This window comes from Paractinoplanes atraurantiacus, from assembly GCF_900215205.1.
In the GTDB taxonomy this organism is placed as follows: Bacteria; Actinomycetota; Actinomycetes; order Mycobacteriales; family Micromonosporaceae; genus Actinoplanes; species Actinoplanes atraurantiacus.
The window spans coordinates 304833-535518 of record NZ_OBDY01000002.1; the positions used below are offsets into that span (position 1 = coordinate 304833).

Below are 230686 nucleotides of genomic sequence, written 5' to 3' on the forward strand. Positions count from 1 at the left end.
CATCGTCCATTGGCCGCAGGGTGGCCCGACCTGGGCCTGGGACGGCATGCAGCGCGCTCACGCACGCGGCTACGCCCGCTCGATCGGCGTCTCCAACTTCGGCGCGGCCGAGGTCGACGCCCTGTTGAAGGTCGCCGAGGTGCCGCCGGTGGTGAACCAGGTTCAGTTCAGCCCCTTCGAGTTCCGCCGGGAACTGCTGGAGGCCTGCGAGCGTCGCGGCGTGGCGCTGGAGGCCTACAGCCCGCTGGGAACCGGCCGCCACCTGCGCGACCGGCAGGTGGCCGGCATCGCCGAGCGCCTGGGCCGCACCCCGGCGCAGGTGCTGATCCGCTGGGCGGTGCAGCGCGGCCTCATCGTGCTGCCCAAGTCCACCCACCGGGAGCGGATCGAGCAGAACGCCCAGGTTTTCGACTTCGCACTCGCCCCGGCCGACGTGGCCGCCCTGGACGGGCTGGACCACACCGGTGGGACCGACCAGGCCCTCGAACGACCGTGGTGGTGATCCGGTCGACCGTGGGGCCGAGCACCGGGCTGCTCCACGGCCGGCATGCCGCGCCCGCCCCGGCCGTCAGGGCGCGTCGAGCAACGGGAGGGTGAGGCGGAACCGGGCGCCGGCGCCCGGTGAGGTTCGCAGTTCGACGTCGCCGCCGTGGGCGCCGGCCAGGGAGCGGGCGATGGCCAGACCCAGGCCGGCGTTGGTGCCGGGGGAGCGGGTGCGGGAACGGTCGGTGCGGTAGAAGCGGTCGAAGACGTGGGTGGCCTGGGCGGCTGTCATGCCTGGGCCCTGGTCGGCGATCTCCAGGATCGCGCGGCCGTCGAGGGTGCCCACCCCTATGCGCACAGGGGTGCCGGGCGGGGTGTGCGCGGCCGCGTTGCCGATCAGGTTGGTGACGACCTGGCGCAGACGGGCCTCGTCGGCGTTGACCGGCGCCGGCCCGGGCGGCCCCGTTCCTTCCGGGCCGGTCAGGTCGACCGGGCGGGCCGGGTCCAGGGCGTGCAGGTCGTGCCGGGCGTCGGTGGCCAGGGTGCGCAGGTCCATCGGGGCGCGGTCGAGCTGTCCCTCCGGCGCGTCGTCCAGCGAAGCGAGCAGCAGGAGGTCCTCGGTGAGCGCGGTCAGCCGGGTCGCCTCACGGTCGATGCGGCGCATCGCGTCGTCGAGGTCGGCCGGGGCGGCCAGGGCGCCCATGCGGTGCAGGTCGGCCGAGCCCTTGATGACGAACAGCGGGGTGCGCAGCTCGTGGCTGACGTCCGAGACGAACCTGCGCATCCGGTCCTGGGCGGCGGCCCGCTCGGCGAAGGCCCGTTCGAGCTGGCCGAGCATGGTGTTCAGGGACACCGTGAGGTGGCCGATCTCGGTGTTCGGCGGGGCCAGCGCGGGCACCCGCTCGCTCAGGTCGCCGGCGGCGATCGCGGCCGCCGTCCGGTCGATGCGGCGCAGCGGGCGCAGGCCCCGGCCGAGCGCGAACCAGCCCACCGCGGTCAGCACGGCCAGAAGCGCCGCCCCGCTGATCAGGCTGGTGGTGCGCAGTTGGGCCACCGTGGCGTCGGCCGCGGCCATCGGCGCCGCGGCGATCACCGTGCCGTCCCAGCCCCTGGTCGGCCGGGCGACGGCCCGCCACCGCCCCGAGTCGTCGCCGGCGGGCAGGAAGACCGCGGACCCGTCGGCCGGGGTGGACCTCAGTGCGGAGGACGGCGGCAGGCTCGCCCGGCTCAGCCGCGACGACAGCACACCGTCGGCGACCGCACCGTCGGCGTCCAGGTAGACCAGGTAGGGGGCGCCGATCAGGTCGAGGGCCGGGTCGAGCAGGTCAGCCCGTGCGCCGGCGCCCGCCGGCCCGCGACCCGGCGCCTGGGAGATCAGGCCGGTCAGTGCGCGGAGTTGGGTGTCCAGCCGGTCCAGTTGGTAGTGCTCCAGCCGGTCGGAGAGGACCGTGCCCGTCAGCCCGAGCCCGGCCAGCAGCAAGGCGGCGGTGAGCAACAGAAGCCGTACTCGCAGGCTCATGGCCGCGGCTCCCGCATCACGTAGCCCACGCCGTGCACGGTGTGGATCAGCTTCGGCTCCTCGACGTCGATCTTGCGCCGTAGGTACGAGATGTAGGTGTCCACGATGCTGGCGTCGCCACCGAAGTCGTACCGCCACACCCGCTCGAGGATCTGCGCCTTGGTCACCACCCGCCCGGCGTTCTCCATGAGGTGGCGCAGCAGCCGGAACTCGGTGGCCGACACGCGTACCGGGCGGCCGTGCCGGGTCACCTGGTGGCCCTCCACGTCGAGGGCGAGCGTCCCGACGGTCAGCACGTCGCCGGGGTGCCCGGCGGTACGGCGCAGGACAGCCCGGATACGGGCGATCAGCTCCTCCAGGTCGAACGGCTTTGTCACGTAGTCGTCGGCGCCGAGCGACAACCCGGTGACCTTGTCGGCCTGCCGGTCGCGCGCGGTCAGGAACAGCACCGGCGTACGGTGCTCGCGCAGCCTCCGGATCACCTCGAAGCCGTCCATGTCGGGCAGCATCACATCCAGCAGCACCAGGTCGGGCGGGTCGGCGGTGGCGGCCGCGATCGCCTCGCCCGCGGTGGCCGCCGAGGTCACCCGGAAGCCGGCGAACCGCAGCGTGGCCGCGAGCAGTTCCCGTACGGTGGCCTCGTCGTCCACCACGAGCAGGCGTTCGGTCATAGTCGTCATTAAACGTCGCGGCGCCGCAGCACCACGAACGCCGCGGTCAGCACCGCGGCCACGCCGAGGGCCATGCCGGCCAGATTCCACCACGGGTGCGCGAAGTTCGGGTCCGGCACCGTCGCGAGCGCGGCCGCCCCGCCGAGCGTCGGCCAGAAATCGAACAGGCCCGCCATCCACGACGGGAAGAGCCCGGCCAGAGCCGGTACGAGGAACACGATGCCCACCAGCGTCGCCAGCGCGCCCGCGGTCGCCCGCATGATCGTGCCGAGCCCGACGGCCAGCAGCGCGATGACGGCCAGGTAGAGCCCGCCCGCGAACACCGCCCGCAGCACGCCCGGATCGCCGAGATCCGCGTTCGGCACCCCCTGCCGTCCGAGCAGCGGCTGTCCGACGAGGAACGCGCCCACCATCAGCACCTGCCCGGCCACCACGGCGACGGCCGCCGCGATCACCACCTTGGCCGCCAGCACCCGGTGCCGCCGCGGCGTGGCGGTCAGCGTCGTGCGCATCAGGCCGGTCGCGAACTCGGAGGTGACCACGAGGATCCCGAGCACCCCCACGATCAACTGCGCCACGATGTACGACGTCAGGCTGTGCGCCGTCGGATCCCACGCGGCGCCGGCGTCGGCGTACGCGTCACGGGCCGATCTCGACGAGGCCAGGGCGGTGATGCCCAGCCCGGCGACGAAGAGGCAGGCCAGCGTGTACCAGGTGGACCGCAGGCTGCGCAGCTTGATCCACTCCGCCCGGAGCGCGCGGCTCATGAGGTGACCCCCTGGTAGTCGACGCTGCCGGCGGTCAGCTCCATGAACGCGTCCTCCAGCGAGGCCCGCTGCGGCGTCAGCTCGCTGAGGGCCAGGCCGTGGTAGGCCGCGATCCGGCCGACGTCCCCGGCCGTCATCCCGGAGACGACGAGAGAGGACTCCAGCCCTTCCCGTACGCCGGCACCGGCGGCCGAGAGCCGCAGCGCGAGAGCGCCCGGATCCGCGGCGCGCACGTGCACCGTGCCCTCGCCCGCGGAACGCATGAACTCACTCATCGACGTGTCCGCGATGAGCCGCCCGCGCCCGATGACGACCAGGTGATCGGCGGTCTGCGCCATCTCGCTCATCAGATGGCTCGACACCAGCACGGCCCGCCCCTCGGCGGCCAGCGAGCGCATCAGTTCCCGCACCCATCGGATGCCTTCGGGGTCGAGCCCGTTGACCGGCTCATCGAAGATCAGCACCCGCGGATCGCCCAGCAGCGCCGCCGCGATGCCGAGCCGCTGCCGCATGCCGAGCGAGAAACCCCCGGCCCGTTTGGCCGCCACCGAGGCCATCCCGGTACGGGCGAGCACCTCACCGACCCGCCGGCGCGGCAGCCCGTTGCTCGCCGCGAGCGCCCACAAATGGTCGTACGCCGTGCGGCCGCCGTGCACCGCTCCCGCGTCGAGCAGCGCGCCCACCTCGCTCAGCGGCACCGCGATGTCGGCGTAGCGCCGCCCGGAGACGGTCACCGACCCCCGGTCCGGCGCGGCCAGCCCGACGATCATGCGCATCGTGGTGGTCTTCCCGGCCCCGTTCGGCCCGAGGAACCCGGTGACCTGCCCCGCCTGGACGGTGAAGGACAGATCGTCCACAACTGTCAGCGGCCCGTACCGCTTGGTCAGATTACGTACCTCAATCATCGCCATGCCGCCGATGCTGACCGACCAAGCTGGCCCCTTTCGCAGAGCTTCTGGGAGAACTCTGAGAGATCGCCCAGCCCGACCGGGAGCCTCGATCTGCGAGGTCAGTCCGGGAGGGCGACCAGGGCCGCGTTGCTGACGTGCAGCTGGAAGTCGTGGGGGCGACCACCGACCTGGAACGTGAGCTCGGAATGGTCGCTGCTCTTCTGGGCGACGAACCGGTAATGGTGGTGGCAGGTGTCCCTGCCCACCGACACCTCGCGGTCGTGGGAGGCCTGGTAGGCCGGCGGCTGGCTGTCCTGCACGCGGACCCGGATCGTGGTGGCGCGGTCGGCGGCGGCGCTGAAGGTGAGGGCGTACGCGCGGCCCTGCACCAGGGTGACGTCGCTCTTGACGATGATGAGGTCGCCGGGGCGTGAGGTGCCCGCGATGACGTCGGCCCGGAACCGCCGGCCGTCGGTGCTGAGGGTGGCCGCGCCGGTGTCGTTGACCCACCAGGAGCCGGTTTTCCGGCCCGGGGACGGCAGTCGCAGGACGTCCTGGCCGGCCGGCGGCGCCGTTCCGGCGGGGACGCAGGTGTCGGCGGCGGTCGCCGGGTCCGCTACGGCCCGGTGCCGACCGGTCCAGCCCAGGGTGCCCGCGACGCCGGCGCCCAGGCCGGCCAGGAATACCGCCGCCGCCAGGGCGAGCAGGGTGAGCCGGCGACGCCGGGGTGGCTGCTCCGGTCGTACAGAATCGGCCTGTTCCTCCAGCTTCTCCGGCGTCGCCAGCGAGCGCCACAGCGCCCGCCACCGGGCGACCTCGGCGGTGATGCCGGGCTCGTCCTGGCCCTCCGCGGTCAGGCAGGCCGCCACGTACGCCTCGACGAACTCGAGGCGTGGCAGGCGTGGCAGGCGTTTGCCGGCGAGCACGTCGGAGATCGTGCTCGGTGGCAGCGGATCCGCCGGGCGCTGGGCGGCGGCGAGCCGGCTGAGGTGCCGGAAGGACGGATCGCCGGCCCGTGCGCGGAGGCGGCGGAGCTCGGCCACGAATGCTTCCGCGTTGCGCGCGGCCGGTGCGCCGCCGTTGTCGGAGTCCACTCGGATCACGGAGACAAACCTAAATCGATCTATACGTGTCCACAAGGGATCGCCGCCCGGGCGTCCGGCGTGTCCGGCACTGTTCCGGACAGTACGGACGGCATCCGGACCGTAGCCGGACAGTGATCAGCCTTGGTCCACTTTGACGGCCCGCACCGGCCACCGCCGCGGTGCATGACCGATGGGACGGACCGTTGCGCGGACGCCGAACTCTGGGCTTGTTCTTTTCGATGTCGCTGGCCGTCGGCGGCGCCGTGCCGCTGCCATTGGCGGCCGAGCTGGAACGGGGGCCGTCGGTCTTCGCCATGCTGGCCTCGCTGGGAGCCCACCTGAAGGCTCCGGGCCCGGGAGCCGGCCAGTCCCGCGGCGCGCTGCCGCAGCAACGCGACGGCGGCCCACGGCAGGCCGATCCGGCGGGGTCCGGCGCGACCCGGGCCGGCGGCGGCGCGGGCCGGGCGCCGGGCAAGGGCATCGGGGCGCTGCCGCCGGACGTGCCGGAGAAACGCACGGTCAAGAAGACCCTGGCCGGCAGCCGCAGCGCCGGCCTCGCCGCCAACGTGGCGCCGCAGATCGACGCGCAGTACCCGGCCACCGGCGCCGCCGTGCCGACGCTGACACCGGAGTTGCTGGCCGCCGGAAGCGATCCGGACAGCGGGCCGTCGGCCCTGCGCTACTCGTTCACCGTTCACGACGCCGCGGCGGCCGTCGTCGCGCAGTCCGGCGCCATCGCCGCGCGTGGCTGGACGGTGCCGGCCGGCGTGCTGCGCTGGGGCAAGACATACGTCTGGACCGTGACCGTCACCGACGGCTCCGCCACCAGCACCTCCCAGCAGCTCAACAGCCTGCAGCCGCGGTTCCCGCAGTCGCTGGTCACCACCGGTCTGTCGCAGAACGGCGGGCGCGGCTTCGACCCTGACACCCGCAACTACACGACCACGGTCACCGACCTCACCGTGCCGACGGTCGGTCCCTCCCTGTCGCTGGACCGCTTCTACAACACCCTCGACGTACGCCGGGACACCGCGTTCGGCGCCGGATGGTCGAGCATCCTGGACGCGAAGGCGACGGAGTCCCGCGACCGGGCCGGCGCGCTGCAGGGCGTCGTGGTGACCTACCCGAACGGCCAGGAGGTGGGCTTCGGCCGCAACCCGGACGGCACCTACGTCCCGCCCGCCGGGCGGTTCGCCACCTTCACCGCGATCAGCGGCGGCTACCGCCTGGTCGACAAGGACGGCACCGCTTACACGTTCACCCTCGCCGTCGGTGCCGGGCAGTACCGGGTCACCGCCATCACCGACGTACAGAACCGGGCCTTGACCTTCCAGTACACCGGTGGGCGGGCCGAGTCGATCACCGCCGCCTCCGGGCGCCGCCTGTGGATCGACTGGCGGCAGACCGGATCCGGCCGCTGGCATGTGCTCTACGTCAGCACCGAGCGGCTCGACCCGGACGACCCGGAGAGCAGCTACACCCACGAGTACCACTACGGGCCGGACGACGAGCTGAGCCAGGTCTGCCCGCCCGGCAACGACGGCAAGTGCACCGTCTACCAGCACACCTCAGCCTCGCAGCATCCGTCCATCGTGGCCAACGCGGGCCCGCAGTCGTACTGGCGGTTGACCGAGACGTCCGGCGCCGTCGCGGTCAGCGCCGTCCCCACGAACCAGGGCGTTGACAACGCCGGCTACACCGACGTCACCCTCGGCCAGCCGGGGCCGCTGACCGGCGCGACCGCCACCTCGGCCGGCTTCAACGGCACCTCCTCGCGCGTGGAGCTGCCGGCCAAGCTCGACGCCGCCACCGGCGTGCAGTCGGTGGCCCTGTGGTTCAAGGCGAACCCAGGCGACCGGGGCGTGCTGTTCGGCTACTCGGCCGACCCGATCACCAAGGCCACCACCGGCAACCATTACACGCCGGCGCTCTACATCGGCAGCAGCGGCCGGCTGCACGGAGGCCTGTGGACCGGTAGCCAGACCACGATCGCCACGACGGCCGCCGTCAACGATGGCAAATGGCACCACGTCGCGCTGGTCGCCGGGGCCGGCAAGCAGTGGCTCTACCTCGACGGGGCCGAGGCCGGCACCAAGACCGGGGCGGTGAACATCGCCGCCCTGACCGGCGGCAGCCGGCGCTACCTGGGCGCCGGCTTCAACGGCGGCGGCTGGCCGGACCAGCCGTCGACGACCGCCGCGCCGAGCTTTTTCAAGGGCTGGATCGCCGAGGCCGCCCGCTTCGACCGGCCCCTGACCGCCGACGAGATCGCCACCATGCACCGCGCCGGCACCACCGACTCGCACCCGGTCGTCGCCGTCCTGCGACCGTCCGGCAACGCCACCACCCGCATCGCCTACGACCGGGTCGACGGCACCGTCGACACGGTGACCGACACCAACGGCGGCGTGTGGAAGCTGGGCAAGCCCGGCGTCACCGGCTCCAGCAAGATCTACCAGGCCAGCGTGCTCAACGCCCGGCCCACCGACTACTGGCGGTTCGCCGAGTCGGGCACCTGGCGGCCGGTCAACCAGGTCATCGGCGGCGACGACGCCCACTACAGCGACGTCGGCCTGGGCAACAGCGGCGGGCCGGTGGGCGATCCGGTCGCCCAGTTCGACGGCGAGGCCTCGCACGTGGCGCTCGGCGACGGCAACGTGCCGCAGTCCGGCCCGGTCTCGATCAGCCTCTGGTTCAAGATGAACGCCGGGTCGAGCACCGGCGGCGTGCTCTACTCGTTCCAGTCGCACGAGATCTGGAACGATCCCGACGAGGACACCGACCAGTGGGTGCCCGCCCTCTACGTCGGGCGCGACGGCAAGCTGCGCGGCCAGTTCTGCTATTGCGACGGCGCCACCCCGATCACCACCGGCGGCACCGTCAACGACGGCCAGTGGCACCACGCCGCGCTCGCCGCCGGCGCCACCGGCACCACGCTCTACCTCGACGGCACCCCGGCCGGCACGGTCGGCCGCACCGTCGAGGTGACCGACGCCTGGAACCCGTACGTCGGCGCCGGCACCACGCTGAACTGGCCCTCGGCCGCCGCGGACAGCACCAACGGCTTCTTCCCGGGCTCCCTGGCCGAGTTCGCCTACTACCGGTCCGAGCTCTCCGCCGGCCAGGCCGCCGAGCAGTTCGCCGCCCGCGCCAAGTCGGCCGGCGAGCCGGTCAAGACGGTGATCACCACCGACCCCAACGGCAAATGGCTCACCGACGTCTACGAGCTGCCCGAGGACCGCCGGGTCGCCACCACCGACGCGCTCGGCAAGACCACGAGGTTCGGCTACGACACGGGCGGTTTCCTGCGCACCGTGACCGACCCCAACGGCCATGTCACCACCGACGAGCACGACGTCCGCGGCAACGTCGTGTCCACCGCGACCTGTCAGAACCGGGCCGCCGGGCGGTGCTCGACCGTCTACTACACCTATTACCCGGACGCCACGTCGACGACGCTCACCCCGGACCCCCGCAACGACGTCCTGCTGACCGTGCGCGACGGACGGTCCTCGTCGGCCGCCGACAACCGGTATGTGACCACGATGACGTACGACGCGAAGGGCAACCGGACGGCGGTCACCGACCCGCTCGGCCGGGTCACCCGCACCACGTACTCCGACGGCACGGGCACGGCCGTCGGCGGTGGCCTGGTGCCGGCCGGTCTGCCCACCGCGGTCACCACGCCGGGCGGAGCCCGCCGGAGCGTGGCCTATTACCGCAACGGTGACGTGGCCTTCATGACCGAGCCCACCGGCAAGGTGACCTCCTACATCTACGACCTGGCGGGCCGGGTCACCGACAAGACCGAGACGACCTCGAGCTTCCCGAACGGGCTCACCACCACGTACGGCTACGACCAGCTGAGCCGAGTGATCTGGCAGGTCGAGCCCCCGGTGACCAACAAGGTCACCGGCGTGGTGCACACCGCCTCCACCTCGATGTCGTACGACCCCGACGGTTTCCTGGTCGAGCAGCACGCGCGGGACACGACCGGCGGCGACGCTTCCCGAACGGTCTTCTACGCCTACAACGAGCACGGCCAGATCGCCACCGCGACCGACGCCTCCGGCCACGAGAGCCACTTCACCTACGACGTGCTGGGCAACATCGTCACCGAGACCGAGCCGGACGGCGGGGTGACCCGCCACGGCTACGACCACAACGGCCATCTCACCAGCACCACCGCCGTCGGCTGGACCGGTGACCCGAACAACCCGTCCCCGGCCCGGGACCTCGTGCTCGAAAGCAAGACGTACGACCCGGCCGGACGGCTCGCCTCCGAGATCGACGCGATGAACTGGGTGACGGCGTACACGTACACCGACAACGGGCTCACCGCCACGATCACCCGCCGCGATCCGGCCACCGGCGCCGCGTTCGCCGTGGAGGACAACACGTACGACGCCGGCGGCAACCTGGTCTCGCAGAAGACCAACAACGGTGTCACGCTCACCACCCACACCGTCGACGCCGCCGGGCGCACCACGTCCTCGACCCTGGACCCTTCCGGCGTCAACCGCGTCACCCAGTACGAGTACAGCGACGACGACGCGCTGCTGGCCACCAATCGGCGGGTCGGCACCGGCGCGGTCGAGGAGCGGCTGACGTACGCCTACGACGCTGCCGGCAACCAGATCTCCGAGGCGCTGTGGCTGGCCGGCGCCGACCGGGCCGCCCGCTGGCGGCTCGACGGCCTCACCGACGGCCGGGCTGCCGACGACGTCGGCAACGGCGCCCTCACTCCGGCCCCCGGGGTCACCTTCTCGGCCGAGCGTGGCGGCGCCGCCGTACTCAACGGCACCGACGGGCGGCTGACCAGCGCGGCCACCCCGGTCGACAGCAGCCGCAGCTTCACCGTCGCGGCCTGGGTGAAGCTGAGCGCCACCGGCCGGACCGGTCAGGCGGTCAGCGCCGACGGCAACAAGCAGAGCCCGTTCCAGCTGCGCTACGACGGCCCGGCCAACCGATGGCAGTTCATCACCAGCCAGTACGACAGCGCCGCGCCCGGCGCGGTCGCCTCGACCTCCACCTCGGCGCCGTCCACCGGCACCTGGACCCACCTGGCCGGCGTCTACGACGCGAGCGCGCAGACGATGCGGCTCTACGTCAACGGGTCGCCGCAGGACACCGACACCGGCGCCCGGCCGTTCGCCTCCTCCGGCGGCACGACCGTGGGCGCCGGCCGGTGGAACGGCACGGTCACCGACTTCTGGCCGGGCCAGGTCGACGACGTGCAGCTCTACCAGAAGGCGCTGACCGGCTCCGAGGTCACCGCGGTCCGTGACGGCAACGGCCCGGGCGGCGACGCCCGCGTCGTGCGCACCTCGTACCGGGTCGACGAGGGCGGGTTCGTTCGCGCCGGCACCGGGCCCAACGGCGACACGACCGACTACACGTACGACGAAGGTGACCGCCCCGCCGTGGTGACCGCCCCGGCCACCGCCGCCGAGACGGGCGGAAGCGCCCCGGTCCGCAGCCGGCCCACCAGCACCGTCGGCTACAACACCTTCGGCGATGCCGTCGATCAGCAGGACCCGGCCGGCCGCCGTACGACCAGCACCTACGACACCGCGGGCCGGCTGACGGAGACGCGGTATCCCACCTACCTGCCGCCCGGCGCCAGCACCGCTGTGGTTCCCCGGATGACGCGCACCTACGACGAACTGGGTCAGCTGCGCACGGTCACCGACGCGCTCGACCGGACCACCGGCTTCGCGTACGACCAGCTCGGCCGTGTGGCCTCGCGGACCGATCCGGGCGGGGCGGTCACCCGGCACACCTACGACGTGATCGGCGACCGCCTCTCCACCACCGCACCCGGCGGCGCGGTCAGCACCGCGACCTACGACTACCTGGGCCGGATGCTCACCAGCTCCGATGTGGTCCGGCAGGACGACAAGAACTACACCACCAGCTACGGGTACGCCCCCGGCGGCTGGTCCGCCTCGATGCGCAGCCCGGCCGGGGTGACCACCTCGAGGACGTTCAACGCGGCCGGGCAGGTGGTCACCAGCACCGACGGCGCCAACAGCGTGACGCGGCTCTACTACGACGGCCTGGGCCGCCAGGACGTCACCCTCCTGCCCAACGGCACCGAGCTGGGCATCGCCTTCGACAAGGCCAGCCGGCCGGTCGAGACCTGGGAGCTCGCCCCCGACGGCGACTACCTGGCCGGCACGTTCGCCGAATACGACCTGGCCGGCCACCCGACGGCCACCGTCGACGAGCGGAAGACCCGCACGACCTTCACGTACGACGCGGCGGGGCAGCTCACCTCCCAGCGGCAACCGGTGTCGGCGAGCGAGGCGATACAGACCAGCTTCGGCTACGACCTGCTCGGCAACCGCACCCGCTTCACCAACGGGCGGGGCAACGCGTTCATCACCACGTACAACAGCCTGAACCAGCCGGAATCGGTGACCGAGCCGTCGACCACCCGCTTCCCCGCTGCCGCGGACCGCACGTTCACCCGCACGTACGACGCCGCGGGCCGGGTCGTCGCCGATCGTTCGCCGGGCAACGTCACCGCCGCCTACGAGTACGACACCGCCGGCAACCTCACCCGCAGCAGCGGCGCCGGCGCGGAAGCGGCCACCGCCGACCGGGTCTTCGGCTACGACACCGACGGCCGGATGACCTCCGCGTCGGCGCCCGGTGGTACCAACAACTTCACGTACGACGACCGCGACCTGCTGCGCTCCACCGCCGGCCCGTCCGGTGCCACCGCCCTCACCTACAGCCCGGACGGCAACCCGGCGTCACGGACCGACGCGGCCGGCACCACCTCGTACACCTATGACTCGGCCGGGCGCCTGGGCACGCTGGCGAACGCCGGGGCCGGGCTGTCGGCGACGGTCGGCTACAACACGCTGTCGCAGCCGACCAGTATCCGCTACGCCGGTGGCAACACGCGGACCTTCGAGTACGACGACTTCCGCCGCCTCTCCCGCGACCAGATGCACACCCCGGCCGGGGCCGAGGTCGCCGCCATCGACTACCTGTACGACGTCGCCGGCAACCTGACCGACAAGACCACCACCGGTTTCGGCGGCACGACCGAGAACGCCTACACGTACGACCTCGCCGGCCAGCTCACGTCCTGGGACAACGGCGTCACCAAGGTGGCGTACGAGTACGACGCGGCCGGCAACCGCACGAAGGCCGGCGACCGCACGCTGGTCTACGACGCCCGCGACCAGCTCATGTCCTCCAGCGACGGGACCCAGTACACGTACACCGCCCGCGGCACACTGGCCCAGACGGTCAAGGGCGGCGCCACCACGACCACCAGCTCCGACGCGTTCGGGCGAGTGATCAGCCAGCAGGCCGCCGGCGGGCAGACCCAGACGTACGGCTACGACGCGCTGGGCCGGGTGATGCGGGCCGGCTTCAGCTACTCGGGGCTGGGCAACACGCTCGCCTCCGACGGTGTGTCCACGTACGTCCGGGATCCCGGGGGAGGCCTGTTCGGGACGGTAACCGGGGCCACCGCCCGATACTCGTGGACCGACCAGCACAGCGACCAGGTGGGCCAGTTCACCGGCTCCGGCGCCACCCTGAGCGGTTCCACCACGTACGACCCGCTGGGCAAGGTCCTCGCCACCAGCGGCATGACCGGAGCGCTCGGCTACCAGCAGGAGTGGACGGACACCAGCACGGGCCGGGTCAACATGCTGTCTCGCTGGTACAACCCGGACACCGGCCAGTTCGACTCCCGTGACTCGGTCACGAACAGCCCGGTGCCCAACCCCGTCGCGGCGAACCGTTTCTCCTACGGGAACAACTCGCCCCTGCTCGCCACCGACCCCAGCGGCCACGGCCCCATCGACTGGATCCGGAACCACACCATCGTTCCCCTCGCCAAGTGGCTCACCAAGGACCAGGGCGGAGAGCACAAGCTGATCTTCCTCGAGGCACGGATCGCCGGCGAAGCGAAAAAGGCGGCTCCCGCCAAGAAGACTCCAGCACCCCAGACCCCCAACGGAAGGGCGACGCCGACCAAGGGCGCCAAGGTCACCGGCACCGTGTCGGCCCCCGCGGGCAAGACCGGCGTGGCCAAGTCGGCCGATCAGGCGGCGAAAGTCCAGAAGAAGGTCGTCGAGAAAGCCGAGAAGGACGGAGGCGGCTGGCTCGACAAGGTGAAGCAGGTCTTCACCGACCCCGCCGCGGCGATCCGCGACGCCAAGGAATGGGTCCAGGAGAACTCCGACAAGATCATCGAGTACGCCGCGTACGCCGCGATCATCGTGGCCGGCTTCGCCTGCATGGGCATCACCGGCGGTCTGGCCAGCGCGGCGTGCTTCGTGGGCACCGCCGCCCTCATCAACCTCACCAAGGACGCACTCCAAGGCGACATCAAGAACTACGGCGACGCCTTCCAGTCCCTTGGCGAAGGTGCGGTCACCGGCCTGCTCAACAAGTTCGGCGGCCAGTTCCTCGGCCGTTTCGGTGGTCCGCTGGTCGCCCGGGCCAGTTCCAATGTGGTCAGCCGGTTCGTCACCAACCGCGGCGCCGACGCGGTCGCGTCCACCCTGGGCGACGCCGCCACCCAGCTGATCACCAAGGGCTCGGTCGACTACAGCGACGCGCTGACCGCCGGGGCCGTCGACGCCTTCATGCCCGGCCTGGGCCGGCGCTTCAAACTGAGCCGGGGCGGACCGACCCCGACCACCTCGAGCGCCCCGGACCTGTTGACGCCGGCTTCGCCGAAGATCGGCACCCGGAACACCCAGGGCCCCACCCTGGCCTGCCCGAGGCGCAACAGCTTCGCCCCCGGCACACCGGTCCTGATGGCCGACGGCTCCACCAAGCCGATCGAGGACGTCAAGGTCGGCGACCAGGTACGGACCACCGACCCGGCCAGCGGCCTGACCGGCGCCCGCAAGGTCACCGCGATCCACGTCAACCACGACCGCGCCCTGACCGACCTCACGGTGCGCACGAAGGACGGCAAGCAGGCCGTAGTACACACCACTCAGCACCACGAGATCTGGAACGCCACCACCGGGACCTGGACCGACGCCGGAAGCCTGAGCTCCGGCAGCGAGCTGCACGCCCTCGACGACCGCACAACCGTACTGGCGAAGCGCAACTTCACCGGCGCCCGCGATATGCACGACCTGACTGTGGAGCAGATCCACACGTACTACGTGGTCGCCGGCGAGGACCCGGTCCTCGTGCACAACGACAATGATGACTGCCTTCGGGCGGCGGACGGGCGATTCCTGCCGAACCCGAATCCGGAAGTGCCGGGCGAGGTGAACGCCGATGGTCTGGTGAGAGGAACGAATCAACCAGGTCAGGTGTCGAGTCGAGGCAAATTTCGCTCGGATACGACAAATGACGCTTGGGCGAGTGGCGACCCCGGCCCTACCGGCGGCCTGATGTGCCCGAGGCAAGGACCCAACTGCGTAGGCGAGGTTCATCGAATCCCGGGGCCCGGTCAGCATGCCGGCGACATGGGTCACTATCCGATTGCGCACACCAATCGCTGGTATCCGAACGACCGTGCGGCCGCCTTGGATCTTTATAATGAGGACATCCGAATAGAATGCATCCCCTGTAACCGGGGCGCCGGAAATCGGCAGGACGGTGTAGGGTGACGTCCGTGCCCGTTTTGATTGACCATCTCGAGCGTCGCCTGGGACGGATGACCAATAGCTGGCGGGGGGATTCCCGGCCGGGCTTGCCGACCTTCAACGTCGGAGGCTTCGCCGACGGTGTCATCGCCGACACCACCAGTTATGCCACCCTGGGCCTCAGTAAATTGCCGTTGCATCACCCCAGCCATGACAGGCATTTCTTCGTGGAGCTGATTGCTGCCGCGCACGACCCCGCCGGCGCCTTCCGCGATTCCTTCCTCGGTGCGCTGGAATTCATGTGGACGAGGAGCCTGAATTCACGTGAAGTGGTGCTGCGTGGTGACGTCGTATCGCTGCCTTCGGAGGTGATGGTGGCCTCTCGCTTCTCGTTTCTTTACGCAGCGCTGCCGGTTTACTACGATGACGCCTTCAAGTCTGTAGTTGTCGAGAGTGGCGACGAAGTGGCCGTTGTCTGGCTGGTTCCCATAACTTCCAGCGAGGCGAAGTTCGTTGCTGAGCGGGGCTGGAAAGAATTCGAGCAGGAACTTGTTAAAATCGACCCTGACCTGCTGGATATGAGCAGGCAGGCGATTGCCTAGTGCCCGGTCATGCGGCCTTGAGCGGGTAATCCGGGTGGCCTTCCAGGATCCGATTCGCGGTCCCCGTGATCTCCGGCAGCCTCTGGCCTTCGGCCGGCGGCAGAGGGCTGACGAACGCCTCCTGGCGTCGGCCAACCGGGCAGGCTGTCCCTCCCGCACAACAGCGGAAGGGACAGCCTGCGGCCCACTCCAGGTGGGTGACCGCCTTGGCGGCGGTGGGCTCCTACTCGTAGAAGCGGGCCGATGAGGCCCGGTTGTCCTGGAGCTCCTCGTCGTGGCCGAAGTTGAACGCCTGGCCGGCGCCGATGCCGTTGTAACGGCCCCTCTTCGACTGGTTGAAGTTGCCGTGCTCGTAGACCCAGAGGGTCCGGTTGGTCCGGTTGATGACCGACGACACCGAGTCATTCAGGTTGTGGCCGTTGTAGTACGAGTAGTTGCGGAAGTCGGCGGCCTGCCCCGGCCAGGAGGGGCTGGACATGCTGAGTTCCGGCAGAACGGCCACGCTTCCGGTCAGGTTGGCGTTCTCGTAGAAGCAGACGTAGCCGGCCTGGCACGTCCACGCCGCCTGGGCCGGCGAAGACGTCACGGCCAAGGAGCCGCCCAGGACAACGGCGGCCGCCGCCGCGCTTCGCAGGACAGTGCGCAGTTTCATCGAATCTCTTCCGTTCCGGTGAATTTCTCTTTCCGGCGGAACGTATCTCGCGGCACTTGACAGATACTTCAGCGCCCGGTAAGTGCGGCGTGCGCCGAGGGCACCGCCCGCGCCTTCGTCCGTACGGAGCAGTGGCTCCGTCTCGGTACCTTGCTGGAGTGCGCGCCATCCGGCCGTGCTCGACCGTCTACGAAGGACAATGTGAACCTGACCCGCTTCGGGCTGCGTGCCCGTCTCGGCCGGCCGGCCAGTGGCAGCGTGGTCGTCCTGTCCGTTCTGGTGGCGCTCGCCGGCGGTCTGCTCGGCGCGGCCGCCGGTGCCCGGCTCGGGTGGACGCTGCAGAAGCCGCTGCCCGCCGGCGCGGAGGCGGAGCGGCTCACGGCGACAGCCTTCCCGGGGCTGCCGGTGCTCGGCGGCGGCGACGCGCCGCCGTTCGTGCCCGCCTTCGGTGCCGACGGCGGTGAGATCTACGGCTTCGCCGAGTACTGGGTGCGCAACACCGCGGAGACCCGGGAGGTGCTGGCGTACACGAAGGGCGTCCGTGACCGTTTGGCCGGCGCCGGCTGGCGGATCCGCGACGACGTCTCCTACGACGAGGACCACGACCAGCCTTCGTGGAGCGCCGGGTTCTCGGCCACCCGAGGCGGGCTGATCCTGGTCTACAGCGCTTACTACGTGAAGAACCACCCTTGGTATGACTCCGACGGCTCGGCCGGCTTCCAGCTGTCCCGCAGCACGCCACCATGGCCGGCCCGGTTCGCGGTGCCCGGCGCGCTGCTGGCGGCGGGCATCGGCTGGCTGATGCTCGGCTGGGCGAGGCGCCGCAGCGAAGGCCACCCGGGGCGGGCCATGGGCGCGGCCGCCCTCGCCTGGTCGGCGATCGTCGTGGTCGCGCTGAGCCTGTTCTTCGTCCGCCTCTGGTTCTCGCAGCCCGGCCCGCTGGAGGGCAGTGCGCTGTGGACGACCTTGGATCAACTGTCCCAGGCGCCCACCACGCTGGCGCTGGGTTTGGGTCTGCTCGCCCTGGCGACGGCCGTCCTGCCGGCCCGGCTGCGGGTCTTCGCGGCGGCAGCGCTCGTGCTGATCACGGTGGGTGCCATGACCGGATGGCCGGGTTGGGCGCGCCCGGGATGCACGCCGTCCGGTCCGCCGGCTGACCTGCCGGCGGCCGAGGTCGCTTCCAGCCTGCTGGCCCGGGTGTACGTGACCGGGGACGCCTCCGACGACCAGCGCAACATCGCCGAGGCCGCGATCTGGCACGTGCCGTCCGTACGCACGATGACCTGGTCCGCCGATGTGACGGACCAGGATTTCCGGGACGCCTACTGCGGCGGCGGCCGGATCAACGGCGCCTCGCGGGCGACGCTGCCCCCGTTCTGGCAGCTCGAGCTGAGCAGCCCCGGCGCGTTCGGGGGCCTGGTGGCCGAGGTGGGCAAGCTACCCGGGGTGGCGGCCGTCCGGCACGCCGCCTCCTGACACCGGCCGCGCGGGCGGCGGATCGGGCAGGAGCTGGTCGGCGAGTGATCGTGCTGTGGTGGTGAGGGTGGCCGCGTCCATGCCGGTCCGGCTCATGAACAGCAGTCCTTGTTGCGCGGCCAGCAGAGTCCGCGCCAGGGAGATCGGATCTTCATCGGCGGGCAGGTCGCCCTCGCGCTGGGCGCGGGCGACGCAGTCACCGATCAGCGCGGTGGACGTCTCGTACGTGCGGTGGGCGTGATCGAGGACTTCGGGATCGGCGTGGCCGAGTTCCAGGGTGCTGTTGGCCATCAGGCAGCCACGCGACGTGCTCAGCTCGAGGATCTTGTGTAGTGCGTCCAGTGCCCGGGGAGTCGCGGCGAGGGACTCGCGGAGGTGGGCGTGCTGGTCGTCGGTGTAGCTGCGCAGCGCCCGGAGGAAGAGCTGGTGCTTGTCCCCGAACGCCGCGTACAGGCTGCCTTTGCCGAGCCCGCTGACCCGCATCAGGTCCTCCAGCGAGGTCGCGGCGTAACCGGCGTCCCAGAACTGATCACGGACGGCGGTGAGCACCTGCTTCTCGTCGAACCCTCGCGGACGTGCCATGCGATTCAGGATACGGGTTCTTGACCGTGCGGTCCACTACTCCTAATGTGGACCGCGCAGTCAAGAACTCGTGGTGTCGGGGAAGTGGGGAAACGGTGGGAAAGCTGGACGGCAAAATGGCGATCGTGACCGGCGGATCGCGGGGGATCGGGACCGCGATCGCGCTGGCGCTGGCCGGCGAGGGAGCCGACGTCGCGATCAGCTACGTGACCGCGGAGGGCCGGGCCAAGGCCGTGGTCGCCGACCTGGAGGCGAGAGGAGTGCGCGCGGCCGCGTTCCGTGCCGACCAGGCGGACGTGACGCAGGCGGTGGGCCTGGTCCATCAGGTGGCCGAGCGGTTCGGGAAGCTCGACATCCTGGTCAACAACGTGGGCATCGGCGGTGGCGGCCGCATCGACGACGCCGATCCCGACGAGGACGCCATCGAGCGGCAGCTCACCGCCAACTACAGGAGCCCGGCGGCCGCGATCCGCGAGGCGTTGCCGCTGCTGCCCGACGACGGGCGGATCATCAGCATCAGCTCGGGCGTGGGAACGCGGGCCGGATTCCCCGGGATGGCGTACTACACGGCGACGAAGTCGGCTCTCGAGGGCTTCAGCCGGGGCGTGGCCCGCGACCTGGCGGGCCGCGGCGTCACGGTCAACGTCATCCAGTCCGGATTCGTGGACACCGACGCCAACCCCGCCGACGGCCCGGCCGCGGCAGTGTTCCTTCCGACAACGTCGATGGGGCGCTACGGCCGGGGAGAGGAAATCGCCGCGGGCGTCGTCTTCCTGGCCGGTCCCGAGGCCTCCTACGTCACCGGCGCGGTACTGAGGATCGACGGCGGATACGGCGCCTAGCTCGAGCTTCGACCCGCGGGTCCGCCCGGGACAGTCCCGAGCGACTCGGAGCACGCGTTTCCCGGGCGGGGGAAGATGTCGCCCGAGCCGCAAACCGGGCAGGTGACGACGACGTGGACACCGCACGTGCAGTTGCGCCGTTCCTGTCGTGGAGGCGTATCGGCGAAGACCTCGTCGCACCATCGGCATATGGCGGGCGCGGCTCGGGTGTCGAGGGCGGCGTATCGGTGATAGCTGTAGGCCACAATCCGCGCCCCGGTTCAAGGCTTGCCGAGGCTGGCCAGGGCGTCGTCGAGCTCGGCCATGGTGTCGGCCGGCTTGCCCGCCTTGAGTGCGAGTTCTTCCATCGCTTGACGATAGGGATCGGATGCGGCTGTCGTGTCGAGGAAAAGCGGATCCCCGATATGTTCGATGTAGACGACATCCGACAGTTTGGTGATCGTCTGACGGAGGATGGAGAAGGAGTTGCCGATGCCCCGCCGGCCACCCACGCCGGACGGTGGCACCTGCAGACTGACGCTGGGCAGCCAGCTGACCTGGCGGAGAAACTCGATTTGTTCACGCATGACCTTCTTTCCGGGGAACGCCTCGGACAGGGCTGCTTTGTCGACCAGAGCCCACAAACGAGGTGCTCTGCCGCGCAGAATCTCCTTCTGCCGCTGCATGCGGACCCGTACACGCCGGTCGATCTCGGCCGTGTCGGTGTACCGGAGGCGGATGACGGCCTCGGCGTAAGCGGGCGTTTGCAGTAGCCCGGGAACGAACCTCACCTCGTACGTCCTGATGTGTTGCGCCAGCGACTCGAGGATCAGGTACGAGCAGAGGGAGCCGCCCAGAACGGTGCGGTCGTCGTGCCACCACTGCGGCTGGCTGAGGTGGCGAACGAACCGGACCAGGGCTTCCAGCTGATGGGGCTCGGTCAAGGCGTACATCTCGAGCAAGCGGTGCAGATCGTCTTCGGTCACTCCGATCTGGCCGCACTCGATCCCGCAAACGGCCGGTTCGTGAGGGAGCACTTGGCTGTGCACGCGGCGTATGGTGCCGGAAGAATAAGCGTCAAGGCAATCGCATCTGCAAAGTTGCACGTGAATGGTGACCAGGACAGAGCAACGCCCTCCGTCGTGAATCTCAGCGGAGGGCGTTGCTCTGTCCTGGTCAGCTTGCGTTGGCGGTCTGCCAGCCGCGCTTGATGATGCGGGTGCTGCACGGCCCCGCCGTGGACCAGTTGTTGATGGTCCTCCAGGAGCCGTACTGCCTGAATATGGTTTGGCCGCTGGAGGACTCGCAGTCCTGCCAGGCCCGGATGAGTCCGGTGCCGGAGGTGAACCTCACCGACGTCTGAGTGCTGGTGTATCGCGTCTTGATGCCACCCGGCGCGGCCTGGGCCGCCGTCGGCACGGCCAGCAGAGCGGTGGTCATGGCTGTCGCGGCGGCCACGGCAGTAAGGGATCGTGTCATGAATTTTCCTCTTTCCGGTGGCGGTGATGGCGCTGCGTCTACCGTGCTTGATGCCGGTCGATATGTTGTGGAAGAACTGTTGAACGCGGGGGCCGTCATGCGGTTTCAGCTGCTCGGAGAGCCGCGCGTGCACGCTCATGGACGGGCGATGGCGATGGGGCCGCCGAAACAGGCGGTCGTTCTCACCGCCCTGCTCCTCGACGCCAACCGGCCGCTCTCCACCGAGGTGCTCGTCGAGCGGGTCTGGGGAACCGAGGCCCCCGGCCACGCGCCGCGCACGCTGCACACGTACGTCTCGCGCATCCGGCAGTTGCTGGAGCCGGCGGGCGGCCCGATCCGGTTGCACCGCCACCGCAGCGGCGGCTACCTGCTCGAGCTGCCCGAGGAGTCGCTGGACCTGCACGACTTCCGGCAGCTCGTCACCCAGGCGACCGAGCTGGACCGGGCCGATCCGAAACGCGTCGTCCTGCTGCGCGAGGCCCTGACGCTGTGGCGAGGTCAGCCCCTCGCCGGCCTCCCGGGCGACTGGGCCACCCGGGCGCGCACCCTGCTGATCGACGAGCGGATCGATGCGACCGTCCACTGGGCCGATGCCGAGATCCGTACCGGCAACCCGGCCGCGGCGATCGGGCCGCTCACCGAGCTCGCCGAGCAGCACCCGCTGGTCGAGCCGCTGGCCGCCGCGCTGATCCGGACACTCGCCGCGGCGGGCCGTACGGCGAAAGCCGTCAATCAATTCCTTTCCGTACGCCGTCGCCTGGTCGACGAGTTGGGCGTCGAGCCCGGCGCCGAGCTGCGAGCGGCCCACCGGGACGTCGTGCGCCAGACACCAGAGCCCGACGAGATCATTCCGGCCCAGTTGCCACTCGACGTGCCGGACTTCGTCGGCCGCGACGCCGAGCAGCAGCGGTTGCACGACCTGGCCCGGACCGCGGTGATCGTCATCTCCGGTACGGCCGGCGTCGGCAAGAGCGCGCTGGTCGTGCACTGGAGTCATCGGGTGCGCCGCCGTTTCCCCGACGGCCAGCTCTATCTCGATCTGCTCGGCTTCGACCCGGGCGGCACCGCGTTGAGCGCGGTCGATGCGTTGCGTAGCCTGCTCATCTCCCTGGGCGTGCCCGCCGCGCGCATCCCGGCCGAGCTGAACGCGCGGTCGGCGCTTTATCGCAGCGTTCTCGCCGACCGCCGCGTGCTGGTGGTGCTGGACAACGCGGCCCATGAGCGCGACGTGCGCCCGCTGCTGCCTGGCGCGCCGAACTGCCTGGTCGTCGTCACCAGCCGCAGCCAGCTGCCCGGCCTGGTCGCCGCCGAGGGCGCCCGGCCCATGGAGCTGGGTCTTCTGCCATCCGCACCGGCTCGGGAGCTGTTGAGCCGGCGGCTCGGCGCGCGGCGTGTCGCCGCCGAGCCGGCCGCCGTGGACCGGATCATCGCTGCCTGCGCCCGGCTGCCGCTGGCGTTGACCGTGACCGCCGCCCGGGCACTGCAGCAACCCGGGCAACCGCTGTCGCGGCTGGCGGAGCAGCTGCACGCCGTACGGCAAAGCCTTGATGCTTTTGCCGGGAATGACGAGGCGACCGACGTACGAGCTGTGCTGTCCTGGTCCTATCGGGCCTTGACCCCCGAGGCGGCCCGGCTGTTCCGGCTGCTCGGCCTGCATCCGGGTCCCGACGTGTCGTTGCCGGCCGTCGCCGCCCTGCTCGGTGAGCCGATCGAGGTCGCCGAGCGGCAGCTGCGAGTGCTGACGCGGGCCAGCCTGCTCAGCGAGCACCGGCCGGACCGGTACCTGTTGCACGATCTGCTCCGAACGTACGCCGGCGAGCTGATGCGGCCGGAGGAGACAGCGGGGCCGCGCGCCCGGATGCTCGACCACTATGTGCACTCGGCCTATGCCGCCGACCGGATCCTCTATCCGCACCGGGAGGTTCCGGAGCTCACCACCGAGGGCCCGGTGACGAGACCGGCCGACCACGCCGCGGCGCTCGCCTGGTTCGCCGAGGAACACCAGGTTCTGGTACGGCTGGTCGGGTACGCCCACGACGCCGGGCTCGACTCCGGCGCCTGGCTGCTGGCCAGGGGTTTGACCACGTACTTCGACCTTCAAGGTCATTGGCAGGACTGGGTTCTCACCCAGCGGATCGCGCTGTCCTCGGCCACCCGCTCGGGTGATCCGGCTGGAGCGGCGTTCGCCCACCTCAACCTCGGTCTCGCCTTCGCCCAGCTCCGCCCGGAGGATTCACTGCGCCACCTGCGGCTCGCCCTCGACGGCTACCGGTGTCTCGGTCAGGCGAAGGGACAGGCACACACGCACAACGCGCTGGCCCGGATCCTCGGCAGCCAAGGCGATCCGCGGCAAGCGCTGCGCCAGACCGAACAGGCGGTCGAGCTGTTCGGCCGGGTGGGTGACCAAGGCGCGCAGGCTCGGGCGCTCAACAACCTCGGCTGGTATCACACCCAGCTCGGCGAGAGCGACCGGGCGCTGGCCTGCTGCCGGGAGGCGCTGCGGCTGCATCGCCGCATCGGCGACCGGTACGGCGAGGCGAACACACTGGACAGCCTGGGTCTGACCTATCACCACCTCGGCGACCACGACCGGTCGGTACAGGAATACCGGGCGGCGCTGGAGGCGTGGCGTGAGGTCGCCGACCGCTACAACGAGGCCGGCACGCTCGGCCGGCTGGGCGACACGTACCGCAGCCTCGGCGAGGCCGGTGAGGCCCGGAAGGTGTGGGAGAGGGCGCTGACCATGCTGACCGACCTCGGCCATGCCGACGCGGAACAGATCCGCCGCAGCCTCGACGCCCTCCACTAGACATTTCTTCCACATCGCTTCCACACGGTGGGCGCACCCTCGTCAACCATGACATCAATGAGAGAACGCCGGCTGACGGCCGGCATCGTGAGCGTCGCGGCCATGGCCACGGCGTCGCTGTTCGCCTTGTCGGCACCGGCAGAGGCGGCGCAGGCGGTCTGCATCGAACCGGAGCCGGCCGCGCTCTACCTGTACGAGAACCGTAATGGCAGCGGTGACGTCTTCCAGGCCACCGCGTCCGTCATCGACTTCCGCGTGTTCGGCTTCAACGACAAGGCCAGCCGGGTCTGGAACAAATACGATTGCCGGGCCTGGGTGCTGTACGACGACAACCAGTTCGAGGACCGGCACTACTGCATCCGGCCCAACCAGACGGTCGACCTGCATCTGGAGAAGTGGAACTTCGGCGATAAGATCTCGTCGGTCAAGAAGCTCACCGGCAAGAGTTGCAGCGGCTACCCGACATTCGGCTGATCAGCGACGCCGCGCTGAAGGTGGTCAGCAGAGGTCCAGGCGTCTGTTCAGCCAAGCGGTGCGGTCGAGCTCGGCGGCGTGGTCGAGGAAGTGGTCGGCGTCCGGGTACAGCGACACCTTCGCGGCCGGTGCGGCGGCCGCGAAGGCCGCTCTCGTCTCGGCCGGTATGTAGACGTCCTGGCCGGCGAATTGGAAGTACAGGCCCCGCCCGAGACGGCTGACGTTGTCGACCGGATCGAGGCCGCGGAACACGTCATGGTAGGAGGGTTTCTCGGCGGCGGGCAGGTCGAGCCAGTACTTGTCGAACCAGTTCGCCCAGGTGGCGTCCGGCGCCAGCAGGACGGCGGCGCGCATCACCGGTTCGCGCTGCGCCAGTAAGGCGGCGTACATCGCGCCGTAGTCGTGGCCGACGACGGCCGTCCGCCGGGTGTCGAGCCCCGGTTGGCGCAGCAGGTACCGGTACGTAGCGGTGACGGCCGCCAGCTGCCTGGCCACCGCCGTCCGGTCCCGCGCGTCGCCGACCGGATCGGCCGTCCAGGGGAACGTCAGCTGCGGCAGGACGGCCACCGCGCCACGGGACGCGGCCTTCTCGGCTTCGGCCAGGAACTCGGTGCGGTCCTGGTTCGGCTCGCCGGGCGCGAACCAATGCAGATAGAGGACCCCCGCCAACGGCCGGGTCCGATGCGCGGGCCGGACCACGTACGCCGTGACCGGCGCCTGGCCGGCCACCGGGATCCGGACGTCCTGCACGGTCACCGGTAAGGGAGCCGCGGGGTGGGATGTGTTGTGGGCCGCGGCCGGAGCCGTCGTCGCCGCGCTGGAGAAGGCGACGGCGGCCAGAAGCGGTATCGTCAGCTTGTAAAATGTTTTCATAGCTGACGACCGTAGGTGGTGCCGGACGCCGGGGTCAAGAGGGGGCAAGATGGCGCGGGTGAGTTCCGTGCCCGCTGACGATCCGGCGCTGGAGCTGGTGATCGACTTCCTGAACACGTACGACGATCTGGCGACGCCGCCCGACCGGTTGAGCATCCAGCGGGTGACCGAGCTGCTGGACCGGCACGGGCAGCCGGCCCTGGCGCTGCGCGCCTCCGACCTGGAATCGCTGCGCCGGCTGCGCGAGCGCCTGCGGCCGGCCTTCGCCTCTCCTGACGCCGCCGGGAAAGCGGCGGCGGTGGACGACGTGCTCCGGACCGAGTCGGCCCGGGCCACCGTGGTCGTGGACGATGCCGGCACGGTCGCGTTACGCGCGACCGGTGGTGACGGTCCCGTCGGGCAGCTGGCTGTGCTGCTCGCCGACGTGCTCGCGCGCGCCCTGTCGACCGGGGGCGCCGACCGATTCGGCACGTGTGCCGCCGATCCTTGCCATTGCGTATACCTGGACCGCACACGTTCGGCGCGCCAGCGCTACTGCTGTCAGCTGTGCAACGACCGGATGGCCGCCGCCGCCTACCGCCGCCGGAGCCGCGCGGCGAACCCCGGACCGGCGTAGGCGCCGGCGACGCCTCAGATCTCGTCCGGTTCCGCCGTCTCGGCCTCGAGGTGGGCGCGCAGCCAGGTCTCGGTCGTGGCGACGTGCAGGAGCGCCGCCGCGTGGGCCAGCGCGCCGTCGCGCGCGGCCAGGGCCGCGTAGATCGCTTCGTGCTCGGCCAGGGTCCGTCCCGCGGCGTTGTCGTCGACGAGGCCCCGCCAGACCCGCGCCCGCAGAGTCCGGCTCGACACGCCGTCCAGCAGCGTCGACAAGGTCCGGTTGCCGGTGGCGGCGAGAACGGCGCGGTGGAACGCGGCGTCGTGCTCGTTGAGCAGCTCCACGTCGTCGCGGGCGCCGCGCATGGCCTCGAGATGTCCGCGTACGGCGTCGAGCTGGTCCGCGGAGATGCGCTCGGCGGCCAGGCCGGTCGCCACCGGCTCGAACAGCCGGCGTACCTCGGTCAGCTCCAGCAGGGTGTGACCCTGCAGCAGCTCGACCGCCACGCCCACACCCTCGAGCAGCAGCTCGGGCTCGAGGCTGGTGACGTAGGTGCCGGTGCCCCGGCGTACCTCCAGGACGTTGGCCACCACCAGAGCTTTGACCGCTTCCCGCATGAGGTTGCGGCCCAGGCCGAGCTCGGCGGCGAGCTGCTGCTCGGGCGGCAGCCGGGAGCCCGGGCGCAGCTCCCCGGTGAGGATGAGCTCACGGATGCGGGCGATGGCCTTGTCCGTCAACGACACTGTCGGTCCTCCCTGCCGGTGAGCCCAAGGTAGCAGAGACATCCCATGTCAAGGACGACTCGGCTTCGGTTAACTCGGCATTACGCGGCAATTTCGGCGCGATCTATAGACAGCGGTCAGTCGGCGGGTCTACAAAGACATCCCATGTCTGGTGTCATCGAACGACATAGATCGGAGCACCGATGAGACTTCGAACCGGCACCGCGGGAGCCGCGCTTCTGCTGGCCGCCGCACTCACCGCGGCCTGCGGCGACAGCGGCGGCGCCGGCGCCTCCGCCGACGGCAAGCCCCTGGTCGGGGTGGACTACCCGCGCTCCGACACCGACTTCTGGAACTCGTACATCAAATACACGCCGCAGTTCGCCGGCGAGCTCGGCATCGATCTGAAGACGACCAACTCGCAGAACGACGTGGCGAAGCTGACCGCCAACGTGCAGACCTTCATCAGTCAGGGCGTCAAGGGCGTCGCGATGGCCCCGCAGGACACCGCCGCCGTCGCGCCGACGCTGCAGCAGCTCGAGGCCAAGAAGATCCCGGTGGTCACCGTCGACACCCGGCCCGACACCGGAAACGTCTTCATGGTGGTGCGGGCCGACAACCGGGCCTACGGCGAGAAGGCCTGCCAGTTCCTGGGGGCCAAGCTCAACGGCGCCGGCAAGGTCGTGATGTTGCAGGGCGGCCTGGACTCGATCAACGGCCGGGACCGCACCGAGGCGTTCAACGACTGCATGAAGAAGAACTACCCGAACATCACCGTCTTCGGCGAGGCGACCAACTGGGACGGCGCCGTCGCCTCGCAGAAACTGCAGACCCGGCTCACCGAGCATCCCGACATCAAGGGCGTCTACATGCAGTCCAGCTTCGCCCTGGCCGGCACGAAGCAGTTGCTCAAACAGCGCGGCCTGCTGGTGCCGCCGGCCGACCCGAAACACGTCTTCGTGGTCAGCAACGACGGCATTCCGCAGGAGCTGAAGGACATCGCCGCCGGCGAGATCGACGCCACGGTGTCGCAGCCCGCCGACCTTTACGCCAAGTACGCCCTGTCGTACGTGAAGGACGCCATCGACGGCAAGACCTTCCAGCCGGGACCGACCGACCACGACAGCACGATCATCCAGGTCCGGCCGGGACTTCTCGAGGACCAACTGCAGGCCCCGCTGGTCACGGCGGACGGCGCCACCTACGGCGGTGTGCCGAGCGTGAAGTCCGACGACAAATCGCTCTGGGGCAACAACCTCAGCTGAGGCGGCGCGGCGAGCGGAGGCAGCACGACATGAGTGACAACCGAGACGCCGCGCCGCCCGTGGTGGAGGCGACGAAGATCAGCAAGCGGTTCGGATCCACCGTGGCCCTGCGCGACGCCGGTCTGGTCGTGCGGCCGGGGCAGACGCACGCTCTGGTGGGCCGCAACGGGGCCGGGAAGTCGACGCTGGTCTCGATCCTCACCGGACTGCAGCAGCCGGACGCCGGCCGGCTGCGGTTCGGCGGGCGGCCGGCGCCGAGGATCAACGACCGGGACGGATGGCGCCGCGAGGTGGCCTGCGTCTATCAGAAGTCGACCATCATCGGCTCGCTGTCGGTGGCCGAGAACCTGTTCCTCAACCGGCAGGACCGCGGTCGCGCCGGTCTGCTGGACTGGCCGGGTGTGCGGCGGCGGGCGCGCGAGCTGCTGGCCACCTACGGGGTGGACGTCGACGTACGCACCCTGGCCGGCGACCTCTCGGTGGAGCGGCGGCAGTTCGTCGAGATCGCCCGCGCGCTGTCCTTCGGGGCGCGGTTCATCATCCTCGACGAGCCCACCGCCCAGCTCGACGCGGCCGCGATCGCCCGCCTGTTCAGCAAGATCCGCGAGTTGCAGGCGCAGCGGGTCACCTTCCTGTTCATCAGCCACCACCTGCAAGAGGTCTACGACATCTGTGACACGGTGACGGTCTTCCGGGACGCCCGCTGGATCGTCACCGCACCGGTCGCCGAGCTGCCGCGCGCCGACCTCGTCGCCGCGATGACCGGCGACGCGGGCGGCCTGACGGCGGCCCGGGAACGGCCGGCGGTCGACGCCGCCGCGACGCCCACGCTGCAGGTCAGAGATCTGATCGGAGACAACTTCGCCGAGCTGAGCCTCGACATCCGGCCGGGCGAGATCGTCGGCGTGGCCGGAGCCGGCGGCAGCGGGCGGACCGAACTGGCCGAGACCATCGTCGGGCTGCGGCGGCCCGCGTCCGGGACGACCACCGTCGGCGGCGCGCCGGTCAAACCCGGCGACGTCGGCGCCGGCCTCGCCGCGGGCATCGGATTCGTCCCGCAGGACCGGCACCGCCAGGGCTTCGTCGCCGACATGTCGATCGCCGACAACGCCACCATGACGATCGCCGGGCGCCTGGGGCGGGCCGGCCTGATCAGCCGGCGCCGGACCGGCGCGGAGGCGCGCGCCATGATCGAGAGCCTGGCGATCAAGACCACCGGTCCGGAGCTCGCGGTACGCGCGCTCTCCGGTGGCAACCAGCAGAAGGTCGTCATGGCGCGCGCTCTGGCCAGTCATCCGCGCCTGCTGGTGCTGATCAACCCGACCGCGGGCGTCGACGTCCGGTCGAAGGAGTTCCTGCTGAGCAAGGTCGACGAGGCCGCCGACCGCGGCACCGCCGTGCTCGTCGCCTCGGACGAGCTGGACGACCTGCGCCCCTGCGACCGGGTCCTCGTGCTGTTTCAAGGGCGCCTCGTCGCCGAACTGCCACGGGGCTGGCACGACCACGAGCTCGTGGCCGCGATGGAAGGATTGAACCGGCATGTCTGACACCGCAACCGCGCAGGCGTCCCAGCGCGACGCACCCGACCCGCCGCCGCGGTCCGGCCGTCGCCCGGCCCGCATCCGGTTCGCCCGGCTGCGCGATCTGGTGCTGGTGCCGGCGATCGTGGGGATCGCCGTCATCGGGCAACTGGTCAGCCCGGTGTTCCTCAACCGCGACAACCTGATCAACATCCTGCAGACGATGTCGGAGATCGCTCTGCTGGTGCTGGCGCAGACCCTCGTCCTGGTCGCGGGCAGGATGGATCTGTCCCTGGAGTCGACCTTCGGCCTCGCGCCCGGCATCGCGGCGTGGCTGACCGTGGCCGCCGGCGCCGGACACGGCCTCGGCGTGCTCTCCGGCGTCTGGTCGGTGCCGATCACGTTGCTGGTCGGCGTTCTGGTCGGCGCCGCCAACGCGGTGCTGATCGTGCGGTTCGGGCTCAACGGATTCATCGTGACCCTGGGCATGCTGATCGTGCTTCGCGGCCTGCTCACCGGCATCTCCGGCGGCCAGACGTTCTTCGGCCTGCCCTCGTCGATGATGTACCTCGGCACGGCCGTGTGGCTCGGGCTGCCGGCGTCGGTCTGGCTCTGCCTGGCGCTTTTCGCGGTGGGCATCGTGGTGCTCGGCTACACCCGGTTCGGCCGTGCTCTCTATGCCATCGGCGGTAACGCCGACGCCGCCCGGGCCGCGGGCATCCGCGTCGAGCGGGTCCTGACCATCGTGCTGATCGTGGCCAGCGTCCTCGCCGCCCTCGGTGGCCTGCTCCTGTCCGGGCGACTGGCATCGGTCGCCGCGGCGCAGGGGAACGGCTACATCTTCACCGTGTTCGCCGCGGCGGTGATCGGCGGCGTCAGCCTCAACGGCGGCAAGGGCACCGTGTTCGGTGCCTTCACCGGCATCCTGTTGCTCTATCTGATCCAGAACGTGCTGACCCTGGCGTCCGTGCCGGCGCAATGGATCGGCGCCCTGAACGGCGCGATCATCCTGATCGCCCTCGTGCTCTCGCGGATCACCTCAGGCAAGGCACAGGACTGACGAGCGGAGTGATCCCATGACTGCTGTTCCCACTGCTTCGATCACCGGCCTTGACGTCCTCGATGTGCGCTTCCCGACCTCGGAGCACCTCGACGGATCCGACGCCATGAATCCCGAACCCGACTATTCCGCGGCCTACGTGATCCTCCGGACCGACGCGCCGGACGGTCTGCAGGGCCACGCGCTGGCCTTCACCACGGGGCGGGGCAACGACGTGCAGGCGGCCGCCATCGCCGCGCTGGCGCCGTACGTGGTCGGCCGCGAGGTGCACGACATCTGCTCGGACCTGGGCGGCTTCGCTCGCGCCCTGACCCACGACCCACAGTTGCGCTGGCTCGGGCCGGAGAAGGGCGTCATCCACATGGCCACCGGGGCGGTGGTGAACGCGGCGTGGGACCTGGCCGCGAAACGGGCCGGCCTGCCGGTGTGGCGCTTCCTCAGCCAGATGTCACCCGAGGAACTCGTGTCGCAGGTGGACTTCCGCTGGCTCGGCGACGCGCTCACCCCGCAGGACGCGCTCGAGCTGCTGCGCCGGGCCGAGCCGGGCCGGCCGGAGCGCATGGCACGGCTCATCGAGACCGGCTACCCGGCGTACACCACCACACCGGGCTGGCTCGGTTACTCCGACGAGAAGCTGACCAGGCTCGCGCGGGAGGCGGTGGCCGACGGTTTCACCCAGATCAAACTGAAGGTCGGCGCGTCGCTCGAGGACGACATCCGCCGGATGCGGGCCGCCCGGGCCGCGGTCGGCCCGGACGTCCGGATCGCCGTCGACGCCAACCAGCGGTGGGATGTCGCGCCGGCGATCGAGTGGATGCGGGCGCTCGCCCCCGACGAGCCGTACTGGATCGAGGAGCCCACCTCGCCCGACGACATCCTCGGGCACGCCGCCGTGCGGGCCGGTGTCCAGCCGATCAAGGTGGCCACCGGCGAGCACGTCGCCAACCGGGTGATCTTCAAGCAGTTGTTGCAGGCCGGCGCCGTGGACATCGTGCAGATCGACGCGGCGCGGGTCGGCGGCGTCAACGAGAACATCGCGATCCTGCTGCTGGCCGCGAAGTTCGGTGTCCCGGTGTGCCCGCACGCGGGCGGCGTCGGCCTGTGCGAGATGGTGCAGCATCTGGCGATGTTCGACTACGTCGCGGTCTCGGGCACCCTCGAGGACCGGGTGATCGAGTACGTCGACCATCTGCACGAGCATTTCGCCGACCCGGTACGCCTCCGCGACGGCCGCTATCAAGCCCCGGCCCGGCCCGGGCTCAGCGCCCAGATGCTGCCGCGGGCGCTCAAGGAGTACGCGTATCCCGACGGTCCGGTGTGGTCCTCCCGTGTCTGACCCCGGCCTGGTCGACGCCCACCACCATCTGTGGGATCTGGTCCGGCGCCCGCAGCCCTGGCTGGACGAAGCTGCCCACCGGCCGATCCGCCGGACGTTCGGCACCGCGGATCTGACCGCGGCGGCCACCCGGCCGATCGCCGGCCGGCGGTTGCGGGCCACGGTGCTGGTGCACTGCCTGGATTCCGCCGGCGAGACGCGGGAGCTCCTGGCGCTGGCCGCCGAGGACCCGTTGATCGCCGCCGTGGTCGGCTGGGTGGACCTGACGTCGCCGGCCGTCGGCGACGTTCTCGACGAGTTGAGCGCCGGGCCGGGCGGCGCGTACCTGCGCGGTCTGCGCCATCTCGTCCAGGGCGAGGCGGATCGCGGCTGGTTGCAGCGACCGGACGTCGAGCGCGGGCTGCGGGCGGCCCGGCAACGCGGGCTCGCGTACGACCTCCTCATCCGCAGCCACCAGTTTCCGCAGGCCATCCGCCTCGCCGAGCGTCTGCCGGAGCTGCCGATGGTCCTCGACCACGCGGGCAAGCCACCGATCGCCGCCGGCGACCTCGCGGACTGGGAACGGCAGCTGCGCCGCCTGGCCCGTCACGAGCAGGTGGTGTGCAAGGTCTCCGGGCTGATCACCGAGGCCGACCACGCGCTCTGGAGCCCGGCCGACATCCGGCCGGTCGTCGAGGTGCTGCTGTCCGCGTTCGGTCCGCGGCGGCTGATGTTCGGATCCGACTGGCCGGTCTGCACGCTGGCCGGCGGCTGGAACCGGTGGGCCGCGGCGGTCGACGATCTGCTGTCCGGTTGTTCATCCGAGGAAACCGGGGCCCTGCTGTCCGGCACCGCCCGTTCCTTCTACCGGCTACTCTCTATTGGTTACTCAGGAACTAAAGGGGAGTGATGGGTGGGCACACGGCAGGAGATCAGCGCGCTCCCTCCGGAAGCCGATCTGGCCCGAGCGGACTCGCTGGCGCGGGAGATCTTCTCGGACGTGGCCAACAAGTGGGCCTTCCTGATCATCGAGTTCCTGGGGCAGCGCACCATGCGCTTCAGCGAGCTGCGCAACGAGGTCGGCGGCATCAGCCACAAGATGCTCACCCAGAACCTGCGGATGCTGGAGCGCAACGGGCTGGTGGAGCGCACCGTGCACCCCACCGTCCCGCCGCGCGTCGAATACACGCTCACCGAGGCCGGCAGCGGTCTGCGTGCGGTGGTCGACGGCATGTGCGGCTGGACTCAGCGCCATCTGGGCCACATCGAGGCGTCTCGCCGCCGCTTCCGCGACCCGGCCGGCTAGTCCAGAACGGCGACGGCCTCCACCTCCACCAGGTGCTCCGGCACGTCCAGGGCCGCGATGCCGAACAGCGATGCCGGCGCGGCCGGGGTGACGCCCAGCTTCGCCGCGGCGCGGGCGATCCCGTCCAGCAGCAACGGCATCTGCTCGGGCTGCCAGCCGACGACGTGCACGGTCAGTTTCACCGCGTCGGCGAAGCTCGCGCCCGCACCGGCCAGGGCGGTGCCGACGTTGAGGTAGGCCTGCTCGACCTGGGCGGCGAGGTCGCCCGCACCGACCGTCTGGCCGGTCTCGTCCCAGGCGACCTGGCCCGCGACGTGGATCAGCTTCGATCCGGTCGCCACCGAGACCTGCCGGTAGATCGGGATTTCCGGCAGCCCGGCCGGGTTCACCAGAGTCACGGCCATGATGCGCACCTCTCACTCTCTTTTGGTTACTGAGAAACCATAAGAGATCTCCGCTGAGCAGCGGAAGTACGCACTTTTTGGTGCCTCGGTCACCGATAGGTGACCGCCAGGGGTGTAACGTCCGAACGAGACGCTCCCTCTCCATCGGAGTCCCGGATGTCCGCGAGCCTGCTGACCACCATGGCCGACCGCCTCGACGCCGCTCCCGGTGCGCCTCTCTACACGTTTCTCGATCGCCACGGCAAGGAGATCGACGCGGCCGACCGCCAGGAGATCGTGCGGCGGGCGGCCGGCACCGCCGACCTCCTGCAGGCGGCCGGGGTCGCGGCCGGCGACCGCGTGCTGCTCATCTTCCCGCCCGATGGTCTGGAGTTCGTCGCGGGCTTCTTCGGGTGCATGCTCCTCGGCGCGATCGCGGTCCCGGTGGCCAGCCCCGACCCGCGGCATCTCGATCGGGAGCTGCCCAAGCTCCGGCACATCGCCGAGGACAGCGGCGCACGCGTCGCCCTCACCCATGCGAAGTACCGCGCGCTCACCACGCTGGCATCGGTACGCGACGGTGTGGCGGGCCGCTGGCGCGGTCGCGAGATGTCGAGCTGGCCGGAATTCACCTGGCTGCTGTCCCATCGTGCCAAACGGGCCGATCCGGAGGCGGCCGCGGCCCGGCTGGCCCACGCGGCCGCCCGGTTCGGCCCGGACGACGTCGTGTACCTGCAGTACACCTCCGGCTCGACGTCGGAGCCCAGGGGCGTCGTCGTGCGGCACCGGAACCTGACGCACAATCTCGAGCTGATCGCGCGCAACACCCGGGTCGACAGCGAATCGGTGCTCATCGGCTGGGTGCCGTTGTTCCACGACATGGGACTGGCCGGCGGGATCCTGAACGCCATGTACACCGGGGCCCGCTGCATCGCCTTCTCCTCGATGACCTTCCTGGCCGACCCACGTCTCTGGCTCGAGGCGATCGATCGCTACCGCGGCACGCACATCGCCGGGCCGAACTTCGGCTACGACTACGTGTTGCGCGGTCTGCGCGACGGCGACTCCTTCGACCTCTCGTCGGTCCGCTCCGCGCTGCAAGGCGGTGAGCCGATGCTGGCCGCCACGATGGACCGCTTCGAAGCCGCGTTCAGCCGCATGGGCTTCGATCCGGCGTCGTTCGGCAACGTGTACGGCATGGCCGAGGCCGTGCTGTTCGTCTGCGGCCGGGTCGGCCGGAAGCCGACGCTGCTCCACGGGGACCGGGCCCTGCTGGATCGCGACGGCGTGATCGTCGCGCCCACCCCGGGCGCACCCACGGTGACGCTCGTGGGCAGCGGCGTGCCCGACGCGGAGTGGGGTGTCTCGGTGATCGCGGTCGACCCGGTGACCCGGCGGCCGCGGCCACCGTACGCCGTCGGTGAACTGTGGATCTCCAGTCCCAGTGTGTCGAGCGGTTACTGGGGACGGACCGATCAGGAGAACGCGGCGGTCTTCGCCGCGCGCCCGGCGACCGGGAACGGCCCGGACGACGGGCGGCGTTTCCTGCGCACCGGTGATCTCGGGGTGATCGGCGACGACGGCGAGGTGTTCCTCTGCGGCCGCCTCAAGGACCTCATCATCGTCGGGGGCCGCAACATTCATCCACAGGATCTGGAAGCGGCGGTGGTGGCGGCCGATCCGATTCTGCGGCCGGGCAACGCGGTCGCCTTCGGGGTGCGGGTCGACGGCGCCGAGCGGGTCGTGGTGGCGGCCGAGGTGCGCAAGAAGGTCCTGCGGAACAGGAAGCCGATCCCGCTGGACCGGGCGGCGTCGGCGATCCGGGCCGCGGTGACCTCGCACTGCGGGGTGCAGTGCCATGAGGTCCTGCTGATGACGCCGGACAGCATTCCGAAGACAACCAGCGGAAAGCTGCGGCGCACACAAAGCAAGCACCAGTGGACGGTCGGCTCGCTGCGTTCGTCGGCGATCTCGGGACAACGCGGGCCGGCGCGGGCGAGGGTGCGCCGGGCGGGCCCGGACGGCGAGCCGGAGTACGTGCTCCGGCTGCTGCAGACCGAAGTCGCGGAGGTGCTGCACCTGAGCGACCCGAACGACGTATCGGTGGATCGGCCGCTCTCCGACGTCGGCCTCGACTCGCTCGGGCTGATCGATCTGGCCCGTCGCGTCGAGGACCGGACCGGAGCGTGCCTCCCGCCGGCGAGCTTCGGCAACGACGCGACCCTGCGGACGATGGCGATCTCGGTGCTCCGGCACTTCGAGCCGGCGCCCCCCGATCCGGGCGAGGCCCCGGGCGCCGGTGACGTCCCGTTCAGCGCCGCGCAGCGGCACGCCCTGGAGCTGGGGCAATGGGACGGTTGGACCCGTACGGTCATGCTCGACGTCCATCAGCGGCTCACCCCGGACCGGCTCCGCCGAGCCGCGTCGGCGCTGGTCGCCCGGCACGAGGCGCTGCGCCTGCGGTTCCGCCGGGACGGCGGCCGATTCGCGCAGCACTACGGCGACATCGAAGGCAGCTTCGCCGTCGAGTCGGTCACGCTGGACCGGCCCGACGCCCTCGCGCCGCTCCTCAGCGAGCAGCATCGTCGCGTCAGCCTCGAGCACGGCCCGCTGATGCGTCTCCTGCTGATTGCCACCGGCTCCAGGCAACGCCTGTTCATCGCGGTCAACCACCTCGTCATGGACGGCGTCACGCTGCGGATCCTGCTGGATGACCTGGACCAGCTCTGCCGGCTGGACGAGCAGGGCGAGGCTCTGCGGCTGGCCCGGACATCGGCGCGTTTCGAGGTGTTCTCCGGCTGGATGAACGACTTCGCCGGCCGGGGCGCGAAGGCCGATCTGGAGTTCTGGCGTACCCAGCTTGCCGTGCCACCACCGGCCACCTACGACCCGCTGGCGCATCCCGGCGTGCGGGTGGACGACCTGGAGATCGCCCGCCACCGCCTGCCGCCCGAACAGACGCGCGCGCTGCGCAACGTACGGATGACCGGGCCGAACGCAGGCCGCGCACCGCTCGCCATCACCCTGCTCACAGCACTGGTGCGGACCGCTGGGCGCCAGTGGAACTGCGGGCGTCTCGTGGTCGAGCTCTCCGGCTCGGGGCGACAGGCAGCGGTACACGGCCTTGACCTCGCGCGGACGGCCGGTGATCTGCACTGCACCTTCCCCCTCGCCTTCGAGGACAGCCGGTCCCAGGGCCCGGCCGAGACGCTGACCGCGGTGAGTGAACGGCTCGCCGCTGTCCCGTCCGGGGGTCTGTCGTTCGGAGGTCTCAAGTATCTGAACGACGATCCGGACCTGCGAGAGAGCATCCGCCGGGCCCCGGCTCCGACGTTGTGGTTCGACTTCCAGGGCGAGATGCCGACGCGGAGCCGCAGCGGCCTCTTCTCCCTGAGCGCGGCCGCCGTCGGTGACGTGCGGGATCCCGGGACCGGCATGCGGCAACCGCCGCTGTCCGTCGCATGCTCGGTCGTCGGCGGCACGACCCGCATCGTCTGGGAATACTCGCCCCGGCGGCTGTGGTGGACCGGGGCCGAGATCGATCAGTGGATGACCCGGTTCCGGGACGAGCTCTCCCAACTGGCCCTCCCGGCCCGTCAGACGTCGCGCTAGGCGGCGAACTGCCGGATGTTCAACTGGGGCTGGGACCAGCCGATCAGGATGGCGTGATCCTGACCTGGGCGGAAGTAGGGCAGACCGTGGTCGCCGGTCTGGCCGGCGTTCTGGGAGTGTACGGAACGCAGGAGGCGCTGGGAGCGTTACGCAGGCGCGGCTTGTGCCCGGACCGGTGGAGCAGCCGGCGCTGACGTCAATGCCTGTGTGCGAGGATCCCGGCCATGCTGCACCGGGATGAGGCCGCCCTGGCCGCCTACGTGGCCGAACGCCCCAGCCAGGCCGTGCTGGTGATCCGCGGCGCTCCCGACGCCGAGACGGCCATGGCCGCCCTGCGAGCCGCAGCCGACGCCGTCCGGGCCATTCCTCACCCCGACGAGCCCACCGAGCCTTTGCCCAACTGGGTGGAAGCCCTTCTCAGCGACGACGGCCCGACCCTTCACCTGGATCTGCAGGACCACGCCGACCGGGCTCCGCGGGTGGTCGCGGCGGCCTTGGCCGCCCTCGACGCCAGCGGGGTGCCCGGCCGCCTGGAACCGCTCCGCCCACCCGCCCCGCCTTACGAATACGACGCGAACGCCGACATCCTGACCGACGTGGCATTCGTGGAATCGCTCGACGAACGCGGTCTTCCACCCACTTTCCCCGACGGTTTCCCCATTCCCGCCGAAGCCGTTCTGGTGCTGGCCCAGCGTTCCAGGTCAGACACGTGGCAGCACGCGGCCTGGCGCCGCTCACGTCCATTCACCGAATACCCGGAAACGCTGCGAGCGTTCGGTTGCGACTTGGAGCCGATAACAGCCCGAGACGCCCTCATGAGGGCCACAGGCATGACCCGAGACCTGATCCGCCACCCCGCCGGCTCCGGCAGCGTCTCCTTCCACCACGAATACGGCGCAGGCGACGACCCTCACCACTTCTACGTCAGTGTGGTGTGGCGCCCATCCCCGTGAACTCGGGTCCGCGGTGACAGCCGCCCAGCGCGTACTCAAGCAAGCATCTCCAGGCCGAAGGCCTGCGGTGCACCCATCAGCGACGCCTTCGTCGTCGCACTCGCGCTGTCCGCGATGATCTCGGTCTTTCCCGCCTCGAGGCCGTCGAGGGCGATGCGGGCGATGTCGGCCGGAGCGCTCATGAGGCTGAGCAACGCGTCACCGCCGTCCATCCGGGCCGCGAAGGACGTCATCGCCTCGGTGGCCGTCGGCCCCAGCACCACCCCGCTGACCAGCGTGCCCTGCTCGGCGAGTTCCAGCCGGACGGCGTTGGTCAGCCCCCACTGCGCCGCCTTGGCCGCCGAATAGGCGAGGTTGCCGCCGAACGGCGCCCACCCCACCGCGGACAGCATGTTCAGGATGCCGCCGCCGCCGTTGGCGGCAAGTGTCGGGGCGAACGCCCGGATCACGGTCAGCGTGCCCCAGAGGTGGGTGTCGAAGGTCCGCCGGATCTGGTCGAGGTCCCCGTGCACGAGCGGGGCGCCGAAGGAGACGCCGGCGTTGTTGATCACCAGGTCGACGTCGGTGGCGACGGCGGCGGCGGCCGCGACGGATGCGGGATCGGTGATGTCGAGCTCGAGCGTTCGCACACCTTCCAGGGTGATCTGCTCGGGCCGGCGGGCGGTGGCGTAGACGTTCGCGCCGCGCTGGAGCAGGTCCGCGGCCAGCTCCCGGCCGAGGCCGCTGCCGGCTCCGGTGATGAGGGCGGTCGCTCCGTGCAGTTTCATCGTTGTCTCCTTCTGCTCAGCAGTTCTTCATCAGCAATGTATGGACCAAGCGATGCAACAGTCGATGCTGCAGAAGCTCAAGAAACTTGCCGCCTGCCTCACGGAGGCTCGGTGGGGCAGTAGTCTCGGCGGATGGATGTGGTCAGCGAGGTGTTACGTATGTCCGGCGTGCGGGGGAGCCTCGGTGCCCAGATCGAGGCGGGCGGGCGCTGGGCGATGGACCTGGACGATTTCCCCGGTGCGGCCCTGCACGTGGCCATCAGCGGTGGCGCGCGGGTCACGGTCACTGGGCACGAGCCGGTCGAGCTGGCCGCCGGCGATGTCGTACTGGTGAGGGCCGGCCTCGAGCACCGCCTCAGTGACTCGGCCGGCGCGTCCGGCGCTCCCGCGGCGAAGTTCGAAGTGCCCGAGCCCGGCACGGTGGTACGGCTCGGCGCGCCACCCGTCCGGACGAGCTTGGTCACGATCTTCTACGACTGCGACCACACCGCGCGTACGCAGGTTCTCCCGGCCCTGCCGGACCTGCTTCACATCCCGGGCGGCGACGGCACCGAAGGGGTCGGCGACATAGTCCGCCTTCTCACCCGGGAACTGGCCCACCCCCAGTTCGCCGGTACGGCGGTGCTCGACGGCCTCGTCGACATCATGCTGATCCAGTTGCTACGCGCCTGGCTCCCCGGCCGGCCCGGCGACCAGCGCGGCACCTGGCTCGGCATGCTGACCGACCCGGTCGTCCATCAAGCCCTCCAGCACCTCCACGCCGACCCTGCGCACCCGTGGACGACCGCGAAGCTGGCCTCCACCCTCGCGGTGTCGCGGGCCACGCTCGCCCGGCGTTTCCCGGCTGCCATCGGCCAGAGCCCGCTCGCCTACCTGACCCAGTGGCGGATGGACCTCGCCGCCGCCCGCCTGCGGGGCGGTTCCGGATCGGTCGAGGCGATCGCCGCGTCGGTGGGCTATCTCTCGGTACCGGCCTTCAGCCGCGCCTTCACCCGCGCCCACGGCCAGGCACCGGGCCGCTTCCGCAGCGCCACCCAGCCGGCTTGAGCCGATCGAAGCATCGGCACCGGTCGGGCAATTGGTGTGCGTCGATTGACAGTTCAGAGTCCCGGGTGCACTCTAAGTGCCATACGACGCGTGTCCGCCGGTGCGCGACACGGCCGTGGCACGGCGATCGGCGCTGATCACGGCGCCCGTGCGGGTGAGGACAGGGCAGATCACCCGCAGGTCTCGACGGCGTCGGGCTCGGCCGGCATCCCCGGTCTTTCCCCATGGGCTGTGCGCGGGCGTGGCATCTCCGGCGCGGGGCCCACCTCGCTCCAGGAGTAACGACCATGAAGATCAAACGACGTTTGTTGTACGCCCTGGCCGCCCTTCTGGCCGTGGCCGGTCTCGCCGTCTCGGCACCCCGTGCGGCGTTCGCGGCCTCGCTGGTTGAGGTGACCAGCTTCGGCAGCAACCCGGGCGGCATGCGCATGCACATCTATGTGCCGGACTCCCGCCCGGCCAACCCGGCGATCGTGGTCGCCATGCACGGCTGCGGCGGTTCCGGGCCCGGCTTCTACTCGGGCAGTGAGTTCGCCTCGCTGGCCGACCGGTACGGGTTCCTCGTGATCTACCCGTCGGCGATGCAGGAGGCCGGCTTCGGCAAGTGCTTCGACACGTGGTCGGCGGCGTCCAAACAGCGCAACGGCGGCAGTGACCCGGTCTCGATCGCCTCGATGGTGGCTTACGCCGGTCAGCGTTACGGCGGCGACCAGAACCGGGTGTACGCCACCGGCAGCTCCTCCGGCGGCATGATGACCCAGCACATGCTCGCCCTCTACCCCGACCTGTTCAAGGCCGGCGCGTCCTTCATGGGCGTGCCGTTCAACTGCTTCGCCAACGCGGCCGACTACCCGCCGGGCGGTCAGTGCACGGGCGGCAGCATGAACCGCACACCTCAGCAGTGGGGCGACGCCGTCCGCCAGGTGAACCCTGGCTTCAGCGGTGCCCGCCCCCGGATCCAGCTCTGGCACGGCACCAACGACACCCTCGTGCCGTACTCGCTGCTGCAGGAATCGGTCGAGCAGTGGACCAATGTCTTCGGGCTGAGCACGACCCCCACCTCCAGCGACACTCCGCAGTCGGGCTGGAACCGCCGCCGCTGGGCTGACGCGACGGGCACGGTGCAGATCGAGGCGTACAGCATCCAGGGCGCCGGGCACTCCCTTCCCAGCAGCGGGATGGCGGCCGCCGCCGTCGCCTTCTTCGGCCTGACCACGCCCACCACACCCCCGACCACCACGCCGCCGACGACCCCGCCCACCACTCCTCCGACGACCCCGCCGGCGACTTCGGCGTGCCGGGTCACCGCCGCGGTCAACGCCTGGAACAACGGGCTGACCGCGAACCTCACCATCACCAACACCGGCAACGCCGCGATCAACGGCTGGCAGCTCGCCTTCGACCTGCCCTCGGGTCAGACCATCACCGGCGGCTGGAGCGCCTCGTACGCACCGGCCTCGGGACGGGTCACGGCGACCAACGCCGGCTACAACGGCAGCCTGGCGCCGGGCGCGTCGACCACCGTCGGTTTCCAGGCCACTCACTCCGGCAACAACGGTGCCCCCACCGCGTACGCGCTCAACGGCTCCGCCTGCACCACCGGCTGACGTAAGCCCCGGTGTGGACGGCCCGGTGGCGTGCCGTCCACACCGGTCAGCACTCGAAAACCCCGTACGGGCATGGGAAGATCTTCGGCAATCGTCAGTCCCGACTCTGCCGGAGCCGTCGTGTGACCAGCCCGTACGACATCGACGAGATCTTCCCCGACGACGCGGCGGATGCGGTGCGCCTGCCGCGGCGCCAGGCCGGCAATTCGCCGCAGGATCTGACGGTGACCCTGCTGGCCGACTACACCCTGAGCACCCGGGCCGAACTGCCGTCGGCCGCCATCGTGGCCCTGCTCGCCGAGGCCGGCGTGAGCCCGGCCGGCGCCCGCACCGCGATCAGCCGGCTCGCCCGTCGCAGGGTGCTGCAAGTACGGCGGCAGGGGCGGCGGAGCGCCTACCGGCTCACGCCTGAGGCGGCCGACTTCCTCGCCGTCGGCGGCAGCTGGATCGCCTCGGCGGCCACCGGCGCCGAACCGTGGGACGAGCACTGGACGCTGATCGCGTTTTCGCTGCCCCAGACGGAACGGGCCCAGCGGCAGGAACTCCGCAACAGGCTGCGCTGGATGGGGTACGCCCCGCTGTACGACGGGCTGTGGATCTCGCCGCACGATCTGACGGAGAAGGCCAGGAAGAGGTTCGCCCTCATCGCTCCCGGCGCCCTGACGGTGTTCCGCGCCCGGCACGTCGAGCTCGGCGCCGGCCTCGACCGCAATCCCGTCCAGGCGTGGGACATCGCCGCCATCGCCCGCGAGTACGAGAGATTCCTCGAGCGCTGGCGCCACGTGCCGGCCCGGATCGCCGGCGGGCAGCCGGCCGGGGCCGAGGCGGTGCGGTTCCGCACCGAGGTGATGGACACCTTTCGGCGCCTGCCCATTCTCGACCCGCGCCTGCCCCTTCGCCTGCTGCCGGCCGGCTGGCCGCGGCAACCGGCCCGGGATCTGTTCGTCGCCGTCTACGACGGCCTGGCCGGCACAGCGCAGGAGCACGTCCGTGCCGTCGCGGCGGGTGTCACCGACGGCCCGCTCACCGGCATCCGGGCCCACACCGTCGACGACCTGTCCGCCGGCCTGCCACCAGATAGCGCAAATTTCGGCGACTGAAAAACTGTTACATCGTACGCCGATAAATCTCTTGGAAATGGCCTCTTGAGCGGCGGGAAACAAGCTGGCAATATTGGCGACCATAAATGGGAGCGCTCCCATTCCTGGACTTCTCACCATGAGGATCGACCATGAATCAGAACCACGATGAGCCGGTGTCGACGCCGTCCCGGCCGCTGCGCCGCCGAACCGTCCTGACGACGCTGGGAGCTCTGCCGGTCGTCGCGGTCGCCGGGTCGATCCTCACGGCCACCGAAGCCTCGGCTGCGGCGGCGAACGTCAACCCGTCCGCACCACGGCAGACGATCCGGGGCTTCGGCGCCATGTGCCACGCGGCCTGGATCGGCGACCTGACCGCGGCGCAGCGGGACACCGCGTTCGGCGCCGGCGACGGCCAGCTGGGGTTCTCGATACTGCGGATTCCGGTGAACGAGAATCAGTCGGACTGGGGCCGTGATCTGGCCACGGCGCAACGTGCCGTAGCGCTCGGAGCGACCGTCTTCGCCTCGCCGTGGAATCCTCCCGCCGGCATGACCGAGACTTTCACCCGCGGGAGCCAGACCAACGCCAAACGACTGAAATACAGTTCGTACGCCGCCTACGCCCGGCATTTGAACGACTTCACCACCTACATGCGCAACAACGGGGTCGACCTGTACGCCATCTCGGTGCAGAACGAGCCCGACTATGCGGAGACATGGACGTGGTGGACGGCCGCCGAAATCGTTCAGTTCCTCCGGGCCAACGCCGGCTCGATCAGCACCCGGGTCATCGCACCCGAGTCCTTCCAGTACATCAAGTCGATGTCGGACCCGATCCTCAACGACGCCACGGCCCTCGCCAACGTCGACATCATCGGCGCGCACCTTTACGGCACGCCGTACTCCAACTTCTCCTACCCGCTGTTCCAGCAGAAGGGAGCGGGCAAGGAACTGTGGATGACGGAGGTCTACTACCCCAACAGCAGCGACTCGGCCGATTCCTGGCCCGGGGCGCTGGACGTGGGGGAGCACATGCACCACGCCATGGTGGACGCCGGCTTCCAGGCGTACGTCTGGTGGTATCTGCGGCGCAGTTACGGCCCGATGCGCGAGGACGGCCGGATCAGCAAGCGGGGCGCCGTCATGGCGCAGTTCTCCCGTTTCGTACGGCCCGGCTACGTGCGGGTCGACGCGACCGCGAACCCGGCGACCAACGTCTTCGTGTCGGCGTACCGGGGCGGTGACACCGTCGCCATCGTCGCGGTCAACAAGAACAGCTCGGCCGTGAGCCAGCAGTTCACCTTGGCCGGGACCGCCGCGTCCGGAAGCGTCGCCGCCTGGCTGACCGACGCCGGCAACAACGTCGCCCGGCAGAGCGCGCTGAGCATGGCGAACGGCTCGGTCACCGTCACGCTGCCCGCCCGCAGCGTGATGACCCTGGTCACCAGCGTGACCGGCACGACCTCTCCTCCTCCGACGACTCCCTCCACCGGCGCCGGGCCGAGGGTCGCGTACACGATGAGCACCTGGAGTTCGGGTTTCACCGCGACGATCAGCATCACCAACACCGGCAGCTCGGCCATCAACGGCTGGACGCTGAGCTTCACCCTGCCCTCCGGGCAGTCCATCACCTCCGGCTGGAACGCCACCTACTCGCCCTCCAGCGGGCTGGTGAGCGCCCGCAACGTCGACTACAACGGCACGCTGGCTCCCGGCGCCAGCGTCGAGATCGGCTTCCAGGGCACCCACACCGGCAACACGGCCGAACCGGCCGCCTTCACCCTCAACGGCGTCGCCTGCACTGTGGTCTGACCTGCTGCCCGCCGCTCGTTACTGAACCGCGGCCTGGTCGTGCAGAACGGCTCGAATGCGGTCGAGGAGCTCGTGGCTGGTGAACGGCTTCTCGATGATGAGGATGCCGTCCCGCAGGGTTCCGTTCTCGTTCAGTACGGGCTGGGCGTAGCCCGACATGAACAGCACCGGAGTACCGGGGCGGACAGTCTGCATTCGTTCGGCCACCTCGTTGCCGAGCATCTTGGGCATGATGACGTCGCTCAGCAGCAGGTCGATTCTCTCCGGATGGGTCTGGGCGATGTGGATCGCTTGTTCGCCGCTCGCCGCGGGCAGGACGGTATAGCCGGCTCGGGTGAGGATACGGTGTGCCACCTGTCGGAGGGCGTCCTCGTCCTCGACCAACAGGATGGTTCCGTGCGGGTCTGCACCGGCCTGGCCGGGGCTGGCCGGGATGTCGGCCACGTTGCCGGCGCCGGCCTCGGCGGTGGGCAGCAGGATGGTGACGCTGGTGCCGATGCCGGCCTCGGAGTAGAGGCTGACGTCGCCGCCGGCCGAGGTGACGATGCCGTAGATGGTGGCCAGGCCCAAGCCCGTACCGGAGCCCCGGGGCTTGGTGGTGTAGAAGGGCTCGAAGGCGTGTTCCATGACTTCGGGCGTCATGCCGGTGCCGGTGTCGGAGACACGCAGACGCACGTACGTGCCCGCGGGGAGCCGGGTGGTGGTCGCGTCGTCGCCGTCGAGCTCGGCGTTGCTGGTGTCGATGGACAGCGTGCCGCCGCCGGGCATGGCGTCGCGGGCGTTGACGGCGAGGTTGACCAGCACCTGTTCGAGCTGGCTGGCGTCGGCGAAGACCGGCCGCAGCGAGGGTTCGAGCTGAGTGCTCAGCTGGATGTGCTCGCCGAGGCTGCGGCGCAGCATCTGCTCGACCTCGCCGATGATGTGGTTGAGGTCGAGCACCTCGGCCTGGGTGATGTCGCGCCGCCCGAAGGCCAGAAGCTGCTTGGTGAGGCGCGCGGCCCGTTCCGCGGCCCGGCTGATCTGGCCGAGGTCATCGCGGGCGGCCGTGATGTCGGCCCGCGTGACTTCATCGGCGGCGAGGCTGTCCTGGATCAGCTCGGAATAGTTGCTGATGACGGCGAGGATGTTGTTGAAGTCGTGCGCCACGCCGCCGGCGAGCTCGCCGAGGCTCTCCAGCCGGCGGGCGTGCTGGGTGCGACGTTCGGCGGCGTCGCGTTCGGCCTGGGCGATAAGACGTTCGCGTTCGCCTTGCGCGATGAGCCGGTCGGTGACGTCGCGGATGGCGGCGGAGACGATCACGCCATGATCCGTCTCCAGGGCGGAGAGGCTGATCTCGGCCGGGAACTCGCTGCCGTCCTTGCGTTTGGCGGTCAAGGCGAGCCCGGCGCCCATCGGGCGGCGTTTCGGGTGGGCGAAGTAGCGGTCGCGGTGAGCCGGATGCAGGTCGCGGAACCGTTCGGGGACGAGAAGTTCGATCGGCTGACCGAGCAGTTCCTCACGCCGGTAGCCGAAGAGATGTTCGGCGTGTGCGTTGATCAGGGTGATCGTGCCGTCGGCGGTGACGCCGACGATGGCGTCCGGCGCGGCGTCGAGCAAGCTCATGAACATCGACTCGGCCCGCTCGGTACGACTCGGGCTGCGCACGTCCGCCGTCGTCGCCATCACCGTGACGGGGCCGGACAGCAGATCGCCGAAAAGTTGAGTGGCCGCGTCGAGGCTGCGCAGATGCCGGGTGGCCCAGTTCCTTCGGTGGTGGGCCGCGACGGCCAGCACCGCGATCACCCGGCCGTCCGAGTCCCGTACCGGAAACCCGCAGTAGGCACTGATTCCACAGTCCCTCACAGGCGCCTTGTCGGCCAGGCGGGGGTCGGCGAGGACGTCGTCGACGATCAGCGGCAGCCCCGTTTCGACGACATCGGCGGCCAGCGAACCGGCCAGTGGCATCTCGTCGCCGGGTGCGAGCGCCTCCGTACCGAGGCAGCTGAGCACGGTACGCGTGGTGCTGGTGATCAGATAGGCGACCACTATCGGCACTTCGGTGACCACGGCGACCACCTCGACGAGCCGGTCGAGCGCTGGTGCGCCGACGGCATTGTTTCGTGCCCGGACGTCCTGCTGTGCCCGGCTTTCCTTGCGCATGTGAACCCCGCCCACGCTGAAACGCCGTTTCAGAAGCAGGCTCGCACCTTCAGCGCCGCTGGTGTCGCCGATCAGCAGAATTGCCAGTTCGGCGAGGACGAATGTGGCGTCGGCGGGCACCGAGTCGTCGAACACGGCGTTCGGGCTGTGGTTGCCCGCCGCGGTCGCGGGATCGCCGGCGCCGGGCCACGATCGCCGGCCGGTTGCCTGCTGATCGAGATAGGGAAGCGGCTGCTCATCGACGTCGGCCGGGGCCGGCATTTTCGTTCATCGTTACCCTTCGATATAACTGGATGCCAGCGATCGAACACGGGAGGCAAGGATGCGACACAGGTTGAACGCCATGATCGGCGGGGCGGCCCTCGCTCTGACGATCGTGATGACCGGGGCGGCCGGCGCCTCGGCCGCCGGCCCACCGATCTCGGGCGGCGCGCTGCTCGCGGCCACGCCTGGGCCGACGGTGACGTGCCCGCCGGTGATACCGCTGACCGGCACGGTGGCGGGCGCGACCACCACGAGCCTGACGATCAGCTACTCGATCTTCATGGGCCCGCCCTGCGGCTACGACCCGCCGGTCACCGTGACGCTCTTCGCCGGCTCCGAGGACGCCCGGCAGTGGCTGAACCCGGTGGCCGAGGCGGTGTCCGGGCCGGAGCGCAGCGGGAAGGTCACGATCGACGGGCTGGCGCCGGACACCGCGTACTGGTATCGGTTCAGCGCCAACGGCCAGCGCGATCCGTATTGGACCGGTTCCGGGCGGACCGCGGCGGCACAGGCCTGCGCCGCCACCGTCGCGATTGACAGCGCCTGGGGTGAGGGCTTCGTGGCGCGGGTCACCGTGCGCAACCCCGGCGCCGAGACGCTCGGCACATGGAATGTGTCGTGGCGGTGGCCCGGTGACGAGCGGATCGTGTCGCTGTGGAACGGGGTGGCGGCGGACGGCGGTGACGGCGTCACGATCGGCAACGCCCCCTACAACGGCACGCTGGCCCCGGGGGCATCCACGACTTTCGGCATGCTCGTGGCGGCCACGACGCCACCCGGCAGCCTCGATTTGGCCTGTACGCGCTGACCTGTGCCACTGGGAGCGCTCCCAAAACCCGAGACAAAGGAGAACAATGCGCAAGGCCATCATCGCTACTGCCACCGCCCTGATCCTCGGCGTGGTGGCGGGCAGCGTTCCGGCGGACGCGGCCGGCCCCGCCCACCGCGGCGGCTGCACACGCGCGCTGCTGTTCTGCGAGGATTTCGAACGGCTGCCGCCTGGCGGTGCGAGCACGCTGGACTGGGGTGTCGACACACGCAACGGCACGCTGACCGTCGAGCGGGCCGGCCGGCACAATCAGGTGCTGCACCTCCACACCATCGACAACGGACGCGCGTTCCTGCGCGTCGACGACTTCGCCGCGCCGGGCAACCACTTCTACGGGCGGATGCGGCTGCGCGTCGACGCCTTCCCGACCGCACCGGACTGGGCGCACTTCACGCTCGTCGAGGCGACCGGCGCCGGCAGCACCGAGATCGTCAGGCCGATCGGCGGCCAGTACGCGCCTACCGTCCCCGGCGTCTTCTGGGGCGTAGGTGCCGACGGCGGTCCGACCGGCGACTGGACGAACTGGCGGGAATCGGCACCGGTCGTGGAGGACGCCTGGCAGTGCTTCGAATGGACACTGGACCCGGCGGACAACCGCGTCGCCGTGTGGATCGACGGCCGGGCGCGCCCGGAGCTGACCGCCTCCACCACCGAGCACGGCGGCAACGACGTGCCGTTCATCCTCCCGGCCGTGGACACCGTGAAAATCGGCTGGCAGCTCTACCAGAGCGGCACCACACCGGGGGAGTTCGACCTTTGGATGGACGACATCGCCCTGTCCACTAAGCGGCTCGGCTGCTGACCGCGATTGTTTGAGGCGGCGCGCGGCGGTGGTCGGCGCCGCCTCCCACATGTGCTCTGGGCCATAACCGTGACGTCTTGCGCGGCACCCCTCCGATCGGCATAGTTGGCACTGCCAACAATGATCGCAAGGAAGAAGGACCGACATGCCTCGCATCGCCACCGTCGACCCCGCCACCGCCGAGGGTCAGGCCCGCACGCTGCTCGGCCGGGTCGAGAAGGCCCTCGGCGTCACCCCGAACATGATGCGGGCGATGGCCAACTCCCCGGCCGTTCTCGACGCGTACCTCCAGTTCTCCGGCGCGCTGTCCAAGGGCCGGCTGCCGGGCCGGGTGCAGGAGCAGATCGCGCTGGTCGCTGCCGTCGAGAACGAGTGCGGCTACTGCCTGGCCGCGCACACCGTGCTGGGCGCCCGGGCTGGTCTCTCCGAGGACGACCTGGTCGCCGGCCGCAGCGCGCAAGCCTCCGACCCGAAGGTCGAGGCGGCACTGACCTTCGCCAAGTCGATCATCGCCAGCAAGGGCTTCGTCACCGACGCCGACCTGGAGAAGGTTCGCGCGGCCGGCTACGACGACGGCGAGATCGGCGAGATCGTGGCCGCCGTCGCGCTCAACACGTTCACCAACTACTTCAACTCGGTCGGCCAGACCACCCTCGACTTCCCGGCCGTCGAAGGCGTCGCGCTGCGCGACTGACGCAAGCCCGCACCTTCCACCGCTGACCGATTGAGGAGACGACCATGTCCCACCACCTCGATTCGCCGCTCGCCCGTCAGGATCCCCGCCTCAACATCACCGACCAGTACGTGTTCGACGGCCCCGGCACGACGGTCCTGATCATGAACGTGCGCACCTCGCTGGCCGGCGACGCGACCCCTCTCGGCTTCCACGACGAGGGCCGCTACGAGTTCAAAATCGATTTCTTGAGTACGGGCACTGAGGCGCTCACCTTCCGCTTGGTCTTCGACGCCGAACAGAACTACCGCGTCTACCGGCTCACCGGAGCCGAAGCGGCCGACGACGCGGTCACCGGAGCCGAGATCGCCCAGGGCCGCAGCGGCGTGGCGACCTCCGGCGAGGGTGGCATCCGGGTCTGGGCCGGGCGCGCGGCCGAGCCGTTCTCCCTCGACCTGCGGCAGCTCGGCGCGATCGGCCAGATCGTGCAGCACGGGCAGCCGGCCGATCCGCGCCCGCCGGCCGACGTGGCCAGCACGTTCGACGGGGCAACGGTCTCGAGCATCGTCCTGGAGATTCCGCACTCCGACCCGGTGCTGTCGCCGGGGCGTGAGATCCGGGTCTGGAGCGTGGCCAAGCTCGCCACCGACGCCGGCGGCTGGCGGCAGATCAACCGGGCCGGCCTGCCGATGATCTGGCCGATCTTCCGCGACCACGACTCCGAGGTGTCCAGCCACGCCAACGAGACCCAGCCGGCCGAGGACCGGGACCGCTACGGCAAGGCAACCGAGGAGCTGATCCGCGAGACTGTGCGGCGGCTCGGCACCACCAGCCGGCCCGAGGCGTACGCGGCCACCGTGGTCCAGCGCCTTTTCCCGGACACCCTGCCGTACGTCGTCGGCACCGCGGCCGCCTTCTCGTTCGCCGGGTTCAACGGCCGCCGCCTCGGCGACAACGCCCCCGAGGTGATGTTCTCGCTGGTCACCAATTCCGCGATCAGCACCGGCCTGACGCCGGCCCGCACGTCGGACGAGTTCCCCTTCGTGATCCCGGCCGCGGCTCGCTGAGCCCGCCCGCCCGCCGGCCGCGCCACGGCACCGGTGCCGCACCTGGCCACCGGTGCCGTTGCGCGGCAGTACGATGGCGGCCGTACGCAGGGAGAGGACCGTTTCGCATGCCAGAGGTTCCGGGGCCACCCTCGACCAGCCAGCTGCTGACCGGTCTGGCCCGGCTCGGTCAGGCCGTGCGCATGGAGGCCTGGCGCAACGCCGGCCCGCACAACCTGTCGCCGTTGCAGGCCGACATCGTCACGCTGCTGCTCAACAAGCCCGGCCCGATCCGGCAGGGCGAGATCGTGACGGCGCTGGCCTCGACGCCGCCCACGGTCTCCGACGCGGTGAAGGTGCTGCGCAAGAAGGAATTGCTCGAGGCCGCCCGCGATCCCGGCGATGCCCGCGCGATGCTGCTCGGTCTGAGCTCTTCAGGCCGTACGGAGGCTGACCGTCTCCGCAGCCAGTCGGAAAAGCTGACGGGCGCGCTGGCGGTGCTTTCGCACGACGACTTCGCCGCCATGCTCCGCGGCATCACCACGCTGATGCGCGAGCTTCAGGACCGGCAGGCGATCCCGGTCTCACAGATGTGCCTGACGTGCCGCTTCTTCGTCCCACGAGCACACCCGGACCAGCCCGGCCGGCCGCACCACTGCAACTACGTCGACGCCCCGTTCGGCGACGCCGAGCTGCGGGTCACCTGCCCCGACCACGAGCCGCTCACCGACGCCTGAACGCGATCACGCAGAACCGGCGCCGTTCGCCCATGTTCCGCCGGCTGCACGCAAACGCCTTCTCAGTACGGGTATCCGGGCACCCCGAGCGTGATGCCGTAGACCCCGTAGTCGCCGGTCCGGCCCGCGGTGATGTAGAGGGTGCGCCGGTCGGGTCCGCCGAACGCCGCGTTCGTGGCGCCCGCTCCGGACGCGATCGTGCCGAGTTCGGTGCCGGCCGGGGAGAAGACGTGGACGCGGCCCTCACCGTTGGACACCCAGTAGACGTTGCCGGCGCAGTCCACGGTCACGCCGTCCGGGGCGGCGATCGAGGCGAACACGGTGCGAGTGCCGGTGCTGCCGTCCGGCTGGACGGCGTACGCGTAGATTTTGTTCTCGCCGTACGCGCCGGCGTAGAGGACGCGCCCGTCGGGCGACAGGGCGATGCCGTTGGGTTGCCGCACGCTGCCGTCAACCAGGGAGACCTGTCCGTTGGTGACCCGGAAGATCCCGGTCCGGCCGCCCATCTCGTCGGCGCGGCGCCCCCGTTGGAAGCTCGGGTCCGTGAAGTAGACGACGCCGTCGGAGCGGACCGTGACGTCGTTCGGTGAGTTGAACGCCCGGCCCTGATACCCGGTCGCGACCACCGTGCGAGCGCCGTCGGCGAGCCGGAACGCCGACACCGAGCGGTTGTCGTGGGTGGCGGCGATCACCTGCTGCCCGTCCGCGCTCAGCGCCAGCCCGTTGCTCCCGGACGCGGCGACGAAGGTCCCGGCCCGAGTCGGCGGCGCCAAGCGGTGGATCGTCGACGGCTGCACCTGCTGGGCTCCGGCGGCCGCGCCCATGTCCGAGACGAGCAGCTGGCCGGGGCCGGCGAGCCAGACCGGACCCTCGAGGAACGAGAACCCACCCAGCAGCCGCGTCGCCGACAGGGCGGTGCCGGGCAGTGGCGGCTGGGCCGGGGCGCCGGCATCGCATACGCCCGGCGGCGCCCCGGGCGGGGTCTCCGGGCCGGCGGCGGCCGTGGCGGGTGGCACCGCGGCCAGCAGGATCGAGATCATGCCGATGACAGCCGCCGAGCGGCGGCCGAACGATCCCCATGCATCGATGGTCATCATTGAACCGTAGACACCGCTCGCCGCGCTCGCTGCTCTGCTGCCGCGGGCAAGTATTCAGATGACGGCAAGTGACCGCAGCCGAGAACCGTTATGGCGGCGTTCCGATGCCGTCGGCCGGGGCTCGGATCAGCCGGTGGGATGGGCGCCGGGAGTGTGGCCGAACGTGCGGCGGAACACGTCGATGAAGGCGCTGGCCGAGGACCAACCGCATTGATGGGCCACCACGGTCACCGGCGTCTTGTCCGCGAGCAGGATCAGCGCCTGGTGCAGACGCAGTTGGGTGCGCCACTGCGGAAAACTCATGCCAAGATCGCGGCGCAACAAACGGGACAAGGTCCGATCACTGGCACCGACCTCACGCCCCAGCTCGGCCAACGTCCGGTTGTCGGCCGGGTTCAGCTTCAGCAGCGCATGCACCGCGCGCAGCAGCGGATCGGATGGTGCCGGCACATGCAGAGGCTGCTGCGGAGAAGCGCGCAGCTGATCGAGCAGCACCGCCCGCAGCCGGTCACGCTCCGGGCCGGACCCGGCGAAGCCGCGGGTGTACTCGATGATCAGCTCACGCAGCAGGGGCACGACCGACAACACCGTCGGCGTGCCCAGATCGAGCGGGTCACTGGACGCGGGCAACCCGACCAGATGCAGCTCGAGCTCGCCGTACGCCCGGTGGGCGTGCACGGTGCCGGCCGGCACCCAGATGGCACGGGTGCCCGGCGTCACCCACGAACCCGCATCGGTCGTCACGGTCAACACACCCCGGGCGGCATAGATGATCTGGTGCTCGTCGTGGCGGTGCGCGTCGATCTCGGCCCCGGACGCCAGCCACTGCCGGCGAGTCGGAGCCACCGGCTCGTGGCGGACTTCCGTCATCACTCGGCAGGTTATCGGAAGTCAGACAGGCCAGACGTGGGAAGCATGGGGACGTGCGCAAGAGAACGTCCATCACCCTGCTCTCGGTCGGCCATGCCTGTGTCGACATCTACCAAGGCACCGTCGCCGCCCTGGTGCCGCTGTTCGTCGCCGAACGCGCCTATACGTACGCGGCCGCGTCCGGCATCGTGCTGGCCGCGTCGTTGCTGTCCTCGATCGCCCAACCGCTGTTCGGGGCGCTCACCGACCGGTGGAAGATGCCGTGGCTGCTGCCCGCCAGCACCCTGCTCGGCGGGGTCGGCATCGCGCTGAGCGGGCTGAGTGCCAACTACACCCTCACGCTGCTGTTCGTGGCCCTGTCGGGCATCGGTGTGGCCGCCTATCACCCCGAATCCGCGCGCATCGCCCGCCAAGCCAGCGCCGGCAGCAACACCGCCATGGCGTACTTCTCGACCGGCGGCAACGTCGGCTTCGCCCTCGCACCGCTGACGGTCGCCGGCATGGCCGCCCTCGGCGGCCTGGAATGGACCCCACTGCTGCTCGCGCCGGCGCTCGCCGGCACTGCGACGGCAGTACCCGTGCTGTACGCACTCGCCCAGCGCACGAACAACTCCACCGGCCAGACCAGATCAACTGGGCGTGACGACATCACCTCGTTCGTACGGCTGACCTTCGCCGTAATCTTTCGCTCGATCGCCTTCGTCGGCCTCAGCACCTTCATCGCGCTCTACGCCCAGCAGCGCATGAACGGCAGCGCCGCCGCGGGCACCGCCGCCCTGTTCGTGCTCTACCTCGGCGGCGTCGCCGGCTCCCTGCTGGGCGGATCCGCCGCGAACCGCTGGGGCCGCGTCGCGGTGTCCCGCTGGTCCTACGCGATCACCGTCCTCGCCATCGCCGGAGTGGTGTGGACACCCGGGCCCGCCCTCTACCTATTCGTAGCCCTCACCTCCGCCGGCCTTTACGTGCCCTTCTCGCTACAAGTCACTCTCGGCCAGGACTACCTGCCCAGCCGCGTCGGCACCGCCAGCGGAATCACCCTCGGCCTGACCGTCAGCATCGGAGGCCTCGCCAGTCCCGCCATCGGCGCACTCGCCGACGCGACCTCACTGCGGACCGCCTTGACACCCCTGATCGTCATGCCGGCCTTGAGCTGGCTCATGTTCCGCACGCTGCGAAACCCTGATGAGTCAACGCGGAACCTGCCCCTCAAGCAGTGGGCCGGAAGCGCAGCCACACGTTGACGTCTCACCGGGTCGGAGCTATGTTAACGTTCTCAGCATTGACTTACTTCGATCTATGAGGCCGTTCCGTGAGACGACTGCTGCCACTCCTCGGTGTCGCACTGCTGCTCGCGGTGGGGCTCTTCGTCCCGGCCGCCTGGGCCTCGGCCCTGACCGTCACGCCGGGCACCGTGTGGACCGACACGTCACGGAACCCGATCCAGGCGCACGGTGAGGGCATCACCAAGGTCGGCGACACGTACTACTGGCTCGGTGAGGACAAGACCGGCGGCTCCCCGTTCCAGAACATCAAGTGTTACTCGTCCACCGACCTGGCGACGTGGCAGTTCGTCGGCAACGTGCTCACCCGGCAGTCAAGCGGCGACCTCGGGCCCAATCGGATCGTGGAGCGCCCGCACGTCATCTACAACGCCAGCACGGCGACGTACGTGATGTACATGCACATCGACAACAGCAGCTACTCCGAGCGCAAGGCGGGGGTCGCCACCAGCAGCAGCGTGTGCGGCACCTACACCTACCGGGGCAGCTTCAAGCCGCTCGGCCACGACAGCTTGGACGACAACCTGTTCCTGGACGGCAGCACGGCGTACCTCCTCAGCGAAGACCGCACCAACGCCAAGCTGCAGATCTACCAGTTGTCGACCGACTTCCTCAGCGTCACCGCGCTGGTGAAGACCCTCGAGCAGTACGAGTCGCCGGCGATGGCCAAAATCAATGGCACGTACTACCTGTTCGGCTCGCATCTCACCGGCTGGTCGACCAACGACAACCAGTACACGACGGCCACCTCCATCACGGGCACGTGGAGTGCGTGGCGCAGCTTCGCCCCGGCCGGCACCAACACCTGCAATTCGCAGACCACCTCGATCCTGCCCGTCACCGGCAGCACGACCACCAGCTACATCTTCCTGGGCGACCGGTGGAATCCGGGCAATCTGAGCGACTCCCGCTACGTCTGGGAACCCCTGACCATCAGCGGCACCACGGTGTCGATGACCTGCCGGTCCAGCTGGACCATCGACGCCGCGACCGGTGTGGTCGGCACGGGCGGCGGCACGGGCACGGGCATCCTGCGCGGCGTCGGCTCCGGCCGCTGCCTGGATGTGCCCGGCTCCACCACCGCCAACGGGACGCAGACCGACATCTATGACTGCAACGGCGGCGCCAACCAGTCCTGGACCCACACCGCGTCGCAACAGCTCGTCGGGATCGGCGGCAAGTGCCTTGACGTGTACGGCCAATCGACAGCCGCGGGCACGAGGGTCGACATCTACGACTGCAACGGCGGTGACAACCAGCGGTGGAACATCAACAGCAACGGCACGGTCACTGGCGTGCAGTCGGGGCTGTGCCTCGACGTGACGGGCGCCGCCACTGCCAACGGCACCAAGGTCGAGATCTGGACCTGCAACGGCGGCGCCAACCAGCAGTGGACGCGTACATAAGCGCCTCTCAGGAGAAACCATGCGTAAGGTTCGCCTACTGCTCCTCTGCGTTCTCATGACAGCTCTGTCAGCGGTGAGCCCGAGCGGCGCCGAAGCGACGACCTCCTCTTCCGAGTGCGGCGTCCGGATGAAGCCGGCGGCCCTCGCCGCCGCGGTGACGACCAACGTCTGGATGGCCGGTGACTCGACCATGGCCAACCCCCGCACCGGCTGTCCCGTCGGCTGGGCCACCGAGTTCGACGGGCAGTTCCACAGCAACATCGTGGTGAACAACCTGGCCGTTGCCGGTCGCAGCATCCAGACGTGGCTCTACGAGGGTGGCGTCACCGCGACCAAGAATTCCGCCGGCGAATGTGCCCTCAACTCGACGACCCCCTCGGTCAACTGGCAGAAAATGCTCGACGGTATGAAGGCCGGCGACTTCCTGTTCATCCAGTTCGGCATCAACGACGGCGACAGCGCATGCCCCAGGCACGTCGGCGGCGCCCGCTACCAGCAGCTGATGACGATGATGGCGCAGACCGCCCAGGCGCGGGGCGCCTTCCCGGTCCTGGTCACGCCGGTCGCGGCCATCGCCTGTTCCGGTAGCACGGCAACCCTGAACCGCGGCTTCTACCCGGAGACCTTCGCGGCCGGCACCGCCACCGGTGCTCCCGTCATCGATCTACGGACCCTCAGCGTCGACTACTACAACTCGCTCCACCTCTGCCCCAACAACGGCGACTACACCACCGGGCCGGTAGGACAGTTCTTCTGCGACGACCACACCCACTTCGAGGCCTACGGCGCCCGCCGGATCATGCGCCTGGTGACCGGCGCGCTGAGGACACAGAACATCGCACTCGCCGGATCCTTGCTGTAGCGGCCGCGCCGCTGGGGCCGTAGGCGCTTCGCGCTCCAGGCGCCGGTGCTGCTGACCTTGGCCTCGCTCGGCGGCCGGTGCAGTGGCCGGCCGAGGCTGAGGTGGCCGTGCAGGGCACCGTGCGAGTCCGTGGCGGCGGCTCGCACGGTGCCCTGGCATCAGGGGTGGTGAGCCGGCGCAACCCCCCGTTGATCAGCCACGCAGGCTCCGCCACCCCGTCGGAAGTCGGCCGCCGCAGCGCTGCGGCGCCGGTCACGAGCACATCGGTGGGCTCGGTCGCCGATCGGGAATCGCTGTGTCGATATCAGCGCATCGGCCGGGACGCCGGGCGGAATCCAAACGATTCCATACGCGTCGGGGCCGATTGGTATCGTCGGCGCTTCACAGGAGGTGCCATGAGTGCTGCCGACACGGACGGCCCGGCGTCCGAGCTGCCCGATCCTGGACCGGCACGCACCCTCGACGAGCTGGTCGGCTGTCTGCGGGCGCTCAAGCTGTATGCCGGCGACCCCTCGTACGAGACGATCACACGACGGGTCAGCGCGCAATGGCAGGCCGCCGGCCGGCCCGCCGGCGAGCTCGCCCGCCGCGGCACGGTCGTGGACTGCTTCAAGACCGGGCGGCGCCGGATCAACGGCGAGCTGATGCTGGCCGTGGTTCGGGCGCTGCACGACGAGACCGGCTACCTGGCCCACTGGCGGCAGGCGCTGCGCGTCATCCTTGCCGAGACCGCTGCGGCCGCGCAGGTCCGCGTGCTCGACCGGCTCCCGGACGACATCGCCACCTTCACCGGTCGCGACGCCGAGACGGCGGCCCTGCGCCGGCTCGCCGGCCGGCCCGGCCCGGTGGTGTGTGTGCTCGCCGGAATGGCCGGGGTCGGCAAGAGCCAGCTGGCGATCCACGCCGGCCGTCTGCTCGCCGCCGACGCCGCCTTCGACCCGATCCTCTTCGTCAACCTGCGCGGGTTCCATCCCGACGCGGGGCAGCCGCCGGCCGAGCCGGCCGCGGTCCTGGACGGCTTCCTGCGCGTGCTCGGCGTCTCCGGCCACAAGATCCCGCACGGGCTCGCCGCCCGGACCGCGCTGTTCCGCGAGCGGCTGGCCGGCCGGCGGGCGCTCGTGATCCTCGACAACGCGGCCGGCGAGGACCAGGTGCGACCGCTGCTCGCTGACGCGCCCGGCGGCCTGACGCTGATCACGTCGCGCCGCCGGCTCGACGGTTTGGACCCGAAGGTCCACCTCGACGTCGAGCTGTTCAGCGCGCACGAGGCCGAGCAGCTGCTGGCGCGGTCGGTGCCCGGGGTGGAGCTCGGCGCGGACGACGCCGCGTACGGCCGGGTCGCCCTGCGCTGCGGGCACCTGCCGCTGGCGCTCAGCGTGGTGGCCGGCCAGATGGCCGCCCGGGCCGGATGGACGGTCACCGACCACGCCGACCGGCTGGACGAGCGGCACCGCCACCGCCGGCTCGACGGCGGCGTGGAACTGGCGTTGCACGTGTCCTACCGGCACCTCTCCGAGCGCCGGCGGACGCTGCTGCGCCGCATGGCCGCACACCCCGGGCCGGACCTCGACGTGTACGCCGCCGCCGCGCTGCTCGGCACCGACCCGGGCACCGCCGCGGCGCACCTGCGCCAGCTCGCCGGCGACAACCTCGCGCAGCAACCGGTGGACGGCCGGTACGTGCTGCACGATCTGGTTCGCGCGTACGCGGCGGAGCGCGCGCAGGACGAGGATCGGCCGGCGGATCGCCGGGACGCGCTCACCCGCCTGTTCGACCACTACGTGCACGGCGCGGCCGCCGCCATGGACGCGCTCTATCCGGCGGAGCGGCACCGCCGCCCGGAGCTGCCCCCGCGGCCGTCGGCCGGCCCGCCGCTGAACGAACCCAGGGCCGCGCTGCACTGGCTGGACGCGGAACGCGCCACGCTGGTGGCGGTGTGCCTGCAGGCGGCGCGCGACGGCTGGCCGCAACACGCCGTATGGCTGGCCGGACTGCTCTACTCCTACCTGGACAACGGCGGGCACCCGGCCGACGCCTTCGCCGTGCACACCGAGGCGCAGCACGCCGCCCGGCTGCTGGGCGACGGCATCGCCGAGGCCACCGCGCTCACCAACTTGGGCGTGGTGTGCTGGCAGCTGGGCCGGCACCCCGAGGCGGTCGGGCATCTCTCCCGGGCGCTGGCTCTGTTCCAGCAGTTCGGCGACGCCCGCGGGGAGGCGCGCACGCTGGGCAACCTGGGCGTGGTGCACAGCACGACGGGGCAATGCGAGATCTCCGCGACGTACCAGTGGCAGGCGCTGGACCGCTTCGTGCGGCTCGGCGACCGGGTCGGCGAAGCCAACACGCTGACAAATCTCGGCAGCGTGCACGTCCGGCTGGGCCGCCCCGCGCCGGCGGTCGAGCAGAACGGCCGGGCGCTGCGCATCTTCCGCGAGCTGGAACACCGCGGCGGCGAGGCGACCGCACTGAACAACCTGGGTGACGCCCACACCCTGCTCGGCACGTTCGCGGATGCCGTGGGCCACTACGAACAGGCCCTCACGATCTTCCAGGACCTCGGCGAACGCTACGGCCGGACGTGCGTGCTCAACGGACTCGGGCAGGCCCTGGCCGGCCTGGGCAGGCGGTCGGACGCCGTGGCCCGGCACGAGGAGGCGCTGGCGCTGGCCACCGAGATCGACAAACCGGAGGAGCAGGCGCGCGCCCGCGCCGCGCTGGCCCGGCTCGCCGCCGAAACCTGACCGCCGGCGCCGCGCGGCACTGCGCCGAGTCCTCGTGCCGTTCGGACCTGAGTCGCCCATCTGTCGATCCGGCATGCGCGGAAGTCATGCGGGTGGGCAGGGCCGGCGGTCGCGGTGAAACATGGTCCGCTGTCCGCAGGAGTGATCATCAGGTGCGGCCGAGCCCGGGTGGGGTGGTCGGTTGCCGGGCCGGGTTGCGCTGTCGGCCGCGGCGCAGGACCCGGATCGTGGGTTCGATGCGGTGGTGGTGGGGAGTTCGAGCGGGCGTTCGCGCCGCGCTCGCCGCGTACGGCGACACCGATGAGGCCGAGAAGTTGCGCGGGAACGTCGCCGACGCCTACCGAAAGGTCAACAGCTACCGGGCCACCCTTCGACGCGGGCGGCGACCCTACGCTCATCGCCGGCTCGATCGCAGAAACGACAGCGATCAAGAAAGCCGCTCAGGTTCGGCTCGGCCTCACCGACGCACCACCCCACCGGATGACCCGCGGTACGCATGTGACGTTCACAGACGACGACGTCGGCGTAGTGGTTCTCGACTCGGCCGAGGTTCGGGATCGGGCGGCACGGTTGCGCCGCAAGGTTCAGGCGGACCGGGAGCAGCGCCTGATCGACGCCGAGGTCGAACAGACACGTCGCACGCTGCTGCGCGCGGTGCGGCAACGCGTTTCCAGGGACACCGTCGCCTTCTGCGACCCCGACTTTCTCGCCGTTGGCGACCAGCCCGCTCTGTATCGGGCTGTACTCGACGCGGCGGTCACCGCCGGCGGTGCGATGTCGGTGGACCTGCAAACCTACGACAACCAGGCCCGGGTACTGCATATCGCCGCACCACGGTTTCGACGGCGCGTTCCTGCGGTTCTTCGCCACCGTCGCAGTGGGGCAGCCCACCGCCTGCGGCACCGCCCTGACCCGCCGCGAACCGGTCCTGGTCGACGACATCGCCCGTAGCGACATCTTTCGGAGCCGGCAGGTGCTCGAGCCGATCCTGGCCGCGGGCTCACGCGCCGTGTATACCTACCCGCTGCTGACCGGCGACGGCGGCGTTCTGGGCGTGCTGTCCTTTCACTACCGGCACCGTTGCACCCGTACCGCTCTGATTCACGTCCGTGACGTCAACACGGACGCGTGATCGCGTGATCCCCGGCGGCGGACCCGGGCGCGGCCGGCCACCACCGCGCCCGGTCCGTGCAGCAGGACGCTGGCGATGACGGTGATCGTCATGGTGGACGGGGCGGTCTCGGCGAGGTCGCCGTCCGGGAGGTCGTTGAAGGCGAGCAGGCCGAAGACGATCGAGGTAGAACCACATGGCGATGGTGGCCATGGCGGCGGTGTCCTCGAGCAGTTGCAGGTCGGGGGTCTGCGCGCGGTGCTTGACGTGATGATGTGGCCGGACGTGGCGCAGGTAGCGGAAGGCGATGCCGCAGACGAAGGCGGCCACGAAGCCGTTGCCGCCGATCGCCACGGTCGCGGTGTAGGCCAGCAGCGGGGCGGCGACCACGGTGATGCGCCGGGACTGGCCGGTGGTCCAGCCGTGGCGCTCGGCCAGGTTCATCAGCGCGGCGATCAGCAGGCCGAGTCCGGCACCGGCCAGGATGGCCTTGACCGCGCTGGGTACCGCCGCGGCCAGCGCCTCCAGCGGCGTGTCCGCCGTGGACGACGTACCCGCCAGGATCAGCGCGAACAGGAAGACGGGCGACATGATGCCGTCGTTGTAGCCGCTCTCGACGTTGAGCAGTTCGCGGACGCGGGCCGGGACCAGGCGGTCGCGGACCAGCGACTCGGCCGGGGCCAGGTCGATCGGCACGACGATGCAGGCGATGACCAGCAGGGCGGCCCAGGACAGGCTGGGCGGCAGCAGCAGCCAGCCGATCAGCACGGCGAGGCCGAGGCTCAGCGGCATCGCGATCAGCAACGAGCGGGCGGCCAGGCCCGGCTCGTCGCCGAAGAGCCGGCCGCCGCGGACCTCGGTGGCGTCGACGAAGAGCAGGACGGCCAGGATGACCTCGGCCACGTGCTGGGCGACCGTCGAGCTCACGGTGTCGGTGAAGGCGTCGGTGAAGATGGCCGTCACGATGCCGGCCACGACCATCACCAGGGGCGCGCGAACGTGCCACCGTTCGAGCCGGCCGGCCACGAGCGACCACGCGCCGGTGACCGCCGCGATCACCACGAGAGTCGCGATCATGAAGCTGAGCGTCGCATGGTCAGACGTGGCTCCGGGCCGAAGTCCGCCGACGGAGCAGCAGGAGGAGGGCCACGCCGGCCGCCGCCGCCCCGATCGCGACGGTGGAGATGTTCCCCAGGGCGCTTTCGAGCTGCCGCCACGACGTTCCGGCGAAGTAGCCGCCGAGGACGACGGCCGTGGCCCACAGGGAGCCGCCGATGGCGTTGAAGAGCAGGAATTTGCGGTACGGCATGAGCGTCATCCCGGCCAGGGCGGGCACCAGGGCGCGCATCAGCCCGACCCAGCGGCCGGCGACGACCGCCCCGTTGCCGTGCTTGCGGGTGAAGGTCTCGGCTTTCGCCCAGCGCTTCTCGCCGATGAGACGGCCGGGGCGGCTCGACTTGATGGCGTCGCCGCCGAGCCGGCCGATCTCGTAGCCGGCCGAGTCGCCCAGGATGGCCGCGACGATCGCGATCGTCAGCAGGACGGGCAGACTGAGGTGCCCGGTGCCGGCCAGCACGCCACCGACCACCAGGGCGGCCTCGCCGGGGAAGACCAGCCCGACGAAGGCGGCCGACTCGACGAAGGCGAGCAGCCCGATCACCAGGTAGGCCAGCCAGGCCGGCGCGGACGAGGCCAGGGTCAGCAGCTGGTTCATGAGCGGGCTCCGGTCAGTTCGGCGTTCATCGCGGCCACGGTGACCCGGGGCAGGGCGCGGGCCGAGGGGTAGCAGAGGTAGCGGGGCTGCCAGTCGGGCTGGAACTTGGCGTTGGCGCGGTAGAGCGACTCGATCTGCCACACCCGCGAGGCGAGCATCAGGGCGCGGTAGCCGATTCGGGTGAACGGGCCCGCGCCCAGTTCCTCGCCGCGGGCGAAGACCTCGCGCAGCACGGCGAAGTTGAGTGAGACGCGGGTGAGGCCGGCCGCCGCCGCGTACTCGACGGTCGCCACGATCATGAGCTCGGTGAGGCCGTTGGGGGCCGTGCGGTCGCCGCGCATCAGGTCGAGCGACAGCCCGGCCCGCCCCCACGGCACGAAGTTGAGTACGCCCCTGAGCGCGCCCGTCTCGTCGCGGCACAGCACCAGCAGGCAGTCGCCGTCGTCCGGGTCGCCCAGCCGGGACAGCGCTATCGAGAAGCCGCGCTCGGCTTTCCCGTCGCGCAACGCGTCCGCGCGGGCGATGACCTCGGCCAGTTCGGTGGGGGAGAGGTCACGCTGGCGCACGATCCGGCATTCGAAACCGGCGCGGCGCATCCGGGCCACCGCCTGCTCGTACGCGTCCTGTCCCACCGCCGGGCGCAGCGTGGAGATCAGCGTGCGCGAGACCCCGGACCGGGCTACCACCGTGCCGGCCGGATCCACCACCTGGGCCCGGCTGCCCCACGAGTCCTCCCGCAGCGCGAACCTCAGAGCGAACTTGTCGCCCGAGGCCACGGCCGCCGCCACCTGGTCGGCCCGGTCGTCGGCGGCGCTGCGCACGTCGTCGAGCAGCAGCCCTCGGGCGGTGACCAGCAGGATGCCGCCGGCGATGATTGAGGCGACGGCCACCACGACGCCGGCCGCCAGGGCGGAGCGCATCCGCACGCCGAGCCGCCGCCGCAGCCTCAGAAAAAGGGGCATAGCGGACCTCATGCTCACCGCCAAGGACGGCGACTACGACCAGGCCGATGCCCTCGATCTCGGCGCCGACGACTACCTGACCAAGCCGTTCGCCTTCGTCGTGCTGATCGCCCGGCTGCGCGCGCTGATCCGCCGGGGCGCGCCCGAACGCCCGGCCGTGCTGCGCTCCGGCGACCTGACCCTGGACCCGGCCGAACGCCAGATCCGCCTCGGCGATGAGCCGGTCTCGGTGACCCCGCGCGAGTTCGCCATGCTCGAGTTCCTGATGCGCCACCCTGGGCAGGCGATGACCAAGACCGCGATCCTGGAGAACGTGTGGGACGCCCACTTCGACGGCGATCCCAACATCGTGGAGGTCTATATCGGCTATCTGCGCAAGAAGATCGGCCGCGAGCGGATCGAGACCGTCCGCGGCGCCGGCTACCGGGTGGCTGAACACGCGGCGGAAACTACGGCGGCCGACCTGAAGAGCCGCTGAATTCAGGAAATTCTTAGGTTCGGCCGACCAGCATGGCCCGTCATGCACTCGGATGCCGGCCTGCCGCCCCTGCTGCGCGACCTCGCGCCGATCCTCGACGACTGGGGCTACCTCGCCCTGTTCGTGATCATCTTCGTGGAGAGCTTCGGCCTGCCCACCCCCGGCCAGACCTTGATGGTGGCAGCCGCCATCTACTCCCATTGGGGGCAGCTCGACGTGTGGATGGTCGCGGCCATCGCTTTCGTGGCGGCGGTGCTCGGCGACAACGTGGGCTACTGGATGGGCGCCCGCGGCGGCCGCCGTGCCGTCCATCGGTGGGGCCGCTACGTGTTCCTCACCCCGCCCCGCTTCGCGAAGTTGGAGGCGTTCTTCGCCCGGCGCGGCAGCCACGTGGTGGTGCTCGCCCGTTTCTTCGACGGCCTGCGCCAGTTCAACGGCGTCCTGGCCGGCATCACCGCCATGCCGTGGCGCCGTTTCCTGCTGCACAACACCATCGGGGCCGCCCTATGGGTCGGCGTCTGGGTCTGCGCCGCGTATTTCTTCGGCTCCCAGCTCGTCCGGATCCTCACCCTGCCCTGGTGGGTGATCGCCCTCGGCGTCGCAGGCGCGGGGATCGCGGTCTGGCTGGGCGCCCGGGTCCTGCGCCGCCCCGCTAGTACGTGAAGCGGGAGATCATGGTCCGTAGTTCGCTGGACATGCGGGCGAGTTCGGTGGCCGAGCGCTCGGCGATCTCCCGGATGGCGACCACCGCGGAGTCACTGCCGGACTGGATGGCCTCGGCCCGGCGGCGGTCACCGCCTGCCCGGCCACCTGGGCGGCCGCGCCGGCGCTCGGGGCGATCTCACTGATCGCGGCGTCCCTCTCCCTGGCGTAGTTGTCGCTGAAGGCGGTCATCCGGTCGGGAGCCGCCGCCGCTATGTCCGAGTGTTTGTTTTCGCCGCTCGGTCGGCGACTGCGGCGGTGAAGTCGGTCGTGGAGTCGGTGCCGCCGAGGTCGGGGGTGCTGATGCCGGCCCGGATGGTCGCCTCCACGGAGCGCTCGATGTGGATGGCGGCCGCTCGCAGGCGGTCATCGCCGTGCTTGGTGCCGAGCCAGTCGAGCAGCAGGGCGGCGGACAGGATCATGGCGGCCGGGTTGGCGAGGTTCAGCCCGGCGATGTCGGGGGCCGAGCCGTGTGCGGCCTGCGCCATGGCGTGAGTGGCCGAGGAGTTGATCGACGGAGCGATGCCGAGCGAACCCGCGATCTCGCCGGTCAGGTCGGAGAGGATGTCGCCGAACATGTTCTCGGTGACGATGACGTCGAAGGCGTCGGCGCGTCGTACGAGATGGGCGGTCATGGCGTCGATATGGAAGTCATCGACGGTGACCGCAGGATAGGACCGGCCGATCTCGCGGCACACATCGCGGAACAGGCCGGTGGTCAGCTTCAAAACGTTTGCCTTATGCACGACGGTGACCCGCTTGTCGCGGCGCATGGCGAGCTCGAAAGCGGTGCGGGCGATGCGTTCGACGCCGGGCCGGGTGATGATGCCCAGCGAGATCGCCACGTCGGGTGTCGGCATGAACTCGCCGGTGCCGGCGTAGGTGTTGCGGTCGGCGTAGAAGCCCTCGGTGTTCTCGCGCACGATGACCAGGTCGGTGCCGGGCACGACGGGGTTGCCGCCCTCGTACGCCCTGGCCGGGCGGATGTTGGCGTACAGGTCGAAGTGTTTGCGGATGGTGCCGCTCGGGTTGAGCTGGGAGCGGTGCGGCTCCGGATAGGCGGCGCTGTCGTGCGGGCCGAGCAGCCAGCCGTCGAGGCCGGCCAGCGCGGTCAGGGTCTCTTCCGGTACGGCGGTGCCGTGCGACCCGATCGCGGACAGGCCCACCGGCACCTCGACCCACTCGACGGCCGCGGGCAGCGCGGCGTCGACCACCGCGACGGCCGCCGGGACAATCTCCGGTCCGATGCCGTCGCCGAACAGGACACCGAGTCGGTAGCCGGTCATGTGATCAGTCACCTTTCATGCCGCTGGGCGAGGACGAGCGAAAGACGATTCCCTTCCAGATCGTTCTGCCCTGGGAGACACCCATCACCATGACTGGTGCGGCGCTGGGAGTGCGCGCCGAGGCGGAAATCGCCGGCGCCACGGTCAAGGGTGATCTCGCCACGATGTCGGTTCAGCCCCTGCTCGTTCAGTGGCGGACCCTGGAGGCCTTCGGCACGCTCGGGTGGACCCTCGAAGACGCCGACATCCAATTCGCGAAGGTTCCGGTGTCCCGGCCGGCGCCGCCGGTGCAGCAGGTCTTCGAACTCCGGCCCGCGAACGCCGTCGGGGTCGGCGCCTTCGAGCTGATCTTCGACGTGACATCGCAGAACGTCGAAGTCCTGCTGGGGTTCGGCGAGCAGGGCTTCCCCGGCCGCTACGACCGTTACACCGTCGCCCACGCCGGTGCGGAGACCGTGGATTGGACGGGGCAGGTGGATGGCTGGGTGCGTCAAGCCTTGGAGCATCGCGTGACAGTCTCTCCCTTGATGGGCGAGCGCGACGACGACAGCGGCCCGGGGATGGGCGGGGCCGTCACGGGCGCCGTGGGCGGCCTCGCGGCCGGGTACGTCGCCAGCGAGGTCATGGGCGACCTCTTCGACGACGACGATGACGAGTAAGGGCTTCCGCGGTGCCACCCCGCGCGGCTCGCTACAGAGTTGGACAGCACTCGGACTGCAAGTCGCAGCCGGCGCTGCGCTGATTGTCGGCTGCCGGGTAGCGGACCGCCGCGCTCGGGCGGTGTGACATGCCCGGCGAGGTTTCCGATGCGCGGCCGCCGACCGCGCACCTGGGTCGCTATCACCCGGCACGTTGAGCAAGCGCTGGCCGCCGAGATGACGTACTGGCAACGCTGCTGAAGCGTTTCCGCACCAACGCGAAGACCACACGTCCGGAATAGTCGCACTGCCGTTCACGGACTGAGGCGAGGGGAGCCGGGGCTCGACTTGGCTGCGTAGGCCGTGGTCCGCCGGCTTCGAAGTCGTGCTTGATCGTTCGAATTCTAAGCAAGTAAGCTCACCGGGTGAGCGATCCGTCCCCCGGCCTGAACGCGGAGCAGCTCGGCGCCTACTTCGCGTTGATGGAGGTGAGCAGTCTCCTGCAGTACGCGGTGGACGAGCATCTGCGCGCCGATGGCGACCTCAGCTACGTGCAGTTCCAGATCCTGGCCCGGCTGGTCGACTCACCCGAGGGCCGGCTGCGGATGACCGACCTGGCCGACGGTGTGGTGTACAGCCGCAGCGGCCTGACCTACCAGGCCGGGCTGCTGGAGAAGCGCGGCCTGATCACCCGCGCGCCGTCGCCGGACGACGAGCGCAGTGTCATGGTCACTGTCACCGACGCGGGCCGGGCTCTCATCGCGCACGTGCTGCCGGGGCACGTGGAACGCGTTCGGCAGCTGCTGTTCGAGCCGATGAGGGGCCGGGACCTCGTCACCCTCGGTGGCGTGCTGGGGCGGGTGCGCGAGCACATGCGGGCCACCCCGCCCCGCTCCGCCAAGCCTCGCGCCGGCCGCAACCGGGCCGAGTGAGGAGCGGCGACATGGATCGGGCGTTGCTGGCCGACTTCCTCCGAGCCCGGCGCGGGGCGCTACGTCCGGAGGACGTCGGGCTGCCCGCGGGCTCCCGGCGCCGTACCGGCGGGCTGCGGCGAGAAGAGGTCGCGGTGCTGGCCGGCATGTCGGCCGACTACTACAGCCGCCTCGAGCAGCAGCGGGGACCGATGCCGTCCGAGCAGATGCTGGCCGCGCTGGCCCGCGGCCTCAAGCTCAGCCCGAGCGAACGTGACCACTTGTTCCACCTCGGCGGGCACTCGGCGCCGCGGCGCGCGTTACGCGACGAGCAGGCGAGCCCGGCCATGCGGCGGATCGTCGAGCGCATGTCGGACACGCCGGCGATCGTGCTCTCCCGGTTCGGCGAGGCGCTGCTGCAGACCCGGCCGGCGGTCGCCCTGCTCGGCGACTACACCAGCTTCCGCGGCATGGCCCGCTACCTGGTCTATCGCTGGTTCACCGATCCGGCGCAACGCGCCCTCTTCCCTGAAGATGACCACGACATCCGGGGCCGGGTCTTCACCGCGGAGATCCGCGCGGCGTACACAGCCGACCCCACCGGAACGGCCGGCGAGATCGTCGACGCTCTGCTGTCCGTCAGCCCCGAGTTCGCCGAGGTCTGGCGGCAGCACGAGGTGGGCGTCGTCCATCACAACGATCTCAAGCGCTACCGCCACCCGGAGCAGGGCGAGCTGTGGCTGACCGCCCGCCGGCTGGTCGACCCCGACGAGGGCCAGGAGCTGTTGGTCTACCTGGCCGAGCCCGGCTCACCGAGCGAGGACAAGCTCCGGCGCCTGAGCGCCATGTGACGGTTATCCACGGACAAATGATCCGTGGATAACCGTGCCCTTCACCTCCTTCCCGATTCCCGCCACGCTGGACAGGCCGGAGCAGGAGGGGGTGAGCACGATGGAGCGGGACCGCGTCGGGCCCTTGCTGGTCCGCCTCGTCGAGCGGTTGTCGGATCACCCGGCGATCGTGTTCTCACGGTCCGGCGAGGTGCTGCTGCGGACCCGTTCCGCAGCAGTTCTGCTCGCCGAGCACCGCTTGACCGAGGTGGGCGTCACGCCCGGCTCCGGCCTTCGGCGCTATCAGCACACCCTCCTCGGTGAGCTGGAGCTGCACCGCCATGTCCTGGTGGATCCCGACGAGCACCAGGTCCTGCTCTTCTTCACCACCGTGCCCGGCTCGGCGAGCGACGAGAAGCTGCGCCGACTGATGTAGTCCGGGTCACACCGATCCACTATTGCTTCGAATTCGAAGCGCAGTATGGTCAAGATGTGCTTCGAAAACGAAGCATTTACGAGAGAGAAGGCTCCCGATGAAGGCAGTGCGATTCCACGAGTACGGCGACCCGGCCGTCCTGCGGTACGAGGACACCGAGCGTCCCACCCCGGCCGCCGGCCAGGTCCTGGTCCGGGTCGCCGGTACGTCGTTCAACGGCGTCGACGGCAACATTCGCGGCGGTTTCATGCAGGGCCCGATCCCGGTGACGCTCCCGCACACGCCCGGAATCGACGTCTCCGGCACGGTCGAGGAGCTGGGCGAGGGCGTGACCGCCGTGCAGGCCGGGGACCGGGTCGTCGGCTTCCTGCCGATGACCGATGACGGCGCCGCCGCCGAGTATGTCCTGGCCCCGGCCGAGATCCTGGCCCCGGCGCCGGCGAGCATCCCGCTGGCCGACGCGGCCGCGCTGCCCGCCGTGGGCCTGACCGCCTGGCAGGCGCTGTTCGACCACGCCAAGCTCACCGCCGGGCAGCGGGTGCTGATCAACGGCGCGGGCGGCGCGGTCGGCTCGTACGCCGCTCAGCTGGCCAAGAATGCCGGCGCGTACGTCATCGCGGTGGCCAAGCCGGGCACGGTCCCGGCCGCCGACGAGGTCATCGACTACACCAGCGCCGACTTCACCCAGGCGGTCACCGCGCCGGTGGACGTGGCGCTCAACCTGGCCCCGGTCGAGCCGGACCGGCTGGCCGCGCTGGCCGGCCTGATCAGCGACGGCGGTGTCCTGGTCAACACGACGGTCTGGATGCCCGCGCCGTCCGACGAGACCCGGGGCGTACGCGGCATCGACCTCTTCGTCCGCAGCGACGCCGGCCAGCTCGCGCACCTGGTGTCGCTGGTCGACTCGGGCGAGCTGCGGGTCGACGTGGCCGAGCGGGTGCCGCTGGCCGAGCTGGCCACCGTGCACGCCCGGGCCGCCGCCGGCCAGCTGTCCGGCAAGACCGTCATCGTCGCCTGAACGCCCTATCCAGATAAAAGAGCTTTCCACCAAAAAGGAGATCGCGCTGATGATCCCGGACGACGATCCGACCCGCATGCTCACCGTGGCACACCCGGACGACCCGAGCACCACCTACATCTCGCTGGTGGGCAACACCTACGGCATGTTGATCACCGGGGAACAGACCAACGGCCAATATTGCCTGATCGACATGCGCGTGCCCGACGGCGGCGGCCCGCCCCCGCACCGGCACGATTTCGAAGAGATGTTCACGATCCTTGAGGGCGAAGTCGAATTCACCTTCCGCGGCGAGAAACACACCGTACGAGCCGGATCAACGGTCAACATCCCGGCCAACGCACCGCACAACTTCCGCAACGTTTCCGGCGCCCCGGCCCGCATGCTCTGCATGTGCACGCCCGCCGGCCAGGACGAATACTTCGCGCGGATCGGCGACATCGTCGCCGGCCCCGACGCCCCACCGCCGCATCTCTCCGACGACGAGCTCGCGGACCGCCGCCGGCGTGCGGGCGAACTAGCCTCGACCTACCGGAGCGAGTTCCTGTAAGCCCAGGCACCCCGGCGCGATGGTTGGTCAGGAATTGCCGCCGGGCTGGACGAGGCTCGACTCGTAGGCGAAGACCACCGCCTGGACGCGGTCGCGCAGCCCGAGCTTGCCGAGGATGCGGCCGATGTGGGTTTTGACGGTCGCCTCGGCGACCTGGAGCCGGCCGCTGATCTCGAGGTTCGACAAGCCCTGGGCCACGAGCAACAGGACCTCCCGTTCCCGGTCGGTGAGGTCGGGTGGGCCGGCCGGCGCCGGTGGGCTCGCGGTGAGCCGGCCGGCGAAACGGTCCAGCAGCCGCCGGGTCACCCGGGGCGCCACGACGGCGTCGCCGCCGGCCACCACTCGGATCGCGTTCAGCAGGCTACGAGCTGCGGTTTTGCCGTGTCGAGCGCCACAGCGCGCCGATCTCGTGATGGTTTGACCGTCAGCGGGCGTTCTCGCCCGAGACGACATCACTTCCTTCCCGTACGACCATTCGCCTTGACCCGACACGGCCGTCCCGACCTAGCGTCGGCGGCATGGCTGAATTTATGCACGCGGTGGGCTACCACCGGAACCTGCCGGTCTCCGATCCGGAGTCGCTGCTGGACCTGACCGTCCCCGTTCCCCAGCCCCGGTGACCACGACCTGCTGGTGCGGGTGGAGGCGGTGTCGGTCAACCCGGCCGACGTGAAGGTTCGGGCGAGCACTCCCGGCGGCGCCGAACCGAAGATCCTCGGATACGACGCCGCCGGGGTCGTCGAGCGTGTCGGCAGCGCAGTGACGCTGTTCCGGCCCGGCGACGAGGTCTGGTACGCCGGTTCCATCGCCCGCCCCGGCACCAACGCCGAGTTCCACCTGGTCGACGAGCGGATCACCGGGCCGAAACCGGCGTCACTGAGCTTCGCCGAAGCCGCCGCCCTCCCGCTGACCGCGCTGACCGCATGGGAGTCGCTGTTCGACCGGTTCCGGCTTACCACCGAGAGCACCGGAAAGCTACTGATCATGGGCGCGGCCGGCGGGTCGGTTCGATCCTGGTACAGCTGGCCCGCCAGTTGACCGACGTCGAGGTGATCGGCACCGCCTCCCGCCCGGAGTCACAGCGCTGGGTCCTCGACCAGGGCGCCCACCGGGTCGTCGGCCGCCACGATCTGCCCAGCGAGATCGACTGGATCTTTACGCCACACTCAACCGGCATGATCGAACGCTTCGCCGAGATCCTCCGCCCGTACGGCGCGGTCGTAGCGATCGACGAGCCGCAACGGATGGATCTGCTGCCACTCAAGAGCAAAAGCATCACCTGGCACTGGGAGCTGATGTTCACCCGCGCCCTCTACGATCCGGCCAGCAGCGCTCAGCATCACATCCTGCGAGAGATCGCCGCCCTGATCGACAAGGGCGTTCTGCACACCACCCTCACCACCCGCCTGGATGGCCTTGATGCAGCGAACCTGCGCGAGGCCCACCGCCTGGTCGAGTCCGGCACCACCGTCGGCAAGGTGGTCGTCGCCCGATCCTGATCAGCTGAGCCCCATCCGGCGACGCCAGTTCAGCCAGCCGTGGCGCCGCCGGGCAGTTAGGCCGTCGGACGCTGTGGTCGCCGCGGCCCACGCGAGCACCAGGCCTAGCAGTGGGGGCACCCAGGGCAGGCGCTGCTAGCGGTATTGGCAGCGGCGCCGGGTGCTCGCCTGCCCGTTTCGGTGCGTGTCCACCTTGGAGAAAGGCCGGGCAGCGTCTGCGAGAAGGTGGGCGTGATCGTCGGTGAGTGCTGTTCGTGGACTGTCTCGCCGTGGTGGTTCGCGGGCAGCTTCGGCGGGGTGGTGGCCGTCGGCGATGGCATGTTCTCTTCGGCGCCCGCTGGCCGGTCGGCCGTTGTGGAGCGGTCGCATCGTGGGACGGGAATTGTTATCTCGGTGGTGTTTCGAAACGAGTCATCCCGATCTCGCCGGCCACGATCGGTTGCCAGGCATCCCCGCACCAACTCGAACACAGGAGCGTGTGATGGATTCGTGGGAAACGTGCCTTCAAGAGCGCTCTGACACAAAAAATCGGGTTCAAGCCTTCGCTCAAACCCGACATTTGCTACAAGATGTGTCCGGAGGGGGAGTTGAGCTCCAACAATCCGCATCCGCGCCGTCGGCGCGTGTTCATGCGTTTATCCTATACCGGGCCATGGTTGTTGTGTCGAGCCTATCCGAGAATCCCCTCGAATGGCTGCTTCTCACCATTCAGAATTGTTCCCACGCTGCAGGCAGAGTCGTGTGCGTTCTGCGACGTTATGCCGGCGGCCAAGTTCGGCTCTGTCCGTTACGGACGCCGGTCATGGCCATGTGGATCATGGCGCTGTTCGGGGCGACGCCGTGCCGTTGCTTCATACCGGGGACCACACCACGTCTCCTGCGCGAAGCTCCTGTACCGCTTCGCCCCACTGCTGAGTGCGGCCCGTACCCTCGGTGACGACCAGACGCTGGCCGGTCGGGTGGCTGTGCCACGCCGACCGTGCGCCGGGCTGGAACGCCCGTGAAGTTCGCCGCCGGGCGGGCCGAAACAGGTTGAAGGATGTCCTACCGAGACAGGTCATGACAGAACCTCTCACGGCTAGGATGGCCGGGCATTCCGCTCCCATTGATCAACGGACTCATGAGCTGAGCGGATCTTCCTACTTCGTGACGGTGGTGAACCTGTGGCAACGGTGGAGCGTCTCGATGCGCCCCTGCTGACTGTGGTGGGTGCCGGTGAGCAACCTGCCAGTGCGCAAGGGTTCTGGTCCTTGATGACTGACGGGTCGGCCGCCATCGCTGTCGGCGGTTTGATCGCTGGGACTTTCGCTACGGAGACGGCAAAGACCGTGATGACCGGCGAGAAACCCGGACGCTTCTGGTTCGCCGTGGCGGTCCTAGCGGGTCTGGCGGTCATGGGGCTCGGTTTCTGGCTGCGGCACCGGTCCCGGATGGGACTACGGGTGGGGATCATCGTTAACGCGGTCGACGCCCATCGCGGTTCCGCGCGTGCTGAACAGCGAAATCAGCAGGCCGAAAGATTCAGCCAAAACTCCGCGGCGGTAACGCTGAAGGCGGAGATCGCGCTGTCGGACGACCCCTCGCGTGACCGTGAGTTGGTTGACCTGCTGGCGGAGGAAACTCTTCGCGCGACGACGATCGCCGAGCGGCTCGCGCCGGAGGCGGCACACGTCAATCTCATCCCTACCATGCCGCTGCATGTCGCGTTCTGGTTGGGTGCCCGGCTGGGACACACGCACGCACAGCACGTCGCCGTGCACGAGCTCCGCCAGAACAACGGATCTCCAGCGTTCTTCGCAGCGACATCACTTCGTACGTTGGACGGGAAGGCAGTCCCGCTCACTGTGGAGCGCCCGCAGATGTTCGACGCCGGCGACGCGACGAAGGTCGCGATCGCCTTGGATCTGCAGAACCGTGGCGATCAGTTCAGAGACGCGGTAGCGAAGGCCTGCCGGGAACACGGCATCGGCTGGTTGCTGTTGCTGCGCAACGAGAACCAGCTGCTCAAACAGGATATGAAGACGTTCAACGCCGTGGTGACGCAGACCTGCAACGAGTGGTACAACGCAGTGTTGCCGCCTGCCGCGAGGACCGGCCATCATGCGATCTTCCTGAGCGGACCGGTCGCGATCGCGGTGGCCCTCGGTGCACGGCTCGCTGCCCCTTCCCCAGGGCAGTGGACGGCATACACCTTCAATCCCACTGAAAGCGTGTATGTGCCGTTCCCAGCTCCCCCGAAAGGCTGACCCAGCATTCCACTGGTACGTCTGAGGTCGACGACGCGTCCTGCTGACCCGGCGAAGTTGTCGTACCCCTGCCGTACCGTCTCTTCAGCGCTCGACGAAAACGGATCGAGAGCCGCCTACAGCGTCGTAGGAACTGGCCGTGACCACCCCTCGGCGGCGGTACCAGACGCACTCACCTGCCAGGGAACGGAGAGCCCATGGCCACGTTGGCCACCCACTTCAAGACGGCACTGAGCAACATCGAGCCGAGCGAGGACGCCGCCAACGCCCAGTCGGCCCACGCCGAGGTCACCAAGGTGTTAAAAGCGGACAATCTGCTCGCGCGGCTCGGGGTCGATCCGCTATTAATCGGCTCCTACGGCCGACAGGTGTCCATCCGACGGGTCAAGGACGTCGACGTCTTCGTCCGGCTCCGCAAAGCCGGCAAAGACCTGCGCCCCGGCCGAATCCTCGACCACGTCACCGCTGTACTCGAAGAAGCGTTTCCTGACCGGGTCACACGACAGCACCGGTCCGTGATGATCGACTTCCCGGACGACGACCTGTCAGTCGATGTTGTCATCGCCCGGCCCTGCGGTGATCACTGGGAGATCCCGCAGAAGATCGAGGACGACGGTAACGCTAGGTGGGTCGAGACGAATCCCACCAAGATGGCCGAGCTGACGACCCAAGCCAACAAGGACTACCTGCTCTACGAAGGCGACCCTGGTAGCGGAGTTTACGTGCCCGTGGTCAAGCTGATGCGCCAGATCCGGCGGACCTGGGTGGAGGACCAGCCCGGCGGCTACTTCTTCGAAGTTCTCACGTATCACGCGTTCAGCAATCTCAAGCCGAACGAGAAGTCGTACGCCGAGTACGTGACCGTTGTGCTTCGCGAGATCGCCGATCTGCTCGTCGACGTCGCGGACGATGGCCTCGACGACCCGACGCTGGATGGAAAGAAGATTAAGACTAAAGCCACGCCTGAGCAGTTGGCCGCGGCCGCTGCTCGCATCGACGAGGCGGCGTCTCTGGCCGAAGAAGCGTTGAAAGCCGACGATTGCTCCGCAGCGGCGAAATGGCGTGAGCTGCTCGGCACCACCAAGAACACCAGGACCGAAGAACAGGTGTTCCCGCTTCCGGAGTACTGCAACGCTGACGGCAGTAGGAAAAAGATGACGGCGGTGACCCGAGGTGCGTCGACCGTACCGGCGGGGAGCGGCCGATACGCATGACCAGCTCCTGGCAGAACGAACTCGCAGCCGAAGCCGATGCTTGGCGTGCCCACCTCGGTGAGATCGGCTTCAGCGACGACGGTGATCGGCTTCGCGGTGAACTGCCGTGGGAGCATCCGGTCCATGGTCTTGCCCACGCTCGTATCGAAGTGCAGCTGCCGGCAGGGTTTCCCTTCACCGCACCGGTCGTTCGGGTACTCGACCCCGGCGCAGCGATGGAGCTGACCTTTCACCTCGACCGGCCCGCCGAGCTCGGGCTGAATGGCAACCTGTGTCTCTGGGATGCCGCCATGCAACCAGTCGACGCCGCACCGTGGCGTGAACCCGACCTGCTGCTGGACCGGGTGCGGGGTTGGCTCAAGCAGACCGCGCTGGGATGGCCGGACGACGATACTTGCGATCTCGAGCGGTACCTGCCGAGGAACATCGACACTCTGGTCTTGTACGACGCCGAGCGGCTGGCGGGGAAGGTCGGACTCTTCAAAACAGCAACGGGACCGACTTCAGGCACGCTCCAGGTGAGCGACAACCGTCGGCCAGGCGCCATCGCGCTGCGAGGACCTCAGCAGTTGCATAGGAGGGACCGAGAACTGGCATGGGTTGATGATCTGGGCGAGGTCAGCTCGCCGCCACGGGAGTGGGCCGACATCGAGCGCACCTTGGAGCAGGCCGTTGAGGTGACTCGCCTCATCGCGCTCGGCGCTGTCCGCTACCTGCTGCTGCGCTACTCCCGCAACGGCCAACCCGCGGTCCTGGCCGTCGCAGTCCAGCGGGGAGGCCTCCCTCCATCGATCAAAGCCTGCGAAAGCGCCGACACCAGCGAAACCACCCGGTCGATACGCGCAGGTAACACCGCCGCAGAACTGGCCGACGTCCGGATCGCGGTGATCGGTGTCGGCGCAATCGGGTCATTCGCCGCCGACATCCTGTTCCGCTCCGGAATACGCCGTCTGACACTGATCGACGGCGAACGGCTGCGTCCCGGCAACGTCGTACGGCACCTGGCCGGCAGCGACGATGTCGGAAAGTACAAGGTCACCGCGGTCACGGACCGCCTTGCGGCGACCGGATTCGACGTCGAAGCAGTGGAACGCCAGAACGTCGACATCATCGACCTCGCGGAGGCTGTAGAACTGGTCAAGAGGCACGACGTCGTGCTCGACGCCACTGCTCACGCCCGCGCCACCAGCCTGCTGGCAGCGGCCGCCAACATCACCGGCGCAGGGACCGGCCACACGGTCATCTCTGCCTGCGTACAGCGTGAAGGCGACATCATCAGAGCCGACCGTTTCCCCCTGCGCCACGGCGAACAACACCTGCCGGCTCTCAGCAGCGCCCCCGTCATCGGCGGGGTACGGGAGGCAGGATGCGGCGAACCCATCTCGCGGACACCACCGGCGGCGGTCATCGCCGCAGCCGAAATCGCCTGCAGAATGGTGATCGATGAGGCGACCCGTCAATGCGCCCTCCCCGCAAGCATGGTCGATATTCGCCGACCACAAGACGAGCCGCCCTTCGACCGGCTTGGTCTGCTGACACCAACTCTGACCGCTACCGGGACAAGTCAATGAGAAGAAAGACTCCCGGCCTGGTCCGAGTGCTGGTGCATTCCGACGCACGGCAGACGATCGCCACCGCGGCCGAACGTGCCCATCCACTGGAAGCTGGGGGTCTTCTCCTCGGATGGTGGGATAGGGACGCGATCGTCGTACGCGCAGCCGTCGACGTCGTGGATCCAACTGCGACCGGCTCATCGTGGATCCGGCGAGAAGGTCTCGCACAACAAGCCCTCGACCAGGCTGTCACCGAGCTAGGTCATCCCTGGCTGGGCTACGTCGGGGATTGGCACAGCCACCCGGCGCCGTGCGGCGCCAGTGAGCAGGACCGCCAGTCCATTCGCAGCGCCTCGCTGGCCTATCCGCAACCGCTGTTGCTCCTCGTGCATCGCCGCGGCGGCAACGTTGACATGCACGCGGCTCGTCGCGGCCGACTACAAGCCGTTTCCATCGAGACCATGTGAGGCTTGGACTAGCTAGTCCCATGGCCGGACCTGTCCGAAGCCCTGTCGGCGTTGCCGCCGCTCGGCAACGACGCTCTGAACGGGTGCGGTGCGGTCCCTCGGCGCCCAACGCGCCGAGATGGTGTAGCAGGGCGACTTAAACGCCGGCACCACTCAACATCGAGCGACAGGCACAACTACTGTCAGTGCCAGGACGAATCCGGTAGGTTGCGGTCATGAGTGGCGGCATCGACCGTAGCGCCGTCGCGCGCATCCTCAGGGCGATACCGCCCGATGACGAAAGCCCGGTGCCGGTCGACGGGTTGGCTGAGTCGGCGGTCGCGGGCGCGGTTGTGGGTCTCTTGAGTGCATTTGGTGCGCTCGTCATCACCACCGACTCGACCACCGGCTCGCTCCGGGTGAAGGCGGCCACCACGGCGGCGTCGCTCTTTCTCAAGAGCCTCGCTCAGTACGTCGAGCAGAATTTTGCGGTGCTGGACAACTGGTCGCGGATCGGTACGGCCGAGCCGCCGTATAACGAGCAGGCGATCCTTTCCGGCCCCCAATTCCTCTACTTCATGGAACGTCGCCGGATGAGTGGCACCTCTGGTGCGACAGCGCTGCGCTCCGTTCGCGTTTCTCAGGTGGTAGTGAAACGCACCGGACGGCTTAGAGGGCCGGAGTATCTCGTGTTGCACGACACCGCCGCCCGGCAATTTCAGTTGCCCGGCGGCCACGCGCGGGACGGCGATCAGGACGCGAGCGACGTCGCGGTCCGCGAACTGCAGGAGGAACTTCCGGGGTACGTCTTTGACCCCACTACAGACCGTCTGGTCGGCCTCGGCCTCGTCGACATAACCGCCGTCTCCCGCAGCTACGGGGTCAGCACCAGGTACCAGATCAGCTTCTTCCACCTTCAGAGCGGGCGGCGCTCGCTCCTGGCCGGCCCAGGCGGCCGCTGGCTGGCTGAAAGCGACCTGCTCGACGCTAACGCGCGGGTTGAAGGCATGACGCTGAACCTGGCCGGGCTCCGGAAGCTAAACCAGACCGTCGCAGGCGGGATCGCTGGCTTGCCATCCAGCCTGCCGAATGCGACCCGCGGCGCCCTACCGGAGCTCGCCCAGCGCAAGCCGCTCGAGTTCTGGGGCTTCGTGGTCGGCGTCGTCGGCATCGTGCTCACCGTCGTCATCTACTTCATCCAGGACTGAACACGATGGGCACACGCGACCAGGGGAACCTGTGGCAGCGCCTGGGCGACGGCCTCACCGATTTCGATCGTTGGCTGCAGACCCACGACGGCCACTACGAGCTGCGGCGCTGGATCAACACCGGCCGCAGCGGCTCATTGGTTGGTGTCGTGGCCAGGCACGAAAACCCCGACAAGCCACAGCAGCTCATCATGCGTGTCGGCACCGGCGGCCCAGATGAGGTACGCCGCCTGCGGAACTCGTGGCGCCATTCACCACGGTCCTTCCGGGACGCGCACCTTGCCGAACTGGAAGATGGACCTGTCGACATCAATCACCGACTGCTCGTCTTCCAGCACATCGCAGGCGGCGACCTGACCACCAACCGGGCGCTAGCCGAGGACATCGAGGATGACGAGTTCGCCGAGACCTGCGCCAGCATCACGCGTTCAATCGTCGCCGATTGGAACCCCGACTTCCCGTACCGCCCGGAGCCGAAAACGGCCGCGGCATACCTGCGCGACCTACTGGGTGACCGGCTCAAGGCGGGCAGCGAGTTGATCGAGTCGGCAGCGCGGGCGGGTATCGATCCAGGCACGGAGTGGATCGCGAGCAGCCACGGCAAGCGACCGCTGCCCAACCCATTACGCCTGGCCCTCGACGACAGCCTCGCCGGTCCCCGGCAGGCAATGATCGTACGCGGCCGGGCGCACGGCGACCTCAACGTGCAAAACATCCTGCTGCCCGCCGACCCGGCGTCTTATCAGCTGGTCGACCTTGGCGAATTCGATACCGCCGCGCCGCTCGCCCGCGATCCGATGCACCTCCTGCTTTCGATCGTCGCGAAATGGATCGCCAGAGTCGATCCCTTGCTAGTGGGCCATGACCTGGCGCAGGCGATTGTTCCGACACGGAACTATCAGCCGCCAAAGAAGGTCGGCCGCTTCGCGAAGACAAGCCGCGAGATGCACGGCGCCTTGCAGCGATGGGCGGCCGACAGCGGGAACGGAGATCTTTGGGCGGAACAGAGCCTGTTGTCGTTGATCGCCGCCGCCCTTCGGTTCGCCGGGCGCACGATTCCCGAAACCAATCCGGAGGCGGCGCGACGGTGGTTCTTCTACCTGGCCGCCGTCGCCACGTCGGAGTTCCTCGACCTGTGGCTCGACGAGGCAGAGCCGCCGGCAAACGTCTTTCCTCTCCGGCAGGGAATGATCACGACTCCGCGTGTGAGGGTGGTGCCGGATGACGATGCCACGACCTTTCTACGGGCGCTGCGGGACGAGGTAACCATGCGAGCGCCCGACCCCGACACGGAACTCAGCATGGTGAGTAGCACATCGATGCTCCGTGCCATCCTCCGGCATATTCCAGCGCCTGGGCCGCCCTTGACCGATGAGATCGTCGCGATGGCCGAGGATCTGAGGCGCGAGCTGACAGCAGCGACCCGGGCAGGGGCGACATATGCCGATCGCGAGCACGTCGTCAAGATTCACGGTTGGCTGAGGGAGCTGCTGGCGACGCCACTCTGATCGGGTACGAGGAGGCATGGTGACCGCGTTCGCGACCGCGCTCGCCACGCTGGACACGCTGAGGAGCGCGGCGTCGGATCCTGGGGCACTCGCCGGACTCTCCAGGCCCAAGTTCAAATCGATGTTCGGTGCTGTCGACCTGGCGCTGGAATCAGCCGTCAAGGCGGCCGACGGGAGCGACAAGCGCACGCTGGTCGGACTCCGGCGCCAGTTCAAGCGGGCAGCCGGTCAAGTGGAGATGCACATGGGCGTGCGATACGAGAACCACCGGGACCGCATCGAGGGGTGGGGACAGTACTGGGCCGATCTTGACGGGCAGATATACGACCTCGGTGTCCTACTCGAGCGACTGCACGGATCGGCGTCAGCGATCGGCGCCCGGTCGACCTCGCGTCCGATCGTTGTTCGAATCACTTTGCCGGAGGATGAGCCTAACGATCAAACCGCCGAGGGCGCCTGACGCCTCGGGAGTAGCAGGCGGGCTGACCTGTGGGTCTCTTCGGTACCTAGATTGCGGCTGAAATGCGGGTAACAGCTGCCCAGAATACACGCGAGTAGATACTAGATCCGGCTTAACTCATTTGCCGATGTGAGCGTGTTGCATGTTTCCCCGAATCGAGTGCTCCTCGACTCAAATATCGGCTAGTGAGCCGGCCATGCGGAACTTGCGGATCGTTCACATGGCACCGACTGATCCGCAGCGGAAATAGTGTAGTGGGCACCTCCGCGACACGGCGGAAGATTCTCTTTCAGGCACGTCTGCCCATGGTCATGGTTAAGATATCTCCGGTCCAGGGTAGGCGGGATTGGGAGATTGTCGAAGCTATGGACGAGAAGGTAATACAAGCGGCCATCATGGCATTAACCGTCCCATTGTCGGGTTCTCCCAATGGCTGGACCAGGGGGGCGGGGGCCTCGTGGCCTGCCGTTAACGCGGGTGAGTGCATCGTGTCGACCTGGGACAGCGAGATCCGCTTCTCGGCCGCGATATCACCCTCAACCGGTGCGGCGTCGGCCGTGCTTACGCTTCCCCGAAGGAGGAAGCCCCGTGTCGTAGACGTCGACCCGGGAGATTTTGAGAAGCAAGTACGCCAACAGGTAGAGGCGTTCGTGAGAGCAAATCTAGTCGGCGAGATCATCCCACTCGGACTATGGATCAGCGAAAGAATGGGACCACTTCAGGTGGTTGTGGACGTAAATAGAGTCTATACACTGACTGACGGACGCCCGGAAGATAGGGCGATAATGTTTGCATTCTTGAGCGAGCAGGAGTCAATCTACTTTGTAGATGGAAAGGGGTGCGATAAGAACTGGCAGATCCCTCCCGACCCGTATCAAACAATGCCGCTGGACCAGGTTATCCGAGACTCGATAGCGCTCAACGCGCAACAGTGATGGCGTACTCATTTGCCGCGTATAAGGCGCGCGCCGGGCTACCGGACTCGAACCGGCTCATACCTCGCGGTCGTCAGCATAGAAGTGCTGGCACGGAATTTCCCACCCGCCTTTGCCCGGCACGCCGCACCAGGTTAGCTGCCGGCCAGCGCTGATGCACGGGATCTTTCTGGGCGTGCGCTCTCATGCCGCGAAGAGCGCGAGTGGTGGTTGCTGCGCCGCTGCCTCCTTGGCCGTGGGATGCCGAGCTGGATCTGGCTGGTTGTACCCCGCAGGTGGGAACCGTTGGCTGAGGGCCGGCGTGGTGGGGATGAACCTGCAGAGGCAGCCGCTGTGCCGGGCCGATTGCTGGTGGTACCCCTGAAGTGCAGGTCGCTTCTCATGATCGCGGTGATCGATATGCCGTCTCCTTCTGCCTTGCCTCCCTCGTCCAGTTCGTTCAATGCCTGGGTGCGTACGTCTGCGTCGGCTGTTCGTCGTCGTGGCCGGCCGATCTGGTCGCGGCCGTTGAGCGATGGTTTGCTGTTCGCGTTCTATGGGCGGATCTCGACGACCGGGTATCAGGATCCAGTGTCGTCGCGGGCGTGGCAGATCGGGGTGGCGGGTCGGCTGGTCCAGGGACGAGGCCGGATCGTGGTCGAGTACTTCGATGCTGGTACGTCACGGAGTGTGCCGTGGTCGCAGCGGGCGGAGGCGGCGAAGTTGCTTGCGGCGGCCGCGGATCCGGATCGCGGGTTCGATGCGGTGGTGGTGGGCGAGTTCGAGCGGGCGTTCGCCGCGGGTCAAGCCTTGTCGATCATCGCGCAGTTGAATGCCTATGGGGTGCAGGTGTGGCTGCCCGAACTCCGGGGCGCGGTTGATCTCGCCGAGCCCGAACACCGTGCGGTGCTGCTGATGCTGGGGCACCAGTCCGAACGTGAGGTGCTGCGGAACAGGTTCCGGACCACCGCGGCGATGGCGGCGCAGGTGCGGGAGCAGGGCCGGAATCTGGGCGGTCGTCCGCCTTACGGCTATCAGCTGGTCGATGCGGGCCCGCACCCGAACAAGATCCATGCGTCGTGGGGCCGGCGCCGGCATCGTCTCGATGTCGACCCGGTGACGGTCCCGCACGTGAAGTGGATCTTCTCTAAGCGTCTGGACGGCTGGAGCACGGCCGCGATTGCGCGGACGTTGAACGAGCGGCGTGTTCCGTCGCCGGGTGCCTATGACCGGGCGAGAAATCCGCATCGGCAGGATGCGGTGTGGACGTTGCGGACGGTGGCGGCGATCCTGGCGAATCCGCGGTACACCGGCCGGCAGGTGTGGAACCGCCAGTTCACCGATCATCGGGAGGCGGTGCCGGGGGATAGGCGGTCGAGTCTGGGACCGGTGCGGGTGTGGAGTGACCGCGCGGAGTGGGTGGTCTCGCAGGAGCGCACGCATCCGGCGCTGATCTCTGATGAAGATTTCATGGCGGCGCAGGAGATCACTGCGATCGCGATGCCGGACGACGAGCGCAACCGCAGCTACGCGCTGACCGGGCTTCTCATCTGCGGGTTGTGCGGCCGGCGGTTGGCGTCGCACTGGAATCGGAAGCCGGCGTATCGGTGCCGGCATGGGCACACGACCGCCCATCCGGTCGCCGAGGGCGCGCCGAAGTGGGTGTACTGGACGCAGGAGCGGCTGTTCCAGACCTTGCAGGCTGCTCGCCTCGACCTTGCCGAACTGCACGACGCGAACGACCTGGCTGCCCACCTGAAGGCTGACGATCTCGTGATCGTCTGCGGGTTGGGCGAGCTCGTCATCGAGCCGAGCGTCGTTGAGCCAGGAGAAGAACCGACGGTCGAGGCCGAAGTTGCGGAAGCTCCTGCCGACGAGCCTGAGTCGGGTTGTGGGCAGCTGTCGCTGCCGATCCCGCCCGGGTTCCGGCGGCAAGATCGCCGGCCGCGGCTGCGAAATGCAGTCGTGATCAAGCAACGCTGGAAAGCACGAAACCCCACCAGGCATCACGTGAAACGTGAATGACCTGCGTGGGGTTTAACGTGTCCGGAACTCTGCATCCGCGCCGTTGGCGCGTGCTCATGTGGCAATTCTACCTTGTCATGTGGATGGAAGTCCATCTGTCGTGAGCCAGTATACTCCCGGCTGATTTCGTTTATACTTGCCTCATGATTCGGCGCTCGATTCCGCATTGCGGAGGCTCTCGATAGAGCGAGGGGACCGGGGCGTTGCGGGGTCGATAAGCAGTTCGGCTGCGGGTGGCTGCTGTCTTGGCTTGGCCTGACGCTTGCCGTCTCAGACGGGGACTCGGCTGGGCGCAGTCGCATCCAAGCAGCTCTTGCCTGCCGGAAGCATCCGAGCGGTGGCGGTTTGTTAGCCCTGATTAAGGCCGGCGCCTGTCGCGCTCTGATATCAGGAGGTTGGGCGCCAGAGCAGTAGGTGTACGTGGTCGTCGTTGTTGGCTATCCCGGCCATCATGCCTACGTCGTTCATCGCCCGGATGTAATGGTGGTGAAACTCCAGCGCCGGTAGGAGTTGGGGCGAACCGGGGGCTGTGATTCGGAATGGAGTGAAGTAGCCGTCGACCTTGACGCGGCCGGTGATTTCTAGGCGATCGTTGGCGGCCGTAGGAGAAAAGCCGAGGTTTGTGCTGACGCGTCGCCAGGTCCGCATGTCGGTTGAATGAAGAGGGAACTGCTCTGTTCCCTCTTGGCCGGCGCCGACAAGGTGGCCGGTGGATGTGATGAACAGCGGGATGACGGCGTCGTCTATCGGCTGGATCTCGCCGGACGAGAGGTTCCAGATGAGTGTGGCCCGCCCCCAAAACCCGGTGCGGGCCCAGACCAGTGCCAAGCCATCGGAGTTGGCGTGAACAGTCCTGCCGCTCTCGGCGCCAGCAAGGTCCATCAAGATCGAGATGTCGCCGGAGGCGTTCCAGGTAGCCGGTCTGAATCGGGTGCCATCGGTGTGGTCCTGGTTGATGGCGATTGTGCCGCATGTGGTCCCGTTTGTGGTGACCGCAGCGACCTCGACTTCTCCCATACCGTGCGGGACATCGAGGCGGACGGTTTCGGCTTCTCGGATCAACAATGGGGTTCGCTGGTTGCTATGTTCGGACAGGAGCACGATGTCGCCGGCGGGGCTCATCGCGGCGTAGGGGTCGGGTGAGGAATAGCCGAGGTATCGTTTGCCCTGCTCTTCGTGCCACGTCCAGTACTGGTAGGGCGGTTGTCCGTCAGGGTCGCCTGTTGCGTAAAGCACGGAGCCGTTTTGATCGATCCCGAACGCGCGGGCGCCTGGTCTGCCACCGTCGATTTCGACGATCTCATATTCAACCGACTGGACATTGACGATTTTGCGGTTGCACTCGTAGGGCGGTGCGGCGGGCTTGTTAGTGCCGAAACTGCTATTGACGATGACGGGAGAGCCGCTGAGTCCGAGTGACTCAAGTGCCGACGACAAGTCGATGCGGTGCCCATTCATGATGTGGTGAGACTCGACGCCTTGGTCGTTGTAACTCTGGAAACCTCTCCCGCTAGCGTCCATAGAGATAACGGTGCAGGGTTCGCTTATCGGGCCGTCAGGGCCTGCGGACCGGGCGGCCGCGCGGTTGACGTCGGCGATGCCGAGCCGGACTCTGGCCGCATCACCGCCATGGTCGCGCAAGAGTTGCTTCAGCGTGGCCCGGTTGGGCGTTGAGACAGCTGAGGGGCTGCCGGTGAAGAATATAATCGGGGTTTTCGGGGACCTGAGCGCCGCCCAGCTTGTAACCATTTCTGGCATATCTTTCGGGAGCGCCTTGCTATCGATGCGCTGGAAATTTGAGATTGCGGCTACGGTGGGTTTGCCCTTGACGAACGCGGCCGCGATGAAGGTCAAGCGATACCGCTTTCCGTGCCGACGCTCTAAACCCTTGAGATAGGCAGTCCCGCGGGACCGCAGGCGTTCGACTACCTCATAGAAGTTGAGGTCGGGCGAGCCTTCGAGCCAGGCCATGACGAGATGAGCTGTGGTCGTGGGGCTTCCTGGCTCTTCAGAAGCAATACCGGTGTAGGAAACGAACCCATCGAAGCGGCGGTATTGCAGTTTGATTAACTTCATGGTCGAGTTGCTGATGGGCTGGCGGTCACGGGACAGGCGATAATCCGAGGACTGGTAGATGCGCGACGCCGTGATCACCGTAATGTTCAAAGTCATCGACTTATGTCCGGTCGTACTGGGGCTCGCTTTCGGTGGTGGGCAGTGCTGAGGCCCTGCTCTCTCTGTCGGCATGCGTGGGTTCGGTTGTTCGGTACGCGTGTCCATATTTGGGTAGTATCCTGCTGGCAATGCGCTCCGTAGCTTCCCGGGTGGCTTGCCGGACGACGAACCTTGCGATCGATGTCCGGGCGAGGCCGGCGGGGCGCTCGGAGAATACAAAGACTCCCTCGTTGAAGCCTTCGTCCTGCTTGATCGTGATCAGTTCGGTGCGAACGCTGATGTACAGCATTCGATTCGACTTCTTGATCAGAGATTCGCCGGTGCCGTGCAAGACAACTCCGATGAGGATCGCGCCGCCGCACAACCAGTAGAACGGCGTCATGGACTTGTCGGCGTGAAACACGAGATGCCATTTGTACGCTGCGATGGCGAGTAGGGCAGCTACGGGTAGGCCGACCGCGGCTCGGAGTTCCCCCTCGGCGCGAACCCGGTCGTAGTCCATAAACACGTCGGGTTTCTCGCTGCGTAGTACCAGCTCGGCCCGTTCGAGGCGGCGCCGTAGAATTCCGCGCAGCTCTGAGTAGTCGAGGGCGGAACGTGCGAAAGCGCGGCGGGCGTCGGCGCTGTTCGACAGGTGCTCACGAAGGACTTGTCTCAAGTCGTCGTCGGCGTGGTCAGCGCTCTTGCGGCGCGACAGATGAAGATCATCAAGGTTCCTGAGGGCCTGGAAACGCTGCCGTTGATGCGGGTCGGCAACCGCGTGTACGTCGGCGAGGGTCACGCCGACGGCGTTGGACGTCTGATACAAGGCTTTACGGCTTAGCTTGGCGACCGCGTCCGGCAGAAACTCGGGGTTGCGGTCGAAGTACAGCTCGAGCTCTTGGTCGACCAACTCGTCGAAGATAGGAGAGTCGGCCTCGTACGCGTGGCGCATGTGAGCGTACGCCTGATCCGCCTTGCCCGCGATGACCCTGAACACTGTGCCAAGACAGTCTTCCAGGGAGGACCAATAGGTTCCCGTGGCGAGTCGTTTCCAACGGAGCAGCGCCCAGAGGGCCACGATCATGAGGGCGCAGAAGACGTAGACGAGGAAGAACCGCGCGACGGCGAGCATGACCACAAGGACGAGGACCACCCCGGCCAGGCCCGCGGCGAACATGACCAGCGCGCGGATCGCTCCCAGCGCAGCGTTGAGCAGGATGCCGGCGACGTACACGAAGAAGACCGCAACCGAGATGGTCACTTCGGTAGGAAGCTTGGCGATCTGCGTGGAGGCGTCAGCGAAGATCGTTTTGTCCCACACGGCGGATGGCAGGAGCGAAGCGGCCAGCCAGCCGGTGATGGCCCAGATGAGCCCGACCGAAAATGGTGTCCGCGCGTCCCGCAGGCCGGGCACGATCTGGCTGAGGATATTCACTCTCGCCACGATAGGGGAGCGCAGTCTGTGCTCTTGTCGAGCGCACGACACTGCCGCGTCGCGGCTTCGATGCGAGGACGTCGATGCGGGTCCCAGGCGTGGCCGCCGCCGGGATCCCGCTTCTGTGTGCTCGGCAATTGAGACGTAGTAGTTTCCATCGTCTGTTGACGGGCCGTTGACATACGGTCGATGGCCGGCCGGGATGTTGCGCCACTTGTCGGCGGCGCTTGGCCAGTACCGCACCCCCGCGCTGGTCGGTGTGAGCGGTCGCCCCGGTGCTCTGGTCGGTTCCGAGATTGAGCCGTCACGTAGTGCCTTGCGGTAAGGATCTCGCTACTATCCGAGCTGATGGTGGACGTGGGCTCCTTTCTGGATGTCGGCGACAAAGTCGCGTCCATCGTTGGGGGAACCGCCGGCGTCCTCGCCGTCTTGGTCGCTCTTCGCGCAGGCGCGAAGTGGCGCCGTGGCTCCCGTAAAGGTCCGATCGCTACGTTGCTGGGAGCACAGCGTGCCGACGCGGCGCGCCACCGATACCGGTTCTTCGGGGAGCACGTACCCGCCCTCAACGAACTCTACGTGCAGCCGAGGGCGCAGTTCGGCCATCCAGGCGACGTACAGCGGACCCGGACGATCCAAGCCGCGCAGATCCTCACCATGCATCGACATGCGGTACTGCTCGGCGGAGCCGGGGCCGGAAAGTCGACCTTTCTCGCCACCGTCGCAGGCCAGATAGCGGGTCAGGCCTTGTCCAGGCGATCACATCCTACGGCCGCGATCATCATTCAGGCCACTGACCTGCTCAGACGCTCGCTGCCCGAGGCCCTTAGCCATGCGGTGCGACGCGATTTCTCCATAGAGATCAACCCGGAGACCTTCGAGAAAGCCGCAAGATGGCGGATCCTGGTCGACGGGCTCGATGAGATCGTCGACGCGCAGGAACGCTCGGAGGTCCTATGGCAGCTACGGAACCTGATGATGGCCCCGGGCAGCCATCGTTTCCTGATCTCCTGCCGTCCCCTGACCGAGCCGGAGCTCGCCACCCTGCGAGGGCCAGACATCGGCACGTACGACCTGCGTCCCTTCGACCGCCGACAACTCGACGAATTCGCCAGGCGGTGGTTCGCGGCGCGTCATCCGGGCGACCGGAGGCACGCCGACGAGATCGCCGGTCGTTTCCTCGCCAGGGTGGCGGGCGCCCGCCTGGGGCCGGTGGCACGCGTTCCGCTGCTGGCGACCATTGCCGCCCTCGTTCACGAATCGGATGACAGCGGCACTCTGCCGACCAGCCGGTCGAAGCTGTACGACCGATTCGTCGACCATCTGCTCGACGGCCGACAATCACTGGAGAGGTTTCGTGACGCGGTCGATCCGGACCTGCTCAAGAGGGGTATCGGTGGTAGGAAGTTCGCGGAATGGTTGTGGCCAGATCTTCGGAATCACGCGACCGAGCTCCTGAACGTCTGCGGGGCCGCTTGGGTCGCCGATCCCGAGGTACGGCTGATCAGGGTGGCCTCGGACTGGCTTCGCGAGCACGGACGTTTAGATCCGATGGCCGTCACACCGGACGGCGAGCGCCTCGTCCGCCAGCTCCTGCTCGCCACCGGCGTCTGCGTGCTTCGCGGCGAGCGGGTGGAATTCGCCCATCAAAGCTTCGGCGAGTACTTCGCGGCCCGTGTCGGCGCGGCGGATATCGAACTCGGCGCCTGGATGGAGCTGGCACGCAATCCTACGACCCGGAGCTTGGCCACGTTCGTCGCCGCCCGCCGTCTGGACGCGGACGCTTTGGCAACGGGCTTACTTGAGGCCGGCGCCACGGCGGCCGCCGGCGACCTGCTGGTGGACGGCATATCCGTGCCGGCGGAGACCCGGACCCGGATCCTCAATGAGCTGCTGACCCACGTCATCGGCGAGACGGAGCAGGCGCCCGAGGCGCTGCGTCTGCTCGCGGAGCTGAGCCTCGACGGCGAGGTGTTGAACCGCTTGGCGGAGACCGCGCGGGAGCCCAGCCTGTCGATCTGGCCCCGTGCGCTGATCGCCGATCAGGTGGCCAGCCTGGACTCAGAACTGGGTGACACACTGCTGCGACAGGTCGCTGAGCAGGGTGACGGCGTGGTGCGATCCTGGATCGCCGATGCCCTGATGGAGCACGGCGGCAGGGTGGACGTGCTGATGCGCACTCCGTTGGACGATGAGGGGCCGTCCGATGAGTCCCGACCGCTCGGGGTCCTGGCCAGACAGGCACTTGCGCGGCGTCTTACTGATGTGCGCGCCACCGAGTCCGAGCGCCTGGCTGCCGCGCGCCAGCTTGCCCTCGGCGGGGACCTCGCGCCGTTGCAGGCCATGGTTGAGGCGGTCGACATTGACCCTGTCGATCGAGTACGGGCTGCCTCTGCCCTTGCGGATGCGGGCCAGCCCGAGCCGCTGCGGTCCGCATCCGGTTCCGATTCACCCAGTGTCGCCTACGCGGCTGCAGTAGCCCTTTTTGAACGTCGGGATGTGACGGCAGAAAGGGCGTTGCACGATGTCGTGCACCGGTTTGCTTCCTACCCGGTCGCGTTTGGTGCCGCTTCTCGCGCCGCAGACCTGGGAGATCGCATACCGCTGCGGTGGCTGGTCCGCAACGCTGGCCAGCCGCAAATCCAGCTCGCCGCGGCGCGCCGGCTGGCGGCTCTCGGTGAGACCGCCGCCCTTGGTTGGTTGCTCGATGAGGAAAACCTCGAACCTGCCGTGGAAGCGGTTGCTCTCGCCGAGCAGCTTTCGGCGGGTGATCGGGCGGCTTTGCCCCGCCTGTCGGCCGTGATGAGCCGCTGGGGCCTGGCCAGCAGACGGCAGATCGACGTGCGGATGCTGTTGGCCGTGTCCGGTGACGAGGCGGCGCGTGCCGCGCTCTATCGGATCCTGCGACGGCCGTCAGACTCGTACAGCGCGGTTCAGATCGCCACTTCCCTGGCACGATCGGGAGATCCGCGAGCGTTCGCCTGGCTTCGGTCGGTTGCCTACGACCCCGGATGGCCCGATGTCGCACGAGTACGAGCTGCTGCAGCTCTCACCACTCCCATGCCTGGGCAATACAGAACTCCCGGGGCCCACCGGGACGTGGTGGACTACCTTGTCGGCACGGCGTCCAAGCCGAATCTCCGAGTACGTGCCGCGACGATTGCGCTTCGCCAGTGGGGTGATTCTCGTCCACTCTTCGCGCTCGCGAGTGACCAGACATTACTTCCAGATGCTCGCGCAGACGCTGTGCAGATCCTCGCCGATCTCGCGCTCGGCTCGGACGTCCCCGAAGCGCATGAGTTCTACCTCATCGACGCCGCGCGTCCTGCTCACCGCCGGACGGACCGGGAAACCGACAAGGAGCACGTACCGCCGGCGCAGCGGCGATACCTGGCATCTCTCGCCGAAGACGACCCGACACCGGACATCGTCCGTATAGCGGCGGCACCGCTCTTGCCAGACGCGGATAGCCAGCGAGTGCTGACCGCTATCGCCGACACGGCGAGAACGGCAGAGCGAAAGCTTGCGGCCATCCGGCGGCTCGATGCCGTCAACTCGGCAGCGGCGACCGAGGCCTTCCGGCGCCTCGTCCTAGATCGCCGTCTGCTCCGCCCCTATCGGTGGTGGCTGATCGCTACTAACACCGATCTTCTGCCAGTCGACGACGCGGACTTCCTAGAGGTATTGCTGGACAGCCCCGGAGACCGTTGGCTGGTCTTCCGCATCGCTCGGCTCTCCGTCAGTGCACCCGAGCGGGTCCTCCCATCGCTGCGCCGGGACACGTAGTTCGTAGTAAGAGAGCCACTTCCGAGCATGCTTGTTGCCTGTGAAGTCAAAGCGAGCGTCTGCTCAACGACTTAGCGGGGCTTGCCCAGGTTTTGATGCCGGAGGTCTTGGGCTTGGGGCTCTTCAGCCCAAGGCTATGAGGTCCCCCGGTTTGGTGGAGCTCGTCTACAGGCCGTGAACAACGACGGCGGCCGCGTACCGAGATCGTCAACGTGGATTGCCCGGTGCCGACGGTGGCGGTTCCCTGGAGAGCAACCGCGACACGCCGCTCGGGCGGCCCGGTGGTTCACCGGACGTCCGTCAGCGTCGTCCGGCCGTAGCGGCGTGTCGCGGAAGAGCGCCGGTTTCGGCGTCGGCCCGAAGTGGTACGGAGACGGTCGCCGTCGAGCGGGCGGTGGGCCGGATCTGCGCCGAGCAGGTCACCCCGTGCCCGCCGGATATCCCGGCGTTGCCGCCCGGCGAGCGGATCAGCACCGAGGTGCTCGACTATCTGCGTACCGAATTGCAGGCCGGAATGGTCGTGCCCGATCCCGCAGACAAGAGCCTCGCCACTGTCCGAGTTTTGTCACGAGCCGATGAGTACGTCTGGGGCCGGCGCCAGTTTCTTGTAGTTAGGAAGCCGTCGTTGCCGGGTGCTACTCGTGGGCCTGGAGGCCTTGGAGTAGGTAGAGCACGGCGAGGGCCGTGGCAAGGGATCGGAGAAGAAGCCGCAGCGCCCGTTCGGGAAGGTGGGGTTGAAGCCGGGCACCGAGGTAGCCGCCGAGGCGCACCGTCACCGCCGACCGGGTCGTGGCCGCCACCGGCTTCCGGCCCGACCACAGCATCACCTGTGAGCTACGCCTCGACCTCGACCCGATCCTGGGCTGCACTCGCTCGCTCGCCGAGCTCATCGATCCGAACGAGGACTCCCGCAGCGCCATCACCCCGCACGGCTACGCCGAACTCAGCCACGCCGAACCGAACTACTACGTCGCCGGCATGAAGTCCTACGGACGGGCCCCGACCTTCCTCATGACCGTCGGTTACAACAGGTCCGCTCGATCACCGCCGCCCTCGTCGGAGACTTCGACGACGCCGAGGAGATCCAACTCGAGCTCCCCGAGACCGGCGTGTGTAGTACCGGGCTCGGTGCCGAGCAGGCTGCTCGTGACGTAGCGGCCCGGTTCGGTGTCGACCCGGAGATACCCGCCGCCCTCGCTACCGCCACCATCTCCGTGCTACCCACCGCCGCGGACACCAGCGAGGCCGTGCGAGTCGCGGCAGCCCAGATCGGCCTCGACCCGCAACTCGCCTTGCGGATCGCCGCTTTCGACGACGAACCCGGCTGCCTGCCCAGCGTCGCCGGACTCATAAGCCTCACCCCCTCCGCAACCGGAAGATGCTGCCGACACCCGATGCCCACCGACAGGCAGGCACCGGCCGCGATCCATCCGTGCCCAGATGGATCGGCGACGAGAACACCTTCACACCCGCCGCCGGATCGCCGACCCGCCACACCGACGGTGCCACCGAGCCCGATCGCTGTCTGGCAGAATGCCTCAAGCAGCCGACAGGGTCATCGCGGAACGTGTGAGGGTCACGCGTGGGAATTTCGGTCCAAACACGAAAGCATCTATGGGGGCGCGCCCACAACCGCTGCGCTTTCCCGCAGTGCCGGCAAGAACTCACCACCGACCTGACTGACCCGAGCACCGGAAAGACCTTCCCGACCGTTGTCGGCGAGGAAGCACACATCCGATCGTCACGGCCGGACGGCCCCCGCCATGACCCCGACTATGCCGACGACGTCAACGGCTACGAGAACCTGATCCTGCTCTGCCCGCTCCACCACACCATGATCGACGCCGAAAACGGCCGCGGCTACGACGTCGAAACCCTCGTGAAGATGCGCAGCACTCACGAGCGCCAAGAGAAACGCACCGAACACATCGACCGAGTCACCCAGCTCTACCTCGGCGAGCAATACGGTGTCGATGACAAGATCCTCTTCGAGCAAGCCGAACTGCGCGGCCCCAGCGTCGACGCCATGTTCGTCGACGTTCCGTTCGGCTGCCGACGTAACGCCCCACCGGCCGAGTTCATGGCGCGCATCGCCGCCGACCATCCAGGAGACACCGACCCCGTCGACGGATACACCGTCACCGGAGCAGCCCAAGCACTCCTGCACCCAGACTGGACGGGCAACGCCCTACTCGTCGGAGGTCCCGGAGCCGGCAAATCCACCCTCCTGCAATACATCTGCCAATTCCACCGAGCGCGAGCGCTCAACCGGCCCACCTACACCGGCAACCAGCAGCAACTTGCCCCCATCACCAACCGGATCCGGATACCGATCCGCATCGACCTCAGACGCTACGCGGACAGGGCCTGGCCCCGGCAACGTACAAACAAGCCGGTGGAAGCAAAAGCGCGGCGGCGAAACGCCCCAGAAGAGGAAAGGCTGAGCCTTCTCGAATACATCGCGCATCACATCAAGCAGCACAGCGGGGTAAACTTCAGCCTCGAAGACTTCATTACGCTAATCGCCACCCGTCCGGTCCTCCTGGCATTTGACGGCCTCGACGAAGTCGCCAACCTCCGCGTCCGCACCCAGGTGAGCGAAGAGATCACTAGTACTCACGACCGGCTGAACACTCTCGCGTACAACCTCGTCATCGTTGCGGCGACTCGCCCAGGAGCAACGACGGCAAGCCTGTGGTCGTCGCAAAGCTTCCCAATCTTCAACCTTCAACGTCTTACCCACGGCCTGCGCTTGCAGTACCTCCAACAATGGTGCGCCGTCGCAAGACTGACCGGCGAAGCAGCCGAAAAGCTCCAACGCGTATTCCTCGACAACCAACACGTGCCCCACATTCGCGAACTCGCCTCCTATCCGATGCAACTGGCCATCCTGCTGCACCTGCTGCACCGTCGCCAGCTACTGCCGCAACAACGCACCGAGTTGTACCGCGAGTACCTCAAAACCTTCCTCGACCGCGAGCAAACCGAAGACAAAGAACCGCTGCTCTACGAACAGCGTAAAGTCATCGAAGACATCCACGCCTACCTCGGCTGGTATCTTCAATCCCGAGCCGAAGACGGAGTCGGCGCCGGCTCAATCGACCGACGGCAACTACAAAAACTCGTCCACGAATACCTGGCGGGACGCGAAGACGACCAAGAACTCGCCAAACAACTCTTCTCGGCCATCTCGTCCCGCGTGCTCTGCCTCGTGGAACGCGAAACCGGTCACTTCGAATTCGAAGTCCAATCGCTTCGCGAATACTTCGCCGCGCTCTACATCTTCGACAACGCCCCACCCAGAGGAAAAGGAAACTCACGCGCCGACTGCCTCGACGCGCTACTCGAGCGCCCGTACTGGTCAAACGTCTGCCGCTTCCTCGTCGGCATGTTCTCCAGCGTCGAGGTCCGCGGCATCCGCCACAACCTGCGCGAGCTCAGCAGGAAACCACTCCTGCGAGCACACCCGCTGCTTCGCTCCACTGCCACGCTCCTTCTCGACGACCGCACCTTCCAAGGGCAGCCAGACGGCCCCATCCAGGAGATCGTCGACTTCGTCCTCGACGGCCCCGGCGCCGTCCTCGCTGAGGACGGCCTGCTCGAAGCGTCAGGAACCCCTCTCACGCTGACAGGCGGGGCCGGACGCAAACAAGCCGTCCGGCATCTTCAGGGCAGACTCGCCGAGGACAACCCGCCGCCCCTGCGCGCAGTCCTCGCCAAAAGCCTTCACCGCCACGCACAGCCGGATGACCGCATCCCCGCATGGTGGTGGGCCACCTTCACCCGCACCGAACCATGGCTCCAGACCGCAGCAGACCTCACCGCGCTCGGCGGACTGAACCCCACGCAGACAGCGAGGCTCGCGGACGCGCTGCCCCACCTGCGCACCCGCACGAACTGGATCACCGAACTACTGGTCCAAGGCGGTTACGACGGCGACACCGACAGCGTGCTCAACGCCTGCGTAACCGACATCAACGACGGCGCAGCCGAACTGGTCGACCCGCCATCACCGACCACCCCGCTCGGCCGGCTCCTGGAATGCGCGGCCGCCTGCAGCCGTCAAGGCCAACAGCCGCCATCGATCGCCATCGAGCAACCCCGTGGCACACGCACCAGAGTGCGTCAACGCGACGGCCGCAAGCTCATTACCGAAGCCGTCACGCTCACCGAAGCTTTACGCCTGAGCCCCAACCCCGTCGAGGACGACCTCGAGTGGTCCCGACGCCTGACCAAGGTTGGGCGGCTCTGGGGTGATGGATAGGTTCTACGGCAGGCAGTAGCCGCCGTACCTCCCGGCGTCGACCTATCGATCATCACGTCCCACGCCCGCGATAACGCCCTCCTCGCGGGTATCACCGAGACAGAGACCCAAGCCCGAGCACGAAAAGGCGACGCCGCCTGGTGGCGCCTACGCCTGCGGTCAGCAGGCAGCGGCCAGGCCCATCGCCACGGACTATTCTCGCTTTTGACGATCGCCCACACCAATGTGGTGATCGAACTGGCCGACGACCTCAATACCGCGGTCGGCCAACTCGAGATCAAGCACGTTCGGATGCTTGAGAGGGCCCTGAAGACGTTCGGTAGACGCTCCGCGGGAACGGCCCTCGTCCTCCAGGACCAGTTGAGACGCAACCTCGTCTCCTACTCACCACGCGTCCTTTGGCTACTTCGCGCCGTGGTAACCGAAAGTAGCCTGGAGCAGGTCAACAGGAAACTCTCCGCGGACTACCGCGAACTACTGGAAACCGGCATAGGCGATATGCGTTCCCTGCTGCGCATAGCCGGGACCGAGAAGACCGTGAAAATTGAGACCCTGCGCGGCGTGAGAGACGTCGTCCCCGCCGGAGGGTGGGCGAGCGACGTGAAACTTGGCGTTGTCCAAGCAGCCAAGGCGTCGGAGATCCTAGGAAATCCAGCCGATTGGCCGGCGGACGTCGTCCAGCGTGCCGTCGAAAATTTCGCCACCAAGATGGCATCTGTCGAACCGATCTCGGCGCTCGCCGAACGCAATAAATGGTTCTACGACATCAACTAGAAATATTGCGTCGCGGTGACCAATTAACCTCGGGCTTTCGTTTAGGTCGCCGGCTCGCTCGATGGAGCGGAGACCGGGATCCGCGTCATGAGCGATCAGCGCAACGAGCCGGCCTTGCAAGACTGGCATGGAAGTTTGGACGTGTATCGCTGATCCCGCGCTGTCCGGATTGTGATGACCCGCCGGCGTCAGGTCCCTGTGCCGGTGCCGAGAAGGCTCACGGCTGCTGCATCGTTATGGCCGGGCTGGGGCGGGCAGGTGGTTCGGGCGCGGCTCGGTCAGCCGGGCGAGGATGCGCGGTTCGGCCGTAAGGATCGCGATTTGGGTACACGGTTGGTTGGGGCCGGTGCCGCGGATTGAGATCGCGCGGAGGTCGACGCCGGTGTCGAGTAGTTTGGCGACCATTCGCGCTTTCTGTTTGTTCAGGTACGCGGCGAGGTGGCGGCCGGTCTTGTCGTACACGGCTACGGCGTTCGGGTCGTAGGCGTTGTCGGGTTCGCGGACCAGTTTCACGAGGGTGCCCGGTTGGAAGTCGCCGCTCTTACATGCCTGCTCGTGGTATGCCTCCCCGCGTAGTTGCGACATGTAGATTCCGGCGTGCGCGAGGCGTCGATGCGACGGGCCTACAAGCAGTCCGGTGGCGTCTTCGCATAGCCGTAGGACTTTCTCGCCGCCGGTGTCGCGGTATGAGATCAAGTGCAGCGTTGGTAGTCCGTCGGCGCCGATGAACCGGGTCGCGTCCACGTCGGCTGGGACGTAGCAACTGTCCTCGCGGGTGCGTTGCACCGGCGGGGCGGCGACGGTCCGGCGTGGTGGCTCGGGCGTATCGCTGGTGTCCGCGGCTGGCGGTGAGGAGCGTCGTCTGCGGATAGCGTCGAGCAGTCCCATCCTGGGACTGTGACACGTCGGCCGGACGCTCGGCATCCGCTGACCGGCTCACCTGACTGCGGTGACGGAGCCAGCGGCAACGGCGAGGCTAAACAGACTCATAGGACGATTCAACCTCGCCGGGCTGGGGCTGTTGCGTCGGCTTGGACACCCTATGAGGAACGACTGTCATGTGCGGATGCCGAGGTTGTCGAGGCTGGTCGCGAGTGGATGTGGTTGGCCGATGAGTGCGGCGAGGGCGGTGGCGACGGCTTGGAGGTCGGCTTTGGTGTAGGTCGTGGTGGCGGGGCCGGTGTTGTCGGCGTAGGCGCGGGCGATGCCGTAGCCGAGGTTGCGTTCGACCCAGGTCAGGGTGGTGCGCCGTAGCCGGTGGGGCCATTCGGCCGAGGTGGGCGCCAGGGGGAGAGATTTTGCACTCTGAGTGCACTTGTGTGCTCCGGTGAGGAACTTTAGCGTCGGAGCATGCCTGCCTCGTGGACATTCGCGGTTCTCCGGGACGACCTCCGCAAACCCACTGTCGTCGAAGGGGCGACGCCGGTACCCGATGCTGGTGAAGCTTTGCTGCGGGTGGACCGCGTCGGGCTGACCGCCAACAACGTCACATACGCGGTGCTGGGCGAGTCGATGCGCTACTGGGATTTCTTCCCGGCCGGGATCGGGCCCGAATGGGGGGTGCCACCGCTGTGGGGCTTCGCCGACGTGGTCGAGTCGGCGGCGCCGGGGGTCAAGGTGGGGCAGCGGTTCTACGGATACCTTCCGGCGGCGTCGCATCTGGTGGTGCGGCCGGAGCGGGTCGACGTCTCCGGGTTTCGTGATGCCAGCGGGCATCGAGCCGGTCTGCCTTCGCCGTACAACGCCTACCGGTTGACGACCGGCGATCGCGTGTACCGGGAGGACCACGAGGATCTGCTGGTGCTGTTGCGGCCGTTGTTCTTCACCTCGTTCATGCTCGCCGATCAGGTGGCCGACAACGATTTCTATGGTGCGGAGTCCGTGGTGTTCTCCTCGGCTTCCAGCAAGACCGCGTACGCCGCCGCGTACGAGTTGAGAGGTCGTGGGCCGCGCCTGATCGGCCTGACGTCGTCCGGCAACGTCGCTTTCACCCGGTCCCTGGGCTGTTACGACGAGGTGCTGTCCTACGACGAGGTTGATGGCCTGGACGCCGCGTCGGTGGTTTACCTTGACTTGTCCGGCGTGCCGGCCACCCGATCCGCGCTGCGTGAGCGCTTCGGCGACCGGCTCGTACGGGACATCGCGGTCGGTTTGACCAACCAGGTGCCGAACGCCGAAGCGGCGGGTGAGGTGTTCTTCGCGCCGGTCCAGATGCGCAAACGGCGTCAGGACTGGGGGCGCGACGGCTTGGAGGACAGGTTCGCAGCCGCCTGGCAGCGATTCGCGGCGGCGGCGGGGGAGTGGATCGAGGTGCGGGCCGGCGTTGGTCCTGATGATCTGCGGCGGGTCTGGCTGGATCTTGTCGACGGCAAGGTCGCGGCGCGGCAGGGCCACGTTATGCGGCTCTGACCCGCCGATCCGGTCGGTGGCGCCCGCGCCGAAAGCCTCCGCCGGTGAGGTGTCCGGCGTACGAGGGGGAGCGGCCGATTCCGGCGGCTTTGGCGAGCTGGTGGTCGGCCGGGCTATCGCCGACCACGGTGAGGATCGATGCCGTGCCGTTCGGCGAGAGACCGTACGAGAACCAAGAATGACGTGATGGACCATGAGGACGACGTGGCGCGTCCCGCCCTGTAAGGAAGTGGCTATGGAACCGGCCGAACAACTCCCTGCCGGCTTTCTCGAGGACCAACCGGACCGGCCGGTGGTAATGCTCAACCTGCTGCGCTTCGCTGAGGGCGGGCGAACGCTCTACCAGCAGTACACGAAGGCGTTCGGGGAGACGCTCGCCGGCCGGTACGGCATTGAGGTGGTCTACGCCGGAGACGGCGGAGACCCTCTTGTCACCGATTCCGCCGAGCAATGGGATGCCGTCCTGCTGGTCCGCTATCCCGATCGTCACACGTTCCTGCGGATGATCGAGGACCCCGACTACCGGCGCATAGCTCATCTCAGAAAGCAGGCGCTACGCGCGACCGTGCTCCAGCCCACCCGTCAGTGGGGAAGACTCGCCTGATCCCTCCACGCAGTTGCTCGCATTAGGACACCGGTGGGGTGCGGTCGATGCTTTTCAAGCGGTCCGCGCTCGCCTCAATGGTCAAGAGACTTCAGGACCTGCAGGCCGAGGCTGTCGATCGACCGGACGATTGTCATCAGGCAGGCGAAGTCGACCGGCTTGGCGACGTATCCCTGGACCGGCAGTTGTTCCTGCCGCAGGATGCGTTCGGCTTCGGGGGAGTCGGTCAAAAGGATGACGGGCACTTCCTGGGCGGCGGGGAGTGTCCGTAAGCGGTCGAGGATGACGCGGCCGTCGCGGCCGGGCAGTTTTACATCGAGCAGTACGAGGTCGGGTGTGCCGGGGCGGCCGAAGGGGCTGGTTCCGTTCAGGTAGGCGAGCGCTGTCGGCGCGTCGTATGCCGCTTGGACCTTGTTGACGACCTTGTGCGTTACCAGCTCGTCGGCCAGGAGCAGCGCTTCGGCCGGGTCGTCTTGGACCAGCAGTATGTCGACGGCTGTGCCGTTGTTCACCGTCATCCCCAGCTCATCAGAAACATGCACCTGTACACAGGTCGCTGAGGATAGTCCGGTCGTCAGCACTGTTGGTGGTAGCGACCGTGTTTGTCACACGACTGTCATGTCAGAAGTGGACCTGAACTCACTGCCGCGAGGCCCCCGACGGAGTGCCCAGCGCGCCGGCGATAAATGCGATGCCGCCGGCGAGAATGAGCCATCCGATCGAATAGACCGTACCTATCGCGGCGCTGATCGCTCCCATGGCCGCGACACATGCGAATACCGTGCCCATGGCTCTCCCGCCGCTCGGATCCCTCGGATGTGACCAGCCTGCCATCGGTAATCACCGGGAATGCCGCTACCGCGCCGTTGTCACATAACCGTCGCATTTCCGAGGAGAGCTCAGGGCTTGCTGAGCTCTCCTCGGGAGTGTGCCGGTGATCTGGCCAGCCGGGATTGCGCCGCTATGCGGGCTCGTCAACCAATTCCGCCAGCCCATGCCTGCGAAGCTTCTCATGCACCTGCGGTGCTGCGTGGAGCACTTCGACGCTCGCCCGTTCAGCGGTCGCTTTGTCACGTCCCTTTCGCAGCGCGTCGACACCCGCTTCCGAAATCTCCGGAACAGCGCTGAAGTCCACGACAATGCGCTCCGGGTGCGTGGCGGCCAGGACCATGACGAATCGGCCTCGAAGCAGATCGGCGGCTTCCGCCGAGGCGATCCGTCCTTGCGGCTCGATCGCGATCGCCATGGCGGGGCCGGGCAGTCGATGTGTGTTGATCACGTAAGTCATCGCAGATCCTCGAATCGTGGGTGACCGATGCGCTGTGACGCGCACTTCTTCCTCGACTTTCCGCTGCCTCTGCGACGATCACGAGTCGAGGTCGGCACGATTCCGCGACAGGCTCTGCTTCGGGCCGGTCGTCCTCCGGCGGCATGTCACAGGTGGCCGGTGCCTCGCCGGTCAGAGGCGATGGAAAGATGTATGTATGCATCAAAAGTTCTGGGGCTGGCTTCACGGCAGCATGGTCGGCTTGCAGTGTCTGGCCGTGACAGTCGGGCTGGGAGCCGGGCTCGGGGCCGCGGCTTTCCGCTGGCTGATCGAGACGGCGACGCACGTCTTCACCGGCTATGACGACTATGCCGCCGTTGCCGGTGCGGCGAGCGCGCATCTGCCCGGTCTCGGTCGCTGGTTCCTGCTGGTCACGCCGGTGATCGCCGGTCTGCTCTACGGTCCGCTGGTGTACCGGTTCGCGCGGGAGGCTCGCGGTCACGGGGTGCCGGAGGTGATGTACGCGGTCGCCGAGCGCGGCGGCCGGATTCGTCCCCAGGTGGCGGTGGTCAAGGCGCTGGCCAGTGCGTTGTGCATCGGCGGGGGCGGCTCGGTGGGCCGGGAGGGGCCGATCGTGCAGATCGGCTCGGCGCTCGGGTCTAGCCTCGGCCAGTTGGTGCGGCTGCCCGAATCGCGGCTGCGGTTGCTGGTGGCGTGCGGGGCGGCCGGCGGTATCGCGGCCACGTTCAACACGCCGATCGCTGGGGTCTTCTTCGCGCTCGAGCTCATCCTGGGCGACTTCGCCGTCGAGTCGTTCGCCGCGGTCGTGCTGGCCGCGGTCGCGGCCGCCGCCCTGAGCCGGGCCGCGTTCGGGGATCATCCGTTCCTGGCGCTGCCGTCGTTCTCGATCAGCTCGGCCTGGGAGTACGTGGCGTACGCCGTCCTCGGGCTGCTCGCGGCCGGGGTGGGTGTCGGCTGGTCGCGGACGCTCTACTTCGTCGAGGATCTGTGCGATCGGCTGTGGCGGGGCCCGGAGTGGCTGCGGCCGGCCGTGGGTGGCCTGCTGCTGGGTGGTCTGCTCCTGGTGCTGCCGCAGATGTACGGCGTCGGCTATCCCGTACTGGGGCGGGCGGTCGCGGGTGGCTACGCGATCGGGTTCGTGCTGCTACTGCTGGTCGGCAAGATCCTCGCGACCAGCCTGACCATCGGAATCGGCGGCTCCGGTGGCGTGTTCGCGCCGTCGCTGTTCGTCGGCGCGATGCTGGGCGAGGCGTTCGGTCTGGTGCTGCGCGCCCTCGACCCCGCGCTCGTCCCCTCGCCCGGCGCCTATGCGCTGGTGGGTATGGGTGCGGTTTTCGCGGGGGCGGCGCGTACCCCGATCACCGCCGTCCTGATCATGTTCGAGCTGACCGGCGAGTACCGGATCATCCTGCCGCTGATGCTGGCGATCGCCCTCGCCGCGGGCGTGTCCAAGCTGCTGAGCCGGGACACCATCTACACCCGCAAGCTGCTGCGGCGCGGCATCGATCTGGGCGCGCCCGACCGCGCCCTGGCCCGTATCCCGGTCTCGGCCGCGGCCGGGCCGCTGCCGGCGCCACTGGCGCCGCAGACCGGCCTGCCCGAGCTGACGGCACGGTTCGCCGCCGACGATCGCATGGCGTTGCCGGTGCTCGACGAGGTGGGACACCTGCTCGGCGTGGTCCCCGCGCTCGAGGTGGAACGGGCGGTGCAGGACGCGGCGGGCGAGGTGACCGCGGCTGATCTGGCTCACGTGGTGCCGATGCTGCGTGGCGACGAGTCCCTCGAGGAGGCGCTGGCGGAGCTGACCCGCCACGGCGGGGCGGGCCTGCCGGTCGGCGCCGCCGGTGTGCCGTCGGCCTGGCTGACCCATCGCGACCTGCTGCGCGCCGCGGCCGGGATCAGGCCGGGCGGGTGATCGACTTTCGCCCGTCGGGGATCAGCCGTAGGAAGGGCAGGGTACGCCCGAACTCGGCGAAGTCGTCGTCGGTACCGTCCAGCTCGTAGCCGAGGAAGCCGGCGAGGCGGCGTGCTGTTCGCGGGTGCCGCCTCGCATAGCCCCGCATGATCTCAGCCCCGGTCTCGGTGGGCACCGGCTCGGCCCGGACGGCGATCCGGCGGATGCCGATGACGACGTCGGTGGCCGGATGAGCCCGCAGGTTGCGATACCAGTCGGCTTTCGGCCCGAAGCCCGACGCCACGGTGAGGGCCCCTGTGGCCGGGTCGAGCTCGACGACCTCCAGCACCACCTGATGAAGGTGGCCGGTCCGCCGGCCGAGGTGCTCGACCATCGCCAGCCGGCGGCCGAACAGCCATCCGAGACGGAGGCGGTAGAGCTTCACCGGCGCACGGAACAGACGGCGTGTCCACCGGTGGAGTGTCCTGCTGCTGGTCATCTCCCACCTCCGCGGGGCGTGCGACGGTGTCGGTGCTCCGCATTGTCGCGCGGCGGCTCGTAGGATGGATCCACAATAGGTGTATTACTACACCATTCTCGGGAACGGGCGGGACGCTGCCGGGGTGCCGCGATCCGGCGTGCCGACGGCGTGTCAGAGTGGGCGCGTGACTTCACAGATGGCCCTGTCGCCGGGGGAGGACGAGGTGGTCGGGGCGTTGCTGGCGCTCAGCCGGGCCTTCGTCGCCGAGACGGCCCGTTCGCTCAGCGGTCTCGACGAGGACGTGACTCTGCCGCAGTTCCGTACGCTCGTGGTGCTGGTCTCGCGCGGGCCGCAGCGGATCGTCGATCTGGCCAGCGAGCTCACCGTGACCTCCTCGACCGCGGTCCGCATGTGCCAGCGGCTGGTGCGTAAGGGTCTGGTGGCGCGGGAGGAGCGGCTCCACGACCGGCGCGCGGCCTGGATCACGTTGACCGATGCCGGGCGTGAGCTGGTCGGCGAGGTGATGCGACGGCGCCGTGACCGGCTGGCCGAGCTGATCGCCGAGCTGTCGCTGACCCGGCCGCTGGCGTTCGCGTCGGTGCTCAACGCGCTTGTCGAAGCGACCGGGGAGGTGCCCGATGCCGAATGGTGGCGACGCTGGCACGACTCGGGTACCGCCTCGGACGGCTGACCGCAGTTACCGGGCCGCGATGATTCGATCGGCCACCTCGGTCAGCGTCGGCCCTACGATGTCGGGCTGTGCGCCGAGCGGGATGGCGACCACCCCGGGCCGTCGCACCAAGGCCGCGCGGCATCCGGCGGCCAGCGCGCCGGATACGTCCCAGGCGTGCGCGGCCACCAGACGTACCTCCGACGGCTCGACACCGAAGCGCTGCGCGACCGCGTGATAGGGCTCGGGGGCCGGCTTCAGCCGTCGTACCGAATCAGCGGAGATCGCGGCGTTGAAGAGCTCGCCGAGACCGGCGTACCGGAGCTGCGCTTCGGCCACCGACTGCACGGAGTTCGTCAGAGCCACCATGGTGAACCCGGCCTCGCGCAGCCGGGCCAGCGCGGCCGGCACCTCGGCGTGAGGTGGAAGGGCGCTCATCGCCTCGACGATCGCGGTTGCCCGTTCCGGCGGCAGCGGCTTGCCCAACCGGTCGGCCAGCATGCTCAGGGCGGCGTGCTGGGCGGTGGTGAAGTCGACGTACTGCCCGGTGAGGCCGCCCACGAAGGCGACCTGAAGCATCTGGGCGAACCACTGTCCACGTGACCCGGGATCGTCGAAGGTGTCGGCGAACAGGGGGTCCAGGGCTCGCAGGTCGAGCAGGGTCTCGTTGACATCGAAGGCGATGACCGTCATGCCTCAGATCTTCCCGCGTCCGGCCGGCGTTCGTGGGACCCCGCCTCGGCCCGGATTCTCATGGCGGGTGCCGCCCTCGGGTGGGCCATCGGCGGACTGGGCGCCGGCGGCCAGTTCGGGGAACTTGGCGTCGAAGGCCGGGCGCTCGGAGCGGATGCGCGGCATCTTGTCGAAGTTGCGCAGCGGTGGCGGCGAGGTGGTGGCCCACTCCAGCGAGTTGCCGTGGCCCCAGGGGTCGTTCGCGGTGGCCGTACGGCCGGCCCGGTAGGACTTCCAGCAGTTGTAGAGGAACGGCAGCGTCGACAGGCCGAGGATGAACGAGCCGATGGTCGACACGGCGTTCAGCGTCGCGAACCCGTCACCGGGCAGGTAGTCGGCGTAGCGGCGGGGCATGCCCTCGGTGCCCAGCCAGTGCTGCACCAGGAAGGTGGTGTGGAAGCCGATGAAGGTCAGCCAGAAGTGGACCTTACCCAGCCGTTCGTCGAGCATCCGCCCGAACATCTTCGGGAACCAGAAATAGATGCCGGAAAACACCGCGAACACGATCGTGCCGAACAGCACGTAGTGGAAATGGGCGACGACGAAGTACGAGTCGGAGACGTGAAAGTCGACCGGCGGCGCGGCCAGCAGCACGCCCGTGAGCCCGCCGAGCAGGAAGGTGATCAGGAAGCCGATCGCGAACAGCATCGGCGTCTCGAAGCTGATCTGACCGCGCCACATCGTGCCGATCCAGACGAAGAACTTCATGCCCGTGGGCACCGCGATGAGATAGCTGAGGAAGCTGAAGAACGGCAGCAGGACCTGGCCGGTGACGAACATGTGGTGCGCCCACACCGACATCGACAGGGCCGCGATCAGCAGCGTGGCCGAGACCAGGCCCTTGTAACCGAAGAGAGGTTTGCGGCTGAAGACCGGGATGACCTCGGTGATGATGCCGAAGAACGGCAGCGCCACGATGTACACCTCGGGGTGGCCGAAGAACCAGAACAGGTGCTGCCACAGCAGCGGGCCGCCGGTCTGCACGTCGAAGACGTGAGCACCGATCACCCGGTCGGCCAGCAGCGCGAGGAGGGCAGCGGCCAGGAAGGGGAAGACGAGAATCACCAGGAGGCTGGTGACCAGGATGTTCCACGTCATGATCGGCATGCGGAACATGGTCATGCCGGGTGCCCGCAGGGTCAGGATCGTGGTGATCATGTTGACGCCGCCGAGGATCGTGCCGAGGCCCGAGAGGGCCAGGCCGACGACCCACAGGTTCCCGCCGACTCCGGGGGAATGCAGCGAGTCGCTCAGCGGGTTGTACGCCGTCCACCCGAAGTCGGCCGCGCCACCCGGTGTGATGAAGCCGCCGAGGGTGAGGGTGCCGCCGAACAGGTAGAGCCAGTACGCGAACGCGTTCAGCCGGGGAAACGCCACGTCAGGAGCGCCGATCTGGATCGGCACCACATAGTTGGCGAAGGCGAACACGATCGGCGTCGCGAAGAGCAGCAGCATGATCGTGCCATGCATGGTGAACAGCTGGTTGTACTGCTCGGGGGACAGAATCTGCATGCCCGGGCGGGCCAGCTCCGCCCGCATGATCAGCGCCATCGCCCCGCCGATCATGAAGAAGGCGAACGCCGTGATCATGTAGAGGATCCCGATCTGCTTCGCGTCCGTCGTGCGCAGGACCCGGGCCAATGCCGAGCCCCGGACCTGAGGCCGGACCGGGTAGGGCCGGGTCTCGATCGGCCTGGGCGCAACGGCGGTCACGGCTGTTTTCCTCGGGATCGGTGTCACGTTGCGGCGCGCCTACCCCTCGACGAGCGGAGTAAACGATGACGGCGTGAATGAGTGTAGAAGGACATGCAGTTTCCGCCCGGTGCCGCGCTTCAGCGTTCAAATAGATGTAACTGTGCATGTTGTTTCGGTGCTCCTGGCGTTTATCCGCTGGAGCGGCGGGTAGCCGCGTGGACGGTGCCGATCGACGCCGTATCCGCGACGAAGGGAATCCCGATGCCGGAGATCGTGGGCGAGAGCCTGGCCAAAAGGTTGATCGCTTGGGGCGTGGACACCGTCTTCGGGCTTCCCGGGGACGGCATCAACGGGCTGATGGAGGGCTTCCGCCGGCATGCCGACCAGCTGAATTTCGTGCTGGTGCACCATGAGGAGGCGGCCGCCTTCATGGCCGTGGGCTACGCGAAGGCCACCGGCAAATTGGGCGTCTGCGCCGCGACCTCGGGGCCGGGCGCGATCCACCTGCTCAACGGCTTGTACGACGCGAAGCTCGACCACGTGCCGGTGCTGGCCATCACCGGCATGCAGGAGACCTCACTGCTGGGCTCGCGCTACCAGCAGGAGGTCCATTTGGACAGGCTGTACGAGGACGTGGCCGAGTACAACCTCATGATCACCAATCCGCAGCAGATGCCGGGTGTCGTGGACCTGGCCATCCGCAACGCTCTGATCAAGCGGACGGTCTCGCACCTGACGTTCCCCAACGACATCCAGATCGCGGCCGTCGACGAGGACCCGTACGCGCACCCGGCGCCGGGCACCAAGCCGGTGAGCCTGCCGAACCTGGACCGGCCGCAACTGGCGCCGGGCGAACCGGAACTGCGGGCGGCGGCCGAGGTGCTCAACGCGGCGGCCAAACCGGTGATCCTGGTCGGCGCCGGCGCTCTGCACGCCCGCGACGAGGTGATCGCGGTCGCCGAGAAGCTGGGTGCCCCGGTGGTCAAGACGCTGCCCGGCAAGGCCGTCGTGCCCGACGACCACCCGGTCACCACCGGCGGGCTCGGGCTGCTCGGCACCAAGCCGAGCGAGGAGGCCATGGAGGAGTGCGACACCCTGCTCATGGTCGGCACCTCCTTCCCGTACGGGAAATATCTGCCCGACCCTGGCACAGCGCGTGTCGTGCAGATCGACGCCGACCCCACGCTGATCGGGCTGCGGCTGCCGGTGGAAGCCCCTATCACCGCGGACGCCAAGAAGGGCCTCCAGGGCCTGCTGCCGCTGCTGCGCGGCGGGGACAGCGGATTCCTGGACAAGTACCACAAGGAGATGGAGTCCTGGCGGGCCGACATGAAGGCGTTGCAGGACGAGAGCCGTGACCCGATCGCCCCGCAGTACGTCGTGGGCGTGCTCGACGAGCTGGCCGCCGACGACGCGATCATGACCTGTGACTCGGGAACGATCGCCACCTGGTCGGCGCGGCACTGGACGATCCGTGACCGGCGGCAGTACTTCCTGTCGGGCAACCTGGCCACGATGGCGCCCGGCCTGCCGTACGCGATCGGGATGCAGCACGCCTTCCCGGGCCGGCAGGTGATCGCGTACGTCGGCGACGGCGGGTTCGCGATGCTGATGGCCGACTTCCTCACCGCCGTACGCCATGACCTGCCGGTCAAGGTGATCATCAACAACAACAACTCGTACGGGCAGATCCTGTGGGAGCAGATCGTCCTCGGCTATCCCGAGTACGCCGTGCGCCACCGCCAGCCCGAGGCCGATTTCTCCACCTGGGCGCGCGGCTGCGGCGCCTACGGCGTCAAGGTCACCAAGCCCGGAGAGGTACGCGGCGCGATCTCGGACGCTCTGGCCCATCCCGGCCCGGCGCTGGTCGACATCGACGTCAACCCGAACGAGCCGCCGATGCCCGGCAAGGTCAAGTACGAGCAGGCCAAACACTTCACCGAGGCGTTCCTGAAAGGGCAGCCGCACAAGGCGGCGACCCTGGCCACCGTGGTCCGCGACAAGATCAACGAGCTGCGGTCGTGACCACGGTTCATCTGCCCGATCCGGTCCGGCGGGCGCCGGACACCGGCGACATCGATGTCGCCGCGCTGGAACGGGACCTGACGGCCGAGGTGGACGGTGAGGTCCGCTTCGACGCCGGCTCCCGCGCGGCGTACTCCACCGACGCCTCCAACTACCGGCAGGTGCCCATTGGCGTGGTCGTGCCCCGCACGGTGGAGGCGGCCGTGGCCGCCGTCGCGGTCTGCCGCCGCTACGGCGCGCCGATCACCTCCCGCGGCGGCGGCACCAGTCTGGCCGGTGAGTGCACCAACGTGGCCGTGATCGTCGACTGGTCCAAGTACTGCCACCGGCTGCTCGAGGTCGACACCGAGAACCGGACCTGCCTGGTTGAGCCCGGTATCGTGCTCGACCTGCTCAACGAGCAGTTGAAGGACACCGGCCTGGAGTACGGGCCGTCGCCGGCCACACACGATCACTGCACCCTGGGCGGGATGATCGGCAACAACTCCTGCGGAGCGACCGCGCAGCGTACGGGCAAGGTCGTCGACAACGTCGTCGAGCTGGAAGTGCTGCTGTACGACGGCACCCGCATCTGGGTGGGGGAAACCTCGGAGGTCGAGTACGACCGCATCGTGGCGGCCGGGGGTCGCCAGGCGGAGATCTACCGGCAGCTGCGGGCGCTGCGGGATGAGTACCTGGCGCAGATCCGTACGCGCTATCCGGACATTCCGCGGCGGGTGTCGGGCTACAACCTCGACAGCCTGCTGCCGGAGAAGAACTTCCACGTCGCGCAGGCTTTGGTCGGTACGGAAGGCACCTGCGTGACGGTGCTGCGGGCCCGGCTCAAGCTGGTGCCGGTGGTCAAGGCCCGCACGCTGGCGTTCCTGTCCTATCCAGATATCGCAACCGCGGCCGACGACGTGCCGAAGATCCTGCCGCACCAGCCGATCGCGCTGGAGGGCATCGACCGCAAACTGATCGACTTCCAGCAGCGCAAGCACCTCAACCCCGACGCGCTGGCGTTGCTGCCGGAGCAGGGCGCTTACCTGCTGGTGCAGATGGGCGGCGACAGCGAGGAGCAGGCGGACGGGGCCGCCGACGCGATGCTGGCCGCCCTGGGCAAGAAGCGCGACGAGCCGGATGTCGGGTTCTTCGACGATCCCGACCACGAGAAGCAGATGTGGCTGATCCGCGAGTCCGGCCTGGGTGCCACGGCCCGCGTACCGGGCCTGCCCGACACCTGGCCCGGCTGGGAGGACTCCGCCGTCGACCCGAAGGACCTGGGTGACTACCTGCGGGACTTGCGCAAGCTGTACGAGGAGTACGGCTACCAGCAGGCCTCGCTCTACGGCCATTTCGGGCAGGGCTGCGTGCACACCCGTATCCCCTTCGACCTGGAGAACGCCGACGGCATCGCCGCGTTCCGGTCGTTCATCGAGCGGGCGGCCGACCTGGTCGTGCGCTACGGCGGCTCGTTCTCCGGCGAGCACGGCGACGGGCAGGCCCGTGCGGAACTGCTGCCGAAGATGTTCGGCGACGACCTCGTCCGCGCGTTCGGCCAGTTCAAGGCGATCTTCGACCCGGACAACCGGATGAATCCCGGCAAGGTCACCGCTCCCGATCCCCTCGACGGCCAGCTGCGGCTCGGCGCCGACTACAACCATGGCGACCTGGCCACGCACTTCCGGTATCCGCACGACGAGGGAAGCTTCGGCCGGGCGGTGCTGCGCTGCGTAGGTGTCGGGAAGTGCCGGCGGCACTCCGGCGGCGTCATGTGCCCGTCGTACATGGCGACCAAGGAGGAAGAGCACTCCACCCGGGGACGAGCCCGGCTGCTGTTCGAGATGCTCGACGGCGCCGAGCGCGGCGGGGCGATCGGCGACGGCTGGCGCTCCGACGAGGTCAAAGATGCCCTCGACCTGTGCCTGGCCTGCAAGGGCTGCAAGGCCGACTGCCCGGTCAATGTCGACATGGCCACCTACAAGGCCGAATTCCTCGCCCACCACTACGAGGGCCGACTTCGGCCCCGGGCCCACTACGCCATGGGCTGGCTCCCGCTCGCCGCCGCCGCGGTCACCGCCACGGCGCCCCGGCTGGTCAACGCCCTGTCCCACGCGCCCGGGCTGGCCTGGCTGGCGAAGAAGACGGCCGGCGTCGACGTCCGCCGCGAGGTGCCGGTCTTCGCCGCGGAGAGCTTCCAGCAGTGGTTCGCCCGCCGCACCCCACGCGGCGGCGGCGAGCGCGGCGAGGTTGTGCTGTGGCCGGACACCTTCACCAACAACTTCGATCCCGGCATAGCCATGGCCGCAGTCGAGGTAGTGGAGGATGCGGGCTGGCGTGTGATCGTTCCCGAGCAACGGGTGTGCTGCGGCCTGACCTGGATCTCCACCGGCCAGCTCGACGTCGCCAAGCGCGTTCTCCAGCGTACGGTCGAGGTGCTGAGCCCTCACCTGCGGGCCGGAACGCTGATCCTCGGGCTGGAACCCAGCTGCACCGCGGTGTTCCGAAGTGACGCCGAGGAGCTCTTCCCGGACGATCAGGATGTCGAACGGCTGCGCCGGCAGACCGTCACGCTGGCCGAGCTGCTCACCGCACACACGCCCGGATGGCAGCCGCCGCGGGTCACACGCACCGCCCACGTGCAGACCCACTGCCACCATCACGCGGTCATGGGATTCGCCGCGGACACCAAGCTGCTGACCGGCGCCGGGGTCGACGTCGACGTGCTCGACTCGGGCTGCTGCGGACTCGCCGGCAACTTCGGCTTCGAACAGGGCCACTACGAGGTCTCCGAGGCCTGCGCCGAACGGGTCCTGCTGCCCGCGGTCCGCGAGGCCGCCCCGAGCGACGTGATCCTGGCCGACGGGTTCAGCTGCCGCACCCAGGTGCAGCAGAGCGACAGCGGCGGCCGTCGCGGTGTCCACCTCGCCGAACTTCTGGCCGCCGGCCTCGACGGCGACGACGGGCGCGGCGTCCCGGAGCAACGCTGGGCCGATCGTCCCGGCGCCCCGTCGCGGCCGCTGCAACTGCTCACCACCACGGCAGTGGCCGGCGCAGCGGCCGTCGCGCTCGGCTACGGGCTGCGCCGATGGTCACGCTGACCGCCGCCGCGTACACGATCCCCACGGACGAGCCCGAGGGCGACGGCACGCTGGCCTGGACGAGCACCACCTTGGTGCTCGTCCAGGCCCGGGCCGGCGACGTCACCGGGATCGGCTGGACCTATGGGCCGCCGGCGATCGTGGGGATCGTGAACGACCTGCTGGCCGAGGTGGTCGCCGACGTCGACCCGGACGACACCCCGGCCGCTTGGTCGGCCATGCGCCGGCGGCTGCGCAACGCCGGCCGGCCCGGCATCGGCGGACTGGCTCTCTCCGCCGCCGACAACGCGCTGTGGGACCTGAAGGCCCGCCGTCTGGAGATATCGCTGGCCCGGTTGCTCGGCTCGGCCCGCACGGCCGTCCCGGTCTACGGCAGCGGCGGCTTCACCACATACGACACTCACCGCCAGCACGCGCAGCTCTCCGGCTGGGTCCACGACGAGGGTATTCCTCGCGTCAAGATCAAGATTGGGGAGTCGTGGGGAACCGAGATCGACCGGGACCTGGCCCGGATGGCGGCCGCCCGCGAGACGATCGGCGAGGCCGAGCTGTTCGTCGACGCCAACGGCGCCTACCAGCGCAAGCAGGCCGTCCGGGTGATGAGGGCGGCCGCGGACCTCGGCGTGCTCTGGTTCGAGGAGCCGGTGAGCTCCGACGATCTGAAAGGACTCGGCCACGTGCGCGACGCCGTCTCGCCCGACGTGACGGCCGGCGAATACGGCTACGACCTCGTCTACTTCAAACGGATGGCCCCGTACGTCGACTGCTTGCAGATCGACGTCACCCGCTGCGGAGGCATCACTGAGTTCCAGCGAGCAGCGGCCGTAGCCGCCGCGCACGGCCTCGAGATCTCCGGGCACTGCGCCCCGCATCAGCACCTGGCCGTGGCCGCCGCCACCCCGAACCTGCGGCACCTGGAATGGTTCCACGACCACGTACGCATCGAGCGGATGCTCTTCGACGGCGCCACCAGCGCCGAAGGCGGCGCTGTCACCGTCAACCGCCAGACACCGGGGAACGGCCTGATCTTCCGCGACTCGGACGCCGAACCGTGGCGAACCGGCTGAGCAACTCGTGCATGGGTCGTCATGAAACTGTCATGTTCCCGCGGAGCCATCGCCACAAGGGTCCGCGACGCTGATCGACGTGAACGACGAGATGCGGCGATGGCAGTGACAGCAGTGACGTACGGCCAGGGCCCGGGCGTGCAGGTCATCTGTGACGGCTGCGGCGGCCGGGCGCTGGTGGACGGAGGAGGGCTGCACGACGGTCACGTGGTTCACGTGGCGGTGAGCTCGATCGGCTGGACCGGGAGCACGTTCGCTCGCGGTCCACACCACTGCCGGCGATGCTCGGCGGACGGAAGGACCATAGCCCGGGCCGGTGGGGATATCTCGGTCGAGCTCCGGCCGGCCGCGGCGATACTCCGCCTCTTCGGCGACGTCGGCGCCGGCGACACGGCGGCGCTGCGAACAACTCTTGCGGGCGCGGCGTCGGCGCGCCGCGCCGTCGTCGTCGACCTGACAGAGACCCGTACGATCCATCCTGCGGCATTGGCTGTGTTCGTTGATGCCTGTACGGCCGGGGAGCCCGACCACAACACGGTGGTGCTGGCCGGCCCGTCGCGGTCGGTGCGCACCTCGTTACGCCTGATGCGGCCGCACGCCACGTTCCCGACCTTCGGCACCGTTCGCCAGGCTGTCGTGGCCGTCTCACGCGCAGACCATCGCGCCGCGGCGTAGCGCCGGCAAGACCGAGGAGGCCGCCTATGCAGCCGCTGCCGGATGACGAGTTCCTTGCGCAGCACCGGAGACGTGACCCTGTCGTCGCATCCGACGAGGTCCGCGCGGCGCTGGCCGTGGTGCTCGGGTTGAATGGCGACGAGCGGACGAGCCATGAGCCGATCCGGGTGAGTGTCCAGAACGGTGTCGTGGTTCTCGACGGCACGGTGAGCTCGTGGGCGGCTCGGGAGAGAGCCGCGGACCTTGTCCGTACCACGGTCGCCGGTCTTGACATCTGCAACGCCCTCCGGGTTCGTGCCGACCCGCGGGCCCGGCGCAGCCAGGACGAGTTCGACACGATCGTGGCCGGTCTGACCCCTTCCTCCTCGAACGCGGCCGGCTTGCGGCGAGTTGCTCGGGCCATCATGGCTGCACCCGGTGTATCCGCCACGATTGTGTTCTCGCTGGCGCTTCCCTGGTATCTGTTGGTGACCGGTTGGGCCGGAGTGCCCATGATGGCCGCCATACTTGCCGTCACCGCGATCGCGGTGACTGGGCCGAAAGGCGGCAAGGCTGAGTGATCCGAAACAGCGGCGCCCGCGTTGTCATTGAGATGTCACGATGTTGCGGGCAATGCGCCATGGCCGACGAGCAGTCTGACACCGAAAAGTGTTGGACGGTGGAGGAGGCCAGGATGGACAGCATGCCGACCGACCGGATCACCTCGGTGACGCTCGCCGGTGCCGCTGTGGTCGAACTCCATGGTGACATCGACGTCGAGGTGGCCGAACCGTTGCAGGACCAGCTCGCCGACGGCCTCGAGCGCCGCGACGACATCCTGGTCGACGCATCCGACGTCTCGCTGATCGACTGTGCCTCCCTCGGCGTGCTGATCCAGGCCCATCAGCGCGCGGATCGTCGCGGTTGCCGGTTCTGCCTGGTCGCGCCGTCACCGGCGATGAGGCGGACGTTGGCCGGCACGGGCCTCGACGCTGCCTTTCCGATCTTTCGTAGCCGAGCTCATGCGGCCGCCGTAGCCTCGGCTGGCCGGCGGCTGGCTGCCTGAGCCAGCCGAGAGTCATCGATTCGTCATGATGCCGGGGTCCGGCCGCCATAGGTGAGCGTCATGGTGGTGTCCGGATGCCGCGGTCGTTTCGGGCCGCTTCGCCCCCCATGTTCACCGGTGGCTCGCCGGCCGCGGCATTCCGGCCCGCGTGGCGCTCTTCGAGGGAATGCAGGCGAAGACCGGTGAGCGTCATGATTCGAGGATGGTGTCATGCAGATAGCAATGGTCGGTCTCGGGCGGATGGGGTCCAACCTGGTCCGCAGACTCATGGCTGCCGGGCACGACTGCGTCGTGTTCGACACCGATCCGGCGTCGGTCGAGGCCTTGTCCGGCGAGGGCGCGACGGGTAGCGAATCGCTCGCCGACCTGGTCGGCAAGCTGGCTCAGCCCCGGGCCGTCTGGGTGATGGTGCCCGCGGGCGGTCCGACCGAGCACGTTGTCGGCGAGCTGGCCGAGCACCTCGATGCCGGAGACACGATCATCGACGGCGGAAACTCGTACTACCGTGACGATATCGTCCGGTCATCCGCTCTGGCGGATCGCGGGATCCACTATGTCGACGTGGGCACCAGCGGTGGTGTGTGGGGCCGGGAGCGTGGCTACTGTCTGATGATCGGCGGGGAAGGCGACGTGGTCGGCCGGTTGTCGCCCTTGTTCGCCGCGATCGCACCGGGAGCCGGGGCGGCGGAGCGTACGCCCGGTCGCACCGGTGAACCCGCCCCGGCGGAACAGGGCTTCCTGCACTGCGGCCCGGCCGGGGCGGGGCACTTCGTCAAGATGGTGCACAACGGCATCGAGTACGGGCTCATGGCCGCGTACGCCGAGGGCCTCAACATTCTGCGCAACGCCGGTATCGGTACGGCTCAGCAGCAGGCCGACGCCGAGACCGCCCCGCTCGCACATCCGGAGTTCTACCGCTACGACCTGGACATCGCGGCGATTGCCGAGGTTTGGCGCCGCGGCAGCGTCATCTCGTCCTGGCTGCTCGACCTTACGGCCACCGCGCTCGCCGAATCGCCGGACCTGCACGAGTACTCCGGCCGGGTATCGGACTCCGGGGAGGGCCGGTGGACCGCCGTGGCCGCCATCGAAGAAGGGGTGCCCGCCCCGGTGTTGATGACGGCGCTCGCCTCCCGGTTCGGCTCTCGTGGCCTGGACCATTTCGCCAGCCAGACGCTCTCGGCCATGCGCCAGCAGTTCGGTGGTCATGCCGAGAAGCCGGCCGAGTGATACGGACGGCGAAGGAGCAACCGGCTCGGCCGTGATGAGCAGGGCGAGGCAGCCGAAGCCCACCGCCCAGCCCCGGCGCCTGAGCGCGGCCCGGACGTGAGGCGGCACGATGCCTCCGCGAGCTGGTCATGACAGCTTTGTGACGAAGGAGCAGAAGGGGCCTTCCGGCCCGGCCCAAGGTTAGATCCTGGGCTTGAGACCGGTGCCCGATCTTGTGCCGGCTCGGTCGGCGGGGTGGGGACTCCGGCGCCCCGACGGCAAGGCGCCGATCACCGAGGCGGTCAGTCCGGCGGCTCCGAGAACCACGAGCCAGAGGGTCAAGGTGACGAGCCCGGCGGCGACGACGCTCAGGCCGCCGACGACCAGGTGAGGCAGGGGGATGCGCATGCGCCCGGTCCTTTCGTCGATGTGTGTCCAGCGTCGCGGCGGACCGTGGCGGTCGGCCCACAACGATTTGACAGGTCGATGACGGAAGGAGCGGGCAGGATGAGCCGCCACGTGAACGTCGCCGTAGCCACGGTCGTCGCCGGATGCCTCCTCGGTGCCGGAGGTTGCGAGGCCGACCGGGCCGGGCCGGCGCCGGTGCCCTCGGCAACCGGCTACCTCGGCGATGCCTCTTTCATCGGTCGGACGGTCACCATCTCGGGATGGGTCGTCCAAGTGATCACCGAGACGTCCTTCGTCGTCGACACCCGCCAGAACGGCGCCGAACCCTTGCTGGTTCTCTGTGCCCCCAGCCGCGACGTGGAGAAAGGCTCACTTGTCATCGTCTCGGGCAACGTCCAGAGGTTCTACTACTCCGCCTACGCCGACGAGTACGCCCTCGCGCCCGACGCCGATGTCTACAGCCGGTTCGCGGCCGACCCGTTCCTCGTGACCAGGCGGGCCATGGCGCTGCAGTGAGCCGGCGCGTGTTGTCACGCGATCGCCACGCCCTCGCGGGAGCGTCGTCACACAGGGTGGGCATCTGGTGACGAACACAGCGATCGGAGGCTGGCGATGAAAGGAAAGACTTCTCTTCTTCTTATCGGACTGCTTCTCAGCACCGCGGCCGCCGGCTGCGGCGACGAGGCGCCTGGCCGGTCCGGTGCGGCCGCGCCCCCGCAGCCGTCGTCGCCGTCCGCCGCCGCGTCGCCGATCTGGCCTTCTCCGGCGTGCGTGACAGGCGACTGGCGAACGACCGGTGTCAGCGGCGAGTTCGGCAACGTCGGCGGCAAGGTGTCGGGTGGCACAGGGGCGACCATGAACGTCGGCGTGGACGGCACCACCGATGTCGGTTTCACAGGTTCGGAACCACTCGCATTCTCAGCCGAGGCGGCCGGAGCGACCATCCGCGGGCAGATCTCGTACTCGGGTTCTGTCCGGGCGGCTGTGGTGTTCGAGCCTAGCGGTGGTGGCGCGGGGCAATGGCGGCCGCGCGACGCGGCGCAGAATCACCTGCGGGCGACGGTGAAGTTGAGTGAGCCGTTCTCGGTGACGTTGCTCGACAACGCCGGCATCGGACGCCTGACCGGAGGTGAGCTGCCCGGCACGGGCGACGCTATCGATGTCCTTCCCATTCTGCGCGGCGGGACGTACACGTGTGCGCAGAACCGGCTTCAGGTTCGTACCGCCGACAGCGGACCCGACCTGAGCTGGACGTTCGAGCGGGTTTCCTGAGCCGATGGTCCGGCTGCGGTGGGCTGTGCTCGGCGGCTGGCTCGTGTTGGCCGCGGTGGCGATCCTATTCACCCCTCCGGTAAGCACGGGTGGGCTGTCCGGTCTGGTGGCCGTCGACAGCCCACCCGTGCAGACGGAGATCCGTTCCTTTCAGCGGTTCGGCTTTCCGCTGCTGAGCCGGGTTGCCGTCGTCCAGCGTGATCCGGACGGGCTGTCGCCGCTGACGCAGGCTGAAGCTGTAGCCCGCGCTGCCGCGACGACCCAGCGGCAGTACGACGACACCGGTCCGATCCTGGGTGCCATCCCGATCCCGAACACCGGTGGTGTCTTCCCGGGCAGCCGGGAAAACGGCACGACGATCATCACGTTGTTGTTCATTCCGCCGAACGTCGGCTTGAACACGCAGTACGCGGCGGCCCAGCGTTTCGCTGAGAGTCACTTCGGTCCCGAGGACGCCGTGGTGGGCGTGACCGGAACGTTGCCCGCCCGTGCGGCCCAGGGCGAGGTCGTCGAAGGTTCGATCAAAACCGTCGAGATGGCCACGCTGGCGGCTGTGCTGCTCGTGGTGGGCCTCGCGTTCCGATCAGTCGTCGCCCCACTGATCGCGCTGGTCACCGCCGGCATCGCCGCGCTGGTCATGCTCGACCTTGTCGGCTGGCTCGGGTGGTTGCTGGACGTGGCAGTACCCACCGAGGTGGGACCGCTGCTGGTAGCTCTGCTGCTCGGTGTGGTCACCGACTACGTGGTCTTCTACCTGTTCGCGTTGCGGCGTGAGCTCATGGCCGGTCACGACCGGCTCATCGCTGCTCGCCGGGCGACCCGCTCCACCACCGTGATCGTGGTGGTGGCCGGGCTGACTGTGGCGGCGGGAACCGGTGTCCTGCTCGTGGCCGAGTCGCCGCTGTTCCACGCGTTCGGACCCGGCATGGCACTGGCGGTTCTCGTCGGCTTGGCGGTCGCGGTCACGCTCGTGCCCGCTCTGCTCGCCATCCTCGGGCCGTACGCGTTCTGGCCCGGCCGCCACGACCGCGTGCCCGGCCAGGCGGCCAGAGCCGCCCGGGAACGCCGCGATCGGCGTACCCAATGGCTGGTGCGCCGCAAGCCGGCCGCGATCGTGCTGACTCTGGGCGTCCTGGTGCTCGCCGTCGCCGCTCTACCGGCACGCCACCTGGGACTCGGCTTGTCGTTCGTCTCGTCATTGCCCGCTGACGACCAGGTTCGCCAGGCCGCGGTGGCGGCGCGCGCCGGATTCGCCGACGGCATCGTCTCGCCGACCGTTCTGCTGTTGGAACGGCCCGGCATCACCCAGGACCGCTCCGCCCTAGACCGGTTGCAGCGCATGCTCGCGGACCGTCCGGGGATCGCGGGCGTGGTGGGCCCGGCGGACCAGCCCGTTCCGGACGAGCTGGGCCTGGTGCTGTCCCGAGACGGTAGCGCGGCTCGGTATCTGCTGGTGCTCGACAGTCTGCCGCTGGGTGCCTCGGGCATCGGCACGCTGTCGTCGCTGCGTGCCGATCTGCCACGGTTGCTGTCCGAAGTGGGGCTGTCCGGGGTGACCGCCGGCCTGGCGGGCGACACCGCGGTGGCCGCCGACATCGTCGGGCAGACCACGTCCGATCTCGAACGGATCATCGTGGCCACCCTGGTGGTGAATCTGCTGATGCTGATGTTGTTCCTGCGGGCTCTGGCCGCACCGGTCTGCCTGCTGCTGCTCAACGTCCTGGCGCTGGCGGCAACGCTGGGGCTGGCGACCTTGCTGTTCGACACGGTCCTGAACCACGACGGACTGACCTTCTATGTCCCGTTCGCTGTCGCCGTGCTGCTGGTCGCCCTCGGATCCGACTACAACATCTTCACCGTGGGACAGGTCTGGCACGAGGCGCGCACCCGGCCGATGCGTGACGCGGTGGTGATCGCGCTGCCCGTGTCGGCGCGGGCGGTAGGCACGGCGGCGGTCATCCTGGCCACCAGCTTCGGGCTGCTCGCCCTCGTGCCTTTGCGCCCGTTCGCTGAAATCGCGTTCACCATGTCCGTGGGCGTGCTCCTGGACGCGCTGTTCCTGCGTTCGTTGCTGATGCCGGCCCTGCTGGCGTTGCTCGGCGACGCGGCGGGATGGCCGGGCCTGCGCCGGCGACCGCCGGCCGGAGCGGAGCTTCAGCGCGTGGGTGTACCGGTCTGATCGCGGCACTGCTGCGCGAGAGTATCGAGTTCGTGCTGAGCGTCCTGCAATTGGTCAAGGAGCCGCTGCAGTCGCGCGGTGTCCAGGCGGCGCAGCGCCTGCAGCGCGTCCTCGGCGGTCGACGAGGCCTGTTGTGCCTTGTCGACCGCCTGGCGGCAGCTGGCCGGGATCACGAGGCCGGCGCTCGGCGAGGTGATCGGAGCGGCCGCCGCGGGGCGAGAGGTGGTCGCCGCCGGGCGCACCAACAGGGTCAGGCCCACGCCGAGCAGCCCGCCGAGCAGGAACGCCATGGCGCAGAGGATTATGAGCCAGCGGTTCGGCGTACTGGTGGGCATCGGGGGCTCCTCTCGGCGTACGTCCCTTGAATGCCCGTTGCGGCGGCGTCGGATGACCTACCGACCTTGCAGATGGCGCTATTGGCCGGCCGAGCACGTCACAGCACTGTCATGGAAGCGAGTCGTCAGCGCCATCCTCGTCGGCGAGTATCGGTGCGAGCATGCAAGGCCGGACAGAGAGCGTGAACGTCAGTGGAACCTCCAAGCCGCGATCCGCGATTCGACGCGATCGTCGCTCGCCTGCTCGCCGAGGACCCGTCCTTCGGTGCCACTACCGGCGCCCCGTTCCGGTGGAAGTCATTGGCGGGAGTGCTGCTGGTGATCGGTGCCGGCCTGGTGTGGGTGGCGTTGTCGGTACTGATGGTGGTGTGGCAGTGGTCCGGCGTGATGGTAGCCGTCCCTTCCGTGGTTGTCGGCATCCTGGTCGCCGCGTTGCTGAACCGGCGACATCGTGCGCGTCCGCGGTCGCAGGCGCACGAGCATCCGGAGTAGACCGAGGACTTCTCCAGCGGCCGGCATGAGCAGAAGCGGCCTGGAGACGCGTGTGTTCCAAGGTGCCTGGGCAACGTGGCCGGTTCGGTGGCGAGCTGGATCGTTGACCGCATCGCGGCCGGGCAGGAGCCCACCGAGGTCACCCGGGAGGACCTCGCCGTCCTCCTGGACGAGATCCGCCGGCTGCGCGGCGAGCTCGCCGACCTGAGAGCGGCGGGCGAACACGACAGCCCGCACACGGTCTTATGACAGCTACGTGACTAACGGGCCGAGCCGGTTTCCCGGGTGCGCCGTGGAGAATCGGCGTTCAGCATCGCCGGCCGCGATGCCGCAGGGCGGCGTCGTGACCGGTCCCCGAACCTCGGACGGCGGTTGGTCCCACGCTCAACGAGAGGTAACGGCGAACTCTCGCCGACATCGAAGCCGGCTTGCGGGACAACGATCCCGAACTGGCGAACAACCTGTCTGGTGGCGCCGGGCGCTGCGCCCGGCATCCGGTAGCCGCGGGATCCGCCGTCGCCGCCGCACTGGCGGTCGCGGTATGCCTGGGCCTGCTTGTCGCCGGGCCTCCGGCGGCCATCGCGGCCGCGCTCACCGTATGCGCCGTCACCGCTGGTCTGCTGCTGCAGCACCGGCTGGGCGAAAATCCCGCCGACCCGGATGACGGGCGGGCCGACGACCACGAGGAGAGCAGATGACCGCACAAAAACCCGGCCAAAACCACCCGATTGACCTGATCCGCGCAGGTATGTGGGTCGTGGACGCCGACGGTGACCGAGTCGGCACCGTCACCCACGTCACCGCGGGAGACATCTTGCCCGAGCCGGGCGATCCGCTCCCTTCGCGGGACGCCGACTGGGCCGCCGGCGCTTTCAGCGAACAGGCCTTCGAGCTCGCGGACAGGCAGGCGGAGCGGCTGATGTCTGGCGGCTACCTCAAGGTGCTGGGGTCGGGAGTTCACGGCGTGGACCGGTACGTGGCCGCTGACCAGATCGCCGAGGTTGACGACGACACCGTTGTGCTGCGCGTCGGCCGCGACGTGCTCCAGGTCCAATGATGGCTGGCGGTCGCTGAGGACGGCGTGCTCGGCGCCCTCGTCGCCGTTCCGGCGTGCGCTGTCGCCTACCTTCGCCCTCGTCGTCACCGTCGCCCTGGGCTCCATACTGCTGTCCCGCGACGTCGCCTTGGCGGAAGGACTGGTGGCCCTCGCGCTGCTGGTCGTGCTGCAGTTGTCGGCCACGTGGCTGTCGATCTGGTCGGGCCTGGTCCGGCGCCTGCTCAAGTCCGAACCTACTGTGCTGGTGCGAGACGGCGTGATGCTGCACGGCGCCATGCGCGCGCAGCGGGTGACCGACGGCGAGATCCGGCAGTCGGTGCGGTCGCGGGGTATCGGGGATTTATCCGAGGTGGCCGCGGTCGTGCTCGAGACGGATGGCAGTTTCAGTGTGATCCCCGCGTCCCAGGCGGGTCGGCTCACCACACTCCCGGGCGGGGAGTCACATTGAACGCCGTAGGCGGCGTCAATTGCCATGAAACGACGACAGTGCCATGACAATCATGTGTCTTTTCCGCCGGTGATCGACGAATTCCTGTGTGGCCGAGCGAATACAGCCGTGTCACCATTGGGTAATGGATGTCGTGTTGTGGGTGATCCTCGCCGTGGTTCTCGCCGTCGCTGAGATCTTCACGACTACGCTTTTCCTTTTGATGTTCTCGATAGGTGCGGGAGCCGCGGCCGGTGCCGCGGCACTGGGGGCTCCGATGCCGGTACAGGCCGGCGTATTCGTCGGGGTCTCGGCCTTGACGCTTGTGGCCGGTCGGCCCGCGCTCCGGCGGCGCTTCGGCAAGGATGACCCGGCCGACCTGGTCCTGCCTCCCATGCTGGGCGCTTCCGCCCTTGTCGTGGAACAGGTCGGCGCCGGCGCCGGGATGGTGAAGGTCGACGGCGAGCTCTGGCAGGCCCGCTCGCTCGAGGGCTCCGGCGGCTATCTGCCCGGTGAGCGGGTCAGGATCGTCGAAGTCGATGGCGGCGTCGCGGTGGTGTGGCGTGATGACCTGCCGGGTCTGGGTGAGCGTCGCCTCCAGCCCGAATGAAATTGCTGATCAAGGTGGTTGTCGCGCATGGATGTTGTCGTCGTGGTCGTCGTTGCCGTTCTGGTTCTGTTCGCTGTTGTCACGCTTGTCAAAACGGTTCGTATCGTGCCGCAGCAGCGCATGGATGTGGTGGAGCGGTTGGGACGCTATCGCAAAACCCTGGAACCGGGGCTCAATGTGCTGGTGCCGTTCATCGATGCGGTGCGGGCCAAGGTGGACGTGCGCGAGCAGGTCGTCTCCTTCCCGCCGCAGCCGGTGATCACCTCGGACAACCTCGTGGTCTCGATCGACACGGTGCTCTATTTTCGGGTCGTCAACCCGCAGCGCGCGACGTATGAGATCGCCAACTTCCTCCAGGCGATAGAGCAGCTGACCGTCACGACGCTGCGTAACGTCATCGGCTCGCTCGACCTGGAACGCGCCCTGACCAGCCGCGAGGAGATCAACCGGCACCTGTCGTCGGTGCTGGACGAGACGACCGGCCGCTGGGGCATCAAGGTCACCCGCGTCGAGATCAAGGCGATCGAGCCGCCGCCGAGCATCCGCGACTCGATGGAGAAGCAGATGCGCGCCGAGCGTGACCGCCGCGCCGCGATCCTGAACGCCGAGGGCCACAAGCAGTCGCAGATCCTCACGGCCGAGGGTGAGAAGCAGGCCGCGGTGCTGCGAGCCGACGGTGACCGGCAGGCCCGCATCCTTCAGGCCGAGGGCCAGGCCAAGGCCATCCGTACGGTCTTCGACGCGATCCACACGGCGAACCCGTCGCAGAAGGTTCTGGCATACCAGTACCTGCAGGCCCTGCCCCAGATCGCGAACGGCTCGGCCAACAAGGTCTGGATCGTGCCGACCGAGCTGACCAAGGCCCTCGACGGTCTGGGCGGCGCCCTGGGCGGTCTGGCCAACATGGCCGGCGACGCCCCGAAGGCGGGTGTCGACGCGGCCGCCGTCGAGCGCGAGGCGGTGGCCGCGGCCCAGGCCGCGGCGGCCGAGGCCAGCAAGATCAATGAGGCCGTACGGGAGGCCGAGGCTCAGGTGTCGAGGCCGACGCCGTCCTGACCCGGCGCTCGCGGTGCACCAGCTTTGTCACGCGACCGTCATGAGCCGGCGGAGTCGTCGCCATACGGTTCCACGACGCTGAACCGGCAGATGAAAGGCAAGCCGGAAGGGATCGCGGTGCGAACAGGCCTTGAAGCAGCGCCCGGACTGATCTCCCTGTCAGAATCGGGAGAGGTGGCCGTTCTGCGGCTGCGGGGAGACATCGATGCGGCCATGGCGCCTGTGCTGGGCGACAGCCTTGCCTGGGCGGTCGACCACCACCCACATGTCGTTCTCGACGTGTCGGCCACGCAGGACATGGCACCCGCAGTCGTCGATGTGCTGGCCCGGGCCCGGCGCCGCAGCCGGAGCCGGGGCACGCCCTTGCAGATCGCGGCGCCGCCGGAGCGGCTCGAGGCGTTGCTGAGCCGCATGTCCGGAAGGCGTGAACAGCGATGATGCCGTACTGGTCCTGTCCCGATGACTGGTATGGCGACTGGGTCCCGGCCGCATCGTCGCGCGAAGCCATCGAAACTGACGTGCGCATCGCTGACCAGGCCGCGCTGGCATTGCTCGAAGACACCCGCGTGCACGGCCGTCACTTGGAGATCCTGGTGCAGAACCGGGTCCTCATCCTGATCGGAGAGGCGAGTTCGGAACGGGCCCGGGCGGCGGCCGGCGCTGTGGCGTGGGCGGTGCCCGAGGTGTTCGACGTCTGCAATCGTCTTACCCTGCCACCGCGGCCCGAAGGCGCTGCGGGCTGACCGTCATCCAACCGACAAGCTTCTGTGCTGTAGCCGCGAATCGCGCGGCCTAGCGTTCGTGGTGGACCGTACGTACCTCGATGACATGGCCGGCCCTCGGGCCGGGAGAGGAGACGCACGATGAACACCGAATCCGGAACCATGATGGGGCTGCACGACAGCGGCCAGATGCTCGCCGACCCGGGCCAGGACATCCGTGGCCGCAAGGTGCAGGATCGCGACGGCAACGACGTCGGGAAGGTCGACGACCTTCTGGTCGACACCGAGCATCAGAAGGTCAGGTTGCTTCGCGTCGAGCACGGCGGCCTGTTCGGAATCGGCGCCACCCCGGTCTTCATTCCGGTGGAGGCGGTCGAGCGGGTGACCGACGACGAAGTCGGCATCGACCGTTCCCGCATCCAGGTGGCCGACGCGCCGCCCTATGACCCAGAGTTGGTCGACCGGGACGAGTACTTCAACAAGCTCTACAACTACTACGGCTACGCCCCGTACTGGTCGCCCGGTTACATCCCGCCGTCACGCGGCTTCTTCCGCTGACACACCTTCGTCGGGTCGAGGTCCGGTGGCACAGCCACCGGACCTCGTCATTGCCGCAGCGGGTCGAGCTGGAACCGCACCTCGCCGTCATCATCCATACGGGCGTGCAAGGTCTTGCCGTCGAGCAGGCCGGCGGCTCCCTCCGCCACGAAGACCTCGAGGTTGTCACCCGCCTGATGGACGCGGTCACCCGGATGGGGCTTCGCGGCCAGCGACAGCCGCAGGAAACCTCGCGTCGGGCTGGGCGCAATCCGCAGATTGGCGCCGGGTGGGGCGTCCGGCAGCGCGGCGAAGCGCCGGATCGCCTGGGCGGCGTCGTCGGAGACGGCGAACACGGGTTCCTCCTCGGCCGGGGAAGGTACGGGTTTACGGTGCGGACTCTCATCCACTGATGTGGAGGGCGGCCGGCGGTCCCATGACAATCTCGTGTCAAACCGCCGGACTGCGCAGACCGCAAATCCTCAGCACTGCCTCGACGTGGGGCTGATAGTTGACCAGATTCAGGGCTTGACCGTGTCGGCTGAGTTCGTCGTGGCGTGTGGCGAGCACCCTGACGCCGGCGGCGCCGAGGAAGCCGACGTGTTCGAGGTCCACCACGACGGCTGCGGTGGCGTCTGCCTCAGCGTCGCCGAGCAACGCGTCCAAGTAGCCGGCGGTGTCTCTGTCGATTTCCCCGCGAATGGCCACGAGGGTGAAGTCCTTGTGGCGTTCGATCCTGCCCTCCAATGAGGGCTGGTTGTGGTGGTCGGCCGAACCTGTGAAGTCCATGATCGCTCCCGCGTGCGGCGAACTGGAATGACACAGAAATCAGCATGACGGATGAGACCGGCTCTCCGGCGACGAATTCTTGGCAGTCTGGTGACGAACTGCGGGTGCCGGTAGCGGCCGCCACCGGCACCCGGGCCGCGTGCCGGCGATCAGTGCGAAGCGTTGTCGAGCACGAACTGCACCCGCCCGTCATCCTCGGTGTGCGCGTCGATGATCTTGTCGTCGAGCAGGTCGCCGGCGCCGTCGGCGATGAACAGGGCGGCATCGCTGCCCGCCTGGAAGACGGTGTCGCCCGGCTCCGGCAACGGCGCTACGGCGATGCTCAGCGCGCTGTGGTCCTGATTGGCGGCGATCCGCAGGCCGGCGCCGTCCGGGACACCGGCCTGCGAGACGATGTGGCGGATGGCGGCGGTGGCGCTGTCCGAAACAGTGAACACGTCGGTTCTCCCTATGTACTGGTCGGGTTCTCGCCGCCCAATCTCGTCAGGGCATGTGTAGAGGTCCTCTCCGCCTCATGACGATCCCGCGACATCCGCTGTCCTGATTCGGTTCGTTTTCGTCGCGTCGTGCGTGGTCCTCACCCGGCGTCGCAGCGCAGGCTCGGTTCGGCTCGGGGCACGCTCGGCTGCACGATCACCTCGACGGTGATCGAGCCGGCGTCCTCGAAGGCGAAAGTGACGGGAACCCGGGTGCCGGCCATCACGTCGCGTGTCAGGCCGACCAGGCGCACGTGGTAGGCGTCGAACACCGAGGCCGCGTGGGACGCATCGCCGGCCGGCACGGGATTCGCCGGTTCGAGAGTCAGTCGGTCCACCGTGTCGAACCGGCCGTCGCAGTCGTCGTCCCAGCGGATCTCGGCGTCGTGGGCCACCGGGCTCGACACGGATGTCAGCGTGTCCGGGTCCCGGCCATCGTTGCGCAGCGTCAGCCAGAGCCGTGCGTCCGCGCCGGCCGCGTAGTTCGCGTCGGGTGGCGCCTCCACGTGCACGCTGCGCAGCTCGATGGGGCCGATCTCGGCGTTCGTGCCCATGACGCCTGCCTCATAGGTGCTCGGATCGGGGTCGGGGGAACAGGCGGTGAGGCCGGCCGCGACCAGGCTGGCGACGGCCGCTGTGCTGAGTGTGGTTCGCGTGAATGTGGCCATGCCTGGGCCTACCCGGTCCGAGGCGGCCGCATCCGGTTTCATGGTTCTGTCGCGAGACCGTCATGGGCACCGGCAGGTCCCCGCAGATCGTCATGGATCTGTCATCGGGTCGCCGGTGCCTCGCCAAGGGCGCCCACGATCGTGGAACCCATGGCTGTAGATCTGCTCACCGCCCTGGCCGCCGGACTGATCGTGGGTCTTGCCGCGCGGGCTGTGCCGGCGTGGCGCCATCTGCCGTTCTGGCTTGCGCCTGCGATCGGCTCCGTGGCCGCGGCCGCCGCGACACTCGCTTTGCACGCCACCGGGACCGCTGCGGGCGGGCAGCTCCGCGAGTGTTTCGCGCAGACCGTCTTCGCCGGCTTGGCCGTACTGGTCGCAGGGCGGAAAGCCGGCGGAAAACCGGCTCGCAGCCGATGAGCACCCACCGGAACAGGAGAAGCACATGAATACCAGTACCGGCACGATGATGCGACTGACCGACAGCGGTCAGAAGCTGGCCGACCCGGCCGACGATGTTCGCGGGCGCCGGGTCGTGGACAGCGACGGCCACGAGATAGGCAGGGTCGATGAGCTGCTGATCGACGCCGGGCAGCGGAAGGTGCGGGTTCTGCGCGTGGTGCATGGAGGGCTGTTCGGCGTCGGCGCCACACCGTTGTTCATTCCCGTGGAGGCGGTGGAAAGGGTCACCGACGACGAGGTCGGCATCGCCCACTCGCGGGTCCGGATCGCCGAGGCTCCGGCATACGACCCCGAACTGGCCGACCGGGACGAGTACTTCACCGACCTGTACGGCTACTACGGCTACCTGCCGTACTGGATGCCCGGTTACGTGCCGCCCGCCCGGCGATTCTTCCGGTAGAGGCGCCATATCCGGGCGCACCGGCCGCGACCGCGGCGAACAGCGCGGCGGCATGGTGCGCCGACGGGCGGTCGTAGGGTTCGCGGGCGGTGCACGCGCGGTAGAGCTCGACCAGCGGCGGGGGGAGGCCGCCGGGCCCGGGCAGTTCGGGGACGGGGGTGCAGGCCCGGGCGGTGAGGACCTGCTCGACGGTGGTGCCGGGCCAGGGCGGGCCACCGGTCAGGCAGGCGCGGAACACCAGGCCGAGGGCGTAGACGTCGCAGGCGTGGCCGGTCGGCTGGCCGCGCAGTTGTTCGGGCGCCAGATAGGCGGGGGTGCCCCAGACGTAACCGTCGGAGTCTTCGGTGGTTTCTCCGGGTGCGCGGGCCATGCCGAAGTCGGTGAGTTTCGCGCCGGTAGGCGACAGCATGACGTTGCCGGGCTTGACGTCGTGGTGGACCAAGCCGTGGTCGTGCGCGGACGCGAGGGCGGCGGCGATGTCGGCGCAGAGGCGGGCGGCGGCGGGCCAGGGCAGCGCCCCATGATCCTTGAGCCGGGTGTTGAGGGTGCCGCCGGTGACCAACTCCATGACCAGGAACGGCTCGGCGTCGCTGTAGTCGAGAAGCCGGACGATGTTCGGGTGTGCCAGCCGGGCCGCGGACAGCGCCTCGCGCCGCACAGCGGTGCGGCGCATCTGGTCGCGGGCGTCGTGCTCGTCGAGGAGCTTGAGCGCGACGGGCCGGCGCAGGACGTGGTCGTCGGCGTGGTGCACGACGGCCATGCCGCCGCGGGCGATCCTCGCGCCGAGGCGGTAGCGGCCGGCGAGCAGTGTCATGCCTACCAAGATCGGCTGGTGATGTGGCGAGCGCCGTGCGGTGGCATGACGATCCCACGACATTCGCCGTGACATAGCTGGCCGGGCCGGTCGCACAAATGTCATGTAGGCGTGAGTGCGTCGCCATATGACGATGTGAGGCTGGAGTTCCCCGCTGAGGGAGGTCGTCATGTACTACTGGTGGTATCCCGACGGTTACAGCAGCCCGTGGCGCAACTCGCGCGCGGAGACACCCCGCACTGAGGCTACCGGTTCTGGGGACGGGCTCGTCCGGCTGGCCGAGGAGCTGCTGGCCGATCCGCGGATCCGCGGCCAGATCTCGCTCGACCTGCAGAACGGCGTCGTGATCCTCGACGGGCAGGTCGGCACGGAGCGAGCGCGCGATCGGGCGACGGCTCTCGCCTGGTCGGCTCCCGGTGTGACCGACGTGTGCAACGCGCTGACCGTGTCGCACCGGCGATGGCCCTTCCGCCGGGCCGGCTGATCCGGTTTTCCGCGCTGTGCCGTGGGCAGGCGCATCACCGGCCCACACACCTGCGACGCTCGGGAGAGACACATGCGCGCTCTGACCGTGGTACCGCTCGAGGCCGGATCGGCCGCGGTTCGCGATGTCGCCGACCCGGAGCCCGGACCGGGGGAGATGCTGGTCGAGGGCGTTGCCCTGGGCATCTGCGGCACGGACCGGGAGATCACCGCCGGGCAGTACGGCTGGGCGCCGCCCGGCCAGGACCGGCTCGTGCTGGGCCACGAGTCGCTCGGGCGGGTGCGTACCGCCCCGGCCGGCAGCGGCTTCACCTCGGGCGACCTGGTCGTCGGTGTGGTGCGCCGGCCCGATCCGGAGCCGTGCGGAGCGTGCGCTCACGGCGAGTTCGACATGTGCCGCAACGGCCGGTACACCGAGCGGGGCATCAAACAGATCGACGGGTACGGCAGTGAGCTCTGGACCGTCGAGACGGACTACGCGGTGAAGCTGGATCCCCGCCTGGAACAGGTAGGCGTGCTGATGGAGCCGGCGACGGTGGTCGCCAAGGCCTGGGAGCAGGTGGAGAAGGTCGGTGCGCGGTCGTGGTTCCGGCCCGAGCGGGTGCTGGTGACCGGCGCGGGACCGATCGGCCTGCTCGCCGCCCTGCTCGGCGTGCAGCGGGGCCTGGAGGTACATGTCCTGGATCTCGCCACTAAAGGGCCGAAACCGGAGGCGGTCGACGCGCTGGGCGCCCGTTACCATGCGGCCGGCGTCGAGGAGGCGACGGCGCATCTTCAACCGGACGTCATCATCGAGGCCACCGGCGTCTCCAGCGTGGTGTTCGAGGCGATGGCGAGCACCGCCGCGTACGGGATCGTCTGCCTTACCGGTGTCTCCCCAGTCGGTCGCAAGATCGCGGTCGACGTGGGCGCCGCCAACCGGGAGATCGTGCTGGAGAACGACGTCGTGGTCGGATCGGTCAACGCCAACCTGAGCCACTACGCCGCCGCGGCGCAAGCGCTGGGCAATGCCGATGTCGATTGGTTGTCGAGGCTGATCACCCGGCGGGTGCCGCTGACGGATGTCGCCGGGGCGCTTCAGGCCCGTCCCGGTGACATCAAAGTCGTCGTCGATCTGACCGCGTAGGGAGACTGGCCGTGCCGGGACGGATCGAGGACTATGCGCTGATCGGTGACCTGCAGTCCGCGGCCCTGGTCGGCCGGGACGGATCCGTCGACTGGCTCTGCCTGCCGCGATTCGACGCGCCGGCCTGCTTCACGGCCCTACTCGATGACGAGACGGCCGGCCACTGGCGCATCGCGCCGGCAGGCGGTGGTGAGGTCTCCTCCCGCCGGTATCGGGATGACACGCAGGTTTTGGAAAGCGAGTGGAGCACGAGCGACGGCGTCGTACGCCTGACCGACTTCATGCCGCCCCGAGGCGAGGCCCCCGATGTCGTACGGATCGTCGAAGGGGTGTCCGGGACCCTGCCGATGCGCATGGAACTGTTGCTGCGCTTCGACTACGGCCGGATCGTCCCGTGGGTGCGGCACGAGGGCCGGGATCTGGGCGCCGTGGCCGGACCGGACGCGGTGTGGCTGCGCACCGATGTGCCGCTGCGCGGGCGGGACAAGGCGACCGTCGCCGAGTTCACCGTGCGTGCCGGCGAAAAGGTGCCGTTCGTGCTCACCCACCAGGTTTCCCATCTGCGCCGGCCGGAACCGGTCGATCCGTACCGAGCGCTGGAGGACACGCGGCGTTTCTGGCGGGACTGGATCGGCCGCTGCGACTACGACGGCCGGTGGGCTCCGGAGGTTCGGCGTTCACTGATCCTGCTGAAGGCATTGACGTACGCCCCGACCGGCGGCATCGTCGCCGCCGCGACCACGTCGTTGCCCGAGCAGCTCGGCGGCTCCCGCAACTGGGACTACCGCTACTGCTGGCTGCGTGACGCCACCTTCACGCTTCAGGTCCTGCTCGGCACGGGATTCGAGGCCGAGGCGAAGGCCTGGCGGGAGTGGCTGCTGCGGGCCGTCGCCGGCGACCCCGCCGATTTGCAGATCATGTACGGCTTGGACGGCACCCGCCGCCTGCCCGAGTACACCCTGGACTGGCTTGGCGGGTACGAAGGCGCCGCACCGGTGCGGGCCGGCAATGCGGCCGCCGGGCAGTTGCAGCTCGACGTGTGGGGTGAGGTGCTCGACGGGCTGCATCTGGCCCGGGAGGCGGGCATCGCTGCCACCGAGGCGGGCTGGGACCTGCAACGTGCCTTGCTCGATTTCCTCGAGGGAAACTGGCGGCGGCCGGACAACGGCCTGTGGGAGGTCCGCGGCGACCGCCGGCAGTTCGTCCACTCCAAGGTCATGGCGTGGGCCGGCTTCGACCGGGCGGTCACCGCGGTGCAGCGGCACGGTCTGGACGGCCCGGTCGACCGGTGGCGTGCCGCCCGCGACCACATCCACGCCGAGGTGTGCGCCAAGGGCTTCGACACCGAACGCAACACCTTCACCCAGTCGTACGGGTCGGCCGCCCTTGACGCGGCCCTGCTGCTGATCCCGCGCGTCGGGTTCCTGCCGGCGCACGATCCACGATTCGTGGGCACCGTCGAGGCCGTTCAACGGGGTCTGAGCCGGGACGGCTTCTTGCTGCGTTACCGGCCCGAGCATGACAACGTGGACGGCCTGACCGGCGCCGAGGGCGTCTTCCTGGCGTGCTCGTTCTGGCTCGTCGACGCCTTGCACGCGGTCGGGCGCCGCACCGAGGCGGAGAAGCTGTTCGAGCGGCTGCTGGCCGTGCGCAACGACGTGGGGCTGCTCTCGGAGGAGTACGACCCGGTCTCTGGTCGCCAATTGGGCAACACCCCGCAGGCCTTCAGCCTTGTGGGCCTGGTCAATTCGGCGCGCCTACTCAGCGGCGCAGCCACCGAGACAATGGCCGACGCGGCCGAGCAGCACACCTCGAGGCGAGGCCGCTGACGAAGCCCGGCATCGAGCGAACGCGCAGCGGACACGAACCGGCCGTCGCCGAAGGTCATGGAACTGTCACGAAGCCGTGCGGATTCCGCGGCTCGCCGGTCCTACGTTTGGCGGTGGTCCGCCTTGACGCGGCGACCGGATGCGGAGGTGCGGTGTTCCGGAGGGAGACGGCGACGTGGCGGGCGGGCCGAGCGCTGTCCGTCGCCGTCGCGGCAACAGTCACCGCCGGCTGTACGGCGCCCGGCGCGGTGCGGGAGGGTGACCCGGTCGCAGGACCCGAGTGGAACACCTCCCTGCGGTACGGCCCGGGATCGGCCGGCGACGCCCGGCCGGCGAGCCTGTCCGCGGTGACCGTCCAGGAGCATCCGTTGTTCGACCGGCTCCTGTTCAGCTACGGCGGCAGCCGTCCCGGCTATCGCGTCTCCTATCGAGGAGCCGACGGCCGCACCTTGACTGTGACCCTGAAAGACATCCACGGTGACGCCGGAGACGGCGCCAGAGCGCAGCTGCCGGCCATTCGAGAGGTTCGGTCGGCCGACGCGGCGGATGGCGTGATCCGCACGTCGGTCACGGTCGCGGAGGCCGGCTTGCCCTTCCGGGTGGGATTGGACGTCGGCAGCTTCTACGTCGACGTAGCGCACCCCGGCGCCGCAACAAGCTGAACGACGTCGGCGTCACATTTAGTGACCACGTCGAGGGTAGAAGCCCAGGGCGGCCATGACGGTCGCGATGAGCAATGCGGCAGTGCCGGCCAGAATCATCCAGCCGACGGTCAGGAAAGCGCCGACGGCGACGGTGACGGCCCCGGCCGCCGCCAGGCAAGCAAGCACAGTGCGCATATCCGCCTCCTTCCATCGATGACGTACCCAACCCACAGTGCACGGGTGCAGTGGCACGCGTGCGACGGAGGCATGACGGTTTCGGCACACCTCGCACTGCTCGGAACGTCACCGGACCGTCACCGGCCTGCGGCTCCGGCGTCAAGCGCTGCGACGACCATTGTCAATGGAGCAGAGCTTCGGGAGAAGGAGGAGAAACGATGTCGGACAAGATTCCGCTGGCCACTTCGAGCCCGCCGCAGGACGACCATGTCGGCGTTGCCCAGCGAATGGTCGCCGTCCATACCGACCACCGTGCCGCCCAGGAAAGTGTGGCAGTGCTGGACGACGCCGGTCTCCCGGCGGAGCGCATCGCCATCGTCGGCAGCGGCCTGCGCGTCGTCGAACGCGGGCAGGGCCGGCTGTCGACCGCGGACGTTGCCGGCCGGGGAGCGGTCTCGGGGCTGGTGGTGGGCATGCTGGTCGGATGGCTGCTCAGCCTCGTCGGGCTCACTACGCCCGAGACGTCGGCGATCTGGCTCGCGGTCAACGCGGGCGTTCTCGGCGCGATCCTGGGCGCAGTGGTCGCGCTGGTCGGCTATGTCGCCACCCGCGGGAATCGGACGTTCGTCCAGCCCGCCCAGATCCAGGCGGAGAAGTTCGGCGTGCTCGTCGACGCGGATCTGGCCGACCGGGCGGTACGGGCTCTGCGCTCGTCGGCCGGCGACTGACCGGGAATCTCGCCACCGTCACATCGCCTCTTTGATGCCGCGGCGGATGAGCCAGGCGTTCACCGGATACGCGGTGAAGAAGCCGGCGATCATGCCGATCTGCATGAGGAACCAGTAAGCGGCGGTGTCCGGGTGCAGGTGCGGGTTCGGGAAGAAGACGAAGGCCATCAGGGCCATCCAGCCGAACAGGCCTACCTCGAATGCCGTCAAGGACAGCACATCGGCTTTGGCGGTCTCAATCAGGCCCTTGCCGACCGACAGGCCGCGCATCGGTGCGATGGCGAAAAACTGGAACACGATGCCCAGCAGCAACGCCAGCACGTAGTCGCCGATGTACTCGGCCCACAGCGCGTGCCCGACGATGGTGATGGCGAGCAGGAAGATGCCGGTCTCGGCGATGATGTCGCCCAGCGTGCAGCCGGCGCCGCAGTGCATGACGCCGATGGTGGTGGACACCCAGTGGGGCTTGCCGGGCGCGTCCCCGTGTTCCCGCTGCCACCGGCGGCTCTGCGGACGGCCGAAACGTACGTAAGCCCAAACGGCGAACGGCCCGAGGTAGAGGGCGTTGACCGGCCAGACCGCCTCCATGATCCGCATCTTCTGGCGATGACCGGCGGCGTAGATGTCGGCGAGTATGGCGGCGGCGCACAGCCCGCCCAGGCCGAGCGCCACCCATGCCACGGTCGTCAGCCAGCTCGGTGCCATGGAAACCTCTTTCGTGATCGACGGGCACCGAGCGGATACCCCGTTCGCACGCCGATATCAGCCGCCCTCAAAAGACCCCGGCGCCGGCAAGCTGGCGCGTGCGGTCCTGCTTCGGCGTAGCGCCGAGAACGAACTGCACTCGCCGGTTTCCGCGCGGATGTATCAGCACCCCCGGGCGGGCGTCGAGCGTGTTGCCCTGGAGGCGTCCGATCACCTCCTCGGCGACATACAGTCGAGCGCCGTCCCCGGCGTCGTGGGCGATGTCTCCGGGCTGGGGATGCGAAACCAGCAAGATGCGCAACCGGCCCGCGATGTCGGCGTTCTGAATGCGCAGCGCGCATCCTTCGGGCACACCCGCGGCGGTGAGCAGTTGGCGGATCGCGGCGGCGGCGTCGTGCGTGATGGTGAGCAAAACAACCTCCCAAGTCATCGCTTCTCACTCGAACCTGGCACTCAGGTGTGGAGATCTTCGTGCCGTGCGATGACAGTTGTTTGACGAAGCCGGCTATTCGTTGAGGGCGGCCTGCTGGTCGGGGAAGATGCGGAACGCGCCGTCGAGGCGCATGGTGTGCAACACGGTACGCACGAAGCGCGACGGTGCGGCCAGGTCGAGCACCGAGTCGTGCTGCCGGGCCTCTTGGCGGGCGCGCACAAGGAGCCCCAGCCCGGCGGAGTCGATGAAGCCCACGGCGTGCAGGTCGATCACCACACGCGGGTGGGCGGCCGCCGTCTGCATCAGATCGTCGCGTAGATGGTCGGCGAGAGTGGAGTCCAGATCGGTGAGCGGCGTGACGAGTGCGACCCCGTCGAGCTCGCGCATGGTGTACGAGGCCCCGTAGGTGCGGGGCCGGGCCGGCGGTTCGGCCGGTGGAATCTCGCCGGTGCTGCATCGCGGGCAACGGTGCGGGCCGGTGGGGAAGGCCGAGCCGCTCCAGCCGAGCTCGCTCACCAGCGGCCATACGAGATCGCCGGCGGGTGCGGCTTGGGCCGAGATGTCTTCGGCGCCGCACAGATCGCAGATGAGCAGGGCTGTGCGGTCGCCGGCGGGAACGACCGTCATCGTGACCGTCCGGCGTTGTCGTACCGGCGGTCGCCGGTGGCGGCGACGAAAGCGACACCGATCGCGGCGAAGACCACCTGGAGGACGACTTCGACGACTGTCACACCGACGGTGTCGATGCCGGCGAGGCGAGCGACGACGGTGGCGAGCATCGCGGCGCCGACGGCGACGGCGAGCGGCACCCAGAACGGTGTGCCGCGCCGGGCCGGGCCGATCCACCGGCCTCCTAGGCCGAGCGCCGCGCCGACGGCGAGGGCGGTGACAAGGCTGCTGACGGTCATGAACGTGTTCCTCCGGCTGTGGTGACATCTTCGGCATGCCGTTTGTGGTCGGCGCAACGTTCCCGGCGTTTCAGCCCGGCGCTCTGCGCAGCAATGCGGCGAGCGTGCCTACCCCGGCGAACAGGATGACGAGGACACCGGCGACGATGTTGTTCCACGCGACGAGGGGGCGTTCCGCGAACCCGAGGACGAAAGGCGCGGCGATCAACCAGCCGCCGAGGACGACGTTGACCACGCCGAGCGGTGCTGTGCGCCGCGGGCGGACGACGCGCAACCCGCCGAGGAGCACCAGCAACAGGCCGGTCGTCACGTCATTCCAGGCCGGATAGCCCGCCACATCGTCGACGACCAGCGGGGTCACGGCGATCCACAGTCCGGCCAGAGCCACGAAGGCGCTGGGTGTGTAGATCAGGTCGGTCGTGAGCCGCCGGGCCGTGCCTGATCGTGGACGTGCGAGCGATGTCATGCCAGGCCCCTCCACGTTGATTACCCGATGTCTTCAGCGTGCCGCCGGCGGGTGGCGGTGACACCGCGGATCAGTGACAGTCCTATGACGGCTGCCACGCTCTGGCCGGTCTGGCATGACAGTTGTGTGACAAGACGGCGGTTCGGCACGAGCGACGTGTCCGCACCTGATTCACCGGGCATCATGCGGGTATGACCGCGGTATTGCTCATCGAGGACGACGATCGGATCCGGCTGTCGCTGACTCTGGCGCTGGAGGATGAGGGCTATACGGCGTACGGGGCGGCCACCGCCGAGGACGGGCTGGCCGAGCAGCGCCGCGTCGCCGCCGACACCGTACTGGTCGACCTCATGTTGCCGGGCATGGACGGGTATGAGTGCATCCGGCAGTTGCGCCGTGACGACGACGTGCCGATCGTGGTGATCAGCGCCCGCGACGACACCCACGACATCGTGGCCGCGCTCGAAGCCGGAGCGGACGATTACCTGATCAAGCCGGTGGCGGTCAAGGAACTCGCGGCCCGGCTGCGGGCGCTGCGCCGCCGCACCCGCGCTGCCTCGACGCCGGCCCTGCGGGTACTCACCTTCGGAGATCTCGAGCTGCGGCCCGAAGCGGGCGAGGTGCGCCGGCACGGGACCGAGGTGCCGGTGACCCGCACGGAGTTCCGCCTGTTGTGCGAGCTGGCCGATCATGCCGGTCAGGTCCTATCGCGCGAGCAACTGCTCGACCGGGTCTGGGGCTACGAGATCGGCGACGAGCGGTTGGTGGACGTGCATGTCGGCCGGCTCCGCCAGAAGATCGAGGAAGTGCCGGGCAAACCGCGCCACCTGGTGACCGTGCGCGGTCTCGGCTACAAATTGCAGCCGTGAGGCGAGCGGGTCTGCGCACCCGGGTCAGTGCCGCCTTCGCGGTCGGCGCCCTCGCTTTGTCGGCCTGCGTGACGGTCATGTCGTACGAGCTGACTCGTAGCACCCTGCTGCGCGAGCGGGAACGGACCGCGGTGCGATCCACCTACTTCGACGCGTCGGCGGTGGACGCCGGCCTCGCCAGGCGCAACGCCAACGTCGGCGACGTGCTCGGTTCGCTGGACATCGGCGCTGACCGGTACGTCCTGGTGCAGCGGAGTGGCCGCTGGTACGCGCGTAGCGCCGACACCGACGCGCACGCCGCCGTGCCGGCGGCGCTACAGGAGAAGGCAGCCGGTGGACAGGCCGCCGCGCAGCGCGTCGACCGCGATGGGGTGCCGGCGGTCGTGGTCGCCGTACCCCTGGACGAAGACACGGTTTTCTACGAGATCGTCACATTGCGCGAACTCGAGCAGACGCTACAGCTTCTTGCGTTGGTGCTGGCCGCGGTCGCCACCATGATGGCCGCTGGTGGGGCGGCCGTCGGCTGGTACGTCACCCGGCACGCCCTGCGCCCGCTGGGCTGGGTTGCCGACGCGGCCCGCGGCATCGCCGACGGCGACCTCGGTACCCGTCTGGACCCGGACACCGAACCGGACCTGGCCCCGCTGACGGCCTCGTTCAACCACATGGCCGACGAGCTGACCCGTCGGATGCAGCGAGACCGGCGCTTCGCGGCCGATGTCAGCCATGAGCTGCGCTCACCGTTGCAGACCCTGGCCGCCGCCGTGAGTGTGGTCGACCGCCGCCGTGACGGCCTGGACGAGCGGACCGCGGCCGCCGTCGGTCTCATCACCGACGAGATCAGCCGATTCCAGGAGCTGGTCGGTGACCTGCTGGAGCTGGCCCGCAGTGATCAGCCGGCACAACGCGAGGCCACCAACATCGTCGAACTGGCGGCCAGGGTCGTCCGCACGCACCGGCTCGGCGACGACCTGGTCGAGATCACCGCCGGAGACGACGCGCGAACGTGGGACATCGACGCGCGGCGGATCGAGCAGGCGCTGGGTAATCTCGTGGAGAACGCCGTCCGGTACGGCGGGGGACCGGTCGCCGTCCGGGTCGGGCCGGGCTTTCTCGAGGTGGACGACGCGGGGCCGGGCGTGCCGGAGGATCTCCGCTCGTCGATCTTCGATCGCTTCGTACGGGGGCCGGCCGCGAACGCCCGCGGCGCCGGCGAGGGGACCGGGCTCGGTCTGGCGATCGTCGCCGAGCACGCCGCCGCGCACGGCGGATCCGTCAGCGTGACCGACCGTCCCGGCGGCGGCGCCCGGTTCCGCATCGACCTACCGGAGTATCAAGGATGAGACACCCCATTCTGCTCGTGGCCGCGGCGACCGCCCTGCTGATCGGCGCATGCGGGGTGTCCCCCCAGGACGAACCGCACCCGGTCGAGCTACCGCGCAAGCCCCTCACGGATCCGGTGGTCTCGGCGTCGGCCGAGAGCCGGCCCGGCGAGGTCGCGTCCGTGTTGTGCCTGGTTCGCGACGACAAGCTGGTTCAGGTAGTGCGGCGAGCGCAGGACTACCCCAGCGTGCGGCAGCAACTGGACGACCTCGCGGCCGGGCCGACGCCGGCCGAGAGCGAGAGCGGCCTGTCCACGGCCCTGACCGGGATGACAGTGGCCGGAGCCGTCGAGGAGGGTCTCAGGCGACCGTCGCGATCACCGAGGCCGACGAGGGCAGCGCCCGCAACAACGAGATTTTGGCGTACGGGCAGATGGTCTGCACCCTGACCGCACGAGCCGATGTCAGCGCGGTCACCTTCACCCGCGACGGCCGGCGTCTCGAGGTACCCCGCGCTGACGGGACACTGACGGGTGCTCCGCTGCACGCGACCGATTACGCGGCACTGCTCAGCCCTGCGTAGAAGTGACGGGCCTACGCGTCGTGCGAGCGACGCCAGTCGCCGACGGCCTCGCGGACCTTGTCGAAGATCGCGACCGGCGGCCCCATGATCAGGTTGTTGAGCGGGTGGGTACCGGCTTGCGGATGCGGCCGGGTCGGCGCGATGGCCTCAGCGACTCGCACCGCGCCCGCCATGAGACGCAGACGGCCCGCAGTGGTGCCCTTGCGCAACGCCGGGAACTCGGTCTGTTCTTCCTGCTCGGCGTGCGTCAGGACGGCTGTTTCGAGGGCCGCGAACCGGGTCTCGAAGCGGGGCGCGTCGAGGCCCATCTCATAGAGCTCGTTCAACAGCGTCTTGGCGTCGTCTTCTTCCCGCAGCCGGGCGTCGACGACGTCATCGCCGGCGTCATCGCGGGCCGCGGGATGCACGATCTGCTCCTCGGCGCTCTCGTGCACCGCGAGCAGGCGGACGAGCTCGGCGAAGGCTTCCTTCCGCTGCTCACCTGCGGAGCTCTTCACCTCCGCGAGCAGTGCCTTGATCTGCTGGTGCTGGCCGATGAGCAGGTCGATCACATCCTGCTCGCCCGTTTCGGTTGTCATCATTGATCCCTTGACGTCGCCGACCGGAACGTATCCGGCGTACCCGGGCTTCAGCGGAGTAATCGCCGGATCACCCGTCAAGCCAGAAGGACTGACCAAGGACCAACGTCCCAAGAAATAAATGCACAGGTGAACCTTTTCGACATCGGGGCCGTACCCCTGGACGCCTGAAGGAGGTCCCCATGTTCCGTGCGTCCACTGCTCGAAGCGGTGCCCTGACCGCCGTCCTAGCCGGACTGTTCATTCTGGCGCCGGTCCCCGCTGAAGCGGCGCCTTCCGTGCCGACTCAGCTCAACGCGGCCGACATGATGCTGCTCAACGGGGTGCGCCAGGCCGGGCTGTGGGAGATCCCGGCCGGGCAGATGGCGGCTCAAAAGGGCAACGGCGGCAAGGTACGCCAGGTCGGCCAGATGATCGCTGACCAGCACGTTCGTCTCGACCAGCTCGTCGTGGACGCGGCGAACAAGTTAGGCGCCACTATCCCGTCCACGCCGACTGCCGAACAGCAGGGCTGGCTCACCGAGATGCAGAACAACAAAGGGGTGCAGTTCGACCAGACCTTCGTCACCCGGCTGCGCGCCGCCCACGGCAAGATCTTCCCGGTGATCGGCGCCGTGCGGGCCTCCACTCGCAACCCGGTAGTGCGGAAGCTGGCCGACGACGCCAACATCTTCGTGATGAACCACATGAAGATGCTGGAGAGCACCGGCCTGGTGCAGTACGAAAAGCTGCCCCCGGCCGCCCTGCCGCCGGCGCAGGACGTTTCGAAGATCGGCATCGCCGCGGCCAACGCCGGCGTGACGCCGCCGGTCAGCCCGATGGTGTTGTGGATGATGCTGATCGGCGCCGCCGGTCTGGCCGGCCTGGCCGCCGTCCGTGTGATGCGCGTGCGCCGTTGACCGCGGCGGCGAGCAATCCCCTTTCCTGTGATGGCTGTTGCATGCACGAGTGCATGCTTTAGGGGGAGGCGTAGGTGGTCGATCTGCTTCTGGTGCAGGACGACCCGGCCGATGAGCTGATCGCTCGCGACGACTTCGCGGCCCACAAGCTGGTCAACTGGCTGCACGCCGTGCTTGACGCCCGTTCGGGCGCCGTCCCCGTCATCCTGCCGGTCGATTCAGCGGCGCGGGGCGGCGCCTGGACCGGTGCGCCGCCCCGGCACCAAGAGCCTCCTCATGGCCCTGGTAGAACACTCTGTCCGTGCCGTGTGGCGATGCTGCTCCGGTCCCTTGACAACGAGATGACAATTTCTGCGCGCCGGGTTGCCGGTGTTCAGGCCGGTACGGCCTCGGCGGCTTGGTCCACGGCGGCGATCACCGCGTCGAGCGGGCCGTCGACGCGGGTTCCGTTGAGGAAGAAGGTGGGGGTGCCGTCGGCGCCGCTGTCGTGGGCGCTGCGCACATCGGCGTCGACCTGGGCGGCGATGATGGCGGTGTCCAGGTCGACGGTGAAGCGGGGCACGTCGAGCCCGGCCGCGCGGGCGATCTCGGCCAGGGCGTCGTCATCGAGGCTCTCGGCGGTAATGAGGCGGTCGTGCATCGGCCAGAAGGCGTTCTGGGCGGCGGCCGCCTCGGCAGCCTGGGCGGCGCGGCGGGCGTACGGGTGAATCTCGTCCAGCGGCAGGTGTCGCCAGACGTAGCGCAGGCGACCGGGATGCCGGGCGAGGAGTTCGGCCACGGCCGGCGCCGCCTCGCGGCAGAACGGGCACTCGTAGTCGCCGAACTGCACCAGCTCGATGGGGGCGTCGAGGGGGCCACGGTGGTGTTCGCCGGTGGGCTCGACGGGTGGTCGCAGGGCCGTGGCCTCGCCGGTGGCTGTACGGCGGCCGGTGATGCGGAAAAGGAGCCAGCCGAGTCCGGTCGCGGCGACGGCGGCGGCCAGGATGCCGATCTTGGCTTCGTCGCGGACCTGCTCGTCGGTGAGGGCGAGCTCGGCGATGAACAGCGACACGGTGAAGCCGATGCCGGCCACGGCGCCGACCGAGAGGACCTGCGGCAGGCGTACGCCGGTGGGCAGCCGGCCGAGGCCGGTGCGCGCGACGATCGCCGAGGCGCCCCAGATGCCGAGGGTTTTGCCGGCCACCAGGGCGGCGAACACGCCGATGGTGACCGGCGAGGTGACCGCCCGCGACAGCACTTCCGGGCTGAGCACGACGCCGGCGTTGGCCAGCGCGAACAGCGGCACGATGACGAAGCTGGTCCACGGGCGCAGCAGGTATTGGAGCCGGTCGTTGGACGACACGGCACCCTGGGCGGCGATGGACAGCGTCCGGGCGGCCTCCGGCCCGGGTTCGCGGCGGAACTTGTGCAGGATGCGCTCGAGGCGGTCGAGGTCGGCCGTGCGGGCCAGGAACGCCGGGGTGAGCAGGCCGAAGACCACACCCACGATGGTCGGGTGCAGCCCGGACTCGACGGTGGCCACCCAGAGGGCGACGCCGACGACGAAGTACGGCGTGGCCCGCCAGACGCCGGCGGCGCGCATGGCCAGTGCCACACCGAGCAGGACCGCCGCGACCAGCAGCGGCACCGGATGGATCGCCTCGGTGTAGACGACCGCGATGACCAGGATTGCCCCGATGTCGTCGACCACCGCGAGGGTGAGCAGGAAGACCCGGACGTTGGCCGGGCAGCGCGGGCCGACCAGCGCCAGCACGCCCAGGGCGAAGGCGATGTCGGTGGCCATGGCCATGCCCCACGCGTGCTGGGCCGAGGTGCCCGCGGTGAGGACGGCGAAGATGACCGCCGGGACGACCATCCCACCCACGGCGGCCAGGATGGGCACCGTCGCCGCCCGCCGGTCGCGCAGGTCGCCGAAGCTCAGCTCGCGGCGGATCTCCATGCCGGCGAGCAGGAAGAAGAACACCATGAGGCCGTCGTTGATCCAGTGCCGTAGATCCTCGGTGATCGCGGCGCCGCCGAGCCCGACGCCGAACTCCGTGTGCCACAGCGTCTCGTAGCTGTCGCCGGGCAGGTTGGCCCAGACCAGCGCCAGAACGGTCGCGGCCAGCAATGCGGCCGCGCCCCGGGTCTCGGTGACCAGAACGGTGCGGATGCGGCGGTCGAGGCGCAGGGTCCGTTCCGTACGCGGCGCCTGGCCGCCGTCGGAGATGCGGCGCACCAACGCGGAAACACTCATCGTCGCAGCCCTTTCGCGGCAGGACAGGGTTCATCCATCGCCGACCAGGCTTCCCGGCACACCTGCGAGCACCGTACTGGTCCCTTGCCATTGGGAACAGGCGGAAGCGACGAAGATCGCTGTGGCGTCGCTGTCAGGACCGTAGGTCCCGCTGTCGGTATCCGGCGAGACCGGCGACGGTCAGGACAGCTGTCAGGGCGAGCATGACGGCGGTGGCGGCCCAGTCGGCGCCGGCCAGTGGCACAGGTGCGAGGTGCGAGTACGGGGAAAGGCTCTTCACCCATGCCGGCGCGGCGACGCTGTCGGCGATGACGAGCAGCAGGAATCCGCCGATGGCGGGTAGCGCGCCGAGGACGCCGGTCCAGCGGGGTGCCCAGCCGGTGGCGAGGACGGCAGCGCCGAGGCTGAGCAGGACGACCGGGAAGGTGTTCCACACGCCGTGCAGTGCCGCCGTCAGGGCGAGGTGGCCGCCTGTCAGGGCGACGCCGGCCCAGGTGGTGAGCCCGGCGACGCTGATCAGAAGGACGGCGGCGGCCGCCGTGGCGGCGGTCTCCGCGCCCAGCAGCCGGGCCCGGCTGATCGGCTGGGCGGCAAGCAGGGCCAGCCGCTGGTCGGTCTCGGCCGCGACGAAGGCGCTCAGCCGGACGGTGGCGAAGCCGCCGACGGGCATGGCGAGCAGCGCGAACAGCGTCGCGGCGAACCCGGCGACGCTGCCGAGATCGGCGAATCCCGCCTCAGCTGCCTGGCCGGCCAGGGCGGGGTTGCCGGCCAGGAATTCCGTCACCGACGTCGCGGTCAGGCCGATGAGCAGGAAGTACGCGCCGATTCCGAGGGCCCAGCCGGTCAGTGGCCGCAGCACCCTGCGGATCGCGAAGGCTTCGACGTTGTCGAGTAGGCGCAGACGGGCCGGGCGTCCGGTCGGCGGGGCGACGAGCCCGCCGCGAACGTCACGCCGGGCCGCAGCCAGCGGCACCGCCACGGTCACCGTCGCTGCGGCGGCGAGCAGGACCAGCAACGGTACGGCACGGTTGTGCACGTAGGGCTCGGACAGTGCCATCAGCCCGAACGGGGACAGCCAGCGCAGCCAGCCCAGGGCGGGAACACCGTCGCCGATCATGCGGGCCAGCAGCGTGACGGCGAGGACGGCGACCGCGGTGCCGGTGGCCGGTGTGCGGGTGGGGAAGATCTGCGCGGCGAGCGCCGCGGTCGCGCCGAAGAACAACCCGGCCAGTCCGGTGCCCATCCCGTGGATCAGCGCCCCAGGTGCCGGGGTGCCGGACGCGATCAGCGCGCCGGTGATCCCGACGGCGGTGGCGACCGCGATGGCCATCACGGCGGCCAGGTGCCGGGCCAGTGCGCCGGTGAGCGTGATGCGGCCGGACAGCAGGAGGTCCCACCGGCCACCTTCCTCCTCGCCGCGGGTGGTGCGGGTGGTCGCGAGGATCGCCCACGCACCCAGCAGCACGGTGGTGACCGTGCCGACTCGCCACACGGTGAACCCGCCGGCGGTGTCGAGACCGATCGGATCGCCGAACAGAGTGCGGATGGCCGGGTTGGAGGCCAGCGCTTGCAGGCTGCCGGCGGCGGCCGGGTCGGCCATCACCTGGTCGAAGGTGGCCGCGACGATCGCGGTCATGCCGCCGGCCAGAACGGCGACGATGAGGCCGCCGCGCCGGATCTGCCGGATGGCCAGCTGGGACACCGCCCGGCCGGGCCGGCCGGCCACGGCGACGCTGGTCATCGGCCGTTCTCCGTCCCGTAGTAGTCGAGGAACACTTCCTCGAGACTGGGCTCCCGTACGGCCAGCGCGGTGACGCCGGCCGCCGCGAGCGACCGCAGGGCGGGCGCGGGCGGGCCGGTCAGGGTGAAGCGCAACTGTCCTTCGCCGGTCTCCGTGATCGCCTCCACGCCCGGCACGACGGCCAGCGCCGGGGCGGGACCGGTGTACGAGACGGTGACCTCGGACCGGTGCAGGGCCCGCAGCCCGCTCATGGTGGCGACGTCAGCGAGGTGGCCGGCGCGCAGGATGGCGACCCGGTCGCAGACGGCCTCCACCTCGGCGAGTTGGTGAGAGCTGAGGAACACCGTCTGGCCGCGGTCGCGGGCGCTGCGAACAGCGGTGCGGAACTCGCGCTCCATCAGCGGGTCGAGTCCGCTGGTGGGCTCGTCGAGCACCAGCAGGGGCGCCCGGGTGGCGAAGGCGGCGATCAGGGCGACCTTCTGCCGGTTGCCGGTCGAATACGTGCGGGCCGGCTTCGAAGGGTCGAGCTCGAACCGGTCGACGAGCTCGTCGCGGTAGGCCAGGTCGGTGCCGGGTCCCGTGCGGGCTTGCAGGTGCAGGATCTCGGCGCCGGTCATGTGGGGCCACAGCGCCACATCGGCCGGCACGTAGGCCAGCAAGCGGTGCGCCCGCGTCACGTCGGCGGCAGCGACGCCGAACACCTCGGCGTGCCCGCTGCTGGGCCGGGCCAGGCCGAGCAGCAGCCGGATCGTGGTCGACTTGCCGGCTCCGTTGGGCCCGAGGAAACCGAACACCTCGCCCCGGATGACGTCCAGGTTCAGGTCATCGAGCGCGGTGAGGCGGCCGTATCGTTTGGTGAGGTGAACAGCGCGCAGCGCAATATCGGTCATCGTGGGAGGCCTTCCGGTCGGCGTGGATGAATGACCGCCGACCAGGCTTCCCGGCACACCTGCTGCTCACCGTACTCCCAGGGGGCACGAAGGTGGAAGCCGGTCCGCTCTCGCTTGCGCGGATGACATAGACCGGAGTGGACTGACGTGGTGGCCGGTACGGCCCTTTCCGCCGACAGGACGATCCGCATGAGAAGCACCTGGGAGACGACTACCGAAGCCGGCGCCGCCTTGATCAGGGAAACTATGGCGGGGGCGACGGGATTGACGTTGGTCTCGTTCGCCGAGATCGTGGTCGTCTCGCCGGGGCGCCCGGCCGGCCGTGCCGTTGTTCTGGCCATCGTCGTCGGTCTGCTCAGCGCGCTGTTCACCCGCTGGCAGGCGCGTGTGGCAATGTGTCTGATGGCTGTGGTGGTGTTCGGGGCCGTCCTCGGGCGGGAGTCCGGAGTCGACCCCTGGTCGTACACACCGGTGATCGTGTTCGCGGTGGCACTGGGCGCCGGATACCGGAGTCTCGCCCACGCCGCGCCGGGCTCGAACTACCGGTAGGGTGGGACGCGGTGTGCCGGGAAGCCTGGTCGGCGATGGGCTGAACCGACCCCGAAAGGATTCCTGTGACACAGCCGCCGCAGCGCGTGCCCACCATCTTCGGCCGAGGGTCCTGGCCTGAGGCGAGGCGGATCGCCGACATCCTGCGCAAGGAGACCATCGGCGGAGTTCTGCTGCTGGCCGGCGCGGTGATCGCTCTGATCTGGGCCAACTCGCCGTGGGCCGACCGCTACGAGGCGCTACTCAATTTCACTGTCGGTCCCGAGGCTTTGCACCTCGACCTGTCCCTGGGCAAATGGTCGGCCGACGGGCTGTTGGCGATCTTCTTCTTCGTGGCCGGTCTCGAGCTCAAACGGGAGTTCGTCGCCGGTGATCTGCGGGATCCGCGGCGGGCCGCGGTGCCGGTCGCGGCCGCGTTGGGTGGTGTGCTCGTACCCGCCCTGATCTACCTGGTCGTCAACGCCGGCGGCGCCACTGAGGGGTGGGCGGTCCCGACGGCCACCGACATCGCGTTCGCGCTGGCGGTGCTCGCGGTCGTCGGCCGGTGGCTGCCGTCGGCGCTGCGCACGTTCCTGCTGACCCTCGCGGTGGTCGACGATCTGCTGGCCATCGGGATCATCGCGGTGTTCTACACCGATCATCTGTCGGTGCGGCCGCTGTTGGGCATGCTGGTGCCGCTGGCCCTGTTCGCGGTGTTGGTGCAGCGCCGGGTCCGGGCCTGGTGGCTGTTGTTGCCGCTGGCCTTCGCGACGTGGGCGCTGATGCACGCCTCCGGGGTGCACGCCACCGTGGCCGGGGTGCTGCTCGGCTTCGCCGTGCCGGTGCTGCGCCGCGACGGCGGCGACGGGCCAGGGCTGGCCGAGCACTTCGAACACCGCTTCCGGCCGCTGTCGGCCGGCGTCGCCGTGCCGATCTTCGCGTTGATGTCGGCCGGGGTGACGATCGGCGGCCTCGACGGGCTTTCCTCGGCGCTGACCGACCCGGTGGCGATCGGCGTCATGGCCGGTCTGATCCTCGGCAAACCGATCGGCATCGTGGCCGCGACCTGGCTGACCGCCCGTTTCACCCGAGCCCGGATCGACGCGGGCCTGGCCTGGATCGACGTGACCGGCCTGGCCGTGCTGGCCGGCATCGGCTTCACCGTCTCCCTGCTCATCGGCGAGCTCGCCTTCGGTGCGGGCACCGAGCGCGACGCCCACGTCAAGGTCGCCGTACTCGCCGGCTCACTCGCCGCGGCCCTGCTCGCCACCGTCGTCCTGCGCCTGCGCAACCGCACCTACCGGCGGATGTACGAGGCCGAGCAGGTCGACAGCAACCGCGACGACATCCCCGACGTCTACCAGGGCTGACATGCTGCTTCTCGCTTTCGCGTTAGTCCTGTTGATCGCCGTCCTGGTGTCGGCGCTGGCGAAGCGGACGATTCTGTCCACCGCCGTGCTGTTCCTGGTCGCCGGTTTCGTGCTCGGTCCCGAGACGACAGGCGTCATCGACGTCCAGGCGGACTCACCGATCGTGTCCACGCTGGCGGAACTGGCGCTGTTTGCGGTGCTGTTCACCGACGGCATGCGTGTCGGCTGGGCCGACCTGCGCTCCGCGTGGCAGCTCCCCGGCCGCGCTCTCGGCTGGGGATTGCCGCTCACCCTGCTGGTGACGGCGGTCGCCGCCCATTATCTGGTCGGGCTCGGATGGGCGGAGTCGCTGCTGATCGGGGCGATCCTCGCGCCGACCGACCCGGTGTTCGCGTCCGCACTGGTCGGCAACGACAAGGTCCCGGCCCGGCTGCGGCACCTGCTCAACGTCGAGTCCGGGGTCAACGACGGGCTGGCGCTGCCGTTCGTGATCGTCTTCCTGGCCGTGGCCTCGGGCTCCGGCGACCTGCATCTGGGTGAGCTGGCACTGGAGATCTTCCTGGGCCTGCTGATCGGAGTGATGATCCCAGTAGCGGCGATCCTGCTCGAGCGCAGCCGGTTCTTCTCCGCGTCGCCGGCTTACGAGCCGCTCAACGGATTCGCGATCGGCTTGCTGGTCCTGGCAGTGGCCCAGGTGTCGCACGCGAACCTGTTCCTGGCGGCGTTCGCGGCCGGCATCACGGTGGCGACCTTCGGACCACGGCAACGGGCGGCGTTCGAGCACTTCGGTGAGAACATCGCCGAACTGTTCAAACTCGCCGCCCTGCTGGTCTTCGGTGCGCTGATCTCGCTGGAGTTCCTCGCCGAGATCTCCTGGACCGGGTGGGTGTTCGCGGTCCTGGCCATCTTCGTAGCGCGGCCCGTCGCGCTGTGGCTGTCGTTCCTGCGTTCCGGCCTGGACGTCAAGGAACAGGCGGCGGCGATGTGGTTCGGCCCGAAGGGCTTCGCCTCGGTCGTCTACGGGCTGCTCGTGCTCGAGTCCGGCATCACCGCCGCCGACGAGATCTTCCATCTGGTCGCGCTGACCATCGTCCTGTCGATCGTGCTGCACTCCTCGACCGACGTGGTGGTCGCGCGGTTCTTCGACGACGAGGCGGACGTGCCGGCCTGGCACGGGGTGCTGCGCCGCACCATCCGCTCGGCGAAGCCCCGCTGAGGCGCGCCCGCGTATCGTGAGTTCCGGTGTGAGGAGGCGGATGTGCACGCGCGCGACGTGGCGATCTCGATGAGCACGGTGGGCGAGGATCTCCCGGCCCGTGAGGCCGTGCGGGTGCTGGCCGCGCAGGACCTGCCGGGACTGGTCGTGGTCGACGGCCGGGGGCGGCCACTGACCGTACTGGCCGGTACGCAGGTGCTGCGGATGGCGCTGCCGTCGTACTGCCAGGACGATCCGGCGCTGGCCCGTGTGATCGACGAGGGCGCGGCCGACGTCATCCTCGACGGCATCGGCGACCGCACGGTGGCCGACCTGTTGCCGAAGAAGCGCCCGGAGCTTCCCGCGGTGCGCGGCGACGCGACGGTTCTCGAGGTGGCGTCGGTGATGGCCCGGTCCAACGTGCCGCTGGTCGCGGTGGTCGACGAGTCCGGCGTGATGACCGGTGTGATCACTCTTGACGGGCTGCTCGACCGGATGCTGGGAACCTAGAAGAACCTCAGCCAGAGGTAGGGCACGGCGAGCGCCACCGAGATCGCGGTGACGATCAGCCCGTACTTGGTGAAGCCCCAGAAGGTGATCCGGTGGCCGGCGCGCTGGGCGAGGCCGAGGACGACGACGTTGGCCGAGGCGCCGACGGCGGTGGCGTTGCCGCCGAGGTCGGCGCCGATGGCCAGGGCCCACCAGAGGACCTGGGCGTGGTCGTTGCCGCCGGAGGCGTCGACCAGTTCGCTGACGATGGGGCTCATCGTGGCGACGTATGGAATGTTGTCGACGATCGCCGAGAGCCCGGCCGACGCCCAGAGCAGCAGAAGCGTGGCGGGCCAGAGCTTGCCTTCGACGGCGCCGGTGGCAGCGTGGGCGAGTTCGTCGATGACGCCGGTGGCGACCAGGGCGCCGACCATGACGAACAGGCCGGCGAAGAAGATGAGCGTCGGCCATTCGACCTCGCGGGCCACCTCGTTGGCGTCGACGCGGGAGAGGGCGAGCAGCAGTAGCCCGCCGAGCAGCGCCACGACGGAGGGCTCGAGCCCGAGGACGGTGTGCAGGGTGAACGCCACGAGCACGGCGCCGAGCACACTGAGGCTGAGCACGGCCAGGCGGGGGTCGCGGATGGCGTCGCGCTCCCGCAGCGCCATCACCTTGGCGGCGCGTTCGGCGTCGTACCGGAAAGCCGTGCGGAACATAATCCGGCACAGGGCCAGCAGAACGACCAGGACGATGAGCACGAACGGCGCGAGCACGCTGAGGAATTCGTTGAAGGTCAGCCCGGAGCGGCTGGCGATGATGATGTTGGGCGGGTCGCCGACCAGGGTTCCGGCGCCGCCGATGTTGGAGGCGAAGACCTCGGCGATCAGGAATGGGATCGGTGGTACGCCGAGGCGGTCGCACACGAGCAGGGTGACCGGGGCGACCAGCAGCACGGTGGTGACGTTGTCGAGCGCGGCCGAGACGACGCCGGTGACGACGACCAGGATGACCATGATGGGGAACGGGCGGGCGCGGGCCTTCTTGGCCGACCAGATCGCCACGAACTCGAACAGGCCGGTGCGTTTGAGCACGCCGACGATGAGCATCATGCCGAGCAGCAGGAAGATGACGTTCCAGTCGATGCCGGCGTCTTCGGAGAAGAACGCGTGCTCGGCGTCGGTGGCGCCCAGTGCCAACATGATCGCCGCGCCGCCCAAGGCCACGGCGACCCGGTTGATCTTCTCGGTGGCGATCAGCACGTAGGCGCCGGCGAACACCACCACCGCGACCCAGGCGATCGTGCTCACCGCGTGCCCCCGGTTCCCGTCCAGACGTCATCGACCGCCGACCAGACTTCCCGGCACACCCGAGATCAACCTAGCAGCCGCCGCCGGAGCAGCGCGGGGTCAGGGGTTCTCCGAGGAAGGGTCGTTGCGCCTGACTTTGTCGAGACCGGCTTGCGCCTCGCGGACAGCCGCCTCGAGTTGGTCGGTCGTCGCTTCGACGGGCAGCGACCGATCGGCCTGATCGTCGCCGGCCCTCAGCCGGGCCGCGAGCTCGCGCAGGAGGATCACCTGTAGATCACCGAAGGCCGCCGAGACCGCGGCTCTGACCTGCATGAGCACGGCGAGCTGGTGTGCCCGGTCGACTGCCACAGCCCCACGCTAGCCACCAGCAGCTGACGTGGCACGGAATCTCGGCAGACCGCCTGGCACGGCCGGCCGAGGTCGATGACAAACCGTACTGGCCGCGACGAATTTGTCGAATGCGCCGAACACCAGCCTCGAACACTCGCATAGTGAAGTCGGCGGTGGCCTGCCACAAGCCCTGATTCCGATCATCCGGAAGAGGAGACCATGAGCTCGATGAGCCTTTCCACCGGGATCGGTGTGCCCTCCGACGGCGCGCCTCGCCGAACGTCCCTCGCCGACCTGAGCGTCAGCGCGAAGGTGATCGCATCAGTCGCGACCGCGGCCCTGGTAGCGCTGATCGTCGGCATCGTCGGCCTGGTCTCGCTCAGCCGGGCCAGCGACTCCGCTCAGCTGATCTATCGCACCAACGTCGCCAGCATCAAGGCGATCGGTCAGATGAAGTTCATCATGACCAAGACCCGGTCCGACGCGGCGAATCAGGCGCTGTCACTGACCCCGGAGACGACGAAGACGTTCACCGACGACGTCAAGGCCGACATCGCCGACGCCCAGACGGCGCTGACGGCGTACCGCAACAGCATGCCGGCGGCGAGCACCGACCTGATCGACCAGCTGGAGAAGACCTGGAACACCTACACGGGACTGGTCACCAGCAAACTGCTGCCCGCCGGCGAAAAGAACGATCTGAAGACCTGGATCTCGGTCCGTGCGAACGAGACACTACCGCTCCTGAACTCGATCTACGAGCAGCTCACCACCCTCGACGAACTCGAGACCGCCGACGCGGCCAACAACGCCGGCAGTGCCAGGTCGGGCTACGAGTCCAGCCGTACCACCTCGATCATCGTCTTGGTCATCGGGCTGGCGCTGGCTCTGCTGCTCGGTTTCCTGGTGGCCCGCAAGATTGTGCAATCGCTGACCAGGGTCACGTACGTCTGTGACGGCCTCGCCGACGGCGATCTGACCCGCACCACCGGCCTGGACACCCGCGATGAGCCGGGCCGGATGGGCCGTTCGCTGGACGCCGCGATGGGGCGGCTGCGCACAACGATCGCGACCATCGAGGGTTCGGCCGCTTCGCTGGCGGGGGCGTCGGAGCAGATGACCGGCACGTCGGCGCAGATCGCGGCGTCGGCCGAGCAGGCCTCGGTGCAGGCGCAGGCGGTGTCGGCCGCCGCCGAGCAGGTGTCGCGCAGTGTGGAGACTGTGTCGGCCGGTAGCGAGGAGATGGGCGCGTCGATCCGGGAGATCTCGCAGAACGCGGCGGAGGCGGCGCGGGTCGCCTCGGAGGCGGTCACCGTGACGGCGGCGACGTCGGCGACGATGAACAAGCTCGGGGATTCGTCGGCCGAGATCGGCAACGTCATCAAGACGATCACGGCGATCGCGGAGCAGACGAACCTGCTGGCGCTGAACGCGACGATCGAGGCGGCGCGGGCCGGTGAGATGGGCAAGGGCTTCGCGGTGGTCGCCTCCGAGGTGAAGGACCTGGCTCAGGAGACCGCGCGGGCGACCGAGGACATCTCCCGGCGGGTCGAGGCGATCCAGGCCGACACCAGCGGCGCGGTGGCGGCGATCGAGGAGATCTCTCTGGTGATCGGGCGGATCAGCGAGTTCCAGACGACCATCGCGTCGGCGGTGGAGGAGCAGACCGCGACCACGGCCGAGATGAACCGCAGCGTGGCCGAGGCGTCCGGCGGCACTGGCGAGATCGCGCAGAACATCACCGGTGTGGCCGAGGCGGCCCGGATGACGAGCCAGGGCGTGGCCGAGACGCAGCAAGCCAACGCGGAGCTGGCCCGGATGTCGACCGAACTGAGCAGCCTGGTGTCAACGTTCCGCCTGTAGCCGGGCAGTCCATAACGCGAGTTCGCTCGCCCGTCAGTTCGCGCCTGGGCCACTGACCATCGAGGAACCCTCGGGAACCATGATTTCCCCGCTGGCCGAGTCGGCGCTGCGGCCAAGTGGATGCGGCTCACCGGTCAGAGCAGCGAGGGCTTCGGCCACTTCCTGAATGTCGGCGCGCACATAGGTGGCGGTGACACCGATGTCGCGGCCGGTGTTGTGGCCGGCGTAGGCGCGGGCAACCGCATAGCCGAAGTGGCGTTCGACCCAGGTCAAGGTCGTGTGGCGCAGCCAGTGGATGCTGACCTGCTGAGTGGCCACCCAGGGCAAATGTCGGCCAAGGCGCTCCCAGAGGTAGTCGTAGCGTCTCCGGGTAATCGGCCGCCCGTTGCGGTAGCGCAGAACCTGATCGGTTGGTTCGTGTCCGCCTCGATCGCTGCAATGGTCCAGCAGCGCCTGCATCAAAGTCGGAGTGACGGGCTGCCAGCGAACGGTTTCGCCCTTCTCCCGCAGGCGAATCAAGCTCTGAGCCGGGTCAAGATCTGTAAGCCGCAGCGCGAGGGCGCCACCGCGCCGGCACGCTGTTTCGAGGTGCAGTCGCAGGATCAGGGCGTCCAAATGCGGGTCGTTACCCGTCGATCCAGGAACCTCGACGATCTCGGCGAGCCGGCCATCGGGCAGAGCACGGCGGGTGCTGGCCAGACGCCGTGGCTTCGGCACGCGAGCGGCAGGATCGTCTGCCGCGCTGATGAGCCGATCGGCCACCGCCTGCTGGTAGAGGCAGCGGATGGCCGAGATGAGGTGCTCCGCCGCACTGCGGCCGCCGCGCGTGTTGCGACGAATTACGACGTTCTGCTTGACACGCTCGGCGAGCTGCTTGATCTCGAGTGGGGTGGGCTCGTCGATGCGGCGGCTTCCCCATTCGGCGCCGATCTTCCGCCAATACGTGTCGTAGAGGCGGCGCGTTCCGTCGGAGACGGCCATCGAGACCTTCGCGATGTACTCGTCGAAGGTGGGCACGGCGGTTGGTCGTGGCGTCTGGGTGAACAACTGCTCGGGCGTTAGACCGAGCCGGTCGAGCAGAAGCCGGACAGCATGCAGCTCCGAGCCGGCGGAAGGCTCTGAGACGCTCACACGAGACTCCCGAACGCTTGCGCCAGCAGGTCGTCCAAGATGGCGGCGAAGCAGATGAGAAGAGCGTTCTGATCCGGAACGGCCGCCAGCAGAAGCCGATCGCCGGCGCGCATGCCATAGCGATGCCGAACCGCTGCGGGCAACCGGAGAAATCCTTCCCTAGTGAGAGCCTGCCTGGCGCTGTCGTCTGGCTGGACAAGGATCCGCTGGGCGCCTACCTCGATCGCGACGCGCTGATGAGGTTCCCAGCCCAGGGCGTTGATTGCCGACCGATCGGCGAGACGACCTTGCCGATCGCAGGCGGTCAACGCGTAGTGCACTGTCGACTGCATCCGTGTTGGTCTGACAAGTCCCGGAAGCGGCAGCGCGGCAACGGCCGAAGCGGCGACATCGCGAGACCCTCGTTGGGACGCTGGCGCGACTCGGCTCGAGCTGCGGGCCGCCGGTGGATCATTACGGTTGCGATCCATCCGACAAGAAAACCCGCTGCACCGGCCGGCCGGCAGTTGTCTGAGGTTGTCCGCCGTTAACCCCATCGGCTTGCCTCGACTCGCTTTTCACAGGCCGCTGCCGGCATCCTTGGGCGGCGGGACAACTGGAGACAACGGCGGACAACTTCCGGGCCCCAGGGATCGAGCGGCAGCATGGGCCTGTCCAAGCGCGATCAGTGTCATGGGGCTCCGCTGCGAGTAGGCACCAGCGTTCGAGGCGGGGCCGACCGTGGCGATCGCGCCCTCCGTTTCTCCCGGGAGGTTCGCGGATGACGCGATATGCCGTAGACGATCGAAACCGCACCCTGATCAGCATGTGGCCAACAGCCCTCGGCGACCGGGCGGCCACCGTCGCGCAGTTCCCGGCGACGGCAGAGCCTGAGGAGCAACTCGCTGCGGCCGAAAGACTGACGTGGCTGTCGCAGGTGCTGTGGTTCCACTACACCAGCCAATCCGACGCCGAGACAGCCCCGACAGCCGGCCCACGTTGTCGGCTGTCGAGGGCCAGATTCAAACGCGCGGCCGCCGCTGTCGAACGTCCGGACCTCCCCGACGAGACCGGTCAGGTCCACAGCCACTACGACCCGCTCCTGGAAATCGCGCACGCCGCCGGACGAGCGGTGGCCGACATCGGCGACGAGCAGTTCAAGCAAGCGGTCATCGCCGACCTCACAGAGGAGATCGAGTCCGTCGTCCAAGCCACCAGCGGCGACTTGAGCGGCCGGGCCGCCCAAGCAGCATTGCTGAGCACCCCGGACGCGCTGCAAGCCCACATCACCGCCGCCAACGACCTACTAACCCAGGACGCCCTGGTAGACCTCACCCGAATCCTCACCGTCGAGCCCACCGCGGCCGCTGTAGCCGCCGCCCACTGGCTCAAAACGGCCGCCGACGTCGTCGCCCGTATGGCCCGCATTCCCACCCGCAAAGTGCTCGCGGAGGCCGACAACATTCAGCCAGGCGAGTACGCGGCTGCGAACGAACTCCTCCAACGACTCGAGACCGGCGAGTCCGTGCATGATGTCGCCGTCGACATGATCAGCGAAGCCCGCCTTCTCGCCCACGGCACCATCGCGACCATCAAAATGGCGCAGTTCGTCAAGTACGCGCTGGACTCCCCGTCGCCGTTCATCGATATCACCGTGCTGGAAGTCGCCCGGCCGGCGCCGAGCTTGCTCGAATCGCTGACGGCCGGCATCCGTGGATGCCGCCTCCTGTACGCCGAACATTGCGCAGACAACGACGAAGATTCCGAGCCCGAGGTCAAACACGAGGAGGCGCGAATCGACGAAGAGTTCCGCGTGAAGGTCCGCGCCCAGGCTCTCCGAAAGCCACTCCGGCCGAAGGACTGAGCAAACGCCTTGAGGTGCTGCGCCTTCACCCGGCCGGAGGAGTGGAGGCGCTGCCTCGGCCGTACGTGCCTGCGCGCCGTAAGATCCATGTGACGGGTGCGGCCGTTGGCGATCGGAAGTCAGCGCACCACACTGGCAGTGTGGGGGTCAGGGTGGGTGCCTGACCAGCAACCATTCTAGTTCGTCGATCGTTGGGCCATGACGTGATCCGGTCCCACTATCAAAGGTGATCTGTTGGAAAACCGCGAACGTCGGCGCGACGAGAGCGTTCACAAACTCGCGGCCGAGCTCGGCATCAGCGATCTCGAAAAGTTCTTGCGAGCGTGCCTTGCGAACAGCGCGATGATGACTGGCCTGACTTCGTCGCCTGCTCCCGCGCAAAAGCTGAAGTACACCGTCGACGAGGCGGCGAAGCTTCTCGGTGTTTCGTCGCGATGGCTTGCTGACGAATGCCGCACTGAACGCGTGGAGCACGTGCACCTTGCCCGGCGCCGCTCCTTCACGCACAGCCAGCTGCTGGCACTTCTGAAAAGGCATGAGGTTGAGCCTCTGGATCGTCGGGTCGACGGTGAGCTGGAGCGGATCAAGCGGCGCGTTGCGCGCGACCGCGCTATCCCGGCGCATCGCCGCGGATAACCGGACGAGGCGAAGTCGGTCGTACTTTGGCGTGTCCGGCCCGCGTGGACGGCCGGCCAACCACGCGGGCCGGCCGTCCCAACGTCGTCCTATCGCGGCGCGGACCCGAGCGGATGCGCCTCGCCCGTCAACGCCGCCAACGCGTTCGCGAGTTCGTGCATGCTCGCCTTCACGTAGCCCGCGGTGGCGCCGACGTCGCTGCCGGTCGTCTCGGCGTGCCCGGCGTAGGCGCGCGCGACCGCGTAGCCGAAGTTCCGCTCGACCCAGGTGATCGTTGTGTGCCGCAGCCAATGCGCGCTGATCTGCTGGGTCGCGACCCAGGGCAGCCGGAGCCCGAGTCGCACCCACAGGTGGTCGTAGCGCCGGTACGTGATCGGCTCACCGTTGCGGTACCGCAGCAGCTGTGCGTTCGGCGGCGCCTTTCGTTCCAGGGCATGTGCGTGCAGATAGCCCATGAGCGTCGGCGACACGGGCTGCCACCGGAACGTCCCGCCTTTCTCTCGCAGCAAGATCAGGCACTGCTTCTCATCCAGGTCGACCGGACGCAACGCCAGCGCCCCACCCCGACGGCACGCGGTCTCGACATGCAGCCGAATCAGCAAGCCGTCGAGTTCAGGATCATCACCGCTGCTAACCGCCACCTCGTAAATCTCGGACAGGCGGCTGTCGGGAAGTGCTCGGCGGGTGGAGGTTAACCGCTTCGGCTTCGCGACCTTCAGCGCCGAATTCTCTGCCTCGGTGATGAAGCCGTCAGCGGTCGCTCGCCGGTATAGGCATCGCAGCGAGGAGATGACGTGCTCCTCGGCGCTGCGGCCGCCGCGGCCGTTGCGTCGCTGCACGCGGTTGGCCTTGACGTCGGCGATCAGGGAACGGATCTCCGACGGGTTGATCTGATCGATGCGCCGGTCACCCCAGCGCTCGACGGCCCGGTTCCAGTACGTCCCGTACGCCTTGCGCAGGCCAGGCGTCACCGAGGCCGAGACAATGGGCACGTAATCGGCGAACGTTGGAGCCGTGGGGCGCACCGGTGCGCCGGCCACCAGATCGCTGGGCGAGATACCCATGCGTTCCAACAGCATCCGTGCGGCCTCGACGGTGGATTGATCGAGAGTTGGCTCGCCCATCAGCCCTCAGCTCCCCACACCGAGTCGAAGACCTGAGCGACAACCTCATCCAGCACGGTGGGCGGATGTACCAGCAGCAGGCCACCCTCCGGATAGGCGGCCAGCAGCACCCGGCTTCCTGCCCCGAGCTCGCACCACCGCCGGGCAGCGAGAGGCAGATACAGGAGACGGTTGGATTTCACCGTGAAGATGCCCCGGCTGTCGGCGTAGATGCCGACCAGGCCACGGCTGACCCGGATCTCCAAACGCTGCTGCGGCTCCCAGCCCAGAGCAGTGAGGATCGCCTTGTCGGCGATGCGACCGCCGGCGTCCAGGGTGCACAGGCCGTACACGGCCGTGCCGATCCGCTTCGTCGACAGCTTCAACAGCGGTAGAGGAGGGCGCGCGGCCAGGGCGCCGCGCTGATTCCAGGACGGCGCCTCTGTGCGGCGAGTGGGGATGACCGGCGGTATGACCGCCGGGGGAGTGTGGTCGGTCATGGCGTCCACCGCCGAACCGGGATGACCGGTTTTGACCATGCCACTGATGAGTGTTTGTGGTGGTCAGGCATGCCTGACCACCATTACGTTGAATAACGCACGGATGCGATGAGGTTGTGTCCGGAGCCCAACACGAGAGATATTCACACGGTCATCGTGGCGCGTGCATTGACTCTGTCGTCGTGACGGCAATTTGCCACAAGGACACACATCCTTCGGGTTAGGGACCGAGCGCGCTATCCCAAAGAGGCCGCGAAGCGGCGGGCCGACGGCAAGGCCTACTACCAACTCCACGCAGAAGCGCGGCGAAGTACGCCGTCCGGTGGCGGAAAGAAAACCCGCACCGCAGGCGGGATCAAGCCGATCGCCGCGTCGAGTGGATACTGAATAACCCTGGCTTCGTCCCGTTCGGAAACGTGGAGTGGCAGAAGCTGCTACGCCAATACTATTACCGCTGCGCTTACTGTGGCGTCCGCGCTAGTGAGCTCGAAAAGGACCATGTTGTCCCGCTTGCGCGAGGCGGCCGGCACGCCATCTGAAACATCATGCCGGCCTGCAAGAGCTGCAACATTTCGAAGTACAACTACCTACTCGTGGAGTGGAGGACCGCCCAGAGAAGGCGCAGGCCCTCGCCATCTGTCCACTGATGTTGGCGACAGAACGGAGTTCCTAACGCGCCGCCGACCTAACTCAGCCGATGCGACTGGCGCGGAGCGTCGCGCATGACGGCTGGCCGCTGCGCCGCGGAACAGCGCGGGTGCCGCTTTTGACCTCAGGTGCGCCTGTTGCCTGAGCCAGCGACCGAGCGCTGGTGCGGATGACTACGCAGTTACACACCGCATTGCATCCGCCTTCGGCGCCCCGCTGACTTCAACGGTGTAGTTCTCGCAGCTCAGCGGCAAGTCGACTGCCGCGCGCAGTGACTCGATCGACCACCGCCAGTGAGGCTCGCGAGCTGCAGCGGTACCGCGGCGTCCATTGACGCGCGCTGTCGCGTTGGCCGAAGATTGACCAGCCTACGCTTTCGGAGGTCAAGTTGATCGGGTTCGGTTATCCCGCGAGGGCGAAGCGTCTAAGCGGGACTGCATTGAAATACGCGCAGCACAGCGAATTTGATCGCGCACTCCGTCGCCTCAATGAAGCTGTGGATGTAGTCGCATCATGCCGCGAATACCTAGCCGCTGCCGAGGCCGCAAGATATGTCCTCCTTGCCGCCGCAACGATAGGGCAGAACGCCGAGGAGCCAGTACAGGAGGCTACATACAAGCTGTATCGAAGAATAGCGTTCGTGCTGAGTGATACAAGAGTAGAGATAAATACGATGTTGGCTCTTCACGAAGCGTCAAAAGGGGCAAACTTCAGCTCAGTATTGCGTGAAAATCAGGGTCGAACGCTTCCTGAGACGATCGAGCCTCTGCTTAGAGAGGTTTGGCAATCCGAACAGGACATTCCGGGGCCTATGCTGGAGCCGGAAATGCCATACGGCGCGGAAACAGTCGCGTTCTTCTACGCGGGAAGCCATGAAGCAGAGGACGTAAGCGATCCCTACACCCGACACCGGAATCTTCAGCGAAAAGCCGACCAAGAGATTACCAATCATCTCTACGCGGACGTCGAGGCATCCCAATTGTCCCTTCCTGATGTCGAGGATATTCAAGCTGCAATTCCTGCCGACGCCGTATTGATTTCACTCTTCTTGGGGGAGTCGCATCATCCTTCCCAACCGAGGCCGTTGGCGGCAGTTCAAGGGCTGGCAGTAACTCGCGAGGGAATAGATTTCCGAACGTCGACAGGAGTAAACGCTCCCGGAGGTCTTCTAGAGCTCCGGCGAGGCGACCAAGTTCTGATGGCGTCGCCGGCTATTGCAGAAGTGGACGTTCTTCGTCACGCCGTCCTCGAGGATCCACTCCATCGCCGATTGGCTCCGGAGGCAGAAGACCGCCTTAAGGGTGAAGCGCACGCCTTGTGCGCCGGATTCCTAAGATCAACGACACGCTGGCTCTCCGAGGGAAAGCGACACTTAATCATCTGGCCGAATGGTCCACTTCATTTTGTGCCGTTCCATCTCTTAATGCACGATGGCTGGACCGTTGCGGACGATTGGACAGTTACCCAGACGGCAAACCTCATGCCCTTCCGGGCGAAGCAGGAGCCCAACGAAGCAAGGCAGGCGAAGGATTTGATCGTCTTTGCATTCGCAGGTGGCAGGGCCGAACACGGGTTGCCGGCAGCTGAAGGCCTCGAAGCGCATGCCGAAGCGCTCGTTGCCACTGTAGGTGCTGGAGTAGCTGTAACCGGATCCGCTGCGACCCCGAGGCGACTAATCGCAATGGCCCGAGGTGCGCGATACCTCCACATTGCGGCGCACGGTGCTCACAATGAGTGGGCGCCATGGTTCCAGTGCGTCTTTCTCTCGCCCGACGAAAACTCTGATGGTCGATTGTTCGCTTATGACGTCCTTCACGCAGACCTGCGCGGTGTGGAACTCGTTACCTTAAGCTCATGCGAATCGGCCCTCGGAAGGTTTGATATGAACGACAATCTGCGTGGCATTCCTGCGGCATTCCTCGCTGCAGGTGCCGCTGCAGTAGTCGGATGTTCGTGGCCAGTGCATCCAGCAGTCGCGCTTGACTTCTTTGGCTCCTTGTATCGCCATCTTTCCCTAGGGATGGACCGAGTGTCAGCTTTCCGCGCGGCGCAGGTCGACGCGCGCGCTCACCATCCAGCGTATAGGGACTGGGGAGCGTTCGTGTACGTTGGAGACTGGACCTGACCTGTAGCAACGAACGGAAGGCCCAGCGATGACGTATCCCATAGCGCAGGTCAGGCTCGCCGAAGGCCCTGTGTTGGACCTAGATTTAGTGCCCCGTCTGGAACTCGGTGACGAACAAATACCGATATTGTCGCGGAGGCTGACTGTCGGCGCACCGGTCATGTTTGCGATTCCTCCGACCAGCGTAGAAACTGGAACGCAGCTCGCTGCCTACTTACTGGCGCAGGCCGGAACTAGTTCGTACTATTTTCTCGACTTGGCGGTAAGCCCTCGGCCGGATAAGGCTGAGCTCTTCACAGATCTGGGTGTCGGTGTGCAACTGGCTTGTGATGCCGCTGCGCCAAATCAGCCGATCGCCTGGTCATTGTCGCCGATGCGGTCCGCTACCTCCGTGCCGGTTCGCCGTACAGTCGGAATCACGGTCAAAGCCGTCATCGTTGAACCGAAGATGGAGCGGCAGACGGAAGTTAATCGGGAAGAAGATTTCGTGGTGGCGTATGGCTTGCGCGAAAGCTCTTTCGAATGGCGATATAGAGCCAGTCAGCGCCGTGGGCTGGATGGCATTCTCCAAATGCAGGCCGTCATTCAGGCGCCAGCAGGCTTCGACGTGCGCGCGGATGTCGTCGTGGCCGCAACCCTCCAGCTTCCTGGCTACGGGTTTGGCCGGCGCCGCTACCGAGCGGATCTTCCGGCACAGGTGCGATCGGTTGTTGGATCTGATCGTTCGCAGTCCACTCCGATTGTCGCTATCGAGTCGGCGACGTCAACCTGAGGCTGCGATCCGCAGGGCCGCGTTAACGACGCCTGCGATGGGCTCAACGACGGTTATGGTTTGGACTCTTCGGGGTGCATTCGCCGACCGGGCCTTAGTATGCTTGAAGCTAGACCACTCCGCCTTCGACGGGTCCAACGAAGCGCCGAGCAGTTCCGACTGGGCGATATGCAGCGAACGGAATGATCGAGAATCCCAGATATCCGGGAACGTCCAGGGCTCCGGCCTGTCTCCAGCTAGTGACGTCAAGTCCCCGCTGACGATCCAGGGTGCCAACTTGATGCGCCGACGATCGTCCCAGATCTGATCAGACAGGCACTGGAAGTTAGGTGAGACCATCGAAGTCCAGACCCTGAAGATCGCGATCGCGGCCCTTCAATGACCCATCTGATGGTGCCTGATGTCGTTCAATTAGATCGCGAGCCGCGCGGCAGGTGGCCGATAGCCTGTCAACAACGTCATCGGATGTGTCGGCAGCCGCTTCATCGTCCCGTACACCACGACGCAAGTCGCGCCGACTCGGTCGGTTGAGGAGCCTGAGAGCTCGCAAGAGACCGGGCTCCTCCTCTTTTACTCTCTCCGCAAGCTCGATCCACTTGGATTCTTTGTTGGCCGCAGCGTCCGCGGCACAGAGAATGAGTTCCCGTACGACATCGCGTGCTTGCACTTCGATTGCCAGGGCGGCCTTCAGAAAGTCGTCAATGCCATCGCCATTCGCATTTGTAGCTCGGTCTTCGTCAAAGTATCCCCAAAAATCCCACGGAGACCTATGTGGGTCAAGGCGCGCGAGCGCGCGGAATATTGAGTCATAGCTCGACAAAGGACGATTAGAGCTGCGCAGGCTTTGCCGATGCTTCCAAAGCCGAAGAATCTCTCCCGCGCACTCACTCTGTAGCCTTTCGCGTTCGATACCCTCCGCAGACTTAACACGTTGCACTAGATCGGCAATATAGTGCGACATCCACCTGCCCAGAGTGTCGTTATGATCCAAGACGTCAGCTAGCTCTTTGCCAAGGCGAATAATGTCTTCAAAGTTCGACGAACCCGTCGTGTTCGTCGAAGATGAGTACCTTGAAATTGGGAACTGGGATTCGGGTGTCTGGGTCATTGGGGCCATTCCAGTGCTTGTAGTCATCGCGTAGGGTGCGCTCGAGGGTCACTTTAAAAATCACACTCATGCCGGACTTGCGAGTCAGATCACGTAGGCCGTCGAGACTAATTGATAGCCTATGACCATCAGTACCTGTACCTCTGCCATTCACGTCGTGCATGTCCGACCACACTATTGACGACAATAGCAAGTGGTCACCGCGGTACCAGTTCCGCTCGTCAGTGTCGCCGGCGATGCCTAGCCAGCGACACGCCAGGGCGGACGGCCTAGGCGCCGGGAACTGCACGCCCTCGGCTAAGGGATCGGAGCTATCCAAGCGACTCGGCAGACTCCCGTCTGCGATCCATCCGAGCAGTCGATAACTGCCGGCATTCAGAGCGTCCTCGTCATTATCTCCAGGGACGGCGAAGTGCCAAGGGCTCGCGGCGCTCTGCCATGCAGCTAGCAGATGGAGTGCGCGGTCGGGTGCAACCAAGGCGCTTGATACACTGACAGCCTCCGTATCGCCATCCTTCCTCTGCGTTGACCATTCAGAGACGACGATCATGGGAGGTTCGACGTCGAAAAGCCTTCGGAGAGGATTCTCGTTCCGCACGTTGTCTGCCCAGGTGCGGTCAAGGGCGTCAAGATCTTGAAGCGAGACCTGATCCGGTGGGATGGCGTCGCGTCGATCGGACAGCCAGCGCCCGTCCCGTCTGGTCGGGCGAAAATGCTGGAGCCAGCCTGCAAAGTCGTCATCGATCCCATCCGGATCGACATGAACAGGCTCGGTATCAATTAAGTCGCCCGCGACAACCATGAGCGCATGAAAGCTCAGATAGAAGTCAAGCGCATGAACCGCAGGAGTCTCGCTCTTGTAGTAGGAGGTCTTCTCGTCCAATATTCCCAAGAGTCGGCGGGAATCTTCTACCCGTTCATCCACCAGAGGTAAAGCCCAGGATTGCGTTATTACATCGCTTGCACGTTGGGCAACCGACTCAAGCGGTAATGCGAAGCAGCGTGCGAGCGGTTCAAGCCAATGCTCCTCGAAATCGAAATAGAAGCGGTATCTTCCGTCCGCTCGCGTGCTACGGCGCTGGCTCGATGACGGCCGTCTGTCGTGCCGTTGTGCTGTCCCTACGGGGGAATTGACCCGACCAAGATGAATACGCTCGTCCTCACTGACGCCCACCAGACCCTTACGGTCGAGCAACAAAAGTGATCTACGAGCTGATTCCCTAAGCAGCACGTGGTTTCCGAAAGCGTTCGAGCGCAATCCAGACTGAAAGAGCGCCACTCGATTTGGTGCGTCGAGGCTCGCGCGCTCTAGTCCTAAGAAGAGCCACAAGAGTGCATGCAATCTATAAAACTTCAAACGAGCGTCAGTGAAAGACGCCTCCGATCCTTCTGTCGCGGCAAGGTCAGCGAGAGCGCGCAGCTCGCCATCGGCACCAAGCTGGCACAGAAGGTGGACCGAATGAGCTGCGCGCCAGCGTGTGGCCTCAGCAGGATCAGCCAATGCCGACCAGATGTAGCCCGCCACGCACCGGTGTATGTCGCTGGGCGGCAGTAGGGCGCTCGTCCATGGACCGTCACCGGTGTCGATCTCGTTTAGATACTCGAGCTCGTCGGTTGCTTGGTCGAAGCAGTCCAACGCTTCTCTGCCTGTAAGCCAAGGCGCGATGCTGGATACAAGGCCGAAACACGTATCAGCGTCAAGCGTCTCGTTGCGCGCGCCTAATTCGATAAGCGCAGCATCGAAGATGTCTCTTGAGCTACTCCCCGTCGCTCGTGAGAGCAGCTCCAATGGGAGAACTTCATAGTCAGACGAAGTTACGATTTTCTCGCAAAATCGATGTATTGCATGTGTTGCGAGAAGGCGCCCAGCGTCGAGGGCAGCGCGTGGCAGCCCGTCTGTGTCTAAAATGCGCTCGATTAGGGCTCGGTAGATGTACGCACCAAAGTTGTCATTACGGCGAAAGGCGTCGATAACTGCCGATAGATTCCGACTAGGTGTAGACAACGTCGAGTCTATCAAGTCTTCATAGTTAATGCCGACTCTGTCGACACACATCCGTCTAGCTTCCTCCAAGTCGTGCGGCTGGCTAAGGTCAAGAGCACGTAGCGCAGCTATATTGGAAGCGCGGCTTCTCAAGTATTTCTTGTCGTTTCCCCACGAAGTCCTGTGAGAGACACCCGAAGAATATGGTCGTGATGTAGTGGTTCGGCGCTGGATGGAGTTGTCCGAATAGCTCGTGGTTGAGAGATCAATCGAGAATCTCTGTGCCAAGGACTTGATCTGCTGGAAGTACTCCGGATGATGCCAGGTGCCTCTGTCGTAAGTGCTAACGACATCGAAGAGTAATGCCGGCTCGATTTGCCTTGAGGACGAAAGTCGTTCAAGTATTGGCCGCATATCCGTCGACTCGGAGATCGGAACCAGAGATGCCACACCTAAGGGTGCGTCACCCCAAAGCTCCACGGAGTCCATTATCTCCCGTAATACGTGATACGCCGAACCGAAACGGCGATCCCGCCATCGGGCCGCGATGGCGAGAGCGCTGCTTCTACTAAATCGTACGATCGTTTGGATGCATTGTGGCTGTTGCTCCGATGCGTCACCGAGAAACTCTGCTAAGGCTTCGAATGTGCGCGCTAATTGATAGGCGCGCTCGTCATCCTTCCCAACTGTCGAGCCTTGCCTAGCCAGCGCATTCACTGCATTCCAGCGTCGCAACACTTCGTCGCCAATTTTCATCGAGGTTTCGATGGCTCGCCCAAAGTATGCTTTCGCCTCCTCGAGGCTGGCGGAGCGTACGGATCTTGCCAAAGCCGCGAAGGTGGAGATTTTCTCACTGGCCTGCTCCCGAGACACGGCAAGCGTTTCGTCGAGATGAGCCGCCACAGCAAAAGTGACACTGTCCATGCTCTGCGTCCGAGCCGAGTGCTGGACGATTTCAATCAGGGTTGGCCAATAGAGAAATCTGTCAACCCGGCGAATCCATTCATGGAAGAGGCCTGCGGTGTAGTGGTCCTGATGCTGTGCCAAGATCTGCGCCGAGAATCGCGCAACCATCTGGAGCAGCACTCGTGGTGTTTGATAGTCGCCGACGTTTTTTGTGTAAGTGTCGTTGGACAGTCGGCGGAGCTCGGGATCGGATTCGGATAGGGCAGCGCAAACAACCCGGGCCCATAACTGCGCCCATGGTAGCGCCGGAGTGATGTTGCGCCGAAATTCGCTTAATTCATTTGAGGGGTCATGTTTGGGCTCCTCGATCTCTTTGACCAGTTCCGGATGGGCAAGGTTCCGCTCCGTCATTTCGAACCCGCTGAAAAAGGTCAGCAGCGAAAATCCCTTGAGAAGGAGATCTGGTGCACTGCCTCCACGGCTACCTATTCCCCGCGGCAGGCTCGGCGGCAGCTGCAACTTGAGAATGCGCCCCAGCACATTTGGCTTCGCTAGGCGATGCCTAGCGGATGCAGTGACAACTGCGATTGTTGCAGCTAAAGCTGGATACTCGTCTCCGTAGGCGTGTGACCGCCTGTCCGAAACTTCGATCGGTTTACGCCGCCTTCGGAATCTCTTCAGTGCCGAGCGGGCTGCCTCGCTGGCGATCGTTATGCCGTTCTTCCCAGCGCTTTCAAGAATACCTAGTTGAAGAAGCGCGTTACCCTCAGCTGCGACGACGAAGCTGTCCAGACTTTCGAGTCGGTTGGCCTCGATTAGCCGGCTGCCCACTATCGTGCCAGCGCGATAGGCAACTGTGGCTGGCCTCCATCGTGACAAGAACGCTACAGCGGCTCCAGGGCCATCTGTATTAACTAGCCCAAGCGCGACCTGCGCGATATCGTCGTCGCTTATATGGTTGTCGTCTTTGACATCCTCTGGCAAACGCGACCATCCGACCATCCAATCGATCGCGCTCCGCAGTCGACTTCGTGCAATGTCAAGTTGACCGGAGGCAAACGAAAGCATACAACCCTCATACGCCAGGTTTGATCCTGGCCAGTTGACGGCCAGTGCGCGACGCGCAAGGAGATCGTCGACTATCTGCCCGTTTAGTACCTCGCCCGCGATATGGGTATTGTTCCGTATTAGTGTTCGTCGACGCGCCTCGCCGAGTGACAAAGAGCCGGCCTTGAGGGCTAACTTGGCAACCTCTACCTTCATATTGCGCTTAGCTGCGGATTTCACCGCGAATTGAAGGCGCTGTTGTTCGATCTCAGCACGCTCAAGCTCGTTTGACTTCGGGAGCGCGCTTCCGTTGACGGCGAGTTGAACAAGCTTGGCGAACTGCCCAGCCTCCCATAGCAACTGAGGAAGACATGCAGCCGCGTAGGTGTACTTCTCGGCTAGAGGTTCCAGTCTCAGCAGGAAAGATGTCAACTTGGCGCTAGTCGGCCGATGATTCTTCCTGAACCACGTCTCAGTCGGCTCATCTCGGAACTGGATCGAGTCTCCGTCGATTAAGAGCGGACGGCCAAGGTCACTTACGAAGCTGTGGATAGTCTCAATGGGAAGACTGCACAGCTCAGCCATAAAGTTTATCGGTATCTGAGGGCGTAGAGCTGCGAGGGACTCGCAGATAGAATCGACCTCGCTAAGCTTAAGCTTTTGTTCATATCGGATCTTGTCAACAGAATTTGCAATTACCGCATCCAGAGTGCCCGCTGCGTCAATAGTATTGGATGACGCTAGCAGGCGTAGGCATTCTTCCACGCTGGTGGCTTCGCCTAAGACTTGCGCTTGCACGCGTGGATTGCCAAAAGTGAGTCGGTGAAACTCGGATATATCCAAGTCTTTTGCGTCCGCGAATTTCATCCGGACATGTTCGGCCGTCTCCTGTAAGGAGAAGCCGGTGATCTCGACCTTCATTGCTTCTGGAGGCGGATCTAGCAGGTCGACGCGTTCGGTGCGCGCGAACACGGCAAGGCGAACGTTGCCCGGCATTTCGTCTTCCGCCAGCAGATCCGGGACGAAAGAACCGCTATTGAAGTCCTTGGCGGCCATGACTGCGTTGTCTGCGGCGTCAATGGCAATAACCAGGACGGCGTCAGGGGATGCCGCACGTAAGGCCGCTGCGCTCTTCTGGATTCTGTCGCGGAAGGCGGCGGTGTAGTCGCTGGCTGTCGCGGTGGGGCTAGGCACGAGTGGTTGACAAAGCCGTCGGCCAGCTATTTCGTTGACTATTTGTACCAGTGCCTGTCGGTGCTCGTGACGCGGTCCGCTCATCCGGCGGTATCGTCCCGCGCCGAAGCAATCGTAAACAACGCAAACGGAGCCGCCGGGTAGGAGCTGTTGTAGGGATCCGGCAAGTACGGACTTACCAACGCCTCCCGGAGCGTGAACGATGACGGGTTTCTCGGCATGAACTATGTGAGCGGAAATTTTGTGGAACTGTTTCCTGGCAACGGGATTCAAGACGGGCGTCAAAAGCGGTGGCGCAGGAAATAGCTGATCCTCGGTTGCGCCCAAAGCTATCAGGACGTCTTCGCGGCGGATTGTCGAGTCTATCGCCAAAGAAGTGGCACGTTGTGAAACTGTTTCCTTCAACCTCAGAGACGCATCGCCCCGCATTCCCGGCAAGAATTCTGCAACGCCGTTTTCGTATTCAAGCCGCAGGGCTCCGAGGTCAATTTCCGGAGTTCCGAGATCAAGTAGCTGGGCAAACTTTGATGCGTCGCTGTCGTCGTGAATCTGGATGTACCTACGAAGTAGATCCATCTGGACTTGATGCCGAGGCTTGCGGTTCTGAGCCAGGTCTTGGACGGTTTCGTTGAATTGTTCGTCTACTGGCCTATTCGTCACGAGCTTAAATCTGACCTTGTCGAGAACGCTGATTGTGTCGTCGTTCAAGGCTTTATAGCGATCGGCGAAGCCGCACAATGTGCGCCGAAGTCCCGACAGCCTCCACGGTTCGGCTCTTCGTACTGTCGAGTGTTTTAGCTGTCGATATACAACCTTGTCGGCATCGGCCAGGTGTTCTGATCCGTAGTATTCTGCGATGTCGATGATCTGTTCGCCGGCGACGACACGCTGTCCAACTGGGAATTCTCGGTCCGATGCGCCTTCGATTGCAATTGCCACTAGAGACGTGCCGGGGACGAGTAGGCTTAAGGACTGTCGCGCCGCCCAGTAGTAATGAAACTGGTCACCGTCGCGGCTGGCTCGTAGGAGGTCTGTTCCTGACATCTGGCGATGGCCTATCGTCCAAAGTTGGCTTGGCTCGACTCATCATAGAGCTGGCGAACCGGCGCGCCGACTGGCCTAAGCTGCGCTGTCCGTCTGAGGTGCGTCCCCCTGGCTCGCCGGCTGCTTCGTCGGCTCTAAGCCTTGTATCGGCGGGCGTTTTGGCGGTGTCGATTGCGCCGGGGAGATTTGCCTTCTCGATCGACTTTCCAGGATCTCTGTCGCCCTGACATCTTGGGACGCCGACATGTCGGGGGACGTCTCGGCCGATGCGGTGCCGGCGTGATGCCCCTCCCGGGCAGCCTTACTGGGTAGCCGGTATCTAGATCGCGCGAGCATTGGGACACCGGCTACCTGAGGGCCCCGGTCGTACGTGCCTGACAGAGGGCGTGCGGCCGGGCTGCCTACGTCAACAGGGCTCGATTTGGCTCGCAGCTCGCTCCCCAGACCCGCTCGAACGAGTGGGCATAGGTCGCGGCCATGCCGTCTGCAGCCCACCTCCGTAGATGGAACACCGGGGCGTGCGATGCAGGGCGGCCATAGACGTGCGTGTTGATCAGCAACTCGTCGTCAGCGCGGTAGATCGAGTTATAGAGGACGGTGTCGTGGAGTCGCAGTTCGCCGCCGGCGTCCGCGATGGGACGGAAGCCGACTAGGGCGGTTCGGATGCGGGCGCTCATGCCGTCGCCGATGCGTTCCTCCTCACCGCGGTCATTGACGTGTACTCCGCCTGGCATGCCGAGCGCTATGCGTAGCCGTAGGCCTTCTGTGGCCTTGTTGCGCAGGAGGGCCGACGCGGCGATGTCCTCGGCCAGGAAGAGTGCGCTGTAGGCGAGGATGTCGATTTCGGCTTTGGCTTCCGCGAATAGCCGGGACCAGGCGTCGGTCGGCACGGTCGAGCGGTGCGGGTAAACGATCCGGACCTCGTCGGCGCTGGCCTCGGGTTGTGCGGGCCGAGGCAGGTCGGGCCAGAGGTCATGCTGCGACCAGCCGGTGAGGCGCGCCAGGGCGTTGCGGTGCCGCGGATACGGCATGCGACCGGACATCCAACGTTGCACGGTCTTCGGGTCGACGCCGAGGCGTGCCGCAACGTCGACTTCGTTGACGCCGGCGCCTCGCAGCGCGCGGGCGAGAGGATTGTTCACGACGACTCCGATCGTCGGCAAGAACCGCCATGCTATCGAAGAAGTCCCAAGACGTCCTAACGCCGCGGTTCACGTTCCGTCACCTGACGTGAAGAGTCGGTGCCAAGGTGACGATCGAGATCGCGGACGGGCGAGCGGCAATGACGAGAGACGATCGTGCAGGCCAAGAGTCGGCGAGACGGTCGGCGGACCGTTTGGCGATCGCGCTCGAAGACGCTGGCTTTGACGTTGGTCAGGAGTTTCCGGCCCTGCATGATGCAATCGGTCGTCAGGGTGCGGCGGTTGTGCGCATCGGTGACGTCCGGCCGGTTGTCGCGGACAGGCTTGCGGCCGCATTGACGAGCGGTGCGGTGCGGGAAACGGATCAGGTGGAGGAGGACGACAACAGGCAGTGACCTTGGCTGCGCAGCACGGGACGTTCGCTTAGGCTGCCTATGTGGATCAAGCCGAACGTGCCCGTGACCTCGCGCGCCTGTTGCTGGCTGAGTCGATTCCGCGTCGCTGGTCACACAGCCAAGGGGTTGGGCGTAAGGCCGAGTCGGTCGCTCACCTCGTCGGCGACCAGGCTTCAACGCTCGTGTCCGCTGCTTGGCTGCACGATGTTGGCTATGCGCCCGACCTGGTCGCGACCGGCATGCATCAACTGGACGGCGCGCGCTACCTGCGCGACGTTGCCCACGCCGATGATCTGATCTGCCGGTTGGTCGCGCATCACTCGTCCGCGTTCATCGAGGCCCGCAACCGCGGCCTATCCGAGCAACTCGCGAGCGAGTTCCCGCCGGTCGAGGGACTTCTCTCGCATGCGATCACGTACGCGGACATGACCACGACGCCCGATGGCGAGCCGACCGAGGTGGAGTCGCGCCTCGCCGAGATCCTCGCCCGGTACGGCGAAGGCGACCTGGTGGCCGAGTCGATCCGGGAAGCGAGTCCGCTGATCATCGACTCGGTGCGGGTGGTCACGACGGCGCTGGCCGAGGGTTGAGGGTCAGTCGGCGCGCGAGATCGAACCCTGCTCGTCGCGGCTCCAGCGGCGGCCGGCGCTGTCCAAGAACTCGATCTGCACGGGCTCTGGCTCGACGTACGTGCGCAGCCAGTCCGGCGGCGCGGGGCGCTGGACGGTGCTGCCGGGCGGGACGAGGCCGACGAACTCGGAGCCTGCCTCCTCGCCCTCGCGTGCTGGTAGTGGCAGCTCGACCTCGTAGATCGGCATCGCGCTCGCGTTGTGGATGTGAAACGCCAGTTCTCGGCCGCCGTCGATCTTCCGGATCAGTTCTACCCATGCGCTGATCCGCTCGGCTTGGGCGCGGCGCTCGTCTTCGGCGCGGCTGGCCTCGCGGTGGTGCTCGCGGCGCAATAGCAGGAAGCCGACCAGGAACGCGCCGACTGTGCCCACTGCGGCGAAGACGTCGGCGAAGGCGCTGAGCCAGTCGCTATCCAAGGTGTACGTCCCGCGGAGCGGCGAAGAACTGGTCGAGCCGCAGGCGCATTGAGCGGTCCATCGGCAGGGAGTCGATCTCTCTTGCGGAAGTCCAGCGGACCTCGGTCGTCTCCTCGCTGGTGGTCGGAGCTCCGCCAATGAGCCGGGCAGATAAGACGACGGAGAACTCCTGCCGGACCTCGCCGTTGCTGGTGTAGAGGATCACGTGTCGGGGGTCGGTATAGATGCCGACCAGGCCGGTTATCTCGACCTGAATCCCGGTCTCTTCGAGCGTCTCCCGCACGGCAGTCTCGGGCAGCGACTCGCCGAGGTCCATGGCGCCACCGGGGAGCGCCCAGTTCCCGTTGTCGGAGCGCCGGACCAGCAGCACCTCACCAGCTTCGTTGGTCACGACGACGTTCGCCGACGGCACGAGCGACGTCGCGCGTGGTGCGCTGGGGTCGTCGTAGAAATCGATCCGCTGTCCCACGCCGGATCTCATTCCAGCGGTGTGGCGTCATCCCACACGTGCTCGAAGCTCTCCAGGTATGTCGTGACCATGCTGCCGCCGGCGACCCGGCGCAGGTGCAAGACCGGAGCCTGAGCGGCTGTGAAGCCGTAGATGTGGGTATTTACCAGGAGTTGATCGTCGGCGCGGTAGATCGAGTTGTAGAGCACCGTCTGGTGCAGCCGGAACTCGACGCCATCGATCTTGCGCAACGGCCGGTACATCACCAGCGCGTTCTTAATTTTCCCGGCTTGGGCCTCGTCGACCCCTTCGTCGGTGCCGCGCTGAGCGACAACCTCACTCTCCGGATCGCCGAGCAGGATCCGCACCCGTACGCCCGCATCGGCCTTCTGCCTGAAGATCCGCCGGATGCCTGCATCCTCGGACAGGAACAACCCGCTGTAGACAAGGACGCCGATCTCCTGCTCGACACCCTCGAACATGTGCCGCCACAAGTCGGACGGAACGGTCCAGCGATGCGGGTAGATGTTGATGATCTCGCTTTCGCTGGCGCTGGCCACCTGATCCGGGCTGAGCGCGTCCGGCCATAGGTAGACCTCGTCGACACCGAGCTGGGCGGCAACCTGGTACCGATGGCGCCGGTATGGCGTCCGGCCGCTGATCCAGCGCTCGACGCTCTTCGGGTCCACCTTGAGCGCTTCCGCCATCGCGGCCGGGGTGATGCCCCGCTCCAGCATCGCGGTGCGTAGTCGCTCGTTCGGCATCGTCTTCCCGTCAGGACGTCCCGGCAGCCAGCCCACCTTATGGGAGACGTCTCGGACACGTCCAGCCACGACCTGATCACGTCCCGTCCATTTTTCGCACTCTCGGTGGCGTCGATGCGGACCGCGCATCGCCGAACCGAGAGGAGATCCACGCTATGGACACCCAGTACTTCACGAACGAGGTCCCGACCTGTCCGTGCGGCGCCCAGCTCGGCGCGGGACACCCGGTCCTGTGCCGCAAGTGCGTCGCCCGGATGCGCTGGAACCGCCGGCATCAGGCGCGTGGCGGGCACGGCGGAGCGGACCGGGCCATCCGTACGCATCGGGGTCGCCGCAATCGCAACGGCGGCGACGCATGACGATCGCCGTCTCCGCCGTCATCCTGCTCGGCGTCTTCGTCTTCCTGCTGTGGCGGTACGCCCGGTTGCCGCTCTGGCAGGCCGCCATCTGCGCGGCGTTCGGCTACTACCTGGCCGCGTCCTCGGTCGGTCCGGAAATCGGCAACGGGCTCCGCGCACTCGCACGATTCATCGCCGGACTGGACCTCTGAGGTGGCTCGTCCTGAAATCGAGGGGCGGCGCGATTGGTGGGTGATCGTGGGCATGACCATCGCTGCGATCTCCGCTGCGGTGGCCAGCTTCGCCGGCCTGCGAGGGCTCGCTCAGGTAGCCGGCTGGCCTGACCGGCTCGCCTGGCTCTTGCCGGTCACCATCGACGCCTACGCGATGACCTCATCCCGGGTCTGGCTTGCCGGAGCGCTTGGCAGCAACCGAGCCCGTCGCTTCGCCCGAGCCAACGCGATTGGCGCCATCGCTACGAGCATCGTCGGCAACGCCGGATACCACCTCGTTGCCGCCGGCCTCGTCGCGATCTCCTGGCCGATCGTCGTCCTCGTCGGTGCCGTCCCGGCCGCTGTACTCGGACTGACCGCACACCTGCACGCGCTCAGAGCTATCGCAGTGCCCCAAGACGAACCTGTGGTCCGGCCCCGAGTCCGGACCCGGCGTACGAAGCCACGCACCGATGACGCCCTGCTGTCCGCCGCCCGTGAGGCCGACGCTCGGCACCGCGCCGCGCACGGCGGACGGCCCATCAGCCGAGACGGCCTGCGCTCGGCGCTGCACATCGCCGGACCCAAAGCGACTGAACTACGGCGACGTCTCGCCGCCGAAACGAGCGACAGCACCGACCGAAAGGAGGCTTCACCCCACCCATGATCAACCAACCGCACATCCCAAGCCCGACCGTCGACCAGGAGGCCGTTCTCACCCATCTGCACGCCGCTCGACGCCGGCTCACCCCGACCGCCGTGTGGACGGCCGTTGCCGACATCCCAGTGTTGCTCGCCGAGATCGGTCGGCTCGCCCAGTTGCTCAGCCGCGCCCGGTGGGACTTCGCCGACCTACTCGCCGCCGCCCAAGCCACCCTGGCCGCCGACCAGGACGGCGAGCCCGACCCGTTGACGTACCTGCGTGACGCGGTCACCGAACACCGGGCCTGGATCCCGCCCGACGACGGCGAAATCGCCGAATGAGGGCCTACGGACGCCGGCACCGCCGCTGGAGCCGCCGCAACCCGCAACCGCTCTTGTTCGTGCCGGAAGAACCCCTACTCATCGTCGGTTTGGCCGCGCTCGGGCGCGTCCTCTTCCGCTACCGGTCGGAACTCGCACCCATCACAGCCGGAGTCGTGCTCGCCGTCGCTGGATTCGCCCTGCACCACAGCCATCCCGGCGCCTGGCCCGCGGTCGCCATTCTTGCGGTTGCGGCCGCACTCGTCGCCGGACTCCGCGGATTTCCCTGGGGCATTGCACGGGCCGAAGAACGTGTCTTCGCCGCGATGACGACAGCCGTCGCAGGCGGGTGGCTGACCGCCGCAACGGCGCTCGGCCCTGGGCAGACTCCGTTGCCCACTATCCTCGTCGTTTCCGTTGTCGCGCTTGGAGTTCCGTGGTGGGCACACCGACGTCGCCGCGCCCGGGTCCGGGTGGATCGCGTCATCCACGCATGGCCGGACCTCGCCGAGGCGGTCGGGCTCGACGGTTCACGGGTCATGTCCGCCGTGGTGAACACTTGGGGCTGGCGCGCTCGGATGAAGTTGCGCCCAGGGCAGAGCGTCACCGATGTCGTGGCTCGCGTTCCGGACATCGAGTCGGCCTTGGGCACGCGACCCGGTGCCGTTCGCGTCGAGCAGGACCCGGCACACGCCGGCCGCTGCACGATGCGAGTCCTCGCCGTTGACCCGCACGCCGGCGCGATCCCGTGGCCCGGCCCGGCCGCCCGATCGCTGGCCGATCCGATCGAACTCGGCGTCTTCGAAGACGCGACGACAGTCCGTGTGCCGCTCCTGCGGCGACACGCGCTGATCGGCGGTACCACCGACTCGGGCAAGAGCGGCGTCCTGAACGTCGTCCTCGGCAACCTCGCCGCCTGCTCCGATGTCGTCCTGTGGGGCATCGACCTCAAAGGCGGCATGGAACTACGGCCCTGGGCACCCTGCCTGGCCCGACTCGCAACCACACCGGACGAGGCAACCCAACTGCTCGCCGACGCCGTCGCCGTGCTCGACGCCCGCGCCCACGCGTCCAGTCGCGACAACACCCGCGTCTGGGAGCCCGCGCCGGACGCACCCGCCCTGGTCATCGTCATCGACGAGTACGCCGAACTCGCCGACGCAGCGCCGGCCGCCGTCACGTACGCCGAATCGGTCGCACGACGCGGCCGGGCCGTCGCCGTCGACCTGCTCGCCGCAACACAACGCCCGACGCAGAAAGCCATGGGCGGCGGAGCCCTGCGCTCGCAGATGAGCGTTCGCGTCTGCCTACGCGTCCGAGAGAGGCGCGACGTCGACCTCATCTTGGACAAGGGCATGCTTGCCGCCGGCTGGCACGCCCACACCCTCGACGCACCGGGCAAGTTCTACGTCCTCGCCGACGGGCACAACCAGCCGCGCCGAGCCCGCGCTTACCTCGTCACCGACGATCACGTGCGTGAGACGGCAGCCCGGTACGCCGACCAACGGCCTGACCTCGATCCGCTATCCCAAGCTGCCATCGACGGCCAGCCGCGCGCCATCGGATCGCCGTCAATCGGCGCCGACGACCCGGAACAAGCGCTCCTGACGGCACTCGGCAGTGCTCCCGACGACGGACTCACGATCCCGGAACTCATCGACGCGACCGGAATGCGTCGCACCTGGATCTACGACCGCCTCCAAGCGCTCGCCGCTGTCGGCCGAGCGCGGCAGGTCGCTCGCGGACGCTGGCGCGCCTGACTAGATCGTCCGCGCGGACGTCCGTCCGCTCGCGCGCGTCTGCGCATATCAGCGCGCGGACGGACGACGGACGGGCGACCGTGCGGACGCCGTTACCCGAGAGAAGGGAGGCCCAACGATCACCACGGAAGACCGCACCGACGAGAGGAGAAATCGCAGCATACGAACGTTCACCACGCTGGAAATCGAGAATGGCCAGCTCAAGACGTCCCTAGACGTCCCGATCTCCGAAGCCGTCGCCGATGTGCTGTGGCGCATCGTCGACCGCGCCCGGGAGACTCGGCAGACATGAGGTTCGCCTTCTACGGACGCGTGTCGACCGAGGACCAGCAGGACCCGCAGGCGTCGAAAGCCTGGCAGCTCTCCCGTGCTCGCAGTCTGATCGAGCCCGCCGGCGGCGAGGTCGTCGCCGAATTCTTCGACGTCGGCCAGTCTCGCTCGTTGCCCTGGAAGCGGCGCCCGGAGGCGCTGCGCCTGCTCGACACGATCAAGAGCGCTGGCCGGGACTTCGATGCCGTGGTGATCGGCGAGCCGCAGCGTGCGTTCTACGGCAGCCAGTTCGGCATGACGTTCCCGATCTTCGTGCACTACGGCGTCGGCCTTTGGGTGCCGGAGATCGGCGGCGCGATCGATCCCGGCTCGGACGCCCACGATCTCGTCATGGCGCTCTACGGCGGCATGAGCAAGGGCGAGCGCAACCGCATCAAGGTGCGTGTCCGATCGGCGATGAGGGCACAGACGGAGTTGGAGGGGCGGTTCCTCGGTGGACGCCCGCCTTACGGCTACCGGCTCGCCGACGCCGGCCCGCACCCGAACCCCGGCAAGGCGGCCGAGGGCAGGCGATTGCACCGGCTTGAACCCGACCCGGTCACGGCACCCGTGGTAGCGAGGATCTTCAACGAATACGTAGCGGGCCGAGGCATGACGTCGATCGCTCGCGGACTCACGCAGGACGGCATCGCCTGTCCGTCTGCCTACGACCGGGCGCGTAACCCACACAGGCACACGCAGGTGTGGGAGACGACCGCGATCCGCGCGATCTTGCAGAACCCGCGTTACACGGGCCGCCAAGTCTGGAACCGGGCGCGCACGGATGAGGTTCTGATCGACGTCGACGATGTCGCGCTCGGCCATGAGAACCGGCACCGCTGGAACGACCCGAGCCAGTGGGCATGGTCGCGCGCCGAGTCCCACACGCCGCTGATCACCACCGACCTGTACGAACGCGCGCAGCTAACGGTCAAGACGCGTGGCGCCATCGGCGAGGGCGGCAAGGCGCCGCGACGCAGCCGGCACGCCTACCTCTTCCGCGGCCTGCTGCGCTGCGGCCTGTGCGAACGCGTGATGGAGGGCAGCGTGAATCACGGGCGCATCTACTACCGGTGCAAGGCATCCCGCGACTACGTCAGCCAGCACGGCATTGCGCACCCGCCAGTTCTCTACCTCCGCCAGGAGTCGATCACGGAGCCGGTCGACCGGTTCCTCAGCGAAGAGCTGGGGAACGCCAACCTGACCGAAACGCTGCGCCGCATCGCCGAGGCCGGCCACCGCGCCGCGCTCGCTCAGCATCAGCAGCAGGACGAGGCGCCGAAGCTGCGCGAGACAATCGACGACTGCGACGCCAAGATCGCCCGCTATCGGGCCACCCTCGATGCCGGGGGAGATCCGGCGCTGGTGGCCGGCTGGATCAGCGAGACCGCCGCGATCAAGAAGGCGGCGCAGGCCCGGCTCGGCTTCACTGAGGCGCCACCAGAACGGATGAGCGAAGAGCAGATCGCCGCGATCGTCAAAGCCCTGGGTGGCCTGCTCGGCCTGCTGAGGCGAGCTGACCAGCACGATCGCGCTGAGATCTACGCGCGGATCGGGCTCCAGATGCAGTACCGGCCAGGAACCGGAACGGTCCTGGCCGAGATTCGATCGACTGAGGTCGATCGTGTACCTGTGTTGTGTCCGGAGGGGGACTTGAACCCCCACGCCCGATAAAGGGCACTAGCACCTCAAGCTAGCGCGTCTGCCATTCCGCCACCCGGACCTGCTCGTCCAGCTTACCGGGTTGCCCTGCCGACTTTGCAGTCGGTATCGGCGGCCCGGCGAGCCGCACAGGAGAGAACTGTACACGGTCCTGTGGTGGGGGTTGTGCAGGGGTGGGAGGGGGGACATTGCGGGGCATATGACCTGGTTAAAAGGGGTGGTCTGGCGGTTGGAGGGCGGAACGGGCAGCATGGCTGCCGTGTCTCAGGCCTCTCCTCTCGGTCCCGCTCGGCGGCGTGCGCAAGAACTGGTGGGGGCGGGGGATCTTGCGGGGGCTCGGGCTGTGCTCGAGAAAGCTGTGGAGCTGGGGAAAGTCAACCTGGCTGAGGACGATCCGGATGTTCTGCTCACTGCGTATGAACTCGGGACGATTCTGCAGCTTGCTGATGATCCGATGGCAGCTCGGCGGGTCTTGGAGGAGACGTACGCGTCTGGGCTGTGGCGTCTGGGGGACTCGGATCCGCTGATGTTGCGGATCTCGCATGACATCGGGGTAGTTGCGGAAGAGCTGGGGAACCGGCATGAAGCCCGGAAGGCCTTCACGCGGGTGGCCGAGCTCGGGCCTGGGGTGCTCGGGGAAGGGCATCCGGCGGTGGCTCGGGCGCGGGGCTATCTCGGGCCGGAGCAGCCCCAAGCAGGGATGGCCCGGCCGGAGGAGCCTCGAGCGGAGGCGGCCCGGCGGGAGGGGCCGGCGGCTGTGGTCGTGCCGGTCGTGGAGGAACCGACTACGGCGCTGCCGGTGGTCGAGCAATCGCCGATGGTGCAGCCGCCGTCGCCGGGTAACCAGCGGACGTGGGTGGCCGAGGAGCAGGCGCGGATTCCGCAGCAGAGGTGGAGTCAGGTCGAGGAGCCGACGATCGCGCAGCCGGTCGTCGCGCCGGGGCCGGGGCCGACCGCGGCGTATCCGCCGGCGCAGGTGTTCGGAGGGGGAGTGCCCCAGCAGCCGGTCATGGAAGGGCCGCCTTATCCACAGGGTGGTGCTTCACCTGCGTACGGGAAGAAAGGTCTTGGGATCTTTGCGGCCATCGCGGCGGTGCTGGCTGCGGTGATCGCTGTGGCCGCGCTTGTCTTTGTGCTGGCCAATCGGACGGGTGAGCCTGCTCGGGATCCGGATGTGCCAACTCTGGGTGGGGCGGCTCCGGGCGATGTGCGGCTGAAGGACGGCGGCAGTGCGATCACCGTCACGTGGGCCGATCCGTCTGAAGGCTCAGTGTCCTTTATGGTCACGATGGGGCGGCCTGGGCAGGAATTGAAGCCGGTGTCGACGCTGGGACCTGGGCAGACGTCGTTCGAGATGTCGGGGCTGAACGGGGAGCTGAACTACTGCTTCGCGGTGGTGGCGGTGTATCGGAACAACCAGTTCGCCACGTCGCCGCAGGCTTGCACGAGCCGGGCTACGGCTACTCCCCGATAGATCGTGATCACTCTCCGAGAGCTTGATCACTGAGCGCTACGAGACTTATCCACAATGGGTACCGAGCGCTACGCCGAGCCCCCTATGATGGCCTCCGTTCTTGACCGACATGAATGCGCCGGCCGACGGGGAGGCAGCGGCAGTGACCAGCGAAGTGCGACCCAAGAGGCGGTGGCGCCGTCGTGGCTACCTGGTCACGATGGGCACCGTCCTGGCGCTCGCGGGTGGGCTGGGGCTCACTGTGCTCGGGCTCGGGTCGGCCGATCAAGCCGTGGCCAGCTTCGACGCCGCCTCGTGGGTGTGGAGCCGGGCCAAGGGTGAGGTGGCGCGGGTCAACGGCGTGACGGCCAAGGTGGACACGCGGGTCGACGTTCCTCAGGCGCGCGGTCATCAGGTGCAGATCGTGCAGAACGATCGGTTCGTGATCCTGCGCGACGTCAACACCGGCGCGATCGGGTCGATGGATCTGACGACGCTGGAGAAGTTCTGGGACGACTCGACCAGCTCCGGCATCGGGGTGCGCGTCGCGCTGCACGAGGACTCGGTCTTCGTGATCGACACCGTGCAGGGGCGGGTGCAGCAGCTCGATCCGAAGACTCTCGGGCAGGTGGGGGAGCCGTTGCAGTTCCCGCCGGGCATCGCGGGTGGGGTGTTCGACGGCAAGGGCAAGCTGTGGATCGCCTCGCCCAGCGAGGGGACGGTCACGGCGATCACGCCGGCGGCGATGTCCTCGGAAGGGCCGGCGCCGGCCGCAGGGCCGAAGAAGGAGCGGACGGAGCCGGTTGCGGGGGCGAGCCATGATCTGGTGCTGTCCACGCTCGACGACGGTGTCGCGGTGCTCGACCGGACGACGAACGGGCTGAGCACCATCCGCGACGGGCGGAAACGGCCCGATCCGGTGACGTTGCCGCTGGCGGGGCCGGGCACGCTGGCGCCGCACACCGAGGGCAAGCAGGTGCCGGTGACCGTGCCGGGCGACCGGCATGTGTATGTGGTGGGCGCCGACGACAAGCTGCGCAGCGACTTCGCGGTGCCGGGCGACGGTGAGGATCTTCAGCCGGCGGTGGCGTGGGAGGGCTACTTCTACGTGGCCGACGCCGACGGGTCGGTGCACGTGTTCGACTCGGCCGGCGCGCGGCAGAAGGACATCAGCTTCGCCAACCCGGGCGGTCCGCTCGAGCTCGAGGTCCGTGAGGGCTACCTGTTCATCAACGCCCCGGGGTCGCAGGCGGCGCGGGTCGTCGACAACCAGCACACGGTTCGGACCGTGGACAAATACGCCGACGACGTGCTCGGCGGCGACCCGCCGCAGACGCCGCCGCAGGCACCGCCGCCGCCGCCGAAGCCGAAGAAGCCGGTGGTGACCAAGCCGGGAGCGCCTCGCAACGTACGGGCGGCGGCCGGCAACGCCGAGGCGCGGGTGACCTGGCAGGCGGCGCGGGACAACGGAGCCGCGATCTTCAAGTACGTGGTGGTGGGCTCCGGGCGCACCTTCCAGGTTGGCGCCGATCAGCGGGCGCTGACGATTCCGGGGCTGGTGAACGGGCAGACGTACACGTTCACCGTGAGCGCGGTGAACAAGAAGGGCGCCGGGCCGGCCCGTACGAGCAATGCCGTGAAACCGACCTCCGAGGTGCCGGACGCGCCGACCGCGGTGACCGCCGAGGCCAAACCGGACGGCTCGGTCGTCGTGAGCTGGCCGCCGGCCAACGGGCAGGGCCTGCAGATCAAGCGCTACACGGTCACGGCGATCTCCGAGGGCGGCAGCGCGCCGATCGGCGACACGGCCGAGCCGAGCCTGACGATCAAGACCGGGCAGCTGGAGTACGGCAAGCAGTACGCATTCACGGTCGTCTCGGTCAACGAGCGCGGCGCCGGGTCGAAAGCGTCGCCGGTCAGTCCCAGCGTGGTGCCGTTCACGGCGCCGGGCAAGCCGGACGGCGTCGACGCGGCGACCGAGGGGGACCAGGCCGGGTCGATCTCGGTGGCGTGGCAGCCGTCGGTGGACAACGGGCGGACGATCACCAAGTACGTGGTGGCGGCCGGTGGCAAGACCACCGACGTCACCGCGGGCACGGCGACGACGCTGACCGGGTTCGAGTCGGGGGTCAACGTCGCGGTCGAGGTGCGGGCGATCAACGAGGCCGGGGAGAGCGAGCCGGGCACGGCCACCGCGCGGACGGTGGCGTCGCCGAAGGTCACGGTGACCGGGGTGAGCGCGACGTTCAACACGGCCACGGTGGCGTTCAGCGTGGACGCGGGCGGTGGCACGGCCAGCTGCTCGGTGGCGGCCACCGGTGGGGCGACGGCCAAGGGCAACTGCTCCAGCCTCAAGCTGACCGGGCTCAAGCCGAGCACCAGCTACACGTTCACGGTCACGGCGTCGAACGCGGCGGGCACGGTCCAGGCGAAATCAACCAAGACCACGGCCAACCTGTACGGCGTGGCGACCTGCAAGAACGGTGAGAAGGGCGAGACCGCGACGTACTGCGACAAGGACGTCGACGGGCGCAACGGCAACGAGATCTTCAAGGGCACGTCGCAGAAGGGCACGCAGGTCGGCTGGGCCAAACCGGGCACGCGGCTCCAGGCGTACTGCAAAAAGAATGGCGAAGAGGTCTACGCCTACATCTACAACGACGAAAAGAAGAGCACCTGGTGGATCCAGGTCAACTACGAAGGCAAGAACTACATCCCGTGGGCGTGGCTCAACCTCGACGGTGGGGACGACCTGAACGACCTGCCCAACTGCTGAGGTAACAAAAGTGACCGAACCGCTCCCGCCCCAGCACATCCAGGGGTTCGCCCAGGTCGCGGCCGCGCTCGCCGAACGCATCGGCGCGGTCGTGCTGGGCAAGCCCGACGTGGTCGAGCTGGCCCTGACCGCGCTGTTCGCCCAAGGGCACGTGCTGCTCGAAGACGTGCCCGGGGTCGGTAAGACGACGCTGGCCCGGGCGCTGGCGGCGTCGGTGCAAGGGCAGTGGCGGCGCATCCAGTTCACGCCCGACCTGCTGCCGTCCGACGTGTCCGGGGTGACGATCTTCAACCAGGCCAGCCGTGGGTTCGAGTTCCACCCGGGTCCCGTCTTCGCCAACATCGTGATCGCCGACGAGATCAACCGGGCGTCGCCGAAGACGCAGTCGTCGCTGCTCGAGGTGATGGAGGAGCGGCGGGTCACGGTGGACGGGGTGCCGCATCCGGTGCCGCAGCCGTTCCTGGTGGTGGCGACGCAGAACCCGGTCGAGATGGACGGTACCTACCGCCTGCCGGAAGCGCAGCTCGACCGGTTCCTGGTCAAGCTGTCGGTGGGCTATCCGAGCGAAGAGGTCGAGGTCGAGGTGCTGCGCGGGGCGGCGATGCGCTCGCCCGACACGCTCGAGCCGGTCACCGACACGGCCACCATCGGCGAGATGGTGCGCATGGCGACGCACGTGCACATCGCAGACCCGCTTTACACGTACGCGGTGAGACTGGCCGCCGCAACGCGCAACCACCCTCAAGTCCGCGTCGGGGTCAGCCCGCGTGGGGTGATCGCGCTGACCCGGGCGGCGTGCGCGTACGCGCTGATCCACGGCCGGGGGTACGTCCTGCCGGAAGATCTCAAGACGCTGCTCGGGCCGGTCTTCGCGCATCGCGTGCTGCTGTCGGCCGACGCGCAGCTGCGCGGGGTGACCGCGGCCGAAGTGCTCGACGACGCGGTCCGGTCGGTGCCGGTGCCGTTGCCCGACAGCACCCGCGTCACGGCCGGGGCGTGACCAGCGCCCCCGCCGCCGGTGAGCCGCCGCTGCCGGTCGGCAGCGCTCCGCCGACCGGCGGCGGCCCGGCCGATTCCACTGCGCCCCCGACTGGCGCTCCGCCGACTGGCGCTTCGCCGACTGGCGCTTCGCCGACTGGCGCTTCGCCGACTGGCGCTTCGCCGACTGGCGAACGGTCGGGCGGCGAACGGTCGGCCGGCGGAAGGTCGGGCGGCGAACGGTCGGCCGGCAGAAGGTCGGGCGGCGAAAAGTCGGGCGGCAATTTTGGCGATTTGTCCGCGCCGGCGGCTGAGGGCCGCTCCAGCGGGCGAAGCGCCGATGCGCGAGGCGGCGCCTCCGACCTGGCTGTTTCCGGTGGGCCCAGTGGCGCGGTGCTGCGTCAGTGGCGGCGCACGGGGGTCACTGGGCGGGGCGCGGGCTTGATTCTGGCTGCCGCAGGGCTGGTTGCCGTCGGATTCCGTTACGGATACCCGGATTTGGCGCTGCTGGGGGCGGCGGGAGGGGTGGCGCTGGTCTGTGCGGTCGGGTTCGCGTTGTGGCGGCCCCGGCTCGGGGTGGAGCGGGTGGCCGATCCGGATCGGGTGGCGCGGGGGGAAGCGGCGCGGATGACGCTGACCGTGCGCAACACGAGCCGGATGCGGGCGGCGAATCTGGTCGCCAGCGATCGCTGTGGTGGTGGGGCTGTGCCCGTGCCCTTGCTGCGGTTGCGGCCGGGGCGGGACACCACCGTGGACTATCCGGTGCCCACCAGCCGGCGCGGGGTTGTGCCGGTCGGGCCGTTGCGGGTCACCCGGGGGGATCCGCTTGCGCTGGTGACGCTTTCCCGGACGTACGGCGGAATCGCTCATGTCTGGGTCCATCCCCGGATCCACCTGTTGCGGGCGGTGCCGGCGGGGATGGCGCGCGGCCTGGACGGGCGGATCGACAAGGTCCCGCAGGGGACGATCACGTTCGACACGCTGCGCGAGTACGTGATCGGCGACGAGATGCGGCGGGTGCACTGGCGCAGCAGCGCCAAAGTGGGCGAGCTGATGGTGCGGGAGCAGCTCGACACGTCCGAGCCGACGGTCGTGGTGCTGCTCGACGACCGGGCGGTGGCTCATCCGGAGGTGCGCGACGGGGTGGCCGAGTCGTTCGAGGCGGCCTGCGAGGCGGCGGCGTCCATCGTGGCCGCCGCGGTGCGTGAGGATCTTCCGGTCAGCCTGCATCTGGTGAGTGAGGTGGCGACCGGGCCCTTCCTGGATGTGCTGACCGAGGCGACGCTGCGCGACGGCGATCTGGCGGCGACGCTGCGGCGGATGCGCTCGCAGCGGCTCGGGGACACGCTGGTCTTCCTGACCGGTCCGGGTGGGCGCGGCGACCTCGGCTCGGTGAGTGGATTGCGGGGGCCGTACGCGGTGGTGCTGGCCGGGCTCCTCGGCGACCGGGACGGCGCGCCCGTCTCCGCCGGCGACGGCCTGATCGTCATCGACGCGGCCGACGGCGCCGAATTCGCCGCAGCTTGGGACGGAGTCCGCGGATGGTGAGGCGCGCCGGCTCAGCGAACGCGCGATCGGCGGCGCTGGGCGGGAACGCGCGGGTGGCGGCGCTGGGCGGGAACGCGCGGTTGGCGACGCTGGGCGGAAGCGGGCGCGGGAGCTGGCGGATGGTGAGCTTGGCGGGTGGGCGGGGCGGGGCGGGCGCATGAGTAGGTGGGTGCGTGCGGGTGTTGTCGCGGTGGCGCTGGCTGGGATGGTGGCGCTGTCGGGGGTGGTGCTCGGGCGGATTTTCGCCGGGGCGCTATTGGGGCAGCTTGTCGCGGGGGCGGCGGTCGGGTCGGTGGGGGTCAGTGTGGCGGCGCGGCGGCTGCCCAACTGGATGGTCGCACCTCTGTCGGCGGTGCTGCTGGCGGCGTACACCCTCCTGGCCCTGAAGATCGCGGCGGATCGGGCCGAGACGGCGGGGGCGCTGACCGACATCGTGCGCGAGTCGCTCGTGAACGGGATTCCGCGGCTGCTCACGGCCCTGATTCCGGTCGAGGCGACGCCGGACACAGTGGTCGTGCCGGTGATCGCCGCCTGGCTGGCCGGGCTGGCCGGGGCCGAGATCGCGGTGCGGGCCGGGCGGGTGCTGCTCGGGTTGGTGCCGGCGACGGCGCTGTACGCGGGGGCGCTCTATGTCGTCGGGCCGAACGCGGACACGGCCCGGTGGACCACGCTGGTTTTCGCGGGGCTCGCCGTGGTCGCCCTCGCGGCCAGCGCGCGCGCCACCGATCAACCCCGTGCCGACGACGGCAAGGTGGTGCGGGGGCGGGCGAGCGCGGCGGCCGGACTGGTGATCGTTCTCGGACTGATCGTCGCCGTCGGGCCTTGGATCGGTGGGCGGGTCGGTGCGACGCCGGTCGATCCGCGCCGGTACGTTGAACCGCCTCAGGTGGACAGCCTCGACGAGAGCCCGCTCAACCGGATCTCCGGGTGGGCCCTGGAGCCGAAGGATCCGCTGCTGCGGGTATCGCCCGCGGCCGGCGCCAAGGGCAAGGTCGTTCGGCTGCGGCTGGCCGTGCTGCCCGACTACGACGGCGTGACCTGGCGCGTCGGCGCGACCTATCGCAACGCGGGGCGGGTGCTTCCGCCGTCGCCGCGGTTGCCCGGTACCGACATCGCGGAGATACGGCAGGACGTCACGATCGACGGGCTCGCCGGGCGGCTGCTGCCCGTGGTGCCGGCGCCGACGGAAGTCGCGGGGGCGCGGGTCGCCTTCGACGCGGCGACCGGCACGCTGATCCAGCCCGAAGGGCGCACCGCCGGGTTGACGTATTCGGTCACGTCGGAGTTGCAGACGCCCGATCTCAACCTGCTGCCCACGGCCGAGACACCCTCCGGGGACACCGTGGCGCGCTATCTGACGGTCGGTGCCGGCGTGCCGCCCGAGATTCAGCGGCTGGCCGACGAACTCGCCCAGGACAACGGGGCGGCGTACGACCGGGCGATGGCGATCCAGGAATTCATCGCCGAGCACTACCGGCGGGTCGCCGACGCGCCGAGCGGGCACGCGTACCCGAACCTGAAGTTCTTTCTTTTCGGGCCGCGTCAGCAGGGCGGCCAGGCCGGCACGTCGGAGCAGTTCGCGGCGTCGTTCGCGCTGCTGGCCCGGATCGCCGGCCTCCCCAGCCGGGTCGTGGTCGGCTTCGACGCGCCGGCCGCGGGCGGCACGGTCACCGCCGGCAACGCCATCGCGTGGCCGGAGGTGCTGTTCGACGGGCTGGGCTGGGTGGCGTTCGACCCGATGCCCAAGAGCAAAGACCCGCGCCCGGTCGAGGAGGACTTCCTCCCGAAGCCGACCCCGCCGCCCACACCGTCCTCGCCGGCACCCGCGCCCTCCGAGACACCGCCGAGTTCGGGCCCGCCGACCCTCGTGGCGGCACCACCCGGCCCGGGCCCGTCGGCCGCAGTGGTCGCCGGAAGCGCCTCCGGCTCGGTGCTGCTCCTGCTGGTCGCCGCGGCCGGCACGATCGTGCTGATGCGGCAGTCACTGCGCCGCCGGCGTCTGAGCACCGGTACCCCCGACGACCGGATAGCCGGCGCCTGGTCGGAGTTCACGGACGCGCTGCGGTTGGCCGGCCGCCCGGTGCCGCCGCATCTGGCGGCGACGGAGGCCGCCGCGTATGCCCAAAACGATGCCGGCCTGCCGCCGCTCGGCGACCTGGTCGCCGGCATCAATACGGTCGGCTTCGCCCCCGGATCGGCCGACGACGGCCAAGCAGCGAAGGCCGGCGGTCAGGCCGTCGCCTACGCCGACGCGCTGCGGGCCCGCCGTTCCTGGTGGCGGCGCCTGTGGTGGACCATCCATCCCGGTCCGTTGCGGTGGAGCCGCCGGAGCTGACCGGCGAAGACAGACGCGCGGCCCGCCGGGGAACCGGCGGGCCGCGCTTGATATCAGGTCAGAAGCAGTCGCTGTACGCCTGGAACGGCTCGATGTTGAACAGGTGCAACGGGTCGGGGGCGTTGCCGAAGTGGCCGACGAACGTGCCCGGACCGTACTTGACGTTGAGCTTTCCGCCGCCCATCACCGCCACCCGGTGCTGATGCGCCTGGTTGATCGTGTAGGTGTAGGTGCGCCTGTCCTGGGTGAAACTCGGCGGGCTCTGGTAATACATCGCCTCGAACTGCTCCATCTCCCCGGTCACGCAGTCGAGGAGCTGATATCTGAGGGATCCTTCGAGCAACTTGTTTCCCTTCGAGTCCCACGACATCTCGAACCTGATCGTGCTGCCGTTACGGTAACCGCACGCCGTGCCTTTGATGTCGCGACGCTGGATCGCCGCGAAGTCTCCCTTTCGGGGATCCTCCAGCGGGTCCCACATCCAGCTGCTGGTGACCGAGGCGCAGGCGCTGTCCGACGGCGCCATGACTATCTGCCTCGCCGTGTTGGAGGCGAGGGTTTCGCCGCCATTGGCCGCCTGCTTCACGAAGAACTCGTAGGTGACGCCCAGCTTGAGAGGGGAGACGATCTGCCAGGTGCGGCCGCTGACCGGCAGCCCCTGCCGCGTCCATGTGCTCGTCCGGGTGTCGCGGACGTAGACCCAGAACATGGCGTCCGGGTTCACCGACTCCCAGTCGAGCATAATGCTGTCGTTGTCGTGGTACTTGGCGGTGAGGTTCGTCGGCGCCGGAACCCGGGACACGGCCGTGACCACGCTGGAGGCGGGGCCCTCACCGCCCGGCCCGATGGCGGTGACCTTGAACGCGTACGCCGTTCCGATCGACAGGTAGCCGGCCGTGAACGAGGTGCCGTTCGAGATCGGGTATTTGATCCTCTTCCACTCCAGGGTGCCGTTGTCCCTGATGTAGACCCAGTACCAGAGGTCGGCACCCACCTTGTTCCAGTTCAGCGTGATGGTGCCGTCCTTGTTCGACTTCGCCGTGACGGTCGGTGCCGGCGGCGGCGGAATGTGCGAGGTCGCCTTCACGATGTCCGAGCGGCCGCTCAGGCCGCCGTCGTTGAAGGCGACGACGTAGAAGGCGTACTCGTGGTTGTTCGTGAGGTATCCGGCGGTGAAGGCGCCGCCGCTCATGATCGGGTATTTGGACTTCGTGAAACCGCCGCTCGTGCCGGGGTTGTCGGTGATGTCCTTGGTGTAGACCCAATATCCGACCCCGGCACCCTGATTCTCCCAGGTGAGGTCGATGGTGCCGTCGTTCTGCGGCTTCGCGGTCAGCTTCGCCGGCGGCGGTGGGGGCGGCATGGTGGGTTCGGCCTGTACGGTTTCGGACGGCTCGCTCTCGGCGCCGAAATCGCCGATCGCGGTCACGTAGAACTCGTACGTGTCGCCGTTGGTCAGATAGCCGGCGGTGAAGGACGTGCCGTTGCTGACCGGGTACTGCGACCGGGTGAAGGCCCCGCCCTTGGTGACATTGCGGCTGTAGACGTAGTACCAGATGCCGTCGCCGACAGATCTCCAGGACAGGTAGGCCTCGCCGTTGCCGGGCTTGGCCTTGAGCCCCTTCGGCGCGGCCGGCGGCGGCACGTACGACTTGGCCCGGGCGACGTTCGACGGAGCGCTCACCGTGTCGGACATCCCGATCGCGGTGACGTAGAAGTCGTACGACTTGCCGACCGTGAGGTAGCCCGCGGTGAACGTCGTGCCGCTGCTCACCGGATAGGTCGACCGGGTGTAGGTGGTCGCGGTGGATTCCTTCGACCACACCCAATACCAGATGTCCGGGCCCGAGGACTTCCACGACAACGTGATGGTGCCGTCGTCGTTCGAGCTCGCGGTCAGCTTCGTCGGAGCGGGCGGCGGGGCTATCTCCGATTTCGCCTGCACCTTGTTCGACGCGGCGCTCTCGGTGTCGCCGAGGCCGATCGCCGTCACGTAGAACTCGTAGTTGTCACCGTTGCTCAAATATCCTGCCGTGAACGTAGTGCCGTTGCTTACCGGGTATTTCGACTTGGTGAAGGTGGTCTCGCCGTCGGAGACGTTGCGGGTGTAGACCCAGTACCAGATGTCCGGGCCCGAGGAGCTCCAGCTCAGCCTGATCGTTCCGTCGTCGTTCGGCGCGGCGCTCAGGTTTCCCGGTGCGGGTGGCGGCGCGATGCGGGCGACCGCCTGCGCTATGTTGGAGCGAGGGCTGTCCGTGCCGTACTTGCCGATCGCGGTCACGTAGAAGGCGTATTTGTTGCCCGCGGTCAGATAGCCGGCGGTGAACGACGTGCCGTTACTCACCGGGTACACCGATTGGGTGAAGCCGGTGGTGAGATCGGTGTCGTCGGTGATGTCCTTCGTCCAGACCCAGTACCAGGCGTCCGGCGACGACGGTTTCCACGACAGCCCGATGGTGCCGTCGGGGTTCTGCGTCGCGGTCAGACCGGAGGGCGTGGGCGGCGAGCCCGCCTTGGCGGTCAACTGGAGGGTGTTCGACGCCGGGCCCTCCCCGGAGGCGTTCTTGGCCGTCACCCGGAACTCGTAGACGTTCTCGGACACGAGGTCGTTCACCTCGGCGGTGGTGCCCTGGACGAGGGCGGTGCCGTTCGGCGTGAACGCGGTCTCGCCGGCCGTCACGTTGCGCGAGTAGACGTTGTAGGAGACGAAGCCGGCCGCCGAGACGGCACCCCAGCTCAGGCTCGCCGTGAGATCGTCGCCCGTGGTGCCGGTCAGGTTGGCCGGCGCCGCCGTCGGCTTGCTGATCAGCACTTGGCTGCGAGCGGGTAGTGACTGCGGTCCCTCACCGGCGGCGTTCTCGGCGGAGATCCGGAACTCGTAGTTGCCGTTGCGGGAGACGTCGATCTGGACGCTGCGCCCGGTCACCGCCTGATGGGCCCGGGTGAACTGGCTGCTCTTGTCGAGGTTGTTGCGCTGGTAGACCCAGTACTTCAGCCCGGTGGCGCTGGACGGGTTCGGCTCCCAGCTGACGGTCACCTTGGTGTCGCCGGGCTTGTTGGCGAGCACCCGTTCCGGCGTGGCGACGACGTTCTGCGGCGCGTTCGGCAGCAGGCTGCCGTCGACGGGCGGCCGGAGCTTCACCGAGACGAAGCGCGGTCGGCAGAGGTGCACGTCGGCGTCGCAGGCGCCGGGTGTGAAGCTGTTGACGTTGTACGACACCACCATGGTGTCGCTCGAGCTGGGCGTCTGCTCCGGGTGCAGACGTGCGTTGTAGACCCAGGCGCCCTTGCTGGCCGCGGGCTCGGGAGCCGAGTACAACGAGGTCTGATGGGTGAACGGGCCGGCCGGGTCCTTCGCGAAGTAGGCGACCACCTCGTTGCTGAACACTTCGCTGGTGTCCATCGTCACGAGGGCGTACCGAGGGTTGTCCCCGCCCAGGCGCTTGACGCTGAACCCGGCGCCGATGCCGGTCATGATCGGCGCGGCGCTGGTCTCGGTGGACGACCACTGCCCGCCGGCCGTCGGGTCGCCGGTCAGGTACTGCCAGGCCGAGGTGTTGGTCAGCGAGCCCTGCGGCGCCCGGGCCACGTACAGACTGTCGACTTCACCGACCCGGTTCGTGCCGTAGATGTAGGTCTTGCCGTCGGTCCCGTCGACCAGGGCGGCGCCCCAGCCGACCTTGTAGCTCGTGTTCAGGTTCAGAGGGACGAGTTCCTGAAGCGCCATGCTGGGCAGCGCGAACCGGGCGATCGAGCGGCCGGCTGTCACGTACGACAGGGCTCCGCCATCCGCGCCACGCTTCACATGCGTGTAGAAGACCTCCAGGGTGTTGCCGTTGCGCCGGCTCTCGCCCGGCCACCATCCGAGCTCGTTGGGCTCGGCCTTGGTGTGAGCTCCTACGTACGCCTGGGGGAGGGCGGCCGTGCCGCCGTGCAGAGTCTTGGTGAGGGTGGTGCCTTCCTGGATGACCACCGAGTTGTTGATCATCGGCTGTCCGGACGGCCGGCTCCGGTCGGCGTTCACCTTGCCGAGCATGGTGTCGCCGAAGAACCACGCCACCTGGCCGTTGCCGAGATCGGCCGACATGGTCTCGTCGCCGCCGGTCCAATGCCCGCCCTGGTCGCCGTAGGCGTGGAACAGGTCGGTCAGGTTCGAGCTGGACGGCAGGCCGGGCCGGTCCGGGCCGGGAACGTGCAGCAGGACGGACGTCGACGGGTTCGCCGGGTCGATCGCCGGAGTGATCGGCAGCGCGTCGCCGAGCAGGGCGGCGCGCACTTGAGCCGGGCTGAGGGAGGGATTCTTCGCCAGGAGCAGCGCCGCGGCGCCGGCCACCTGCGGAGCCGCCAGTGACGTTCCGCTGGCCTTGCGGGTGCCCTGCGCGGTGTCCGGGACCTCGATGTCCGTGCCCGGCGCGTACATGGTGACGCAGGCGCCGGCGTTCGAGGTGTCGTGTTTGCGGTCGAACTTGTTGGTGCCGCCCACGGTGATGACGCCCAGGTTCGTCCGGCTCAGATTGGACGGGGAGGTTCGGCACGAGTCGCCGTTGTCGTTGCCGGCCGCGGTGATCACCACAAGACCGGCGCGGGTCAGACGGGTGACGGCCTCCTCGAGCTTGCTCGAGTACTCACCGCCGATGCTGACGTTCACCACGGCCGGTGTGTTCGGCTCGGCCAGCTGCCCGATCTTGTCGAGGCCGGCCAGGAGGCGGTCTTCGTCGATGTCCTGGCCGCAGTCGGCCACCTTGACCGAGCGGAGCGGCGACCGCTTCGAAACACCCCAGCGGGTGCCGCCGGCGGCGCCGGCGACGGCCGTGCCGTGCCCGTCGCAGTCCCGGTCCGCGGCGCCGGAGACGTTGGCCCAGTTGACCGCGCGGCCGCCGAAGTCGCTGTGCGCGACGTTCACGCCGGTGTCGACGATATAGATCGGCACGTCGGACAATCCATGGTGGAACCGGGTGTCGCCGGTGCCCGCCGTGGCGTTCCACGTCGGCTCGTCGAGCCGGTCGAGGTGCCACGGCGCGTCCTGCTGTGTCTCGGTGCGCTCGAACCGGACCTGCTGCGCGACCGATTCCACCGCCGGGTCGCCGGCGATCGCCCGCGCCTGCTCCTCGGTCGCGGTGACCGAGAATCCGCGGAGCACCGACTCGTAGACGAATCCGAGGTCTCCGCCGTGCTCGTCGACCAGGCTCTCGGCCTTCTTGGTGACCTGCGCGCCGGGTACCGTGGCGGCCAGGTCGACAATGTATTTCCCGGGCAGGGTGCCCGCTGCTCCCGCGTTCACGATCTCGCCCGGCTCTGCCCAGGCCGGGACCGCGGGGCCCGCCGTCAGCAGCGCGGCCACCGAGACCGCCGCCAGCGCGGCCGTCCCCCAACGTCTTCTCACCGTATCGCCTCCAGATATGTCGCCGCCCGCACAGTAGGGCGAAGGGCCGACGGAATCCTCAGGCATCGATATGTGGGGCCGGGCTGCCTGGTTCGCGAGATGTACGGCATCTACCTGCGCCAATGATCGAAAGACCGAGACGGTGGATCGACGACCGGCAGATTGCCCGGCATACTCGCAGGCAATTTTGATAGTCCGGTGCCGCACACGGGGTGCGAGACGACACGGGAGCCGTCATGAGTGGATCCACCCTGCGCCGGTTGCGCGGACGCGCCGGCCTGACGCAGGACGAGCTGGCGCAGCGCAGCGGCATCAGCGTCCGCGCCGTCCGCGACATCGAGAGTGGTCGTGTCCGTCAGCCCCGGCCCTCCTCCCTCGACCGGCTGGCCTCGGTCCTGGGCCTGTCCGAGCTCGAGCGCCGCCAGCTGGACGCGATCGTCGTGGAGCGTGGGCTACGGATCGGGGTGCTCGGCCCGATCACCGCGAGCCGGCTCGGGATCGCCGTCCCACCCGGCCCGCAGGCGCAACGCACCCTGCTGGGCCTGCTCGCCCTGCGGCGCAACGCGTTCGTGGCGCAGGACGAGGTCGTCGACGTGCTCTGGGGCGGCCGGCCGCCGAAAAGCTGTCTGAGCCAGGTGCAGGCCATGGCGGGGCGGTTGCGCCGGATCACCGAGCCGGACGCGGACCTGCGCCGGCTCCCCGGTGGGTATCGGCTGGAGATCGATGACGACGCCGTCGACGCGGGCCGGTTCGCCCGGCTCTCGGCGCGAGCGCGAGCCATCGGCGCCGGTCACGAAGCGGTCGAACTGTGGAGCGAGGCGCTCGCCGGCTGGCGGGGCCCGGTCGTGGCCGACGCCCACGAGCGGCTCCGGCACCATCCGGCCACGACGGAACTGGCCCGGGCACGAGTGTCCGCGGTCCTCGCCTACGCGGACGGGGCCGCCCGCGCCGGCCGGCCGGAGACAGCCATCCGCCAGCTCCAGGAGACCGCCGTCGCCGAGCTTCACCACGAGGGTCTGCACGCCCGTCTCATCCTCGCGCTCGCCGCCGCGGGCGACCGCGCCGGCGCCCTGCGGCAGTTCGAAGCGATCCGCGGACGGCTCGCCGAGGACTTCGGCCTCGAGCCCGGCGAGCAGCTGCTGCGGGCGCGCCGCTTCGTGCTGGTGATGCACCAGCGGTCGGTAGCGTAGGTCTCGTGGAGCTTCTTCCCGTTCGCTTCCCGCCCGGCGCCGGCCTGCTCTGGAAGCTCACCCCGGCCCCGGAGCAGGACGAGGCGGTCAGTGCGTTCCTGGCCGGATTCCGGGGGCTCGCTGACCCGGCCGAGCAGGCGGCCGTACGAGCGACGCTGTCGCCGGCCGAGATCGGTGTGCTGCTCACGTACGGCCGCCGGCGCCTGATCGACGACGCCCCGCATCTCGCCGGTGCCCTGGACGCCCTCTTCCTGATCGACGCCGCCCGGCCGGGCCTGCCCCGCGCCGACATCGAGGTCACCGCGGCGCTGGCCCTGAGCGTCACCGGCGCCGCGGAACGGGAGAGGGCGCCGGCGGGCGCCGTCGAGCACGCCGCCGCCATGGCCACACGAAGTCCGCAGTACCGGATCGTCGAAGCGGCGGGCGGCCGGCGCATTCTTCACGACCTGCACCCGGACCGGCCCTGTACGGCCCACGAGGCCGAGCGCGCTGTCGAGCTCGCGGAACTGGCCGAGTTCAAGGGCTACCGCGTGGACAGCATCACCGTCAAGGACGACTGGCCGGAGCGGCTGCACGACGCCGTCTTCGAAAGGCAGGACGAGGCGCTGGGCGGTGCGCTGCTCGGCATCGCCCAGTGCAGCCGCGTCCAGGCCGGGCCGCGGCCCGAGGGCCGGCCGGGCCGGTTGACCGCCTACCTGCTGCGGGCCGCGTCGCCGGAGGACGCCGCGCTGCTGGCCGCCGCCGCGAACGGTTTGTCCACCCACGATGCTCCGGTTCTCGGGCGCAGCTTCGATCTGATCTGCGTCGTTCTGCTCTCCGACGGTTCGGACTCCCTGCACAGCTACGAGTTCGTTCTCCGCGCGCTGCGGGAGGGCCCGGCGTTCGCCGGCCGGCGGTGGCCGGCGGGGGATCGCGGGCCGGTCCCGGCCGACGGCGACCAGCACACCATGCTGGTCATGGACGTGCAGTACGACCACGACCAGCCGGTGCATCACTGGTGGCTGGCCGGCCCGCCGCCGCAGGGCACCCACCCGGACCCGGAGGGCGCGTGGCAGGCCCTCGTCGAGGCCGGCGACCCGTTCCGGGGTTACACCATGAGCACCATGGAGTACCACGGTCCGGAACGGGCGACGGTGCGCGGCTTCTGGCGCGGCCGTTGGGTGGAGCACCGGTTCGGCCGGCACGAGGGCGCGGCCGCCGCTGAGTGGAAGACGCTGAAACCCTTCCTCGAGCCCGGGCTCACCCGGCGCCCGCGTCCAGAGACTGGCGTACGTGGTGCCGGGCCCGATGAACCTGGGAGCGGGCCGCGCCGACCGTGACGCCCAGCTGGTCGGCGATCACGCTCGTCGTCCGCGGGTCGGGGCGGTCAGCAGGAGCGTGGCGGTGGTCGGGGGCAGAACGCGCATGAGATGGATCCTTGCGGGATCGACGCTGTCCTCCTGTTCGATGCCGCTTGCGTTCCCGGCATTCGACGCCCGGCGCGACCAATTCTGTCGCGTCTAGTTTCTCTCCATGCCGGAGCCCTACCTTGTGTGGACGATTTCGGCAAAGGGGAGAGCGATGAGTAAAACAGTCATTCTGCGGGGTCTGGTCGGGGCCGCGTCGGCGGTCGCCGGTGCTGTGGCGCTTCTGCCAGGAGCGGCCCAGGCGGCCTACGTCTGCCCAGCGAATGCGTTCTGCATGTACAAGAACCTCAACGCGACGGGCACCGTCTCCGTTCAAGCTGCTCTGAACACGGGCGCCTCCGGCTACCTCGAGGATTTCCGGAACAGCCACTACAGCAACGGCGAGAGCCTCGAGAACTCGGTCTCGTCCGTGGTGAACAACACCGGCGGCTTCGTCTACCTGTACGACGAGTGGAAGCGGCAAGGCACGTGGGTCGTGATCTATCCGCATAGCGGAACCACGAACCTCGACAATGCCACAATCTTCCCGCCGGACGGCAACCCCTACAAGGGGAACTACAACGACCGGCTGACCTCGGCCTGGATCGTCTACCGGTAGAGGCCCGGGCTGACAAAAGCCAGATCGCGTCTTTACCGGACGCTTACAAGGGCTGCCTAGCGTCGGCGCCATGGATGACCGTCGTCAGATGTCGCATCTGCTCCGCCGGCTCACGTTCGGCCCCACGGCGGCCGAAGTGGACGCGGCGACGCGGGCCGGGTTCGACGCCACGCTGGCGTCCCTGCTGCGCCCGGCCGCCGCGGTGACCGCCGTCGACCTGGGCGCCGACCCGGTGGCGAAGCTCGCCACCGGCGCCACCCGCGAGCAGCGGCAGGAGGCCCGCAAGCAGCAGCGCGATCAGGTCGCGACGGCGGTCCGGTGGTGGCTGGGGCGGCTCGCCGACGGCGGCGCGGCCGAGAAGCTGACGTTCTTCTGGCACGGGCACTGGGCCACCAGCGTCCGCAAGGTGCGCTCGGCCCAGCTCATGCTGGGCCAGCAGGCGACCCTGCGACGCTACGGCGCCGGCGACACCGGGCCGCTGGTCCGGGCGATGCTGCGCGATCCCGCCCTCATCATCTGGTTGGACGGGCAGAAGAACACCCGCAAGGCGCCCAACGAGAACCTCGCCCGGGAAGTCATGGAGCTGTTCACCCTCGGCCTGGGGGCGTACTCGGAGGCGGACGTGAAGGCCGCGGCCCGGGTGCTGACCGGCTGGCAGGTCGACCGTGCCACCGGCGCCGCGCGCCTGGCCGCGAAGCGGCACGACGACCGGCCCGTCACCCTGCTCGGCCGGACCGGGACGTTCGACCTCGACTCGTACGCCGATGCCCTGGTCCGCAACCCGGCGCATGTGCCGTTCCTGGCCGGGCGGCTCTGGTCACGCTACGCCTCGGACACCGTGCCCGTGCCGTCCTCGGTCGCGGCCGCCGGGCGCAACACGACCGCGCTGATCGCGGCGATGTGCCGGGCCCCGGAGTTCCCGGTCACCGCCGGCACGCTGGTCAAGCAGCCGGTCGAGTGGCTGGTCGGCGCGACACGCCAGCTCGGCCTGCGCATCGGTGCGCTGGAGACCGCCCAGCAGCAGCGCTTGGTGGGCGCGTTGCGGGCGCTCGGCCAGGTGCCGCTGTCGCCGCCGTCGGTGGGCGGCTGGCCGGCGGGCACGGCCTGGCTCACCACGTCGTCGGCCATGGCCCGGCTCAAGGCCGGTCAGCAGCTCGCCGCCCTGGCGCCGGCCGCGGTGGAACGTCTCACCGGCGCCGATCGGGTCGAGGCGCTGGCCTCGCTGCTGGTCGTGGACGCCTGGACCGACCGCACGAGGGCCGCGCTGAGCGGCGTCAAGGATCCGCGCCGGCTGCTCGCGCTGGGGCTGGCCAGCCCCGAGTACGCCGTCCACTGAACGTCAGGAGATTACGGACATGGACAGCATCACCCGGCGCCGGTTCCTCGTCGCCAGCGGTGTCACCGGCGCCGCCGCCCTGGCGGCGGGGGCCACTGCCTTCGGCCTGCGCGACATCCTCGCCACCGCCGGCGACCGCGATCCGGGGGCGGGGACCCTCGTCCTGATCACGCTTTACGGTGGCAACGACGGGCTCAACACCGTCGTCCCGTACGGCGATCCGGCTTACGCGGCGGCCCGCCCCGGCATGACGTACGAGCCGGAAGCTCTTTTGAAGTTGGACGACGGCTTCGCTCTCAACCCCGGCCTGCGCGGTCTGCACCAGCTTTACCACGACGGACGGATGGCGGTGGTACGCGGCGTCGGCTACCCGAAGCCCAACCGCAGCCACTTCCAGTCGATGGACATCTGGCAGAGCGCGCAACCCGGCCGTCCCGGCACCACTGGCTGGCTCGGCCGCTGGCTGGACACGGCGGGCGGTGACCCGCGCCTGGCCGTGTCGTTCGAGCCCGTGCTGCCCCCGCTGCTGGCCGGCGCCACCTCGGCCGGCGCGACGGTGCCCGGTGGTGTGCTGTCCCTGCCGGGCGGCGTGGACCCGGCCGTGGTCGCCAGGCTCGGCACCGCCGCGTCCGGCGAGCCACCGGCTCAGGCCCGGGCCGCCGCCTGCTTCGCCGATCTGATGCGCATCCAGGACCTGATGAAACAGATCCGCGAGGGCGCAGCCGAGGACGACACCGACGAGGGCGAACCGCCGGCCACCGCCACCGGCGGCGCCGCCCCGCCGCTGGACCAGCAGTTGGCGCTGGTCGCCCGGTCCATCGAGGCCGGCGCGGCGACACGTGTCTACTCCGTGTCGATGGGCGGCTTCGACCTGCACGCCGACGGCAAGGACGCGCAACAGTCGCAGCTGGCCAAGCTCGACGAGCCCTTGGCCGCCTTCACGCGGCGGATGGCCGGCCAGGGGGTCGTGGTCGCCGTCTACTCCGAGTTCGGCCGCCGGGTCCACGCCAACGCCTCCGACGGCACCGACCACGGCACCGCCTCCGACGTCCTGCTGCTCGGCGACGGGGTGCAAGGCGGCCTGCACGGCGAGCCGCCCAGCCTGACCGACCTCGACGACGGCGACCTCAAATACACCGTGGACTTCCGCGATGTGTACGCCACCCTGCTGACCGGCGTGCTCGGCGCGGATCCGCGGCGCGTCCTCGACGGCTGGACCGGGCACCTCCCCGGCGTGCTGGGCTGATCGAGTCAGGTCAGGGCGGCCGCGCCGAAGGACACGGAGAACCGTTTGCACCAAATGCTGACGCTGCGGAAGTCGTCCGGGTCGACGGAGGCGGGCAGACGGTAGACCTGGTTGCCGTGATTGCCCTTGAGCCGGCCCAGCTCCGCGTAGGCGCCGTCGTCGAAGACGCGCCAGCCGTCGGCGCCCGTGCGCACCGCCCGGTCGGACAGCCACACCCGCAGGTCGGGGCCGTCGGAGGTGTCGAGGCCGATCAGCTCGAGTTGGTGGCGGCCGTCCGCGGTGCGCACCACCCGGGCAATGCCGGTGGTGTCGTGCTCATGAGTGACGAAGGTGCCCTGCTTGAGCACCGTTGTGGCCGGTACCGGAGCACTCGACAGGGGAGCACTCGGTACGGGCGCAGCCGGGGTGGACAGCGCGTCGGTCACGGTCGTGTCGGTGAACAGCCGCCACGGCTGGAACCAGTACAGGGCCCCGGCGCCGCCGATGCCGAACAGCGCTACGACGGTCCAGGTGAGGGGCTTCGAGAGCCGTCTGCGGATCACAGCTTCGAGCCAACCCGAGAACGACCGCCCGTGCCAGGTCTCGGTGCTTACCGTTCTCTTACGGGGACATCGTACTTTCGGCTGGCGCTCGGTCGACCAAAAGGATAGGTTAGCGACGGCGGCGGGGACCGCTTGTTTTGCAGGAGCACCTGATGAAGGTTTCGGCTGTCTCGGCCCACCGCACCAACCTCGACGTCGATCGCGAGAAAGCCGGTGCGCTGATCACCGCTTTCGCGTCGGCCCCGGCCGGCGATCCGTTGCGTGAGCGACTACGCCAGAGCGCCATCGAGGCCTGGCTTCCGCTCGCCCAGCACCTCTCGCGCCGCTACATCGGCCGCGGCGAACCCACCGACGACCTCGTGCAGGTTGCGCTCGTCGGCCTGATCAAGTCCGTCGACCGGTACGACATCACGCACGGCGCCGACTTCGCCGCGTTCGCCATCCCCACCATCCTGGGCGAGATCAAACGCCATTTCCGGGACCGGTCGTGGGCCATCCGGGTTCCCCGCCGGCTTCAGGAGCTGCGGATCGCCATCAGTGCCGCCAACGGCACGCTGACCCACGTTCTCGGGCGGCCGCCGACGGTCGCCGACATCGCCGCGCATCTGGGCGCGACCGAGGAAGACGTCCTCGAGGGGCTGGAGGGCGCACGCGCCTACAGCACCACCAGCCTCTCGGCCCCGGCCGGGGACGACGGCTCGCTGGAACTCGGCGACACGATCGGCGCCGAGGACCACGGCTTCGCGCTGGCCGAGCTGAAAATCGCGCTCGGGCCGGCGCTGGCCAGCCTGGCCGACCGCGAACAGCGACTTCTGGCGATGCGGTTCTACGGCAACCGCACCCAGGCCGAGATCGCCGAGCACCTCGGCATCTCGCAGATGCACGTGTCCCGCCTCCTGGCCAAGGCGCTCACCAAGCTGCGCGTGCTGCTGGACGACGACGGGCACGGTCGGTCGCCTCTTTAATACGGGTGAAGTGGTTATAAAGAGCATCGCCGTAGATTCTTCGCGCAACCATCCAAGAACCGCAGAAAGGATTTGTTGTGCGAATCGCGAAACGGGTCGGAGCTTCCTTCGCGGCGTTCGGCGTCGCGCTGGCGGGGATGACGCTGGTGGCGCCCACGAGCGCGCAGGCGGCCGGCGCCAGTGACTGCAAGTCGGGCCAGATCTGCCTGTTCGAGAACGAGAACTTCACCGGCGGGATCTTCCGTGTCTCGGGCGGATGCGACAAGGACCTCGGCGACAACTACTTCAGCAGCGGAACCCGGGTGGTGGACCGGACCTCATCGATCATCAACAAAACCGGTTCGGTCGTCTTCGTGGCCGAGTTCCCTGACCCGTACCGCAAGGCGGGATACGAGCTCGGCGTCCAGGGCAACCACTCATTCGCGAACCTGCGCAGCGTCAAGGTGCTCAACTACCGGAACGGCCAGTTCCCGACCATCAACTTCGACAACAACGCGTCAGCCGTCTGCTAGGTGGTTCGGCCGGCGGCACTTCCGTACACACATCGTCAACTGCGATCAGTGAAGGTCGCTGACGACGGGGAAGTGCCGCCGGCCGGAGCAGAGGAGCAAACGATGAGTGGAACGCCGTACGACGCCTTGCTGGCGGCCGATCCGGTTCTGCGCCGTATCGCCCGCACCCACGGGCGGCCGGACCCGTTCCACTGGTCGGCCGGGGGGCGGCGCACGGCGACCAACTTCGGCGCTCTGCTGCTGCACGTCACGAGCCAGCAGATCTCCACGAACGTGGCCGTGGTGCTGTTCGACCGGCTGGTGGCCGCCGCCGGGCCGGAACTGACGGCCGAGGCCGTCCAGGGCCTGGGCCCGGACCGGATCCACGCCCTGGGCCTGTCCCACGCCAAGGCGGAGGCGATGGCCGACATCGCCCGCCTCCAGATCAGCGGGGCCATCGACGTCGAGAACCTCGGCGCCCTCGGCGACGACGAGGTGATCGCCGCGCTGACCGCGGCCCGCGGCGTGGGGCCGTGGACCGCGCAGATGTTCCTGCTGCACCAGCTGCGCCGGCCCGACGTCCTGCCGGCGGGCGATCTGGGCATCCGCCACGCGATACAGCGAGCGTGGGAGCAGCCGGCGGTGCCCAGCGTCGACGAGGCCCGCGAATTCGGCGCCAGGTGGTCGCCGTTCCGCTCGTATGCCGCGGCCCTGCTCTGGGCTTCCTTGTGACCCTGTCCGCCGATCATCCATTGAGGATCAAGAAAGGCCGGCCCGCCCGCCGAGCAATGTGTCGCAGCGTACAGAACGACCACGCGCCGTAATTCGACCGATGGCAGCGGCTCACCGCCCGCGCACAGTGAGGACCATGTCGATTATCAAGAAGTTCCGCCGGTGGCGGACGCTGGCGCCGGCGGTCGCGCTGGCCGCATCGGTGCTCACGGTCCTACCGGCGAGCGCCTCGTCATCGGCCTCACCGCCGGTGAAGACCCACGTGAAGCCGACAGTGGTGCTGGTGCACGGCGCCTGGGCGGACGCCTCCGGCTGGGACGGCGTGACCAGCCGGCTGCTGGGCAAGGGGTACCAGGTGATCGCCCCGGCCAACCCGCTGCGCGGGCTCGACGAGGACACCGCGTACCTCAAGGACTTCCTCGCTACCATCAGCGGGCCGATCGTGCTGGTGGGCCACTCGTACGGCGGTGCGGTGATCACCAACGCGGCCACCGGCAACAAGAACGTCAAGTCCCTGGTCTACGTCTCCGCCTACGCCCCGCAGCAGGGCGAGACGATCGGTGAGGCCGGCGCGCTGAACGGCGCCGACAATTCGCTGCTCCAGTCGCACCTCGTCAAGCGTCCCTACCCGGGCAGCGGCGGGAACGTCGACACCACGATCGACCCGGCCTGGTTCCCGCGGCTGTTCGCGGCCGACGCCCCGCTCAGCAAGACCAGGCTGATGGCCACCCAGCAGCGGCCTTTGTCCACCGCGGCCTTCGCCGGCAAGACGGGCGTTCCGGCCTGGAAGACCATCCCGGCCTACTTCCTCGTCGGGCTCGAGGACCTGGCCATTCCGCCGGCCGCCGGCAAGGCCATGGCCGCGCGGGCCGCGAAGGGACGTACTGTGACGATTCACAGTTCGCACGCGTCGATGCTGGCCCACCCGGACGCCGTCACCAGCCTCATCCTGCGGGCGGCCCGTTCCTGACCTGCTAGGCCCCGGGGCATGATGACCATGTGGGGAAGCTCCGGGTGCAGATCTTGGGACCGTTGCGGGTCTGGCGGGACGGTGTCGAGGTGGACACCGGCCCGCGCCAGCAGCAGTGCGTCCTGGCGCTGCTGGCGGCCCGGGCCGGTCACCCGGTCGGCGTCGACGAGCTCGTGGATCTGCTCTGGGGGACGGACCGCCCGGCCAGCGCGCTGAACATCGTCCATAAGTACGTCGGCACGCTGCGGCGCCTGCTGGAGCCGGGCCTGGCGACGCGCAGCACGGGTTCGTACCTGCACCGCCGGGGAAACGGATATGTGCTCGCGGCCGGCGACGGCCTGGTCGACCTGGTCGCCTTTCGCGCTCTCGTCGAGCGGCCCGCGCCGGCTCTCGGCGACTACGTCGAGGCCCTGAGCCTGTGGCGCGGGCCCGCGGGCGAGGGATTGCGTGACGGGCCGGCGACGCCGGTCTTCGCCGCGCTCGACGACGAGTTCGCCGGCGCGGCCGTCGCGGCGGCCGGCCTCGCGGCCAGGCTGGGGGAGTCCGAGCGGGTGCTGTCCGCGCTGCGCCTGGCCGCCCGGATGGCCCCGCACAACGAGGCGATCCGGGCGGCGTTGACGCCCGAGCCGGCCGCACCGGCGGACGGGCTGATCGGCCGGCTTCAGGAGGCCGCGGAGCTGCGCCGGATGCTCGAGTCGGCGCTGGCCGGCGGCTCCGCGCTCGCGCTCGTCGAGGGCGAGGCCGGTGTGGGCAAGACCCGGCTGATCGAGGAGGTCGCCGCCGAAGCCGGCCGCCGGGGCGCCCTCGTCGTCTGGGGCCGCTGCGCCGAGGGTGACGGCGCGCCCTCGATGTGGCCGTGGGAGCAGGCCGTCGCCGCGACTCTGCGCAGCCTGCCCGAGGTGGAACGCCGGCGGCGGCTCGGCGGGGATCTCGGCCGTCTTGTGACCTCCGACGAGGTCGACGTCCCGGCGCCGCTGGAGCCGGACAGCGGGGCGCGGTTCCGCTTGTTCGAGGGTGTGGCCGAGGTCGTCGCCCAGGCGGCCGCGCGGCAACCGCTCGTCATGGTCATCGACGATCTCCAGTGGGCCGACATCGCCTCCCTGCATCTGTTCGGTCACCTGGCGGCCCGGCTGCCGGCCCGTGCCGTGCTCGTCGGAGCCGTACGGACCCACTCCGCGAGCCACCCCGAGCTGACCCGCATGCTGGCCCAGGCCAGCCGGTTGCCGGGCCACCGTCGCCTCCCGCTCGGCCCGCTCGGCCCGGCCGAGGTGGGCGAGCTCGTCCGCCGCGAGACCGGCTTCACGCCGTCGTCCGCCGTCATCGGCCGGATCCATGCCCGCACCGCGGGCAACCCTTTCTTCGCCCGGGAACTGGCGCGGCTGCTCCGGGCGGGCGAAGCCGAGGGCGCCGGGGTGCCGGCCACCGTCCGCGACGCCGTCCAGGACCGGATGGCCGGCCTGGACGACCACGCCCGGCGGCTGTTGCGGATCGCGGCCCTGGTCGGCCGCGAGGTCGACCTCGACCTGCTGGCCCGGGTGGCCGACGTCGATGTGCGGACCTGCCTGGCACGTCTGGAACCGGCGGAGGCGCTCGGCCTGCTCGGGCCGGCGCCGGGAAACCCGTACTCGCTGTATTTCGCGCATGACCTGGTCCGGGAGTCGATCACCGTCGTCACCCCGGCCGGGCAGCTCCCCGGTCTGCACCTGCGCGTGGCGGACGCGCTGGAGCGCGCCGACCCGGGCGGTGACTCGGTCGCCGAGCGCGTGGCGCACCACATGTGGGCGGCGGGTCCGCTGGCCGATCCGGCCCGGACCACGAGGGCGCTGGTGCGCGCGGGACGCCGCGCGATGACGAAGTCGGCGTTCGAGGCCGCCGAGCGGCAGCTGCGGGAGGCCGTGCGGGTGGCCCGGTCGGCCGGGCTGGCCGAGCTCGAGCTGTCCGCGCTGTCGCAGCTCACCCTGGTCCTGGGCATGCAGGCCGGGTATGTCGGAGCGCCGTTGGACGTGCTCGAGCGTTCCGAGCAGCTGGCCCGCGGTCTCGGCCGTGACCGGGAGGCGACGAGCTTCCTGTTCACCCGGTTCACCGGGCTCTCCCAGGGCGTGCGGGTCGAGGAGAGCGGCCGGCTGGCGCAACAGTTGCGCGAGCAGGGCGAGACGTCCGCCGATTATGTCGTACGGATCTACGGGTGGCTCGCCGGTGGCATGCACGAGTGGGAGACGGGCCGGATCGGCCGCGCCTTCCGCTTTTTGGAGCGGGCGGCCGCCGCCCTGGCCGACGACCTGATCCGGCGCGAGGACCTTCCGCTGCTGCGGGATCTGAAACTGGTCTGCACGGGGATGCTCGGGCTGATGACCATGCTGTACGGCGACGTCACGCGGGCGCGCAAGCTGTTCGACACCATGGAGGCGGACGCCGGCGACGACCGGTACGCGGTCACGTTCTGGGCCTCCTTCGCGGTCATCGCCGCCGCCGTGGCCGGCGACCCCGGGTGGGCGTCGCGCTGTGCGGAGCGCAGCATCGCCGTCGACCCCGAGCGGTCGTTCCTCTTCCTCGGCACGTATCCGCGGCTGGCCCGCTGGTGGGCTCTGGGCATGACGAGCCGGCGGCCGGACGCCGCCGGGAAGCTCGACCAGCTGATCACCGACAGCCTGCTCGATCCGCCCCGCTCCTCGATGACGACGTGGTACGCGGCGCTGGCCGAGCTGCTGATGGCCGGTGGGCAGGTGGAGAAGGCCGCCGGCGCCCTGGACCGGGCCGAGCGCGCGGTCAAGACGTACGGGGAGCGGCACTCCGAAGGCATGATCCTTCTGCTGCGGGCCCGCCTGCTGCACGTCCGCGGTGAACCCGCCGCCGTGGTCCGTGCGGCCGCCGAACGCGCCCGGGACCTGTCGGCCGAGCGGGAGGCCCATCTGTTCGCCCAGCGGGCCGAGAGCCTGCTGACCGAGATCGGCTCGGGTCGATGACCGCGCTGCGCCTTCAGATCCTCGGCCCCTTACGGCTGTGGCGTGACGATGTCGAGGTGGACGCCGGGCCACGGCAGCAGGCGCTCCTGCTGAGCCTGCTGCTCGCCCGGGCGGGCCGGCCCGTCAGCACGAACGAGCTGGTCGATCTGCTCTGGGAGGAGCAGGCCCCGGCGAGCGCGATCAACGTCATTCACAAGTACGTCGGTGGGCTGCGCCGCTTGCTGGAGCCCGCGCTGTCCACCCGCGGGACCGGGTCCTTCCTGCACCGCCGGGGCAACGGCTACCTGTTCACCCCGACCGCCTGCACGCTCGACGTGCTCACCTTCCGGGAGCTCGTCGAGGCGGCGCGGCGCGAGGCGGCACTCGACTCCTATGTGGAAGCGCTCACTCTCTGGCGAGGGCCGGCCGGCGACGGCCTGGGCGCCAGGCCGGCCGCGCGGGCGGTCTTCGCCGCCCTGGACGGCGAGTTTCTCAACGGCTGTACGGCGGCGGCCGAGCTTGCCCTGTCACTGGGCCGCCCGGCGGCGGTGCTTCCGGCGTTGCGCCGGGCCGCGTCGATGGCGCCGCTGCACGAACCCGTACAGGCGACGTTGATCGACGCTCTGGGTTCGGCCGGACAGCGGGCCGAGGCGCTGGCCGTGTTCGGCGCCGTCCGCGCCCGGCTGGCCGACGAGCTCGGCATCGATCCCGGCCGGGCGATGCGGGAGGCACACCGGCGGGCCCTGGCCGGCGAGCGGCCGGTGGGCGCGGACGCGCGGGGCCAGGCACGACCGCCGGGCGGGCTCGTCGGCCGGTCCGATGAGCTTGCCGCGCTCCGCGAGACGGTGGCGCCGGCCCTGTCCGGCGGCTCGGGACTCGGGGTGGTCGAGGGTGAGCCGGGCGTCGGCAAGAGCCGCCTGGTGGGGGAGGCCGCCGCCGAGGCCGGGCGGCGCGGCGCCCTGGTCCTGCTGGGCGCCTGTCCCGAGGGCGACGGAACACCGTCGATGTGGCCGTGGATCCAGACGATCGGCCGGCTTCTCGACAGCCTGCCCGCCACCGACCGGGAGACGTGGCTGGCCGGCGGCCTGGGCCGCCTCCTGCGACCCGGCGAGGACGTCCCGCCGGAGGCCGTGCTGCCCGACGGCGGCGCCCAGTTCCGGCTCTTCGAACAGATCGTGGCCGTGATCGCCCAGGCCTCCCGGCGGCGGCCGACGATGCTGATCATCGACGATCTTCAGTGGAATGACGTCGCCTCACTCCACCTGTTCAGCCACCTGGCGGCCCGGCTGCCCGCCGGCGTCGCGCTGCTCGGCGTGCTGCGCGACCGCGGGCCGGCGCCCGGGCCCGATCTGTCGCGGACGCTGGCCGCCGTGAGCCGGATGCCCGGGCACCGCCGCATCCATCTCGGCCCGCTCGGCCCGGACGACGTGGCCGAGCTGGTCCGCCGGGAGACCGGCCGGGAGCCGGCCGGCGACGAGGTGCGGCGGCTGCACGCCCGCACCGGCGGCAACCCGTTCTTCGTCCGGGAGCTCGCGCGATGGCCGGCCGCACGGCCGGGTGTGCCGTCGGCCGTGCGCGATGTCGTCCGTGACCGCATGGCGGACCTGGACGAGCCCGTACGGGACCTGCTGCGGATCGCCGCGCTCATCGGCCGCGACGTCAGCCTGGGGCTGCTCGCCGCGGCGGCCGGCCTCGAACCCGGTGAGTGCCTCGAGCGCCTGGAACCGCTGGAGGCGCTGGGGCTGCTCGAGTTCTCGCCGGACGACCCGTTCGCCTTCCACTTCGCACACGACATCGTCCGTGAGTCGGTGTCCGAGACGGCGCCGTCGCGCCAGGCCGGCTGGTGGCACCTCGCCGTCGCCGACGCCCTCGAGCACACCGATCCCGGTGGTGAGCCCGTCGCCGAACGGCTGGCCCACCACCTGTGGGCCGCGGGCCCGCTGGCCGACCCGGTCCGCACCACGCACGCTCTGATGCGCGCCGCCGCGCACGCGACCGCCAAGTCCGCGCTCGAGGCCGCCGAGGGGTGGCTCCGGTCGGCGGTCGACGTGGCCCGCAAGGCCGGCCGGGCCGAGCTCGAACTGTCCGTCCTGGCCCAGCTGACCACGGTCATCGGCATGCGATCGACGTACGGCACGGTGGTCCTCGACCTGGTGGAACGGGCCGAGCACCTGGCCGCGGCGCTCGGCCGGCAGCGGGAGGCGGCCGACTTCCTGTTCTCCCGCTGGGCCGCGCACGCCCAGCGCATCGAGCTCGACCGTGGCGGGCCGCTGGCGCGCCGGCTGCTCGAGCAGGGCGAGGCGTCCACCGACCCGATCCTGCGCGAGTACGGCATCAACGCCTGGGGCATCCACCAGTGGGCCATCGGCAACATCGGCGAGGCCTACCGCTATCTGAGCCGATCGAACCCGAGCCTGGCCCGGCGGGCCGAGGATCCGCTGCGGCACGACCTTCAGCTGCTCTCGGGCGCGATGCTGGCAGAGACGACCGCGCTCCACGGCGACGTCGGCGCGGCCCGCGCCATGATCGACGCGCTGGAGGTGGACGCGGGCGACGACCCGTACGTGGTGACGGTGTGGGCGGCCTTCGCGACGAGGATCGCCGTGCAGGCCGGCGATCCGGCGTGGGTGCTGCGGGCCGTCGAACGCGGCCTCGCCGCCGACCCCGGCTTCTCGTTCCAGATCCTCGGCGCCTATCAGCGGCTGGCCCGCTGGTGGGCGCTGGCCGTGACCGGCCACGACCCGGCCGGCGCGGCGGCCGAGACCGAGCGGATGATCACGACGATCCTGCTCGACCCGCCCCTGTCCTGCGTGTCCACCTGGTACGGCCTACTGGGCGAGATGCTGCTCGCGGCCGGCGAACCGGAGAAGGCGCTGGCCGCCCTCGACCGGGCCGGCGAGTGCTTCGACGCCTACGGCCAGCGGTACGCCGAGGGGCTGATCCTCCTGCTGCGGGCGCGAGCGCTGGCCGCGGCCGGCGAGCCCGTCGAGGTCGTCCGCGCGGCGGCGCTGCGAGCCCGCAGTTTCTCGGCCGAGCGGGGCGCCCATTTGTTCGCCCGCCGCGCCGACGACTATCTGGCGACCCTCAGCTGAGACCGGTCAGGAAGGTCTCGGCTCGCCGGGCGAACAGGTGAGCGCCGCGCTCGGTGGACAGCGCCCGCGCCTTCTCCGCCATGGCCCGGACCGCGGCGGCCGGCTCGCCGCTCATCTCCATCGCCTGAGCCCGCAGGAGAAGGATCAGCCCCTCGGCGTACCGCTGCCCGAAGACGTCGAGGTAGTGGGTGGCCTTGTCGAGGGCGGCCGCCGCCTCGGCCGGCTTGCCCGCGGCCAGCAGCATGTCGGCCACGAGCGCGTAGCCGAACGACACACCCCACTGCGGCGGATCCAGCAGCGCGGCCATGACCTTCTCCGCCTCCGCGGCCGCGCCGGCCGGGTCGTCGCCGGAGCGCGCGCGGGCCCAGCAGCGGGTGATGTGCAGGTAGTTGTCGACGTGGGCGTAGTCCTGCGGGCCGGCGCCGAGCCATCGCCGCACCATCCGGGTGGCCCAGACCGGGTCGTCGATCATCGACGCCACCATGCCGCTGTAGTGGCACGAGACGGTGACCGCGTACGGGTTGCCGATCGCCGAGGTCTCCACCTCGTCGAGCAGGCGGCGAGCCTCCTCGACGTCGCCGTGCAGGGCGGTCACCACACCCTGCATCATCGGCCAGGCCAGGCGCAGGTCGCTCATGAGCGCGTTGTCACCGTCCGCCGTCGCGTCGTCGAGCAGAGTCCGATGTGTCTGGCCCAGGTGGCGGTACGCCTCCTCGATGTCGCCCACATCCCATTGGCGCAGACCCCAGGCCTGGTGCCCGCACGCGCGCACGAGCGGGTCGGCGGACGTCTGGGTCCAGTCGTAGAGGCGGCGGGCCAGCGGTCCGCGCTCCGGCTCAACGGCCTGCGACAGCCGCACCACCCGGGCGAAGAGCACGTCGGCCGCGTCCCGGTCCCGTCCGAGGGCACGAGCCAGATGCTCGGCGCGCTCCAGCAGGTCCACCGCCGAAACGGGATATCCCAGCCTCCCGACGACCATGGTGAGCTGCGTCAGCGCGGAGAACTCGACCTCGGTCAGGTCGGCCGAGCGGGCGATCTGCACGGCGGAGGTCAGATGCCGCTGCGCCGTCTCCAGCGCGGTCTTGGCCATGGCCTGGCGCGCCGCGGCGAGCAGCGCGTTCGCGGTCCGCTCGGGGTCGGCGAGCGGGCCGGCCGACCACAGGTGATGGGCCAGGCGCTCGGCGGACGGCGCGGCCGCCGTCGCACCCTGGTCGAGCGTGTCCGCGATGCGCAGGTGCAGTCGGGCGGTCTGAGGTGGCGAGGTCATCGCGGCGACCGACTCGCGGACCAGGTCGTGCGCGAACCGGAACGAGAACGGATCACCCGGCGTGGATTCGAGCAGGCCGAGCGCGGCCAGGGGCTCGACGAGGTCGAGGCAGTCCTGCACGCCGATTCCGGCCGCGCCGGCCAGCAGGCGCAGGTCGACCTCGGGGCCGATGAGCGCGGCCGTGCGCAGGACGGCGGCCGGTTCCGGGCTCAACCGGGCCACCCGGTCGGTGACGACGTCGCGCACCGTCGACGGCACGCCGGCCCGGGTGTCCGACCACCGGGAGAGTTCCCGGACGAAGAACGGGTTGCCCGCGGAGCGGGCGTGCATCTGCCGGACGTCGTCGCCGGCGGGCTCCTGGCCGGTCTCCCGGCGGACCAGCTCGGCCACGTCGGCGGGCTCGAGCGGGCCGAGCCGTATCCGGCGGTGGCCGGGCACCCGGCCGGCCCCGGCGAGCAGGTGGAGCAGGTCCGGTCCGGGCGCCGGTGCGCGGTCACGCAGCGCGCCCACGACCATCGTGCCGCCCGGCAGCCGGGCCGCCAGGTGGCTGAACAGGCGGAGCGACGCGACGTCGGCCCACTGGAGGTCATCGATGAGCAGGGCCAGTGGCCGGGCCTGGGCGACCGCGCCGACGAGGCGGACGACGTGCTCGAACAGGCGGAACTGGGTACGGCTGTCGAGCGGAAGGGTGCCGCTCACGTCCTCGCCGCGCGGTTCGACCAGGCGGCCGAGCTCACCGTCCCGCCATGGGCGGCGATCGTGGACGGGGAGGGTCTCGAGCAGCGTGCCGACCACCTGGGTCCACGGCCACATCGACGGGGTGCCGTCACCCTCCAGGCTGCGGCCCCACACCGCGAGGACCCCGCGCCGGCCGGCCTCGGCGGCGACCTCTTCGAGCAGCCGCGTCTTGCCCCCGCCCGGTTCCCCCTCGACCACGATCAGGCTGCTGCCGCCGTCGGCGGCCACCGCGACGGCCTGGGCGCACAGCCGTTTCTCCTCGACCCGGCCGATCAGGTCGGCGGCGGGCGTGGTCGCCGGGGGCATCGGGACCACGGAGGTGGGGGCCGGCGCCGTCATGGTCTGCCGCAGCACCCGCCGCTGAGCGTCCAGCAGCTCCTCGCCGGGCGTGACGCCGAGCTCCGTGGCGAGGCGCTCGCGAACCGCCTGGAACACCGCCAGCGCCTCGGCCTGCCGTCCGGTGGCGCCCAGCGCCGAGACCAGGGCCGCGTGGACCGGCTCGTGCAGCGGCGCCATCGACGCCGCCAGCCTGGTCGGCGCCAGCACCTGGTCGGCCCGGCCCAGCGGCACCGCGCTCGCGGCCGCGTCCGTACAGGCCGCCAGGAACTCGTCGTTGAGCCCAGCGAAGATCGACATGGCCTCCGGCCCCAGCGCGAGGCCGTCGCCGGCCGGCCCGTGCCACAGGCGCAGCGCTTCTGTCCGGCGATCGAGGGCCGCCTCCGGGCGGCTCTCGGCGTGCGCCGCCTCGACGAGCTCACGGAAGGCGACCAGATCCAGCACGTCGGCGCCGGCCGCGAAGAGATAGCCGTTGGACTGACGCAACAGGTACGAACCGTCGGCCCTGGGCGGAAGCGAGGGTTCGAGGATGCGGCGCAGGGTGCCGACGTATTTGTGGATGACGTTGACCGCGGTGGCCGGCGCACCGGCGCCCCAGATGAGATCGACCAGGTCGACCGTGCTGGTCCGCCGTCCCGGCCGGGCCAGCAGCAGGGCCAGGAGAAGCGCCTGCTGACGGGGGCCCGCGTCGGCCTCGGCCGATCCGTGCCACACCCGCATCGGCCCGAGAATCCGCAGACGAAGGTTCGCCGCCACACCCACCCCCGTCGACATCTCCCAGTGCGCGCCGAGTCTAACCGTAGGTAATCAACTGTCTGGTCAGACGGCGGCCGGGCGGCCGTGCACTTTCTCTTCACTGGAACTCCAGTGCCCTCCGGCATCGTCCGTGCTGACATCGCGCAGTCGCCGGAAACGGAATGGGGATCGACCAGCAATGGCGAGAATCGCAATCATCATCGGCAGCACCCGGCCCGGCCGCAACGGCGAGGCCGTGGCGAACTGGGTCTACGAGCGGGCCGTCAAGCACGGGGGCGCCGAGTTCGAGCTGGTGGATCTGAAGGACTACGACCTTCCGCACCTGGATGAGACCAGTCCGGCGGCCCGGGGGGAGTACGCCCAGCCGCACACCCAGCGCTGGGCCCGCAAAGTGGCCGAATTCGACGGCTATGTGTTCGTGACGCCGGAATACAACCATTCGACGTCGGGGGCGCTGAAGAACGCCATCGACTTCCTCTACGCCGAATGGAACAACAAGGCGGCCGGTTTCGTGTCGTACGGCAGCGCCGGCGGCACCCGGGCGGTGGAGCACCTCCGGCTCGTCGTGGCCGAGCTCCAGATCGCCGACGTGCGGTCCCAGGTGGCCTTCTCACTGGCCACCGACTTCCGCGACTACAGCGTCTTCACCCCGGCGGAACACCACGAGGGGCACCTGACCACCATGCTCGACCAGCTCATCGCCTGGTCCACCGCACTCGCGCCCGTACGCAACCGATAAAGGAGTAAAAGAATGAGCAAGCCTTCCATCGTCCTCGTCCACGGAGCCTGGGCCGACGCGTCCAGCTGGAACGCCGTGGCGTCGCAGCTGCGCGGCCAGGGCTACACCGTGCTGGCCCCGCCGAACGCGCTGCGCGGGGTGGCCTCCGACGCCGAATACCTGTCGTCGTTCGTCACGCAGCGCACGAGCGGACCGGTCGTGCTGGTCGGTCACTCGTACGGCGGCGTGGTCATCAGCAACGCGGCCGGCAACCTCGACCGCGTGCGCGCGCTGGTCTACGTCAACGCGTTCATCCCGGCCGAGGGCGAGAGCATCTTCCAGCTCCTCGGCGGCTCCGGCTCGGCCCTCGACGTCCCCGACCCGACGACGGTCCTCGACGTCGTCGGCTATCCGGGCGCTCCCGAGGGCGACGCCGAGGCGTTCCTGAAGCCGGACACCGTGTTCACGTTCTTCGCCCAGGACCTGCCCGAGGCCGAGGGCCGGCTGATCGTGACGGGCCAGCGGCCGATCACGTTGAGCGCCAACGCCGCACCGACCGTCGCCGCGGCCTGGCGGACGCTGCCCAGCTGGGCCGTCATCGGCACCGACGACCTGGTGATCCCGGCCGCCACGCAGCGGTCGATGGCCGAGCGCGCCGGCGCCAAGACCTTCGAGGTCGCCGCCTCGCACGTGTCGCTGGTGTCGCATCCCGAGGTGAGCGTCGAGGCCATCCTGGCCGCGGCCGAGCACGTGGGTGACTGAGACCGCCGACGCGGGGTTCCACCCGGGCGAGCTGGCCGTGCAGGGCGAGGCGGGCGTACGCCGGGAGGCCGCCCGCCTGGAGTCCATGCTGGAACCGGTGGAGCTGACGTACGGCCTCGCCGGCTTCCTGGCCGGGCAGAACTTCCTGGCGCTCACCGGCCGGGACGACGCGGGCCGGCTGTGGACCTCACCGCTGGCCGGCACGCCCGGCTTCCTCGAGGTCCGGTCCGGCCGTGAGCTGGCCGTCCACGCCGGGATCGGGGAGGGCGATCCCCTGCACGGGATCGCCGCCCGGCAGAAGGTCGGCACCACGGCCGTGGATTTCGCCCGGCGGCGCCGCGTGCGGATCAACGGCCTTCTGACCGCCGCCGCCGACGACCTGCTCGTCGTCGAGGTCGAGCAGGCGTACGGCAATTGCCCGCAGTTCATCCAGCAGCGTCTGCTCGACCCCGCCCGCAACGAACCGGAAGCGGTGGGCGGCCTGCGCCGCGGCGGCGAGCTCGGGCCGGACGACCTCGCGTTGATCCGGTCGGCCGACACGTTCTTCCTCGGCACCGCGCACCCGGAGCGGGGCGCCGACGCCTCGCACAGGGGCGGGCCGCCCGGCTTCGTCCGGATCGACGAGCGCGGCCTGTGGTGGCCGGACTACCTGGGCAACAACATGTTCAACAGCCTGGGCAACCTGGCCGTGAGCCCGGCCGCGGCCCTGCTCTTCCTCGACTTCACGACCGGCGCCACCCTGCATCTGTCCGGGACCGCACGGGTCGAGTGGGGCGAGGTGGGCCGGCCCGGCGACGACGGCCACGACGGGCGCATCGTCCGTTTCGAGCTCGGACGCTTCGTCACCGCGTGCTGCCTGCCGGTGCGTGAGGTCGCCTATCGCCCGTACCCGCGCAACCCTCCGCTCACCGACGAAAGGTAGCCATGCGCTTCTCCCGTTTCTGTGTCCTCGGCGCGGTCGGCATCATGACGGCCGCGGCCGGCGCGTGCGGCGGCGACGACTCGCCGGCCGCGTCGGCGACCACGCCGGCGCCCGCCGCCGTCACCACCACCTCGCCCGCACCCGCCCCGGCCGAGACCACCGCAACCGAAGCGCCGGCGACGACCGAAGCCCCGACCGAGGCGCCGCCGGCCGAATCGGCGGAATCCGATCTGTCGGCGCTGACGAGGATCGGCATCGACGTCGACAAGGGCGTGGTCATCGATGTCGCCGACGACGGGGTGGACCGCTTCATGCAGGTGGGCAAGAACGGCGTGGTCGACTTCACCGGCACCATCCACACCGACTCGACGATGATGTCGCTGAAGGCGGCCCCGGTGTCGGCGAAGAACCGGGTGGTCATCAAGCCGCCGTTCTGGAACGAGGGCGCCGGCGCCGGCTCCTGCGTGGCCGACACGTCCGGCGCCGCCTTGAAGCTGGAGACCTGCCGCTCCGGCGACACCGCCCAGATCTGGCAGGTGGTTCCGGCCGGCGATTCCGGTCAGTTCGAGCTGAAGGGCGCCTTCGGCATCCTCAGCGTCGACAACGGCGAGCTCACCACGGGCGGCGGCCGCACCGGCCTGCAGACCGTGGACTTCGCCGGATGACGGCGACTCGTACGTTCGTCAATGCCGCCCTCGGTTCCGTGCTGGCCGTGGCGGGAAGCCTGGCGGTGCTGCCGTCCAGCGCCCAGGCGGTCTACCAGTGCCGGACCGGTCAGATCTGCCTCCACAGGACTACGACCTCCAAGGTTCTGTCCTCATCATTTCGAAGCTAGGGACGCACAACTTCACCAGTAACTGGGTCTTCTACGACAAGACGCGGGTCAACGACCGGGTCGCGTCCATCGTCAACAAGAGCCAGTGGGACGCCGTCGCCTGCGCCAACTTCGATTGCAAGGGCGATCCCACCAAAGCCTGGGTCACCCCGGGCGAGCGGATGAACTTCAAGGGCAAGCCCCGCCAGCTCGACAACGACGAGATGTCCGCTATCCAGGTCACGTTGAGGTGATGAGGGAATCATGAAGATGCGTACTGTCCTGAAAGGCGTCCTCGGAGTCGCCGTGACCGTCGCCGCGACGGCCGTCATCCCGGCCGGGCCCGCTCAAGCCGCGTATGTCTGCTCCAAGGGCGAGGTTTGCCTGTACGAACATTACGACCGTACGGGAAGTGTCTTCGTCGTTCCGTTCGGCAAGAACGGAATGGGGAAGATCAGCGATTTTCGCGCTTACACGTTCTTCAACGGCACGAACCTGAACGACAAGGTGTCGTCGATCGACAACCGGAGCGACCATCTGCTGACGCTCTACAGCAACGTTGATCTCAAGGGCCCTTACCAGCGGATCTACGCGAATACGAAGTTCTCGTTCAGCGGGCTCCGGTTCCCGAATGAGCTGAAGAACGACCAGTCGTCCTCGCTCCAAGTGACCGGGTGACGCCTGAAATTCTGCGTCTTCGGTTCGTGGTGGCGGCGCCGCCGGTGGCGTGCAATGGGGGGCATGTCGGAACCGATGGTGTTGGTGCACGAGGACAGCGCGTCGTGGAAGGAACAGCACCGCGCGCTGACCGCGGCCGGTCACCGGGTCGTTCCGTTCGCCGGTGACGGGCCGGACGAACTGGCCGACTGCCTGGAGCAGATGTCGGCGACCGGATGCGTGCTGATCGGCGCGGCGGTGGGCACCGGCACCGTGGTCCGCTATCTGAGCGGCCACGGCTCCGGCCGGGTGCGCAAGGCCGTGCTGATCGGCGCCGTTCCGCCGTTCCTCACGCGCTCCGGCGACAATCCGGAGGGCCTGGACGCCGCGGCCCTCGCGGTCACCCGTTCGCGGCTGGGCGGCGGCGCCACTCTGGTCGACAGCGTCGTCGGCACCGACTATCGCGACGATCTGCCCCGCATCGACGTGCCGGTGCTGCTGCTGCACGGCGACGCCGACACCGTCCTGCCGATCGACGCCACCGCCCACCGGCTGCCCGGCCTGATCCCGGACCTGCGCTACGAGGTGATCCCGGACGGCCCGTACGACCTGGGCCGGGCCCGTCCGGAGGCGGTGAACCGCTACCTGCTGGACTGGGTCGCGTCGTGAGCGGCCAGCGCGTGTTCCAGCTTCTCGACGCGCTCACGCAGCCGGTGGTCCCGGCTCACCAGGTTGCTTGTCGCCTCTCGCAACGACTCCATCGTGGCGAGGTCGGCCCGCGCCGCCTCGTAGTCGCCCAGTTCGGCGTTGATCTCGGCCCGGTGCATCAGAACCTTGACCATATATCCACTGGGCTCCGGAAGAAGGGCGGTGACGGGGATCGTCTCGTCGGCCCGGCGCAACGCGTTCGCCCAGCGCCCGGCCTCTTCCTCGATGCCGGTCAGGAAGGTCAGCGCCGCATGTTCGGCCAGTCGGGCGATGTGGGTCGGTGGCGCTGTCGCCGGATCGTGAACCACGGCGATGATCTCCTCGAAGACGGGGATCGCGGCGTCACCGTCACCGTTGCCGATCATGGCCATGCCCAGCTGGATCAGGGCGTTCGGGACCCCCTCCAGGTCGCCCACGGCCCGGAAATCGGCGACGGCGGCCCGCGAGAAGCCGATCTGCTCGGCGTGCCGCCCCTGACTTTTCAGCGCCCAGCTGACGTAGTAGTTGGCCCAGCCGATCTGGCGGCGGTCACCGGTGCGAACGGCGCACTCCAGAGCCACCTGGGCGTGCGAGAGAGCCGCGTCGAGGTTCTCCTGCGTGGTGGCGATGTAGACCCAGGCCAGGTATCCCTCGTGGACGGCGCGCAGGCTGTCGTCGCCGAGCCTCTCGGCGGCCTGAGCCGAGAGGGAGTAGACGTCCTCCCAGCCCGCCCACATGAACCAGCTGTCGCCGAACCAGTGCAGCGCCTCGGCCACGTCGATGACCCGCTGGTCCGCGCCGTCGGCGGCCGCGGTGTGCAGGGCCGGTACCCAGTTCTCGGCCTCGGCCCGCAGCCAGTCGCTGGCCTCGGCCGTCGAGGTCAGCTCGATCACCTCGGTGGTGCCGGCCTTGCCGGGGCCGTAGTCGGGCTCGAAGTGCCGCCCGGCCACGATCACCGTGTCCAGGAGCCAGTCGTCGCGGCGCCGGACCGCGGCCGCCCGGTCGGCCGCGCTCTCCTCGCGATCGAGCGCGGACGAGGCGTACAACCGGAGAAGGTCGTGGAAGTCGAACCGTCCGTCGGGACGCTGTTGGAGCAGGCTGAGCTCGATCAGGTCGTCCAGCGCGTCCTCGGTGACCATCAGCGGCTCCTCGACCAGCACGGCCGCCAGCTCGGCGCCGGTCGACGAGCCCGGCACCAGGGCGAGCCGCCGGAACAGGCGCCGCGTCACCCCGGACAGCTGCTGGTACGACAGGTCGAAGGCCGCCTTGATCTGGAGGTCGCCCGCCGCCAGGGCGTCCAGCCGGCGCTCCTGGGCGGCGAGCCGGGCGATCAGATCGTCGGCTGTCCATCCGGGCCGGCTGACCAGCCGGTTGCCGGCGATCCGCAGGGCGAGCGGGATGTGCACGCACAGCTCGGCGATGCGGCGCAGCTGCGGCTCGGAGGCGCCGGAGCGTTCGACGATGCCGCCCAGCAGCGCCGTCGCGTCGGCCTCGGGCATCGGGTCGAGCCGCAGCCGGTGCACGTCCTCGAGACCGCTCAGCGACCGCCGGCTGGTCACCAGCACCACGGCCGGGCCGTGCGGCGGCAGCACCGGGCGCACCTGGCTCTCGCTGATCGCGTTGTCGAGCACGATGACGACACGCCGGCCGCGGATCAGGCTGTGCCACAAGGCCGACGACTCGTCGACGTCGCGGGGTACGGCCCGCACCGCGGGGCTCACCGCCCGGATGAGCCGGCTCAGCACGGTCAGCGGGCTGAGCGGCTTGGCGTCGAGCCCGCGCAGGTCGACGAAGAGCTGCTCCTCGATCGGCCACGTCTGTGCGGCCCGTACGGCGAAGGTGGTCTTGCCGACCCCCGCCGTGCCGCTGATCGCCACGACCGGCGCCGGCGACCGGTCGTTCGCCTGATCGGCCCACCTCGCCACCGCGGCCAGCTCGGCCGCCCGGCCGGTGAAGTCGGCCACCTGGCGCGGCAACGGGCTCTTGTTGGCCGGCGCCGCCGGTGGGGCGTTGCGGCCCTCACGGGCCGAGGTCAGCAGGGCCTCGCGGTCGGCCTCGCCGAGATCCAGGCCGTCGGCCAGCGCCTCCACGGTGCGCGGGCGCGGACGCCGGCTGACCCCGCGCTCCATGTCGCTGATCGACCGGTCGCTGACGCCGGACGCCTCGGCCAGCTGCTCGATGGTCAGGTCGGCGGACGCGCGGAACCGCCGCAGAAGAACACCGAACGCGTCGTCGTCGGCCATCGGCATCCCCCCGGGTCCCGTGTCGTCGATCTCGTTCTACCCGATCGACGATTCTGCGTCTTCACTTCGTGGTGCACAGCTCATCAACGATGGTCGAATGACCTGGTCAACGCCGAAAGGGGGCAAGCGATGGTGGACGAACGGATGATCGCCTTCCTCGATGCCGCCCGCACCCGCCCGATGTTCCTGGCGGTGCTCGGCGAAGCCGGCATCGGCAAGTCGACCCTGCTGCGCGCCCTGGGCGGCCTCGCCGGTGACCGCGGCTTCCACGTCGTCACCCTGGCCCCGGACGGCTTCCTGCGGGCCCTCTTCGCCGGCCACGCGCCGCCGCCGGCCGGGTCGGCGCGCCCGTACGAGGTGCTGCGTGCCTGGTCGGCCACGGGCCGGCCGGTACCGCCGGCGGACGAGCCGGCCCTGGTGACCGGCATGGTCCTGGCTCTCGACGAGCTGGCCGCGAACGCGCCGGTCCTGATCCTCGTCGACCGGGCCGACGCCGCCGACCCGGACTCCCGGCGACTGCTCACCTCGCTGATGCGGCACCTGTCGGGCGAGCGCGTGTCAGTGGTGCTGGCCGCGCGGGGAACCGAGCCGCCGCCGGGCATCGGCCCGGAGATCACCCGGTACGTGGTCCCGCCGCTGGGCGAGATGGCGTCGGCCCGGCTGCTCGGCCCGATGACCACCGGCCCGCGGCGCGAGGCCCTGCGCCGTGCGGCCGGCAACCCGATGGCCCTGCGCCGGTTCTCCGGTGGGCCGCGATGGGCGGCCCAGGAGTACGCCCGGGTGTGCGCCGGCCTTCCGCCGGTGACCCGCAAGCTGCTGCGGCAGGCGGCGCTGGCCGGGGAATCGGAGCCGGTGGACGTGCTGACCCGGGCCGCCGGCGGCACCGGCCTGCAGGACTGGGAACCGGCCGAGGTCGCCGGAGTGGTCACCATCGCCGACGGCCGGGTGCGCTTCGCCCATCCGATGTTCCGCGAACACATCGCCGAACCGACAGTTCAGGCCGCGTACGACGCCGGCGAACCGTCGTGGGCGGTCGAGCTGCACCGCGACTCGCCCGCGCCCGTTCCCGAGGCCGGCTTCGCCCTGATCCAGCTGGGCCGGCCGGCGGCGGCCCTGGACCTCGCCCGCGACGGGATCCTCGCGACGGCGCCCGGTGGCGCCGGGGCGATGAGCCTGGCCGCGGTGGCGGCGACCGCCGTGATGGCCTCGGGCGACGCCGGGCACCTGCGTCAGCTGCCGGTCCTGCTGGATCGGGTCGACGAGGGCCCGGTGGCCTCGGGCGGCGCGGCCCGGATGCTGTTGACCGGCACCCTCGCCTGGCGCTGGGACGACTCGAGCCGGGCCGCCGCCGATCTGGGCGCGGTCCGGCGGGCCGGTCTCCGCGAGGGGACACCGGGCCCGGTCCTGACCGCGCTGCCGCTGCTCATCCTGTCCCTCATGGACACGGGTCGCTGGCACGAGGCGGCCCCGCTGATCGGCGAGGCCGAGAAGCTGGCCGCCGTCAGCGGCGCCACGCTGCTCGACTCGATGCTCCCGGCGTTGCGGGCCACGCTGTGTGCCTGGCGGGGTGAGAGCCCGGCGCCGCCGGCCCCGGCGGCCGGCGGCCTCGCCGGGGCCCTCGGCCATCGGGCGGCCGGACTGGCGGCGCTCGCGGCCGGTGAGCACGAGGCCGCGTACGAAAGCTTCCGGGCCTTTCACGACAGTCATCCGGTGCTCGGCCCGCAGGCGCTGCCGCAGCTGGCCTCGGCCGCCGTCCGGATCGGGCGTACGGCCGAGGCCCGCGCCCTGGTGGCCGCCGGCCGCCCCACGAGCCGGCGGACCGCGATGCTCACCGATCACGCCGCCGCCGTGCTCGACGGCTGCGAGGAGAGTTTCCGCCGGGCCATCGGTCACGTCGACGCCGGGCGGCACTGGCCCCGGGAGCACGCCGAGGCGCAGTTCGCCTTCGCCGTCTGGCTGCGGCGGCAGCGACGTCTGCGCGAGTCGCGGCCGTACTTCCAGGCCGCCCTCGACACGTTCCAGAGGCTCGGCGCCGGGCCGCAGGCCGAGCAGGCCCGCCGTTATCTGCCGGGGTCCGGCGTGGACGGGCCCGAGCCGGACGCGATCCTGGCCACCCTGCCCCCGCAGAAGCAGCGGATCGCCCGGCTCGCCGCCAACGGGCTGAAGAACATCGAGATCGCGCGCGAGCTCAACGTGTCGCCCCGGACCGTCTCGTCGTATCTGCACGACATCTTCCCGCAGCTCGGCGTGGGCAGCCGGCATCAGCTGCGCGACCTGCTGACCGCGAACCGGGCGGGCTGAGCGATGGCGGAGATCATCGGGCGTACGGCGGAGATGGCCTTGATCGAGGAACTCCTGCGCACCGGGGGAACGCTGGCCGTCACCGGCGACCGGGGCGCCGGCAAGTCCCGGCTGCTGACGGCCGCGGAGGATCTCGCCCTCCAGGGCGGCCGGCATCGGGTGGTACGCCTGCGCGGTCCGGCCGAACCGCCGGCCCTGATCCGGCGGATTCTGCTGGCGGTCCGGCATGACCTACCGGGGCTCGAAAGCGACGACGCCCGGGCCGCGCTGGCCTTCCTCGAACTGGCGGCCGGCCCGGTGGCGAGCGACCCGGTCCGGATGACGCGCGCCGTGCTGGCCGAGCTGGACCGGCGATACCCCCTGCTGATCACGGTGGACGACGCCGGTTCGCCGGCGGTCGTGCTGAACGGCGTGGTCCGGGCTCTCCTGCTGGCGACCCCGGCCCCGGTGGCCGGGCTGCCCACGCTCGCCCTGTCCCCGCTCGGCCCGCGCGACTCGCACCGTCTGATGGAGACCCGGCCGCAGCCGCCGACCGGCCGGGCCCGTGCCGCCATCGCGCGGCGCGCCGGGGGAAACCCGGCCGCGCTGCTCGAGCTGGACGGCGGCGACGGGCCGATCCGGCCGGCCTTCGCCGCTCAGATCGCCGACCTGCCCGAGCCCACCCGCCGGCTCCTGCTCCACCTGGCCGCCGCCACCGCGCCGGTCCTCGGCGCGCCGCTCGTGGGAGCACCCGTCGACGCGCGTGCCGTGGCCGCCGCGGCCGGGGTGGCCGACCCGGCATGGCCGGCCGGCCTGGTCGTCCGGCAGGGGAGCACCGTGGACTTCGTCCATCCGCTGGCCGCCGACGCCGCCTATCAGACCGCCACCGCTCATCAGCGCGCGCAGGCGCACCGCGCTCTGGCCCGGCACCTGCCGGGGCCGAGCGCGATGCACCTCGGCGCCGCCACCTTCGGCCCGGACGAGGTGGTCGCGGCCGGATGGGAGAGCGCGGCCGGCGTCTTCCGGTCGCGCGACGAGCTTGTCGAGGCGGCGATCGCGATGGAACGGGCGGCCGAGCGGTCCTGCTGTTCCGAGGACGCGGCCCGTCGCCTGGCCCGGGCCGCCGCCGACACCGCGCGTCTCGGCGCGGCGGACTGGACCGCCGAGCTGAACGCGGCGGTGCGGCGGCTCACCGCCGACCCGGAGCTCGCCGCGCCCGCCGAGTTCACGGTGGCCGTGGCCCTGTCCCGGGCCGGCCGGCAGCACGACGCCCACGGCATCATCGCCGCCGCCCGCCGGGCCGGCCGGCGCACCAGCGTCGCCATGACGCGGCTGGCCGCCTCCATCGCGGCCATCTCCGGTCACGAGGAGCACCGGCGGAGCCTGGCCGGCATGCTGGCCGAGGTGGCGCCGGAGATCGACCCGGCCGACGTGGCCCTCATGCGGCTGATCAGCGACCCGGCCGACCGGACCGGGCGGGACCTCTGCGAGATCACCCGGCCGCCCGGCCCCGGCGACGACCGGCGCACGCTGGCCGTGGTGGGCACCATCGCCGCTCTGGAGGACCGCTCGCGCCTCGCCGTCGACCTGCTGAGCGCGGTGCTGGAGCTCAACCCGGCGGCCGGGCGGTCCAACACGGCCCTCGGCGCGGCCGGGGAGATGGACACGGCGCTGGGCGATGTCGGGGAGACGAACCCGGGCCTGGTCGCCGCGCTGATCGACACGGGGCAGCTCGACCGGGCCGAGCAGGTCGCCGGGACGGTCGATGTCGCGGGACTGCCGGTGCTGCGGGCCGCGCTGGAGGCGCTGCGGGCGCAGGTGCGGGCGGTGCGCGGCGACGGCGCCGAGACGATGCGGCTGGTCCGCGACGCCTGGGCCCGGATCGACGTCGAGCAGCACCGGGCGATCCACGTGCGGCTGCTGCGCGCGGCCGGGCTCGCCGCCATGACCGGCGGCGACCACGACGACGCGTACCGGTATCTACGATCGATGTTCGACCGGGAGGGCCGGCCCCTGGAACCCTTCCTGGCCGTGCGGGGCATCGCGGACCTGGTGTCGGCCGCGGTGCGCAGCGGGCACCGGGACGAGGTCCAGCCGATTCTCGACGGCGTCCGGGCCTGGTCCCGAGCTGTGCCGGGCGTGCGGCTGCGGCTGCTCCTGCACCGGGCCGACGCGCTGATGGCCGAGGCCGAGGAGTCGTTCCGCCGTGCGGTCGAGGACGAGGCCGCCGGTGAGTGGCCGTTCGAGCTGGCCATGGCCCAGCTCCACTACGGCGAGTGGCTCCGCCGGGCCCGCCGGCCGCGGGACGCCCGCGCCCAGCTCTCGGCCGCGGCCACCGCCTTCGAGGAGCTGGGCGCCGTGCGGCTGGCCGAATACGCCGCCCGGGAGCTGCAGGCGACCGGCCCGACGGCCCGGCCGGGGGTGCTGACACCCCAGGAGCAGCAGGTGGCCGAGCTCGCGGCGCGCGGGCTGCGCAACCGCGAGATCGCCGAGCAACTGTTCATCTCGGTCCGGACCGTGGGCGCCCACCTGAACAGCATCTATCCGAAGCTGGGCATCAGCGGCCGCCACCATCTGGCGGCCGCGCTCAACGCCGCGTGAGCTCGAAGTAGTCCAGGTTGAAGTTCTGATAGGCGCCGGGGTCGACCCGGAACACCATGGTGTGGGTGCCGCGGGTCAGGCGCTTGGTGCCGACGGTCTGCTCGGTGAAGGCGTTGTGCGAGGTGGTGGTGACCACGTCGACCGGCGCGGTGACGCCGTCGGCGCCGAAGTCGAGGGTGAAGCGGCCGGCCGGGCGGTAGGGCGAGGAGACCCGGGCGGTGATCCGGTAGTCGCCGGTGCGGGGCACGGTGACGTCGTAGCGGATCCATTCGCCGGCCTGGATCCAGCCGACCACGATGGCGCCGGCGTTGTCGCCGATGTCGACGCCCTCGTACTTGCGGGCGGCGTTGCCGCTGTTGGTGTCGTCCGAGTCGTGGTAGCCGGCCTCCTTGCCGGCGGTGGAGTAGTCCTCGGCCTGCACCCGCACGGTGCCCTCGGGCACGGTGGGCCACTTCTGCCCGCGGGCGCGGGCGCGCAGCCAGTCGGCCAGCCGGTCCTCGTCGTCGGTCTGTATCACGTCGGCGCCGTGCCGGTCGACCACCGGCGCCCAGCCTAGGGCCGGGTCACGCAGGGAGGCCTCGTCGGTGTAGCCGGCGGCCAGCCCGTACCACATGGTGTTGATCCAGACCCGGCTCGTGGCCCGGGCCTTGGCCACAGCGGCCGGCTGGATCTGCGGGTCGGTGAGCCGGTCGAAGATCAGTTCGTACGCCTGGGGCGTGCGGCCGGTGAAGGCGCCGATGTCGGCCGCGTTGCCGTCGTCGACCACGTGGCTGTAGAGGATCCGCGGGTCCTTGTCGAGGAACGCGGTGACCTCGGCGATCGGGGCGCTGCTCTTGAACAGGCCCTGCCCGAGCTGTCCGAGTTCGGTGAGGAGGTCGTAGATCTGGTCCCGGAAGGCCCACGCCTTGTCCAGGTTGACCAGGGTGCCGCCGCGGCGGACGGCCTGCATGGCCTCGTGCAGGGTGGGCACGGTGTCGCCGGTGACCGCGGCCTGGGCGCCGCCCAGTCCCTCCCGCAGGTGGAGCGCCTTGATCTGGGCGAGCGTCAGGTCGGCGACCCGGCCGGTGCCGTCGGTGGTGCGGTTGACCGTGTCGTCGTGCATGAGCACGAGTTCGCCGTCGCTGGTGCGCTGGACGTCGATCTCGACGACCTGGGCGCCGTGGGCCACGGCCTGGGTGATGGCGCCGATCGAGTTCTCCGGCGCCCCGCGCCAGTAGCCGCGGTGCGCGGCGATCATGACGGGCGCGCCGGGGCCGTGGCGCAGCAGGAGCTTGCCGGGTGACTCCGCGGAATGGTTCCCGGCGGGCTGGTCGGCTCGGGGAACGGCGGCGATGGCGCCGGTGAGGGCCAGGACGGCCAGGCCGGCGACGAGAGGGGTTCGCATGCGGTCCAGTGTGGATCTTTTGTGCTGGACGCCGGGTTAACGAGCTTGGAACCTTTTGCACTGTTTGCCGGAAAGGCCGACGGCCGGCGGGGTGACCGCCGGCCGTCAACGCGTCGCCGTCCCGTCCGCGAGAGGGGCCCCGGGCGGGGCGGCACGCCGGCGGCGCTATCCGAAGGCTCGTGCACCCCGGATCATCACCGCCGGAACCCAGTCAAACAGCTGCCTCTGTATAGCGACTGACTTCGCGCTCCGGGGCGCTCCGGTCGGCGGTGTAGTCCGCGGGGGCCGTGCCGTCGCCGCCGTCGCTGACCTTGGCCGCCCGCAGGATCAGCGTGCCGGCCGTGGCGACGGCCAGGTTGACCGCGACGGCCAGGAAGCCCACGTACAGCGTTCGTGGCGAGTCGAAGCCGAGCTTGGACAGTGCGATCGCCGAACCGCCGAAGTGCTCGTGTTTGGTGGCCGCGTTCGGCACCAGGTAGAGCATCCACAGCCCGGCGCCCATGCCGGCCGCCCAGCCGGCGATCAGCGCGCCCTTGTGGAACCACCGGGTGTAGAGGCCGATACCGACCGACGGCAGCGTTTGCAGGATGATCACGCCGCCGATGAGCTGGAGGTCGATCGCGAACTGAGGACTGATGCCGACCACGAACAGCAGCGCGCCGAACTTGACCAGCAGCGAGGTGATCTTCGAGACCCGGGCCTCGCGGGCCGGTGAGGCGCCCTTGTCGAGGAACTCGACCCAGATGTTGCGGGTGAACAGGTTGGCCGCCGCGATCGACATGATGGCCGCCGGCACCAGGGCGCCGATGCCGATGGCGGCGAACGCCACCCCGGCGAACCAGGCCGGGAACAGGCCGTCGAACAGCGCCGGCACGATGGTGTTGTTGTCGCCCAGCACGGGCTTCGTCCCGGCCGCGATCGCCGCATAACCCAGGAGAGCGATCAGACCCAGGGCCAGGCTGTACGCGGGCAGGGCCGCCATGTTGCGCTTGACGACCCCGCGGTCACGGCTGGCCAGGATCCCCGTGGCCGTGTGCGGATAGAGGAACAGCGCCAGCGCGGAGCCCAGCGCCAGGGTGACGTAGTTCAGCTGGTTGTTGGCGTTGAGCAGGATCCCGTCGCCCGGGGCCGCGCTGGCCTCGAACTTCGCCGCCGCCGCGTCGAAGATGCCGCCCCAGCCGCCCAGCTTGAACGGCAGGTAGATCACCGCGACGATGATGACCAGATAGATCAGGGAGTCCTTGACGAACGCGATCAGCGCCGGAGCCCGCAGGCCGCTGGAGTACGTGTACGCGGCCAGGATGGCGAAGGCGATCAGGATCGGCAGGTGCCGGGTGAAGCCGGAGTCGCCGACCAGGCCCATCGTCTTGAGCGCGGCCTCGATGCCGACCAGTTGCAGGGCGATGTACGGCATGGTGGCGACGATCCCGGTGATCGCGACGAGCAGGGCCAGGGTCCGCGACTCGTAACGCTTGCGGACGAAGTCGGCCGGGGTCACGAAGCCGTGCTTGTACGACACCGACCAGAGGCGCACCAGCGCGAACATCACCAGCGGATAGACGATGACGGTGTACGGCACGGCGTAGAACCCGGTCGCGCCGGCCGCGAAGAGCAGGGCCGGCACGGCGACGAAGGTGTACGCCGTGTAGATGTCGCCGCCGAGCAGGAACCAGGTGATCCAGCCGCCGAAGCCACGGCCGCCCAGGCCCCACTCGTCGAGGTGGTTCAGCGAACCGGTGCGGCGCCAGCGCGAGGCGGCGAAGCCGAGGGCGCTGACCCCCAGGAACAGCACGCCGAAGACGATGATCTGAGTGAGATGGTCACGCCACATGGTCACCGCTCCCGCTTCGAGAGCCGGTAGACCAGCGTGGTCACGGCGACGACGAGGCCCACGAACGCGAGCTGGAGCCAGTAGAACAGCGGGAAGCCGCCCAGTCGCGGACCGTCGAAGTTGAACAGAAAGGTGGCCAGCGGAAGGGCCACCGGAATGGCGAGCAGCCAGTTCCATCGGCTGCGGTCATTGCCGTTTGTCATGCAGAACAAGAGTTCGGCCGACCGCGGAAAGTTCGGGAAGTGACCCAGCTAACGCGCGCGCGGAATTCAGTGTAAATCAAGTAAGCCCGGATAGTTTTCGGCTCATGAGAAAGCGATCTGTGATCAGTGGTGTCGTCGGCGCCGCGCTCGCCATGGCCGGCACCGTAGCGGTCACGCCGTCGGCCGCGCAGGCGGCCTGGACGTGCCAGCAGGGCTATGTCTGCTTCTACGAGAACTACGGCCTGAGCGGCAGCGTCGCCGTCCTGAAAGAGCTGAGCCCGGCCAGCGGCCAGTACACGGGTCAGGTGCAGGACTTCCGCAACTACACGTACACCAACGGCAAGAACCTCAACGACTCCGCGTCGTCAGTGATCAACCTGACCGGCCGCAGCCTGCGGGTGTATTCGAACGTGAACTACAACAGCTCGGGGAACGGCGGCTTCCTCGACGTCTACGCCGGTGAGTCGTCGGACATCAATTACAAGACCGGCACCTGCAACAACGACGCCGCTTCGTCGGCCCGCTTCTACTGATTCAGCCAAAAAGGCGCCGCGACCTCGGGTCGCGGCGCCTTTTCGTGTGCCCGCTGCCTGTTTCGGCGCCTCGCGTCTACACTGACGGGCCCGGGACTTCGCCGACAGTGGACGGAGAGCGCGCACGTGGCTTGGCCCGATGGGTGAAGTGGATGCTGCCGCACGATCAGGACGCGGACGACCTGGAACAGTTCGGTATGCCGCCGTTGTCGGCCCGGATGCTGGCCCGAACCGTACGCCGGGACGTCACGGACACCGTCTGCTCGCTGCTGCCCGGAGTGGAACGGACCACCGGAGCCACCTGGCTGTTCGTCGTCGAGAACCTGCTGGCAATGCAGGTCAGGGACATGGTCCGCGGCCGGGAGCCCGGGATTGAAGAACCCCAGCTGTATTCGGCGTCCTTCGCCGTCGGGGTGATGTTTCCGATCAGCCAGGAGCTGCGTCGCCGCCATGACGCCGCGCTGCCGGAGACACCGCTGTTGTCCTGCCCGCCGACGGGAAGCCTCCCGGACGTTCCGGAGCGACTGCGCAGGCTGCGAGACGTCTACGCCACGGCGGCGGAGGAGGTCCTTTCCCCGTACGGGACCTCGGCCTCGCGGATGCTGCAAAGGGAATCCCGCGTCGATGCCGTCATAAGGGTGATGGCCCGCATGGACGACCTTTCCTGGGGATCCTGGACGGCCTTCGCCGCGGTGACCGCGATGCAGCATCACAGCGACATCCTTCCGGTTCCCGGGCGTACGGCGTCCGAGAAGAAAGGCGCCGAACGCGACAAGGCGGAAGCGGCCGGCCTGGCCTTCACGCTCTCCCGGGCCATCACCATCGACACCGCCGTCGGCCTGATAGCCCGAGCCGGCGTCGAACACTGACCGGCTCTACAGGTCGGCGATCCAGTTGCCGTGGAAGCCGAAGGGAACCCGGGTGGGAAGGTGGACCCGGGCGACCGGGGCGGCCGTGAGGTCGGCCGCGTCCAGCACGACGAGCTCGGCCCGGTTGACCGTGGCGTCGTGCACGACCGAGAGGATCCAGCCGTCGTCCTCGCTCGTGGCGGCCGGACGGGGTACGAAGGCGGGCTCCATGGTGACCCGGCCCTCGCCGTACTCGTGCAGCGTGGTCGTGCCGGTTTCGGTGTCGACTTTGATCAGCGGGCCGGTGCCGAAGCCGCCGGCCGGGTCACGGTCGACGTCGTCGGTGATCTTGAGGCCGTGTGCGCTGAAACCGGCGAACCATCCGTAGCGGTGCCGCCGGCCGGTCAGGGCCGGGTCGACGCGCGGGAACTCGACCCGGTAGTCGCTGATCAGCTCTTCCTTGACCGTCCCGCGGGCCGGGTCCACGGTCCAGCGGGCCAGCTCCGGGGGAGTGTCACTCGGGCCGCGGACGTCGTGGGTGAAGACCTGGCCGTAGCGCACCACGTCCATGGTCAGGGAGCCGTCGGCGTTGTCGAAGGCGTTCAGGACGTGGAAGACGAAGCCGGCCGGCGCCTCGATCCAGCGCACCTGCCCGGCCGTGCCGCCGGCCGGCATCACACCCAGGCGCGGGGTGTGCTGGTCGTCCCACGTGAACGGCAGGTCGGAGACGAGCAGGCCGGCCCTCATCCGGCGTTTGGCGGCGGCGAAGGTGACGGGCAGGTCGAGGATCACCACCCGTGACTCGGTGAGGGCCATGTCGTGCACCATCGGCCCGTCCGGCACCTCGATGTCGGCGGTGTGCTTCGCCCGGCCGTCGGCGCCGAGCACCACGTAGCGGACCTCGCCGAAGCGCGGGTTGTAGGTCATGGCGTGCATCTCGCCGGTGACCGGGTCGACCTTTGGATGCGCGGTGAAGCCCCGGCTGAGCGCGCCCTCGGCGTCCCAGACCGCCATCCGGGCCAGGTCGGGGCTGATCTCCACCGGCGGCTTGCCCGCCTCGATCAGGGTGAGCAGGCGTCCCGCGTGGCTCACGATGTTGGTGTTGGGCGCGCCTTGGTCGCTCTCGACGAAGCGGCTGCGGTACCACTCGGCCCGGCCGTCGCGCAGGCGGATGCCGTGCACCATGCCGGCGCCGCGGAACCAGTGGTGGGTGGCCGGGTCGACGCCCCCGCGCGGGTTGGGCCCGATGCGCAGGTAGCGGCCGTTCAGCTCGCGCGGCAGCTCACCCGTGACGGGCAGGTCGGTGGCGCTCACCTCTTCGCTGACCGGGGCGTAGTTGCCCGCTTCCAGATACCTGTTCTCCATCGCGTTCCTCCAAACGTCAGATTTGAAGGTACAGTTCAGATGTTCCAATCTGTAATATTGAGGTTCCGACCGTCCGAACCAGGAGATGACGTGCCGACCCCCCTCCCGATCAGCGCCTACGTCGTCCTCGGCCTGCTGCGCCGGCACGACGGCGCCACGCCGTACGAGCTCGACCAGCGCATCCGGCAGAGCATCGGCTACTTCTGGGTCTTCCCCCGCTCCCAGCTGTACGCCGAGGCCGACCGGCTGGTGCGCCGCGGGCTGATCGCCGAGCGGCAGGAGAACGACGGGCGCCGCCGCCGCACCCTGTCGCTCACCGCCGAGGGGCACGACGAGCTGCACCGGTGGCTCGCCACCCCGACCGGCGCCGTCATGGAGATCCACGACGAGGGGCTGCTCCGGCTCTTCTTCCAGGACCCCGGCGACGCCGGCGCCGCGACCTCGATGACCCGGCTGGCCCAGGAGCAGATCGAGGCCCACGAGGGCCGGCTCGCGGAGTACGACGAACTGGTCGCCTCGGGCCGGCTGCGCCCCGGCTCGCCGCAGCGGGCCACGCTCGAGGTCGGCCTGCGGCTCCAGCGCATGATGATCGGCTTCTGGAGAGAGGTCGCCGCGGAACCCCCGCACGAGCTCTGACCGATACCCGACTCTCCCCGCGCCCGCAATGGCGCGAACGGCTGAAGGAAGCCGCGGCGGCCGCGTTGGCCCAGGTATAGAAGCTGGATTCAGACCGAGTCCAGAAGTCATCCACCGGCCCCGGCCACGGTCGGGGTCGTTCTCATTGCCGGAAGGGACGTCGGTTGATCGAGCCCAACGCGTTGCGCCTGCAGATCATGGGCCCCCTGCGGATCTGGCGGGGCGGCCACGAACTCGACGCCGGCCCCCGGCAGCAGCGGTGCCTCCTGGCGCTGCTGATCGCCCAGGAGGGCCGGCCGGTCAGCATGACCGATCTGATCGACCTGATGTGGGGGCCGGTCCCGCCGGCGAGCGCGATCAACGTCATTCACAAGTACGTCGGTGCGCTGCGCCGCCTCATGGAACCCGACCTGACGCCGCGGTCGCCGGGCTCGTTCCTGGCGCGGCACGACACCGGCTACCGCTTCTCGGCCGGCCCGGAGACGCTCGACCTCGTCGCCTTCCGTCAATCGGTGGCCCTGGCCCGGGAGCTCGCCGGGCGTGACCAGCCGGAGGAGGCGCTCGACCGTTACGTGCAGGCGCTCCAGCTCGGCCAGGGACCGGCCGGTGACACCCTCGGTGACAGTGCCGCCGCCACGGCCACCTTCGCCGGGATCGACGGGGAGTTCTTCGACGCGGCCGTGGCCGCGGCCGGCATCGCCCTCACCGTCGGCCGCCCGTCGCGGGTCCTGCCCGCGCTGCGGCTGGCCGCGAGGATGGGCCGCATGCACGAGCCGGTGCACGCGGCCCTGGTGACGACGCTGGCCGCCGGTGGTCACCAGGCCGAGGCACTGGACGCGTACCGCAGCATCCGGGAGCGCCTGGCCGACGAGCTCGGCATCGATCCCGGGCGCGAGCTGCAGGAGGCTCAGCAGCGGGTGCTGACCCAGGCCGTCGCGCCGCCGGCCGAACAGAGCGCGCCGCCGGCGCCGGCGCCCGCGCCGAGCCGGACCCCGCCGATGTGGCCGGCCCAGCTGCCGCCGGACCAGCCGATGTTCGTGGGGCGCACGTACGAGCTCGGTGTGCTGCACGGCCTCGTCCTCGAGATGCGCGACAGCCGCCGGACGAGCCCGATGGTGGTCGCGGTGGACGGGATGGGCGGCGTCGGCAAGTCGACGATCGTCACGCACTTCGCCCACCGGGTCGCCGGCGACTTCAGCGACGGGCAGCTCTACCTCGATCTGCGCGGCAACGAGGGCGAGGACGGCGGCGTGCCGGCCACCGAGGCGCTGCGATCTCTGCTGTACGCCCTGGGCCTGCGCGCCGCCGACGTCCCGGACACCTTCGACGCGCTGGTCGGCGCCTACCGCAGCCTGACCGCCGGGAAGCGGATCCTGGTCATGCTGGACGACGTGCGCGACGCCGCCCAGGTGCGCCCGTTGCTGCCCAACTCGGTCGACAGCCTGGTGCTGATCACCAGCCGGCGGCCGCTGGTCGGTCTGGCCGCCTCCGACGGCGCCCGCCTCTATCGGGCCTACGTTCCGGAGCTGCCGGACGCTCGGGAGATCTTGGCCACCCGGCTCTCCACCCTGCGAAGCCGCCCGGAAGCCGACGCCGCCGTCCTCGACGAGATCATCGAGCTCTGCGGCCGGCTGCCGCTGGCCCTGGCCATCCTGGCCGCACGGTTGTGCGTCCGGCCGACGTTGTCCTTGACGACGGTGGCGGCCGAGCTGCGCGACGGCGTGCGCCGGCTCGAAGCCTTCCCCGAGGGCCGCGGCGTCACCGATCCGCGTACGGCCTTCTCCTGGTCCTACCGCCAGCTCAGCCCGGGTGCGGCCCGGCTGTTTAGGCTGCTGTCGGTCGGGCTGACCCCGGGTATCACCCTCGAGGCCTGCGTCAGTCTCTCCGGGCACGACCCTCAGCGGACACGGGCCGAGCTGGACGAGCTGAGCGAGGCCGCGCTGGTCGCCGAGGACGAGGGCGGCTGTTTCACCTCCCACGTGCTCGTCCGGGCGTACGCGGAAGAGCTCTTCACAGCGACCGACCCGGTCGCCGAGCAGCGGGCCGCGGTGACCCGGCTGCTCCAGTACTACCTGCACAGCAGCTTCAACGCGCAGGTCGTGCTGGAGCCGAACCGGCCGCCGATCGCGCCCGAGCCGGCGGCGCCGGGCGTGCGACCGGAACAGCCCGGCTCGTACGACGAGGGCATCGACTGGTTCGCTCGCAACCGGACCGTGCTCGAGGAGGCGGTCCGGGTGGCGGCCGATCTCGGCTACGGCATCGTCCCGTGGCAGCTGGCCCTCACCATGCAGCAGTACTTCGAATGGTTCGGCTACTTCCAGGACTGGGAGGACGTCATGCGGTTCGCGCTGCGGGCCGCGCGCGAGCAGGACGACGTGATCGGTGAGGCGCACGTGTTGCGCAGCCTGGCCGGGGCGCGCTGGTTCTTCGACGCCAACGAGGAGGCCCTGGCCCTGTTGTCGGCCGCCCTGGAGGTCTACGTGAGCCACGGGATGCTGCTGGAACAGGCCCTCACTTACATCAACTTCTATTCGGTGCACGCGGCGCTCGGCGACGAGCAGCGCGCGCTGGAGTCGGCCGAGACCGCCGTGAAGCTGTGCCGCGCGGCCGGCAACGACAAATCGGAGGCGCTCAGCCTGGGCTACATGGGAAAGGCGTTGACCAGGCTCGGCCGGTACGGCGAAGCGGCCACCGTGCTGCGGGAGGCGCTCGATCTCAACCTGAGCGGGGGCCGGCGGCACGTCGAGGCGATGATCCGGGTCGCCGTCGCCGACAACCTGGTGAAGCTGGGCCGCACCGGTGACGCGGTGGACGAGCTGCGGCGGGCGGTCGAGGCGGCCCGCTCGGTCGGGCAGGGGCCGTACCACTTCGAGGCGTTCCGCCGGCTGTCCGAGCTGCTGCTGGCCATGGGCGACCGGGACGGGGCCCGCGAGGCGTGCCGGCGGGCGCGTGAGGTGCTCGAACGGTTCCAGGGCGGCGGCCCGCGGCACATGCAGGCCGGGCTGGAGAAGCTCGCAGCCCGGCTGACATGAGATGCGGGGCTACTGGAAGTCGCAGCCCGGATTGGCGGCGTCGACCGACAGCGGGGATCCGGTCGGAAGGACGTACAGGACCTCCAGGATCACCGGGGTCTTGCCGCGGTTGACGCCGATGTGGACGTTGTCGTCGCCGCTGGGCTCCTGGATGAAGCTGCCGCGCTTGTAGACGCCGTCCGAGGCGCAGGTGGCGTCGAAGTGGCTGAGCGTGCCCTGCTTGACCCAGCCGTAGAGCTCGCCCTTGTGGTAGTGCCAGCCGGTGGCCTGGCCGGCCGGAATGGTGATCTCCCGCAGGATGTAGTCGGTCTTGCCGACCGTGTGCTGCGAGATGATCGTGCCGACGACGCCGGGACCGGCCGGCGTGGCCTGCGCGGGGGCGGCGACGGCGAGCGAGGCGACGGCGGCCAGGCCGGCGCCGAGCAGCATCTGCTTCTTCAAGACTTTTCCTTTCGTACGGAGGAGACCGACATTAAGCAGCGGCGCTGACCAGACAATTGACTCCTTCTTTACGCCGGCCGATTCAGTAATCGTCAATAAGTGGTGACTACGGTCGGTCGTCATGTCATGCGTCGCTGTCGTGGTGATGAATTGGCCGGCGAATGCGATTCCGGATCTGCCGCCCGATTCACGGGCCGTACTCCTCTGTGACCCGGACGGCCCACCCGCCCTGGAACCGGCCGTGCGGGCCGGCGCGCGCGGTTTCCTGACGCTGGACGCCGAGCCCGACGACGTGGTGCTCGCCGTCGAGGCGGTGCGGCACGGCGGCCTTTACATCGCCAGCGAACTGCTCGGCACCCTCACGTCGGTGTCGCAGCGGCGCCGCCAGGAGCTCGCCGATCGCGAGGTCGAGGTGCTGCGCTGGGTGAGTGAGGGCCTGACGAACGAGCAGATCGGTTCGCGCATGCGCCTGAGGACGCACACGGTCGCGTCCTACCTGCGGCAGATGAGAAGCAAGCTGAACGCCGCCACCAAGGCCGAGCTGACCGAGCGCGGCATCGAGCTCGGCTACCTGGCGTCCCGATGACGGCCGGCGCCCTGAGTGTGGCCGTCGTGTCCGCG

At 69.0% G+C, this 230686-nt stretch carries 199 protein-coding genes, 1 tRNA gene and 5 pseudogenes (2 of these 205 only partly in view); 136 read left to right on the plus strand and 69 right to left on the minus strand.

The window, feature by feature from the left end; genetic code table 11:
- Positions 1 to 502, plus strand: the 3' portion of a protein-coding gene (locus CRP55_RS07950; RefSeq protein WP_097319014.1) for an aldo/keto reductase. 329 nt of this gene lie to the left of the window's left edge; only the last 502 of its 831 coding nucleotides appear in the window; its start codon lies off the left edge, out of view; its stop codon occupies positions 500 to 502.
- A gap of 66 nt (positions 503 to 568) precedes the next feature.
- Here CRP55_RS07950 and CRP55_RS07955 read toward each other — a convergent pair whose 3' ends face one another.
- The 5 genes from CRP55_RS07955 to CRP55_RS07975 form a co-directional block, all read right to left on the minus strand.
- Positions 569 to 2002 carry a sensor histidine kinase gene (locus CRP55_RS07955; RefSeq protein ID WP_097319015.1) on the minus strand — a complete coding sequence of 478 codons (1434 nt, stop codon included), beginning with the start codon at positions 2000 to 2002 and terminating at the stop codon, positions 569 to 571.
- Positions 1999 to 2682, minus strand: a complete 684-nt coding sequence (locus CRP55_RS07960; RefSeq protein ID WP_218854187.1) for a response regulator transcription factor — start codon at positions 2680 to 2682, stop codon at positions 1999 to 2001. Before CRP55_RS07960 ends, CRP55_RS07955 begins: the two co-directional genes overlap by 4 nt.
- Entirely contained in the window at positions 2682 to 3440 is a 759-nt protein-coding gene (locus CRP55_RS07965) for an ABC transporter permease (RefSeq protein WP_097319017.1), read from the minus strand. Before CRP55_RS07965 ends, CRP55_RS07960 begins: the two co-directional genes overlap by 1 nt.
- Positions 3437 to 4345 carry an ABC transporter ATP-binding protein gene (locus CRP55_RS07970; protein WP_097319237.1) on the minus strand — a complete coding sequence of 303 codons (909 nt, stop codon included), beginning with the start codon at positions 4343 to 4345 and terminating at the stop codon, positions 3437 to 3439. Before CRP55_RS07970 ends, CRP55_RS07965 begins: the two co-directional genes overlap by 4 nt.
- A 104-nt stretch (positions 4346 to 4449) precedes the next feature.
- Positions 4450 to 5433, minus strand: a complete 984-nt coding sequence (locus tag CRP55_RS07975; RefSeq protein WP_143234452.1) for a carbohydrate binding domain-containing protein — start codon at positions 5431 to 5433, stop codon at positions 4450 to 4452.
- A gap of 221 nt (positions 5434 to 5654) precedes the next feature.
- Here CRP55_RS07975 and CRP55_RS07980 point away from each other — a divergent pair, with 221 nt between their 5' ends.
- Positions 5655 to 15020, plus strand: a complete 9366-nt coding sequence (locus CRP55_RS07980) for a LamG-like jellyroll fold domain-containing protein (protein WP_097319019.1) — start codon at positions 5655 to 5657, stop codon at positions 15018 to 15020.
- A 5-nt stretch (positions 15021 to 15025) separates the two neighbouring features.
- The gene (locus CRP55_RS07985) at positions 15026 to 15598 is read left to right on the plus strand and encodes a suppressor of fused domain protein (RefSeq protein WP_143234454.1); all 573 of its coding nucleotides are present in this window, start codon (positions 15026 to 15028) and stop codon (positions 15596 to 15598) included.
- A gap of 223 nt (positions 15599 to 15821) precedes the next feature.
- On the opposite strand, the gene CRP55_RS07990 is transcribed toward CRP55_RS07985, so the two are convergent.
- Positions 15822 to 16250, minus strand: coding sequence for a peptidase inhibitor family I36 protein (locus CRP55_RS07990; RefSeq protein WP_097319021.1), 429 nt, complete (start codon positions 16248 to 16250; stop codon positions 15822 to 15824).
- A gap of 201 nt (positions 16251 to 16451) precedes the next feature.
- Between CRP55_RS07990 and CRP55_RS07995 the strand changes: the two genes are divergently transcribed.
- A complete protein-coding gene (locus tag CRP55_RS07995) occupies positions 16452 to 17726 on the plus strand; it encodes a hypothetical protein (RefSeq protein WP_097319022.1) in 1275 nt (424 codons plus the stop codon).
- Here the strand turns inward: CRP55_RS07995 and CRP55_RS08000 are convergent.
- Entirely contained in the window at positions 17688 to 18308 is a 621-nt protein-coding gene (locus CRP55_RS08000; protein ID WP_097319023.1) for a TetR/AcrR family transcriptional regulator, read from the minus strand. The two genes, CRP55_RS07995 and CRP55_RS08000, sit on opposite strands and share 39 nt — an antisense overlap.
- A gap of 116 nt (positions 18309 to 18424) precedes the next feature.
- Between CRP55_RS08000 and CRP55_RS08005 the strand changes: the two genes are divergently transcribed.
- The gene (locus tag CRP55_RS08005) at positions 18425 to 19150 is read left to right on the plus strand and encodes an SDR family oxidoreductase (RefSeq protein ID WP_179855098.1); all 726 of its coding nucleotides are present in this window, start codon (positions 18425 to 18427) and stop codon (positions 19148 to 19150) included.
- Between the two features lie 260 nt (positions 19151 to 19410).
- Here CRP55_RS08005 and CRP55_RS08010 read toward each other — a convergent pair whose 3' ends face one another.
- A complete protein-coding gene (locus tag CRP55_RS08010; RefSeq protein WP_097319025.1) occupies positions 19411 to 20115 on the minus strand; it encodes a DUF5753 domain-containing protein in 705 nt (234 codons plus the stop codon).
- A gap of 190 nt (positions 20116 to 20305) precedes the next feature.
- Positions 20306 to 20608 (minus strand): hypothetical protein, encoded by a 303-nt coding sequence (locus tag CRP55_RS52830; protein ID WP_179855069.1) that lies wholly within the window; start codon positions 20606 to 20608, stop codon positions 20306 to 20308.
- Between the two features lie 148 nt (positions 20609 to 20756).
- On the opposite strand from CRP55_RS52830, the gene CRP55_RS08020 reads away from it, so the two are divergent.
- Together CRP55_RS08020 and CRP55_RS08025 are read left to right on the plus strand one after the other, a co-directional pair.
- Positions 20757 to 23417 (plus strand): AfsR/SARP family transcriptional regulator, encoded by a 2661-nt coding sequence (locus CRP55_RS08020; protein ID WP_179855070.1) that lies wholly within the window; start codon positions 20757 to 20759, stop codon positions 23415 to 23417.
- Between the two features lie 57 nt (positions 23418 to 23474).
- A complete protein-coding gene (locus CRP55_RS08025) occupies positions 23475 to 23891 on the plus strand; it encodes a peptidase inhibitor family I36 protein (RefSeq protein WP_179855071.1) in 417 nt (138 codons plus the stop codon).
- A 24-nt stretch (positions 23892 to 23915) separates the two neighbouring features.
- Here the strand turns inward: CRP55_RS08025 and CRP55_RS08030 are convergent, their stop codons facing one another.
- The gene (locus CRP55_RS08030; RefSeq protein ID WP_097319029.1) at positions 23916 to 24764 is read right to left on the minus strand and encodes a dienelactone hydrolase family protein; all 849 of its coding nucleotides are present in this window, start codon (positions 24762 to 24764) and stop codon (positions 23916 to 23918) included.
- 58 nt (positions 24765 to 24822) lie between these two features.
- On the opposite strand from CRP55_RS08030, the gene CRP55_RS08035 reads away from it, so the two are divergent.
- Positions 24823 to 25380 (plus strand): ABATE domain-containing protein, encoded by a 558-nt coding sequence (locus CRP55_RS08035; protein ID WP_179855072.1) that lies wholly within the window; start codon positions 24823 to 24825, stop codon positions 25378 to 25380.
- 14 nt (positions 25381 to 25394) lie between these two features.
- Here CRP55_RS08035 and CRP55_RS08040 read toward each other — a convergent pair whose 3' ends face one another.
- Positions 25395 to 26099: a FadR/GntR family transcriptional regulator gene (locus tag CRP55_RS08040; protein ID WP_097319031.1), complete on the minus strand. Its 705-nt coding sequence runs from the start codon at positions 26097 to 26099 to the stop codon at positions 25395 to 25397.
- Positions 26100 to 26281: 182 nt separating this feature from the next.
- Between CRP55_RS08040 and CRP55_RS08045 the strand changes: the two genes are divergently transcribed.
- The 6 genes from CRP55_RS08045 to CRP55_RS08070 are packed head-to-tail and all read left to right on the plus strand — an operon-like array spanning position 26282 to position 32544.
- Positions 26282 to 27343, plus strand: a complete 1062-nt coding sequence (locus CRP55_RS08045) for a sugar ABC transporter substrate-binding protein (RefSeq protein WP_097319032.1) — start codon at positions 26282 to 26284, stop codon at positions 27341 to 27343.
- Between the two features lie 29 nt (positions 27344 to 27372).
- The gene (locus CRP55_RS08050) at positions 27373 to 28890 is read left to right on the plus strand and encodes a sugar ABC transporter ATP-binding protein (RefSeq protein WP_097319033.1); all 1518 of its coding nucleotides are present in this window, start codon (positions 27373 to 27375) and stop codon (positions 28888 to 28890) included.
- Positions 28883 to 29923: an ABC transporter permease gene (locus tag CRP55_RS08055; protein WP_097319034.1), complete on the plus strand. Its 1041-nt coding sequence runs from the start codon at positions 28883 to 28885 to the stop codon at positions 29921 to 29923. The genes CRP55_RS08050 and CRP55_RS08055 overlap by 8 nt, the downstream gene beginning before the upstream one ends.
- A 16-nt stretch (positions 29924 to 29939) precedes the next feature.
- On the plus strand, positions 29940 to 31259 hold the full coding sequence (locus CRP55_RS08060; protein ID WP_097319035.1) for an enolase C-terminal domain-like protein: 1320 nt from the start codon (positions 29940 to 29942) through the stop codon (positions 31257 to 31259).
- The gene (locus tag CRP55_RS08065; RefSeq protein ID WP_097319036.1) at positions 31252 to 32148 is read left to right on the plus strand and encodes an amidohydrolase family protein; all 897 of its coding nucleotides are present in this window, start codon (positions 31252 to 31254) and stop codon (positions 32146 to 32148) included. Before CRP55_RS08060 ends, CRP55_RS08065 begins: the two co-directional genes overlap by 8 nt.
- A gap of 3 nt (positions 32149 to 32151) precedes the next feature.
- Complete coding sequence (locus CRP55_RS08070) at positions 32152 to 32544, plus strand: winged helix-turn-helix transcriptional regulator (RefSeq protein WP_097319037.1); 393 nt, start codon at positions 32152 to 32154, stop codon at positions 32542 to 32544.
- Here CRP55_RS08070 and CRP55_RS08075 read toward each other — a convergent pair.
- Positions 32541 to 32948: a RidA family protein gene (locus CRP55_RS08075; protein WP_097319238.1), complete on the minus strand. Its 408-nt coding sequence runs from the start codon at positions 32946 to 32948 to the stop codon at positions 32541 to 32543. The two genes, CRP55_RS08070 and CRP55_RS08075, sit on opposite strands and share 4 nt — an antisense overlap.
- Before the next feature lie 156 nt (positions 32949 to 33104).
- Here CRP55_RS08075 and CRP55_RS08080 point away from each other — a divergent pair, with 156 nt between their 5' ends.
- Both CRP55_RS08080 and CRP55_RS08085 read left to right on the plus strand, forming a co-directional pair.
- Positions 33105 to 36539 carry an AMP-binding protein gene (locus tag CRP55_RS08080; protein ID WP_097319038.1) on the plus strand — a complete coding sequence of 1145 codons (3435 nt, stop codon included), beginning with the start codon at positions 33105 to 33107 and terminating at the stop codon, positions 36537 to 36539.
- 224 nt (positions 36540 to 36763) lie between these two features.
- The gene (locus CRP55_RS08085; protein ID WP_097319039.1) at positions 36764 to 37492 is read left to right on the plus strand and encodes a hypothetical protein; all 729 of its coding nucleotides are present in this window, start codon (positions 36764 to 36766) and stop codon (positions 37490 to 37492) included.
- Between the two features lie 35 nt (positions 37493 to 37527).
- Here the strand turns inward: CRP55_RS08085 and CRP55_RS08090 are convergent, their stop codons facing one another.
- On the minus strand, positions 37528 to 38259 hold the full coding sequence (locus tag CRP55_RS08090; protein ID WP_097319040.1) for an SDR family oxidoreductase: 732 nt from the start codon (positions 38257 to 38259) through the stop codon (positions 37528 to 37530).
- Between the two features lie 132 nt (positions 38260 to 38391).
- Between CRP55_RS08090 and CRP55_RS08095 the strand changes: the two genes are divergently transcribed.
- The 4 genes from CRP55_RS08095 to xynC all read left to right on the plus strand — a co-directional run bounded on the left by CRP55_RS08095 (position 38392) and on the right by xynC (position 43806).
- Positions 38392 to 39306 (plus strand): AraC family transcriptional regulator, encoded by a 915-nt coding sequence (locus CRP55_RS08095; RefSeq protein ID WP_097319041.1) that lies wholly within the window; start codon positions 38392 to 38394, stop codon positions 39304 to 39306.
- A 287-nt stretch (positions 39307 to 39593) separates the two neighbouring features.
- A complete protein-coding gene (locus CRP55_RS08100) occupies positions 39594 to 40913 on the plus strand; it encodes an extracellular catalytic domain type 1 short-chain-length polyhydroxyalkanoate depolymerase (protein WP_097319042.1) in 1320 nt (439 codons plus the stop codon).
- Positions 40914 to 41035: 122 nt separating this feature from the next.
- On the plus strand, positions 41036 to 42013 hold the full coding sequence (locus CRP55_RS08105) for a PaaX family transcriptional regulator (protein ID WP_097319043.1): 978 nt from the start codon (positions 41036 to 41038) through the stop codon (positions 42011 to 42013).
- 131 nt (positions 42014 to 42144) lie between these two features.
- The gene (gene xynC / locus CRP55_RS08110) at positions 42145 to 43806 is read left to right on the plus strand and encodes a glucuronoarabinoxylan endo-1,4-beta-xylanase XynC (protein WP_097319044.1); all 1662 of its coding nucleotides are present in this window, start codon (positions 42145 to 42147) and stop codon (positions 43804 to 43806) included.
- A gap of 18 nt (positions 43807 to 43824) precedes the next feature.
- Here the strand turns inward: xynC and CRP55_RS08115 are convergent, their stop codons facing one another.
- Positions 43825 to 46206, minus strand: coding sequence for an ATP-binding protein (locus tag CRP55_RS08115; RefSeq protein ID WP_097319045.1), 2382 nt, complete (start codon positions 46204 to 46206; stop codon positions 43825 to 43827).
- A 61-nt stretch (positions 46207 to 46267) separates the two neighbouring features.
- Between CRP55_RS08115 and CRP55_RS08120 the strand changes: the two genes are divergently transcribed.
- The 5 genes from CRP55_RS08120 to CRP55_RS08140 all read left to right on the plus strand — a co-directional run bounded on the left by CRP55_RS08120 (position 46268) and on the right by CRP55_RS08140 (position 50296).
- Positions 46268 to 47017, plus strand: a complete 750-nt coding sequence (locus tag CRP55_RS08120; RefSeq protein ID WP_245922872.1) for a cellulose binding domain-containing protein — start codon at positions 46268 to 46270, stop codon at positions 47015 to 47017.
- 46 nt (positions 47018 to 47063) lie between these two features.
- A complete protein-coding gene (locus CRP55_RS08125) occupies positions 47064 to 47840 on the plus strand; it encodes a hypothetical protein (protein ID WP_097319047.1) in 777 nt (258 codons plus the stop codon).
- A gap of 145 nt (positions 47841 to 47985) precedes the next feature.
- On the plus strand, positions 47986 to 48534 hold the full coding sequence (locus CRP55_RS08130) for a carboxymuconolactone decarboxylase family protein (protein ID WP_097319048.1): 549 nt from the start codon (positions 47986 to 47988) through the stop codon (positions 48532 to 48534).
- Positions 48535 to 48578: 44 nt separating this feature from the next.
- Positions 48579 to 49580, plus strand: a complete 1002-nt coding sequence (locus tag CRP55_RS08135) for a DUF4331 family protein (RefSeq protein WP_097319049.1) — start codon at positions 48579 to 48581, stop codon at positions 49578 to 49580.
- 107 nt (positions 49581 to 49687) lie between these two features.
- The gene (locus tag CRP55_RS08140; RefSeq protein WP_097319050.1) at positions 49688 to 50296 is read left to right on the plus strand and encodes a MarR family winged helix-turn-helix transcriptional regulator; all 609 of its coding nucleotides are present in this window, start codon (positions 49688 to 49690) and stop codon (positions 50294 to 50296) included.
- Positions 50297 to 50358: 62 nt separating this feature from the next.
- Here the strand turns inward: CRP55_RS08140 and CRP55_RS08145 are convergent, their stop codons facing one another.
- Positions 50359 to 51390, minus strand: coding sequence for an SMP-30/gluconolactonase/LRE family protein (locus CRP55_RS08145; protein ID WP_218854194.1), 1032 nt, complete (start codon positions 51388 to 51390; stop codon positions 50359 to 50361).
- A gap of 129 nt (positions 51391 to 51519) precedes the next feature.
- Positions 51520 to 52263, minus strand: coding sequence for an AraC family transcriptional regulator (locus tag CRP55_RS08150; RefSeq protein ID WP_097319051.1), 744 nt, complete (start codon positions 52261 to 52263; stop codon positions 51520 to 51522).
- A 53-nt stretch (positions 52264 to 52316) separates the two neighbouring features.
- On the opposite strand from CRP55_RS08150, the gene CRP55_RS08155 reads away from it, so the two are divergent.
- The 4 genes from CRP55_RS08155 (at position 52317) to CRP55_RS08170 (ending at position 58552) form a co-directional block, all read left to right on the plus strand.
- Positions 52317 to 53504, plus strand: coding sequence for an MFS transporter (locus tag CRP55_RS08155; protein WP_097319052.1), 1188 nt, complete (start codon positions 52317 to 52319; stop codon positions 53502 to 53504).
- A 68-nt stretch (positions 53505 to 53572) separates the two neighbouring features.
- The gene (locus CRP55_RS54420; RefSeq protein WP_097319053.1) at positions 53573 to 54949 is read left to right on the plus strand and encodes a ricin-type beta-trefoil lectin domain protein; all 1377 of its coding nucleotides are present in this window, start codon (positions 53573 to 53575) and stop codon (positions 54947 to 54949) included.
- Between the two features lie 55 nt (positions 54950 to 55004).
- Positions 55005 to 55811 (plus strand): SGNH/GDSL hydrolase family protein, encoded by an 807-nt coding sequence (locus tag CRP55_RS52835; RefSeq protein ID WP_218854197.1) that lies wholly within the window; start codon positions 55005 to 55007, stop codon positions 55809 to 55811.
- Positions 55812 to 56206: 395 nt separating this feature from the next.
- Complete coding sequence (locus CRP55_RS08170) at positions 56207 to 58552, plus strand: tetratricopeptide repeat protein (RefSeq protein WP_097319054.1); 2346 nt, start codon at positions 56207 to 56209, stop codon at positions 58550 to 58552.
- Positions 58553 to 58900: 348 nt separating this feature from the next.
- On the opposite strand, the gene CRP55_RS56180 is transcribed toward CRP55_RS08170, so the two are convergent.
- Complete coding sequence (locus CRP55_RS56180; protein ID WP_179855074.1) at positions 58901 to 59422, minus strand: hypothetical protein; 522 nt, start codon at positions 59420 to 59422, stop codon at positions 58901 to 58903.
- A gap of 7 nt (positions 59423 to 59429) precedes the next feature.
- On the opposite strand from CRP55_RS56180, the gene CRP55_RS56185 reads away from it, so the two are divergent.
- Positions 59430 to 59684 (plus strand): GAF domain-containing protein, encoded by a 255-nt coding sequence (locus CRP55_RS56185; protein ID WP_179855075.1) that lies wholly within the window; start codon positions 59430 to 59432, stop codon positions 59682 to 59684.
- Between the two features lie 294 nt (positions 59685 to 59978).
- On the opposite strand, the pseudogene CRP55_RS56190 reads toward CRP55_RS56185, so the two are convergent.
- From CRP55_RS56190 to CRP55_RS55580, 3 genes and pseudogenes are all read right to left on the minus strand, one after another.
- Positions 59979 to 60740 (minus strand): annotated as a pseudogene (locus CRP55_RS56190) (cation:proton antiporter domain-containing protein); the annotation flags it as partial.
- Between the two features lie 19 nt (positions 60741 to 60759).
- Entirely contained in the window at positions 60760 to 61377 is a 618-nt protein-coding gene (locus CRP55_RS08185; RefSeq protein WP_097319056.1) for a DedA family protein, read from the minus strand.
- Positions 61374 to 62297, minus strand: a complete 924-nt coding sequence (locus CRP55_RS55580; RefSeq protein ID WP_438865769.1) for a phosphatidylglycerol lysyltransferase domain-containing protein — start codon at positions 62295 to 62297, stop codon at positions 61374 to 61376. The genes CRP55_RS08185 and CRP55_RS55580 overlap by 4 nt, the downstream gene beginning before the upstream one ends.
- Between CRP55_RS55580 and CRP55_RS08195 the strand changes: the two genes are divergently transcribed.
- Positions 62191 to 62817 (plus strand): response regulator transcription factor, encoded by a 627-nt coding sequence (locus tag CRP55_RS08195; protein ID WP_438865772.1) that lies wholly within the window; start codon positions 62191 to 62193, stop codon positions 62815 to 62817. The two genes, CRP55_RS55580 and CRP55_RS08195, sit on opposite strands and share 107 nt — an antisense overlap.
- 42 nt (positions 62818 to 62859) lie before the next feature.
- On the plus strand, positions 62860 to 63480 hold the full coding sequence (locus tag CRP55_RS08200; protein WP_097319058.1) for a DedA family protein: 621 nt from the start codon (positions 62860 to 62862) through the stop codon (positions 63478 to 63480).
- A 251-nt stretch (positions 63481 to 63731) separates the two neighbouring features.
- Here the strand turns inward: CRP55_RS08200 and CRP55_RS08205 are convergent, their stop codons facing one another.
- Positions 63732 to 64805, minus strand: a complete 1074-nt coding sequence (locus CRP55_RS08205) for an isocitrate/isopropylmalate dehydrogenase family protein (protein ID WP_097319059.1) — start codon at positions 64803 to 64805, stop codon at positions 63732 to 63734.
- Positions 64806 to 64822: 17 nt separating this feature from the next.
- On the opposite strand from CRP55_RS08205, the gene CRP55_RS08210 reads away from it, so the two are divergent.
- From CRP55_RS08210 to CRP55_RS08235, 6 genes are all read left to right on the plus strand, one after another.
- Positions 64823 to 65464: a sporulation protein gene (locus tag CRP55_RS08210; protein WP_097319060.1), complete on the plus strand. Its 642-nt coding sequence runs from the start codon at positions 64823 to 64825 to the stop codon at positions 65462 to 65464.
- 404 nt (positions 65465 to 65868) lie between these two features.
- Positions 65869 to 66375: a MarR family winged helix-turn-helix transcriptional regulator gene (locus CRP55_RS08215; RefSeq protein ID WP_097319061.1), complete on the plus strand. Its 507-nt coding sequence runs from the start codon at positions 65869 to 65871 to the stop codon at positions 66373 to 66375.
- 11 nt (positions 66376 to 66386) lie between these two features.
- The gene (locus tag CRP55_RS08220) at positions 66387 to 67205 is read left to right on the plus strand and encodes a helix-turn-helix transcriptional regulator (RefSeq protein ID WP_097319062.1); all 819 of its coding nucleotides are present in this window, start codon (positions 66387 to 66389) and stop codon (positions 67203 to 67205) included.
- 34 nt (positions 67206 to 67239) lie between these two features.
- On the plus strand, positions 67240 to 67620 hold the full coding sequence (locus CRP55_RS08225) for an MmyB family transcriptional regulator (RefSeq protein WP_097319063.1): 381 nt from the start codon (positions 67240 to 67242) through the stop codon (positions 67618 to 67620).
- 97 nt (positions 67621 to 67717) lie between these two features.
- Positions 67718 to 68638, plus strand: coding sequence for an NADP-dependent oxidoreductase (locus CRP55_RS08230; protein ID WP_097319064.1), 921 nt, complete (start codon positions 67718 to 67720; stop codon positions 68636 to 68638).
- 49 nt (positions 68639 to 68687) lie between these two features.
- Positions 68688 to 69188, plus strand: a complete 501-nt coding sequence (locus tag CRP55_RS08235; protein ID WP_097319065.1) for a cupin domain-containing protein — start codon at positions 68688 to 68690, stop codon at positions 69186 to 69188.
- A gap of 27 nt (positions 69189 to 69215) precedes the next feature.
- Here the strand turns inward: CRP55_RS08235 and CRP55_RS08240 are convergent.
- Positions 69216 to 69548: pseudogene (locus CRP55_RS08240) on the minus strand (response regulator transcription factor); the annotation flags it as partial.
- Between the two features lie 273 nt (positions 69549 to 69821).
- Between CRP55_RS08240 and CRP55_RS53860 the strand changes: the two are divergent.
- Together CRP55_RS53860 and CRP55_RS53865 are read left to right on the plus strand one after the other, a co-directional pair.
- Positions 69822 to 70226 carry an alcohol dehydrogenase catalytic domain-containing protein gene (locus CRP55_RS53860; protein WP_218854202.1) on the plus strand — a complete coding sequence of 135 codons (405 nt, stop codon included), beginning with the start codon at positions 69822 to 69824 and terminating at the stop codon, positions 70224 to 70226.
- 11 nt (positions 70227 to 70237) lie between these two features.
- On the plus strand, positions 70238 to 70687 hold the full coding sequence (locus CRP55_RS53865; RefSeq protein WP_218854205.1) for a zinc-binding dehydrogenase: 450 nt from the start codon (positions 70238 to 70240) through the stop codon (positions 70685 to 70687).
- Positions 70688 to 71538: 851 nt separating this feature from the next.
- Here the strand turns inward: CRP55_RS53865 and CRP55_RS56195 are convergent.
- Positions 71539 to 71793, minus strand: a complete 255-nt coding sequence (locus CRP55_RS56195; protein ID WP_369076902.1) for a cupin domain-containing protein — start codon at positions 71791 to 71793, stop codon at positions 71539 to 71541.
- Between the two features lie 57 nt (positions 71794 to 71850).
- Between CRP55_RS56195 and CRP55_RS08250 the strand changes: the two genes are divergently transcribed.
- The 9 genes from CRP55_RS08250 to CRP55_RS08285 all read left to right on the plus strand — a co-directional run bounded on the left by CRP55_RS08250 (position 71851) and on the right by CRP55_RS08285 (position 82261).
- Positions 71851 to 72933, plus strand: coding sequence for an SAVED domain-containing protein (locus CRP55_RS08250; RefSeq protein ID WP_097319066.1), 1083 nt, complete (start codon positions 71851 to 71853; stop codon positions 72931 to 72933).
- A 197-nt stretch (positions 72934 to 73130) separates the two neighbouring features.
- Complete coding sequence (locus tag CRP55_RS08255; RefSeq protein ID WP_097319067.1) at positions 73131 to 74147, plus strand: nucleotidyltransferase domain-containing protein; 1017 nt, start codon at positions 73131 to 73133, stop codon at positions 74145 to 74147.
- Positions 74144 to 75718: a ThiF family adenylyltransferase gene (locus tag CRP55_RS08260; RefSeq protein ID WP_097319068.1), complete on the plus strand. Its 1575-nt coding sequence runs from the start codon at positions 74144 to 74146 to the stop codon at positions 75716 to 75718. The genes CRP55_RS08255 and CRP55_RS08260 overlap by 4 nt, the downstream gene beginning before the upstream one ends.
- Positions 75715 to 76167 (plus strand): Mov34/MPN/PAD-1 family protein, encoded by a 453-nt coding sequence (locus CRP55_RS08265; protein ID WP_179855076.1) that lies wholly within the window; start codon positions 75715 to 75717, stop codon positions 76165 to 76167. Before CRP55_RS08260 ends, CRP55_RS08265 begins: the two co-directional genes overlap by 4 nt.
- 215 nt (positions 76168 to 76382) lie before the next feature.
- Positions 76383 to 77354, plus strand: a complete 972-nt coding sequence (locus CRP55_RS08270; RefSeq protein ID WP_097319069.1) for an NUDIX hydrolase — start codon at positions 76383 to 76385, stop codon at positions 77352 to 77354.
- A 5-nt stretch (positions 77355 to 77359) separates the two neighbouring features.
- Positions 77360 to 78862, plus strand: coding sequence for a hypothetical protein (locus CRP55_RS08275; RefSeq protein ID WP_097319070.1), 1503 nt, complete (start codon positions 77360 to 77362; stop codon positions 78860 to 78862).
- Positions 78863 to 78878: 16 nt separating this feature from the next.
- On the plus strand, positions 78879 to 79322 hold the full coding sequence (locus tag CRP55_RS08280) for a hypothetical protein (RefSeq protein WP_097319071.1): 444 nt from the start codon (positions 78879 to 78881) through the stop codon (positions 79320 to 79322).
- Positions 79323 to 79687: 365 nt separating this feature from the next.
- On the plus strand, positions 79688 to 80257 hold the full coding sequence (locus tag CRP55_RS51985) for a hypothetical protein (protein WP_143234458.1): 570 nt from the start codon (positions 79688 to 79690) through the stop codon (positions 80255 to 80257).
- A 381-nt stretch (positions 80258 to 80638) separates the two neighbouring features.
- A complete protein-coding gene (locus tag CRP55_RS08285) occupies positions 80639 to 82261 on the plus strand; it encodes a recombinase family protein (protein WP_179855077.1) in 1623 nt (540 codons plus the stop codon).
- 387 nt (positions 82262 to 82648) lie between these two features.
- Here the strand turns inward: CRP55_RS08285 and CRP55_RS08290 are convergent, their stop codons facing one another.
- Positions 82649 to 84433: a hypothetical protein gene (locus CRP55_RS08290; protein ID WP_097319073.1), complete on the minus strand. Its 1785-nt coding sequence runs from the start codon at positions 84431 to 84433 to the stop codon at positions 82649 to 82651.
- A 4-nt stretch (positions 84434 to 84437) separates the two neighbouring features.
- Positions 84438 to 85853 carry a hypothetical protein gene (locus tag CRP55_RS08295; protein WP_097319074.1) on the minus strand — a complete coding sequence of 472 codons (1416 nt, stop codon included), beginning with the start codon at positions 85851 to 85853 and terminating at the stop codon, positions 84438 to 84440.
- A gap of 348 nt (positions 85854 to 86201) precedes the next feature.
- Here CRP55_RS08295 and CRP55_RS08300 point away from each other — a divergent pair, with 348 nt between their 5' ends.
- From CRP55_RS08300 to CRP55_RS08320, 5 genes and pseudogenes are all read left to right on the plus strand, one after another.
- Complete coding sequence (locus CRP55_RS08300) at positions 86202 to 89636, plus strand: NACHT domain-containing protein (protein ID WP_097319075.1); 3435 nt, start codon at positions 86202 to 86204, stop codon at positions 89634 to 89636.
- A 217-nt stretch (positions 89637 to 89853) separates the two neighbouring features.
- Positions 89854 to 90129, plus strand: a pseudogene (locus CRP55_RS55585) (Orn/Lys/Arg family decarboxylase); the annotation flags it as partial.
- A 275-nt stretch (positions 90130 to 90404) separates the two neighbouring features.
- Positions 90405 to 90757: pseudogene (locus CRP55_RS08310) on the plus strand (flavoprotein); the annotation flags it as partial.
- 461 nt (positions 90758 to 91218) lie between these two features.
- Positions 91219 to 93900, plus strand: a complete 2682-nt coding sequence (locus tag CRP55_RS08315) for an HNH endonuclease (protein WP_143234459.1) — start codon at positions 91219 to 91221, stop codon at positions 93898 to 93900.
- Positions 93901 to 94104: 204 nt separating this feature from the next.
- Positions 94105 to 94674 carry a hypothetical protein gene (locus tag CRP55_RS08320; protein WP_143234461.1) on the plus strand — a complete coding sequence of 190 codons (570 nt, stop codon included), beginning with the start codon at positions 94105 to 94107 and terminating at the stop codon, positions 94672 to 94674.
- Between the two features lie 234 nt (positions 94675 to 94908).
- On the opposite strand, the gene CRP55_RS08325 is transcribed toward CRP55_RS08320, so the two are convergent.
- Entirely contained in the window at positions 94909 to 95562 is a 654-nt protein-coding gene (locus tag CRP55_RS08325) for an HIRAN domain-containing protein (RefSeq protein ID WP_179855078.1), read from the minus strand.
- A 462-nt stretch (positions 95563 to 96024) separates the two neighbouring features.
- Between CRP55_RS08325 and CRP55_RS08330 the strand changes: the two genes are divergently transcribed.
- Both CRP55_RS08330 and CRP55_RS08335 read left to right on the plus strand, forming a co-directional pair.
- Complete coding sequence (locus CRP55_RS08330; RefSeq protein WP_097319079.1) at positions 96025 to 97083, plus strand: DUF2855 family protein; 1059 nt, start codon at positions 96025 to 96027, stop codon at positions 97081 to 97083.
- Between the two features lie 235 nt (positions 97084 to 97318).
- Entirely contained in the window at positions 97319 to 97687 is a 369-nt protein-coding gene (locus CRP55_RS08335; protein ID WP_245922874.1) for a DUF1330 domain-containing protein, read from the plus strand.
- A gap of 74 nt (positions 97688 to 97761) precedes the next feature.
- Here CRP55_RS08335 and CRP55_RS08340 read toward each other — a convergent pair whose 3' ends face one another.
- Together CRP55_RS08340 and CRP55_RS08345 are read right to left on the minus strand one after the other, a co-directional pair.
- Complete coding sequence (locus tag CRP55_RS08340) at positions 97762 to 98205, minus strand: response regulator (RefSeq protein WP_097319081.1); 444 nt, start codon at positions 98203 to 98205, stop codon at positions 97762 to 97764.
- A 443-nt stretch (positions 98206 to 98648) separates the two neighbouring features.
- Positions 98649 to 98975: an STAS domain-containing protein gene (locus tag CRP55_RS08345; protein WP_097319082.1), complete on the minus strand. Its 327-nt coding sequence runs from the start codon at positions 98973 to 98975 to the stop codon at positions 98649 to 98651.
- A 196-nt stretch (positions 98976 to 99171) separates the two neighbouring features.
- Between CRP55_RS08345 and CRP55_RS08350 the strand changes: the two genes are divergently transcribed.
- Positions 99172 to 100890, plus strand: a complete 1719-nt coding sequence (locus tag CRP55_RS08350) for a chloride channel protein (RefSeq protein ID WP_097319083.1) — start codon at positions 99172 to 99174, stop codon at positions 100888 to 100890.
- Here the strand turns inward: CRP55_RS08350 and CRP55_RS08355 are convergent.
- A complete protein-coding gene (locus CRP55_RS08355) occupies positions 100874 to 101314 on the minus strand; it encodes a nitroreductase family deazaflavin-dependent oxidoreductase (protein WP_218854216.1) in 441 nt (146 codons plus the stop codon). The genes CRP55_RS08350 and CRP55_RS08355 overlap by 17 nt on opposite strands.
- 220 nt (positions 101315 to 101534) lie before the next feature.
- Between CRP55_RS08355 and CRP55_RS08360 the strand changes: the two genes are divergently transcribed.
- Positions 101535 to 102041, plus strand: coding sequence for a MarR family winged helix-turn-helix transcriptional regulator (locus CRP55_RS08360; protein ID WP_245922875.1), 507 nt, complete (start codon positions 101535 to 101537; stop codon positions 102039 to 102041).
- Positions 102042 to 102047: 6 nt separating this feature from the next.
- Here the strand turns inward: CRP55_RS08360 and CRP55_RS08365 are convergent, their stop codons facing one another.
- Together CRP55_RS08365 and ctaD are read right to left on the minus strand one after the other, a co-directional pair.
- On the minus strand, positions 102048 to 102713 hold the full coding sequence (locus CRP55_RS08365; protein WP_097319086.1) for a haloacid dehalogenase type II: 666 nt from the start codon (positions 102711 to 102713) through the stop codon (positions 102048 to 102050).
- A gap of 3 nt (positions 102714 to 102716) precedes the next feature.
- Complete coding sequence (gene ctaD / locus CRP55_RS08370) at positions 102717 to 104465, minus strand: aa3-type cytochrome oxidase subunit I (protein ID WP_097319087.1); 1749 nt, start codon at positions 104463 to 104465, stop codon at positions 102717 to 102719.
- A gap of 243 nt (positions 104466 to 104708) precedes the next feature.
- Between ctaD and CRP55_RS08375 the strand changes: the two genes are divergently transcribed.
- From CRP55_RS08375 to gnd, 7 genes are all read left to right on the plus strand, one after another.
- On the plus strand, positions 104709 to 106472 hold the full coding sequence (locus CRP55_RS08375; RefSeq protein WP_097319088.1) for a thiamine pyrophosphate-dependent enzyme: 1764 nt from the start codon (positions 104709 to 104711) through the stop codon (positions 106470 to 106472).
- The gene (locus CRP55_RS08380; protein WP_097319089.1) at positions 106469 to 109552 is read left to right on the plus strand and encodes an FAD-binding and (Fe-S)-binding domain-containing protein; all 3084 of its coding nucleotides are present in this window, start codon (positions 106469 to 106471) and stop codon (positions 109550 to 109552) included. The genes CRP55_RS08375 and CRP55_RS08380 overlap by 4 nt, the downstream gene beginning before the upstream one ends.
- A complete protein-coding gene (locus tag CRP55_RS08385; protein ID WP_097319090.1) occupies positions 109540 to 110619 on the plus strand; it encodes an enolase C-terminal domain-like protein in 1080 nt (359 codons plus the stop codon). Before CRP55_RS08380 ends, CRP55_RS08385 begins: the two co-directional genes overlap by 13 nt.
- Before the next feature lie 99 nt (positions 110620 to 110718).
- Positions 110719 to 111294, plus strand: coding sequence for an STAS domain-containing protein (locus CRP55_RS08390; RefSeq protein ID WP_179855079.1), 576 nt, complete (start codon positions 110719 to 110721; stop codon positions 111292 to 111294).
- 26 nt (positions 111295 to 111320) lie between these two features.
- Positions 111321 to 111854: a BON domain-containing protein gene (locus tag CRP55_RS08395; RefSeq protein WP_097319092.1), complete on the plus strand. Its 534-nt coding sequence runs from the start codon at positions 111321 to 111323 to the stop codon at positions 111852 to 111854.
- Between the two features lie 59 nt (positions 111855 to 111913).
- Positions 111914 to 112339 (plus strand): anti-sigma factor antagonist, encoded by a 426-nt coding sequence (locus CRP55_RS08400; RefSeq protein ID WP_179855080.1) that lies wholly within the window; start codon positions 111914 to 111916, stop codon positions 112337 to 112339.
- Positions 112340 to 112549: 210 nt separating this feature from the next.
- Positions 112550 to 113569: a phosphogluconate dehydrogenase (NAD(+)-dependent, decarboxylating) gene (gene gnd, locus CRP55_RS08405; RefSeq protein WP_097319094.1), complete on the plus strand. Its 1020-nt coding sequence runs from the start codon at positions 112550 to 112552 to the stop codon at positions 113567 to 113569.
- A 180-nt stretch (positions 113570 to 113749) separates the two neighbouring features.
- Here gnd and CRP55_RS08410 read toward each other — a convergent pair whose 3' ends face one another.
- Positions 113750 to 113956, minus strand: coding sequence for a hypothetical protein (locus tag CRP55_RS08410; protein ID WP_097319095.1), 207 nt, complete (start codon positions 113954 to 113956; stop codon positions 113750 to 113752).
- Between the two features lie 99 nt (positions 113957 to 114055).
- On the opposite strand from CRP55_RS08410, the gene CRP55_RS08415 reads away from it, so the two are divergent.
- The 3 genes from CRP55_RS08415 (at position 114056) to CRP55_RS08425 (ending at position 117407) form a co-directional block, all read left to right on the plus strand.
- Complete coding sequence (locus CRP55_RS08415; protein WP_097319096.1) at positions 114056 to 114472, plus strand: hypothetical protein; 417 nt, start codon at positions 114056 to 114058, stop codon at positions 114470 to 114472.
- A 255-nt stretch (positions 114473 to 114727) separates the two neighbouring features.
- Complete coding sequence (locus CRP55_RS08420) at positions 114728 to 115228, plus strand: hypothetical protein (RefSeq protein WP_143234464.1); 501 nt, start codon at positions 114728 to 114730, stop codon at positions 115226 to 115228.
- Between the two features lie 4 nt (positions 115229 to 115232).
- Positions 115233 to 117407: an MMPL family transporter gene (locus CRP55_RS08425; protein WP_097319098.1), complete on the plus strand. Its 2175-nt coding sequence runs from the start codon at positions 115233 to 115235 to the stop codon at positions 117405 to 117407.
- On the opposite strand, the gene CRP55_RS08430 is transcribed toward CRP55_RS08425, so the two are convergent.
- Positions 117383 to 117742, minus strand: a complete 360-nt coding sequence (locus tag CRP55_RS08430; RefSeq protein WP_097319099.1) for a hypothetical protein — start codon at positions 117740 to 117742, stop codon at positions 117383 to 117385. The two genes, CRP55_RS08425 and CRP55_RS08430, sit on opposite strands and share 25 nt — an antisense overlap.
- 192 nt (positions 117743 to 117934) lie before the next feature.
- Here CRP55_RS08430 and CRP55_RS08435 point away from each other — a divergent pair, with 192 nt between their 5' ends.
- From CRP55_RS08435 to CRP55_RS08475, 10 genes and pseudogenes are all read left to right on the plus strand, one after another.
- The gene (locus tag CRP55_RS08435) at positions 117935 to 118234 is read left to right on the plus strand and encodes a hypothetical protein (protein ID WP_097319100.1); all 300 of its coding nucleotides are present in this window, start codon (positions 117935 to 117937) and stop codon (positions 118232 to 118234) included.
- A 75-nt stretch (positions 118235 to 118309) separates the two neighbouring features.
- Positions 118310 to 118483 carry a hypothetical protein gene (locus CRP55_RS52850; RefSeq protein ID WP_179855081.1) on the plus strand — a complete coding sequence of 58 codons (174 nt, stop codon included), beginning with the start codon at positions 118310 to 118312 and terminating at the stop codon, positions 118481 to 118483.
- Positions 118484 to 118644: 161 nt separating this feature from the next.
- Positions 118645 to 118932 (plus strand): annotated as a pseudogene (locus CRP55_RS08440) (DUF3040 domain-containing protein); the annotation flags it as partial.
- Positions 118929 to 119291, plus strand: coding sequence for a hypothetical protein (locus CRP55_RS08445; protein WP_143234465.1), 363 nt, complete (start codon positions 118929 to 118931; stop codon positions 119289 to 119291). The pseudogene CRP55_RS08440 and the gene CRP55_RS08445, both read left to right, overlap by 4 nt.
- 142 nt (positions 119292 to 119433) lie before the next feature.
- Positions 119434 to 119739, plus strand: a complete 306-nt coding sequence (locus tag CRP55_RS54440) for a DUF421 domain-containing protein (RefSeq protein ID WP_245922876.1) — start codon at positions 119434 to 119436, stop codon at positions 119737 to 119739.
- A 124-nt stretch (positions 119740 to 119863) separates the two neighbouring features.
- Positions 119864 to 120328: an NfeD family protein gene (locus tag CRP55_RS08455; protein WP_097319104.1), complete on the plus strand. Its 465-nt coding sequence runs from the start codon at positions 119864 to 119866 to the stop codon at positions 120326 to 120328.
- 27 nt (positions 120329 to 120355) lie between these two features.
- Positions 120356 to 121384 (plus strand): SPFH domain-containing protein, encoded by a 1029-nt coding sequence (locus CRP55_RS08460; RefSeq protein ID WP_097319105.1) that lies wholly within the window; start codon positions 120356 to 120358, stop codon positions 121382 to 121384.
- A 90-nt stretch (positions 121385 to 121474) separates the two neighbouring features.
- The gene (locus CRP55_RS08465) at positions 121475 to 121822 is read left to right on the plus strand and encodes an STAS domain-containing protein (RefSeq protein ID WP_097319106.1); all 348 of its coding nucleotides are present in this window, start codon (positions 121475 to 121477) and stop codon (positions 121820 to 121822) included.
- A complete protein-coding gene (locus CRP55_RS08470) occupies positions 121819 to 122127 on the plus strand; it encodes a BON domain-containing protein (protein WP_097319107.1) in 309 nt (102 codons plus the stop codon). The genes CRP55_RS08465 and CRP55_RS08470 overlap by 4 nt, the downstream gene beginning before the upstream one ends.
- A 120-nt stretch (positions 122128 to 122247) precedes the next feature.
- On the plus strand, positions 122248 to 122664 hold the full coding sequence (locus CRP55_RS08475; RefSeq protein ID WP_097319108.1) for a PRC-barrel domain-containing protein: 417 nt from the start codon (positions 122248 to 122250) through the stop codon (positions 122662 to 122664).
- Between the two features lie 47 nt (positions 122665 to 122711).
- Here CRP55_RS08475 and CRP55_RS08480 read toward each other — a convergent pair whose 3' ends face one another.
- The 4 genes from CRP55_RS08480 to CRP55_RS08495 all read right to left on the minus strand — a co-directional run bounded on the left by CRP55_RS08480 (position 122712) and on the right by CRP55_RS08495 (position 124576).
- Positions 122712 to 122999, minus strand: a complete 288-nt coding sequence (locus tag CRP55_RS08480; RefSeq protein ID WP_097319109.1) for a HesB/YadR/YfhF-family protein — start codon at positions 122997 to 122999, stop codon at positions 122712 to 122714.
- Between the two features lie 94 nt (positions 123000 to 123093).
- The gene (locus tag CRP55_RS08485; RefSeq protein WP_097319110.1) at positions 123094 to 123432 is read right to left on the minus strand and encodes an STAS domain-containing protein; all 339 of its coding nucleotides are present in this window, start codon (positions 123430 to 123432) and stop codon (positions 123094 to 123096) included.
- 149 nt (positions 123433 to 123581) lie between these two features.
- Positions 123582 to 123869 carry a hypothetical protein gene (locus CRP55_RS08490; RefSeq protein WP_097319111.1) on the minus strand — a complete coding sequence of 96 codons (288 nt, stop codon included), beginning with the start codon at positions 123867 to 123869 and terminating at the stop codon, positions 123582 to 123584.
- 140 nt (positions 123870 to 124009) lie between these two features.
- Positions 124010 to 124576, minus strand: coding sequence for a copper chaperone PCu(A)C (locus CRP55_RS08495; RefSeq protein WP_179855083.1), 567 nt, complete (start codon positions 124574 to 124576; stop codon positions 124010 to 124012).
- A gap of 150 nt (positions 124577 to 124726) precedes the next feature.
- On the opposite strand from CRP55_RS08495, the gene CRP55_RS08500 reads away from it, so the two are divergent.
- Both CRP55_RS08500 and CRP55_RS08505 read left to right on the plus strand, forming a co-directional pair.
- A complete protein-coding gene (locus CRP55_RS08500) occupies positions 124727 to 124993 on the plus strand; it encodes a hypothetical protein (protein ID WP_097319113.1) in 267 nt (88 codons plus the stop codon).
- A gap of 25 nt (positions 124994 to 125018) precedes the next feature.
- Positions 125019 to 125435, plus strand: a complete 417-nt coding sequence (locus CRP55_RS08505; protein ID WP_097319114.1) for a PRC-barrel domain-containing protein — start codon at positions 125019 to 125021, stop codon at positions 125433 to 125435.
- Here the strand turns inward: CRP55_RS08505 and CRP55_RS08510 are convergent.
- A complete protein-coding gene (locus tag CRP55_RS08510; RefSeq protein WP_179855084.1) occupies positions 125353 to 126249 on the minus strand; it encodes a serine/threonine-protein kinase in 897 nt (298 codons plus the stop codon). The genes CRP55_RS08505 and CRP55_RS08510 overlap by 83 nt on opposite strands.
- A gap of 169 nt (positions 126250 to 126418) precedes the next feature.
- Between CRP55_RS08510 and CRP55_RS08515 the strand changes: the two genes are divergently transcribed.
- From CRP55_RS08515 to CRP55_RS08530, 4 genes are all read left to right on the plus strand, one after another.
- Positions 126419 to 126733 (plus strand): BON domain-containing protein, encoded by a 315-nt coding sequence (locus CRP55_RS08515; RefSeq protein WP_097319116.1) that lies wholly within the window; start codon positions 126419 to 126421, stop codon positions 126731 to 126733.
- Between the two features lie 72 nt (positions 126734 to 126805).
- Positions 126806 to 127858 carry a glucose 1-dehydrogenase gene (locus CRP55_RS08520; protein ID WP_097319117.1) on the plus strand — a complete coding sequence of 351 codons (1053 nt, stop codon included), beginning with the start codon at positions 126806 to 126808 and terminating at the stop codon, positions 127856 to 127858.
- Positions 127859 to 127869: 11 nt separating this feature from the next.
- The gene (locus CRP55_RS08525) at positions 127870 to 129687 is read left to right on the plus strand and encodes a glycoside hydrolase family 15 protein (RefSeq protein WP_097319118.1); all 1818 of its coding nucleotides are present in this window, start codon (positions 127870 to 127872) and stop codon (positions 129685 to 129687) included.
- A gap of 152 nt (positions 129688 to 129839) precedes the next feature.
- Complete coding sequence (locus tag CRP55_RS08530) at positions 129840 to 130349, plus strand: hypothetical protein (RefSeq protein ID WP_097319119.1); 510 nt, start codon at positions 129840 to 129842, stop codon at positions 130347 to 130349.
- An 18-nt stretch (positions 130350 to 130367) separates the two neighbouring features.
- Here the strand turns inward: CRP55_RS08530 and CRP55_RS52855 are convergent, their stop codons facing one another.
- The gene (locus tag CRP55_RS52855; RefSeq protein WP_179855085.1) at positions 130368 to 130526 is read right to left on the minus strand and encodes a hypothetical protein; all 159 of its coding nucleotides are present in this window, start codon (positions 130524 to 130526) and stop codon (positions 130368 to 130370) included.
- Between the two features lie 200 nt (positions 130527 to 130726).
- Here CRP55_RS52855 and CRP55_RS08535 point away from each other — a divergent pair, with 200 nt between their 5' ends.
- Positions 130727 to 131236 (plus strand): general stress protein, encoded by a 510-nt coding sequence (locus tag CRP55_RS08535; protein ID WP_097319120.1) that lies wholly within the window; start codon positions 130727 to 130729, stop codon positions 131234 to 131236.
- A gap of 18 nt (positions 131237 to 131254) precedes the next feature.
- Here CRP55_RS08535 and CRP55_RS08540 read toward each other — a convergent pair whose 3' ends face one another.
- From CRP55_RS08540 to CRP55_RS08560, 5 genes are all read right to left on the minus strand, one after another.
- Positions 131255 to 131908: a DUF4396 domain-containing protein gene (locus tag CRP55_RS08540; RefSeq protein WP_218854220.1), complete on the minus strand. Its 654-nt coding sequence runs from the start codon at positions 131906 to 131908 to the stop codon at positions 131255 to 131257.
- 100 nt (positions 131909 to 132008) lie between these two features.
- Positions 132009 to 132371 carry an iron-sulfur cluster assembly accessory protein gene (locus CRP55_RS08545; protein ID WP_143234467.1) on the minus strand — a complete coding sequence of 121 codons (363 nt, stop codon included), beginning with the start codon at positions 132369 to 132371 and terminating at the stop codon, positions 132009 to 132011.
- Between the two features lie 75 nt (positions 132372 to 132446).
- Positions 132447 to 133001 (minus strand): STAS domain-containing protein, encoded by a 555-nt coding sequence (locus CRP55_RS08550; protein WP_097319123.1) that lies wholly within the window; start codon positions 132999 to 133001, stop codon positions 132447 to 132449.
- On the minus strand, positions 132998 to 133282 hold the full coding sequence (locus tag CRP55_RS08555) for a GlsB/YeaQ/YmgE family stress response membrane protein (RefSeq protein WP_097319124.1): 285 nt from the start codon (positions 133280 to 133282) through the stop codon (positions 132998 to 133000). Before CRP55_RS08555 ends, CRP55_RS08550 begins: the two co-directional genes overlap by 4 nt.
- A 70-nt stretch (positions 133283 to 133352) precedes the next feature.
- Positions 133353 to 133748 carry an SPW repeat protein gene (locus tag CRP55_RS08560; protein WP_097319125.1) on the minus strand — a complete coding sequence of 132 codons (396 nt, stop codon included), beginning with the start codon at positions 133746 to 133748 and terminating at the stop codon, positions 133353 to 133355.
- Positions 133749 to 133939: 191 nt separating this feature from the next.
- Between CRP55_RS08560 and CRP55_RS08565 the strand changes: the two genes are divergently transcribed.
- Both CRP55_RS08565 and CRP55_RS08570 read left to right on the plus strand, forming a co-directional pair.
- The gene (locus CRP55_RS08565) at positions 133940 to 134617 is read left to right on the plus strand and encodes a response regulator transcription factor (protein WP_097319126.1); all 678 of its coding nucleotides are present in this window, start codon (positions 133940 to 133942) and stop codon (positions 134615 to 134617) included.
- Positions 134614 to 135960 (plus strand): sensor histidine kinase, encoded by a 1347-nt coding sequence (locus CRP55_RS08570; RefSeq protein WP_097319127.1) that lies wholly within the window; start codon positions 134614 to 134616, stop codon positions 135958 to 135960. Before CRP55_RS08565 ends, CRP55_RS08570 begins: the two co-directional genes overlap by 4 nt.
- A 573-nt stretch (positions 135961 to 136533) precedes the next feature.
- Here CRP55_RS08570 and CRP55_RS08580 read toward each other — a convergent pair.
- A complete protein-coding gene (locus CRP55_RS08580; protein WP_245922877.1) occupies positions 136534 to 137073 on the minus strand; it encodes a hemerythrin domain-containing protein in 540 nt (179 codons plus the stop codon).
- A gap of 209 nt (positions 137074 to 137282) precedes the next feature.
- On the opposite strand from CRP55_RS08580, the gene CRP55_RS08585 reads away from it, so the two are divergent.
- The gene (locus CRP55_RS08585; RefSeq protein WP_097319128.1) at positions 137283 to 137999 is read left to right on the plus strand and encodes a DUF4142 domain-containing protein; all 717 of its coding nucleotides are present in this window, start codon (positions 137283 to 137285) and stop codon (positions 137997 to 137999) included.
- A gap of 373 nt (positions 138000 to 138372) precedes the next feature.
- Here the strand turns inward: CRP55_RS08585 and nhaA (CRP55_RS08590) are convergent, their stop codons facing one another.
- From nhaA (CRP55_RS08590) to CRP55_RS08600, 3 genes are all read right to left on the minus strand, one after another.
- Positions 138373 to 140235: a Na+/H+ antiporter NhaA gene (nhaA, locus tag CRP55_RS08590; RefSeq protein ID WP_097319129.1), complete on the minus strand. Its 1863-nt coding sequence runs from the start codon at positions 140233 to 140235 to the stop codon at positions 138373 to 138375.
- A gap of 133 nt (positions 140236 to 140368) precedes the next feature.
- Positions 140369 to 141976, minus strand: coding sequence for an ABC transporter permease (locus CRP55_RS08595; protein WP_097319130.1), 1608 nt, complete (start codon positions 141974 to 141976; stop codon positions 140369 to 140371).
- Complete coding sequence (locus tag CRP55_RS08600; RefSeq protein ID WP_097319131.1) at positions 141973 to 142866, minus strand: ABC transporter ATP-binding protein; 894 nt, start codon at positions 142864 to 142866, stop codon at positions 141973 to 141975. Before CRP55_RS08600 ends, CRP55_RS08595 begins: the two co-directional genes overlap by 4 nt.
- A 189-nt stretch (positions 142867 to 143055) precedes the next feature.
- Between CRP55_RS08600 and CRP55_RS08605 the strand changes: the two genes are divergently transcribed.
- The 4 genes from CRP55_RS08605 (at position 143056) to CRP55_RS08620 (ending at position 146469) form a co-directional block, all read left to right on the plus strand.
- Positions 143056 to 143415 carry a hypothetical protein gene (locus CRP55_RS08605; protein ID WP_143234469.1) on the plus strand — a complete coding sequence of 120 codons (360 nt, stop codon included), beginning with the start codon at positions 143056 to 143058 and terminating at the stop codon, positions 143413 to 143415.
- 65 nt (positions 143416 to 143480) lie between these two features.
- Positions 143481 to 144764 carry a Na+/H+ antiporter NhaA gene (gene nhaA, locus CRP55_RS08610; RefSeq protein WP_097319133.1) on the plus strand — a complete coding sequence of 428 codons (1284 nt, stop codon included), beginning with the start codon at positions 143481 to 143483 and terminating at the stop codon, positions 144762 to 144764.
- Between the two features lies 1 nt (position 144765).
- Positions 144766 to 145980, plus strand: coding sequence for a cation:proton antiporter (locus CRP55_RS08615; RefSeq protein ID WP_097319134.1), 1215 nt, complete (start codon positions 144766 to 144768; stop codon positions 145978 to 145980).
- 42 nt (positions 145981 to 146022) lie between these two features.
- Complete coding sequence (locus CRP55_RS08620; RefSeq protein WP_097319135.1) at positions 146023 to 146469, plus strand: CBS domain-containing protein; 447 nt, start codon at positions 146023 to 146025, stop codon at positions 146467 to 146469.
- On the opposite strand, the gene CRP55_RS08625 is transcribed toward CRP55_RS08620, so the two are convergent.
- Together CRP55_RS08625 and CRP55_RS08630 are read right to left on the minus strand one after the other, a co-directional pair.
- A complete protein-coding gene (locus CRP55_RS08625; RefSeq protein WP_097319136.1) occupies positions 146466 to 147755 on the minus strand; it encodes an ArsB/NhaD family transporter in 1290 nt (429 codons plus the stop codon). The genes CRP55_RS08620 and CRP55_RS08625 overlap by 4 nt on opposite strands.
- A gap of 99 nt (positions 147756 to 147854) precedes the next feature.
- Positions 147855 to 148103 carry a hypothetical protein gene (locus CRP55_RS08630; RefSeq protein WP_143234471.1) on the minus strand — a complete coding sequence of 83 codons (249 nt, stop codon included), beginning with the start codon at positions 148101 to 148103 and terminating at the stop codon, positions 147855 to 147857.
- Positions 148104 to 148313: 210 nt separating this feature from the next.
- On the opposite strand from CRP55_RS08630, the gene CRP55_RS08635 reads away from it, so the two are divergent.
- Entirely contained in the window at positions 148314 to 149948 is a 1635-nt protein-coding gene (locus tag CRP55_RS08635; protein ID WP_097319243.1) for a methyl-accepting chemotaxis protein, read from the plus strand.
- A gap of 33 nt (positions 149949 to 149981) precedes the next feature.
- On the opposite strand, the gene CRP55_RS08640 is transcribed toward CRP55_RS08635, so the two are convergent.
- Together CRP55_RS08640 and CRP55_RS08645 are read right to left on the minus strand one after the other, a co-directional pair.
- A complete protein-coding gene (locus CRP55_RS08640; RefSeq protein ID WP_097319138.1) occupies positions 149982 to 151079 on the minus strand; it encodes a site-specific integrase in 1098 nt (365 codons plus the stop codon).
- The gene (locus CRP55_RS08645; RefSeq protein ID WP_143234473.1) at positions 151076 to 151399 is read right to left on the minus strand and encodes an AbrB/MazE/SpoVT family DNA-binding domain-containing protein; all 324 of its coding nucleotides are present in this window, start codon (positions 151397 to 151399) and stop codon (positions 151076 to 151078) included. Before CRP55_RS08645 ends, CRP55_RS08640 begins: the two co-directional genes overlap by 4 nt.
- Positions 151400 to 151839: 440 nt before the next feature.
- Between CRP55_RS08645 and CRP55_RS08650 the strand changes: the two genes are divergently transcribed.
- Complete coding sequence (locus CRP55_RS08650) at positions 151840 to 152922, plus strand: hypothetical protein (RefSeq protein ID WP_097319140.1); 1083 nt, start codon at positions 151840 to 151842, stop codon at positions 152920 to 152922.
- 234 nt (positions 152923 to 153156) lie between these two features.
- Positions 153157 to 153558: a helix-turn-helix domain-containing protein gene (locus CRP55_RS08655; RefSeq protein WP_097319141.1), complete on the plus strand. Its 402-nt coding sequence runs from the start codon at positions 153157 to 153159 to the stop codon at positions 153556 to 153558.
- 89 nt (positions 153559 to 153647) lie between these two features.
- Here the strand turns inward: CRP55_RS08655 and CRP55_RS08660 are convergent, their stop codons facing one another.
- A complete protein-coding gene (locus CRP55_RS08660; protein ID WP_097319142.1) occupies positions 153648 to 154682 on the minus strand; it encodes a tyrosine-type recombinase/integrase in 1035 nt (344 codons plus the stop codon).
- Positions 154682 to 155161: an AbrB/MazE/SpoVT family DNA-binding domain-containing protein gene (locus CRP55_RS08665; RefSeq protein ID WP_143234475.1), complete on the minus strand. Its 480-nt coding sequence runs from the start codon at positions 155159 to 155161 to the stop codon at positions 154682 to 154684. The genes CRP55_RS08660 and CRP55_RS08665 overlap by 1 nt, the downstream gene beginning before the upstream one ends.
- Before the next feature lie 1087 nt (positions 155162 to 156248).
- Between CRP55_RS08665 and CRP55_RS08670 the strand changes: the two genes are divergently transcribed.
- On the plus strand, positions 156249 to 157934 hold the full coding sequence (locus tag CRP55_RS08670) for a CHAT domain-containing protein (RefSeq protein WP_143234477.1): 1686 nt from the start codon (positions 156249 to 156251) through the stop codon (positions 157932 to 157934).
- Positions 157935 to 157962: 28 nt separating this feature from the next.
- A complete protein-coding gene (locus tag CRP55_RS51995; RefSeq protein WP_143234479.1) occupies positions 157963 to 158706 on the plus strand; it encodes a hypothetical protein in 744 nt (247 codons plus the stop codon).
- Positions 158707 to 159734: 1028 nt separating this feature from the next.
- Here CRP55_RS51995 and CRP55_RS52005 read toward each other — a convergent pair.
- Both CRP55_RS52005 and CRP55_RS08675 read right to left on the minus strand, forming a co-directional pair.
- Positions 159735 to 165989: an ATP-binding protein gene (locus CRP55_RS52005; RefSeq protein WP_143234482.1), complete on the minus strand. Its 6255-nt coding sequence runs from the start codon at positions 165987 to 165989 to the stop codon at positions 159735 to 159737.
- A 401-nt stretch (positions 165990 to 166390) separates the two neighbouring features.
- Positions 166391 to 167152 carry an XRE family transcriptional regulator gene (locus tag CRP55_RS08675; protein WP_245922878.1) on the minus strand — a complete coding sequence of 254 codons (762 nt, stop codon included), beginning with the start codon at positions 167150 to 167152 and terminating at the stop codon, positions 166391 to 166393.
- 86 nt (positions 167153 to 167238) lie between these two features.
- On the opposite strand from CRP55_RS08675, the gene CRP55_RS08680 reads away from it, so the two are divergent.
- Together CRP55_RS08680 and CRP55_RS08685 are read left to right on the plus strand one after the other, a co-directional pair.
- Positions 167239 to 167526 (plus strand): hypothetical protein, encoded by a 288-nt coding sequence (locus CRP55_RS08680; RefSeq protein ID WP_097319146.1) that lies wholly within the window; start codon positions 167239 to 167241, stop codon positions 167524 to 167526.
- Between the two features lie 41 nt (positions 167527 to 167567).
- Entirely contained in the window at positions 167568 to 168116 is a 549-nt protein-coding gene (locus CRP55_RS08685) for an HD domain-containing protein (protein ID WP_097319147.1), read from the plus strand.
- A gap of 3 nt (positions 168117 to 168119) precedes the next feature.
- Here the strand turns inward: CRP55_RS08685 and CRP55_RS08690 are convergent, their stop codons facing one another.
- Genes CRP55_RS08690 through CRP55_RS08700 form a run of 3 tightly spaced genes read right to left on the minus strand, consistent with a single transcriptional unit; the run spans position 168120 to position 169784 of the window.
- The gene (locus CRP55_RS08690; protein ID WP_097319148.1) at positions 168120 to 168572 is read right to left on the minus strand and encodes a hypothetical protein; all 453 of its coding nucleotides are present in this window, start codon (positions 168570 to 168572) and stop codon (positions 168120 to 168122) included.
- Positions 168565 to 169041 (minus strand): NUDIX domain-containing protein, encoded by a 477-nt coding sequence (locus CRP55_RS08695; RefSeq protein ID WP_097319149.1) that lies wholly within the window; start codon positions 169039 to 169041, stop codon positions 168565 to 168567. Before CRP55_RS08695 ends, CRP55_RS08690 begins: the two co-directional genes overlap by 8 nt.
- Positions 169042 to 169049: 8 nt before the next feature.
- Positions 169050 to 169784, minus strand: a complete 735-nt coding sequence (locus CRP55_RS08700; RefSeq protein ID WP_097319150.1) for a helix-turn-helix domain-containing protein — start codon at positions 169782 to 169784, stop codon at positions 169050 to 169052.
- A gap of 155 nt (positions 169785 to 169939) precedes the next feature.
- On the opposite strand from CRP55_RS08700, the gene CRP55_RS08705 reads away from it, so the two are divergent.
- The 6 genes from CRP55_RS08705 to CRP55_RS08730 all read left to right on the plus strand — a co-directional run bounded on the left by CRP55_RS08705 (position 169940) and on the right by CRP55_RS08730 (position 175040).
- Positions 169940 to 170143: a hypothetical protein gene (locus CRP55_RS08705; RefSeq protein WP_097319151.1), complete on the plus strand. Its 204-nt coding sequence runs from the start codon at positions 169940 to 169942 to the stop codon at positions 170141 to 170143.
- Positions 170140 to 170334, plus strand: a complete 195-nt coding sequence (locus CRP55_RS08710; RefSeq protein ID WP_097319152.1) for a hypothetical protein — start codon at positions 170140 to 170142, stop codon at positions 170332 to 170334. Before CRP55_RS08705 ends, CRP55_RS08710 begins: the two co-directional genes overlap by 4 nt.
- 52 nt (positions 170335 to 170386) lie before the next feature.
- Positions 170387 to 171001 carry a DUF2637 domain-containing protein gene (locus tag CRP55_RS08715; RefSeq protein ID WP_097319244.1) on the plus strand — a complete coding sequence of 205 codons (615 nt, stop codon included), beginning with the start codon at positions 170387 to 170389 and terminating at the stop codon, positions 170999 to 171001.
- The gene (locus CRP55_RS08720) at positions 170998 to 171318 is read left to right on the plus strand and encodes a hypothetical protein (protein ID WP_097319153.1); all 321 of its coding nucleotides are present in this window, start codon (positions 170998 to 171000) and stop codon (positions 171316 to 171318) included. Before CRP55_RS08715 ends, CRP55_RS08720 begins: the two co-directional genes overlap by 4 nt.
- Positions 171315 to 173057: an FtsK/SpoIIIE domain-containing protein gene (locus CRP55_RS08725; RefSeq protein ID WP_097319154.1), complete on the plus strand. Its 1743-nt coding sequence runs from the start codon at positions 171315 to 171317 to the stop codon at positions 173055 to 173057. The genes CRP55_RS08720 and CRP55_RS08725 overlap by 4 nt, the downstream gene beginning before the upstream one ends.
- A gap of 288 nt (positions 173058 to 173345) precedes the next feature.
- Complete coding sequence (locus CRP55_RS08730; protein WP_097319155.1) at positions 173346 to 175040, plus strand: recombinase family protein; 1695 nt, start codon at positions 173346 to 173348, stop codon at positions 175038 to 175040.
- Here the strand turns inward: CRP55_RS08730 and CRP55_RS08735 are convergent.
- A tRNA-Leu gene (locus CRP55_RS08735) sits at positions 175005 to 175089 on the minus strand. The genes CRP55_RS08730 and CRP55_RS08735 overlap by 36 nt on opposite strands.
- Before the next feature lie 282 nt (positions 175090 to 175371).
- Here CRP55_RS08735 and CRP55_RS08740 point away from each other — a divergent pair.
- From CRP55_RS08740 to CRP55_RS08760, 5 genes are all read left to right on the plus strand, one after another.
- Positions 175372 to 176502, plus strand: a complete 1131-nt coding sequence (locus tag CRP55_RS08740; protein WP_143234483.1) for a fibronectin type III domain-containing protein — start codon at positions 175372 to 175374, stop codon at positions 176500 to 176502.
- 109 nt (positions 176503 to 176611) lie between these two features.
- Positions 176612 to 179257: a fibronectin type III domain-containing protein gene (locus CRP55_RS08745; protein ID WP_438865773.1), complete on the plus strand. Its 2646-nt coding sequence runs from the start codon at positions 176612 to 176614 to the stop codon at positions 179255 to 179257.
- Positions 179258 to 179267: 10 nt separating this feature from the next.
- Complete coding sequence (locus CRP55_RS08750) at positions 179268 to 180257, plus strand: AAA family ATPase (RefSeq protein WP_097319157.1); 990 nt, start codon at positions 179268 to 179270, stop codon at positions 180255 to 180257.
- A gap of 374 nt (positions 180258 to 180631) precedes the next feature.
- The gene (locus tag CRP55_RS08755; protein ID WP_097319246.1) at positions 180632 to 181783 is read left to right on the plus strand and encodes a DUF58 domain-containing protein; all 1152 of its coding nucleotides are present in this window, start codon (positions 180632 to 180634) and stop codon (positions 181781 to 181783) included.
- Positions 181784 to 181940: 157 nt separating this feature from the next.
- Entirely contained in the window at positions 181941 to 184118 is a 2178-nt protein-coding gene (locus CRP55_RS08760) for a transglutaminase TgpA family protein (RefSeq protein ID WP_179855086.1), read from the plus strand.
- Positions 184119 to 184176: 58 nt separating this feature from the next.
- On the opposite strand, the gene CRP55_RS08765 is transcribed toward CRP55_RS08760, so the two are convergent.
- On the minus strand, positions 184177 to 189501 hold the full coding sequence (locus CRP55_RS08765; RefSeq protein WP_143234484.1) for a DUF5005 domain-containing protein: 5325 nt from the start codon (positions 189499 to 189501) through the stop codon (positions 184177 to 184179).
- A gap of 236 nt (positions 189502 to 189737) precedes the next feature.
- On the opposite strand from CRP55_RS08765, the gene CRP55_RS08770 reads away from it, so the two are divergent.
- From CRP55_RS08770 to CRP55_RS08790, 5 genes are all read left to right on the plus strand, one after another.
- Complete coding sequence (locus CRP55_RS08770) at positions 189738 to 190691, plus strand: BTAD domain-containing putative transcriptional regulator (protein WP_097319160.1); 954 nt, start codon at positions 189738 to 189740, stop codon at positions 190689 to 190691.
- A gap of 5 nt (positions 190692 to 190696) precedes the next feature.
- The gene (locus tag CRP55_RS08775) at positions 190697 to 192010 is read left to right on the plus strand and encodes a DM13 domain-containing protein (RefSeq protein WP_097319161.1); all 1314 of its coding nucleotides are present in this window, start codon (positions 190697 to 190699) and stop codon (positions 192008 to 192010) included.
- A gap of 241 nt (positions 192011 to 192251) precedes the next feature.
- Complete coding sequence (locus CRP55_RS08780) at positions 192252 to 192695, plus strand: peptidase inhibitor family I36 protein (RefSeq protein ID WP_179855087.1); 444 nt, start codon at positions 192252 to 192254, stop codon at positions 192693 to 192695.
- Between the two features lie 70 nt (positions 192696 to 192765).
- Positions 192766 to 194031, plus strand: a complete 1266-nt coding sequence (locus CRP55_RS08785) for a DUF1800 domain-containing protein (RefSeq protein ID WP_097319163.1) — start codon at positions 192766 to 192768, stop codon at positions 194029 to 194031.
- 19 nt (positions 194032 to 194050) lie between these two features.
- Positions 194051 to 195277 carry a DUF1501 domain-containing protein gene (locus CRP55_RS08790; protein ID WP_097319164.1) on the plus strand — a complete coding sequence of 409 codons (1227 nt, stop codon included), beginning with the start codon at positions 194051 to 194053 and terminating at the stop codon, positions 195275 to 195277.
- A gap of 5 nt (positions 195278 to 195282) precedes the next feature.
- Here CRP55_RS08790 and CRP55_RS08795 read toward each other — a convergent pair whose 3' ends face one another.
- A complete protein-coding gene (locus CRP55_RS08795) occupies positions 195283 to 195819 on the minus strand; it encodes a DM13 domain-containing protein (RefSeq protein ID WP_097319165.1) in 537 nt (178 codons plus the stop codon).
- Between the two features lie 152 nt (positions 195820 to 195971).
- On the opposite strand from CRP55_RS08795, the gene CRP55_RS08800 reads away from it, so the two are divergent.
- The 6 genes from CRP55_RS08800 (at position 195972) to CRP55_RS08825 (ending at position 205011) form a co-directional block, all read left to right on the plus strand.
- Positions 195972 to 196784 (plus strand): SigB/SigF/SigG family RNA polymerase sigma factor, encoded by an 813-nt coding sequence (locus CRP55_RS08800; RefSeq protein ID WP_097319247.1) that lies wholly within the window; start codon positions 195972 to 195974, stop codon positions 196782 to 196784.
- A 77-nt stretch (positions 196785 to 196861) separates the two neighbouring features.
- On the plus strand, positions 196862 to 197296 hold the full coding sequence (locus CRP55_RS08805; RefSeq protein ID WP_097319166.1) for a peptidase inhibitor family I36 protein: 435 nt from the start codon (positions 196862 to 196864) through the stop codon (positions 197294 to 197296).
- A 102-nt stretch (positions 197297 to 197398) separates the two neighbouring features.
- The gene (locus tag CRP55_RS08810) at positions 197399 to 198007 is read left to right on the plus strand and encodes a DNA-3-methyladenine glycosylase family protein (RefSeq protein WP_097319167.1); all 609 of its coding nucleotides are present in this window, start codon (positions 197399 to 197401) and stop codon (positions 198005 to 198007) included.
- A gap of 136 nt (positions 198008 to 198143) precedes the next feature.
- Positions 198144 to 198977 carry an alpha/beta fold hydrolase gene (locus CRP55_RS08815; RefSeq protein WP_097319168.1) on the plus strand — a complete coding sequence of 278 codons (834 nt, stop codon included), beginning with the start codon at positions 198144 to 198146 and terminating at the stop codon, positions 198975 to 198977.
- A 44-nt stretch (positions 198978 to 199021) separates the two neighbouring features.
- Positions 199022 to 201940, plus strand: a complete 2919-nt coding sequence (locus CRP55_RS08820) for an ATP-binding protein (protein WP_245922879.1) — start codon at positions 199022 to 199024, stop codon at positions 201938 to 201940.
- On the plus strand, positions 201937 to 205011 hold the full coding sequence (locus tag CRP55_RS08825) for an ATP-binding protein (RefSeq protein ID WP_097319170.1): 3075 nt from the start codon (positions 201937 to 201939) through the stop codon (positions 205009 to 205011). The genes CRP55_RS08820 and CRP55_RS08825 overlap by 4 nt, the downstream gene beginning before the upstream one ends.
- Here the strand turns inward: CRP55_RS08825 and CRP55_RS08830 are convergent.
- Positions 205004 to 208072, minus strand: a complete 3069-nt coding sequence (locus CRP55_RS08830) for an ATP-binding protein (protein ID WP_097319248.1) — start codon at positions 208070 to 208072, stop codon at positions 205004 to 205006. The two genes, CRP55_RS08825 and CRP55_RS08830, sit on opposite strands and share 8 nt — an antisense overlap.
- Positions 208073 to 208286: 214 nt before the next feature.
- Here CRP55_RS08830 and CRP55_RS08835 point away from each other — a divergent pair, with 214 nt between their 5' ends.
- From CRP55_RS08835 to CRP55_RS08865, 7 genes are all read left to right on the plus strand, one after another.
- On the plus strand, positions 208287 to 208847 hold the full coding sequence (locus CRP55_RS08835; protein WP_097319171.1) for an NADPH-dependent FMN reductase: 561 nt from the start codon (positions 208287 to 208289) through the stop codon (positions 208845 to 208847).
- A 12-nt stretch (positions 208848 to 208859) separates the two neighbouring features.
- Complete coding sequence (locus tag CRP55_RS08840; protein ID WP_097319172.1) at positions 208860 to 209588, plus strand: alpha/beta fold hydrolase; 729 nt, start codon at positions 208860 to 208862, stop codon at positions 209586 to 209588.
- Positions 209581 to 210510: a pyridoxamine 5'-phosphate oxidase family protein gene (locus CRP55_RS08845; protein WP_218854223.1), complete on the plus strand. Its 930-nt coding sequence runs from the start codon at positions 209581 to 209583 to the stop codon at positions 210508 to 210510. The genes CRP55_RS08840 and CRP55_RS08845 overlap by 8 nt, the downstream gene beginning before the upstream one ends.
- A gap of 2 nt (positions 210511 to 210512) precedes the next feature.
- Complete coding sequence (locus CRP55_RS52860; RefSeq protein ID WP_097319173.1) at positions 210513 to 211175, plus strand: hypothetical protein; 663 nt, start codon at positions 210513 to 210515, stop codon at positions 211173 to 211175.
- A gap of 97 nt (positions 211176 to 211272) precedes the next feature.
- Positions 211273 to 211578, plus strand: a complete 306-nt coding sequence (locus CRP55_RS08855; protein ID WP_097319174.1) for a hypothetical protein — start codon at positions 211273 to 211275, stop codon at positions 211576 to 211578.
- A 10-nt stretch (positions 211579 to 211588) separates the two neighbouring features.
- Positions 211589 to 212002: a peptidase inhibitor family I36 protein gene (locus CRP55_RS08860; protein ID WP_097319175.1), complete on the plus strand. Its 414-nt coding sequence runs from the start codon at positions 211589 to 211591 to the stop codon at positions 212000 to 212002.
- Between the two features lie 63 nt (positions 212003 to 212065).
- Complete coding sequence (locus tag CRP55_RS08865) at positions 212066 to 212650, plus strand: alpha/beta fold hydrolase (RefSeq protein ID WP_097319176.1); 585 nt, start codon at positions 212066 to 212068, stop codon at positions 212648 to 212650.
- Here CRP55_RS08865 and CRP55_RS08870 read toward each other — a convergent pair.
- Entirely contained in the window at positions 212623 to 214911 is a 2289-nt protein-coding gene (locus CRP55_RS08870; RefSeq protein WP_179855088.1) for a helix-turn-helix domain-containing protein, read from the minus strand. The genes CRP55_RS08865 and CRP55_RS08870 overlap by 28 nt on opposite strands.
- A 129-nt stretch (positions 214912 to 215040) precedes the next feature.
- Between CRP55_RS08870 and CRP55_RS08875 the strand changes: the two genes are divergently transcribed.
- Positions 215041 to 217212 carry a helix-turn-helix transcriptional regulator gene (locus CRP55_RS08875; protein WP_097319178.1) on the plus strand — a complete coding sequence of 724 codons (2172 nt, stop codon included), beginning with the start codon at positions 215041 to 215043 and terminating at the stop codon, positions 217210 to 217212.
- Between the two features lie 3 nt (positions 217213 to 217215).
- Positions 217216 to 219792, plus strand: coding sequence for a helix-turn-helix transcriptional regulator (locus CRP55_RS08880; RefSeq protein ID WP_097319179.1), 2577 nt, complete (start codon positions 217216 to 217218; stop codon positions 219790 to 219792).
- On the opposite strand, the gene CRP55_RS08885 is transcribed toward CRP55_RS08880, so the two are convergent.
- The 3 genes from CRP55_RS08885 to CRP55_RS08895 all read right to left on the minus strand — a co-directional run bounded on the left by CRP55_RS08885 (position 219779) and on the right by CRP55_RS08895 (position 223210).
- Complete coding sequence (locus tag CRP55_RS08885) at positions 219779 to 221176, minus strand: glycerophosphodiester phosphodiesterase family protein (protein WP_097319180.1); 1398 nt, start codon at positions 221174 to 221176, stop codon at positions 219779 to 219781. The genes CRP55_RS08880 and CRP55_RS08885 overlap by 14 nt on opposite strands.
- Before the next feature lie 211 nt (positions 221177 to 221387).
- Entirely contained in the window at positions 221388 to 223007 is a 1620-nt protein-coding gene (gene mctP / locus CRP55_RS08890; RefSeq protein WP_097319181.1) for a monocarboxylate uptake permease MctP, read from the minus strand.
- A gap of 2 nt (positions 223008 to 223009) precedes the next feature.
- Complete coding sequence (locus CRP55_RS08895; protein WP_097319182.1) at positions 223010 to 223210, minus strand: DUF3311 domain-containing protein; 201 nt, start codon at positions 223208 to 223210, stop codon at positions 223010 to 223012.
- A gap of 104 nt (positions 223211 to 223314) precedes the next feature.
- Between CRP55_RS08895 and CRP55_RS08900 the strand changes: the two genes are divergently transcribed.
- Both CRP55_RS08900 and CRP55_RS08905 read left to right on the plus strand, forming a co-directional pair.
- Positions 223315 to 223743, plus strand: a complete 429-nt coding sequence (locus CRP55_RS08900) for a peptidase inhibitor family I36 protein (RefSeq protein ID WP_097319183.1) — start codon at positions 223315 to 223317, stop codon at positions 223741 to 223743.
- 152 nt (positions 223744 to 223895) lie between these two features.
- Positions 223896 to 224612 (plus strand): hypothetical protein, encoded by a 717-nt coding sequence (locus CRP55_RS08905; RefSeq protein ID WP_143234486.1) that lies wholly within the window; start codon positions 223896 to 223898, stop codon positions 224610 to 224612.
- Between the two features lie 6 nt (positions 224613 to 224618).
- Here the strand turns inward: CRP55_RS08905 and CRP55_RS08910 are convergent, their stop codons facing one another.
- Entirely contained in the window at positions 224619 to 225956 is a 1338-nt protein-coding gene (locus CRP55_RS08910; RefSeq protein WP_097319185.1) for a carotenoid oxygenase family protein, read from the minus strand.
- A 90-nt stretch (positions 225957 to 226046) separates the two neighbouring features.
- Between CRP55_RS08910 and CRP55_RS08915 the strand changes: the two genes are divergently transcribed.
- Together CRP55_RS08915 and CRP55_RS08920 are read left to right on the plus strand one after the other, a co-directional pair.
- Positions 226047 to 226592 (plus strand): PadR family transcriptional regulator, encoded by a 546-nt coding sequence (locus CRP55_RS08915; protein ID WP_097319186.1) that lies wholly within the window; start codon positions 226047 to 226049, stop codon positions 226590 to 226592.
- A 164-nt stretch (positions 226593 to 226756) separates the two neighbouring features.
- Complete coding sequence (locus tag CRP55_RS08920; RefSeq protein ID WP_245922880.1) at positions 226757 to 229624, plus strand: AfsR/SARP family transcriptional regulator; 2868 nt, start codon at positions 226757 to 226759, stop codon at positions 229622 to 229624.
- A gap of 9 nt (positions 229625 to 229633) precedes the next feature.
- Here the strand turns inward: CRP55_RS08920 and CRP55_RS08925 are convergent, their stop codons facing one another.
- On the minus strand, positions 229634 to 230065 hold the full coding sequence (locus tag CRP55_RS08925) for a cupin domain-containing protein (RefSeq protein WP_245922881.1): 432 nt from the start codon (positions 230063 to 230065) through the stop codon (positions 229634 to 229636).
- A gap of 121 nt (positions 230066 to 230186) precedes the next feature.
- Here CRP55_RS08925 and CRP55_RS08930 point away from each other — a divergent pair, with 121 nt between their 5' ends.
- Together CRP55_RS08930 and CRP55_RS08935 are read left to right on the plus strand one after the other, a co-directional pair.
- Entirely contained in the window at positions 230187 to 230651 is a 465-nt protein-coding gene (locus CRP55_RS08930) for a LuxR C-terminal-related transcriptional regulator (RefSeq protein WP_097319187.1), read from the plus strand.
- 26 nt (positions 230652 to 230677) lie between these two features.
- Positions 230678 to 230686, plus strand: the 5' end (the start) of a protein-coding gene (locus tag CRP55_RS08935; RefSeq protein ID WP_179855089.1) for a helix-turn-helix transcriptional regulator. The gene runs 588 nt beyond the window's last position; 9 of the gene's 597 nt are visible here — the first part of the coding sequence; it begins with the start codon at positions 230678 to 230680; the stop codon falls past the right edge of the window.

Coding starts and splice junctions, on each gene's coding strand:
- CRP55_RS07955 (WP_097319015.1), bottom strand. CDS start 2,002: ATGAGCCTGCGAGTACGGCTTCTGTTGCTCACCGCCGCCTTGCTGCTG.
- CRP55_RS07960 (WP_218854187.1), bottom strand. CDS start 2,682: ATGACGACTATGACCGAACGCCTGCTCGTGGTGGACGACGAGGCCACC.
- CRP55_RS07965 (WP_097319017.1), bottom strand. CDS start 3,440: ATGAGCCGCGCGCTCCGGGCGGAGTGGATCAAGCTGCGCAGCCTGCGG.
- CRP55_RS07970 (WP_097319237.1), bottom strand. CDS start 4,345: ATGATTGAGGTACGTAATCTGACCAAGCGGTACGGGCCGCTGACAGTT.
- CRP55_RS07980 (WP_097319019.1), top strand. CDS start 5,655: ATGTCGCTGGCCGTCGGCGGCGCCGTGCCGCTGCCATTGGCGGCCGAG.
- CRP55_RS07990 (WP_097319021.1), bottom strand. CDS start 16,250: ATGAAACTGCGCACTGTCCTGCGAAGCGCGGCGGCGGCCGCCGTTGTC.
- CRP55_RS08000 (WP_097319023.1), bottom strand. CDS start 18,308: ATGGCACGTCCGCGAGGGTTCGACGAGAAGCAGGTGCTCACCGCCGTC.
- CRP55_RS08005 (WP_179855098.1), top strand. CDS start 18,425: ATGGCGATCGTGACCGGCGGATCGCGGGGGATCGGGACCGCGATCGCG.
- CRP55_RS52830 (WP_179855069.1), bottom strand. CDS start 20,608: ATGACACGATCCCTTACTGCCGTGGCCGCCGCGACAGCCATGACCACC.
- CRP55_RS08020 (WP_179855070.1), top strand. CDS start 20,757: ATGGCGATGGGGCCGCCGAAACAGGCGGTCGTTCTCACCGCCCTGCTC.
- CRP55_RS08025 (WP_179855071.1), top strand. CDS start 23,475: ATGAGAGAACGCCGGCTGACGGCCGGCATCGTGAGCGTCGCGGCCATG.
- CRP55_RS08030 (WP_097319029.1), bottom strand. CDS start 24,764: ATGAAAACATTTTACAAGCTGACGATACCGCTTCTGGCCGCCGTCGCC.
- CRP55_RS08045 (WP_097319032.1), top strand. CDS start 26,282: ATGAGACTTCGAACCGGCACCGCGGGAGCCGCGCTTCTGCTGGCCGCC.
- CRP55_RS08050 (WP_097319033.1), top strand. CDS start 27,373: ATGAGTGACAACCGAGACGCCGCGCCGCCCGTGGTGGAGGCGACGAAG.
- CRP55_RS08055 (WP_097319034.1), top strand. CDS start 28,883: ATGTCTGACACCGCAACCGCGCAGGCGTCCCAGCGCGACGCACCCGAC.
- CRP55_RS08060 (WP_097319035.1), top strand. CDS start 29,940: ATGACTGCTGTTCCCACTGCTTCGATCACCGGCCTTGACGTCCTCGAT.
- CRP55_RS08075 (WP_097319238.1), bottom strand. CDS start 32,948: ATGGCCGTGACTCTGGTGAACCCGGCCGGGCTGCCGGAAATCCCGATC.
- CRP55_RS08080 (WP_097319038.1), top strand. CDS start 33,105: ATGTCCGCGAGCCTGCTGACCACCATGGCCGACCGCCTCGACGCCGCT.
- CRP55_RS08085 (WP_097319039.1), top strand. CDS start 36,764: ATGCTGCACCGGGATGAGGCCGCCCTGGCCGCCTACGTGGCCGAACGC.
- CRP55_RS08090 (WP_097319040.1), bottom strand. CDS start 38,259: ATGAAACTGCACGGAGCGACCGCCCTCATCACCGGAGCCGGCAGCGGC.
- CRP55_RS08095 (WP_097319041.1), top strand. CDS start 38,392: ATGGATGTGGTCAGCGAGGTGTTACGTATGTCCGGCGTGCGGGGGAGC.
- CRP55_RS08100 (WP_097319042.1), top strand. CDS start 39,594: ATGAAGATCAAACGACGTTTGTTGTACGCCCTGGCCGCCCTTCTGGCC.
- xynC (WP_097319044.1), top strand. CDS start 42,145: ATGAATCAGAACCACGATGAGCCGGTGTCGACGCCGTCCCGGCCGCTG.
- CRP55_RS08115 (WP_097319045.1), bottom strand. CDS start 46,206: ATGCCGGCCCCGGCCGACGTCGATGAGCAGCCGCTTCCCTATCTCGAT.
- CRP55_RS08120 (WP_245922872.1), top strand. CDS start 46,268: ATGCGACACAGGTTGAACGCCATGATCGGCGGGGCGGCCCTCGCTCTG.
- CRP55_RS08125 (WP_097319047.1), top strand. CDS start 47,064: ATGCGCAAGGCCATCATCGCTACTGCCACCGCCCTGATCCTCGGCGTG.
- CRP55_RS08130 (WP_097319048.1), top strand. CDS start 47,986: ATGCCTCGCATCGCCACCGTCGACCCCGCCACCGCCGAGGGTCAGGCC.
- CRP55_RS08135 (WP_097319049.1), top strand. CDS start 48,579: ATGTCCCACCACCTCGATTCGCCGCTCGCCCGTCAGGATCCCCGCCTC.
- CRP55_RS08140 (WP_097319050.1), top strand. CDS start 49,688: ATGCCAGAGGTTCCGGGGCCACCCTCGACCAGCCAGCTGCTGACCGGT.
- CRP55_RS08145 (WP_218854194.1), bottom strand. CDS start 51,390: ATGACCATCGATGCATGGGGATCGTTCGGCCGCCGCTCGGCGGCTGTC.
- CRP55_RS08150 (WP_097319051.1), bottom strand. CDS start 52,263: ATGACGGAAGTCCGCCACGAGCCGGTGGCTCCGACTCGCCGGCAGTGG.
- CRP55_RS52835 (WP_218854197.1), top strand. CDS start 55,005: ATGACAGCTCTGTCAGCGGTGAGCCCGAGCGGCGCCGAAGCGACGACC.
- CRP55_RS08170 (WP_097319054.1), top strand. CDS start 56,207: ATGAGTGCTGCCGACACGGACGGCCCGGCGTCCGAGCTGCCCGATCCT.
- CRP55_RS08185 (WP_097319056.1), bottom strand. CDS start 61,377: ATGAACCAGCTGCTGACCCTGGCCTCGTCCGCGCCGGCCTGGCTGGCC.
- CRP55_RS55580 (WP_438865769.1), bottom strand. CDS start 62,297: ATGCGCTCCGCCCTGGCGGCCGGCGTCGTGGTGGCCGTCGCCTCAATC.
- CRP55_RS08200 (WP_097319058.1), top strand. CDS start 62,860: ATGCACTCGGATGCCGGCCTGCCGCCCCTGCTGCGCGACCTCGCGCCG.
- CRP55_RS08205 (WP_097319059.1), bottom strand. CDS start 64,805: ATGACCGGCTACCGACTCGGTGTCCTGTTCGGCGACGGCATCGGACCG.
- CRP55_RS08210 (WP_097319060.1), top strand. CDS start 64,823: ATGCCGCTGGGCGAGGACGAGCGAAAGACGATTCCCTTCCAGATCGTT.
- CRP55_RS08220 (WP_097319062.1), top strand. CDS start 66,387: ATGGATCGGGCGTTGCTGGCCGACTTCCTCCGAGCCCGGCGCGGGGCG.
- CRP55_RS08230 (WP_097319064.1), top strand. CDS start 67,718: ATGAAGGCAGTGCGATTCCACGAGTACGGCGACCCGGCCGTCCTGCGG.
- CRP55_RS08235 (WP_097319065.1), top strand. CDS start 68,688: ATGATCCCGGACGACGATCCGACCCGCATGCTCACCGTGGCACACCCG.
- CRP55_RS56195 (WP_369076902.1), bottom strand. CDS start 71,793: ATGGGAGCGGAATGCCCGGCCATCCTAGCCGTGAGAGGTTCTGTCATG.
- CRP55_RS08255 (WP_097319067.1), top strand. CDS start 73,131: ATGGCCACGTTGGCCACCCACTTCAAGACGGCACTGAGCAACATCGAG.
- CRP55_RS08260 (WP_097319068.1), top strand. CDS start 74,144: ATGACCAGCTCCTGGCAGAACGAACTCGCAGCCGAAGCCGATGCTTGG.
- CRP55_RS08265 (WP_179855076.1), top strand. CDS start 75,715: ATGAGAAGAAAGACTCCCGGCCTGGTCCGAGTGCTGGTGCATTCCGAC.
- CRP55_RS08270 (WP_097319069.1), top strand. CDS start 76,383: ATGAGTGGCGGCATCGACCGTAGCGCCGTCGCGCGCATCCTCAGGGCG.
- CRP55_RS08275 (WP_097319070.1), top strand. CDS start 77,360: ATGGGCACACGCGACCAGGGGAACCTGTGGCAGCGCCTGGGCGACGGC.
- CRP55_RS08280 (WP_097319071.1), top strand. CDS start 78,879: ATGGTGACCGCGTTCGCGACCGCGCTCGCCACGCTGGACACGCTGAGG.
- CRP55_RS51985 (WP_143234458.1), top strand. CDS start 79,688: ATGGACGAGAAGGTAATACAAGCGGCCATCATGGCATTAACCGTCCCA.
- CRP55_RS08285 (WP_179855077.1), top strand. CDS start 80,639: ATGATCGCGGTGATCGATATGCCGTCTCCTTCTGCCTTGCCTCCCTCG.
- CRP55_RS08290 (WP_097319073.1), bottom strand. CDS start 84,433: ATGACTTTGAACATTACGGTGATCACGGCGTCGCGCATCTACCAGTCC.
- CRP55_RS08300 (WP_097319075.1), top strand. CDS start 86,202: ATGGTGGACGTGGGCTCCTTTCTGGATGTCGGCGACAAAGTCGCGTCC.
- CRP55_RS08325 (WP_179855078.1), bottom strand. CDS start 95,562: ATGGGACTGCTCGACGCTATCCGCAGACGACGCTCCTCACCGCCAGCC.
- CRP55_RS08330 (WP_097319079.1), top strand. CDS start 96,025: ATGCCTGCCTCGTGGACATTCGCGGTTCTCCGGGACGACCTCCGCAAA.
- CRP55_RS08335 (WP_245922874.1), top strand. CDS start 97,319: ATGGAACCGGCCGAACAACTCCCTGCCGGCTTTCTCGAGGACCAACCG.
- CRP55_RS08340 (WP_097319081.1), bottom strand. CDS start 98,205: ATGACGGTGAACAACGGCACAGCCGTCGACATACTGCTGGTCCAAGAC.
- CRP55_RS08345 (WP_097319082.1), bottom strand. CDS start 98,975: ATGACTTACGTGATCAACACACATCGACTGCCCGGCCCCGCCATGGCG.
- CRP55_RS08350 (WP_097319083.1), top strand. CDS start 99,172: ATGCATCAAAAGTTCTGGGGCTGGCTTCACGGCAGCATGGTCGGCTTG.
- CRP55_RS08365 (WP_097319086.1), bottom strand. CDS start 102,713: ATGACGGTCATCGCCTTCGATGTCAACGAGACCCTGCTCGACCTGCGA.
- CRP55_RS08375 (WP_097319088.1), top strand. CDS start 104,709: ATGCCGGAGATCGTGGGCGAGAGCCTGGCCAAAAGGTTGATCGCTTGG.
- CRP55_RS08385 (WP_097319090.1), top strand. CDS start 109,540: ATGGTCACGCTGACCGCCGCCGCGTACACGATCCCCACGGACGAGCCC.
- CRP55_RS08390 (WP_179855079.1), top strand. CDS start 110,719: ATGGCAGTGACAGCAGTGACGTACGGCCAGGGCCCGGGCGTGCAGGTC.
- CRP55_RS08395 (WP_097319092.1), top strand. CDS start 111,321: ATGCAGCCGCTGCCGGATGACGAGTTCCTTGCGCAGCACCGGAGACGT.
- CRP55_RS08400 (WP_179855080.1), top strand. CDS start 111,914: ATGGCCGACGAGCAGTCTGACACCGAAAAGTGTTGGACGGTGGAGGAG.
- gnd (WP_097319094.1), top strand. CDS start 112,550: ATGCAGATAGCAATGGTCGGTCTCGGGCGGATGGGGTCCAACCTGGTC.
- CRP55_RS08410 (WP_097319095.1), bottom strand. CDS start 113,956: ATGCGCATCCCCCTGCCTCACCTGGTCGTCGGCGGCCTGAGCGTCGTC.
- CRP55_RS08415 (WP_097319096.1), top strand. CDS start 114,056: ATGAGCCGCCACGTGAACGTCGCCGTAGCCACGGTCGTCGCCGGATGC.
- CRP55_RS08425 (WP_097319098.1), top strand. CDS start 115,233: ATGGTCCGGCTGCGGTGGGCTGTGCTCGGCGGCTGGCTCGTGTTGGCC.
- CRP55_RS08430 (WP_097319099.1), bottom strand. CDS start 117,742: ATGCCCACCAGTACGCCGAACCGCTGGCTCATAATCCTCTGCGCCATG.
- CRP55_RS08445 (WP_143234465.1), top strand. CDS start 118,929: ATGACCGCACAAAAACCCGGCCAAAACCACCCGATTGACCTGATCCGC.
- CRP55_RS08455 (WP_097319104.1), top strand. CDS start 119,864: ATGGATGTCGTGTTGTGGGTGATCCTCGCCGTGGTTCTCGCCGTCGCT.
- CRP55_RS08460 (WP_097319105.1), top strand. CDS start 120,356: ATGGATGTTGTCGTCGTGGTCGTCGTTGCCGTTCTGGTTCTGTTCGCT.
- CRP55_RS08465 (WP_097319106.1), top strand. CDS start 121,475: ATGAAAGGCAAGCCGGAAGGGATCGCGGTGCGAACAGGCCTTGAAGCA.
- CRP55_RS08470 (WP_097319107.1), top strand. CDS start 121,819: ATGATGCCGTACTGGTCCTGTCCCGATGACTGGTATGGCGACTGGGTC.
- CRP55_RS08475 (WP_097319108.1), top strand. CDS start 122,248: ATGAACACCGAATCCGGAACCATGATGGGGCTGCACGACAGCGGCCAG.
- CRP55_RS08485 (WP_097319110.1), bottom strand. CDS start 123,432: ATGGACTTCACAGGTTCGGCCGACCACCACAACCAGCCCTCATTGGAG.
- CRP55_RS08495 (WP_179855083.1), bottom strand. CDS start 124,576: ATGGCCACATTCACGCGAACCACACTCAGCACAGCGGCCGTCGCCAGC.
- CRP55_RS08500 (WP_097319113.1), top strand. CDS start 124,727: ATGGCTGTAGATCTGCTCACCGCCCTGGCCGCCGGACTGATCGTGGGT.
- CRP55_RS08505 (WP_097319114.1), top strand. CDS start 125,019: ATGAATACCAGTACCGGCACGATGATGCGACTGACCGACAGCGGTCAG.
- CRP55_RS08510 (WP_179855084.1), bottom strand. CDS start 126,249: ATGACACTGCTCGCCGGCCGCTACCGCCTCGGCGCGAGGATCGCCCGC.
- CRP55_RS08515 (WP_097319116.1), top strand. CDS start 126,419: ATGTACTACTGGTGGTATCCCGACGGTTACAGCAGCCCGTGGCGCAAC.
- CRP55_RS08520 (WP_097319117.1), top strand. CDS start 126,806: ATGCGCGCTCTGACCGTGGTACCGCTCGAGGCCGGATCGGCCGCGGTT.
- CRP55_RS52855 (WP_179855085.1), bottom strand. CDS start 130,526: ATGCGCACTGTGCTTGCTTGCCTGGCGGCGGCCGGGGCCGTCACCGTC.
- CRP55_RS08535 (WP_097319120.1), top strand. CDS start 130,727: ATGTCGGACAAGATTCCGCTGGCCACTTCGAGCCCGCCGCAGGACGAC.
- CRP55_RS08545 (WP_143234467.1), bottom strand. CDS start 132,371: ATGACTTGGGAGGTTGTTTTGCTCACCATCACGCACGACGCCGCCGCC.
- CRP55_RS08550 (WP_097319123.1), bottom strand. CDS start 133,001: ATGACGGTCGTTCCCGCCGGCGACCGCACAGCCCTGCTCATCTGCGAT.
- CRP55_RS08555 (WP_097319124.1), bottom strand. CDS start 133,282: ATGACCGTCAGCAGCCTTGTCACCGCCCTCGCCGTCGGCGCGGCGCTC.
- CRP55_RS08560 (WP_097319125.1), bottom strand. CDS start 133,748: ATGACATCGCTCGCACGTCCACGATCAGGCACGGCCCGGCGGCTCACG.
- CRP55_RS08565 (WP_097319126.1), top strand. CDS start 133,940: ATGACCGCGGTATTGCTCATCGAGGACGACGATCGGATCCGGCTGTCG.
- CRP55_RS08585 (WP_097319128.1), top strand. CDS start 137,283: ATGTTCCGTGCGTCCACTGCTCGAAGCGGTGCCCTGACCGCCGTCCTA.
- nhaA (WP_097319129.1), bottom strand. CDS start 140,235: ATGAGTGTTTCCGCGTTGGTGCGCCGCATCTCCGACGGCGGCCAGGCG.
- CRP55_RS08595 (WP_097319130.1), bottom strand. CDS start 141,976: ATGACCAGCGTCGCCGTGGCCGGCCGGCCCGGCCGGGCGGTGTCCCAG.
- CRP55_RS08600 (WP_097319131.1), bottom strand. CDS start 142,866: ATGACCGATATTGCGCTGCGCGCTGTTCACCTCACCAAACGATACGGC.
- CRP55_RS08605 (WP_143234469.1), top strand. CDS start 143,056: ATGAGAAGCACCTGGGAGACGACTACCGAAGCCGGCGCCGCCTTGATC.
- CRP55_RS08615 (WP_097319134.1), top strand. CDS start 144,766: ATGCTGCTTCTCGCTTTCGCGTTAGTCCTGTTGATCGCCGTCCTGGTG.
- CRP55_RS08635 (WP_097319243.1), top strand. CDS start 148,314: ATGAGCCTTTCCACCGGGATCGGTGTGCCCTCCGACGGCGCGCCTCGC.
- CRP55_RS08650 (WP_097319140.1), top strand. CDS start 151,840: ATGACGCGATATGCCGTAGACGATCGAAACCGCACCCTGATCAGCATG.
- CRP55_RS08660 (WP_097319142.1), bottom strand. CDS start 154,682: ATGGGCGAGCCAACTCTCGATCAATCCACCGTCGAGGCCGCACGGATG.
- CRP55_RS08665 (WP_143234475.1), bottom strand. CDS start 155,161: ATGACCGACCACACTCCCCCGGCGGTCATACCGCCGGTCATCCCCACT.
- CRP55_RS51995 (WP_143234479.1), top strand. CDS start 157,963: ATGACGTATCCCATAGCGCAGGTCAGGCTCGCCGAAGGCCCTGTGTTG.
- CRP55_RS52005 (WP_143234482.1), bottom strand. CDS start 165,989: ATGTCAGGAACAGACCTCCTACGAGCCAGCCGCGACGGTGACCAGTTT.
- CRP55_RS08700 (WP_097319150.1), bottom strand. CDS start 169,784: ATGCCGAACGAGCGACTACGCACCGCGATGCTGGAGCGGGGCATCACC.
- CRP55_RS08705 (WP_097319151.1), top strand. CDS start 169,940: ATGGACACCCAGTACTTCACGAACGAGGTCCCGACCTGTCCGTGCGGC.
- CRP55_RS08710 (WP_097319152.1), top strand. CDS start 170,140: ATGACGATCGCCGTCTCCGCCGTCATCCTGCTCGGCGTCTTCGTCTTC.
- CRP55_RS08715 (WP_097319244.1), top strand. CDS start 170,387: ATGACCATCGCTGCGATCTCCGCTGCGGTGGCCAGCTTCGCCGGCCTG.
- CRP55_RS08720 (WP_097319153.1), top strand. CDS start 170,998: ATGATCAACCAACCGCACATCCCAAGCCCGACCGTCGACCAGGAGGCC.
- CRP55_RS08725 (WP_097319154.1), top strand. CDS start 171,315: ATGAGGGCCTACGGACGCCGGCACCGCCGCTGGAGCCGCCGCAACCCG.
- CRP55_RS08730 (WP_097319155.1), top strand. CDS start 173,346: ATGAGGTTCGCCTTCTACGGACGCGTGTCGACCGAGGACCAGCAGGAC.
- CRP55_RS08745 (WP_438865773.1), top strand. CDS start 176,612: ATGAATGCGCCGGCCGACGGGGAGGCAGCGGCAGTGACCAGCGAAGTG.
- CRP55_RS08760 (WP_179855086.1), top strand. CDS start 181,941: ATGAGTAGGTGGGTGCGTGCGGGTGTTGTCGCGGTGGCGCTGGCTGGG.
- CRP55_RS08770 (WP_097319160.1), top strand. CDS start 189,738: ATGAGTGGATCCACCCTGCGCCGGTTGCGCGGACGCGCCGGCCTGACG.
- CRP55_RS08780 (WP_179855087.1), top strand. CDS start 192,252: ATGAGTAAAACAGTCATTCTGCGGGGTCTGGTCGGGGCCGCGTCGGCG.
- CRP55_RS08785 (WP_097319163.1), top strand. CDS start 192,766: ATGGATGACCGTCGTCAGATGTCGCATCTGCTCCGCCGGCTCACGTTC.
- CRP55_RS08790 (WP_097319164.1), top strand. CDS start 194,051: ATGGACAGCATCACCCGGCGCCGGTTCCTCGTCGCCAGCGGTGTCACC.
- CRP55_RS08800 (WP_097319247.1), top strand. CDS start 195,972: ATGAAGGTTTCGGCTGTCTCGGCCCACCGCACCAACCTCGACGTCGAT.
- CRP55_RS08810 (WP_097319167.1), top strand. CDS start 197,399: ATGAGTGGAACGCCGTACGACGCCTTGCTGGCGGCCGATCCGGTTCTG.
- CRP55_RS08815 (WP_097319168.1), top strand. CDS start 198,144: ATGTCGATTATCAAGAAGTTCCGCCGGTGGCGGACGCTGGCGCCGGCG.
- CRP55_RS08825 (WP_097319170.1), top strand. CDS start 201,937: ATGACCGCGCTGCGCCTTCAGATCCTCGGCCCCTTACGGCTGTGGCGT.
- CRP55_RS08830 (WP_097319248.1), bottom strand. CDS start 208,072: ATGCGGGTGTGGCACGGATCGGCCGAGGCCGACGCGGGCCCCCGTCAG.
- CRP55_RS08835 (WP_097319171.1), top strand. CDS start 208,287: ATGGCGAGAATCGCAATCATCATCGGCAGCACCCGGCCCGGCCGCAAC.
- CRP55_RS08840 (WP_097319172.1), top strand. CDS start 208,860: ATGAGCAAGCCTTCCATCGTCCTCGTCCACGGAGCCTGGGCCGACGCG.
- CRP55_RS52860 (WP_097319173.1), top strand. CDS start 210,513: ATGCGCTTCTCCCGTTTCTGTGTCCTCGGCGCGGTCGGCATCATGACG.
- CRP55_RS08860 (WP_097319175.1), top strand. CDS start 211,589: ATGAAGATGCGTACTGTCCTGAAAGGCGTCCTCGGAGTCGCCGTGACC.
- CRP55_RS08865 (WP_097319176.1), top strand. CDS start 212,066: ATGTCGGAACCGATGGTGTTGGTGCACGAGGACAGCGCGTCGTGGAAG.
- CRP55_RS08870 (WP_179855088.1), bottom strand. CDS start 214,911: ATGGCCGACGACGACGCGTTCGGTGTTCTTCTGCGGCGGTTCCGCGCG.
- CRP55_RS08875 (WP_097319178.1), top strand. CDS start 215,041: ATGGTGGACGAACGGATGATCGCCTTCCTCGATGCCGCCCGCACCCGC.
- CRP55_RS08880 (WP_097319179.1), top strand. CDS start 217,216: ATGGCGGAGATCATCGGGCGTACGGCGGAGATGGCCTTGATCGAGGAA.
- CRP55_RS08885 (WP_097319180.1), bottom strand. CDS start 221,176: ATGCGAACCCCTCTCGTCGCCGGCCTGGCCGTCCTGGCCCTCACCGGC.
- mctP (WP_097319181.1), bottom strand. CDS start 223,007: ATGTGGCGTGACCATCTCACTCAGATCATCGTCTTCGGCGTGCTGTTC.
- CRP55_RS08895 (WP_097319182.1), bottom strand. CDS start 223,210: ATGACAAACGGCAATGACCGCAGCCGATGGAACTGGCTGCTCGCCATT.
- CRP55_RS08900 (WP_097319183.1), top strand. CDS start 223,315: ATGAGAAAGCGATCTGTGATCAGTGGTGTCGTCGGCGCCGCGCTCGCC.
- CRP55_RS08905 (WP_143234486.1), top strand. CDS start 223,896: ATGCTGCCGCACGATCAGGACGCGGACGACCTGGAACAGTTCGGTATG.
- CRP55_RS08910 (WP_097319185.1), bottom strand. CDS start 225,956: ATGGAGAACAGGTATCTGGAAGCGGGCAACTACGCCCCGGTCAGCGAA.
- CRP55_RS08930 (WP_097319187.1), top strand. CDS start 230,187: ATGTCATGCGTCGCTGTCGTGGTGATGAATTGGCCGGCGAATGCGATT.